The organism is Chryseobacterium piscicola, assembly GCF_900156685.1.
Classification (GTDB): Bacteria; Bacteroidota; Bacteroidia; order Flavobacteriales; family Weeksellaceae; genus Chryseobacterium; species Chryseobacterium piscicola.
On the sequence record NZ_FTOJ01000009.1, the window covers coordinates 1 to 172,796 of the forward strand.

General features: G+C 34.2%; 141 protein-coding genes, 1 tRNA gene and 1 other RNA gene. 104 read left to right on the forward strand and 39 right to left on the reverse strand.

The features are described from left to right. Window positions 1–595 precede the first annotated feature (595 nt). Window positions 596–1,687, forward strand: coding sequence for a tyrosine-type recombinase/integrase (locus BW939_RS12770; RefSeq protein WP_228417234.1), 1,092 nt, complete (start codon window positions 596–598; stop codon window positions 1,685–1,687). A 374-nt stretch (window positions 1,688–2,061) separates the two neighbouring features. On the opposite strand, the gene BW939_RS12775 is transcribed toward BW939_RS12770, so the two are convergent. Then, window positions 2,062–4,140, reverse strand: a complete 2,079-nt coding sequence (locus BW939_RS12775) for a M3 family metallopeptidase (protein ID WP_076452409.1) — start codon at window positions 4,138–4,140, stop codon at window positions 2,062–2,064. A 160-nt stretch (window positions 4,141–4,300) separates the two neighbouring features. Here BW939_RS12775 and BW939_RS12780 point away from each other — a divergent pair, with 160 nt between their 5' ends. The 5 genes from BW939_RS12780 (at window position 4,301) to rimM (ending at window position 7,576) form a co-directional block, all read left to right on the forward strand. Continuing rightward, window positions 4,301–4,834: an SRPBCC family protein gene (locus tag BW939_RS12780; RefSeq protein WP_076452410.1), complete on the forward strand. Its 534-nt coding sequence runs from the start codon at window positions 4,301–4,303 to the stop codon at window positions 4,832–4,834. A 178-nt stretch (window positions 4,835–5,012) separates the two neighbouring features. After that, window positions 5,013–5,462 carry a hypothetical protein gene (locus tag BW939_RS12785; RefSeq protein ID WP_076452411.1) on the forward strand — a complete coding sequence of 150 codons (450 nt, stop codon included), beginning with the start codon at window positions 5,013–5,015 and terminating at the stop codon, window positions 5,460–5,462. Between the two features lie 125 nt (window positions 5,463–5,587). Beyond that, the gene (locus tag BW939_RS12790) at window positions 5,588–6,100 is read left to right on the forward strand and encodes a nitroreductase family protein (RefSeq protein ID WP_076452412.1); all 513 of its coding nucleotides are present in this window, start codon (window positions 5,588–5,590) and stop codon (window positions 6,098–6,100) included. Window positions 6,101–6,366: 266 nt separating this feature from the next. Continuing rightward, window positions 6,367–6,933 carry a 30S ribosomal protein S16 gene (locus BW939_RS12795; protein ID WP_076452413.1) on the forward strand — a complete coding sequence of 189 codons (567 nt, stop codon included), beginning with the start codon at window positions 6,367–6,369 and terminating at the stop codon, window positions 6,931–6,933. Window positions 6,934–7,033: 100 nt separating this feature from the next. Then, complete coding sequence (gene rimM / locus BW939_RS12800) at window positions 7,034–7,576, forward strand: ribosome maturation factor RimM (RefSeq protein ID WP_076452414.1); 543 nt, start codon at window positions 7,034–7,036, stop codon at window positions 7,574–7,576. Window positions 7,577–7,653: 77 nt separating this feature from the next. Here the strand turns inward: rimM and BW939_RS12805 are convergent, their stop codons facing one another. Next, on the reverse strand, window positions 7,654–8,586 hold the full coding sequence (locus BW939_RS12805; protein ID WP_076452415.1) for a helix-turn-helix domain-containing protein: 933 nt from the start codon (window positions 8,584–8,586) through the stop codon (window positions 7,654–7,656). A 362-nt stretch (window positions 8,587–8,948) separates the two neighbouring features. Between BW939_RS12805 and BW939_RS12810 the strand changes: the two genes are divergently transcribed. The 4 genes from BW939_RS12810 (at window position 8,949) to rpoN (ending at window position 13,664) form a co-directional block, all read left to right on the forward strand. Continuing rightward, a complete protein-coding gene (locus BW939_RS12810) occupies window positions 8,949–9,497 on the forward strand; it encodes a hypothetical protein (RefSeq protein ID WP_076452416.1) in 549 nt (182 codons plus the stop codon). A gap of 236 nt (window positions 9,498–9,733) precedes the next feature. Beyond that, window positions 9,734–10,333 (forward strand): CDP-alcohol phosphatidyltransferase family protein, encoded by a 600-nt coding sequence (locus BW939_RS12815; protein WP_076452417.1) that lies wholly within the window; start codon window positions 9,734–9,736, stop codon window positions 10,331–10,333. 122 nt (window positions 10,334–10,455) lie between these two features. Then, the gene (gene asnS, locus BW939_RS12820) at window positions 10,456–11,904 is read left to right on the forward strand and encodes an asparagine--tRNA ligase (protein WP_076452536.1); all 1,449 of its coding nucleotides are present in this window, start codon (window positions 10,456–10,458) and stop codon (window positions 11,902–11,904) included. 293 nt (window positions 11,905–12,197) lie between these two features. Continuing rightward, window positions 12,198–13,664 carry an RNA polymerase factor sigma-54 gene (gene rpoN / locus BW939_RS12825; protein WP_076452418.1) on the forward strand — a complete coding sequence of 489 codons (1,467 nt, stop codon included), beginning with the start codon at window positions 12,198–12,200 and terminating at the stop codon, window positions 13,662–13,664. Window positions 13,665–13,844: 180 nt separating this feature from the next. Here the strand turns inward: rpoN and BW939_RS12830 are convergent, their stop codons facing one another. Together BW939_RS12830 and BW939_RS12835 are read right to left on the reverse strand one after the other, a co-directional pair. After that, window positions 13,845–14,405, reverse strand: coding sequence for a beta-carotene 15,15'-monooxygenase (locus BW939_RS12830; protein ID WP_228417236.1), 561 nt, complete (start codon window positions 14,403–14,405; stop codon window positions 13,845–13,847). A 106-nt stretch (window positions 14,406–14,511) separates the two neighbouring features. Continuing rightward, window positions 14,512–15,000 carry an RNA polymerase sigma factor gene (locus tag BW939_RS12835; RefSeq protein ID WP_076452420.1) on the reverse strand — a complete coding sequence of 163 codons (489 nt, stop codon included), beginning with the start codon at window positions 14,998–15,000 and terminating at the stop codon, window positions 14,512–14,514. Window positions 15,001–15,517: 517 nt separating this feature from the next. Between BW939_RS12835 and rnpB the strand changes: the two genes are divergently transcribed. Next, window positions 15,518–15,843, forward strand: an RNA gene (gene rnpB / locus BW939_RS12840) — RNase P RNA component class A. Between the two features lie 80 nt (window positions 15,844–15,923). Here the strand turns inward: rnpB and BW939_RS12845 are convergent. Together BW939_RS12845 and BW939_RS12850 are read right to left on the reverse strand one after the other, a co-directional pair. Further along, the gene (locus BW939_RS12845) at window positions 15,924–16,793 is read right to left on the reverse strand and encodes a polyphosphate kinase 2 family protein (RefSeq protein WP_076452421.1); all 870 of its coding nucleotides are present in this window, start codon (window positions 16,791–16,793) and stop codon (window positions 15,924–15,926) included. 77 nt (window positions 16,794–16,870) lie between these two features. After that, window positions 16,871–17,410, reverse strand: coding sequence for a DUF1573 domain-containing protein (locus tag BW939_RS12850; RefSeq protein ID WP_076452422.1), 540 nt, complete (start codon window positions 17,408–17,410; stop codon window positions 16,871–16,873). Window positions 17,411–17,537: 127 nt separating this feature from the next. On the opposite strand from BW939_RS12850, the gene BW939_RS12855 reads away from it, so the two are divergent. From BW939_RS12855 to BW939_RS12880, 6 genes are all read left to right on the forward strand, one after another. Next, window positions 17,538–20,156, forward strand: coding sequence for a valine--tRNA ligase (locus tag BW939_RS12855; protein ID WP_076452423.1), 2,619 nt, complete (start codon window positions 17,538–17,540; stop codon window positions 20,154–20,156). A gap of 98 nt (window positions 20,157–20,254) precedes the next feature. Next, window positions 20,255–20,890 carry a DUF4241 domain-containing protein gene (locus BW939_RS12860; RefSeq protein ID WP_076452424.1) on the forward strand — a complete coding sequence of 212 codons (636 nt, stop codon included), beginning with the start codon at window positions 20,255–20,257 and terminating at the stop codon, window positions 20,888–20,890. 45 nt (window positions 20,891–20,935) lie between these two features. Further along, window positions 20,936–21,823, forward strand: coding sequence for a PfkB family carbohydrate kinase (locus tag BW939_RS12865; protein WP_076452425.1), 888 nt, complete (start codon window positions 20,936–20,938; stop codon window positions 21,821–21,823). Between the two features lie 95 nt (window positions 21,824–21,918). Beyond that, on the forward strand, window positions 21,919–22,761 hold the full coding sequence (locus BW939_RS12870) for an alpha/beta hydrolase family protein (protein ID WP_076452426.1): 843 nt from the start codon (window positions 21,919–21,921) through the stop codon (window positions 22,759–22,761). 137 nt (window positions 22,762–22,898) lie between these two features. After that, the gene (locus BW939_RS12875; protein WP_076452427.1) at window positions 22,899–23,543 is read left to right on the forward strand and encodes an HD domain-containing protein; all 645 of its coding nucleotides are present in this window, start codon (window positions 22,899–22,901) and stop codon (window positions 23,541–23,543) included. Between the two features lie 96 nt (window positions 23,544–23,639). After that, window positions 23,640–24,233: a hypothetical protein gene (locus BW939_RS12880; RefSeq protein WP_084566658.1), complete on the forward strand. Its 594-nt coding sequence runs from the start codon at window positions 23,640–23,642 to the stop codon at window positions 24,231–24,233. Here the strand turns inward: BW939_RS12880 and BW939_RS12885 are convergent. From BW939_RS12885 to BW939_RS12915, 6 genes are all read right to left on the reverse strand, one after another. Next, complete coding sequence (locus tag BW939_RS12885) at window positions 24,230–25,120, reverse strand: DUF72 domain-containing protein (protein WP_076452428.1); 891 nt, start codon at window positions 25,118–25,120, stop codon at window positions 24,230–24,232. The two genes, BW939_RS12880 and BW939_RS12885, sit on opposite strands and share 4 nt — an antisense overlap. A gap of 55 nt (window positions 25,121–25,175) precedes the next feature. After that, window positions 25,176–25,598 (reverse strand): endonuclease domain-containing protein, encoded by a 423-nt coding sequence (locus BW939_RS12890; protein ID WP_076452429.1) that lies wholly within the window; start codon window positions 25,596–25,598, stop codon window positions 25,176–25,178. Window positions 25,599–27,062: 1,464 nt separating this feature from the next. After that, window positions 27,063–27,263, reverse strand: a complete 201-nt coding sequence (locus tag BW939_RS12900) for a helix-turn-helix transcriptional regulator (RefSeq protein WP_076452431.1) — start codon at window positions 27,261–27,263, stop codon at window positions 27,063–27,065. Then, the gene (locus BW939_RS12905; protein ID WP_076452432.1) at window positions 27,260–27,709 is read right to left on the reverse strand and encodes a hypothetical protein; all 450 of its coding nucleotides are present in this window, start codon (window positions 27,707–27,709) and stop codon (window positions 27,260–27,262) included. Before BW939_RS12905 ends, BW939_RS12900 begins: the two co-directional genes overlap by 4 nt. A 264-nt stretch (window positions 27,710–27,973) precedes the next feature. Continuing rightward, window positions 27,974–29,632 carry a ribonucleoside-diphosphate reductase subunit alpha gene (locus BW939_RS12910; RefSeq protein ID WP_076452433.1) on the reverse strand — a complete coding sequence of 553 codons (1,659 nt, stop codon included), beginning with the start codon at window positions 29,630–29,632 and terminating at the stop codon, window positions 27,974–27,976. 575 nt (window positions 29,633–30,207) lie between these two features. Further along, window positions 30,208–31,182, reverse strand: coding sequence for a ribonucleotide-diphosphate reductase subunit beta (locus BW939_RS12915; RefSeq protein ID WP_076452434.1), 975 nt, complete (start codon window positions 31,180–31,182; stop codon window positions 30,208–30,210). A gap of 433 nt (window positions 31,183–31,615) precedes the next feature. Between BW939_RS12915 and BW939_RS12920 the strand changes: the two genes are divergently transcribed. From BW939_RS12920 to BW939_RS12935, 4 genes are all read left to right on the forward strand, one after another. Next, window positions 31,616–32,305, forward strand: a complete 690-nt coding sequence (locus BW939_RS12920; RefSeq protein WP_076452435.1) for an ABC transporter ATP-binding protein — start codon at window positions 31,616–31,618, stop codon at window positions 32,303–32,305. A gap of 79 nt (window positions 32,306–32,384) precedes the next feature. After that, window positions 32,385–33,614 (forward strand): ABC transporter permease, encoded by a 1,230-nt coding sequence (locus BW939_RS12925; protein WP_076452436.1) that lies wholly within the window; start codon window positions 32,385–32,387, stop codon window positions 33,612–33,614. Between the two features lie 90 nt (window positions 33,615–33,704). Continuing rightward, window positions 33,705–34,976 (forward strand): ABC transporter permease, encoded by a 1,272-nt coding sequence (locus tag BW939_RS12930; RefSeq protein ID WP_076452437.1) that lies wholly within the window; start codon window positions 33,705–33,707, stop codon window positions 34,974–34,976. 33 nt (window positions 34,977–35,009) lie between these two features. Then, window positions 35,010–36,206 (forward strand): efflux RND transporter periplasmic adaptor subunit, encoded by a 1,197-nt coding sequence (locus tag BW939_RS12935; RefSeq protein WP_076452438.1) that lies wholly within the window; start codon window positions 35,010–35,012, stop codon window positions 36,204–36,206. A gap of 90 nt (window positions 36,207–36,296) precedes the next feature. Here BW939_RS12935 and BW939_RS12940 read toward each other — a convergent pair whose 3' ends face one another. Then, window positions 36,297–36,590, reverse strand: coding sequence for a hypothetical protein (locus BW939_RS12940; protein ID WP_076452439.1), 294 nt, complete (start codon window positions 36,588–36,590; stop codon window positions 36,297–36,299). Window positions 36,591–37,122: 532 nt separating this feature from the next. On the opposite strand from BW939_RS12940, the gene msrB reads away from it, so the two are divergent. Further along, entirely contained in the window at window positions 37,123–38,220 is a 1,098-nt protein-coding gene (gene msrB / locus BW939_RS12945; protein WP_076452538.1) for a peptide-methionine (R)-S-oxide reductase MsrB, read from the forward strand. Between the two features lie 55 nt (window positions 38,221–38,275). On the opposite strand, the gene BW939_RS12950 is transcribed toward msrB, so the two are convergent. The 3 genes from BW939_RS12950 to BW939_RS12960 form a co-directional block, all read right to left on the reverse strand. Then, window positions 38,276–38,935 carry a murein L,D-transpeptidase catalytic domain-containing protein gene (locus BW939_RS12950; RefSeq protein WP_228417239.1) on the reverse strand — a complete coding sequence of 220 codons (660 nt, stop codon included), beginning with the start codon at window positions 38,933–38,935 and terminating at the stop codon, window positions 38,276–38,278. A 108-nt stretch (window positions 38,936–39,043) separates the two neighbouring features. Further along, window positions 39,044–39,892, reverse strand: coding sequence for an ABC transporter permease subunit (locus BW939_RS12955; protein ID WP_076452440.1), 849 nt, complete (start codon window positions 39,890–39,892; stop codon window positions 39,044–39,046). Between the two features lie 2 nt (window positions 39,893–39,894). Beyond that, a complete protein-coding gene (locus BW939_RS12960; protein WP_076452441.1) occupies window positions 39,895–40,797 on the reverse strand; it encodes an ABC transporter ATP-binding protein in 903 nt (300 codons plus the stop codon). A 179-nt stretch (window positions 40,798–40,976) separates the two neighbouring features. On the opposite strand from BW939_RS12960, the gene BW939_RS12965 reads away from it, so the two are divergent. The 4 genes from BW939_RS12965 to BW939_RS12980 all read left to right on the forward strand — a co-directional run bounded on the left by BW939_RS12965 (window position 40,977) and on the right by BW939_RS12980 (window position 45,932). Continuing rightward, window positions 40,977–42,344, forward strand: a complete 1,368-nt coding sequence (locus BW939_RS12965; protein ID WP_228417241.1) for an AAA family ATPase — start codon at window positions 40,977–40,979, stop codon at window positions 42,342–42,344. Window positions 42,345–42,908: 564 nt separating this feature from the next. Continuing rightward, a complete protein-coding gene (locus BW939_RS12970; RefSeq protein WP_159439274.1) occupies window positions 42,909–43,868 on the forward strand; it encodes a T9SS type A sorting domain-containing protein in 960 nt (319 codons plus the stop codon). Between the two features lie 147 nt (window positions 43,869–44,015). Further along, entirely contained in the window at window positions 44,016–45,128 is a 1,113-nt protein-coding gene (gene prfB / locus BW939_RS12975) for a peptide chain release factor 2 (RefSeq protein WP_076452444.1), read from the forward strand. Window positions 45,129–45,215: 87 nt separating this feature from the next. Further along, entirely contained in the window at window positions 45,216–45,932 is a 717-nt protein-coding gene (locus tag BW939_RS12980; protein ID WP_076452445.1) for a DedA family protein, read from the forward strand. A gap of 402 nt (window positions 45,933–46,334) precedes the next feature. Here the strand turns inward: BW939_RS12980 and BW939_RS12985 are convergent, their stop codons facing one another. Continuing rightward, window positions 46,335–47,195, reverse strand: coding sequence for an alpha/beta hydrolase (locus BW939_RS12985; protein WP_076452446.1), 861 nt, complete (start codon window positions 47,193–47,195; stop codon window positions 46,335–46,337). Window positions 47,196–47,449: 254 nt separating this feature from the next. Here BW939_RS12985 and BW939_RS12990 point away from each other — a divergent pair, with 254 nt between their 5' ends. Both BW939_RS12990 and BW939_RS12995 read left to right on the forward strand, forming a co-directional pair. After that, window positions 47,450–48,334, forward strand: coding sequence for a DUF808 domain-containing protein (locus tag BW939_RS12990; RefSeq protein WP_076452447.1), 885 nt, complete (start codon window positions 47,450–47,452; stop codon window positions 48,332–48,334). A 75-nt stretch (window positions 48,335–48,409) separates the two neighbouring features. Then, window positions 48,410–49,336, forward strand: a complete 927-nt coding sequence (locus BW939_RS12995) for an acyltransferase family protein (RefSeq protein WP_076452448.1) — start codon at window positions 48,410–48,412, stop codon at window positions 49,334–49,336. A 131-nt stretch (window positions 49,337–49,467) separates the two neighbouring features. Here the strand turns inward: BW939_RS12995 and dnaJ are convergent, their stop codons facing one another. From dnaJ to proS, 6 genes are all read right to left on the reverse strand, one after another. After that, window positions 49,468–50,592 (reverse strand): molecular chaperone DnaJ, encoded by a 1,125-nt coding sequence (dnaJ, locus tag BW939_RS13000; RefSeq protein WP_076452449.1) that lies wholly within the window; start codon window positions 50,590–50,592, stop codon window positions 49,468–49,470. Window positions 50,593–50,667: 75 nt separating this feature from the next. Beyond that, window positions 50,668–51,204, reverse strand: a complete 537-nt coding sequence (locus BW939_RS13005) for a nucleotide exchange factor GrpE (protein ID WP_076452450.1) — start codon at window positions 51,202–51,204, stop codon at window positions 50,668–50,670. A 595-nt stretch (window positions 51,205–51,799) separates the two neighbouring features. After that, on the reverse strand, window positions 51,800–53,134 hold the full coding sequence (locus tag BW939_RS13010; RefSeq protein WP_076452451.1) for an Nramp family divalent metal transporter: 1,335 nt from the start codon (window positions 53,132–53,134) through the stop codon (window positions 51,800–51,802). 115 nt (window positions 53,135–53,249) lie between these two features. Further along, on the reverse strand, window positions 53,250–54,542 hold the full coding sequence (locus tag BW939_RS13015) for an OmpA family protein (protein ID WP_076452452.1): 1,293 nt from the start codon (window positions 54,540–54,542) through the stop codon (window positions 53,250–53,252). A 268-nt stretch (window positions 54,543–54,810) separates the two neighbouring features. Further along, on the reverse strand, window positions 54,811–55,200 hold the full coding sequence (locus tag BW939_RS13020) for a DoxX family protein (protein ID WP_076452453.1): 390 nt from the start codon (window positions 55,198–55,200) through the stop codon (window positions 54,811–54,813). A 123-nt stretch (window positions 55,201–55,323) separates the two neighbouring features. Beyond that, the gene (gene proS, locus BW939_RS13025; RefSeq protein WP_076452454.1) at window positions 55,324–56,799 is read right to left on the reverse strand and encodes a proline--tRNA ligase; all 1,476 of its coding nucleotides are present in this window, start codon (window positions 56,797–56,799) and stop codon (window positions 55,324–55,326) included. 144 nt (window positions 56,800–56,943) lie between these two features. Here proS and BW939_RS13030 point away from each other — a divergent pair, with 144 nt between their 5' ends. Next, the gene (locus BW939_RS13030) at window positions 56,944–58,020 is read left to right on the forward strand and encodes a prolyl-tRNA synthetase (protein WP_076452455.1); all 1,077 of its coding nucleotides are present in this window, start codon (window positions 56,944–56,946) and stop codon (window positions 58,018–58,020) included. A gap of 55 nt (window positions 58,021–58,075) precedes the next feature. Next, window positions 58,076–59,452 (forward strand): OmpP1/FadL family transporter, encoded by a 1,377-nt coding sequence (locus BW939_RS13035; RefSeq protein ID WP_084566667.1) that lies wholly within the window; start codon window positions 58,076–58,078, stop codon window positions 59,450–59,452. A 73-nt stretch (window positions 59,453–59,525) separates the two neighbouring features. On the opposite strand, the gene BW939_RS13040 is transcribed toward BW939_RS13035, so the two are convergent. Both BW939_RS13040 and BW939_RS13045 read right to left on the reverse strand, forming a co-directional pair. After that, window positions 59,526–60,239 (reverse strand): ZIP family metal transporter, encoded by a 714-nt coding sequence (locus BW939_RS13040; RefSeq protein ID WP_076452457.1) that lies wholly within the window; start codon window positions 60,237–60,239, stop codon window positions 59,526–59,528. Window positions 60,240–60,298: 59 nt separating this feature from the next. Beyond that, window positions 60,299–61,024: an SAM-dependent methyltransferase gene (locus tag BW939_RS13045; RefSeq protein WP_076452458.1), complete on the reverse strand. Its 726-nt coding sequence runs from the start codon at window positions 61,022–61,024 to the stop codon at window positions 60,299–60,301. A 180-nt stretch (window positions 61,025–61,204) separates the two neighbouring features. Here BW939_RS13045 and BW939_RS13050 point away from each other — a divergent pair, with 180 nt between their 5' ends. The 3 genes from BW939_RS13050 (at window position 61,205) to BW939_RS13060 (ending at window position 63,898) form a co-directional block, all read left to right on the forward strand. After that, the gene (locus BW939_RS13050; RefSeq protein WP_076452459.1) at window positions 61,205–62,374 is read left to right on the forward strand and encodes a THUMP domain-containing class I SAM-dependent RNA methyltransferase; all 1,170 of its coding nucleotides are present in this window, start codon (window positions 61,205–61,207) and stop codon (window positions 62,372–62,374) included. Between the two features lie 5 nt (window positions 62,375–62,379). After that, window positions 62,380–62,778 carry a hypothetical protein gene (locus BW939_RS13055; RefSeq protein ID WP_076452460.1) on the forward strand — a complete coding sequence of 133 codons (399 nt, stop codon included), beginning with the start codon at window positions 62,380–62,382 and terminating at the stop codon, window positions 62,776–62,778. Window positions 62,779–62,893: 115 nt separating this feature from the next. Beyond that, window positions 62,894–63,898, forward strand: a complete 1,005-nt coding sequence (locus tag BW939_RS13060) for a glycosyltransferase family 2 protein (RefSeq protein ID WP_076452461.1) — start codon at window positions 62,894–62,896, stop codon at window positions 63,896–63,898. A 364-nt stretch (window positions 63,899–64,262) separates the two neighbouring features. Here BW939_RS13060 and BW939_RS13065 read toward each other — a convergent pair whose 3' ends face one another. Further along, window positions 64,263–65,489, reverse strand: coding sequence for an aminotransferase class I/II-fold pyridoxal phosphate-dependent enzyme (locus BW939_RS13065; protein ID WP_076452462.1), 1,227 nt, complete (start codon window positions 65,487–65,489; stop codon window positions 64,263–64,265). Between the two features lie 145 nt (window positions 65,490–65,634). Here BW939_RS13065 and BW939_RS13070 point away from each other — a divergent pair, with 145 nt between their 5' ends. Next, the gene (locus tag BW939_RS13070; protein ID WP_076452540.1) at window positions 65,635–66,093 is read left to right on the forward strand and encodes an Lrp/AsnC family transcriptional regulator; all 459 of its coding nucleotides are present in this window, start codon (window positions 65,635–65,637) and stop codon (window positions 66,091–66,093) included. A 6-nt stretch (window positions 66,094–66,099) separates the two neighbouring features. On the opposite strand, the gene BW939_RS13075 is transcribed toward BW939_RS13070, so the two are convergent. Beyond that, the gene (locus BW939_RS13075) at window positions 66,100–67,134 is read right to left on the reverse strand and encodes a bestrophin family protein (RefSeq protein WP_076452463.1); all 1,035 of its coding nucleotides are present in this window, start codon (window positions 67,132–67,134) and stop codon (window positions 66,100–66,102) included. Window positions 67,135–67,216: 82 nt separating this feature from the next. After that, window positions 67,217–69,289, reverse strand: coding sequence for an alpha-ketoacid dehydrogenase subunit alpha/beta (locus BW939_RS13080; RefSeq protein WP_076452464.1), 2,073 nt, complete (start codon window positions 69,287–69,289; stop codon window positions 67,217–67,219). 241 nt (window positions 69,290–69,530) lie between these two features. On the opposite strand from BW939_RS13080, the gene dnaE reads away from it, so the two are divergent. The 4 genes from dnaE to BW939_RS13100 all read left to right on the forward strand — a co-directional run bounded on the left by dnaE (window position 69,531) and on the right by BW939_RS13100 (window position 82,530). Further along, window positions 69,531–74,207 carry a DNA polymerase III subunit alpha gene (gene dnaE, locus BW939_RS13085; protein ID WP_076452465.1) on the forward strand — a complete coding sequence of 1,559 codons (4,677 nt, stop codon included), beginning with the start codon at window positions 69,531–69,533 and terminating at the stop codon, window positions 74,205–74,207. Window positions 74,208–74,513: 306 nt separating this feature from the next. Further along, window positions 74,514–78,173: a fibronectin type III domain-containing protein gene (locus BW939_RS13090; RefSeq protein WP_076452466.1), complete on the forward strand. Its 3,660-nt coding sequence runs from the start codon at window positions 74,514–74,516 to the stop codon at window positions 78,171–78,173. A 299-nt stretch (window positions 78,174–78,472) separates the two neighbouring features. After that, window positions 78,473–80,734 carry a T9SS type A sorting domain-containing protein gene (locus tag BW939_RS13095; protein WP_084566661.1) on the forward strand — a complete coding sequence of 754 codons (2,262 nt, stop codon included), beginning with the start codon at window positions 78,473–78,475 and terminating at the stop codon, window positions 80,732–80,734. Between the two features lie 212 nt (window positions 80,735–80,946). Beyond that, window positions 80,947–82,530 (forward strand): GEVED domain-containing protein, encoded by a 1,584-nt coding sequence (locus BW939_RS13100; RefSeq protein ID WP_076452468.1) that lies wholly within the window; start codon window positions 80,947–80,949, stop codon window positions 82,528–82,530. Between the two features lie 73 nt (window positions 82,531–82,603). On the opposite strand, the gene BW939_RS15875 is transcribed toward BW939_RS13100, so the two are convergent. Both BW939_RS15875 and BW939_RS13105 read right to left on the reverse strand, forming a co-directional pair. Next, window positions 82,604–82,762 carry a hypothetical protein gene (locus BW939_RS15875; protein WP_159439275.1) on the reverse strand — a complete coding sequence of 53 codons (159 nt, stop codon included), beginning with the start codon at window positions 82,760–82,762 and terminating at the stop codon, window positions 82,604–82,606. A 43-nt stretch (window positions 82,763–82,805) separates the two neighbouring features. Next, complete coding sequence (locus BW939_RS13105; RefSeq protein WP_076452469.1) at window positions 82,806–83,633, reverse strand: ion transporter; 828 nt, start codon at window positions 83,631–83,633, stop codon at window positions 82,806–82,808. 60 nt (window positions 83,634–83,693) lie between these two features. On the opposite strand from BW939_RS13105, the gene BW939_RS13110 reads away from it, so the two are divergent. Then, on the forward strand, window positions 83,694–84,791 hold the full coding sequence (locus BW939_RS13110; protein WP_076452470.1) for a Nif3-like dinuclear metal center hexameric protein: 1,098 nt from the start codon (window positions 83,694–83,696) through the stop codon (window positions 84,789–84,791). 2 nt (window positions 84,792–84,793) lie between these two features. Then, window positions 84,794–85,570, forward strand: coding sequence for a zinc ribbon domain-containing protein (locus tag BW939_RS13115; RefSeq protein ID WP_076452471.1), 777 nt, complete (start codon window positions 84,794–84,796; stop codon window positions 85,568–85,570). A gap of 289 nt (window positions 85,571–85,859) precedes the next feature. Here BW939_RS13115 and BW939_RS13120 read toward each other — a convergent pair whose 3' ends face one another. Beyond that, complete coding sequence (locus tag BW939_RS13120; RefSeq protein ID WP_076452472.1) at window positions 85,860–87,638, reverse strand: AMP-dependent synthetase/ligase; 1,779 nt, start codon at window positions 87,636–87,638, stop codon at window positions 85,860–85,862. Window positions 87,639–87,867: 229 nt separating this feature from the next. On the opposite strand from BW939_RS13120, the gene BW939_RS13125 reads away from it, so the two are divergent. After that, on the forward strand, window positions 87,868–89,007 hold the full coding sequence (locus BW939_RS13125; protein WP_076452473.1) for an acyl-CoA dehydrogenase family protein: 1,140 nt from the start codon (window positions 87,868–87,870) through the stop codon (window positions 89,005–89,007). Between the two features lie 169 nt (window positions 89,008–89,176). Here the strand turns inward: BW939_RS13125 and BW939_RS13130 are convergent, their stop codons facing one another. From BW939_RS13130 to BW939_RS13140, 3 genes are all read right to left on the reverse strand, one after another. Continuing rightward, on the reverse strand, window positions 89,177–90,112 hold the full coding sequence (locus tag BW939_RS13130; RefSeq protein ID WP_076452474.1) for a DUF4349 domain-containing protein: 936 nt from the start codon (window positions 90,110–90,112) through the stop codon (window positions 89,177–89,179). A 498-nt stretch (window positions 90,113–90,610) separates the two neighbouring features. After that, on the reverse strand, window positions 90,611–92,206 hold the full coding sequence (locus BW939_RS13135; protein ID WP_076452475.1) for a peptide chain release factor 3: 1,596 nt from the start codon (window positions 92,204–92,206) through the stop codon (window positions 90,611–90,613). A 336-nt stretch (window positions 92,207–92,542) separates the two neighbouring features. Beyond that, window positions 92,543–93,742: an MFS transporter gene (locus BW939_RS13140; RefSeq protein ID WP_076452476.1), complete on the reverse strand. Its 1,200-nt coding sequence runs from the start codon at window positions 93,740–93,742 to the stop codon at window positions 92,543–92,545. A gap of 167 nt (window positions 93,743–93,909) precedes the next feature. Between BW939_RS13140 and BW939_RS13145 the strand changes: the two genes are divergently transcribed. The 8 genes from BW939_RS13145 (at window position 93,910) to BW939_RS13180 (ending at window position 106,641) form a co-directional block, all read left to right on the forward strand. After that, window positions 93,910–94,740, forward strand: coding sequence for a CPBP family intramembrane glutamic endopeptidase (locus tag BW939_RS13145; protein ID WP_076452477.1), 831 nt, complete (start codon window positions 93,910–93,912; stop codon window positions 94,738–94,740). Between the two features lie 80 nt (window positions 94,741–94,820). Then, the gene (gene rdgB, locus BW939_RS13150; protein WP_076452478.1) at window positions 94,821–95,390 is read left to right on the forward strand and encodes an RdgB/HAM1 family non-canonical purine NTP pyrophosphatase; all 570 of its coding nucleotides are present in this window, start codon (window positions 94,821–94,823) and stop codon (window positions 95,388–95,390) included. 141 nt (window positions 95,391–95,531) lie between these two features. Continuing rightward, window positions 95,532–96,446, forward strand: coding sequence for a ribonuclease Z (locus BW939_RS13155; RefSeq protein WP_076452479.1), 915 nt, complete (start codon window positions 95,532–95,534; stop codon window positions 96,444–96,446). Between the two features lie 163 nt (window positions 96,447–96,609). After that, window positions 96,610–97,377 (forward strand): TIGR02757 family protein, encoded by a 768-nt coding sequence (locus tag BW939_RS13160; RefSeq protein WP_084566668.1) that lies wholly within the window; start codon window positions 96,610–96,612, stop codon window positions 97,375–97,377. Window positions 97,378–97,388: 11 nt separating this feature from the next. Further along, window positions 97,389–97,919, forward strand: coding sequence for a DUF1003 domain-containing protein (locus tag BW939_RS13165; protein ID WP_076452481.1), 531 nt, complete (start codon window positions 97,389–97,391; stop codon window positions 97,917–97,919). A gap of 164 nt (window positions 97,920–98,083) precedes the next feature. Next, window positions 98,084–100,444, forward strand: a complete 2,361-nt coding sequence (locus BW939_RS13170) for a choice-of-anchor L domain-containing protein (RefSeq protein WP_076452482.1) — start codon at window positions 98,084–98,086, stop codon at window positions 100,442–100,444. A gap of 158 nt (window positions 100,445–100,602) precedes the next feature. After that, window positions 100,603–104,187, forward strand: coding sequence for a choice-of-anchor L domain-containing protein (locus BW939_RS13175; protein ID WP_076452483.1), 3,585 nt, complete (start codon window positions 100,603–100,605; stop codon window positions 104,185–104,187). A gap of 105 nt (window positions 104,188–104,292) precedes the next feature. Next, window positions 104,293–106,641: a choice-of-anchor L domain-containing protein gene (locus BW939_RS13180; protein ID WP_076452484.1), complete on the forward strand. Its 2,349-nt coding sequence runs from the start codon at window positions 104,293–104,295 to the stop codon at window positions 106,639–106,641. A 75-nt stretch (window positions 106,642–106,716) separates the two neighbouring features. On the opposite strand, the gene rsmA is transcribed toward BW939_RS13180, so the two are convergent. After that, entirely contained in the window at window positions 106,717–107,490 is a 774-nt protein-coding gene (gene rsmA, locus BW939_RS13185) for a 16S rRNA (adenine(1518)-N(6)/adenine(1519)-N(6))-dimethyltransferase RsmA (RefSeq protein WP_076452485.1), read from the reverse strand. A 90-nt stretch (window positions 107,491–107,580) separates the two neighbouring features. Here rsmA and BW939_RS13190 point away from each other — a divergent pair, with 90 nt between their 5' ends. The 15 genes from BW939_RS13190 to BW939_RS13260 all read left to right on the forward strand — a co-directional run bounded on the left by BW939_RS13190 (window position 107,581) and on the right by BW939_RS13260 (window position 125,858). Further along, window positions 107,581–108,480, forward strand: a complete 900-nt coding sequence (locus BW939_RS13190) for a cell division protein FtsX (RefSeq protein ID WP_076452486.1) — start codon at window positions 107,581–107,583, stop codon at window positions 108,478–108,480. A gap of 3 nt (window positions 108,481–108,483) precedes the next feature. Beyond that, the gene (locus BW939_RS13195; RefSeq protein WP_076452487.1) at window positions 108,484–108,783 is read left to right on the forward strand and encodes a DUF3098 domain-containing protein; all 300 of its coding nucleotides are present in this window, start codon (window positions 108,484–108,486) and stop codon (window positions 108,781–108,783) included. A gap of 145 nt (window positions 108,784–108,928) precedes the next feature. Next, a complete protein-coding gene (locus tag BW939_RS13200; RefSeq protein WP_076452488.1) occupies window positions 108,929–109,747 on the forward strand; it encodes an undecaprenyl-diphosphate phosphatase in 819 nt (272 codons plus the stop codon). A gap of 234 nt (window positions 109,748–109,981) precedes the next feature. Next, complete coding sequence (gene truB, locus BW939_RS13205; protein WP_076452489.1) at window positions 109,982–110,683, forward strand: tRNA pseudouridine(55) synthase TruB; 702 nt, start codon at window positions 109,982–109,984, stop codon at window positions 110,681–110,683. Then, window positions 110,676–111,269 carry a hypothetical protein gene (locus BW939_RS13210; protein WP_123891558.1) on the forward strand — a complete coding sequence of 198 codons (594 nt, stop codon included), beginning with the start codon at window positions 110,676–110,678 and terminating at the stop codon, window positions 111,267–111,269. The genes truB and BW939_RS13210 overlap by 8 nt, the downstream gene beginning before the upstream one ends. Beyond that, entirely contained in the window at window positions 111,269–111,991 is a 723-nt protein-coding gene (rluF, locus tag BW939_RS13215) for a 23S rRNA pseudouridine(2604) synthase RluF (protein WP_076452491.1), read from the forward strand. The genes BW939_RS13210 and rluF overlap by 1 nt, the downstream gene beginning before the upstream one ends. 148 nt (window positions 111,992–112,139) lie before the next feature. Continuing rightward, a complete protein-coding gene (locus BW939_RS13220) occupies window positions 112,140–112,946 on the forward strand; it encodes a hypothetical protein (RefSeq protein WP_076452492.1) in 807 nt (268 codons plus the stop codon). Between the two features lie 10 nt (window positions 112,947–112,956). Further along, entirely contained in the window at window positions 112,957–113,796 is an 840-nt protein-coding gene (locus BW939_RS13225; protein ID WP_076452493.1) for a hypothetical protein, read from the forward strand. Window positions 113,797–113,803: 7 nt separating this feature from the next. Next, window positions 113,804–114,637: a hypothetical protein gene (locus tag BW939_RS13230; RefSeq protein WP_123891559.1), complete on the forward strand. Its 834-nt coding sequence runs from the start codon at window positions 113,804–113,806 to the stop codon at window positions 114,635–114,637. Between the two features lie 342 nt (window positions 114,638–114,979). Then, window positions 114,980–116,938, forward strand: coding sequence for a DNA methyltransferase (locus tag BW939_RS13235; protein ID WP_076452495.1), 1,959 nt, complete (start codon window positions 114,980–114,982; stop codon window positions 116,936–116,938). A 49-nt stretch (window positions 116,939–116,987) separates the two neighbouring features. After that, window positions 116,988–117,422, forward strand: a complete 435-nt coding sequence (locus BW939_RS13240; protein ID WP_076452541.1) for a GxxExxY protein — start codon at window positions 116,988–116,990, stop codon at window positions 117,420–117,422. A gap of 3 nt (window positions 117,423–117,425) precedes the next feature. After that, window positions 117,426–119,978, forward strand: a complete 2,553-nt coding sequence (locus BW939_RS13245; protein ID WP_076452496.1) for a DEAD/DEAH box helicase family protein — start codon at window positions 117,426–117,428, stop codon at window positions 119,976–119,978. 161 nt (window positions 119,979–120,139) lie between these two features. Then, on the forward strand, window positions 120,140–121,948 hold the full coding sequence (gene rpsA / locus BW939_RS13250; RefSeq protein ID WP_076452497.1) for a 30S ribosomal protein S1: 1,809 nt from the start codon (window positions 120,140–120,142) through the stop codon (window positions 121,946–121,948). A 205-nt stretch (window positions 121,949–122,153) separates the two neighbouring features. Continuing rightward, window positions 122,154–124,757, forward strand: coding sequence for a T9SS-dependent M36 family metallopeptidase (locus BW939_RS13255; RefSeq protein ID WP_228417243.1), 2,604 nt, complete (start codon window positions 122,154–122,156; stop codon window positions 124,755–124,757). A gap of 117 nt (window positions 124,758–124,874) precedes the next feature. After that, window positions 124,875–125,858, forward strand: coding sequence for an EamA family transporter (locus tag BW939_RS13260; protein WP_076452542.1), 984 nt, complete (start codon window positions 124,875–124,877; stop codon window positions 125,856–125,858). A 589-nt stretch (window positions 125,859–126,447) separates the two neighbouring features. On the opposite strand, the gene rplS is transcribed toward BW939_RS13260, so the two are convergent. Beyond that, window positions 126,448–126,804 (reverse strand): 50S ribosomal protein L19, encoded by a 357-nt coding sequence (gene rplS / locus BW939_RS13265; protein ID WP_007846341.1) that lies wholly within the window; start codon window positions 126,802–126,804, stop codon window positions 126,448–126,450. A 762-nt stretch (window positions 126,805–127,566) separates the two neighbouring features. Between rplS and BW939_RS13270 the strand changes: the two genes are divergently transcribed. Next, window positions 127,567–128,268, forward strand: coding sequence for a CoA transferase subunit A (locus BW939_RS13270; protein WP_076452499.1), 702 nt, complete (start codon window positions 127,567–127,569; stop codon window positions 128,266–128,268). Between the two features lie 165 nt (window positions 128,269–128,433). Here the strand turns inward: BW939_RS13270 and BW939_RS13275 are convergent, their stop codons facing one another. Further along, entirely contained in the window at window positions 128,434–130,227 is a 1,794-nt protein-coding gene (locus tag BW939_RS13275) for an ABC transporter ATP-binding protein (protein ID WP_076452500.1), read from the reverse strand. Window positions 130,228–130,348: 121 nt separating this feature from the next. Between BW939_RS13275 and BW939_RS13280 the strand changes: the two genes are divergently transcribed. The 10 genes from BW939_RS13280 to BW939_RS15880 all read left to right on the forward strand — a co-directional run bounded on the left by BW939_RS13280 (window position 130,349) and on the right by BW939_RS15880 (window position 139,855). Further along, entirely contained in the window at window positions 130,349–131,002 is a 654-nt protein-coding gene (locus BW939_RS13280) for a CoA transferase subunit B (RefSeq protein WP_076452501.1), read from the forward strand. A gap of 267 nt (window positions 131,003–131,269) precedes the next feature. After that, complete coding sequence (locus BW939_RS13285; protein WP_076452502.1) at window positions 131,270–133,177, forward strand: tetratricopeptide repeat-containing sensor histidine kinase; 1,908 nt, start codon at window positions 131,270–131,272, stop codon at window positions 133,175–133,177. Next, entirely contained in the window at window positions 133,174–133,824 is a 651-nt protein-coding gene (locus BW939_RS13290; RefSeq protein WP_076452503.1) for a response regulator, read from the forward strand. Before BW939_RS13285 ends, BW939_RS13290 begins: the two co-directional genes overlap by 4 nt. A gap of 182 nt (window positions 133,825–134,006) precedes the next feature. Beyond that, window positions 134,007–134,681: a tetratricopeptide repeat protein gene (locus BW939_RS13295; protein WP_076452504.1), complete on the forward strand. Its 675-nt coding sequence runs from the start codon at window positions 134,007–134,009 to the stop codon at window positions 134,679–134,681. 34 nt (window positions 134,682–134,715) lie between these two features. Next, window positions 134,716–135,780, forward strand: a complete 1,065-nt coding sequence (locus BW939_RS13300) for a tetratricopeptide repeat protein (protein ID WP_076452505.1) — start codon at window positions 134,716–134,718, stop codon at window positions 135,778–135,780. A gap of 5 nt (window positions 135,781–135,785) precedes the next feature. After that, window positions 135,786–136,955 (forward strand): hypothetical protein, encoded by a 1,170-nt coding sequence (locus tag BW939_RS13305; RefSeq protein ID WP_076452506.1) that lies wholly within the window; start codon window positions 135,786–135,788, stop codon window positions 136,953–136,955. Window positions 136,956–136,993: 38 nt separating this feature from the next. Further along, entirely contained in the window at window positions 136,994–137,857 is an 864-nt protein-coding gene (locus tag BW939_RS13310) for a hypothetical protein (RefSeq protein WP_076452507.1), read from the forward strand. A gap of 48 nt (window positions 137,858–137,905) precedes the next feature. After that, on the forward strand, window positions 137,906–138,763 hold the full coding sequence (locus BW939_RS13315) for a hypothetical protein (protein WP_076452508.1): 858 nt from the start codon (window positions 137,906–137,908) through the stop codon (window positions 138,761–138,763). 2 nt (window positions 138,764–138,765) lie between these two features. Further along, on the forward strand, window positions 138,766–139,650 hold the full coding sequence (locus BW939_RS13320) for an MORN repeat-containing protein (RefSeq protein ID WP_159439276.1): 885 nt from the start codon (window positions 138,766–138,768) through the stop codon (window positions 139,648–139,650). Between the two features lie 61 nt (window positions 139,651–139,711). After that, window positions 139,712–139,855 (forward strand): hypothetical protein, encoded by a 144-nt coding sequence (locus tag BW939_RS15880; RefSeq protein WP_159439277.1) that lies wholly within the window; start codon window positions 139,712–139,714, stop codon window positions 139,853–139,855. A gap of 83 nt (window positions 139,856–139,938) precedes the next feature. On the opposite strand, the gene BW939_RS13325 is transcribed toward BW939_RS15880, so the two are convergent. Then, window positions 139,939–140,745 (reverse strand): DUF4197 domain-containing protein, encoded by an 807-nt coding sequence (locus BW939_RS13325; RefSeq protein ID WP_084566663.1) that lies wholly within the window; start codon window positions 140,743–140,745, stop codon window positions 139,939–139,941. Between the two features lie 104 nt (window positions 140,746–140,849). On the opposite strand from BW939_RS13325, the gene BW939_RS13330 reads away from it, so the two are divergent. From BW939_RS13330 to BW939_RS16120, 28 genes are all read left to right on the forward strand, one after another. After that, window positions 140,850–143,108: a glycoside hydrolase family 20 protein gene (locus BW939_RS13330; RefSeq protein WP_076452510.1), complete on the forward strand. Its 2,259-nt coding sequence runs from the start codon at window positions 140,850–140,852 to the stop codon at window positions 143,106–143,108. Between the two features lie 74 nt (window positions 143,109–143,182). Continuing rightward, complete coding sequence (locus BW939_RS13335) at window positions 143,183–144,178, forward strand: isoaspartyl peptidase/L-asparaginase family protein (protein ID WP_076452511.1); 996 nt, start codon at window positions 143,183–143,185, stop codon at window positions 144,176–144,178. Between the two features lie 60 nt (window positions 144,179–144,238). Next, the gene (locus BW939_RS13340; protein WP_076452512.1) at window positions 144,239–144,901 is read left to right on the forward strand and encodes a copper homeostasis protein CutC; all 663 of its coding nucleotides are present in this window, start codon (window positions 144,239–144,241) and stop codon (window positions 144,899–144,901) included. Between the two features lie 295 nt (window positions 144,902–145,196). After that, entirely contained in the window at window positions 145,197–145,574 is a 378-nt protein-coding gene (locus BW939_RS13345; RefSeq protein ID WP_076452513.1) for a GxxExxY protein, read from the forward strand. Beyond that, on the forward strand, window positions 145,575–148,055 hold the full coding sequence (locus tag BW939_RS13350) for a beta-mannosidase (RefSeq protein WP_076452514.1): 2,481 nt from the start codon (window positions 145,575–145,577) through the stop codon (window positions 148,053–148,055). Window positions 148,056–148,267: 212 nt separating this feature from the next. Beyond that, on the forward strand, window positions 148,268–150,715 hold the full coding sequence (gene priA, locus BW939_RS13355) for a replication restart helicase PriA (protein WP_076452515.1): 2,448 nt from the start codon (window positions 148,268–148,270) through the stop codon (window positions 150,713–150,715). A 161-nt stretch (window positions 150,716–150,876) separates the two neighbouring features. Then, complete coding sequence (gene dacB / locus BW939_RS13360; RefSeq protein WP_076452516.1) at window positions 150,877–152,343, forward strand: D-alanyl-D-alanine carboxypeptidase/D-alanyl-D-alanine endopeptidase; 1,467 nt, start codon at window positions 150,877–150,879, stop codon at window positions 152,341–152,343. A 161-nt stretch (window positions 152,344–152,504) separates the two neighbouring features. Next, window positions 152,505–154,352, forward strand: coding sequence for a M1 family metallopeptidase (locus BW939_RS13365; protein ID WP_228417245.1), 1,848 nt, complete (start codon window positions 152,505–152,507; stop codon window positions 154,350–154,352). A 208-nt stretch (window positions 154,353–154,560) separates the two neighbouring features. Further along, window positions 154,561–155,397, forward strand: a complete 837-nt coding sequence (locus tag BW939_RS13370; protein WP_076452518.1) for an energy transducer TonB — start codon at window positions 154,561–154,563, stop codon at window positions 155,395–155,397. Window positions 155,398–155,560: 163 nt separating this feature from the next. Continuing rightward, window positions 155,561–156,334: a ParA family protein gene (locus BW939_RS13375; RefSeq protein WP_076452519.1), complete on the forward strand. Its 774-nt coding sequence runs from the start codon at window positions 155,561–155,563 to the stop codon at window positions 156,332–156,334. Window positions 156,335–156,393: 59 nt separating this feature from the next. Further along, the gene (locus tag BW939_RS13380) at window positions 156,394–157,284 is read left to right on the forward strand and encodes a ParB/RepB/Spo0J family partition protein (RefSeq protein WP_076452520.1); all 891 of its coding nucleotides are present in this window, start codon (window positions 156,394–156,396) and stop codon (window positions 157,282–157,284) included. After that, entirely contained in the window at window positions 157,285–157,926 is a 642-nt protein-coding gene (locus tag BW939_RS13385; RefSeq protein ID WP_076452521.1) for a DUF5683 domain-containing protein, read from the forward strand. Between the two features lie 83 nt (window positions 157,927–158,009). Then, entirely contained in the window at window positions 158,010–158,711 is a 702-nt protein-coding gene (gene dapB / locus BW939_RS13390; RefSeq protein ID WP_076452522.1) for a 4-hydroxy-tetrahydrodipicolinate reductase, read from the forward strand. A gap of 113 nt (window positions 158,712–158,824) precedes the next feature. Beyond that, window positions 158,825–160,513, forward strand: a complete 1,689-nt coding sequence (lepB, locus tag BW939_RS13395) for a signal peptidase I (protein ID WP_076452523.1) — start codon at window positions 158,825–158,827, stop codon at window positions 160,511–160,513. Next, on the forward strand, window positions 160,513–161,190 hold the full coding sequence (lepB, locus tag BW939_RS13400; RefSeq protein WP_076452524.1) for a signal peptidase I: 678 nt from the start codon (window positions 160,513–160,515) through the stop codon (window positions 161,188–161,190). The genes lepB (BW939_RS13395) and lepB (BW939_RS13400) overlap by 1 nt, the downstream gene beginning before the upstream one ends. Before the next feature lie 9 nt (window positions 161,191–161,199). Next, complete coding sequence (locus tag BW939_RS13405; protein WP_076452525.1) at window positions 161,200–161,841, forward strand: WbqC family protein; 642 nt, start codon at window positions 161,200–161,202, stop codon at window positions 161,839–161,841. 60 nt (window positions 161,842–161,901) lie between these two features. Beyond that, the gene (locus tag BW939_RS13410; RefSeq protein ID WP_076452526.1) at window positions 161,902–163,581 is read left to right on the forward strand and encodes a S8 family serine peptidase; all 1,680 of its coding nucleotides are present in this window, start codon (window positions 161,902–161,904) and stop codon (window positions 163,579–163,581) included. Window positions 163,582–163,698: 117 nt separating this feature from the next. Then, window positions 163,699–164,181: a lipocalin family protein gene (locus BW939_RS13415; RefSeq protein WP_076452527.1), complete on the forward strand. Its 483-nt coding sequence runs from the start codon at window positions 163,699–163,701 to the stop codon at window positions 164,179–164,181. 28 nt (window positions 164,182–164,209) lie between these two features. Then, complete coding sequence (locus tag BW939_RS13420; protein WP_076452528.1) at window positions 164,210–164,899, forward strand: YiaD family glycine zipper/OmpA-like lipoprotein; 690 nt, start codon at window positions 164,210–164,212, stop codon at window positions 164,897–164,899. Between the two features lie 88 nt (window positions 164,900–164,987). Next, the gene (locus BW939_RS13425) at window positions 164,988–165,875 is read left to right on the forward strand and encodes a decaprenyl-phosphate phosphoribosyltransferase (RefSeq protein ID WP_076452529.1); all 888 of its coding nucleotides are present in this window, start codon (window positions 164,988–164,990) and stop codon (window positions 165,873–165,875) included. Beyond that, a complete protein-coding gene (locus BW939_RS13430) occupies window positions 165,872–167,194 on the forward strand; it encodes an FAD-binding oxidoreductase (protein ID WP_076452530.1) in 1,323 nt (440 codons plus the stop codon). Before BW939_RS13425 ends, BW939_RS13430 begins: the two co-directional genes overlap by 4 nt. Continuing rightward, window positions 167,191–167,916, forward strand: a complete 726-nt coding sequence (locus BW939_RS13435; protein WP_076452531.1) for an SDR family NAD(P)-dependent oxidoreductase — start codon at window positions 167,191–167,193, stop codon at window positions 167,914–167,916. Before BW939_RS13430 ends, BW939_RS13435 begins: the two co-directional genes overlap by 4 nt. Window positions 167,917–167,921: 5 nt before the next feature. Further along, complete coding sequence (locus BW939_RS13440; RefSeq protein ID WP_076452532.1) at window positions 167,922–168,509, forward strand: HAD-IB family hydrolase; 588 nt, start codon at window positions 167,922–167,924, stop codon at window positions 168,507–168,509. 61 nt (window positions 168,510–168,570) lie between these two features. Next, a complete protein-coding gene (locus BW939_RS13445; protein WP_076452544.1) occupies window positions 168,571–169,749 on the forward strand; it encodes a cysteine desulfurase family protein in 1,179 nt (392 codons plus the stop codon). A 74-nt stretch (window positions 169,750–169,823) separates the two neighbouring features. Further along, the gene (gene trxA / locus BW939_RS13450) at window positions 169,824–170,141 is read left to right on the forward strand and encodes a thioredoxin (RefSeq protein ID WP_076452533.1); all 318 of its coding nucleotides are present in this window, start codon (window positions 169,824–169,826) and stop codon (window positions 170,139–170,141) included. A gap of 131 nt (window positions 170,142–170,272) precedes the next feature. Then, window positions 170,273–170,346: transfer RNA gene (locus BW939_RS13455), tRNA-Asp, on the forward strand. Between the two features lie 248 nt (window positions 170,347–170,594). Beyond that, window positions 170,595–171,122 (forward strand): phage integrase SAM-like domain-containing protein, encoded by a 528-nt coding sequence (locus BW939_RS16115; protein ID WP_317043282.1) that lies wholly within the window; start codon window positions 170,595–170,597, stop codon window positions 171,120–171,122. 66 nt (window positions 171,123–171,188) lie between these two features. Continuing rightward, complete coding sequence (locus tag BW939_RS16120; protein ID WP_317043283.1) at window positions 171,189–171,818, forward strand: site-specific integrase; 630 nt, start codon at window positions 171,189–171,191, stop codon at window positions 171,816–171,818. Window positions 171,819–171,838: 20 nt separating this feature from the next. Here BW939_RS16120 and BW939_RS13465 read toward each other — a convergent pair whose 3' ends face one another. Continuing rightward, on the reverse strand, window positions 171,839–172,600 hold the full coding sequence (locus BW939_RS13465) for a pPIWI-associating nuclease domain-containing protein (protein ID WP_076452534.1): 762 nt from the start codon (window positions 172,598–172,600) through the stop codon (window positions 171,839–171,841). 65 nt (window positions 172,601–172,665) lie between these two features. Between BW939_RS13465 and BW939_RS13470 the strand changes: the two genes are divergently transcribed. Next, window positions 172,666–172,796: transposase (locus tag BW939_RS13470; protein ID WP_143753998.1), on the forward strand; the 131-nt coding region annotated here is incomplete at its 3' end.

Consider the following 172,796-nt stretch of genomic DNA (forward strand, 5'->3'; position numbering starts at 1 on the left):
TCTTGGGTGTTTTCATAATAATTCAAATTTAAGGATTTTGAAAACACTCTCTTAGTTTTGAACTAAATCAGTCCACTTTTTGCTGACGATTTACATCAACCAGATTTGGTTAAGAAAAAAAGCGTAGAACGCTATGAAAATATTATTGCCTCATAATGGCACAAATATAAACAAAGTTTAAGACGTCAATGTCGAGTTGCGAAAAATAATTAACAAGACCAACGAAGTGTTAGTTTTTTTGTCGGGCGTTTAATGCTTGTACATTTACAATGACCGCTAACGTCGCGCGGATTGGCGAAGTTTCATTTTTGTTGTAACGAAGTTACAAAAGAAAATGGAATTTTGCCAATCCGCAGATGTGTTGAAGGTCGCAGCGCAGCGGAGAACTTTGACACATCTGCGGATGAAATCCGCGCGACGATGTGCAAAAGGCGGAGCGGAGCGGAGACTTTTGCACATCTCTCAAATATACGCAAGTTTTCATAATGGACAAAAAAAATATTATAAAATTATTTCTCACATTATCAGTGATTTATGTAGTTTATTTAATTGTAATTAATTAAATTTACATTAATAATATTTAAAATACGCAGATATGGATACTGAAAATACGCAGTTGGTTTTTGATCCCGAAATTTTTCATTTTGAAATAGGAACTCATCATGGTAAAAATATTATTTGGGTCAAGTTTCCTTACAAGAAAGAAAGTATTGCACTGCTGAAAAAATATTCAAAACCGAAATGGTCACAGTCGCAAAAAAGTTGGTATGTTGCAGATAGTAAGAATTATAGAAAGTTGTTGGGTTTAGAATTTTCTGTTGTAGGCAAAGAAGCGATCACTAAAATTGCCCCTGAAAATTGGCAGCAGTTTCAAAAGTTTATCAATCAACTCAAATTAAAAGCATACAGTGAAAATACAATTCGTACCTATTCTGTAGAATTTGCTCAATTGCTGTATGTTTTAAAATCGCATCCGGTTGAAAGTATGACAGAAGAGCGATTAAAAAGTTATTTTTTGTATTGCATCGAAAAATTAAATATTTCCGAAAATCATCTTCAAAGCAGAATCAACGCAATAAAATTTTATTTTGAACAAGTTCTGCACCGGCAAAAAATGTTCATCGATATACCGCGTCCCAAAAAACCATTATTGTTGCCGAAAGCTTTAAATACAGCAGAAATTTCGAAAATTATCGCTGCAACTGAAAATTCGAAACACCAATTAATTCTAAAAATGTGTTACGGTATGGGTTTGCGGGTAAGTGAAATTGTTAATATAAAAATTGAAGATATAGACAGCAAAGCGATGCGCGTTTTAATTGCTCGTACAAAAGGAAAAAAAGATCGATACGTCAATTTACCTGAATCAATTATTGAAGAACTTCGCCAATATTATAAATGCTATCAACCTAAAATATATCTTTTCGAAGGGCAATTTGGCGGAAAATATTCTGTGAGAAGTGCGCAATCTGTTTTTAAAATTGCAATGAACAAAGCGGGAATTCGAAAAACGGTAGGTATTCACAGTTTACGTCACAGCTATGCCACTCATCTTTTAGAATTGGGTACCGATATTTCGCTCATTCAGAAATTATTGGGTCACAATGATATTAAAACGACTTTGATCTATACGAACGTTACCGATAAGCACACCAGAAATGTGAAATCGCCTCTGGATAGTTTGTGAAAAATTGCTCTTAGGCATTGTTTTTAGATGATTTTAACACAAAATAAATTTTGATTGTACGTTAATAATCGTAACGCCAAATTTTAGCGCAAACTTCATTTTTTTTAAACGACTACCAGTTTTTAAGGCTCGCAGATGAAAATTGACCGATTCTATTAAAATTTTTTAAAATTATAGGTAAAAACGTAAACTTAGGAAAGAATACAGAGGGTTATCAATTATGAGAGATTACAGACAATCAGAAAACATAAAAGTAAGCGACTGAGAGGCTGGATTGATTTTTATTTAAAACCTACGAAATTATTTACAATTCGTAGGTTTTGTTTAAAAATGACAGTAGTTACCAAGTCTCAGATTTCGTTTGTTACAATTACCTATCCAAACGCTCTCTTCAGCAAACTCTCTACTTTTGGTTCGCTTCCTCTGAAGTTTTTATACAGTTCCATAGGATCTTTGGTGCCGCCCGAAGAAAGAAGAACCTTGAATTTTGCTGCTGTTTCAGGATTGAAAATTCCGGTTTCTTTAAAGTATTGAAAAGCATCAGCATCCAAAACTTCGGCCCATTTGTAAGAATAATATCCCGCAGAATATCCACCCTGGAAAATGTGTGAAAAACTAGGGCTCATGGCTGTATCAGGGTTTACAGGATAGAGCTGGGTTGCTTTTGTGTAATTGTCTTCAAATTCTTTCACACTCAGGTTTTCCAATTCATCAACTTTTGAATGGTAATACATATCTAGAATCCCGAAGCCAAGCTGTCTCATCGTTTGATAGCCTTCCATGAAATTTTTAGACTGAGCTATTTTTTCTATTTTTTCGTTTGGTAAAACTTCGCTGGTTGTATAATGTTTGGCAAAAGTTTTCAAGAATTCTGGTTCGTAGCAGAAGTTTTCTAGAAACTGAGAAGGTAATTCTACAAAATCCCATTTCACAGAAGTTCCGGAAAGGCTAGGGTATTGCGTGTTTGCCATCATTCCGTGTAGCGCATGACCAAACTCGTGAAACAAAGTGGTTACTTCCTGAAACGTCAATAGGCTCGGCGTATCTTTCGTTGGTTTGCTGAAATTGCACACAATAGAAATATGCGGACGAGAATTTTCACCATCTTTCTTGTACTGATTTTTGTAACTCGTCATCCATGCACCAGCTCGTTTCCCTTTTCTCGGGAAATAATCTACATAAAGCAAGGCTTTGAACTTGGCTTCTGGCTTTTGGCTATTGGCTTCCTTCTCCAGACTTTCATCATTCATCTTCCCACCTTCATTCTCCCAAACCTCAAACACCTTCACATCTTCATGGTATTTCGGGATGTCGTTTCTTTCCACAAAAGTAAGTCCGAAAAGTTGTTTAGATAATCCAAAAACAGCTTCCTGCACTTGTTCTAAAGGGAAATAGGGTTTTAATTCTTCATCATTCAGATCGTATTTTGCTTTACGGAGTTTTTCGGCGTAAAAAGCGTGGTCGTAAGCTTGCATTTCTTCTATTCCGTCGGCTTTAGCTAAAGATTTTAGTTCTACTATTTCTTTTTCGGCGTACGGTTTTGCTTTGGTTAAAAGTTCGTTTAAAAAGCTGATTACTTTGGTTGGAGATTTTGCCATTCTTTCTTCCAAAACATAATCTGCGTAATTTTGATAGCCTAAAAGTTCAGCTTTTTTTTGTTTTAAATTGAGAAGTTCTTTAATTAAATTTTGATTATCAAATTCGCCGCCGTCAAAAGATTTTTTTCCGTTTGCCAAAGCCAATTCTTTTCTCAATTCACGATTTTCTGCATAGGTCATGAATGGGATATAGCTTGGGTACTGCAAAGTTACCACCCAGCCTTCTAGATTTTTGTCTTTGGCTTCTTCAGCATATTGTGCTATAATGGCTTCGGGAATTCCTGCCAAATCTTCTTTTTTGGTGATGTGTTTGTAATAAGAATTGGTGGATGCTAAAACATTTTGCCCAAACTGAAGAGATTTTAAAGATAAATCCATGCTGATTTTCTTTAGTTTTTCTTTGTCTTCTTTGTTTAAAAGTGCACCGCTTCTCACAAAACCTTTATATGTTTCATCCAAAAGCATTTGCTGTTCTTCATTCAGATTGTGTTTTTCTTTTGCGTCGTAAACTTTTTTTATTTTATTAAATAAAGCTTCGTTTTGAGAAATTTTAGAAGAATATTCTGTTAAAATGGGAGAAACTTCCTGAGCTATTTGCTGCAGTTCGTCGCTGGTTTCCGCTGAATTTAAATTGAAAAAGATATTGGAAACTCTGTCCAGCTGTTCGCCCGAAAAAGCCAAAGCTTCAATAATGTTTTCAAAAGTAGGTTCACTAGGATTATGAACGATAGAATTAATTTCTTCTTCAGATTTCTGAATTAATTCTCTAAAAGCAGGAAGAAAATCTTCATTTTTAATCTGATCAAATGGAGCTGAATGATATGGTGTGTGGAATTTTTCGGATAAAATACGCATTGGTTTATTTTTAATTGTAAATTTAATAGAAATTAATTCTCAAAAACGATGCCTTATAAAAATGTGTGACAAAAATGCTCATTCACAAATTATCTTGTCATAGGAAAAGATAATTTACATTAAAAAGATATATTTTTGAATTGTACTTAAAAATCAAACTATGAAAAAAATCTTAAAAATCTTCGGTGGAATTATTCTCTTTTTTGTTGTATATGCAATCTTTGCAATGGTGGCCTTTGGAGAAAATTATCATTATGAAAAATCTATCGTAATAAATGCACCAAAAGAAAAAGTATGGCAGAAAATAAGCACAATGAAATCTTTCAACGAATGGAATCCGTGGATGGAACTCGATGAAAAAATGATGATCAATTACAGTGGTAACCCCGGAGAAGTGGGCGATAAATATTGCTGGGACAGTAAAAATGATGACGCAGGAGCAGGATGCCAAGAAATCAAAGAAACTATTGCCAACGAAAGACAGCGTACTGAAATGATTTTTAAAAGACCTTTTGCAGGACAAGCGATTTCTGACATCGTTTTGACGGCACAGGGAAATACCACAAAAGTAACTTGGAGTATGGATACAAAACAAGAAACGTGGATGAAAATCTTAAGACCGATGATGGATTACCAAATGGGAAAATCTTACGGTAATGGTTTTGAAAACCTGAAAGCTTTGGTTGAAAAATAGAATGACCGTATGTACATTAAACCCTGTTTTCAAATTTTTGGAAGCAGTTTTTTTTTATTTAAAGGTAAAGTGGTATAGCTTTTTAAGGTTTTTGAAATTTTTGAATGTGCTTGATGATTTAAAAATTCTAAATCCGTTTTTAAATTAAAATAGTATCTTTATGTAAAGATTAAGATGTATGCAGAAGGCGGTTTACAATAAAAATGAAATAAGAATTTTTGTAAGAGACATGATTTCAGGGAAGGTAAAAACTTTGGAATTTTATTTGAATTTTACTTTGGAAGCCAGTCGGGAAATCAAGAAAACTTCAAAATATGATTCTATACGAGAGGAAATGCAGGAAGAAATTTACCATTTAGATAAACAGATGGCCAACTTAAGAACGATGCAGCAACAGATGAAAAAAGTATTGAATTCTGAGTCTGAACATGCTAAATTAGGTTCTTTGGTCATCACCAATAAAGCCCGTTTTTATATTTCGGTTTCTTTGGGGGAGTTTTTCTTTGGAGGCGACCGCTTCTACGCAATTTCCCCAGAAAGCCCAATGGCTCAAAAAATAATGGGTATGAAAGCCGGAGAAGATTTTACGCTCAATAAAATTCATCAAAAGATAGAAGAGATTCTGTAAGAGAATTATGAGTTATAAATGATGAGTTTCAATCTAGGATTTATGATAGAGAAATCTAAATTTTCAGTAACAAAAATATAATCCATACACATTTACCCATCTACTTTTTCCTTAATTTTGTCTTCATGAATAAAGCAGCAGTTTTAAAAGAAATTATAGAGCAAAGAAGAAGTGTTTTTCCTAAAGATTATACTGAAAAAGAAATCTCTCAGGAAATCATAGACGAAATCCTTCATTCGGCGACTTTAGCTCCCAATCATAAGAGAACAAAACCGTGGCGTTTTAAAATTTTCAAAGGCGAAGAAAAAGCGAAATTAGCTTTAGAAATGCAGGAGATTTATAAGTCTACACAAGCTCCCCAAGTTTTTTTAGAGAAAAAATATCAGGATATTGGTTTTAAAATCAATAAAGCTGATGCAGTAGCTTCCATCGTGGTCAATTTCAGCGGAATGGTACCGGAGTGGGAAGAAATAGCAGCCGTTTCTATGGCTGTACAAAATATGTATCTCGCTTGTACGGCAAATGGAGTAGGCTGCTACTGGAGTTCACCGAAAATTGTTGAAAACCTGAAAGATTCTTTAACGATTGAAGAAAATCAAAAGTGTTTAGGGCTTTTTTATATGGGAATGGTTGAATAATTTTTAATCAAAAATTGGTAGCAAAGTTGCGATATAGCCCTGATTGCAGCGACATCCTTTTTTGTTCGGGCTTGAAAAAAGCCTTGGCGAAAAAGATACAGCGGAAAAGCAGGTTCCTGGCTCCTAAAAAATTGTTCTGAGAAGAAGAACTCAAGAACGACGCAATACTAGAAGCTTTCAACAAAAATTTTTAGAATAGAAAATTTTTATTATCTTTGCACACTTAAATATTTAATCGGGACGAGTTCCCATAAAATTCAAACATTATGTCAGTAAAAATCAGATTACAAAGACACGGATCTAAAGGTAAACCTTTTTTTCACATCGTAGTTGCAGATTCAAGATCAAGAAGAGATGGTAGATTCATCGAAAAGATCGGAACTTACAACCCAATTACTAACCCTGCTACAATCGATTTGAACGTTGATTCTGCTGTAGAATGGTTAAATAAAGGAGCTCAGCCAACTGATACGGCTAAAGCAATTCTTTCTTACAAAGGAGCTCTTTACAAAAAACATTTACAAGGTGGTGTTGCTAAAGGTGCTTTTGATGAGGCTGAAGCTGAGAAGAGATTCAATGCTTGGTTGTCTGAAAAAGATGCTAAAGTACAAGGGAAAGTAGAAGGTTTATCTACAGCTAAGGCTGATGCTAAAAAAGCGGCTCTTGATGCTGAAGTTAAAGTAAACGAAGCTAGAGTAGCTGCTGCTGCACAAGTTGAGGCTGATGCTAAAGCTGCTGAAGAGGCTGCAAACGCACCTGCTGTAGAAGAAGTTGCAGAAAATACTGAAGAGCCAACTGCAGAAGCGGAAGGAACTGAGGAAACTCAAGCTTAATCTTTCTAGAAATAAAAGACAAAGGCACGATTTTTTCGTGTCTTTTTTAATTAAAACCTTCAAGGTTTTTAAAATCTTGAAGGTTTCTTATATTTATACAATGAAAAAAGAAGACTGCTATTTATTAGGAAAAATCACACGCAGACACGGTCTTGCCGGAAACGTAATCTTAAAGCTTGATACAGATCAGCCAGAAATTTACAAAAAACTGGATTCTATTTTTGTAGAAATCAATGGTTTGTTGGTGCCTTTTTTTATAGAAAAGTCTTCTTGGAGTAAACTTGATGCATTGAATATTGCTTTCAAAAACTCATCTGAAGCCGTAGTAGATCAATCTTTAGGTAAAAATGTATATCTTCCTTTGGCTAGTTTGCCACAACTTACCGGAAAACAATTTTATTACCATGAAATCATTGGATATGAAATTTTTGATGAGTTTGGTAGCAGTTGCGGTGTTATAAGATCCGTAAATGATCAAACAGCTCAAAATTATTTTGTGACCAATTTGGAAGGAAAAGAAGTAGTAATTCCGTTGATTAAAGATTGGATTCTTGAGGTTAACCGTGAAGAAAGATTCATCAAAATGCAAGTTCCGGAAGGTTTGATTGATGTTTTCTTGGTTCCTTCGAAGAAAGATGAGTAATAAATTTTAAAAATTTTTCGAATAAAATGAAACTCAAAATTCCTCAAACTCCCCAATTCTAAAACTTTCCTACCCAACTACCTACCCAACCTTTCTAGCAAAGTGTCAATTTGGGCATACATTTTATTAAAAAACATTTTTCTTTCTCTGTTACCTGAACTATTCAGAGATTTCGAGTTTTTAATTTCATGTTCAAAATAGATTAAAGTATCATTGCAGGTGTTTTCATCGTTCGTCATCATGTAGCCAAACATATTGAAAGGGATAAAAAATGAGGATTGGTATTCGTTTTTAAACAATATAGTATTGCTTAAAATTACCAAATCATTTACATAAAAATTGAAATCAGGATTATGCTGAATTTTATATTCTATATTTTGCAGAACGCATTTCACTTCATCCAAAATCAATACAATATCTTGATATTTCAAAAGTCCCATTTCCGAATAAAAAGAAACCTGCATTAAAATACTCATAATTGTGGTGTCATTCCAAACTTCTGTTACATTCTGGCTTTCATATAAATCTTTCAGCATTTCATTTTTCGGAGAATGATAAGGAAGATCAAAATCTTCGAATGGTCCTAAGAATTTATCTTCATTCAAAAGATTCATCCAAACATAAAATTTGAAGCGTGAAAGGATTGTATTTGAAATCGTGTAAAAAAAAGGAATATCCTTTGCCGAATAATATACTTTTGATTGATTGATGCTCTGAAAAACATTTAATATCTTCAGTGAACTTTCAAAAAAATATAATAAATCTTCCTGAGTTTTTACGGGTTTTGTTCTTTTAACCACCAATTGGTTTTCTGTTCCCAAAAACTGATCGAGCGAAATCTGATAGTATTTTGCCAATTCTACAGCTTCTTCAAAACTAAATTTTGCTTTCATTGAAGTTCTTCGATGTGCAGCGTCATAACTAATATTGAGAATATTGGCAATCTCATCGTTCAAAGATTTATCTCCGATTTTCTTTCTGATTTGTTTGAGTAGAATTTCCTGATTCATACTGATTTGCGATTTTCACAAATGTAGATATTTATTTTAATTTTTTTTCGCATTGATGAAAATGGTTTTCAAGATTAGCTTTGAGGTATAATTTGAAAATCATTGTTGTCCGATAAAAACTAAAATAAAATTAACATGTCACTCCTAAGGAGCTTAATTTATAATAAAGATTACTTTCTATTAACAGTTTGCTCCTAATGGAGCCGTATTTAATCCCATCGGGATGTACTGTTAATAGAAAAAAGTAAAGCTGACAAAAACAAAGCTCCAGAGGAGCGACCTGTCAATTTATCCTAAAAATAAAGGATTCATCAATTAGTTTACGATTTTTATCGGACAACAATGTTTAAAAATAATAAATCATGAAAAAATTAATTCCTTATTTATCATTATTACTTTTTACATTGAATTGCGCAGGTTTCAAAAATATAGAATCGCCCGAATCTTTTATCAAAAAGAATAATATAGAAAATATTAATGGAACGTACGAGAATCTTCCTTCTTCAGGGAGTAGTTTTTATATAAGAATGCTTACCGATGTTTTTGACCGGAATATTAATATGTTTAACTGGAAAGATAAATACGATGCAAAAAAAACTAAGGTTAAACTTCAAATGATTGAGAAAAATAGATTAAATGTTATAGTTTTTAAGAACGAAAAAACGGTATTCAACAAAAATTTGAGAGTAAAACTAAAGAAGGACGGATATTTATATTTAAAAGAAAAAAGATTTATGATTGACTTAATTCCTTTGGTATTGGGAGGGTGGAATATCCAAAAATCCAGATTGGGAGCTGATGAAAATAATAATTTGAAGATTCAAAGCAATTACTTTTTTTGTAACGGATTTGCAGTTTTAATGAGCGATTGGAAAACACATCATTATAATTTAACATTTGAAAAACAATAATCATGAAAAATATTACCCTATGTATCGTATTGTTTTTTTTACAGCTTTTTTAATGCTCAAAAATGGCAGCCAATTTACTACGCAGATTACAGGTATGCCAACCGAAATCAAGTAAAAGCAGGACTAAAATGGTTTCTAAGTAAACCAGAACATGATAAAAAAGTTTTCTTAGAGCCTTTGCGTTAAAATTTAGCATTATGAATAAAAGCTAACAATCGTTTAAAAAAATAATGATTATGAAAAATATACCCTATCTATTAATAGCCATCCGTTTTCTTTTTGCTCCAATTATTTTCTTTTTGGCTTACTTAAAAGATGAAGAATCAAGATTTATAATTTTAACCTTAATGTTCATAGGTTTGCTCACAGATATTTTCGACGGAATTATCGCCCGAAAAGTCGGTGTTTCATCAGAAAAATTACGAAGATTAGATAGCCAGGTTGATTTGGTGTTTTGGCTCTCATTGGGTTTTGCAGCCTATTTCATCAATCCTGAAGTGATAAAATACCATTGGCAAAGCATTGCAATTGTTTTTATTATGGAAGCTTTATGCTATATAATAAGTATGGTTAAATTTAAAAAGGAAACTTGTACTCACGCATGGCTTTCAAAATTGTGGGGATTGAGTTTGCTCATTGCTTTTACTTATTTAATAGGATTTCAACAGGCAGGGTGGGCATTTTATTTAGCAATTATTTTAGGATTAGTTTCTCATATAGATGTTATCTTGATTATTTTAATTCTTCCAAAGTGGCAGTACGATGTACCAAGTTGTTACCACGCATGGAGTATCAGGAAAGGGAAACAGAGAAAAAAGAGTACACTTTTTAATTAAATCAGTCAATTCACTAGAAAATAAATGTTAATTTAAATCCTAAATCATAACAAGCAAAAGTTCCCTCGTTTTTTGTAAATTTGCAAACATTAATTTTTACACAAAAATTTATCAATCAACAAATGAAAAAGCAGACGATTAAAGAAGTCTTACAAGACTACAAAAAAGTATTACATCATGACATCACAGTTTACGGTTGGGTAAGAGCCTTCCGTTCAAACCGCTTTATTGCGCTAAATGATGGTTCTACAATTAATAATTTGCAAATTGTTGTTGATTTCGAAAATTTCGATCCAGAAATTGTAAGTAAAATTAGTACAGCTTCATCATTAAAAGTTGTTGGTGAAGTGGTAGAAAGCCAAGGAGCCGGACAGACTGTAGAAATCATCGCCAAAAAAATTATAATTTTAGGGGATAACTTTACAGAAGAAAGAGATAAAACTATTCTTCAGCCAAAAAAACACTCATTAGAAGTGTTGAGAGAGCAGGCGCATTTGAGATTTAGAACCAATCTATTTGGAGCGGTTTTCAGAGTACGTCATGCCGTGAGTTTTGCGATACACTCTTTCTTTAATAAAAATCAGTTTTTTTACATCAATACTCCTATAGTAACTGGAGCCGATGCAGAAGGAGCTGGCGAAATGTTTGGGGTGACCAACTTTGATTTAAATAATATTCCAAGAGACGAGCAGGGCGATATTGATTTCGCTCAGGATTTCTTTGGGAAAAAGACAAACCTAACAGTTTCCGGACAGCTTGAAGGGGAAACTGCTGCAATGGGATTGGGGAGAATTTATACTTTCGGACCTACTTTCCGTGCAGAAAATTCAAATACAACTCGTCACTTAGCTGAATTCTGGATGATTGAGCCAGAAGTTGCTTTCAATAACTTAGAAGACAACATCGATTTGGCAGAAGATTTCCTGAAATATGTTATCCGATATGTTTTAGACAACTGCAAAGACGATTTAGAATTCTTAGATAAACGTTTTGAGGAAGAGCAAAAATCTAAACCGGAAAAAGACAGAGCAAAAGAAGGTTTGATAGAAAAACTAGAGAATGTTATCGCAAAAAGGTTCAAGAGAGTTTCTTATACGGAAGCAATTGAAATTTTATTAATTTCAAAAGAAAATAAAAAAGGAAAATTTGTTTATCCAATAGAAGAATGGGGCGCAGATCTTCAGTCTGAGCACGAGAGATTTTTGGTTGAAAAACATTTTGAATGCCCGGTTGTACTTTTTGATTATCCAAAAGAAATAAAAGCTTTCTATATGAAGCTCAACGATGATAATAAAACCGTGGCCGCAATGGATGTACTTTTCCCAGGAATCGGCGAGATTATTGGCGGATCTGAAAGAGAAGCAAGATTAGACGTTTTAAAAACTAAAATGGCAGAAATGCATGTTGATGAGCACGAATTGTGGTGGTATTTAGACACAAGAAGATTTGGATCGGTTCCTCACGCTGGTTTTGGGCTTGGTTTAGAAAGACTCGTTCTTTTTGTAACGGGAATGACAAACATTCGAGACGTTATCCCTTTCCCAAGAACTCCAAAGAATGCAGAGTTTTAATTTAATGTAAATAAAATTATATATTTCAGCTCCGAAAATCTTAGGTTTTTGGAGCTTTTTTTATATTTGGAAAAAAAGAAAGAGGAATATTATTTTTAATTTATTCTTAAAGTAACGATATTGTAATCCTACATTTTAAAATAGAAAAAGCCTTAACGACGTGTCGCTAAAGCTTTTGAAGTTCCTAATAGTTTATTATGCTGTCTTTATATCAAAAATCGTGCTAAAAGTGATTTTTATCAAATTTTTTTTATAAATTCGTAGAATAAGATTTTATAAACACCGGAATTAATATGCTAAAACAACATTTACAACTTAGATTAGGACAAAAGCTAGCTCCACAGCAAATTCAGTTGATGAAGTTGATTCAGCTTCATACTCTGGAATTTGAAGAAGAACTTGAACGTGAGCTTGAAGAAAATCCGGCATTAGAAATTGCCAAAGAAGAAGGTACAGAAGATGAATATGAGGCGGCTGACGAAACAACATACGAAAACGAAGGCAACGAAAGCATAGAAACCGATTTTGATGTAGACCAATATCTTTATGATGATGAGCCCAACTATAAAACGGCTTCTAGTAATTACTCTGCAGACGACGAAGATTTTGATAATGAAAGTTTGCTTACTGAAGGGCAGTCTCTATACGATTACCTTAATGAGCAAGTGCGTCTGAGTAATATATCCGAGCAAGACCTTAAAATTGCAGAATATATCATTGGAAATCTTGATACTGATGGGTATTTGAGAAGAGAAGTGAAATCTATTGTTGATGATTTGGCATTCTCACAAGGGATTTACACTACTAAAGAAAAGGTAGATGATATACTTGAAAACTACGTTCAAAAGCTTGATCCGTCGGGAGTGGGGGCAAGAAGTTTACAAGAATGCCTTCTTTTGCAAATAGAGAAGAAAGTGAGTTCAGATAAAGCAATCTCTTTGGCAGCGAGTATCCTTAGAAATCAGTTTGATGCGCTTACCAACAAACATTATAACAAAATCATACAGAAATATGATATTGAAGAAGAAGATTTAAAAAATGCTTTAGAAGAAATTTCAAAACTATCTCCTAAAGTTGGTGGAAATTTTGATACTCAAACAATCACAATTAATCAAGAAATTATACCAGATTTTGTGATTCAAGTAAAAGATGGTTTGGTTATTCCGATGCTGAATAGCAAAAATGCACCCACGTTGAGAGTAAGTGAAGAGTATAAAGATATTTTGTCTACTTATTCTCACGACAAAAAATCTTCTGAACACAAGCAGGCTGCATTATTTATTAAACAAAAACTAGATGCTGCCAAATGGTATATTGATGCCATCAATCAACGTCAGAATACTTTGTTACAGACCATCAACGCTATTGTAAAGTTTCAGAAAGCCTATTTTATCACTGGCGACGAAAAGTCTCTGAAGCCAATGATTTTAAAAGATATTGCAGACATCACAGGTTTTGATATCTCTACCATTTCAAGGGTTGTAAAAAGTAAATATGCCGATACACCCAACGGAATCCTTTATCTGAAAGATTTATTTTCAGATTCTTTAACGAATGATGACGGTGAGGAAGTTTCTACCAAAGAAATTAAACATCATCTTCAGGAAGTAATTAGTAAAGAAAATAAACGTAAACCGCTCACAGATGATGCTTTGGTTGTTATGCTGAAAGAACAGGGGTACAATATTGCAAGAAGAACAATTGCAAAATACCGCGAACAGCTTAATATTCCGGTTGCAAGATTGAGAAAAGAATTATAAAAAAATAAAGAACCCGTCTCATTACTGAGGCGGGTTTTATTATTAAAAAATTAGTTGAATTTATTTCTTAATAAATTGAATTAATTCAAGAATATCGATTGAAGTGGTTTAATATCCTTATAAAATAGTATTAATAAATAAAAAGTAATGTATTTTTAAGAAGTTAAAATTAAATAATTTTTAACTTTCCTGAGAATCAATTTCTTTAAGTTGATTAAGGTTTTTATCTAATCTTCCCATGATGATTCCGTACACCAATCTGTAATACAGCCAGATAAGAACAACGCATAATAATGTGCTGATTACAATTCCTAAAATAAATGCTGTTTTATTAGAAGATTCTAATTTTATATTTTGATGATTGATTACGTAAAACACAAAACCTGTAAATACAGTCGTAAAAGTGATAAAAAGAATGATGTTAATGATAATAAATGTATTTACAGTCTTTTTGAAATTAATAATTCTCGTTATAAAAGCTTTTAAATCTTCCTCAATTCTTATTTTTCTATAATTCTGATAAAACTTAACCACAAAATAGCCTGTAACCAAAAGTGTAGCCATTTTGATGGATAAATAGATGTTTTCTAGACTGTTTTTTAATTCGGCATTTTTTTCAACGCCTAAATTTTGAAGCAAAGACATGAGTGAGCTCGATTCTTGATCCTGAATTATGTAATAAAACCCGAATAACGTGAAGAAAAGAAACTCTGCCGCACTAATCCAGAATATATATTTCATGTAATTGCGCGATTTTTTATTGAGCATCTTTAGAATCTCATTGTCGTTATATTTGTTTTCAACAAGTTGTTTTTGCCAAGTGCTTTTAAGGTTGTCTAAATCAAAATTAGGCATATTTTTCCATCTTTTCTTTAAGAATTTTTTTTAGTCTGTTCATTTTTACACGAGCATTTACTTCAGTAATACCAAGATTTTCAGCTATATCTTTGTACGGAAGATCATCAAGATACATCATCACAATAGCCCTTTCTACATTAGGTAAAGTTTTTATAACTTGATATAATAGAGAAATTTGCTGCTGTTTATCATCATTATCTTCCTCATAATCTCTAAGGTTGATATCAAGTTCGTTCGTAGGTAAAGATTTGCTTTTTTTTCTGAATAAAGTAATAGCGGTATTGAGCGCCACACGGTACATCCACGTAGAAATTTTAGAATTTCCTTTAAATGAATCATAGCTTTTCCAGAGTTGCAGTACAATTTCTTGAAAAAGATCTTCTTCATCTTCCAAAGAATTAGTGTAAAGACGCGACACTTTAATAATCAATCCCTGATTATTTTTAATGAGATGCGCAAATTCTTTTTCCTTGGTCAATAATTTAGTTTTTCAATCCCACGAAGATATGATATAATTTGAAAGTTTGAAAGGTTACAAATTTGAAAATTGAATATTGGGTTGTCTGTTATTAATCATAATGCCAATTCTTAATATAAAGTTCACAATTTTGTTTGTGATTACCATCCGTTTCTAAAGCTCGCAGATGAAAATTCACCGATTTCATTACAATTTATAAAAGTTATCGGTAAAGGTCTAAACTTAGCTAAGAATACAAGGGGTTTGCAATGATGACGGATTGCGGACAATCAGAATTGATTATCTCTTATTTATCAAACTATCAATTTTTAATAAATAGTTCAAAAAAAATCGTTTGAAAGCAGCGTTTAAACTTCAAACATAGAAAAGTATGGTTTTTCAAGTAGAAAATTTTGCTTACAAGCATTTCGGGAAATAAATAAAGCTTTTTATCAAACAATAATAATCAATCGTTTTTCTAAGAAAAAAAACAAATTATCTCATCATCAGGTTTTCAAATTATCTATCTTTGCAGCCACGAGAAAACTGGCCTGTTGATTCTCATTTTTTTGAGGGTAGGAAAGTCCGGACACCATAGGGCAGCAAAGCGGATAACATCCGTCATCTGTGAAGATAGGACAAGTGCAACAGAAAGTATGTACAGTTCGGCTGTAGTGAAACCAGGTAAACTCTTTGCGGTGCAATGGTAAGTATATCGGTGCTTTTCAGCAATGAAAATAGGGACTGCCCGTCCTGAAAACCGAGGGGTAATCAGCTCAAGTTGTGCAGTAATGTACAACGTAGATAAATAACAGGCGTCCCTATTTTGGGATACAGAATCCGGCTTATAGGTTTTCTCGTGATTTTTTTTCAAGCAAGATTTCAGAAATTCATGCATTGAGTTTTAAACTCATAGCTCAAAACTAAAGCAGTCTATTTTAATTTTACTCGTTTTCCAAATGTTTTTTAGCCTCATCTAAATCTTTTTTGTCTTCTTCAGAAAGTACAGGGTATTTCAAATCCATATTTTCCAAAGTTTCTATAATGATTTGAATGGCAGCCAACCTTGCAAACCATTTATTATCCGCAGGGATTACATACCAAGCTGCATTGTCTTTTGAAGTCTCGTTGATCGCTGTCTCGTAGCAATTCATATATTGATCAAACAAAGCTCTTTCGGGAAGATCTGCTGATGAAAATTTCCAGTTTTTTTCTTGTTCATTAATGCGGTCTAGAAGCCTTTTCTTTTGTTCGTCTTTAGAAACATTCAAAAAAATCTTGATGATGGTTGTTCCGTTGTTAGTGAGATGTTTTTCGAAATTTCTAATGCTTTCGTATCTGTTACTCCAAAATTTTTCATCAAATGCTTCTGCAGAATCCCAAGTTTTTTCGCTTAAATTGTATTCTGGATGCACTTTACAGACTAATACACTTTCATAATGTGATCTGTTAAAAATTCCGATCATTCCTTTTTGGGGAACAGCTAAATAGTGCCTCCAAAGAAAATCATGTGAATATTCTTTGCTACTAGGAGTTTTGAAGCTCGTTACATTGCATCCTTGCGGGTTTACACCTCCAAAAACATGTTCTATCAAACTGTCTTTTCCTGCCGCGTCCATTGCTTGAAGTACCACAAGTAAAGATTTACTTCCATCAGCATAGAGTTTTTCCTGCAGCTCACGAAGTTTTTCTTTCTCTTTTGTAATAATCTCAAGGCCTTCTTCTTTCGTTAATTTTCCCTTATAAGAAGTCTCTGTTTTTTTAATTGAAAATTTGCTTGTTATTTTAAACTCGTCCGAAAAGTCAGTATTCATTATTATATTATTTTAAACTAAAGTAATAAAAAAACCATCCCGGTGAGAGATGGTTTTGATAATTTTTTTTTGGAAGATTAATTTGCTGCTTTTCTAGCTTCCTTTTTAGCTAATTTTGCTGCTTTTTTAGCTTCTTTCTTAGCTAATTTCTCTGCTACTTTAGCCTCTTTTTCTGCAATTTTCGCTGCCTCTTGCTCTGCCACCTCTTTAGCCTTCAATTCTTCAGCAGTAAGCGGCTTTGGTTCAGGAGTGTTAGCATCTACATTTCCTTTGATGTAGATTACAGTTCTGCTATTGGCAGGGTCATTAGAGAAAACCTCAATCATTTTATTAAAAGGTCCGTTTAATGCAGTATTGTAACCTACTTTTATTTTCGCAGATTTCCCTGGCAAAATAGGATCTTGGCTCCATTCCGGAGTGGTACATCCACAAGATGGTTTTACATTAGACAACACCAAAGGCTTGTCTCCAGTATTCTTTACAGTGAAAAATCTTGTTCCTTCAGATCCGGGTTTTATGTTGCCATAATCGAAAGTAGTTTGATCAAAAGTAATTGTTTGTGCAGATGCAAAAGCAACTGCTCCAAGCATAGCAATTCCTGCTAATAAGTTTTTCATATTCTTAATGTTAATACGTTTGTTAGATAAATTTTCGAAAGCAAAGTTAAAAATTATTTTAATTAGTGCTTACATTTTTTTACTTTAAACTATTTTTGCAAATTGTAAGATAAAGAAATTAGAATTTATGCAAATTTCAGAAAAGTATAATCCACAGGAAATAGAACAAAAATGGTACAATTACTGGCTGGAAAACAAATATTTCCACTCAGAACCCAACGAAAAGCCACCTTATACGATTGTAATTCCCCCACCAAACGTCACAGGAATTCTTCACATGGGGCACATGTTGAACAATACCATTCAGGATGTTTTGGTTCGCCGTGCAAGAATGCAGGGCTTCAATGCTTGTTGGGTGCCGGGAACAGATCACGCTTCTATTGCTACTGAAGCGAAAGTTGTTGCTAAATTAAAATCTGAAGGAATCAATAAATCTGATATCACTCGTGAAGAATTTTTGAAACACGCATGGGAATGGACTGATAAATACGGAGGAACCATTCTTGAACAACTGAAAAAATTAGGTTGCTCTTGCGATTGGGACAGAACTCGTTTTACTTTGGAAGATAAAATGTCTCAACAAGTCATCAAATCTTTTGTAGATCTTTATAATAAAGGACTTATCTATAGAGGATACAGAATGGTGAACTGGGATCCGGAGGCGAAAACTAATATTTCTGATGAAGAAGTAATCTTCAAAGAACAAAACGGAAAACTATATTTTCTTAAATATAAAATTGAAGGTACAGAAGAATTTCTTTCTGTAGCAACTACACGTCCTGAAACTATTTTTGGAGACACTGCGGTTTGTATCAATCCAAATGATGAGAGATATGCTCATTTGAAAGGTAAAAACGTTATCGTACCCATCGTAAACAGAGTGATTCCGATTATTGAAGACGAATATGTAGATATTGAGTTCGGAACGGGAGCTTTGAAAATTACACCGGCCCACGATATCAATGATTACGAAATCGGACAAAAGCATAATCTCCAGATGATTGATTCTTTGGATGATGATGGTAATCTAAATGATCACGGTTTACATTATGCTGGCAAAAATAGATTTGATGTAAGAAAGCAAATCGCAAAAGAATTAGAAGAAAATGATCTTTTACTAAAAGCAGAAGATTACGTCAATAAAGTAGGAACTTCTGAAAGAACGGGTGCCGTTATTGAGCCTAAAGTTTCTGTTCAGTGGTTTTTAAAGATGTCTGATATAGCAAAACCAGCTTTGGATGTTGTAATGGATGATGAAGTGAAATTCTATCCTGAAAAATTTAAAAATACCTACAAACATTGGATGGAAAATATCCGCGACTGGAATATTTCTCGTCAGCTTTGGTGGGGACAGCAAATTCCGGCCTTCTATTATGGTGACGGAGAAAATGATTTCGTCGTTGCGGAAAATATCGAAGAAGCATTAGAACTTGCAAAGCAAAAAACCAACAATCAACAACTAACAACCAACAACTTAAAACAAGACGAAGACGCTCTTGATACATGGTTTTCATCATGGTTGTGGCCAATGTCTGTTTTTGATGGCTTGCTTGATCCTGATAATAAAGATATCAATTATTATTACCCGACTTCAGATTTGGTAACAGGTCCGGATATTATCTTTTTCTGGGTTGCCAGAATGATTATGGCGGGATTAGAATTTAAAGGAGAAGTTCCTTTTAAAAATGTTTATTTTACAGGGATTGTAAGAGATAAGCAGAGAAGAAAAATGTCTAAGCAATTGGGGAATTCACCCGATCCTCTAGATTTAATTTCTCAATACGGCGCAGATGGCGTTCGTGTTGGAAGCTTGCTAAGCTCTGCTGCCGGAAACGACTTGTTGTTTGATGAAGATTTGATGGTTCAGGGAAGAAATTTCATGTCGAAAATATGGAGCGCATTTCGATTAATTAACATGTGGAAGCATGAAGATAAACCTGCGAACTCTACAGAAAAGCAAGCAATTGAATGGTTTGAAAACAAATTAAACAAAACGATCGCAGAGATAGACGATCAGTTTGAAAAATTTAGAATTTCTGATGCTTTACATTTGCTTTATAAATTGATTTGGGACGATTTCTGCGGTTCTTATCTGGAAGCAATTAAACCAAATTACGGAGAAGGAATTTCTAAAGAAGTGTACAATAAAACGGTTGCGCTTTTTGAAGAATTAATGAAATTTGTTCATCCATTTATGCCTTTTCAATCAGAAGAAATTTGGCAATTGATTTCAGAGAGAAAGGTGGATGAAGCTTTGGTAATTGCACAACAGAAAAAAGCAGAAAAATTTAATGAAGACATCATTAAAAACTTTGAAACTGCATCGGAAATTATTTCAGGAATCAGAAATTACCGTCAAACAAAAGGAATTTCTCCGAAAGAAACTGTAGAATTTTATACGAACGCATCAGAATTTGCAAATGAACCTGTTGTTAAAAAATTAGCAAACGTTTCTCAAATTCATTTTGGAGCAAAAACAGATAAACCAAGTTTTACATTTTTAGTTGGTTCAACTGAGATTTCAATTCCTTTAAGTGAAAACTTAGATTTGGAAGAAGAAAAAATCAAAACCGAAGAAGAAGTAAAATATCTAAAAGGTTTCTTGATCTCTGTAGATAAAAAATTATCCAACGAAAAGTTTGTTGCCAACGCAAAACCGGAAGTGGTAGAAATTGAGCGCAAAAAACAGAAAGATGCACTTGATAAGATTACAATTTTGGAAGAAAAACTGAAATCTTTAAACTAATATAATTTGAGAATTTGAAAATGAAATAGTTTGAAGATATTACAGATTACAAATTAATTTTCAAATTCTCAACTTTTTTTCATTTTCAAATTATAATAATGACACACCTAGAAAATATAAAAAAACTATTCTCAAAAGACTTTGTGGAAAGTCCGTTGCTGGAGAGTTTTGAAGTTGGAAAAATTCATCTTTCAAGCGGTAAAATTGTGGCTTGTGATCCTGTTTTAACTAATGATATGCATGCTTTTACTACAGATTTTCCTAAAGGAGAATTTTTGGTCTTGCTTCATAAAGAGAGAGAAAGCAATTGTGTTGCCTATGCAGAAATAGTATTTAGCAATGCCAAAGTTTCAATTTGGAAAATGGCTACCACCGAAGGACAAAGTGTAAAAGAATTGGCTGAAGAAGAGGTTTTTGGGTATCCGGTAGAAAGCGGAATGGGTTGCTTTATGGATCTTGAAAGCCAAAATAGCCTCAACGATCTTGAGCAGAAACTTTTCCAAAGAAAAGGAGATGATTTTATGGGGATTTATGAAGAGTTTTTCCATGAGCATTTCTTTGATGAAAACGGAGCTATCGATCAGTTTGCATTTTTAAAACCAAATGATGAGCATCCTAGAAATATTTTCGCATTTGAAACAGGATATGGTGAGGGATTCTATGCCAGTTATATCGCTTTTGATGAGAATAATTCTCCAGTGAAAATAGTTACAGAATTTATTGAAATTCAATAATATAAGTTTTACTTTTACCAGAGAATAAAACCGAATATTTTGAAGATGAAATTTGCAAAATCCCAGCCAAAAATTGTTGTAATAGGAAGCTGTTCTATAGATCAAATGGTTACAACCAACAAACTGCCAGCTTCAAATGAATTTGTGACAGCAAAGAGTTCTGAGCATTTTTTTGGAGGCAAAGGTGCCAATCAGGCAGTGGGAATGGCGCGTTTGGGAGCTTATGTTTATTTTGTAGGTTGTATCGGGATGGATCCTGCAGGTCAGCAGATTATGAGAAATCTCGTAAATGAAGAAGTGAACGTAGGTTTTGTTGCTGAAACAGACCTAGAATCTACAGGAAGTGCATTTGTTACAAAAGCAGAAAATGATTATTCGGTCGTGGTAATTCCGGCCGCAAATAGCTGTCTTACCACACAAAATATCGATGCTGCAGATAAACACATAAAAGAATGTGACCTCGTTCTCCTTCAGCTTGAAATTTCAGATGAGGTATTAAAACACGCTGTTTTGAAAGCCAAATTAAACGGTAAAATGGTTGGGCTTTATGCTTCGCCAGGAAAAAAAATCAATCAAATCATTATAGATCAATCAGATTTTATTATTGCCAAAAGTAACGAGCTCTCTCTTATATTTGATGATGAGAATTTAGAATCTATTTTAAAAAAATATTTCAATAAACTTTTTGTACGTGATGAAACCAATTCTACAGTTTATTACAACGGAACAGAAATGAAATATCAAAGAGAAGAGAACGAAAATATGACTTACAAGATTGGGATGGGCGATGGTTTTACTTGTGGTTTTGCCTACGCATTAATTAATGGTAATGATCTTGAGGAGTGTGTACAACTCGGTAATAAAGTTTCAGCAAAAGTTTCTCTTAAAAATGGCGCACAAACAGGACTTCCAAAACTGTCTGATTTACTTTGAAACTATTGCATGCATACCGAAAATCATAAACCTTAGCTCTTAAATAGATAGTTTTCCAACAATATTTTTCATCTTTAAGGTGAATTTTTTATAAAATGGAAAGACACTATTTTACAAATGAAAAAAACGGGGCGAAAATTTGTTTACATTTATTCAAACCAGAAAATGACCGCAAAAAGTTGTTACTCATTAATTCTGCTACGGGCGTTCGCCAGCAAATTTATTTTTCTTTTGCAGCATATTTTAGGAGAAACGGCTTCACGGTAATAACCTATGATTACGAAGGAATTGGTTTGTCTAAACCCGCTTACCCAAAAAAATGTAAAGCATCAATGAAATCTTGGGGATCACAAGATTTTAGATTAGTTACAGATTTTATTGTTGAAAATTTTCCAAGTCATCAGAAATATTGCTTAGGACATTCTGTAGGAGCTTTGATTGTTGGGATGAATGAAGGTTCTAAAATATTCGAGAAATTTATATTCGTTGCAACCCAAAATGCCTATATCGGAAACCTAAAATGGAAAACAAAAATCGAAGCTTTCTTAGGTTTCGGATTTGCACAACCCTTTTTTACAGAGCTTATGGGCTATTTCCCCGCCAATTGGTTTGGTCTTGGAGAAAGTCTTCCAAAAAATTGCGCTTATGACTGGAGAACCTTAATTTTGAACAAGAAATCCACTAATAAACTATTAAATAAAACAAGCGATTTTTCGAGAGATTTAGATCAAAATGTTTTCGTGTTATATGCTGAAGATGATGTTTGGTTAACTGAAAAAGGAGTGAAAAGTCTACTCAACGATACTTATCCCAATTTAAAACCTAAATTCAGAATTCTTAAATCTTCAGAGTCTGAAAAAGGTAAAATAGGACATGTTAATTATTTTAGAAGCTATCATGAAAATCTTTGGAATATTGTTATAAATGAGGTTGAATAGGGGTAATTCCTTTTTGTTTGGAAATTTAGCTGTGGTTTTCTATTTAATTAAAAACGAATAAATACCTAGGCATGAATGAAGAAAAATCTTTTTTTTGACTGAGCGTTTTCCGTAAGTAAATAATTTATAATTTTAAAATGAGTAATCCAATAGAAAGCACAATCCAATTTGTAAAACAAAAACTAGAAGGCGCAGAAGCTGGTCACGATTGGTTTCATATAGAAAGAGTTTGGAAACTTTCAAAAAAAATTGCGCAAACAGAAAACTGTAATTTAGAAGTTGTAGAACTATCTGCTCTATTACACGATATTGCTGACCCAAAATTTCATGATGGGGACGAAACTTTAGCCTTGAAAATTTCAAGAGAATTACTACAAAGCTTAAAGGTTCACGAAAACGTTATTCAGCAAGTTTTGTTTGTAATTAAGAATATTTCTTTTAAAAATAGAGAAGAAGCTCCCCAAAACTTACCAATCGAGCTCAAAATTGTACAAGATGCCGACAGAATTGATGCTATTGGTGCTATAGGAGTAGCGAGAACGTTTAATTTTGGAGGTTTTAAAAATAATGTAATGTACCATCCCGATATAGAACCAAAACTCAATATGTCTAAGGAAGAATACAAAAAATCTAACGGCACAACCATCAATCATTTTTATGAAAAACTATTGCTGCTAAAAGATTTAATGAACACCGCGGAAGGGAAAAAAATAGCAGTAGAAAGACATCAGTTTATGCTTTCGTTTCTCGATCAATTTTACAAAGAATGGAATGTTGATTAATTTTTTTAAAAAAAAATAATTTAATTTTAGGATGTTCTTTTGTTGGTTTAAATACAAAATAACGCCGTTTAGTTAATCAATCCTTATCTTTGCCTCATGGGTTTTATACTTTCACTCGTTTTTGTGCTTCTTGTACTTTCGCTTTTCCTTTCAAAAATAAAAAGTGGAAAGGCAGATAAGCTTGCCAAACTGTTTCGTGTGTTGAGCTTGGTTTTTTCGATATCCATATTTACCTATTGGTTTGTGAAAAAAAGTACAATTGGCATCATAAAAGATTCTGTTTCGTTTCAGCTCATCAATAAAACTCCCCAAACGCTGGATTTTTATTTGGTTAAAATAAATAAGAATAATTCTGCACCCAATTTGGAAACCATTCATGTCGGAAAAATTCGTCCAGAATATTACAGAGTTGAACATTTGGGTATGAAAAACTCAGATGAATATTGGGTTGCAGGATATCTTGGAAAGAAAAACATGGTTTATTTTTCCCAACATTCTGTACCGAATAAAAATATTGATCAAATTGTTGAAATTCAGAATTACATCAATCAGAGTGAGAAATTATCAGAAAGAGCCAAAAAAAATATTGAGGCTTACAGCTACGAAACTAGGTTTTCTGCAATCTGGGTAACCTTGAATTTACTTTTGATTTTTTTGAATCTCATACTCATTTTACGAAAAAAAAATTAAAATAAAGTCGGTGTATTTTCTTGCCCCATTACCGGGATATGTATTTCAGTTTTCCATTCTTCGTTGATGTTTTTGATGAGGTACGAAGAAAGCAGCGGCGAAGCTTTTTCAAGATTTTGATGAACGAAGAAGTATAGATTTTGTAAACCTTTTTTTTTCCAAACAGTAAGGAGTTTTAGCCAGTCATCTAATCTTTCATAATCACTTTCTGCATTGGCTCCAACGTATCTTATGAAGGCATTTGGAGTCGTAAGTCTCATGTGAAGCATATCTCTTCTTCCGGCAGTATCTACGATGATGTTGGTGATGTTGTTATCCTCAAATAGTTGGCAAACTTTATCAAAAATCTCTTCATCAATAAACCATTCAGTATTTCTAAGTTCTATTGCTAAAGGAACTTCTTTGGGCCATTTATTTACAAACTGTTGTAGTCTTTCGTAATCTTTTGGTTTAAAATTATCATGAAGTTGTAAGAAAACCATTCCCAATTTTTCATCAAAATTCAAAACTGCGGTTGCAAACTGAGTCACCACGTCATCAATATTCAAAAGCCTTCTGAAGTGAGAAACCGTATTGGTAATTTTCGGGAAAAACTTAAATTCTGCTGGCGTTTTTTCTTTCCATGTTAAAACCTGTTCTGATGATGGTAAACTATAGAAAGTTGCGTTTAATTCAATTGAATTAAATTGGGTAGAATAGTAGCCCAATTCGTCCTTCGTCCCTTTTGGATAGAACCCTTTCAAGTCTGTTTTATTCCATTTCGCACATCCGATGGAGATGTTTTCAAGGCCTTTTTTATTTTGCTTTAAAATTTCTTTGGTTCTCGAATGGTCTTTTGGTAGCGTAAAATCTACTTTTGAAGGGTCTTCTACTTGTCCGAATTTCATTGGGTTTAATTTTAAGAATTATGGAAAGGATTATATTCAAACAAATATAAATAAATTACTGTGATTCATTTGAATTTTGAAAAGAGAGTATTTCATCTGCTTTTAAAGTTATTGTAGAAATAACTTCATCTAAATTTTCGTGAATTTCTTGATTAGTAAATCTAATTAATGTTAATCCATTCTTTTCTAAAATCTCAGTTCTTTCTTTATCCTTTTCTATTTGTTCTTGAAGATTATGATATTCGCCGTCAATTTCTACGACTAACTTTAATTTATGACAATAAAAATCAGCAATATATAAGCTGATAGGATGCTGTCTTCTGAATTTATAACCTTTCAGTTGGTTGTTTCTAAGTCTTTCCCAAAGAATCTTTTCCGCATCAGTTTCGTTTATTCGTAATGATTTAGCTTTGCTAAAAGAACTTCTTGGAGCACCTTTCCACATTCCTTCCTCATAGTTTGGTTTAAATTTTTTCATTTGTGATTTTTATTAAAACTACTAAATTTTTCGGAAATCAAAAATCTTTACCCCAACCCTAAAGGGTGGATTTTTGATAAGAAAATTTTGTCATTTAAGTAATGTTTTCATTAAGATACCAAACCATGAATTGAAATTTGCTCCCTTTAGGGCTGGGGGAACAAATTTCTAGCGAAGTCTGTGCAAATCAAAAATCTTTACCCCAACCCTAAAGGGAGGATTTTTGATAAGAAAATTATGTCATTTAAATAATGTTTTCTTGAAATGCCGAAACGCGAATTGAAATTTGCACCCTTTAGGGCTGGGGTAAACAAATTTCATGGACAAAATTTTGTTTTAAAGATTTCCTGCAAATCAAAAATCTTTACCCCAGCCCTAAAGGGAGGAATTTTGATAAGAAATTCTGTCATTTAAATAATGTTTTCGTTAAGATACCAAACCATGAATTGAAATTTGCACCCTTTAGGGCTGGGGTAAACAAATTTCATGGACAAAATTTTGTTTTAGAGATTTCCTGCAAATCAAAAATCTTTACCCCAACCCTAAAGGGAGGATTTTTGATAAGAAAATTATGTCTTTTAAGTAATGTTTTCGTTAAGATATCAAACCATGAATTGAAATTTGCACCCTTTAGAGCTGGGGGAACAAATTTCTAGCGAAGTCTGTGCAAATCAAAAATCTTTACCCCAGCCCTAAAGGGAGGATTTTTGATAAGAAAATTCTGTCTTTTAAGTAATGTTTTCTTGAAATGCCGAAACGCGAATTGAAATTTGCACCCTTTAGGGCTGGGGTAAACAAATTTCATGGACAAAATTTTGTTTTAGAGATTTCCTGCAAATCAAAAATCTTTACCCCAGCCCTAAAGGGAGGATTTTTGATAAGAAATTCTGTCATTTAAATAATGTTTTCGTTAAGATACCAAACCATGAATTGAAATTTGCACCCTTTAGGGCTGGGGTAAACAAATTTCATGGACAAAATTTTGTTTTAGAGATTTCCTGCAAATCAAAAATCTTTACCCCAACCCTAAAGGGAGGATTTTTGATAAGAAAATTCTGTCATTTAAGTAATGTTTTCGTTAAGATGCTAAACTATGAATTGAAATTTGCACCCTTTAGGGCTGGGGAAACAAATTTCTAGCGAACTGTGCAAATCAAAAATCTTTACCCCAACCCTAAAGGGAGGGTTTTTGATAAGAAAATTCTGTCATTTAAGTAATGTTTTCTTGAAATGCCGAAACGCGAATTGAAATTTGCACCCTTTAGGGCTGGGGTAAACAAATTTCTAGCGAAGTCTGTGCAAATCAAAAATCTTTACCCCAGCCCTAAAGGGAGGATTTTTGATAAGAAAATTCTGTCATTTAAGTAATATTTTCTTGAAATGCCGAAACGCGAATTGAAATTTGCACCCTTTAGGGCTGGGGGAAACAAATTTCAAAGTGATATTTAGTTTTGGTAAAAGATTTCAATCCCCATCCTCCAACTCAAAAATATCTTCCACATTTTTACCAAAATATCTCGCAATCTTCAAAGCCAAAACGGTTGAAGGAACATATTTTCCTGCTTCCATAGCGTTGATTGTTTGTCGCGAAACGTTGATTATTTTGGCTAAGTCTTCCTGTGTGATACCTTTTAAAGCTCTTTCTATTTTAATGGTATTTTTCATTTCTGTTGTAGTAAATAATTAAATCTGAAAACATACAAAACCAAAGGCAGAAACATAATAAGAATCATGACGGTAAGAAACAGACTTCCGAAAACGGTAACAAATAAAATAAAAACAATAGAGTAGGAGACGATCAGACTCCAGAAAACTGATTTTAGACGCAGACTTGAAATATATTCATCTTCAATTTTTTCTTTAGAAAATCCAACCAGAATTCCGCCCATGATGATGAGAAGACCAAATAAATTCGGAAATAAATCAATCTCAGCAGTTTTGAAAAAGCCCTGGTTTTCATCACTGAGAAATCCTGAATTATAGATAACAGGCAGAGAGATTTGAAAATCCATCACTCCCGAAATAGAAATCAATCCCAAAATAAGTGACGGAATAAAAATAAACCACCCGATTATTTTAAAACGGTTCGGGAAAAGTTGTAATGTATTCATATTTGTAAATTTTAATCAAACAAATGTAAAGAATATTTTACAATATGTAAAGTTTATTTTACTTTTTTGATTTAAATATTTTGAGTTATCGAGCATAATGATACATCGTATTTCTTTGCTTAGTTTACGTCTTTGCGAACGAAAAATATTTTCAAACATTTTAAAAAAACTTTGTGAATTTCGCGTTTAAACAAAAAAAACCGCAGAAAATAATTTCCACGGTTTATTAACGTTTTCTCACAGCCAAAACTTGGCTCTTAAAACCTAAGCTTCACAAGCCGAGCAGCTCACAAAATTCACCATCATTTCCTTAGAAACAGAAGAACTTCTTTGGTAGTACAAAGTTTTCACCCCTTTTTTCCAAGCTTCAATGTAAAGGTAATTTACATCTTTCACAGGCATCGTAGACGGAATCTGTAAGTTCAGAGACTGAGCCTGATCAATATATTGCTGTCTTTGTGCAGCCTGAGAAATAATCTCCATAGGAGAAATTTCTTTGAATGTCTTGAATACTGCTTTTTCTTCGTCAGTGAGTTCAGCTAAATGCTGTACAGAACCGTGATTTAGCATAATCGTTCTCCATGTTTCTTCATTGTCAAGACCTTTTTCTTCCAACAATTTAGCCAAGTATTTATTCTTACGCATGAAGTTTCCTTTTGCTAAGCCAGCTTTGTAGTAATTTGATGCAAAAGGCTCAATTCCTGGAGAAGTCTGTCCCAAAATCGCTGAACTAGAAGTGGTAGGCGCAATAGCCATTACGGTTGTATTTCTCATTCCGTAACCTTTTAAGATTTCTGGTTCACCGTAGATGTTTGCCAATTCTTTGGATGCAATATCCGCCTGCGCTCTGATGTGTTTGAAAGCTCTTGCATTAAACTGCGTAGCCTCAAAACTCTCAAAAGGAATCATATTTTTCTGAAGATAAGAGTGGTAACCCAAAACACCTAATCCAAGCGCTCTGTGACGCATTGCGAAGTCTCTTGCTCCTTGCAGGTAATAATTTCCTTCAGTTTTTTCAATAAATTCAGATAAAACAGCATCAAGGAAATAGATTGCCAATTGTACAGCATTCGTATCCTTCCACTCGTCATATAATTCTAAGTTCATAGAAGACAGACAGCAGATGAAAGATTCTTCTCTTGTAGACGGAAGCATGATTTCCGAACAAAGATTACTTGCATTAATCGTTAATCCAAGATCTTTATAAACCTGAGGTTTGTTTCTGTTGACGTTATCTGTAAAGAAAATGTACGGAAGACCTTTTTGCTGACGGCTTTCCAATACTCTTGCCCAGATTTTTCGCTTGTCGGCATCACCGTCAATCATATCCTGCATCCAGTAATCAGGTACGCAGATTCCGGTAAAAAGGTTCTGAATCGGGCTTCCGATGTCTTTAATTGATAAAAACTCTTCAATATCGCCGTGATCCACATCAAGATACGCTGCAAAAGCACCTCTTCTCACGCCACCTTGAGAAACCACATCCATAGAAGTGTCAAACAATTTCATAAACGAAACCGCTCCCGAAGATTTTCCGTTATCGGTTACCGCAGTTCCTCTGTTACGAAGTTCCCCGAAATATCCTGAAGTTCCGCCCCCGATTTTCGTCTGCATGATTACTTCACCCATTTTGTGAGTAATACCTTCAATACTATCCGGAATATGCACATTGAAACAAGAGATTGGAAGACCTCTCTGTGTTCCCATATTCGCCCAAACAGGAGAAGAAAAACTGATCCATCCTTTCATTATCATCTCCTTGAAAGCCGGCTGCAGTTCGGGTTTATATAGTTTTTTTGCTGCGGCAGTGGTGATTCTGTCGATTGCACCGTCTACAGTTTCACCTTTCAAAAGGTAACCTCTGTTCAGCATTTGCTCAGATTCTTCGTTGAGCCACCAGATATTGTTGTTTTTATCTTCCATTTTTTATATTGTAAAATGTATCGAGTACATTGTTTTGTTATTTTTTAGGAGCAGAAAATGTGGTCTTTCTCCTCACTTGTGTACCTGCTTTCCGCTGTATCTTTTTTGTAATTGCGAACAACGTTATTTTATCATTTTCACTTTTCTGCCATCGCAATCCCAAAAAAGGATGCCGCTGCAATCAGGGCTAAAACGACGGTTTGTCTTTCTTTACTTCTGAAATCAATCCTTGCGAGGAACCAAGCAATCTGTTGATAAGTTTTGGCTAAAGCCAAATGAACTTCTTTTCTTATAAAACGGGCTAAAGCCCGTTCCTATTGATGTCCAAAGCCAATAAATCGGATTTTTTTTTCATTTTAATTTAGCAGGGCTCAGCTTTTCAGTAATTTTTTTAATAAAAACACTTGTTGTCTCATTGGGAACATCCTTTGTAACTTAACCACCTTGCGCCCCGACTTGAACGGAGCTCTTTTTGTTTTTTTTGGTTCTCCCTTTAGGGAGTTAGAGGGTGAAAAAAACAAAAAAGCGGGAGTGGAAGGCGGAAATAGGCGCCCAAAAAATCTAAAATCTAAAATCTAGAAAAGATCATTCGCTGTAATACTCTTATCGTGCTTCGTATAATCCACTGGTCTTTTTGCGAAGAAATCATCCATAGAATTAGCAAAAACTTCCTCTTCAAACCATTTCATCGGGCTGTATTGTTCTGCGGTGGTATTGTAACGTTTTTCCATGTTGATTTTAACCAAACTTTCGTCAACACGGTATTTCATAAAATTGATCAAATCCTGTTTAGAGAATTTATCCAGTTCGCCCAATTCAAAGATCCAGTCAAGAATTTCTCCTTCAAGCTCGATAGACTGATCTACTAAGGTGTAAATATCTTCGATATCAGAATCAGTCAAAAGATCCGGCTGCTCTTCACGGATTTTATTGATCAGATAAATTCCGCCATTCGCGTGAATCTGCTCATCAATAGACGTCCACGCAATAATATTGGAAACATTTTTCAGGAAACCTTTGAATCTTGTAAATGATAAAATAATGGCAAACTGCGAGAACAAAGATACATTCTCAATCAAAATACTGAATAAAAGCAAAGAGGAAACATATTCTTTTGGCGTAGCCGAATTGGCGTGTTTCAGCACGTTGGATAAGAAATCAATTCTTTTTTTCAACGCAGGAACTTCCACAACGTGGGTGAATTCTTCGTTATATCCCAAAACTTCCAATAAACGGGAGTACGCTTCAGAATGACGGAATTCACATTCTGCAAATGTAGATCCCAAACCATTCAATTCTGGTTTTGGTAGGTGATTGTAAAGGTTTCCCCAAAAAGACTTTACCGAAACTTCAATTTGGGCAATCGCCAAAAGTGCATTTTTTACCGCATTTTTTTCGTGCGGCTCCAGCTGCGACTGAAAATCCTGCACGTCTGCCGTGAAATCTACTTCCGAGTGTACCCAGAAAGATTTGTTGATGGCTTCTGTAAACTGAAGGACCTCAGGATACTCAAATGGCTTGTAGCTTACTCTTTTATCGAAAATTCCCATATCTGAAACGGTTGTAATTGTATTAAATTGACTTTAATTATTTCTTGTGAATAAAATTGAAACAAAGTAATGCTTTGGTTTTTAGTGTTTTGTGTCTTGATTTTCCCACTTTTATTTCTTTACTTCGTATCTCTTCTACAAAGCACAAAGTTAGTCAACAAAGCCTTATTTTAAAAGAGGAAATGCTTAATTCTTTGTGGTATAGTGGGAAAAGTTTTCCACAATTACCTCAAAGTCGCTCTGTTATTGGTTTTGAGTGCTTTATGGTTTTTAAAAACTATTTGTATGAGCTGTATAATTAAACAGTTTTATATAATTATTTGAAAATCATTTATTTAAACATCAAACATATCTTTTTTTCTAATTAATTGCAGTATTTGTAACAAATCTTTTCTGTCTACTACTTATTGGGTACAAAAACAATGATCACTCGATGTTAGTAATTCAAGATTTACATAAATCATACGATACAGGAAAAAGTAAACTTCACGTGCTGAAGGGAATTAATCTTACAATTTCTGAAGGAGAATTCGTCTCTATTATGGGAAGTTCGGGGTCCGGGAAATCTACTTTACTGAATATCATCGGGATTTTGGATGAGAAAGACAGTGGTATTTACAATCTAGACGGAATTCCTATTGAGCATCTTAATGAAATAAAAGCGGCAGAATACCGCTCGAAATTTTTAGGCTTTGTCTTCCAATCGTTTAATTTGATTGGTTACAAAACGGCTTTAGATAATGTTGCGCTTCCTTTGTATTATCAAAATGTTCCCAGAAAAGAGCGTAATCAGCGAGCTATGGAATATCTGGAAAAAGTAGGGTTGGCACAATGGGCAAATCATTTACCAAACGAGCTGTCTGGTGGGCAAAAACAGAGAGTTGCTATTGCAAGGGCTTTGATTACTAATCCTAAAGTAGTTTTGGCAGATGAGCCAACAGGAGCATTAGACTCCAAAACCACCCATGATATTATGAAACTGCTGCAAGATATCAACAACGAAGGCAGAACCATCATCGTTGTAACCCACGAAAATGATGTGGCAGCACAAACAAAGAGAAACGTTATTTTAAGAGACGGAATTATTGAAAGCGATGAGTTTATAAAACAGATTGTGCTTTAATTTTAAAATAAAATCAATTGAAAATTTAGAGTCATTAAATTTTAATCTTTAAGTTTCTTAATCATTTAATAAAGAAAAAATGTTTGATCTAGACCGTTGGCAGGAAATATTCAGTTCTATTCGCAGTAATGTATTGCGGACGGTTCTTTCGGGCTTTACCGTAGCTCTGGGACTGTATATTTTTATAGTTCTTTTCGGTATTGGAAATGGTCTTCAAAACGCATTTCAGCAAGGTTTTACAAGAGATGCGCAAAATCTTATTACCATTTTTACAGGCCGTGCCAACCTTGCGTATGGAGGTTTGCAGGCTGACCGTGATGTGACGCTTAATAATTCGGATTATGATGCTCTTATCAAATCTCAACCCGAAAAGGTACAATATTCAACGCCGAGATATTCAACCAATTTTTTGGTAAAATATGGAAAGGAAAGTGGCAGTTATCAAATTTCAGGAGCTAACGATGAAGAGTCTTTCATTGAGAACAGAAAGTTAATGAACGGAAGATTCATTTCTAAAAGAGATATCGAAAACAACCAATATGTTGCCGTAATCGGAAGAATGGTACAGCGGGATTTAATAAAAAATGGTGATCCTGTAGGGAAAGAGCTGGAAGTTAATGGAAGTATTTTCAAAGTGATTGGTGTTTTCAGTGATGATGGTGGTGATTTTGACGAAAGAATGATCAGTGTTCCTATTTCCACCCTTCAACAAGTGAAAAAAGGTTCAGACACGCTGAGTACTGTATTTATTGCTTACGATGAAAAAATGGAACCTAAACAAGCAATTGAGTACGGTAAAGATTTGGAAAAAGAACTGAGAGCCCGTAAAAAAGTTTCTCCAGACGACCAAAATGCAGTGGGAGTTAATAACCGCGCAGAAGGGTTACAGGATTCTTTCACTTTCCTCTTTATGATTACAATTATTGTAGGATTTATTGGGATGGGAACTTTGCTCGCCGGTATTATCGGGATCAGTAACATTATGGTCTACATAGTAAAAGAACGTACCAAAGAAATAGGCGTTAGAAAGGCCATAGGAGCCAAACCGAGAAGTATTGTATCCTTAATTATGCAGGAAAGTATTGTAATTACAGTAATTTCCGGATTTGTGGGAGTAGGAGTTGGTGTTTTAACTTTAGAACTCATTGGTGACAGTCTGGAAAAATATTTTATTAAAGATCCAAGTGTAGGCTGGGGACTTATTTTTGCGGCATTTGTAAGTCTTGTGATTTCCGGATTGATTGCAGGTTTTATCCCTGCTTACAGAGCTTCAAAAATAAGACCCATAGAAGCTTTACGTACAGAATAATTTAATTTGAAAATTTGAAAATGAGATAATTTAAAAACGAAAAATAAATTAACTTATAACTCATAATTAATACCTCATAACTTAATAAAAGTGAATATTTTATTTAAAAAAGATACCTGGCAGGAAATTTATTACTCTTTGAAGAATAATAAACTCCGTACATTTCTTACCATGATTGGTGTGGGTTGGGGGATGTTTCTGTTTGTAAGTCTTTTGGGCGCTGCGAAAGGTTTGGAAAATGGTTTTGATAAACTTTTTTCTGGTTTTGCCACCAATTCTATTTTTATGTGGGCGCAGAATACTTCAATTCCATACAACGGATTTCCGAAAGGAAGGGAGGTGAGCCTTCATCTTCCCGATATGGATTTGCTTCAGAAAAGAATTCCGCAGATTGATTATATTTCTCCACAAAACTCCAGAGGAAGTTTTGGAAATCCTGGCGAACAGATGAGCAGGAACGGAAAAACAGCAGTCTACACTTTAACAGGAGATTATCCTGTGGGAAATAAAATTTCAGAGAAAAAACTCATCTTCGGACGTTATTTGAATGATGCTGATATCACAGGAAATAAAAACGTCGTTGTGATTGGCGAAGGAATTTACAAAAATTTTTTTGATGCTAAAAAGAAGGAAGACCCCATCGGAAAATCCATCAATATCAAAGGGCTGTTTTTTAATGTGATTGGTGTATACAAAATGGCGCAGGCAGGAGGTCCTAACAACAACGACACCACAGCATTTATCCCACTTTCTACTTTTACAAAAATTTTTAATGATGGAGACAAAGTAGATTTTTTTGCCGTGGTAAGTAAGGCTGATGCAGATTTGGCTGTGGTGGAAGATCTCGCAAAAACGGAGCTTAAAAAGAAAAACAATGTTTCACCCGAGGATACCAATGCATTTGGAAGTTTTAATCTGGGAAAAATGTTCGAAAAAGTGACCGGATTTCTTACCGGTATGCAGCTATTAACCATCATCGTGGGGACTCTTACGATTATTGCCGGAGTCATTGCTATTTCAAATATTCTTTTGATTACCGTAACAGAGCGAACCAAAGAAATAGGAATTAGAAGAGCCTTAGGAGCAAAACCTTCTGAAGTGAGAAACCAGATTTTACTGGAAAGTGTCGTGATCACCTTAGCTTCCGGTTTACTGGGTTTTATTTTTGGGATACTGCTGCTGATGATTATTGATATACTTACAAAAAATCAGGACAGTTTTCCTTTCTATAACCCGAGTGTTAATTATTCTGAAGTTTTTGGTGCGATGGGAATAATGATTGTTTTAGGCCTTATAATAGGCATGATCCCGGCACAGAGAGCAGTGAAAATAAAACCGATTGAGGCTTTGAGGTCAGAATAAAAATAAATTTAAGAATAAAAAAATAAACTATATATGAAAAAGAAGTTCACTTGGAAAAAAGCCATCTATATTGTTCTTGGGCTTTTGTTTGCGGTTGCATTAATTTCGGGAATCAGCTATCTGGTAAAATCAAATTCTAAAGAAAGTGAGGCTTTTCTCACGCGGAAACCTACCGTTCAAAATATGGAAGATAAGGTAATGGCTACCGGAAAAATTATTCCAAAAGAAGAAATTGAAATAAAACCCAATATTGCCGGAATTATTGATAAAATTCTTGTAGATGAAGGCGACAGGGTAGAAGCCGGACAGTTAATTGCTACAGTAAGAATTATTCCGAATATTGCCGAGGTGAATAGTGCACAGCAGAATGTTCAGAATTCTCAGCTACAGATCAGCAATGCAAAGATGAATCTTTCTAATGCACAGACTCAGTTTGGAATGACGGAAAAACTCTTCAAGCAGGGTGTAATTTCAAAACAGGAATATTTGACGGCTCAACAGCAGCTTTACACACAGCAACAGGCTCTCAGAAATGCGAATCAGCAACTCGTGACGGCTCAAAAATCTTTACAGATTGTGAAAACAGGTGCAATTCCTGAATTACAGGGCTTAGCAACCACGCAAATCCGGTCTAAGGCCGCTGGTACAGTACTTGAAGTTCCTGTGAAAGTGGGAAGTCAGGTAATTGAAGCGAATTCATTTAATGCAGGAACCACAATCTGTTCGATTGCAGATTTAAATTCATTGATTTTTCAAGGGGAAATTGATGAAGCTCAGGCTGGAAAATTGAAGCAAGGAATGGATATGAAAATCGTTATCGGTGCTTTGCAGAATAAAACTTTCCCAGGAAGATTAACCATGATCGCTCCAAAAGGAAAAGATAATAACGGAACGATAAAGTTCCCGGTAGAAGGCGATGTAAACAATCCAAATAATGAATACATCAGAGCAGGATTCTCTGCGAACGGAGAAATTGTTTTGAGTTCAAAGAAAAACGCATTGCTTTTGGATGAATCTTTAATACAGTACGATAAGAAAAACGGAAAAGATGTACCTTTTGTTGAAGTAAAACAAAAAGACGGTTCTTTCAAAAAAGTGAATGTAAACTTAGGTGCAAGCGACGGAATTAACGTTCAGATTTTATCAGGAATAGACAAAAATGCCGAAGTGAAAGTTTGGAATCCTTCAGATAAAGATAAGGAAGAGCTGAAAGAAAAAGCGAAGAAATAATATTATTCTCATAAGTAAAAAAAAGTCCCGAAATTTTCGGGACTTTTTTGGTTTATTTGTAAAAAAACAATTTATTTTTTTTTATTAAAACTAGCTTAAAAACTTAATTTCCTTGTCTTTAAATTTGTTTTTAACTACTATTTTATTCATTGTTTTCATCATCTTTCTTCTCAGTACAGCCAGTTTTCGGACGTTTTTATCTTCGCTGTAATCAAAAATATTGTCTTTAAAACTAAATGTATCGCCATCTTTAAATTCAATTTTGTTTTTCTTAAACTCTCCCAAAAGCATTAGATTAGTCATGCTTTCAAGGATATAGTGTTCGGATGCACCAAGTGATTTCAAAGAACGCAACAATTGTTTTTTGTATTTTTTCTTTCCCATAATTCAGACTTTTTCAGTTTTTAAAATTTTACAAATATATCATTTTCAAGACAACCATTTGCCGTGTTTTACAATTCATTATTTTTCAAAATAATTATTTTAATTATTAGGCTTGCGTTAGCAGTTTCATTTTTTTTTGTACCTGAATATTTAGAATTGCCTATTTGTTTATGCATTTAAATAAAATTAGAATATAGATATCTGCTATTACTCATCTTGTTTAATTTTTTTCAAGGTAAAACAAAGACTTTTATTAACTCACGGTTTTTTAAGATATAGAAAGGCGTAAACTTAGTTAAGAAACATAATTTTTGTGCAGTGGATTACTAATTCCGAACCATTATAAATTAAAATAAAGTTTTTTTTAAAAAAAATTAAAATTCAAAAATCCAAGAACCCAATAATCTCGTAGATTCATATAAACCGAATAGAGATTATCTTTTAAGTTTATGCATCAATTGCTTGAAATTTGCTCAGTTTTGATGTTTTAAAAAAATGATAAAAAATTAAATTAATGTTCAATAAAAATAAAATGAAAAACATATTGGTTTTAGTGGCTTTTGTTTTGGGGATTACAGCTTTCGCCAATTCATGTGAAAAGTCTGTAAAGCCTCAGAAAAGCTTCACAGAAAAAGAGAACAACGGAAAAATTGAGAATAAAAATCTGAAGGAGGTTTATTTTGCCGGAGGATGTTTTTGGGGAACAGAGCATTTCTTTCAGCAAATTCGAGGGGTCGTGGAAACAGAAGTTGGTTACGCCAACGGAAATAAGAAAAACCCAACCTATGAAGAAGTAATTAGTCATACAACAGGTTTTGCTGAAACGGTAAAAGTAAAATACGATCCTCAACAAGTAGAATTAAAATTACTTATAGATCTTTATTTTAAAACAATTGATCCCACAAGCAAAGATCAGCAGGGTAATGACAGAGGAAATCAGTACCGTACAGGGATTTATTCCACAGATAAAGAAACCGCAGCAATTATAAAATCTGAGGTAGAAAATCTGGCTAAAAATTACAGCAAACCTGTTGTGGTAGAAACTATTCCTCTGAAAAATTTTTACAGTGCAGAAACTTATCATCAAGATTATTTAGAGAAAAACCCTGGAGGATACTGTCACATAGAACCGGGATTGTTTGAAATGGCAAAAAATGCAAACCCGCTTCCGGCAAAATCAGTAAAATATCAGAAACAAGATAAAAGTGTTTTGAAAGAGAAGCTGACTTCTGAACAATACAGAGTGACCCAGGAAAACGGTACAGAAATGCCTTTTGAAAATGAATATTGGGACGAAACAAGAGAAGGGATTTATGTAGATATCACTACTGGTGAACCTCTTTTTATCTCAACAGATAAATTTGAATCTGGTTGTGGGTGGCCAAGTTTTTCTAAGCCAATAACAAAAAAAATTATCGATGAAAAACTAGATCGTTCTGCAGGAATGGACAGGATTGAAGTAAGAAGTAAAACAGGAAATGCTCATTTGGGACATGTTTTTGATGATGGCCCCAAAGATAAAGGAGGATTAAGATATTGTATCAATTCAGCGTCGCTGAAATTCGTTCCCAAAGCGGAAATGAAAGATAAAGGCTATGGAGATTATATTTCTCTACTAAATAAACAATAAGAAGGTTTTTTTATAGTTTTAAGTGTTTGGGTAGACCGCCGAGAGGCGGTCTTTTTTATTTGTAAATCCACATTAAAACAGGTTTTGAAGAGTTTTTGAGCAACGGGTCAATTTTTAAAAATGAATTGTTGGAAACCGTAGGGCAACCCCAACCTTCGGGCGATCCTTTTGGGTAAATCTCATCATCACTCATTCTCTCCCAAGAGTGAAAAACAATTACTCTTTTTAGGGCATTGTTATTGGTGTTTTCAAGACCATGCATCAGATATTTTGTTTTTACGCCCCATTCGCTGCTTCCGCGTTTGCCGATTCTATATTTTCCGAGTGATGATAGATGGCTTCCGTCTAAATTACTGAATTTCGCACCCTGCTTAGAGTCATCTGCACTCCAGCTATTCGTTCCACAGCCATGACCAACCAAATATTCCTGAATGATTTTTTTATTTTTATAACTGTAAACAAAAAAACGCTTAACCCCAGAGTGCAAACTCATATCAATTAAAATAACAAAATCTGTATTGAAATTATTTTTCTTACAAAATTTCAAAGCTTCTTGTGCTTTCTGAGTTGTTTTTACTAAATCTGATTTTGGTTTTTCAATACCAATTTCCTGATTTTGATGGTAGATAGTAACTTTTTCTCGAGATTTTGAGCACGAAATATGGATGGTAATACTTGAAAATAGGATTATATAATTAATGAATTTTGTTTTCAACCGGATTTAATTTTATATAAAAGTATAAAAAAAACAAAAGTGATTCTTTTTATAAATCACTTTTGTTTTTTTATCAGTTCCGAATTTAAATTTCAGATTAAAATCTATCTACCAGTCTCTTTTCTTTAAAATCAAGTAAGATCCAGCGGTAAAGATTATACACCAGACAATGCATGTAATAACACTTTCTGTTGGGTAATGAAATTGATATTTATAGCCCATTCCCTCTGCAATACGCATTCTTATAAATGGTGAAGGGATAAGATTAGACATGCTTTCCAATGGGAAAAGATTAGAAATATAAAAGTCATTTTGTGCCGCTTCAAGCTTTTCTTTAATGTTTAAATCTTTTATATGAATATATTTTTCAAGTGGTGTAATGATACTTTCGGCAACCCAATAAAAGAATAAAAAGAGCAGTACAAAAATAGATTTTCTAAACAACACAGAAAGAAATAGTAAAAATGTGAAAAATGTGAAAAGTTTCAGAAAATAATGACCTATAAAAAACATTTCCTTAAAAATCAACTCAGAATCTGTCACTTTTGAATAGGTTTTACCAAGCCAAAACGTGATCAGAAAAATTATAATAGTCGAGATTAAAGTAAATATAAATGTTGTCAAAAGTTTTGAAGCAATAAACTCTTTTCTGCTCAGTCCGTCAATTGTATTTTGCTTAAACATTCTATTGCTAAACTCTTGGCAGATGGAAAATACAATAATTAAACCTAAAAATATTTTAAGAAAAGCAACAAAATAAGTTGTAAAATGCCATATTGCTGGGAAGTCATACATTCCTTGTTCTTTAAGGTTGAGTTTCATACCATCCCAAAGATTAAGATCTACCAGCCCTATGAATAGTAAACCGACCAAAATAGCAAAATACATTATACTGAAAACCTTAAACGGCATGTAGTTCAGGTTTTTATAAAATTCAAGTTTTAATAGTCTTATCATGATTATTTTGTGTTTTTTACAAGTTCAAGGAATTGAGTTTCAAGAGAAAGTTTTTTCTTGCTAAGGTGAGATAGGTAAATGCCTTTCTCGGCAAGATTTTGATTGAGCATTGATGCTGAAACCGAGGCGTCATCACGCAGATGGGCTTTTATAAAATCACCTTCTATTTGTACTGTACTGAACCAATCCAGAGCTTTAAGTGTCTGCAAAAGTGCGGTATTGTTATCCGCTTTCAACTCAAAGAAGCCTTTGCTGCTGGTCATTTCGTCTACTCTTCCACTATAGATGGCTGTTCCTTCTTTCAAAACAATTACATGGCTGCAGATTTTTTCTATTTCATCTAAAAGATGACTTGCAATAATGATGGTGATGCCTTGTGTAGCAATACTTGAAATAATTTCTCTGATTTGGATGATGCCTTCAGGATCCAGTCCGTTCGTGGGCTCATCAAGAATCAATACTTCAGGATTATTGAGTAGTGAAGACGCAATAGAAAGACGTTGTTTCATGCCTAAAGAAAATGTTTTGAAAACATCTTTTTTTCTTTCCAGAAGTCCTACAGTCTGTAAAACTTCATCAATTCTGCTGTATGGAGTTCCTTTAATTTCAGCAACGATTTTAAGGTTTTTTTCGGCACTCAGGTAAGGGTAAAAATTCGGCTGCTCAATGATGGCGCCAATTCTTTTCAATGTTTCGGGATCTGTACCTTTTTCCCCAAACCAATACCATTCTCCAGAAGTAGGATTGATGGTGGAAAGTAGCATTCCAAAAGTGGTAGATTTTCCGCTTCCGTTGGGACCAAGAAGTCCGTAGACGTTTCCTTTTTCCACATCAAAAGAAATCCCGTTCACCACGACTCTTTTGAATTTTTTTGTCAGATTTTTTACTGATAAAATTTTTTCCATATTTATTTTTGCTTTATGTTTAAATAGTAGGAAAAGGCACACGATTGTTACAACGTTGATGCATTGTTTTTTTTGTTTGCCTAATGAATGGGAGGACGAGCGATAAATGGGCGAGGCAGCAAAACAGATTTCTGCTTTCTAAATATCAAATTTCAAACCTTAAATTTTGAAGCTTGCTTATGCGAAATTTAGTATATTTGAATATGAAGCTTACAGAACTTGCCCACGAACTTAATATATCTCCGGAAGCAATAAAAAGGTTTATTCAGGATTTTGATCTTGATTTAGAGGAGTGTATTTTTACCAACTTTGATGTTAAAAAAGATTTCGAGAAATTTGCCCGTGAAAATTCAGATTTCCTACGTCAGTATGAAAAAGATCTTGATGAAAACAAATCTGCACAGCAAATCGCAGAAATCATAAAACAACCTCAGGAGAATGTAGAAAAAGTAATCCAAGAATCACGGGATAATATATTTGATAATGGTTTTTTCCGCTCGTCGGTTTCTAGTTTTGGGATTGATCAAAAGTTGGGTGGAAATTATCAATTTGTGTACAATTATTTTGGAAGTAAAACGAGCCTTCAAAAAAGAGACTTTATAGGTTATCGTGATTTGTTTTTTTATATTTCAGGAGTTTTAGAGCCTTTTTTGAATCCGCAGCAAATCAAAGACTGGGGAATTCATAAACCTGCAGGAATTATTCTATATGGACCTCCGGGAAGTGGGAAGATTTTCTGGGCAAGCAAAATTGCGCAAATCATTGCCTATCAATTTAAAGAAGTCAAAAAACATTATCTCTCTACTTCATTTGTAGATGGTAAAAAAACCAGTTTTAATGATTTTCTGCTTACAATGCTCAATAATGAAAAGGTTTTATTGTTTCTAGAAGATTTTGACGAGATTATGACGGAGCGAAATCCAGAAAAGAGCGTTGCCACTTGTGATCTCGAAACGCAAGACGTTATTCTTCATCATATCAGCAGATTTACTTCTGAAAACCTTTTGATGATTGGCTCTGCTAATTCTGTTTCTGAAATTGATGAAGAAATTCTTGCTCCGGGAAGATTTGATGTTTTAATTCCTGTTTTTCCTCCCAATGCAGCCGAGAGAGCAGAGATTATTTTATTTTCTATGATCAAAGGTCTTGAAGAAGATTCTTTACTTTATAAAATTCTTAAACACAATAAAGCCGATAAAATCCCTTTTTGGGATACGGTTTCTGCAAGGATGAAAACCTTTAGTAATACGATGGTTATAGATTTTAGCCAAAGTTTGAAAAAAAGAATTAAAAATCTCTACCAAAAAACCCGAAACGAAAAATTAATTATTGATCAGAATCTTATTATTGCTGCGCTTCGTGAAGCAGCAGCAAAGTTAACTCCGGAATATCTTGATCAAGTAGCTCGGTTTCTGGATGATGCTGTTATTAATAATCTTGAAGATTTTCAGCTTAGAATTAAAGATTTGAAAGTAGAACTTGATTCTTATAAAGCTATAGATGAACCAAGACGTGCAATAGGTTTTCAGCACAATGAGGGAGAATAAAATAAAGAATTTTTTTAAAATAAAGATTTCAGAATTAAGTTTTTGAATCTGGTTTTCCTAAAGATCCCATGGTTTTTGATGGTTCATTTTTGTTGCCTGAATTTCTTTATAGTAAAAAGACTTTGTTACAAATTCCTTGTTTTGGCAGCTATTAAAATTATACCTATCTAAAAAAGATGATTTATTAATCATCTTTTTTTTTGTCTTATTTGTGATGAACTTATGGTATGAAACAAATCATTTACTTGATGATTTTTAAATTTTAATTATTATTTTATTTGTTATAAAAATGATTTTTTTTTAATAAAAATGCACTTAATTAAGCTTTAGAGTATTAAATGAGTATCTTTTATGTTTTTTACTTTGCTTTTTTACATTAAATTTGTTTGTCTACTATATCTTTTTTTAGTGAATACTTTTTTTTAACGGGATGTATTTATTGACTATTTATTATCTATCAAAATTTAATATTTATAATATATAAATTAGATAAAGTCTTTAAAAATATACATTTTCGTAATCGTAGAATTAGCAAAAATAAAAATGAATCTAAATATTGTAACTATGAAAAAACAACTTCTTACTTTTGGGTTTGTTTTAGCTTTTGCAACTGCAGCTGCTCAAACTTACCAAACGCTTTCACTTTCGGGATTCAATGCAGATGTTATTGCAAACGGAACAGGTGCTGCTCTTACATCCACAAATGCAAGCTTGGATAAAGACACTGATAATTTTGCGTACATGTCTAAAGATTTCAAACTTACGGCTTCCTCAGCAACGCTCACTTACGGTTTACCCGAAAACGGATTGGTTACCTCAGCTGTAGCGGCCACAAGTGGTTTAACTTATCAATTGGCTCCTTATACAGCGAATAATTCACTAAGACTTCCGAATGCTAATGATGCAGGAACACTTACTCTTGCGGTTCCGGCGTCGGCAACTACACTCTATGTTTTGGCTGTAAGTGGTAGTGGTGCGTCCAGCGGTGAAATTACAATCAATTTCCAAGATGGTACAAATCAGGTTTTTGCTAATACAAATTTTCAAGATTGGTATGATGGTAATAATTTTGCCATTCAGGGTATAGGAAGAATCAATAGATCTTCAAATACCCTAGAAAATGGTGGAGGAACAAATCCTAGAATTTATCAAATTCCATTAGCGATTTCAGCTGCAAATCAATCTAAAATAATCAGCTCTGTTACCATAAAAAAAACATCAACTGCCGCCACGGTAATCAACGTATTTGCTATCTCTGCGCAAGGGCTAGTTTTGTCTGTTTCTGATGCAAACTTGGCAAAAAAACCATCAATTTATCCCAATCCTTTCACAGATGCAATCTATTTTGATGATATCAAAGATTTGTTATCAGTAAGTATTTTAGATTTTGCAGGTAGACCAGTAATAAAAGATATGCAACCGAAATCTCAATTGAACCTTTCGTTACTAGCAAAAGGAACCTACAATTTCGTTTTAAGGTTTAAAAGCGGAAAACAGACTTCTTATAAAATTATTAAAGATTAATTTTTATAGAAATGTGTTTTTGCTAGATTTAAAAATTCATCTTAATTCAGACTTCGGAAATTTTCTAAGTCTGATTTTTTTTTAGAAGAAATCTACAATATATAGTCGTGATTTTATCCGTAAATTTGCAATTCAAATTTTTATGTTTTGATCAACAACGACCAGATAAAAGAAATACAGTCAAGAATAGAAGATCTTCAAAAATATCTTCAAATTGATAAAAAGAAAATCGAGATAGCCAATGATGACGAAAAGACAGCTTCGCCAGATTTCTGGGATAACCCTAAAACAGCTGAGGTTTTTTTGAAACAACTTCGTTCTAAGAAAAAATGGGTAGAAGATTACGAAGAAATCAATTCGCAATTTGAAGATTTGCAGGTTTTACTAGAATTTGCAAAAGAAGATGCCGATTCTGAAAAGGAACTAGATGATACGTTCCCTCTTTTAGTGGAGAAAATTGAGAATCTTGAATTCAAAAATATGTTATCCAATGAAGGAGATGAGCTTTCTGCCGTACTTCAAATAACTGCCGGAGCTGGTGGTACAGAAAGTTGCGATTGGGCAGCAATGCTGATGAGAATGTACAATATGTGGTCAGAAAAGCAAGGTTATAAAATTCGGGAACTCAATTATCAGGAAGGGGAAGTAGCAGGTGTAAAAACCGTGACTATGGAAATTGATGGCGAGTTTGCCTTCGGCTACCTTCGTGGTGAAAATGGCGTTCATCGTTTGGTGAGAATTTCTCCTTTTGATTCTAATGCAAAGCGACATACTAGTTTTGTTTCGGTTTACGTTTATCCTTTGGTGGATGATACAATTGAAATTAATATCAACCCTGCAGATATTTCATTTGAAACCATGAGAAGTTCAGGAGCTGGTGGACAAAACGTTAACAAAGTAGAAACAGCAGTTCGGCTTCGCCACGCACCTACAGGAATTATCATTGAAAACTCAGAATCTCGTTCTCAGCTTCAAAATAAAGAAAAAGCGATGCAACTCTTGAAATCCCGATTGTATGAAATGGAATTGGAAGAAAGATTGAAAGCAAGAAACGAAATTGAAGCAGGTAAGATGAAAATAGAGTGGGGAAGCCAAATCAGAAATTACGTAATGCATCCCTACAAATTGGTAAAAGACGTACGCTCGGGCCACGAAACTTCAGATGTTGATGCCGTGATGAACGGAAATATTACCCCATTTCTTAAAGCATTTTTGATGGCAGATGGTACGGCGGTTTCAGACGATGATCTCGAATTATAAAATATCATGTTTACATTTACGTTAAAATATGCTAATATATTTTCAGCATAATTATATTAAGCTTAATTTTGTTCATCATCATTATTTATGGAAGATTTCAATAGCTGGAGAGATTTATTAAATCCCGAATTTTACATCAACATGGGTGGATTTTGGGTTATCTTATTCATTATTTTTGCCGAAACTGGCTTGTTTGTAGGTTTTTTCTTACCAGGAGATTCATTACTATTCGTATCCGGAATTTATGCAGTAGATATTATTTCTAAAACATTTGGTTCTACAGGAAGTGATTTTTTAGATACTACTTTGTTGTCTACAGCTGTTGCAATAGCTGCAATTGTGGGTAATCAAGTAGGATATTGGTTTGGCAGAAAAACTGGCCCTGCTCTTTATAAAAAACAAGATACTTTCTTATTTAAAAAGAAATATCTTTATCAGGCACACGATTTTTTCGAAAAAAATGGAGCCTTAGCAGTAATCATGGCGAGATTTTTACCCGTTGTAAGAACATTTATGCCTATTGTTGCTGGTATTGTAAATATGGATAAAAAAGCATTCCTCAGAGATAATATTATTGGTGGTATACTTTGGTCTTTCAGTTTGATTTTTGCCGGGCATTATCTTGATAAATTATTCATGGATCAATTCGGAATCAATCTAAAAGAGAAGCTTGAATTCATTATCATAATTATCGTACTGGTAACCACAGTTCCAGTAATCTTAAAATTCGTTTTCGGCGCTCCAAAAGAAAATCCGAAATTGGAAGATGAAACTTTAGATGAATTAATAGATAAAGAAAAATAACGAATAAAAACCTGCTTTAGCAGGTTTTTTTTATGTTTAAAAGTGTTCTGTATGTATCTAATTTTTTAACGATTGTTCGTTATATATCATAATTTAAAATAATTTGTTTTTCTTTGATAGGGTAGTGACTTTGTATAAATTAAAAAACAGTCAAAATGTATAATTCTTTGTTTGACTTTGCGTTAAATCAAGAATTATGAGAAATTACGGAGATACATTAATTTTTTTTAAATAACTTGAGTGGTAAAGTAAATACCTTAAATTGTTGGTTTAATAAAAAAAAAATTAATCCAATGTTTTGATTTTAAATTGATTACAGTATTGATAAATCGCAAATAGTGGCTAACGATTACAGATATATAGCCTATTTAAATTTCATCAAAATTATTTTTGAACATAGGGTTAATTCTTTATCCAATCTAAAATGTTTGGATAAATAATACGGTCTCTTTTTGTTTTATTAAAAAATCTGGGTGCATGCCCTGTATTTTGCATAAAAATCAATTTGTGTGGGATATTCATTTTAGTTAAAACGGAATCTAATGCTAAACCCTGCTTTTGATTAACCAAAAAATCTGTATTTCCTTGGAATAAAAGCGTCGGAACGGAAGAAACATTAGCAATCGGACTGGCTTTTTTAAATTCTAATGAAAGGTTTTTTCTTTTAAATTTTGTACCAACTACTTTTTGAATAGTGCCAGAAGTATATTTAGAATAAAAAGACTGTAAATACTCATCTGAATAGAAATCTGTAGGTCCACTCAAAGAAATTATTTTTTTTATTCTTTCAGGATTTTTGTAACCGTAAAGCAAAGCCAAGTGTCCGCCGGCACTTTCGCCCAAAATGATATAATTATTTGGAAGTAATTCTGATTTTTCTGCAAGTGAATTAAATTTTTCTATGGCAAGACCAATGTCTTCTAATTGTTCTCGATACGTTATGCCTTTTTTCACCAAGCGATAATTCATATTAATGCTAGGAATATTATTCTCAAAAAGCATTTTTTGTATTTGAATCATGTGTTCTTTTCTGCCATATTTCCACGCTCCTCCATGCACTATCAAAACCATAGGCGCGTTTTGTAAATAATTTTCGGGTAAAAAAATATCCATTTTCTGGTGTTTGTCTTCACCATATTTTAGGTTGTAAACTTTTTGAGAATTATTTCCTACCCAAACCCGAAATTTTGAATTACAGGAATTTAAAACCAAGCCAATCAATCCTAAAATAAAATAATGGTAATTGAGAATCAGTTTTTTCATTGAGTAAATTTACGAAAAACTTAAATGAATATAAATTGTTTGAAGATGGTTTTTGATAGGTCGATTTTTATAAGAAAAGAAATAATGCAATAAGAAATATCTTGTTTTAAATTTTAGTATAAAACCATTAAAAAAAATCGGAATTTAATATTATTCTTCAGAAATACTTAGAATTAAACTTTTTCAATCTGAGATTAAAACATTATTTTTGCTTAAGTTTTATTTTAACAAAACTTAAAAATATATTAAAATCTATGGCTTCAGGCTTTTTCGCACTACTTGATGATATTGCAGCGTTGATGGATGATGTGGCGGTAACCACTAAAATAGCAACAAAAAAAACTGCCGGAATTTTAGGAGATGATCTTGCCGTAAATGCTGAGAAAGCTACAGGATTTATGTCGTCAAGAGAAATTCCGGTTCTTTGGGCAATTACCAAAGGTTCGTTTTTAAATAAAATTATTATTCTCCCAATTGTATTTTTGCTTAATTGGCTTTATCAGCCGGCTATTAACTATATTTTAATTGTTGGAGCAATGTATTTGGCTTTTGAAGGGGTTGAAAAAATTATTGAATTTCTTTTCCATCGAAGTAAAAAGGGGCATGAAGTAATAGAAGAAGCAGAGGAGGATTCTAGATCTGCTGAAGAAATGGAAAAAGCAAAAGTGAAATCTGCCATTACTACAGACTTTATTCTTTCCCTAGAAATTGTGATTATCGCTTTGGGTACCGTGCTGGAAAAAAGCCATCCTTTCATTACTCAAATTCTTGTAACAAGCCTTGTTGCGATTGTTGCAACTGTTGGCGTGTATGGAATTGTAGCTTTAATTGTAAGGATGGACGATGCTGGTTTTAAATTAATCAAAAAAAGCAACGGAAAGGGTTTTATGTCAAAATTGGGTCAGTTTTTAGTTGATGCTTTGCCAGTTGTTATAAAATCCTTGGGTGTAATTGGTACAATTGCTTTAATCATGGTAGCGGGAGAAATTTTCGCTCATAGAATAGATTATCTACATCATGTTTTACCCAACTTGAATGCTACTTTGAAGCAGGTGATTTTCGGTTTAGTTGGCGGATTAATTGGAGTGGCTTTCTTTACTTTAGGTAAAAAAATCTACAGTCTCGTAGCCAAAAAATAAAATAGGTTAAATAATTATAAATAAAAATTTACGAAGATGTTTTAAGACGTTTTCGTAATTTTTTTTCCGTTGAAGATGAGAAGTTTAGCGCTAGATCTTTTGAAAATTCTACTCGCCATTTTTGTGGTTGGGTTACACATTCATTTTCTCAGAGATTCTTATCCTACGCTCAGTTATCTGCTTGTTAATGGGCTCTTTAGATTAGGTGTTCCTGTTTTTCTTATTATTACAGGCTACTATTTTTACTTCATTGATGATTTTTCTAAACTGAAAAAATGGCTTTTTAGAATTTTCCTTTTGTACGCGGTCTGGACGATTATTTACATTCCACTCTGGAAGGAAGGAGATGTAGTTTCTAATATCTTTTTTGGTTACCACCATTTGTGGTATCTAAATGGGACTTTGTTTGCCGGAATTCTTTTGTATTCTCTTAGAAATAAGAAGCAAAAACTCGTAATTTTCTTGCTGTTTTTATTTTTTTTAATTGGATATACCATTCAATATCTCGGAAATTCTCATTGTTTTAATGGGGAAATTGATGAGATTTTGAACTACTTTCCCGTATACAGAAATTTTTTATTTTTCTGTTTTCCGTTTTTGGCAATGGGTTTTTTGATTAAAAAGTACGAATTTGATGTAAAAAGAAACCCTTCATTGTGGTTGGTATTTATTTCGGTTTCTGTTGTCGTTGCCGAAGCTTCTGCCAATATTTATTTTCTAAAACTTTCTAAAAGGGAAAGTGTAGATATTTTATTTTCATTACTTTTTGCGTGTCCCATTTTATTTATTTATTTTAAAAATTTAAAAACTAAAACAGATGCAAAAATTCTGGCAAGTATATCAACAGCGATTTATTGTATTCATCCTTTGTTGATGTTTTATATTTATAAATCTGAAAATCCTTTTATCTTAATGCACTCTGATTTTATATTTATAAGTTCGCTCATCTTGTCGAGTTTGGGTTTGGTATTTTTGAATCAAAAAATTAAATATTTACTTTAAAATTAAATAGATATCAAACTAAAAAAAACATTTTACTAAGTTTTTTGTTTGAAATATTTAGCAAATATACTATTTGGAATAAGCTTAAATTTTAAATAAAAAAAGAGGCTAAAAAAAGCCTCTCTTATATTTTAATTAAATAAATCTTTCACTTTATCAAAGAAAGATTTTTCTTTTCCAGATGGTTCAGCTTCCATTTCTCCGCTGCTCATCTGTTTTTCAAAGAAATCTCTTTGTTCTTTATTCAGTCTTTGTGGCGTCCATACATTGATGTGTACAAACATGTCTCCTTTTCCGTAGCTATCAAGGCTTGGAAGTCCTTTTCCTGCTAATCTTAAAATCTTCCCAGATTGAGTTCCTGCATCTATCGTTATTTTTACTTTTCCGCCAACGGTAGGAATCTCTTTTTTGGTTCCTAGAGCTGCTTCAGAGTAAGAAACGTAAAGTTCTTGATGAAGATTGTCACCTTCTCTCTTGATTATTTGGTCTACTTCCTCTTCTACAATCACCAAAAGATCTCCCGGAATTCCGCCAAAAGGCGCATCATTACCTTTTCCTCTTACATTCAACTGGATGCCGTCTCTTGCACCAGCAGGAATGTTGATAGAGATTTCCTCTTCATCTTTTATTAGTCCTTGTGCATTGGCTCCTGCAGGAATTTTATCAGCAACTTTCCCGATTCCTTGGCAAGTTCCACAAGTTGTTTGCGTCTGCATCTGTCCGAACATTGTGTTCATTACTTTCATCTGAACTCCGGAACCACCACAAGTAGGGCAGGTTTTAGACGTTGCACCTTCTGCCATTTTCATCTTTTTGACTTTGATGGTTTTTTGTGTCCCGTTCACCATTTCTTCAAGATTAAGCTTGATTCTAATTCTTAGATTTGAACCTTTTATCTGCTGACGACCGCTGCTGCCACCTCCGCCAAATCCTCCGAAACCACCGCCAAAAATATCTCCAAATTGACTGAAGATATCTTCCATATTCATTCCGCCACCGCCGAAGCCACCGCCACCAAATCCTCCAGCACCGCTCATTCCGGCGTGTCCGTATTGGTCGTAGCGCGCTTTCTTATTATCGTCGCTCAGCACTTCATAAGCTTCTGCAGCTTCTTTAAACTTTTCCTCAGCTTCATTGTCACCTGGGTTTTTGTCCGGATGATATTTAATCGCCATTTTGCGGTATGCTTTCTTTATCTCGTCGGGTGATGCAGATTTGCTGATCTCTAAAACCTCGTAATAATCTCTTTTTGACATCTTTTTATGGGTAATTAGTAATGGTTAATAAGTAATTCTTTATTAGTCATAAACCGTTACTCGTTGCTTATATTTTTAGTTACCTGTTACTACTTTTGCGAACCTAATTACTTTTTCTCCTAAAGTGTATCCAGTTTCTATTATATCAACTATTTTTCCTTTCAAATCTTCAGATGGTGCAGGGATTTGAGTAATTGCTTCATGATAATCTACGTTAAAACCGTCTCCAGCTCTTACTTCTATAGGTTTTAAGCCTTTTTCGGTAAGTTTGTTTTTAAATTTCTGATAAATAAGTTCAACACCTTGCAGTTCTGCAGCATTTTCGTTTTTAGCAATTTCTTTTATAGCTCTTTCAAAATCATCTAAAACACCAAGCATAGACACCATCATTTCCTGATTGGCGTACTGGAAATAATCCATCTTCTCCTTAGATGTTCTTTTTTTATAATTTTCAAACTCAGCATAAAGACGAATATAACGATCTTTTTCTTGTGCCAAAACTTCCTCAATCGTAGGTTCTACTGTCACATTTTCCTCAGAAATTGTTTCGTTCTGAACTTTCACTTCTTCTTGTTGATTGATGTTTTCTTCGTTGATATCCTGATTTTCCATATTTCAATAACTTTTACAAACTGTTTTCACAAAGATTCTGCCAAAGAAAAAAAACGGACAATTAGGCAGAACTAGATACGAAAGACCCATGCTAAAAGTAAGAAGAGCTAAGTTTTCAAACATTTTTTGGGACACAATTTACTCCAAAAGTTGAAACTTATTTTTATAGAAACCATAAACTCATATTCCCAATTTAGTATCTAAAATATTATTTTTTTTGGGAGCTGATCCGGCTATTCGCTGTATCTTTTTTGTAACTGCTTCCGCTGTCGCTCCATCCGTCACAAAAAAGGATGCCGCTTCTATCCGGGCTATTGAGTAACTAGAAAGGAATGGGCAGAAAATAAAAAATTTCAATATGTACACAATTTGTTATAATTGATAATACAAAGTCCTAAATTTAAAATGTAAACTGAGCTTTCCAAATTGGCTTTAGCAATCTTAAAAAACAGTATTTGCTTGAAGATATTTGAAAATATTTGTTTTAAAATTAGAATTATAATATTTATCGTGCAATTCAATCAATTTTATCACAAAACTCTGGTAATTTCTAAAATAGCCGTTGTACAATAGATAATTTCACATCAGTTAGCATTTATTTCACCACAAAAGTTTGATACAAAAGATAAGTGTTCAAACCAATAATTATTGCGGCAATAACCCAGACACAAGATTTAAGAAATGGTTTATTGGCAAATTCGCCCATTTTAGCTTTATCATTCGTAAACATAACCAGTGGAACAACTGCAAAACTCAATTGCATAGACAAGATGACTTGGCTTAAAACCAAAAGATCAGTAGTTCCTTTTTCGCCATATATAATTGCTACAATTAAGGCAGGAATCACCGCAATTAATCTCGTTATTAATCTTCTTAACCAAGGTTTTAATCTGATATTCAAAAACCCCTCCATTACGATTTGCCCGGCCAAAGTTCCCGTGAGTGTAGAGTTTTGTCCTGAGGCCAAAAGCGCAATAGCAAAAGCTATACTCGCCATTGAAGCTCCCAAAATAGGGGTCAACATTTTATAAGCGTCATGAATATCTGCAACGTTTTTATTACCTGAGGTATGAAAAGTTGCTGCCGCTAGAATTAGAATCGCTGCATTGATGAAAAATGCAAGTATTAGTGAAACAGAAGAGTCTATAGTAGCAAATTTTATCGCTTCTTTTTTGCCTTTTTGTGTTCTATCGTAATCTCTGGTTTGCACAATACTACTATGGAGGTAGAGATTATGCGGCATTACTGTTGCACCGAGAATTCCGATGGCAATGTAAAGCATCGCAGGATTACTGATGATTTCTTTTTTAGGAATGAGTCCCCCAAAAATTTCATTTAAAGCAGGCTTTGAAATCACAAGCTCATATACAAAACATCCAAGAATAATGAAAATTAAACCTCCCACGATGCTTTCAATCCAACGGAAACCTTTTGCTTGAAGCAAAAGGATAATCAAAACATCAATCGTAGTGATTACTATTCCCCATGTCAGCGGTATTCCAAAAAGAAGATTTAAGGCAATTGCTGAGCCTATAACTTCAGCTAAATCGCAGGCTGCGATTGCAATTTCGCAAAACACCCAAAGAATAAAATTGGTTGTAGGGCTGAAATGATCTTTACATGCTTGTGCAAGATCTCTTTCTGCTACAATACCCAATTTTACAGACAAATGCTGTAAAATCATTGCAAAAAGATTAGAAATCAGAATTACCGATAGTAGTGTGTAGCCAAATTGTGCACCGCCAGCGATGTCGGTAGCCCAGTTTCCTGGATCCATATACCCTACAGCAATCATCAAACCAGGGCCCGCATAAGCAAGGTATTTCCTCCAAAAGCCTCCGTTTCTAGGGACTTTTACAGAAGCATAGACCTCCGGTAAAGAATTCATTGTTTTATCTTTTCGCCAAGCTTTTTTTAAATTTAAATTCATATTTGTTAGGACTGACTAACAAATATACTTAAATATGTATTAACTGTGCTGATTTTTAGATAGAAAAAATCCCGAAGATAATCTTCGGGATTAATTTTTATTGATTCTAAAGAATTTATTTTGCGAATCTTACAGACATTTTACGATCTGAAGATCTTTCATCATCAGAAGCTGTAGCGTCTACTTTTGCAAACTGACTTCCGTATCCTTCAGCACCTAAAACTTGTGCGCCTACACCGTTTTTATTCAACCAATCTTTAATGAAATTGGCTCTTGCTTTAGAGAGTTTTACATTGCTTGCTTCATTTCCGGTTTTATCTGTATAACCACCAATTTTAATTTTTGAATCTGGGAATGCTTTCAAAATAGCTGCTAAGTTTTGTAATTGAGCTTCAGAACCCGCTTCTAGTTCGGTAGAGCTGCCCATTTTGAAATTTACATGATCAAAATCGTACCAAGATTCTTTTAATGTAGCATCGTCGGCTGCATTTTTGTAGCCTTCAGATTTTAGAAATGCAATCATTTTATCTTCCATACCGCCTTTGTAACCTTTCAAAGCAACTCCGTTAAGGTCAATATTTTCTTCAGTACGTGTTGTTGATGGGCTGCTTACATCTCCAGAATTGTTAACTACCGTATCATTTTTTATTTCAGAAGAATCGTTTACTGTGGTTGCAGTAGTTGTTTCTTTTTTCTCACATTGTTTCCAAACAAAGTAACTTACTCCAAGTAGTAGTAACAAAGGCAAAAGCCATTTCCAGATAGAGCCACCTTCGTTATTATTTCTGTCGGGGAAAGTTCCTTCTTCAGCAATACTTCTGGTGACTTGCGCATGAGGTTTTTCGTTTACAATTTTTGTCGCAGGATTTTCGTTTCCTTCAAAACCATAGCCTTTCGCCCAGTTTCCAAGATTTAAAGAGGCAAGAGAAAGTCCAGCAGGAAGTAGACCAGAAATCAATCCTTTTTGTTCCGATAATAGATTTGAAATTCCGCTGCGATCAAGATTTTGATTTTGAGCAAATTTTGCCACAGAACCAGTTGCGGTTCCTGTAATAAGATTTAAAAGTGAACTTGCAGAACCAGAACTGATGCCTGCAAAAGAAGCTACCGAGCTAATAAGCGTTGGAAGTTGCTCGCCAAATAAAGGCTTTAATAAACTACTGATCCAGCTATTTTGCTGTGGGTTACCATTTAAATTAGATAAAAAATTTCCCGATTCTGTACTTGTAATAGCATCAAGTACTGAGGGATTGCTAGAGTTGTTTGCCAAACCGCCAAGCACTGCAGGTAAAAAAGCAGATATTGCTTTTGAAATTCCTGATTCGCTTTCTCCCAAATTTTGGGCAGTTTGAGATGTGAAAGCCGGACCAAGTTGGCTCTTGATAAGATCAATAAGGTTAATTGACATAATAATTTATTTTAAAGGTTAATGTGTTTGAAATATTTGCAAATATCAATTTGAGTAATTATTAAATTCATTAATAAAACCATTTGCAATATAAGATTTTTTAATAAATAAAATTATTTTTAATCAAATTATAGCAAATCTTCATTCATTACTATGTTTTTTGTGAATTTGAATTAGTTGAAATTCGCTTTTATAAATCTAATTTTAACTAAAAACAACTCTAAAAAGTTGTAAAAATGTATTTTAGGATTGTAAAATTAAAACTCAATTAATTCAACTTATTCTTTTTAGTAGAAAATAATGCCCATGCTATTAAAAGGGGCTGCATAAATAATCTTGCTAATCTTTTTGAGTCAGTATCTAAGGTGAAAGCGTCTCTTTTGTTGATGTATTGTGAAATATTTCCAGGAAAAACGGCAACAAAAAACATTGCGGCGACAATTCCCAATGTAGTTTGATGTTTTTTAGGAGATAAAATTAATGCAGAACCCAAGGCTATTTCTGCTATTCCTGAGTATAAAACAGTGTCATCTTTTTTTAAAGGAACCCAATCTGGTACCTGTGCTTGGAAATCTTTTCTTCCGAATGTAAGATGAGCTACTCCTGCTGCTACAAGCATTCCTCCTAAAGCGAATCGGGATATATTTTGAATGTTCATATTATATTTTTATTTGGTGTGAGTTTTTAAAATCAAGATTAGTACCAAATAGGCAATGTGTTTTTTTATATTAAACGAAAAAAGACCGCATAGAGCGATCTTTGTATTTAATAATTGGTATTTTTAATAAGCTTTAGCAAACAAAACTCTTCTGGCTGAAGGCTTTCCTGAGATAAGAGAAATTCCCTCTTCAACATCTTCATCCAAAGGAATACAGCGGATTGTAGCTTTGGTTTCGTTTTTAATTTGCTCTTCTTCTTCTGCGGTTCCATCCCAATGAGCGTAAATAAATCCACCTTTCTCTTCCAATACTTTTTTAAACTCCTCGTAAGAATCTACATTTGTAATATTTTCTTTTCTGAAATTTAGCGCTTTTTGGTAAAGATCAGTTTGTATTGTTTTTAAAAGATTTTCGATATGAGAATCTAAACCTTCTATAGAAACGGTTTCTTTTGTTAGATTGTCTCTTCTCGCGATCTCTACAGATTTATTTTCAAGATCTCTAGGGCCCATTGCAATTCTTACCGGAACTCCTTTTAGTTCATATTCAGCGAACTTCCAGCCTGGTTTATTATGAGTGTCATTATCAAATTTTACTGAAATTCCTTTTGCTTTCAATTTAGCCTGAATTTCCAATGCCACTTTACTGATTTCAGCCAACTGCTCATCACCTTTAAAAATAGGAACAATCACCACCTGAATAGGAGCTAAAGTAGGAGGTAAAACCAAACCTAAATCATCAGAATGCGTCATAATTAATGCACCCATTAAACGGGTAGAAGTTCCCCAAGATGTAGCCCAAGCGTGCTCTATTTTTCCTTCTTTATTTGTAAATTTTACGTCGAATGCTTTAGCGAAATTTTGTCCTAAAAAATGTGAGGTGCCTGCCTGAAGTGCTTTTCCGTCTTGCATTAATGCTTCAATACAATAGGTTTCATCTGCTCCAGCAAATCTTTCAGAAGGTGTTTTTAAACCCTGAATAACCGGCATTGCCATAAAGTTCTCTGCAAAATCCGCATATACTTTGTTCATTTTTTCGGCTTCTTCCACTGCTTCATCTTTAGTTGCGTGAGCAGTATGGCCTTCTTGCCAAAGAAATTCTGCAGTTCTCAAAAACAATCTTGTTCTCATTTCCCAACGTACTACATTTGCCCATTGATTAATAAGAATAGGAAGATCTCTGTAAGACTGAATCCAGTTTTTATAAGTGCTCCAGATGATGGCTTCGGATGTGGGTCTTACTATAAGTTCTTCTTCTAGTTTAGCCTCCGGATCAACGATTAGTTTTCCAGGATTGTCTGGATCGTTTTTTAGTCTGTAATGGGTAACTACCGCACATTCTTTAGCAAATCCTTCTGCATTTTTTTCTTCTGCCTCAAATAAGCTTTTGGGTACAAAAAGGGGGAAGTAGGCATTTACATGTCCTGTTTCCTTAAATTTTTTGTCCATTTCGTCACGCATCTTTTCCCAGATGGCGTATCCGTAAGGTTTTATAACCATACATCCACGTACTCCTGAGTTTTCTGCTAAATCAGCTTTTACAACAAGCTCATTATACCATTTGCTGTAATCGTCGCTTCTTGAGGTAAGTTTTGCCATTATTTTATAGAATTTTTTTAACTTTTTTTAATAACTGTAATCTAAAATAAAAAGTCTATTTTTGATAGAATTTTATACCGATTATTTGGTATGTTTTTGGTACAGAATGCAAATATAATTTAAATATAAAATTTTTACGTCATCATGAAAAGAAATATACATAAAAATTTGTTTGGAATGTTGAGATCAAAAGGAATCTTAGCTATTTCAAGTGGGTTGCTTTTAGTTTCTTGTGGAGCTCAGATGGGTGGCTACAGCGAGACAGACGGGGTTTATTATGATCCCAATAAAGATACATTACCTGAGGGAGTAATCGTTAAGCAAGGAAACAGAGTAGGAGAATATTACGATTATTATCAGGAAGATAACACAACGATTCAAAATGCACAAGCTACCAATCAGGAGCAGGCTAATCTTTATAATACTTGGAATACCAATTATAATCAAGGCGCTACAGATTCAGACTTTGGGAACTATGCTGGAAGCGAAACCAATTACTATGACAACTCATGGGGTTGGGGTGGCTGGGGCAGCCCTTGGGGAATGTATGGCGGTTGGGGTATGGGAATGTCTTTCGGCTGGGGCTGGGGCAACAACTGGGGTTGGGGCGGATACAGTCCTTACGGTTGGAACAATGGCTGGGGCTGGGGTTCTGGCTGGGGAATGGGTATGTATAATCCATACTGGGGTTACGGCTATCCTTACGGAGGCTGGGGTGCAGGTTATTATGGCGGAGGGTACTACGGAAATTATTACACACCTTACAACAGAAGAAGTGCAGCAAGCGGATACGGATTTACCAATAGAAACTCTACTATCGTAAGCAGAAATAGTGTTCCCGGAGCAGGTTTTAGAAACAGCAGCGGAAGCGGTTTTAGAAATTCAAACAGTGGAGGGTTTAGAAATCAAGGAAATTCAGGATTTAGAAATACTACAACTGGTGTAAGACCACAATCTGGATATAGACCACAAGGGCAAGGTGGTTTCCGAAACAATAGCGGAACAAGACCAAATTATAACAATCAATCGCAACCTCGTTACAATAATGGTAACAGCAACGGTGGTTTTAGAAATGATTCAGCACCTAGATCAAACGGTGGTTATACTTCGCCAAGCAACGGTGGTGGTTTCCGTGGTGGAAGCAGCGGTGGTTCTACTGGAGGAGGCGGTGGCTTCAGATCTAGCGGCGGCGGTGGCGGTGGTTTCCGTGGTGGCAGATAAAAATTAAGTTTCAACATATTCTACAATAATAATGTTAAAAAAATCTTTATTTATAATGAGCATTTCTGCAGCTTTCTTTGTACAGGCGCAGGATGTTTCATTGATCAGAAACACGCTGGACGTGTACTCGAATTCTCAGATTGGAGGTTCGGCAAAGTTTAATGCAATGGGAGGCTCAAACGGTGCTTTGGGAGGTGATGCAAATGCATTACTTACCAATCCGGCTGGTTTGGGAGTCGCTATCTCGGGAGAAGTTTCTGGAACAATTTCTATTATGTCCAATAAAAACACTTCAAATTATGCAGGATCTTCTTTCGGATACAAAGTAAATAATGCCGATTTGGGGAATGTTGGAGGTGTAATGACTTTTCAGCTGATGACCGAGAGTGCATGGAAGTTTGTCAACATTGGAGTAAACTTCTCAAACCAGTCACTGGATAATTACATCGAAACACCAGGCAATAGTAATTTAGTTTACGATTTTGATGCTACCAACAGTTCATCTTTGTCAAGACATGCTTACGACAGATACGGAACTTTGTCTAAAACAAGCTTCGGAGTTGGCGCAAACTATAATCACAGCCTTTACATAGGTATGGGCTTGAATTTTTCAAATGTGTCTCTAGATCAATCTGATACATCAGCCTTCCAATCTTTACAAAACGGAAGTATTGATAATTTCAGCAAGCAAAACACCCCTTATTTTGAGAGATCATCAGGTTTTTCAGCATCATTAGGGGTAATTGGTAAATTGGGACGTAATTTCAGATTGGGAGCAGCAGTCGAAACGCCTACGTTTTGGGATATAGACCGAAGTTATAATTTCTACAATGATCCTCAGTTAGGTGATGATTATGCTGTTGAGAATAGAAGACTGACATCTCCAATGAAAGCTACTGTGAGTGCAGCATTTGTTGCCAATAAAAATTTTTCGATGAATCTTGATTACAGTGTAGGTTTAACCAAACCAACGTATAAAGAATATGGTGGTGCAGAATCACAACTTAATAATTTCTTTGAAGACAATTATAAGAACGTATCTGAGGTAAAAGTAGGAGCTGAATACAGAGTTAAACAATTAAGATTAAGAGGAGGATATGCTTACAGTACAAACCCTTTTGACGCACTTACGGTAAGCCGTTTTGCTAACAATGGTGATGTGGCAGATCAATCTTATAGCAATTTGATGTTGAGTGATAAAAACGCTTTGTCTTTTGGTTTGGGATATGATTTTAAATCTTTCTATGTTGATGCGACCTATCAAAACATTAGCTCAAAATTCAGCAACCCTTTATTGTATGGTGAAGTAGGTGGTGGTTTGGAAGATGGTTATTATTCTCCCACAAGATTAATCAGCAGTTCATCCTACGTTGTTTCTGATGTGAAAAACGTAATCAATAATTTCTATTTAACATTCGGCTGGAAGTTTTAAAAACGAATCAGTTTATTATAACAAAAGCTCTGCAAAATTAATTTGCAGAGCTTTTGTTTTATTAAATTAGATATTAATGATGATCATGACTATGAAACAAATGCATCACCAACGCTAAAGAAACACCCACGATGACCAAACCAATTTTAGACCAGTCGATATTGTGATTTTTATTACTTTCGAATATAATTACCGACGAAATATGTAAGAAAATCCCGCCAACTACAGCAAGGAAATACGGTTGCCATTCTGGATTAAAATAGTTTCCTAAAAACATACCGAAAGGCGATGCCAAAGCAAATAAAGCTACAATCAGCATAGATGGATAAGAAACCTTTGAACCCTTTCTATTGAACAAAAAAGCTCCCAAAATAAAAGAAATCGGGAGATTGTGAAAAACAATTCCCATTAAATAAGGCGAAAACGGATTTTTTTCATTTGCCAAAGGAATTCCCTCGATAAAAGCATGAATAAACAACCCAACCATCAAAGCCATTGGAAGAATATTGCTTTCGCTGTGATGGTGAAAGTGGCCATGCTCAAAGCCCTTTGTAAGCGCTTCTAGAATCATCTGTAAAAGTACGCCACCGATGACAAAAATACCAAGATTTATCCCGAACTCGCTGTTATGATGGTACACCTCAGGGAAAACTTCATTAAGGCAAATGGTAATTAAAAAACCAGCACTTAAGATCAAAAGATTTTTGGAAAACTTTTCTTTCTGCCCGAAATATTTACCCAGAAAAACACCGGCAACAACACTTAAAATAAGTAAAACGACAATCATATTAGATAATTGTAAATAAAATATTGGTTACCATTCCTAAAACAAAATTGCATTTAGGATTATTTTTTCTTAAATAAATTAATACACCTCGGCGAAACTTCTGCATCAAAATCATTCAATTGATAATCGCCCCAGATTTTTACGCGCTCAAAACCATTGTCTTCAGCATATTTTTGTATAGAATCAGGAGTGTGAAGTTTTACTTTTTCAAAAAAATTAAAATCTTGTCCGTCTGCAGAAAACTTGATGTCTTTTACAATGTGCTGATCCTCAATTTTCTTAGAAATTGTAAAATCAATTCCGCCACGCTGAATTTCAGCATCAGAAACAATCGTTTTTCGAACGTAGTTTTCGTTTAAATAATCGAGAACAAAAAAACCATCAGATTTTAAAACATCAGAAACAGATTTGAATACTTTGCGGTCATCATCCTGAGAATCAAAGTAACCAAAACTTGTAAATAAATTAAAAACCGCATCCACTTTAGAATGAGCAACCGTGTCTCTCATGTCATGAACTTTGAACTGTAGATTCTCGTTCTCAAATTGTTGGTTGTGCTCGATGCTTTTTTTAGAAAGATCAAGTCCTAAAACTTTGTAGCCCAATTTATTCAAAAAAACAGAATGCCTTCCCTTGCCACAAGCAAGATCAATAATCTCTGAATTTTTTGGGAGTTGCAACTCTGCTGTAAGCTGAGTGATGAAGTTTTCTGCTTCAGTATAATCTCTGTTGCTATAGAGAATATGATAATAAGGTGTGTCAAACCAAGATTCAAACCATTCCATTTTGCAAAAATAGTGATTTTAGTTGGATGAAGGATGAGAGAATTTGGATGTTTCTTTGTGATTTTCAGATCAGGCTTTTGGTAAATCAAAAGTTTGTAATTTTAAAACAAATAGTATTATATTTTTAATCATCCTTGATTAGAAATCTACTGCCAGACAAAAATTACCTATTTTTGCAAAATGAATACAGAAAATTTAAAAATACAGATAAAAACTTTTTTCGGACTTGAGCAGATTCTTTTTGAAGAAATCAAAAAACTCGGAGGCTCAAATGTAGAGCTGAAAAACCGTGCCGTGAACTGCGAAGGAGATCTTGGCTTTTTATATAAAATAAATTATTCTGCCCGTACAGCACTCAAAATTTTGGTTCCAATTTTTGAGTTTAAGGCTTTTAATCAGCATCAGTTTTACAATAAACTTTCGCAGTTCCCTTGGGAAGATTTTTTGGATGTGGACCAGACTTTTGCCATAGATTCTACCGTGAATTCTGATACATTCAAACATTCTCAGTTTGTAACTCTTAAAATGAAAGATGCGATTGTTGATTATTTTCAGGAGAAGTTTAAAAAAAGACCCAATATTGAAACCAGAAGTCCAGAAATCAAATTTCACTTGCATATAGACAGAGAATTGGTAACCATTTCTATGGATTCTTCTGGGGATGCTTTATTTAAAAGAGGATACAGACGCGAGCAGGGCGAGGCGCCAATTAATGAAGTTTTAGCAAGCGGAATGCTGCAATTGGCAGGCTGGGACGGAAAAGGAAATTTCCTTGATCCGATGTGTGGTTCGGGAACGATTTTGATTGAGGCTGCGATGATTGCACTTGATCTTCCGGCTCAGATTTTCAGAAAAAGATTTGCCTTCCAGAATTGGAATAACTATGATGCAGATTTATTCACAAAAATAAAAGAAGTGCGCATCAACCGTGTAAGAGAATTTACGGGAAAAATTGTGGGTTACGATATTGACGGAAAAATGCTGAATGCTGCAAGAACCAACATAGAATCTGCAGAAATGGAAGATATCATTGATGTGAGAAGACAAGATTTCTTTGAATCTAAAAAAGATCTATTCCCGTTATTGATGGTTTTTAATCCTCCTTACGACGAGAGAATTTCTATTAATGATGATGATTTTTACAAGAAAATTGGGGATACTTTTAAAAGCAGTTATCCTAATACTTTAGCATGGCTCATTTCTTCGGATCTGGATGCCCCAAAGAAGATAGGGTTGCGACCTTCAAGAAAAATAAAACTCTTCAACGGAAAACTGGAAACCAGATTTTTGCAGTACGAAATGTATGAAGGAACGAAAAAGTTGCATAAACTAGAGAATAAAGAAGAATAAAATCTATGCCTTTTGACTTTTTTGACGGCTTAGGATTTATTGGTGATCTGTTGAGTTTCTGCGGAAGTTCTTCAGATGCTAAATCTCTTTATGAAAAAGAAAAGTCAAACAAAAAATCAAAATATATTGTAGAATGGTGGAGCGGAAGTTTACTTTTATTATCTACCATTCTGTTTTTTTTCGTTTTTAAAAATCCCTTACCAACAGAAAATTCTATACAGACTTTCATAGTTTGTTCACTAATAGGATTTGTGATTTCTTTTGTCGTGTTTTTTATTCTTTATCATTTGGGACTTTATTATTTTAAAAGTTTATTCAAATTATTGTTTCTGAGTTGCGCAATTATTTTATTTTCAGTTGCGATTGTCTTATTGATTTATTTTAAATCAGGGATGTTTATATAGGAATAAAAATCTGTTACGTCTTAGCAATCAGTAGAAATTTTCGTTTTATATTTTAATTAACGGTAAACTGTTTGTAAGTTCATTCACGAATAATTAATTTTGGAAAAAATTCCATTTGAGCCCAACCATTTCCATCGTCGTTGCTATATTTAACCGAAAAGACGAGCTTTTCGAACTTCTCAATTCATTAACCTTTCAAACTGATAAAGCTTTTGAAATTATTATTGTTGATGATGGTTCTTTTATTGATCTGAAACCTACCATTGGTAATTTTGAGGGGATTCTGGATATTAAATATTTCAGAAAAGACAATTCCGGTCCCGGTTTGTCGAGGAACTACGGTTCAAAAAGAGCTTCCAACGAATGGCTTGTTTTTGTAGACAGTGATGTGATTGTGGAGAAAGATTATATTCAAAACATCAAAAAAGATATTCTCACGATTCCGTGTGATGCTTTTGGTGGGGCAGATAAGGCGCATAAAGGCTTTAATCTGATGCAGAAAGCAATTTCTTATTCAATGACATCTGTTTTCACGACGGGAGGAATCAGAGGGAATAAAAAAGCGGTTTCAAAATTTCAGCCCAGAAGTTTTAATATGGGAGTGAAGAAAGAGGTTTTCGAGAAAGTAGGAGGTTTTTCTGAAATGAGAATCGGTGAAGATCCGGATTTATCAATGACGCTTTGGGAAAATGGTTTTTCAACTGCGTTTTTTGATGATATTGCAGTGTATCACAAACGTCGTGTAGATTTTGGTAAATTTTCAAAACAAGTCTACCAATTCGGTTGTGCAAGACCAATTCTTAATCAAAGACATCCGAAATATGTGAAAATTTCTTTTGCATTTCCAACGCTGTTTTTGTTGGGATATATTTTAGGATTTATAGAATATTTTATTTTTGGAAGAGGAATTATTTTGGCATTTTACGGGCTCTATACTTTCCTGGTTTTAATTCATGCAATGATCGTTACAAAGAACATAGCAATCGCCGGAATGGCAGTGATCTCAACCTACATTCAAATGTTTTCTTATGGCTACGGTTTTTTAAAATCGTGGATTTTGCTGAATATTTTCAGAATGAAACCTGAAAACGCATTTCCAAAACATTTTCATAGATTTTAAATATGCTTTTATCTTTGATAGGTGAGTTATTCAGAAAGTAAACACGATAAACTGCTTCCCAAAACTTAAAGCATTTGCTTCATCAAATCAACTTTTTGATTCCTCTTTGCTCCTTAAATAATAATGATAAGATTTAAATCTTTGCGTTAAAACTATATGACAACTAATGAAGTTTTTACTTTCAATTTTATCGCAAAGTTTTTTGTTGTAGTATTATTTTAGAAAGGTAAGGCAATAAATTGCTTCGCAAAGCTTGAAAAATAGTTTATAAAATCCACTTGTTGCTCTACAAATTGATGTTTTGTAGATTTATAAAACGTACAAAAAAAACAAATGCTGTTGAAAGTTCAACAGCATTTTTCAATCAAGATGTAAAAATAGTTTCATGGTGTAGAACGCCAGTTTTGATCATGCATTCTTTCATTTTTTTATAGGTTCGTTCGATGTCGTGGTCTAGACCTATTGAAAATCGTATGAGTCCGTCAGAAATCCCCATTTCCTCTCGTTCTTCTTCAGGTATTTCGGATGATGTTGAGCTTCCGGAACACGAGAATAATGTTTTGTAAAATCCTAAACTTACCGCAAGATATCCAAGGTTTTCGCGCTGCATCATTTCCATCAATTCGTTTGCTTTTTCAGTTGTTCCGGCGTCTACAGTGAGAAGTCCTCCAAAACCATATTCTTTCTGCATCATGCTCTTCATCAGCTCATGATTTTTGTGAGATGGTAAACCAGGATAAGAAACTTTTAAACCATCATTTTCAAATCTTTCAGCAAGATATAGTGCGTTGTGGCTGTGCTGTTTCATTCTAATGTGAAGCGTTCTCAGGTTTTTAAGGATACTTGCAGACCTGAAGCTGTCCATCGTTGGGCCAAGAAGCATACAGGCTCCGTTATTTACGTTTTTTGTATCATTAATAAATTCTTGTGTACCACAATAAACTCCGCCAACCGTATCACTGCTACCATTAATAAATTTAGTTAAACTGTGAATGACAATATCAGCACCTAAAAGACTTGGTGAAATGGAAAGCGGAGAAAAAGTATTGTCTACTATAAGTTGTAAGTTGTGTTTTTTACATATATCTGAAAGTGTTCTAAGGTCAGCAACCTCCAGCAGCGGATTGCTCACACTTTCGCAATATATTATTTTTGTGTTGGGCTGAATAGCATTTTCAATCGACTCAAAATTATTGATGTCTAAAAAAGTGGTATCAATATTGAACGGTGGAAGGAAGTTCTTTAAAAAAGCGTATGTTCCGCCATAGATGGTTCTGCTGGAGATGATATGATCACCACTTTTACAAATCTGCATCAAAACTGATGTAATCGCACCCATTCCAGAAGCGGTAACGTTTGCGGTTTCCGTGTTTTCCATTTTGGCCAATGCCTGAGAAAGATACAGATTCATTGGTGAAGAATGTCTTGAATAGAGATAACAACCGTCTGCATTTCCTTCAAAGGTATCAAACATGGTTTTCGCAGATAAGAAAGTGTATGTAGAACTGTCTGAAATTGATGGGTTTACTCCGCCAAATTCTCCGAAATATTGCAAATCCTGAATTTCGTTTGCCGCATTAAAATGATCCATATTATTTTTGTTTTAAAAATGAATCTTTTTATATTTTATTACAACAAAATGTTTGAAATTTAGATTTTAAATCTATTTAATTAATGTTTAAATGATAAAAAGTCTATTTAATTTAAATTTTATAAATTTAACCAAAAAAATTTCTATGCAATTTGACGAAACAGATAAAAAACTACTGCTTTTTCTACAACAAGATTGTAAACAAACCACCAAAGAACTGTCTTATAAACTCGGTTTGTCTATTACTGCAGTGTATGAACGTATCAGAAAGCTTGAAAACAATGGGGTGATCTCCAAATATGTGGCCATTTTAGACAAGACAAAAATTGATAAAAATTTTATTATTCTTTGTCATGTAAAACTGACTCAGCACAAAAAGGAATATGTACTTCGTTTTGAGAAGGAAGTAATGACGTTAGATGAGGTTACAGAATGCTTCCATGTAAGTGGTGATTATGATTATATTCTTAAAATATGTGTAAAAGACATGGCAGATTATCGTAATTTTATGCTGACCAAGCTTACAACAATTCAGCACATTGCGAGTACACAAAGTTCATTCACTATTTCTGAAGTGAAAAATACGACCGAATTGGTATTGTAATTTAACTTAAACTAAGACTCCATTTTTAGAAGCAATCGGTTCCGGAAGGTCATCATGTTCGCCGGTCATTTGTAAAAGATCAATCTCAATAGTGCGACAAATAGAAAGCATAGGAATATCAAACATGAGTCCTTCAAAAGGGTTTTCAGAATAATCTCCTACCAATTCCATAATGATATAAATCCAACCGATTGTAATACAAAATGGGATAGAAGCCCAGATTCCCCAATCTCCTAATTTTGCAAATTCACTCACCAAACCTAACGGAAGAAGCATAATGAAAATAATATTAAAGACAAAAGCGGTACTGGCAAACTGTCTCGGAAGCGGAAATTTTTTAATTCTTTCTGCTTGTCCTTGTAATGCGTAAAATTCTGTAAGACAATCTTGTAGCTGTATCTGGTTAAAATCTGAAATGGCTTTTGTGTTTTTTAAATCATTGATGTCTTTTGCTTGTTGAGAGATAAGATATGTAGCAAAATTTTTGTATTGAGATTGCAATTCGCACTCTTCTTCAGAAAGATATTTATTAAGAAAAATGGGAGTTCTTCCGTAATCTGGAAATCCTGCTTTAATCAATCTGTTTCGATTATGATCTGTGTTTTTTAATTTATCTTCTTCAATTTTGATGTGTTCCCATTCTACAGGCACCAAACTCTGCTCCCGAAAAGCGTACAACCATGCGATGTGACGATATACAATTTTTTTTCTGCGTTCGTCAAGATCAAATTTCCCCACTTTATCATTAGTTGTATCGAATGCATAGACCATTGAAGCAAAAGAACGACTTGTATTAACGATTCCGCCCCATATTTTTCGGGCTTCCCACAATCTTTCATAGGCTTGATTGTTTTTGAAACCCACCAAAAAAGCTTCCGCAGTACCAATCAAAGCTACAGCAACCCAGGGAATAGTCATCCATTCCCATTTATAAATATGAAAAATAACAGCAATCAACGTGCACCAGATTGAAATGACGATAACATGAAATCCGGATAAGTTAAGAACTTGTTTGTAATTGACGTATTTGGTAGTAATCATTAGTATTGAGACTGAGTTTTAAAGAAATAAATGTACAAAAAAAACCTCCGTTGAAAGAGGTTTAAAAATTTTTTCAAGAAAATTAATATTTCAGCATTTCGTCGATTTTTTTCGAGAGCTTTTCAGCATTCGGAAGCATTTCTTTTTCTAAAATTAAATTAATAGGAACTGCCGGTGTATCAAGCGATCCCATTGTTTCTACCGGAGCGTCAAGATATTTAAAGCAGTTTTTAGAAATACGGTGCGCAAAAGCTTCAGCGAAAGAATTATTCAATTGTTCCTCAGTTAAAACGATACATTTTCCGTGTGCTTTTACTCTTTCAAAAACCAATTCTTCATCCAAAGGAATGATGGTTCTTAAATCAATAACTTCTACTTTTCCTCCGAAGTTTTTTACGGCTTCTTTTGCCCAGTAAACGCCCATTCCGTAAGTGATTACTACAACAGTATTTCCTTTTTTAATTTCGTTTTCATCAGCGTTGATGACGATTTTTCCTTTTCCGAAAGGTAAAATATAATCTTCTGCAGGTTCAATGGTTTTTGCATCTTCAGTACCCGGAACTTTGCTCCAATACAAACCTTTATGTTCCAGCATTACCACCGGATTCGGATCATAGTAAGCGGCTTTTAATAAACCTTTAAAATCGGCTGCATTGCTTGGATAAGCGATTTTTATCCCTTTAATGTTAGCTAAAATACTTTCAACACTTCCGCTGTGGTAAGGTCCGCCACCGCCGTAAGCTCCAATAGGAACTCTGATGATATTGCTGATAGGAAATTTCCCGTTGCTTAAATAATTAGATTTTGAAATCTCCGTAATCAACTGATTGATTCCCGGATAAATATAATCTGCAAACTGAACTTCAACAATCGGTTTCAAACCAACTGCACTCATACCAGTTGTAGAACCAATGATATAAGCTTCCTGAATTGCCGTATTGAAAACCCTTTTGCTTCCGAATTTCTTTCCTAAAGTTACCGTCTCACGGAAAACTCCACCTATTCTTTCGCCAACGTCCTGTCCGTACAGTAAAGCTTCAGGATGTTTCCACATAATCTCCTGAATTGCGTGAATAGCTGCATCAACCATTACTATTTTTTCGCCACCTTCAGGTTCGCGGGTTCCCACCTCTTCCGTAATTGGAGTAGGTGCGAAAATATGTTGCATCACGGTTTCAGGCTTCGGATCTTCTGCTTTTTGAGCTTTTTCAAATGCTTCCTCAGCTTCCAATCTAGCCTTTTTTGTGATTTGCTTTAATAATTCTTCGTCTGCACCAGATTCAAGCAAATGATTTCTTAGGATTTCTCCCGGATCTTTTGCTCTGTGCTTGGTTAAATCTTCCTCATCTCTATAGAATTCTCTTCTCACACCAGAAGTATGGTGACCAATCAAAACTGTTTTTGCACAAACAACTAAAGGTTTTCTCTCGGCTCTTACAAAGTCCACCGCTTTTTTCATTACGTCAAAACTTTCAGCGAAATTGGTTCCGTCAACTCTCATTCTTCCTAAACCTTCAAACCCGGCTACGAAGTCATAAGCGTCACAAGTTCTGGCTTCTTCTTTGGTTACAGAAATTCCCCATTCGTTATCCTGAACCAAGAAAATAATCGGTAACTGGTGCAAAGCTGCAAACTGAAAAGCTTCACTCACTTCGCCTTCCGTCACAGAATTGTCTCCCAAACTACAGATTACGACAGGGTTGTTTTCAAATTGTTCTAAATTAAAATCCTGAATATATTTGATTCCCTGCGCAACTCCGGTTGTAGGAATTGTCTGCATTCCGGTCGCGGAACTTTGGTGAATGATCTTCGGCATATTTTCGTTTCTGCTCGAAGGGTGAGAATAATACGATCTTCCGCCTGAAAAAGGATCATCAGCTTTAGCCAGTAATTGAAGCATTAACTGATATGGTTCAAAGCCAATTCCCAACAAAATACTTTCATCTCTATAATAAGGCGAAACCCAGTCTTCTTTTTTCAACTGATAAGCCGTTGCCAACTGAATAGCTTCATGCCCTCTTGAAGTACTGTGTACATATTTGCAAACATTTCTGTTTTCCTCATAGATATCTGCCATTGCTTTGGCAAGCATCATGTGGTTGTAAGCTTTAAGTAAAATATCCTGTGAAACTTTTTCGTGAAGTGTATTTTCCATAGAAAGCAAAGATAAACATAATTTGGATTTCAAAAAATAAAAGCCTAACAATTGATAGGTAGTTAAATCAATTATTTGAATGCTAGTTAATTAAATATTTACAATGATGAAGTTATAAACATTATTTCACAAGAAATGATTTAGTTTATAGTTAATATCAATTTCCGAAAACTCATTAAAAAACAAAAAAATGCAGTAACTTTACTGACTATTTTCTCATTAAAAAGTTAGAAAAAAATACATGTATTTAGTTTTTGACACAGAAACCACAGGTTTACCGAAAAATTTCAACGCACCGCTTTCAGATTCAGACAACTGGCCAAGAATGGTTCAGATTGCATGGCAACTGCACGATGATAATGGGCAGTTAATTGAAAATCAGGATTATATAATAAAACCGGAAGGGTACGATATACCGTTTAATGCCGCCAGAATTCACGGAATTACCACGAAAATCGCTAATGAAGAGGGTCGTGATCTCGAAGAAATATTAAAGGAATTCGCCAAAGTTTTAGAACGGGTAAGAGTCGTTTCCGGGCATAATGTGGAGTTTGATTATAACATCGTTGGAGCAGAATTTTTCAGAAAAAATATTCAAGACAATCTTCAGGAGAAACCGAAGGCGGATACGATGATTCTGGGAACAGATTATTGTCAGCTTGCCGGTGGAAGAGGAGGAAGGTACAAATCTCCGAAATTGGAAGAATTGTATGAGAAATTATATGGTCACAAATTTGATGAGGCGCACAACGCAGCAGCCGACGTAAACGCAACGGCTCAGGTTTTCTTCGAAATGATGCGTATCGGAATTATTCCTGCAGAAGTTTTGAAGACATCGGAAGACCAATTGGCATATTTCAAAACGTTGCATCCGAATCCTATAAAACCTTTTGGAATTGTTATCAGAAGGCAGGTTGCCGATTTTAACAATAAGAAAAAGCAATCTGATGTCGGAAGTATCGATGATATTGATCTGGGAAAATATTTCAATTTCGATAATAAAAGTGTTTTTTCTACTCTAACGGCCACTTCCAGCATTAATGATTTAATTAGAAAAGCAACAGACGAAAATTTTCCTGCAGTCGGAATGGTCGATTTGGGGAATATGATGGGTGCTTTCAAATTTGTTTCTGCTGTAGAATCTACCAACTCAGACCGTTCAAAAAAGCACAAAGAATTTTTAGCCAAAAAACAGGAAGCAGAAGAAAATGGAACAGAATTTAATGAAACTGAGCCTGTTTCAGAGCCACTAATTCCAGTTGTAGGTTGTGAATTTTATATTTCAGACCGATATGAACAAAAACAGTTTACCAAAGATGATCCCGACAGGAGAACACAGGTTGTTTTACTGGCAAAAGATTTCAACGGCTATAAAAATTTAGCCAAACTTTCTAGTATTGGTTTCTTAAAAGGTTTCTATTTTGGAGTTCCAAGGATCAGCCGTGAAGTGATTGCTGAATATAAAGAGGGTTTGATCGCTTTGACGTCGGGAATCAACGGAGATATTCCTGATGCTATTTTAAATACGGGTGAACAGAAAGGTGAGGAGCTTTTCAAATGGTGGAAAGAAACTTTTGAAGATGATTTTTATGTACAGATTCAGAATCATAAACTTCCTGAGGAAGAACATTTGAATGATGTATTGTTGCATTTCGCAGATAAATATCAAGTTAAAATTTTAGCGCAAAATCAAACATATTATACCAATAAAGACGATTCTAATATTCAGGATATTGTAAGCTGTATTAAAGATGGTGAGAAACTGACGACGCCCGTTGGAAAAGGATTTGGGAAGAGAAGAGGTTTGGCAACGGACGAGTATTTTATTAAAAATTCGCATGAGATAAAAGAATCTTTTCTAAATTATCCGGACGCGTTTGATGCCTACGAAGAGTTTACGGCAAAATTTAGCCCGTATACTTTAAAAAGAGATGTACTTCTTCCAAAATTTGATATTCCGGAAGAGTTTATTCATGCTGAAGATGAACTTGATGGTGGTAAACGTGGAGAAATGGCGTATTTGACACATTTAACCTACGAGGGCGCAAAAAAAAGATATGTAGAAACAGGAATAACTGCCGAAATTAAAGAACGTCTTGACTTTGAACTTGAAGTAGTTGCGAACACCGGTTATCCTGGTTACTTTTTGATTGTACAGGATTTTTGTAACGAAGCCAGAAAAATGGGAGTTTGGGTTGGCCCAGGTCGTGGATCTGCTGCGGGTTCGGCGGTTGCTTATTGTACCGGAATTACCAATGTTGATCCTATTAAATACGATTTGCTATTTGAGAGATTCCTGAATCCTGAAAGGGTTTCAATGCCCGATATTGATATCGATTTTGATGATGAAGGTCGTGATAAAATCATTAAATGGGTGGTAGAAAAATATGGTAAAAATCAGGTAGCACAAATTATTACATATTCCGTTTTGGGAGGGAAATCTGCTATTAAAGATGCCGGAAGGGTTTTAGATTTGCCCATTCCGGATACCAATAATATTGCTAAACTAATTCCCCCAAGTCCAGGGATGAATATCGCCAAAGCTTTAGCAAAGTATGATAAATTAAAACCCGAAGAACAGCAGCTTGTAGATGAGATGAAGTATGTTCTCAATACGCCTGATGATGCCCGCCACGATGTTTTGGCAAGTGCTAAAAAAATGGAAGGCTGTATTAGAAACACAGGAATTCACGCTTGTGGGGTAATTATTACACCGGAAGATGTGAGTAATCTCGTTCCTGTGACGATTGCTGCCAAAGATGCAGATATTTTGGTTTCTCAGTTTGATAACTCGGTGGCAGAAAGTGCTGGTCTTTTGAAAATGGACTTTTTGGGTCTTCGTACATTAACAATTATTAAAGACGCATTAAAATTAGTTAAAGCCAGACATGGAATAGACATTGATCCGGATTTAATCCCATTGGATGATAATAAAACCTATCAATTATTTAAAGAAGGAAGAACGGTGGGTGTTTTCCAGTATGAAAGTCCGGGAATGCAAAAGTATATGCGTGAGTTAAAACCAACTGTTTTTGCAGATTTAATTGCCATGAATGCCTTATACAGACCTGGTCCGATAAAGTATATTCCTAGTTTTATCAACAGAAAACACGGAATTGAAGAGGTGGTTTATGACTTAGAAGAAACTAAAGAATATCTTGAAGAAACCTACGGGATTACCGTTTACCAAGAGCAGGTAATGCTTCTGTCTCAAAAATTGGCGAATTTTACAAAAGGTGAAGCCGATACTTTGAGGAAGGCGATGGGTAAAAAACAGATTGAAGTTCTGAATAAAATGTATCCAAAGTTTATTGAAGGTGGAAGGAAAAATAATCTTAACGAGGAAAGGTTAGAAAAAATATGGAATGACTGGAAGGCCTTTGCAGAATATGCTTTCAACAAATCTCACTCCACTTGCTATGCCTTAATTGCTTACCAAACGGCTTATCTTAAGGCAAATTATCCCGCAGAATATATGGCGAGTGTCATGAGTAATAATATCAATAATACCGAATCAATTACGATGTTCATGGAAGATTGTAAAAGTATTGGTGTAGATGTTTTGGGTCCAGATGTAAATGAATCGCAATATAAATTTTCTGTAAACGAAAAAGGGCAGATTCGTTTTGGTCTGGGAGCAATAAAAGGGATTGGCGAAGGGCCAAGTGAAGGAATTACGAAGGAGAGAGCTAATGGGAGATTTAAAAATATTTACGATTTCTTTGAGAGAATTTTACCTTCTCAAATGAATAAAAGGGTTGCGGAAAGCTTGGTTGTTGCTGGTGCTTTTGATGAACTGGATTCTTTTCATAGAGGGCAGTATTTTGATATAGACATGGCAGGAAGAACCAATTTGGAAAGATTAATTCGCTACGGACAAAGTTTTCAAGAGAGTAAAAACGAAATGGAGCATTCTCTTTTTGCCGATTTTGCCGAAGAAGTTCAGATTGAACGGCCAAAATTAGCGCCTTGTGTAGAATGGCCGAATATGCACAAATTAAACAAAGAAAAAGAAACAATAGGATTTTATCTATCTGCACATCCGCTGGATGAGTTTAAATTTCAATATCAGTTTATACAAGGGAGTTTATCCAAAAAGGCTATTTTAGAAAAAGATGAAGAAGCAAAAGTGATTACAGACGAAGTTCCTATTCTTGAAAAAGATTCTGCAGATGAGGTGGCAGATTTAATTGAAATTGTCTCAGATGAATTGTCTATAGGCGAAGAAGAAATTGTAGAAGAAGTTTCTAAAAAAGCAGAGCCAAAAGGAGTTTTTGGATTTTTGAACCTCGATGAGGTTGATGGTTACAAAGAGTTGGCATTTGCTAATAAGCAAGAAGAATTGTTTGAAGAAAAGAAAAAAGACTGGAAAACCATTCAGAAAGAAAGAGAAAATGGAGGCGGTGGAAAAGAATATACGGTTGCGGGATTGATTACAGAATATGTAGTGAAAGATGGCTTCCGAAGTGGTGAAAAGGTAGCTTTTGTAACTCTGGAAGATTACTCGGGATCTTATTCTTTTAGGTTGGGAGATCGTGATTATATGAAATTAAAAGAAAAACTCGAGGTACAGCGTTTTGTGATTTTAAAAATAAAATTTGCCCAAGTAAAAGACGGGCGTGTTTTCGTGAATGTGAACGAAGTCATAGAATTGCAAGAAGCATTTGAGAAATTCGCAAAAAGTATATCTTTGGTTATGGATGTGATGGATTTTAGACCTGAAGACTTGAGTTTCTTTAAAAATATTTTAGAAAGAAACCCAGGAAATCAAAAATTGAAATTTTACATAAAAGATGTAGATGATGATTTTAATGTACAGCATATTGAAGTGCAGTCTGCAAGGCATCAAGTAAATTTAAACGGAGATTTAATAAAAAATATCCAGTTGATGAATAAATACGAATTTTACCTCAATTAATTACCAAGAATTGATGATAAGAAAGTGGCTTTTTAGTCACTTTTTTTGTTGTTTCAGTTAAATTTTAATGGTCTGTAATATATTTTAGAAAAAAAAACAAACCAAATGTTTAGCTCTAAACTCAGTGAAGAATGATATTAGATGCTTCTCTATCATATTATAACTTCAAAAATAATTAAATGACTGTTTAGTTTTAGTTTATGTTTTTAATTGTTTTAAGATTTTTTTTATCAAAAAAAGGCTATATTAATAATTTTATGATAATTATTTAGTAATTTGAACAGCTAATTTAAATTAAACTTAAGTATGAAAAAACTTTTACTCATGTGCTTTGGACTTTTGTTCGGTACATTGATTAATGCTCAAATTACGCTGGGTTCAGGAACTTCAGCAGCAGGTACTTCCACATCAGCTACAACTGTGCCTTGGAGTGCATATTATAATTTCAGCTACAGTCAACAGATTTTAACTAAAGCCAACATTAATGCTTCTGCTGCTGGTAACATTACAGGTTTGAAATTTTATCTGGGATCATCATCTGCGTTGACAAATTCTAATGAAATTGTAGTGTATGTAGGTCTTACCAATAAAGCAACCTTTACCTCAACTACGGATTGGGTTCCTACTTCTGCACTAACCCAGGTTTTTAGTGGAACAGTTACCAATAATGCTGGCGTTGTAGAAATTACTTTCTCAGCACCTTTCGCTTATGATAATACAAGTAATCTTGTAATTGCTGTTGATGAAAATAAAGCAGGTAATGATGGTGGAGAGGTTTTTTATACTTACACAAATACGGCTAATCAAACTCTGTATTACAGGAGTGATTCGGTAAATCCTAATCCTGCATCAATTACACAAACAGGTACTAGATCTGCTTTGCAATCTGTTACAAGTATCTTAGGTCTTACCCCTTTATCGCCTCCATGTCCTGTTGTTTCTGCTCCTGTAGCTACAGCTACTAATGTGGCTATATTGCCTACTATTAGCTGGGCAACATCATTAAGTGCTACTTCTTATAAAATAAGTGTAGGTACTACTCCTGGTGGAACAGATGTTATGAATCTTACAGACGTAGGAAATGTAACAAGCTATACATTTACGGCTCCTCTTAATTATCTTACACAATATTACTACACTGTGTACGCTTCTAACGCAACCGGAAGCTCTACTGGATGTGTAGAAAGAACATTTACAACGATAGCGATACCTTGTCCGTCCGTCTCTGCGCCGGCTTCTTCAGCTACCGGAACTTCATTAACCCCTACGTTCACTTGGACAGCAGTGCCCAATGTAACAGGATATAGAATTTCAATAGGTACTACCGCAGGAGGTTCTGATATTTTAAATAATCTAGACTTAGGGAATGTAACAACCTATGTTTATAATACATTACTCAATTATAATACAAAATACTATTACACAATAAATTCTTACAATGCAACTTTAACTTCCACAGGTTGTACGGAGAGAAATTTCACGACAATATCATTTTGTCCCGCAGTTTCTGCCCCAGCATCTTCAGCAACTGGAACTTCTTTAACTCCTACGTTTACATGGGCTGCGGTACAAGGTGCAACGGGTTACAGATTATCTGTTGGTACAACACCAGGAGCTACTGATATTGTAAATAATTTTGATTTAGGTAACGTAGTAACTTATGTTTATAATAATGCAGCATTAGGTTATAATACAAAATATTATTATACGATTAATGCCTATAATGGTACTGGGGCATCTACAGGATGTACGGAAAGAAACTTTACAACAAAAACATTTTGCCCTTCTGTAACTTTACCAGCTGCTGCTGCTACAGGAGTTTCGGTAACACCTACATTTACTTGGACTGCTAATACTGATGCTACAGGATATAAAATTTCAATAGGAACGACCGCCGGTGCCACAAACGTTATGAATAACGTAGATTTGGGTAATGTTACTACTTATACATTGTCTACACCTTTGGCTTATGGAGTAAAATATTTTTATACAATCAATGCTTATAATGCTACTGTAGCATCGGTAGGTTGTACAGAAAGAAATTTCACAACATTAACTTTGTGCCCTGCCGTGAGTGCTCCAGCGTCAAATGCTGTTGGGGTATCTTTAACTCCTACATTTACTTGGGCTGCAGTAACTGGTGTTACGGGTTATAGAATTTCTATTGGCACCACCTCTGGAGGTACTGATGTTTTAAATTCATTTGATGTGGGGAATGTTCTTACATATACACTTCCAACACCATTAAATAATTCTACGAAATATTTTTATACTATTTCAGGATACAACGGAGCACAAGTTTCTTCAGGTTGTTCAGAAAGATCATTTACTACTCTTTGTAGTCCGGTGTCTTCATTCCCTTGGAATGAAAACTTTGATGCCATGACTTCTATTGGTGCGGGAGTGGTTCCTATTTGTTGGGCGAATATTACCGGTACGAATGCATTTAATTCTTCAAATGCGGCAAGTGTTTCTTATCACGACCCAAGATCTGCAAATAATTATATGACAATTTATTATGGATCTAGTGCGAGTTACTTATGGACGCCAGGGTTTCAGCTTACAGCAGGAACTTCTTATGATTTCGTTTTCTATTTTGCAGGAGACGGTTATGCAGGATGGGCGGGAGATGTAGTTCAAAACACTGCACAAAGTGCAACTGGTGCAACTGTATTAGGAACATCATTTATTACAAGTGCTACCACTTCTGTTTTGGGAACATACACCAAAGTGACCAGAACTGTAGTGCCTACTGCTAATGGAGTTTATTATTTCGGTATAAAAGTTTCAAGCAATACAATACCATATTATTTAGGTTTTGATGATTTTAGCTTTATGCCAACACCTAACTGTATAGAGCCAACAGGGGTGACTTCTGGTTCTGTTTCTGAGAATAGCGCTTCGATCTCTTGGACTGCTCCCGCAACTGCGCCACTTAACGGATATGAAGTATATTATAGCACATCGAATGTGGCACCAACTGCATCAACTGTGCTGAATACATCGAACTCAGTAACTTCTAGTTCAACATCAGCGGCTTTATCAGGGTTGGCTCCGGCAACAAATTACTACTCTTGGGTAAGGTCAGTTTGTACAACAACCGATAAGAGCCAGTGGTCATCTGTTGCTACATTCAAAACTTTATGCGCTGCAGCTCCGGTACCATTTACTGAGAATTTTAATTCTGGAACTACTGCTAATTGCTGGTCAACCTACAGTACAAATAACACAAGCTACGGATTGTGGCAATTTGGTAGTGCTACACAAGATTATGGTACAACTTATAGTGCTACTGGTCAAAATAATACCGCAGGACAATATGCTTTCGTAGATGCATCATCACCTTATACAGGTGTACATGATGTAACTTTGCTTTCTCCATCAATTAACCTTACTGGTTTGTCTGTGCCAACATTAGAATTTAGATGGTTTAAAAACCATGGTGATACAGTGAATCCTGCAAGCCAGCCATCGTATGATAATAATAAGATTATGGTTGATGTGAAAGATGTAACATCTTCTACTTGGGAAACAGTATTTATGAGCTCTTCTAATGCTGCTACCTGGAGGATGGAGTCTATTGCTTTGCCTGCTTCTTATGTTGGAAAAACTATCCAAGTAAGATTTGTAGTTGATAAAGATGTTTCTGGTAACGGATACTTCTACGATAACTTATTGCTTGATGATGTTAGTTTAAAAGAAGCAGTAAATCTTGCAACTGCTGAAGTTAAAAATAATAAAAATACAATTAAAGTATATCCAAATCCATTCACAGATTTACTTACAATCTCTGACATCAAAGAGGTGAAGTCTATCATGATTTCAGATATGTCTGGAAAAATTGTTAAAACAATTCAAAATCCAGAAGCTACTCTTCGTTTAAGCGATCTAAATGCAGGGATGTACTTAGTGATTCTTAATATGAATGATGGTTCTAAACAAACTATAAAAGCTATTAAAAAATAAATTAGCTTAATCTTAAAGAATCCGCTTTGCAGAATGTTGTAAAGCGGATTTTTTTTTGGTTAAAAAATGCAAAAAATTGACTAAATAATACTGATTTTTTTTCAAATAATATTGAAATATAAAGAAAATTTTTACTTAAAAAAATAATAGAAAAGCCTTTAAATAAATGGTTTATGAAATGTTTTGAAATTCATTTTTTACTGTTAAATTAATATTATAAGTAAAAAAATTCATTTTTTATTGGTATTTGGCTAATATTAACTAAATTTAATTTCTAATTTTAAATTAATTAACTAATTATGAAAAAACTATTATTAATGTGTATGATGGCTTTCGGAGTGGGAGCTTCAGCGCAAATTGTAGTAAGCCAAAGCTTTGAAGGAACTTCTCTGCCTACAGGCTGGACGAGTTTCTCTAATGCCGCTTTAAGCACTACAACAGGAACATCGTATGGTGCATCGGCGGGAACGCCTTGTGCTGGGACAAAAGGAGTCTACAAAAATCTCTATTCTTCAGTTCCATCATGGTATCTTGTTTATAGTTCTACAGCATCTAATGGTGCTGCAATGACTTATTCTTTTAAATATCTTGCAAAAGCATACGATAGTAGCGTACCAGTAAGTGGTTCTGTAGCGGCTGATTATTCTGTAGATGGTGGTACAACTTGGACAACCATTCTTTCCCCAGTTACTCTTACAACTGCAGTTAATGGCAGTATTCCATGTACTACAGTTTCCGGAACTATTCCAGCGGGAACTATTGCTACAGGTGCAAATTTTAAATTAAGGTTTAGTTCTCTTTATACAAGCCCTGGAGATTATTATATGGGATTTGATGATGTACAATTGGCTCAAGCAACAAGTACTCCGCCAAACTGTACCACTATCTCTTCACCGGCAAATGCTGCTACCGGAATTTCAGTTACCCCTACCATTTCTTGGGCAATTGCAACTGGAGGTGCAAGTAGTTACATCGTAAATTTAGGAACTACTCCAGGTGGAACTAATATTATGAATAATGTGGACGTAGGAAATGTAACGTCTTATGCAATTCCTACAGGTACCCCTTTAAGCTATTCTACTCAATATTATATTACTATTATTCCAAAGAATGTCAATGGTAATGCTACAGGATGTACAGAAACTTCTTTTACAACGTTAGCAATGCCTTGTCCTAGTGTTTCAGCTCCATCAGTTTCTGCAACAGGAGTTTCTACATTACCAACATTTGTGTGGACAGCTGTAGCTGGAGCTACGGGATATAAAATTTCTTTAGGTACAACTTCAGGCGGTACAGATGTTTTAAATGCTTTAGACTTGGGTAATGTTACTTCGTATACATTATCAAGTGCATTAAATCCTAATACGATTTATTATTATACAATTACAGCTTACAATGCGTCTACTAATTCAGGAACGGCTTGTACTGTAAGATCATTTACTACAACTGCTGCTGCTTTACCTGCAAATGACAGTTGTAATGGAGCAATTTCTTTAACAGTTAACCCAGACTTATTATGTGGTTCTGTTACTGCAGGAAATACATTGGGAGCTTCTTTATCTATGGCAGCTACTCCTTGCTTTGGAAATCCAGATGATGATGTGTGGTATTCTTTTGTGGCTACAGAAACTTCTCATGTGGTAAGTCTTTCTAATATTGTTTCAACGGGTACTTCAACAACAACGGATATGTATTTTCAAGTATTAAGTGGTGCTTGCGGATCTTTAACAAGTGTTGTGTGTTCTGATCCTGAATCGGCTAATGTATCGGGACTGACTCCTGGTCAAACTTATTATGTAAGAGTGTATACTTACAGTGGAGCTGGTTATAATGCAAGTTTCAATATTTGTGTAGGAACAAATCCTCCACCTCCAGCAAATGATAATTGTTCTTCACCAGTTTCTATAACACCTGGATCTTCTTTTGACCAAAATTCTATAATAGGAACTACAGATGGTGCTACATTAACAAGTGATGCTACTGCAACAACTTCTTGCCAAACAAATAGATATGCAGATACATGGTATTCTGTTGTGGTTCCTCCAAGTGGAACTATTACTATCGAAACTAAATCAGTAAGCGGATCTTCTGTTTCGGATACTGTTTTAGGTGTTTATACAGGATCTTGTGGTACTTTAACTTCGGTAGGTTGTGACGATGATAGTTCTAGTGATGGTAACTTCTCACTTGTAAACTTAACATCGGCTAATGGGATTACTGCAGGTCAAACTTTATTAATAGGGGTTTGGAATTATAGCTCATCTACAAGTGGACAGTTTAAAGTTTCTGCATACGATTCATCGCTTTTAGCTACCAATGAAGTGAAAGAAGCTAAAAAATTAATCGCAGCATATCCAAATCCATTTTATGATGTATTAAACATCTCTGATGTAACAAAAGTGAAGAATGTTTTGGTATCTGATTTTTCAGGGAAATTAGTTAAAACCATTGCAAATCCTACTTCTGCTCTTCAATTGGGAGAATTGAAACAAGGGTTGTATTTAGTGACTTTAGAAATGAAAGACGGTTCTAAACAAACGATCAAAACAATCAAAAAATAATTCTTGGTAATTATTTAAAATAATGATAGCGACTAATTTATTAGTCGCTATTTTTTTGTATCTAAAAGATAGTCCGAAGGTTGCAAGAAATCACATTTGATGTTCTAGAATCTTAGGCATAAAATTATTAATTTGTATTTTAATTATTGTTAACATAATTATATGTTTGTTTTAAATTTTTATAGATTTGTAAATATATTTAAGAATTTCGAATGAATAAATCTTTATTGTTGATTTTGTTATTGTCTTGTTTTGGTTTTTCGGCTCAGACTTATTGTATACCAACATTTAACTCTGGTTGTAGTGATGGAGACCAGATTGATAGCTTTACCATTTCATCTATTGGGTTTAATCATCTTAATACAGGATGCTCTGGCAATGCTTATGGGGATTATACAGCACAGACTATTATTCTAAGCGCGGGCGTGAATTATAGTTTTGAAATCACACACGGATTTAGCAATCAGTTTGTGAAAATTTGGATTGATTTTAATAATGACGGAATATTTACTGATGCCAGTCCAGAATTGGTAGCTTCAGCAGTAAGCACATCTGTATCTGGTATAGACACCACTCTTGGATTAATAAATGTACCTACTGGTGCTACGATAGGAGTTCATAGAATGCGTGTAGCAGATAGTTACTCGTCAGATCCTATACCTTGTAATGTAGACGGTTTCGGTGAGGTTCATGACTATACTGTAAACATTACTGCTGCTCCTTCTTGCATAGCACCAACAGATTTATCGATTAATACAATTACTTCTACATCTGCAAATCTATCATGGGTGGCTTCATCAAGCGTTCCATCAATAGGATATGAATATTATTTGTCTACTAATTCTGCTTATCCTACATCTTCTACAATAGCTACAGGAAGTTCTGCAAATGGCGTTGTTACTACTACATTACCAATAGTTCCTTCTACTTCATATTACGTTTGGGTAAGATCTGTGTGTTCAGGTTCAGATAAAAGTGCATGGTCAATTCCAATAGCATTTACAAGTTTGTGTGCACCTATCACACCAAGTTATACTAATAATTTCACATCATTTCCTGGAGTTTGTTGGCAACAAGCTTCAGGCGGGAATATCACTAGCGGTTCTACATCTACAGATGTGTATTGGATGGAAGACGGTTTCTTAAATGTAAACTATTCAGGAGCAGCAAAGATCAATCTCTTTTACCAAAATCGTGCAGGTTGGCTAAAGACACCAGTTTTTAATCTTTTAGCGGGAGGGTATCGAGTGAAATTTGATTATGGTATTACTGATTATGATGAAACAACGATTTCTGCAATGGGTTCAGATGATATTGTGCAATTTGCCATTTCAAATGATGGTGGTTCTACATGGTCTGTTCTCCAAACTTGGAGTATTTCCAATAGTCCTTCCAATACTTTAAATCAATTTTCTCTAGATCTCACTTCTTACAATTCTGCAAATACAGTATTTGCATTTTATGGTTCAGATGGAGTGGTTGTAGATCCAGAAGACTATGATTTTTTTGTGGATAATTTTGTTATAGAGCATTCGGGAACTTTAGCAACTAATGATAATCTTAAAAAAAATACAAATGTGGTGGTTTACCCTAATCCTTTTGCAGATTTTTTAAATGTTAAAAATTCAGATCTGGTAAAGTCGGCTTCTATTACAGATTTTAATGGTAGAGTCGTAAAAAGATTTGAAGACATAAATACAACCTTGAATATGAATGAAATTATTTCTGGTGCTTATCTTTTGGTTTTAAAAATGAAAGATGGAACGCAACAAATACAAAAAATTATCAAAAAATAAAATTATTCATTCATAAATAAAAATAGGTAACCTAAAAAGTTACCTATTTTTATTTACTATTATAAATGTAAGATTAATCTGTTTTTACTGGTTGTATCTCTCCAGTATTTAAGCTTTCAAAAACTGTAGGGAAAAACATGACAAAGATAAAATAGATAACTATCATTAAAGCGATAAGAGCAACTAGAGTTACAACAAGTGCATTCGGTTTATTTTTTTGTTTTGGTTCCATGATATTAAGTATTATAAAGTGATTTAATAGTTTATAATAAATCCTATGCTAATTTCTTGCCACACTGTTTGCAATATCTGGCATCATCATCAATATCTTCATTTCCACAACGTTCGCAGGTTAATTCTAGGTTTTGTCTTTTGTTCCTCATTTCAGCAGTTACAATTCCTGTAGGAACAGCAATGATTGAATAACCTGCAAGCATCAATATTACCGCAAAAAATTTTCCCATGGGAGTAATGGGTGAAACATCGCCATATCCCACGGTAGTTACTGTAACAACCGCCCAATAGATAGATTGCGGAATTGTTTCAAATCCAGGTCTACCACCTTCCACCATAAACATCATTGAGCCAACGATAACAGAGAAAATAATTAAAAATAAAAGAAAAATATATATTTTTCGTGAGCTGTTTTTCAAAGCTCTCACGATAACTGTGCCATCATTCATAAAGTCTAAAAGGTTAAAAACCCTAAAAACACGTAACATTCTAAGCATTCTGAAAATCAGAAAATATTTTGTTATAGGAAAGAAAAAGCTTAAAAAGAAGGGGATTAAAGACAAGAAATCAATAACTCCGAAGAAACTAAAAAGATAACATTTTTTGTTTTTTAGCACTGCAATACGCAGGCAATACTCAAGGGTGAAAAAAACGGAAATAATCCACTCACAAATAATAAATGTTGTGTGAAATTTCTTGTCGAGCTTAGGAACGCTCTCCATCATAATAATAAAAGTACTCGCAAGAATCAGCAAGAGCAGGATGATATCAAAAAGTTTCCCGAGCTTTGTGTCTGCGCGGTAAATGATCCTAAACAAAAATCTCTTCCAAAGTTGATTTCCGGGAACAAGATTGTGCTCTTTATCCATTTTTATGTTTTTACAAAGTTATAAATAATCGTTATTTTTGAACTCAAACATACAGAATAAATGACAATAAAAGATGTAATCTCAAAAATTGAAAAAAGAATAAACATTGCGCAGGCAGAAGATTATGATAATATTGGTTTGCTTTGTGGACTTCCTGACCGAAATGTAAGTGGAGTTCTCGTTTGCCATGATGCATTAGAAAATGTAGTAGACGAAGCGATTTTGAAAAATTGCAATCTCATTGTTTGTTTTCATCCTATCATTTTTTCAGGTTTAAAATCCTTAACAGGCAAAAACTATGTAGAAAGGGCAGTTCTCAAAGCCTTGGAAAATAAAATTGCCATCTATGCCATTCATACTGCTTGGGATAACGATTTTTTTGGTGTGAATGCAGGGATATGCAATATTTTGGGTGTAAAAAACCTGAAAATTCTTCAGCCCAAAAAAAATAATTTAAAACAATTGAATGTTTATGTGCCACAAGAATATTCTGAAAATGTGCGAGAAGCTTTGTTTGCTGCTAAAGCCGGAAATATAGGTTTTTATGATGAATGCAGTTTTACTACGAAGGGCGCGGGAACTTTCAGACCAATTGAGGGTTCTGTACCTTTCTCTGGAGAGCAAAATATACGCGAAAATGCCGATGAGGTAATGATTTCTGTTATTTTTGAAGCCTTTAAACAGCATCAGATAGTTTCAGCGATGAAAAATGCCCATCCGTACGAAGAAGTGGCCCATCAAATTATAAGTCTGGATAATGAAAATCACTATTCAGGATTGGGAATGTACGGCGAATTGGAAACTGAAATGGATGAAGTTGATTTTTTGAAATTGGTGAAACAAAAATTTAATATAGAAATTATTAAGCATTCAGAATTTACAGGAAAAAAAATTAAGAGAGTAGGGGTTTTGGGTGGTTCCGGAGCAAGCGGAATAAAATCTGCATTATTAAATAAATGTGATGCCTATCTTACCGGAGATTTAAAATACCACGACTATTTCTCGGCAGAATCGAAGATGCTTCTTTGCGACATCGGTCATTATGAATCTGAGCAATTCGTGAGTGAACAATTATTTGAAATTTTATCACAAAATTTTAGTACATTTGCAGTCTTGAAATCTAGCGAAAAAACAAACCCCGTAAATTATTTCATTTAGATATGGCAAAAATAATAGAAATTTCAGTTGAAGAAAAATTGAGAGCTTTATACGATCTACAGATCATTGATTCTAGATTGGATGAAATCCGAAATACAAGAGGAGAATTGCCAATCGAAGTGGAAGATCTTGACATCGAAATAGAAGGTCTTGAGAAAAGAGCTGAAAAATTTCATGCTGAAATTAAAGAGCAAAATGATCAAATCAGTACTAAAAATGAAGTGATCAACCACGCAAAATCTTTAATTGAAAAATACAAATCTCAGCAAGATAACGTAAGAAACAATAAAGAATTTGAAGCTTTAGGAAAAGAAATTGAATATCAAGAACTTGAAATTCAACTTTCTGAAAAAAGAATTAAAGAATTCGGAGCAAAAATTAGTCACAAAAACGAAACTTTAGACGAATTGAATACTAAGATTGAAGAGCTTAAAAATCATCTTAAATTCAAAAAAGAAGAGCTAGAAGATTTGGTGTCTGAAACTCAAAAGGAAGAAAATTACCTTCTTGAGCAGTCTAATGAATATGCTTCTAAAATTGATGACAGATTGCTTGCTTCTTACAACAGAATCAGAAAAAATTCTATCAACGGTCTCGCTGTAGTAGGATTGGAAAGAGGTGCGCCAAAAGGTTCTTTCTTCACAATTCCACCACAAAAGCAGATGGAGATTGCTCAAAGAAAGAAAATCATCATTGATGAGCATTCAGGAAAAATCTTGGTAGACGATGAGTTGGTAAACGAAGAAACTGAAAGAATGAAATCTGTAATTAAATTCTAATTAGTTACATTTTAAAAATATAAAAGACCGGAAATTTTCTCCGGTCTTATTTTTTTATCTTATCTTACAATGGGTAGTATCTTTTCTACTGTCTTTTTTATAGTTAAAATGATAACTGCCGTATTTCTAGATTATTGTTTTTGAATGACAATGGCATAGAATGAAGTTGAATGCACTTAAAATTATTCCTATTCAGTACCTTTAAAACAAATGTATTATTCGTGAAAAGCATTAAAGCAATTTGTATTTAAAAAACAAAAAACCGCCTCAAAAGAAGCGGTTTAGTTTTTTAAGCATGATGTTCATACATTTTATTATACAAATCAATAAATTTCTCTTTAATCGCTTTTCTCTTCAGCTTTAAAGTTGGAGTAAGAAGTCCGGCTTCTATGCTCCATATTTCGGGGGTGAGCTCAATTCTTTTTATCTGTTCCCAACTTCCCAGGTTTTGGTTGATGTCATCCATTTCTTTTTTAATTCTCTCTTTAAGTTCAGTGCTGGATGCAATTTCTTTAGGAGTGGTGCCTATGTTGAGGTTGTTTCTCATTGCCCATTTTTTAGCAAATTCGAAATCTGGTTGAACCAAAGCCGTTGGCATTTTCTCACCATCACCTACCACCATAATTTGTTCGATAAATTTTGATGCTTTTGCTAAATTTTCAATCGTTTGCGGCGCAATATATTTCCCTCCTGAAGTTTTAAACATTTCTTTTTTACGGTCTGTGATCTGTAAAAACCCTTCACCGTCGATATGACCGATGTCTCCGGTTTTAAAATAACCGTCGTCCGTAAACGTCTCTTTGGTTTGCTGTTCATTGTTGAAATAACCTTTGAAAACCGATGGACCTTTTACAGTAATCTCTCCATCTTCTTGGATTTTTACTTTTAAATTATCCAGCGGATGCCCCACAGTTCCCACTTTCATTCTTCCAAAAGAATTTACTGAAATCACGGGCGAAGTTTCTGTCAAACCATACCCTTCCAAAATAGGAATCCCTGCATTTTGAAACATTAAATTTAATCTCGTAGACAAAGCCGCCGAACCAGAAACTAAAGTGATAATTTCACCTCCCAAGCCTTCTCTCCATTTTTTGAAAACCAGTTTATCTGCTATTATTTCTTTTAAACCAGAAGGTTTTGAAACCGTTTTCTTTTTTTGAATTAAATCTAAAGCCCAAAAGAAAATTTTCTGTTTAAGGCCTCCCGCAGAAGATCCTGTTGCGTAGATTTTATCATAAACTTTTTCCACCAAACGCGGCACAACGCTCATGTAATGTGGTTTTACTTCTTTTACATTTTCGCCCATCTTTTCAATGCTTTCGGCAAAATGAATAGAAAAACCGTTATATTGGAACAAATAGAACAGCATTCTTTCAAAAATATGACAGATGGGAAGAAAACTTAAAACTCTTGTGTCCTTATAATCTAAGCTTTTCTTTTTTGGAATTCTGGGTACAGATCCCAAGACATTGGAAACAATATTTTCGTGTGTTAGAATTACACCTTTAGGTTTTCCGGTGGTTCCTGATGTGTAAATAATGGTTGCTATATCGTCCGGATTAATCGCCTTGGCAAGATCTTCTACTTCCATTTGGGTAGAATCATCTTCACCGAGGTCTAGAATTTCTCGCCAGTTGGCAGCTCCAGTAATAGCATCAAAAGTAAAAATTCCTTGCAAACTTGGGATGTTATGTTTTACTTTCATCACCTTATCAAGCAAAGATTTATCCGAAAGGAAACAATATTTAATCTCAGCATTGGTGAAAATAAATTCATAATCTTCTGCCGAAATACTAGGATAAACGGGTACAGATACAACTCCTATTTGCGAAAGACCAAGATCCATTATTGCCCATTCGGTGCGTGAATTGGTGGTAATCAGTGCTATTTTATCACCAGGTTTTATGCCTAGCTTTAGTAGTCCACGCGAGATTTTGTTGGCCTCATAAATAAATTCTTGTGTAGAAGTTTTTTTCCATTCACCATTGTATTTTGTCACAAACATATCTGCCTTTGGATAATTTTCTAAAGCATGTTGTGGTATATCGAATAATCTTTTGATTGTCATAATCCCTAAGTTTGATTTTAATAAATTTAAATATAAGAATTTTTTTCTAATCAGAAAATTTGTTCTATAAAAATGAATATTTAATAAAATTTTTCTAAAACTTTAGCAGTTTTCATAAGAGCTTTTGCTTTAATTTAATATATGATTTTCAAATATGATTTTCAAATAACTAAAGTTTTTAATATTTGCTCAAAAAGTGTAAATTAGCCACCATATAATTCAAAATTTTATGGACTTTAATTTATCAGAAGAACAGCTGATGATTCAGCAGGCAGCGAGAGATTTTGCACAGAACGAACTTTTACCAGGTGTAATTGAAAGAGACCGTGACCAGAAATTTCCTGCCGAACAAGTGAAGAAAATGGGCGAAATGGGGCTTCTTGGGATGATGGTAGACCCACAGTACGGCGGAGCAGGCATGGATAGTATTTCTTACGTTTTGGCAATGGAAGAAATTGCGAAGGTTGATGCTTCTGCAGCCGTGGTAATGTCTGTAAACAATTCTTTGGTATGCGCAGGTCTTGAAAAATTTGCTTCTGAAGAACAAAAAGTAAAATACCTTACCCCTTTGGCAAGCGGAGAAGTGATTGGTGCTTTTGCACTTTCTGAGCCAGAAGCTGGTTCTGATGCGACTTCACAACAAACTACAGCTGTAGACAAAGGAGATTATTATTTATTAAATGGTATAAAAAACTGGATTACAAATGGTGGTACAGCGACTTACTATATTGTAATTGCACAAACAAATCCAGAGAAAAAACACAAAGGTATCAATGCTTTTATTGTAGAAAAAGGTTGGGAAGGTTTCGAAATTGGTCTTAAAGAAGATAAATTAGGAATCAGAGGAAGTGATACTCATTCTTTGCTTTTCAATAATGTAAAAGTTCCTAAAGAAAACAGAATTGGTGAAGATGGTTTCGGATTCAATTTTGCAATGGCAGTTTTAAATGGAGGTAGAATCGGTATCGCTTCTCAAGCTTTAGGAATTGCTTCTGGAGCTTACGAGCTTGCTCTTAAATATGCGAAAACAAGAAAAGCTTTTAAAACTGAAATTATCAACCACCAAGCAATCGCATTTAAATTAGCTGATATGGCAACGCAGATTACTGCAGCAAGAATGCTTTGTTTTAAAGCAGCTGTAGAAAAAGATGCCGGAAAAGACATCTCAGAAAGCGGGGCTATGGCAAAATTATATTCTTCTCAAGTAGCGATGGATACTACTATTGAAGCTGTTCAGATTCATGGGGGATATGGTTATGTAAAAGAATACCATGTAGAAAGAATGATGCGTGATGCCAAGATCACTCAGATTTATGAAGGTACGTCTGAAATTCAGAAAATTGTAATCTCGAGAAGCATCTCAAAATAATTTTACTTTAAATAAAATAGCAAAGGCTTTCAGAATTTCTGAAAGCCTTTGCTGTAACTAAACACAAACTTTTATATAAATTATGGTCAATTGATTAACCGATAATGCGATGCAAAAGTACAAATCAAATTTCAATTATTCTAATTGAAACATTACTATTTAACTAATATTATTCTACAGGCTTTTCAATATCTTTGTTTTTGTTTCTTTTATAAAAATAATATCCTATTCCGGCAATTAAAAAAAGTGGCCAAAATGGGACAAAGAAAAGTAAAATCCCTGTAAGAACTTCCCAGCCAGAACCAATTCCTGAAGAAAATTTACCCCCGAAACTATCTGGTTTTGAGGCTACAGCCGAGGTGTTTTTATTATTTCCGTAGAGTGTAATTTCTAGGTCACATTTTGTCTTAGGATAAAACTCTTCTCCTGAACTTGCAATGGTTTTATCAATCACATTGCCCAAATTATAGCTTACATCTTCCACAAAATATTCAAATTTATCCAATGGAATCTGTATTTTCAGATACGCAGTTTGGGTGTCATCATTGTTTACGCTTATGTTTTCGCTTGTAAGGGTACCATCGTATTTTTTTATCTGTTCCTCAATATAATTTTTTGCTCTGTATGTATCTTCAACACCAATTTCCAGATTGGCGGTTTTCTTCAAAGCAGATTTGTATTCAGTTTTAGGCTTCTCAGAACTGTTGTTTTTGTAAATGATTTTGGTTTCCTTAATTACTTTTGGTGCGGGAACATTCACTACAATTTTCTCTTCTTTTTTCTCTGCAGAATCTTTATCGGCAATCGTTTTAGATTCAAATTTTACGCTGGAAATTTTTTCACCTAAAGAATCAACAGAAGATGCTGTTTTTTCAAATTTCTCTTTCAGATCTTGCGTTGTTTTGTCAAAATCTTTGATTTTTACCTGTGCAGAATCCAGCACTGCTTCAGTTTCATTTTGTAATTTTTCAGCTTTGTCGGAGATATCTGTAAAGCTGCTGTCGGCAGATTTTATGGTTTCACTAAGAGATTTTGTGGTACCATCTCCCTTTTTACACATAATAAATGTACTTGATAATGTAAGTAGCAGAATAGCTTTTTTCATAACGGTTAATTTTGTTGATGTAAAGCTACCCAGCAATTTTTTGTAATATTTGTAAAGGAATTATTTTATTGGTGTAAAATTTTAATGAATTGGTTGTTAGTGTTTTGTAAAATTAATTTTGAGTTTTACAATTTTTTTATTGTTACAGTAATCATGCTAAGTAATGCTATTTAGATTAAAATATCAAAAATTATAGGCTCTTAAATCCATTTTATCCAATCAGATTTTATTGTTTATTTTACATAAAAAGTTTCTTCAAGTCTTTTTTTTTTAGCATTCTCCTTAGAATAATATCTTAAAATGAATCTAAAAACCTTAAAAAAACGCTTTATTATTTTAGTTCTCAACTGCTTTGTTGATGAATAATAAGTAATATATTTTGTTTTTTTATGTTTAAGATGAAGATAGTAGTAAAATGAATTAAATAATTAATAATAGAAACAAAAAAATCCGCAGAAAAATTTCCACGGACTATATTTATAAAACTAAACGATTAAATTAAGCATTCTGAAATTCACTAATAAAATGCAGCTTCACATTCGGGAATTTCTCCTGAGTCATGTGAATCGTAAACGATGAGTCTGCCAAGAAAACCAGTTGATTGTATTTGTCTCTTGCCAAAAATCTTTGTTTTAATCTTGCAAATTCCTTGAACTCATCAGACTTTTCGTCGGCTTCTACCCAGCAAGCTTTGTGCATAGAAAGTGGCTCATAAGTACATTTTGCGCCATATTCATGCTCCAGACGATACTGAATTACTTCGTACTGAAGAGCACCCACGGTTCCGATGATTTTTCTATTGTTCATTTCCAACGTAAACAGCTGTGCTACACCTTCGTCCATCAGCTGATCGATTCCTTTTGCCAATTGTTTAGCCTTCAATGGATCATTGTTATTAATATATCTGAAATGCTCCGGAGAGAAACTCGGAATACCTTTAAAGCTCAGTTTTTCACCTCCAGTCAAAGTATCGCCAATTCTGAAACTTCCGGTATCATGAAGTCCTACAATGTCTCCAGGGAAGCTTTCGTCAACCACTTCTTTTTTATCGGCAAAAAATGCATTCGGTGAAGAGAATTTCATCTTCTTGCCTTCTCTTACCAACAGATAATTTTCATTTCTCTTAAATGTTCCCGAAACAATTTTCACGAAAGCCAGACGGTCTCTGTGTTTCGGATCCATATTTGCGTGAATTTTAAAAACGAACCCTGTGAAAGTGCTTTCCTCAGGTTTTACCAAACGGGTATCACTTTCTTTTGGCTGTGGCATCGGTGCAATGTCGATAAATGCATTAAGGAGTTCTCTTACACCAAAATTATTCAAGGCTGAACCAAAGAAAACAGGCTGTAGATCGCCTTTCATATAATCTTCTCGATTAAATTTAGGATAAACAGATTGTATTAAGTCGAGTTCTTCTCTTAGATTTTTTGCCGCTTTTTCGCCAATTACTTCATCAATTGAAGAATCATTAATGTCATCAAACTTAATAGCTTCACCTACTTTTTGTTTTTTTTCTTCCAAAAACAACTGAATATTGTCTTCCCAGATATTATAAATCCCTTGGAAATCAGCACCCATACCAATTGGTAAGGAAAGAGGACAAACGGTTAGTCCTAATTTCTGTTCTACTTCATCCAGCAAATCAAAAGCATCCTTTCCTTCACGGTCGAGTTTATTGATGAAAACCAGCATCGGGATGTTTCTCATTCTGCAAACCTTTACCAATTTTTCTGTTTGTTCCTCAACTCCTTTTGCAACGTCGATTACTACGATTACAGAATCCACGGCAGTTAAAGTTCGGTACGTATCTTCAGCAAAATCTTTGTGACCTGGAGTGTCTAGGATATTGATTTTGTGGTCTCTGTATTCAAAGGCCAACACGGAAGTTGCTACCGAGATTCCTCTCTGGCGTTCAATTTCCATGAAATCGGAAGTCGCTCCTTTTTTTATTTTATTGGATTTTACCGCACCTGCTTCCTGAATTGCCCCTCCGAAGAGCAGTAGCTTTTCCGTAAGAGTGGTTTTTCCGGCATCGGGGTGAGAGATAATTCCGAAGGTTTTTCTTTTTTCTATTTCTTTGATTAAGTCTGACATATCGTAGTTTGAATTTGCAAAAATCGTGAATTTAATCGGATTTTGAAAATTGTATTTTTACACCAAATTAAATTTGAGTTTAAATAGTCTTTAACTTTAAATTTAACAAAAATTTGGTAAAAACAGTCTTTTGATACATGAATCACATAGAATCATAATTATTCTTTATGAAAGTGAACATGAGTTTAAAAAATAATTTATTGGATCGGAATGAAAACTACATTTCATAATAAGAATGGTTTCGTTTCTTTGATGAAATACGAAGTTTATAACCCTGATAAACAGCGAGTCTCATTAGTCAATTTCAAAAAGCAGGAAAGATTTTTTTATATCAATTTAATCATTAATCAAGTTTTTTAGATTTGATTTTTTCTTCAGAAAATAAGCTAATCCCAAGCCGATAAATACTAGCGCAGCACTGAATGGGAAGATAAATTGCATTCCCAAAAAGTCTGCTACACTTCCAATAATGGGACCCGCAACGCCGAGAGAAATATCAATAAAAAGTCCGTAACCCGCCAAAGCAGAACCTCGACTAGACGGCGAAACGCTCTTGATTGCCATTACACCCAAGGCCGGAAAAATTAATGAAAACCCTAATCCTGTAACACCGGCTCCCACCAGTGCCATTTGTGCATTGGATGCAAAAGCAATGATGATAAGCCCAATGGTTTCTACTAAAAGACAGGCAATAGCAACCTTTATTCCGCCATAATTATTAATTACATTGCTGAAAACCAATCGTCCTGCAACAAATAATCCCCCGAAAAGACTGAGGCACAAAGCACCGTTATTCCAGTGAAAATAGTTATAATATAAAGTAATAAAAGTGGAAATGCTGGCAAAGCCAATTCCGCCCAAAGCCAAACAAACGCCAAATGGAGCAACTTTCTCCAAGACTTTCCAGAAAGATTGACTTTCTTGGGGGTTGATATTGGTTTTGTTTTCTTTAGTTTTAGCAAAGAAAAATCCTAAAATCCCTAAAACAATGGAGAGAATTGCAATTCCATAAAGGCTGAATTTCTGTTCAATGATAATTCCTAAAGAAGCGCCAATTGCCAAGGCTCCGTAGCACGCAACCCCGTTATAGGAAATGATTTTTGCGGTATTTTTTTCGCCCAAAGCCATAATCGCCCAATTTATGGGGCTTGCGCCAATTAAACCTTCTGCACAACCCGTTAAAAGTCGGGTAATGATTAAAAAAGAAAGACTTAGAACAGGTGAAAATTTAAAATAGTAAGCCAAAATCAGGAAAATTCCTGTTAATGAAAATCCAATCATACTTAGTAAAACAGCCGGTTTAGGACCTTTTCCATCAATCATTTTTCCGGAATACGCTCTCAGGAAAAACGTGGAAATATACTGCAAACTAATGACCATCCCCGCCACCAAAAGACTGAATCCTAAACTTTTGCTGATGAATATCGGGAGGACAGAAAGTGATAAACCGATAATGAAATACCCTACAAAAGTGAAACAGACGTACGAGATTAATTGAAGATTAATGTTTTTTGGCGTGTTTAAAGGACTGTACATTTGAAGAAAAATTAATCAACAAAGATACTTCGGAATTAGTTTTTAGATTAAAAATTTAGATTAAAAAAAGATAAAATTTGTCATGTTATGGTAGTTTTGAAAGTTGATGAAACTCTTTTCATTTCATAATTTCAATTATCTTTGCGGGGTTTAAAATTCAATATTAAATGGAAAAATCAAAATACCCTCAATATATTTTTGATTGGATGGGGGGGCTTATCCTTTTTTTAGGATATATGGTAGGAAGTATGTTTGTTGGCTTTGCGGGAATTGCCGGGAAAATTATTTTTAAATTAGATTTCATGCAGAAGCCTTGGTTTATGATGATTTCCAATGCGGTTGTTTTCTGTTTAATGATTGCGGCTTTTGATTTTATCGTTGTTCGCCAAAAAACGAATAAGAAACTGAATTTCAACTTTTCACCTACTAATGTTTCTACGTATTTATTAATTTTCCCAATGATGCTGGGAATGATGTTTATTGGTGAATTTATCACTTCTCAAATACCTACAACTGGACCTTTTTTTGGAGATTTTTACAGTTTTTTTGAAAATTTGATGTCCGGATTAACCAATGATCCAATTGTAATGGTCATCACGGCGGTGATTATGGCGCCGATTTTTGAAGAAATTGTTTTCAGAGGGATTATCCAAAAAGGAATGATTAATAATGGGGTAAAACCTTGGAAAGCTATTTTGCTGGCAAGTATTTTATTTGGGTTAATACACGGAAACCCTTGGCAATTTGTAGGTGCAACTTTATTGGGTTGCGTTCTCGGATTGGTGTATTATAAAACCAAATCTTTGTTTTTACCGATGCTTTTACATGGTTTTAATAATCTTTGTTCGGCAGTTTTGATTTTTTATACAAAAAAAGAAAGTTTTGCAGAGGTTTTTGAAATGCAAGAATGGATGATTTTAATTATCGGAATTGTACTGTTTTCAATATTTTTCTATCTTTTCATATTTAAAAATAAGGTAAGCTACACTGAAGTTTAGTTTAATCAGATAGTTTAAAATTTTGTTTAACGAAAAATAAATAGTTTAATTCGATATAAATCGAGTAATTATAGTAATTAATGGAAATATTAGTAGCCACCCACAATCTTCATAAGAAAGAAGAAATCCAACAGATTTTAGGAAATGATTTTACAGTAAAAAGTCTTGCAGATTATGATTTGCACGACGAAATCGTTGAAGATGGAAATTCTTTCAATGCAAATGCTTTAATTAAAGCAAAATATTGCTTTGAGAAAACGGGGATTCCAAGTTTGGGAGACGATAGCGGTTTGGTTGTAGAAGCTTTAGATGGAAGACCTGGGATTTTTTCTGCCCGTTATGCCGGAGATCACGATTTTGCTAAAAACATTGAAAAAGTTTTACACGAAATGGGCAATATTGAAAATAGAAAAGCCTATTTCATCACTGTTTTATGTTACTTTGATGAAAATGGAGCTCAATATTTTGACGGAAGAGTTCACGGAAATCTCCAGACTGAAAACAAAGGTCACAAAGGTTTTGGTTATGATCCTATTTTTGTTCCAGAAGGGCATGAAATTACATTTGCTGAAATGGATCCTTTTGATAAAAACAAAATCAGCCACAGAAAACAAGCTTTAGATTTGTTTCTAGATTTCTTGAAAGACTAGGATAGGGGTAAAATTCAGGTTGCAAAAACTTTACGTTTTTAAAGAACTTTTTTCTTATTTTAAATTGATTTTAAAACTTAAGCTCAACCTCATTTTCAACCTCAACCTTTTATTGTACATTTGCTTTAATAAACTATAGATTTGAGTACTTATTTAACGATATTAGGCTTTAATTCGGCAATACCAACTGTTAATACTTCTCCCACAGCGCAACTTCTGGAAATGGAAGAACGCTGTTTTCTTATTGATTGTGGTGAAGGAACGCAAGTACAGCTGAGAAAAGCAAAGGCGAAATTTTCAAAAATCAATCATATTTTTATTTCCCATCTTCACGGCGATCATTGTTTTGGTTTGCCCGGTTTGATAGCTTCTTTTCGCCTTTTGGGAAGAGATATTCCGCTGCATGTATATGGGCCGAAAGGGATTAAAAAAATGCTGGACACCATTTTTTCGATTACCGAAACACACCGTGGGTTTGAAGTGATTTATCATGAGTTGGATAAAAATTATTCAGAAAAAATCTATGAAGATAACAGGGTAGAAGTGTACACCATTCCGCTTGATCATAGGATTTATTGTAATGGATATTTATTTAAAGAAAAACCAAAAGAAAGGCACATTAATATAGAAGAAATTTCAAAATATCCGGAAATTGAAACCTGCGATTATCACAATTTAAAAGCAGGAAAAGATTATGTTTTGAGTGACGGATATATTCTTAAAAATGAAATTTTGACTATAGATCCTGTAGCTTCTATCACTTACGCATTTTGTAGTGACACAAGATATTTGGAATCTATTATCCCAATTATTAAGAATGTTACGGTTTTATATCACGAATCTACTTTTTTACATGATTTAAAAGAAATGGCAGATTATACCGGTCATACAACTGCGTTGGAGGCGGCAACAATCGCTAAAAAAGCCGAGGTTGAAAAATTAATTTTAGGACACTTCTCAAACCGATATGGAGATCTTACTGTGTTTACGGATGAGGCAAGGGCTGTTTTTCCAAACACATATCTTCCGAAAGCATTGGAGTGTGTGAAAATTTAAACATTAAAAATTAGTTTTCAATGTTTTTGAAAGTTTATGTAAACCTATACTATGAGATGTGCATATTAAAACTTTAAGCTTGTTTTAATTAATTTTTAAACTTTAAATAATTGTAATGTTTCAATTAATAAATGATAGATAAACAGATATCTTAGCAATGAAGTTGAATTTTTCAGAATTAAAAGATTTTCTCGACGAAAAAGCGGATATGTATAATAATCTGGAGTTCATTAATGATGATCCTATTCAGATTCCACATCGTTTTTCATTAAAACAAGATATAGAGATTGCAGGTTTTTTGGCAGCAACCATTTCATGGGGAAATAGAAAGGCAATCATTAAATCTGCGGAAAAAATGCTCTACATCATGGGCAATTCTCCTTATGATTTTGTGATGAATTATACTGAAAAAGATTTAGATTACATAAAAGATAAAAGCATTCATAGAACTTTTAACGGAGAAGATTTTGCTTATTTTATTAAACAATTCAACAAAATTTATAAACAAAATGAAAGTCTTGAAAATCTGTTTTTAATCCAGAAAAGTGAAAGCAATTTTCAACATTCTATCGAGAGATTCAGACAGGGTTTTTTGGGGGTAGAAAAACACAGAACGCACAAACATGTGAGTTCACCCTATAAAAATTCATCATCAAAACGGATCATTATGTTTTTGAGATGGATGACCAGAAAAGATAACCGTGGGGTAGATTTTGGAATCTGGGAAAATATTGATCAGAAATTTTTATCAATTCCTCTTGATGTTCATACCGGAAATATTTCAAGAAAATTCGGTTTGATTTCTAGGACGCAGAACGACTGGAAAACAGTTGAAGAGCTAGATTTAATCATCAGAAAATTTGATGATAAAGATCCTGCAAAATACGATTTTGCCCTGTTTGGTTTGGGTGTAACGAAAGAGTTATTATAAAACAAAAAATAATGAAAACATCACACGAAAATATAGAGTTGCTGGAAAAGTTGGCAGACGGAATTACATCTTGGATTGGCTCTATACCGTCACTTATTATCCATACTTTGCTTTTTATTACATCATTTTTATTGCCTGTTTTTGGGATTGTAGATGTAGATAAAATGTTGCTTGTTTTAACGACTGTTTTGTCTTTGGAAGCGATTTATCTTTCTATTCTCATCCAAATGTCGGTGAATAAAAGTCATGAAAAAATTGAAGATATCCAAGAAGACATAGAAGATATCCAAGAAGATTTGGAGGAAATAAGTGAAGATATTGAAGAAATAAGTGAAGATTTAGAGGAAATTAGCGAAGATATAGAAGATATTCAAGAAGACATAGAAGAGATTAATGAAGATGAAGACGAAGATGATCACAACGAGCGCGCCAAAAATGCCATTCTTAAAAGTAATGTAAATTCTAATAAAAACGAAATTAAATTTTTAAAAGATAAAATTGCAGAGCTTCAAAATAAAATTGATGAGCTGAAAAAAGATTAATCATTACAAAAAAGCTTATTTATTGATGTTTTTTAGTTTTTAAATTAAAACAATATTAAAATTTGATTAGAAACAAGTGTTTTTGTGTTATTGTTGTTAATAATTTGGCTTTCAATAGGTTTTAAATCGATAAAATTTGGTATTTTTGGGCAAACAATCTGAAAATGTTAAATTATAGATCAAAAAACTATCTTTTATTTTTACTCTTATTTCTATTTTCTACGCAGATTGATGCGCAGAAAACCGTACGACAAATTTTGCCTGAAAAGAAGAGTACAGAAAGTATGAAAGCAGGCGCATTTATTGATGTAAATGTCCCTACATACACACCATCTGGTTATACCATTGAGAATTTAGTTAAAAATGTATTGATTTCCGGAGGTTCTTCTTGTGCGCCTCCCAATGTTTCTAATGTTACAGTATCACCCAATCAACTTCAGACCGATACAGAAAGAGCATGGGGTTATTTTCATAAAGGAACTACAAGTTTTCCTTTTAATGACGGTATAGTACTTGTTACAGGCAAAGCCAGAAAAGCAGGAAATGCTCTGGAAGGAAATTTGGGGGATTCGGTACCTGGAACTACAGGAAGTGATCCTGATCTTGTAGCAGCCATTAATCCATTAGCAGGTCTTAATGATGCAGTTTTTATAGAGTTTGATTTCGTGCCGAATAATTCTCAAATTACATTTAATTATTTATTCGCTTCAGAAGAATATACATCAAATTTCCCTTGTGGAAATTTTTCTGATGGTTTTGCCTTGTTGCTAAAACCAAATATCCCTGGTTCCACCTATACCAATCTGGCTGTGCTTCCTGGCGGAGTAGGACCGGTAAGTGTTACTAATATCGTTCCTGCAGGAAATGGTTTCAGCTGTGGACCAATCAATGCTACTTATTTTGGTGGTATGAATGCTACCAATATAGAAACCAATTTTAATGGCCGTACAATTCCTTTAACTGCAACAGCAACAGTTACACCAGGTGTATCTTATCATTTTAAAATGGTTTTGGCAGATGCTTCAGATTCTGGATATGATTCCGGAGTATTTATTCAAGGTGGATCTTTTGATATAGGGATGACTATAGTAGATTCTAGCGGGAATCCTTTACCAGAGTCTATAAACGTTTGTGATAATGCACCTACAGTTTTAAAAGCTCTTACAGCAGCACTTCCAGGAACTATTTATCAATGGTTTAAAGATGGTGTGGCGATTCCGGGTGCTACAACAATGAACTATACTGTGACTTCTCCAGGTGTTTATAAAGTTCAGGTAACAGTGCCAGGTGCAACTTGCCCTGCAGAAGCAACAATTACTATTGTGGGAGGTGTAAGTCCGGTGGTACAGAATGCAACCTTAAAACTTTGTTCTACTCCAAGTAATTTTACATTTAACTTAGATACAGCCAAACCTCTTATCAGTACAACAACAGGGGCCGTATTCAAATTTTATTTGCTTCAGGCTGATGCGGTAGCGGGAAATAACAATAATATCACCACTACAACTGCTTTCAATGGAAATGACGGGCAGGTTTTATATGTAAATGTTTCAAACGGAGCTTTCTGTTCAAAAGTAGCAACGCTTACTCTTAGAAAAGAAGAAACTCCAATAGCCACAGTTGCGGCACCGAGGGTAAGAATTTGTAACGGAGAATCTGTTATTCTTACTGCAGCTGGTGGAGTTACTTACCAATGGGGAGATTCTTCTATAACAGGAGCCGTGAGAACGGTAAGTCCTAATGCTACAACAACGTATACAGTATATGCAATTGGCACTCAGGGATGTAAATCATTGCAACCTGCTACTATTACAATCGAAGTAGTGCCAGCAATTACATCAAACCTTACAGGAGGGTTGATTTGTAATGGTGATACTATCACTTTGAACGCAGGTGCAGGACCTAATTACTCTTACCTATGGAGTACTGGCGCAACAACGCAAACTATTTCTGTAGCATCGGGCGGTAATTATTCTGTAACCATCAGCAATGGTGTTTGTAGTAAAATTTTTACAACTGAGGTAAAAGTGGCTGTTCCACCAACCATTACAAATATTGACTATTCTAATAATAATATTACAGTTTCTGTAAATAATCCAAGCAACGGTGCATTAGAATATTCTTTGGATAATGGTTTGACGTGGCAAAACTCAAATATCTTTACCAATGTACCAAAAAATAAACTTGTTTATATTCGTGTAAGAGTAAAAAAGACAAGTTGTATAGGTGATTTACAGTATTATACATTCAATATGCAAAATGTAATTACACCAAACGGAGATAATGTAAATGATAAAATTGATTTCAGAGGTGTAGACGATAACAAAAACTTTACAGCACAAGTATCTGACCGATATGGTAAAGTTGTGTATAAATACGAGAAGATAAGACCTTTCTGGGATGGTTACTTCCAAGGAAAAAAATTATCTACATCATCATATTGGTATCAAATCACTTTTGAAGATCCTGCAAGTAAGCAGACTACCGTAAAAACAGGATGGATTTTGTTGAAAAACTTTGAATAAAATTTAATTTAAATAAGATTAAAGTCGGCTCTATAGTCGACTTTTTTGTTTTATAAAAGTAAAAGTTTAATTTTCAATATTTTGTGAAATTAAACTTATGATGATATTCGTTAAATTGCATGAAAAAAAATACTATTTTTGTTTAAAATAATATAAAAATGATTATTAGAAGTACAAGAAATTTATTTTTGGCTCTATTTATTATACTTTCCTCAAATGTTTTGCTTTCACAAAGCAGAACAAAGACGGTTTTGAAACAGCCTTCATCCCAAACAATGAAAGCAGGAGCTTTTATTGATGTGAATACTGCAAATTATCCACAGTCGGCATTTAGTATATCTCAGTTGGTTACTAATGTATTAATTGCCGGAAATACTACATGTACTACGCCTAATGTAAGTAACGTTGTAGTGTCACCAAATTTAGCAGCAAGTGATGCAACTAGAAGTTGGGGATATTTTAATAAAGGTACTACCAATTTTCCGTTTAGTAATGGTATTGTTTTAACGACTGGCTATGCGAATAGGGCAGGAAATAATTTCCAAGCAGGGCAACTCAGTAACTCCGTTCCAGCTCAGGGAGATGCAGATCTTGCAGCAGCTTTAAATTTACCAGCTGGCGTACTAAAAGATGCTTCTTTTATTGAATTTGATTTTGTTCCTACTGCAAGCCAAGTCTCATTTAGGTATCTTTTTGCTTCAGAAGAATACGAAGGAAATTTCCCTTGTACAATAACAGACGGTTTTGCATTGTTGCTAAGACCTGTAAGTGGAGGTCCTTATACAAATCTTGCTGTTTTGCCCGGAGGTGCAGGCCCTGTAAGTGTTACTAATATTATCCCTGCAAGCTATGGTTGTGGACCTAAAAATGCACAATATTTTGGTGGTCAAAATACAACAAACATAGAAACTAATTATAGCGGAAGAACGGTTCCATTGACGGCAACCGCAACTGTAGTTCCCGGCCAAGCTTATCATTTTAAAATGGTCTTGGCAGATTATCAAGATTCTGCTTATGATTCTGCAGTATTTTTGGAAGCTGGATCTTTTGATATTGGTGTACAAATTTTAGGCTCCAATGGTGTGCAATTGCCTACATCAATCAATGTTTGTGATAATGCACCGCAAACTTTTACAGCATCTGTGCAAAGCGGAAACGCTACTTACCAATGGTTTTTGAACGATGTAGTAATTTCTGGTGCAACCAATGCTTCCTATACTGCTGTACAACCCGGTATTTATAAAGTTGTGGTTACTTTTCCTGGAAGTTCTTGTCCAGGGACAGCAACTATTACAGTTGTAGGTAGTACCACGCCAACTACGCAAGATGCTACACTTACAGCTTGTTATACCAATGGTAATGCGATTTTTAATCTCACAAATGCACAATCTTCTATAAGTACTACCCCAGGTGTTACTTATTCATATTATTTACTTCAATCTGATGCTAATGCAGGAAATGCAAATACAATAGCATCACCTACAAATTTTTCAAGTGCAGGTAATCAGACTATTTATGTTTTGGTTAAAAATGGATTTTGTTCAAAAGTAGCCCAACTTCAACTCTTAAAGGCTTCGCAAATTACAGCTACAATTGCTCAACCTTCAGTCTTGACATGTGCCAATTCCCAAATTACACTTAATGGTTCTGCTTCTGTATACCCTACAGGTTCTACATTTGCTTGGACTACTACTGGAGGAAATATCGTATCTGGAGGAAATACATTAACACCGGTTGTCAATAGCCCAGGAACTTATAATCTAACAATATCAAATATCTATCAACCAGGAAATCTTACTTGTACAGCTGTTTCTAGCGTGACAGTTACTGGTGACAGTGCACCACCAGCAACAACTTTAACGGCATCAAAAATTCAAATCTGTTCTGGGGAATCTGTTATTCTTACTGCTGGAGGTGGCGTTACTTATTCGTGGAATGCACTTCCGGGAGCAGGAAATATACAGACAGTAAGCCCCACCACTACTACAACTTATTCTGTAACTGCAATTGGTGCGAATGGATGTCCGTCAACAACCCCTGCAACAATAACTATACAAGTATCTCAGCCAATAGCTGTTCAGAATGCTACATTACTAAAATGTTATTCTGCAAATGGAATTGTTTATGATTTAACGCAAGCTCAATCACAAATCACAACTGTATCAACAGCAACATTTGCATATTATTTGCTTCAATCAGATGCCAACCTAGGGAATAATAATACAATTACAACGCCCAACACATTCACAAGTCCAGGGAATCAAACGATTTATGTTTTAGTAAAAAATGGAGCATGTTCGTATGTTGTAACTCTACAATTAAATACTACAGCTGTTACTGCTCTCAATATTGCGACTCCCGCAACTATCACTTGTTCTACGCCTCAAGTTACATTAAATGCATCAGCTTCAACTGTACCTCCCGGTTCTACTGTAGTATGGTCTGCAACTGGAGGAGGCAACATTGTTTCAGGCGGAAATACACTTAATCCAATTGTAAATGCTGCTGGTACCTATACGCTAACAGTTTCAAATACAACACAACCTGGAAATCTTACTTGCACATTTACATCTTCTGTTACTGTTATACAAAATACAACGGCCCCAAATACCTTAGTTACTGCTACTGCCGCACAAATTTGCCCTGGCGAATCAGTCACTCTTACAGCTTCTGGTGGTGTAACGTACACTTGGGTTGGGCTTACAGGTACAGGAAATACACAAACAGTTTCTCCCACAGTTACCACAACCTATACAGTTACTGCCATTGGGGCAAATGGATGTTTATCTACTCAGCCTGCAACCATCACAATTGTTGTAGCACCTCCTACACCTGTTTTAAATGCATCCAAAACTAAAATATGTGCAGGAGAGTCTGTTACATTAACTGCTAGTGGAGGGGTGACTTACAATTGGGTAAATTTACCAGGTAATGGGAATACACAAATAGTGAGCCCTACTACCACTACCACTTATCAGGTTATTGCTTTAGGTGGAAATGGTTGTACTACAAATATTCCTGCTACAATTACAATTGAAGTTGTTCCAGCCATCGTTTCTACATTGAAAGATGTTTTGGTATGCGCAGGTGATAATGGAATTCTGGATGCAGGAGCTGGTCCTAATTACACTTATTTGTGGAGTAATGGTGCTACAACTCAGACGATATCTACAAATGTTCCTGGAACTTATTCTGTAACTATAAGTAACGGAACTTGTTCAAAAGTATTTACTGCACAATTGTTAAATCCAGCTTTACCACAATTTACCAATATTACTTATGCAAACCATACGCTTACAATTACAGCTACAAACCCTACAAATGCTGTTTTAGAGTATTCTATAGATAACGGTGTTACTTGGCAGACGTCTAATGTATTCTTTAATGCTTTAGACAATACAAATTATAATATTAGAATTAGAAATAAGGATGCATACTGTAGTAATTTTATTGAGTTTTACACATTTGTAGTGATTAATGCAATTACCCCAAATCGCGATGGTGTGAATGAAGGGGTGAGTTTTGTAGGCATTGCAGGATATAATAATTTTGCAGCATCAATATTTGATAGATATGGTGCAGAAATTTTTAAGGCTTCAAAATCTGAACTCACTTGGGACGGAACATTAAGAGGAATGAATATTCCTACAGGAACATATTGGTACAAAGTACAATGGCAAAATCCTGCGAGTAAGAAACTAGAGCTTAGAAACGGATGGATACTTTTAAAGAATAGAAACTAAATAATTAATAACCTTTTAACTGAAAGGTTATTTTTTTTTATAAAATAGTTAAATTTTGATGTGTTTTATGTAAAAAAAAATTAAATTTGTTGAAATGAAAATTATATGAAGCAATATCTACTATTATTATTTTTTGGTTTCATGACTGCGAATCTTACTGCACAAAAACTCCCCCCCAGAAAGCTGCAGAAAGAGAATTTATCTGAAACCTCAAAAAAAGCAGGTGCATTTATTGATGTAAATGCAGCGGGATATCAAGAGACCGCTTATACACCTTTACAATTGATAAGAGATGTGTTGATCTCATCAGGTGCTGGCTCATGTTTTACACCTAATATTTCTAATGTAACGGTAAGTCCGAATTTACCAGCCTCAAATCAAAACAGATCTTGGGGGTATTTCCATAAGGGTACTACCAATTTTCCTTTTAAAGATGGAATTATATTAATGACCGGATATGCAAGAAATGCAGGTAATACTGCTAATACAGGAACTGTAGGGGATGCTCTAGGGTCTGGTAGTGATCCAGATCTTGTAGCTGCTACCAATCCTACAGGGTCACTAAATGATGCAGTTATTTTAGAATTTGATTTTGTTCCTACTACAAGTCAAATCAAATTTAATTATTTAATGGCTTCCGAAGAATATACAGGATCTTTCCCTTGTAATTATTCAGATTCTTTTGCATTATTACTAAGACCTGTTGGTAGTACAGCGCCTTACCAAAATATGGCAGTATTGCCAGGCGGCGCAGGGCCAGTAAGTGTTACCAACATTCACCCGGCTATTGGAGGCTCTTGTGGTGCGGTAAATCCTACTTTTTTCGGAGGTTACAACACAGCGAATATTGAAACTAATTTTAATGGAAGAACCATACCCCTAGAAGCTACAGCTACTGTTACAGCTGGTATCCCTTATCATTTCAAAATGGTAATTGCAGATGCAAATGATAGTAGTTTTGATTCCGCCGTATTTCTAGAAGGGGGATCATTTAATATTGGAGTTGAGCTTCAAGATCCAGGAGGTGCAGTTATTCCTTCAGACATTAATGTGTGCGATTTGGCTCCTACCGTAATTACAGCATCAGTAAATAGCCCTAATTTGACCTACCAATGGTTTTACAATGGGGTACCAGTTCCGGGAGCAACTACAACATCTATTACAGCAATTAATCCAGGTACCTATACAATTGAAGTTACGTTACCAGGAAATCCATGCCCGGGTACAGCTACAGTTACCATTCACGGTGGCTCTACACCATTGGCGCAAAATGCTACATTGTTGCTTTGTACAACACCAGATATTACAACTTTTGATTTAAATAATTCTAAGGCACTAATTAGTCCAACAGTAGGGGCAAACTTTAGATGGTATGTAAATCAAGCAGATGCATTAGCGTTTAATAATAACTTTATACAAAATCCTTTAAATTATAATGGAAACAACGGTCAAGTTATTTACGCCGTTGTTTATGGTGAACAATATTGCAGAAAGGTGGTAGAGCTCACGTTAGCTAAAGAAGCTAGACCTGTAGCGCAAGTAAGCTCTAACAGAATAAGAGTATGCGCAGGCGAAACAGTAACCCTTACTGCAACGGGAGGTACAACCTACAATTGGGTTAATTTCCCAGGTCATGGTAGTACGCAGACGGCAACGATATATCAAACCACGACATTTGAAGTGTACGGGGTAGGCCCGTTAGGCTGTCCATCTTTAATACCAGCAAAAGTTACAGTAGAGGTAGTGCCTCTGCCTACATCGCCACTTCTTGATGTAGAAATGTGTATAGGTGATTCAATGGAGCTAGATGCAGGAGCAGGAAATGGATATACTTATTTATGGAACACCGGAGCAACGACAAGAAAAATTACTGTTACTCAATTAGGAATTTACACTGTTACCATCAATAATGGAGTCTGTACAAAAAACTTTGTAATAAAAGTAATGGCAGCAGCTACACCATATTTTACACAATTGAACTACGAAAACAATGCAATCACAGCAATTGCAACTATTCCGAATATCAACAATATTCCGAAAACTGCAGAATATTCTATTGATGGAATTGCATGGCAAGATTCTAATGTATTCCCCAATCTTCTTGATAATACAAATTACACATTGTATGTAAGAACAAAAGGAACAACTTGTGTAGGAACAGTAGACTTCTTTACATTACATATCAATAATATTATCACACCAAACCAAGATGGAGTAAATGATGTAATTGATTTATCTAATTTGGGGAATTTCAAAAACTTTAAAGGTTCTATTTACGATAGATATGGAGCTGAGATGTTCAGATTCTCAAAAGAAAATCCTATCTGGAACGGTACAGTGGGAGGAAAGAGATTGCCAACAGGAACATATTGGTATAAATTTAATTTTGAATACAATAAGTCTAAAACTCAAATGAATACAGCTGGTTGGATCATGCTGAAAAACAGAGAGTAAATAAAATTTATTTTAATAACAATGCCTTCAGAATATCTGAAGGCATTATTATTATTATTATATTAACATTTAAATTTATTGTTGGCTGTCTTTCCACAGTTTTGTGAATTCTATAAAATCTGAAACGCTCAATTCTTCAGCTCTTTTATCTAAAAATTCATGAGTTTTTAATACTTCGGGAATCTCAAGAACTTTAAGAGAATTCGACAGCTTTTTTCTTCTTTGATTAAATCCTGCTTTTACAATTTTTTTGAAAAGAATTTCATTTCCTGCAAGACCTTTTTTTGGGTTTTTTGTAAGTTTAATGACTCCAGATTTTACCTTGGGAGGCGGATTAAACACATTTTCATGAACCGTAAAAAGGTATTCAACATCATAATATGCTTGTATCAAAACAGACAAAATCCCATACTCTTTGGTACGAGGAACCGCAGCAGTGCGTTCTGCAACTTCCTTTTGAAACATGCCTACCATCTCAGGAATCTGCGTGTAATGATCAATAATTTTAAATAAAATCTGTGAAGAAATATTGTAAGGAAAATTACCGATAATAGCAATTTCTTCATTATTTAAAAATGCAAAATCCTGCTTCAGGAAATCTCCTACAAAGGTTTCTTCATTCGTTTTATTATAATTTTTCTTTAGATAATCAATAGATTCTTGATCAATTTCTGCAAGGTAGATTTTTTGCTCTTTGTCCAGAAGATATTTCGTTAGTACGCCCATTCCAGGACCCACCTCCATGATGTTGCTATAGTTTTCGAAACTCAGTCCTTCTACTATATTTTTGGCGATATTCTCATCGGTCAAGAAATGTTGACCGAGATGCTTTTTTGCTCTTACACTCAAAGTATTTATGATTTTGTTAACAGTGAAAATATATTTTTCGGGTCAAATTTCGGAAGATTTTTTCTAATTTAGCCAAAAATTTTATTGTTAATGGCAAAATCTGCAGATGAATTTAATAAAAAGAGGCTGAGGTCGAGTAATATTACCGTTGTAATAAGCATTGCCTTGGTATTATTTTTAATGGGATTGATGGGGCTTATCCTTATCAATGCTCAGAAATATTCAGACTATATCAAAGAGCAATTGGTGGTTAATGCTTATTACGACCAAAACTATGATCCGAAAGATTCTGTAAAAATTGCAAAACTTGAAGAGGAGGCATTTAAGAAAATTCAAGTTCTTTTGCCTGTGAAAAAAGCGGTGTATATCTCCCGAGAAAAAGCAGCAGAAGAAGCAAAAGTAAGCATGGGTATAGATAGTGATGCACTTTTTGAAGAAAAAATCTTCCCGTCATCGGTAGAGATTTCTTTGAAACCAGAATATGTAGATCCTTTAAAAATTGAGGAAGCGCTAAAAGTCATAAAAACTGTTCCAGGAATTGTAGATGTGAGGAATGACAGTGCTTTGATGGTGAATGTTTACAACAATCTCAGTAGAATTTTAAAATGGATTTCAGGTTTTTCTCTTCTCTTTTTAATTCTTGCTGTAGTTTTAATTAACAACTCTATTAGATTAAAAATATTCTCTAAAAGATTTATTATCAAAACAATGCAGTTGGTGGGTGCTAAAAGAAGATTCATCCTAAAACCATTTGTGCTAGAAGCTTTAGTATTAGGTTTAATAGGTTCTGCATTAGGTTTACTGGCCTTATTTGGCGTTTGGTATTACTTTACAGACACCATTGGTTCTGCATTTGTACAAGATACAAGCCATTATTTTTCATTAGTACTTGTTGTATTGGGTATCGGTATTTTTATTACCGTTTTAAGTACCATTATAGCCACTTGGAGATTCTTAAGAACAAACGTAGACGACTTATATTATTCATAAATAATGAGCAAAAAAACAACAAATTTTTCTGCATCCGATTTCGGTAGAGAAAATAAAGCACCTGAAGAAAATACATTCTATTTCGGTGCGCAAAATTATAAGTGGATGCTTATAGGTTTGGCATTTATACTTGTAGGATTTCTTTTGATGATGGGGCCCGATGCCAACACGGTAGATGGTAAACTTAATCCTAATGTATGGAACGACGATGTGTTTTCAATCCGAAGAATAAGAATTGCCCCTCTGTTTATTGTAATTGGTTTTGCAATAGAAGTTTATGCAATACTTAAGAGAAAAAAATAAAAATACAGATATAAAATAAATGTGTCAAATAAATTGACTCAAAAAAGTCGGTTGCATAGCAATTGACTTTTTCATTAAAAAGTTAGAAAATCAAAGACTGAATATTTATTAGTACTTATTACCCATTCTTCATCACTCATAAAATATGGATTTACTTAAAGCAATCATCATTGCCATCATCGAAGGTCTTACAGAATATCTTCCAATATCTTCCACTGCACATATGGGTTTTGCCGCCAATTTAATGGGTCTAAAAGAAACCGAATTTCTAAAAATGTTTCAGGTTTCTATACAATTTGGAGCCATTCTTTCTGTGGTGGTAGCCTACTGGAAGAAATTTTTTGATTTCAAGAATCTACAGTTTTATTATAAATTAGCATTCGCTGTAATTCCTGCATTGGCTTTAGGATATATTTTTGATGACAAAATTGAAGCAATTTTAGGAAATCAAATTGCCATTTCTTCAGTTTTAGTTTTAGGAGGTGTTGTTTTGTTATTCGCAGACAAGTGGTTCCATAGCCCCGTTATTCATGACGAAAAAAATATTTCCATCAAAAAAGCCATAACCATTGGCTTTTGGCAATGTCTTGCCATGATGCCCGGAACCAGCAGAAGTGCAGCTTCTATCATTGGAGGGATGGCTCAAGGTTTGTCTCGAAAAGCAGCAGCAGAATTTTCATTCTTTTTAGCTGTTCCCACAATGTTGGCAGTCACTGTTTATTCCGTTTTTGTAAAAACATGGGGTAAAGGAACTCCAAATGCCGCAAAAGGATACCAAATGATCTTAGAATCACAAGAGCACATCACAATCTTCATTGTAGGGAATATCGTAGCATTTATCACAGCACTTATTGCTATTAAAGCATTCATCGGTATCTTGAATAAGTACGGCTTCAAACCTTGGGGTTGGTATCGTATTTTTGTAGGACTTGGTCTGTTGATTTATTTCAAGTTTTTCAAATAAAATTTACAATTATTCATAGCCAATTACTTATCAATTATTATGATTTGGGCAGCTGTATCCGTCTTCCGTTCCCGCTTTTTTGCTTCCACTTCGTTTCAGCAAAAAGAGCTCCACTCAAGCCGGGCTGCAAGAGATTCTCTGTTGAAATCTAATGCATAAACAGTAATCAATCAAAATAAAAAACTAAAAACTGATTAATTAATCAACTTTTCAACTCTAAAACCCTCCAACTCAATGACTGCCGAACAACTACAATCAGGACACGTATTTTTACTTGATAAACCTTTGGATTGGACTTCTTTTCAGGCGGTTAATAAATTAAAATACAAGCTAAAACGCGAATTTGATCTCCCAAAAAAATTTAAAATCGGGCATGCCGGAACTTTAGATCCTAGAGCAACAGGTCTTTTGATTGTCTGCACAGGGAAGTTTACCAAAAAAATTCCGGAAATTCAGGATGCCGCAAAAGAATACTGGGCAGAAATTAAAATAGGAGTACAAACAGAATCTTACGACACCGAAAAACCAGAGATTCTTCACCAGGATTTTTCAAATGTCACAGAAGAAAATGTGAAAAATGTTTTAGAAAAATTCTTGGGAGAAATAAACCAAAAACCACCCGTCTTTTCAGCTATAAAAATAGATGGGGAAAGAGCTTACAATCTCGCAAGAGCAGGAGAGCAGGTAGAGATGAAATCCAGGAAAACCACTATTCATTACATTCAAGATATTGCCATCAGTTTTCCATTTATAAACTTTACTGTAGGTTGCTCAAAGGGAACTTATATCCGAAGTTTAGCACACGACATTGGGCAGGAGCTTGGTGTGGGTGCGTATCTCACACAATTAAAAAGAACGAAAATTGGCGATTACAAAATTGAAGATGCAAGCGCAGAGTTTTTAAACAATGATTACAGATTTGAAAATTATGACTAAAAATTTACTGGCTTGCCTATTTCTATTACTTTCCTTGATGGTTTTCTCACAAGCTGTAGATTCGAAAAAAGAGAAAATGAGCTTTTATATAAATCCATCTTTAAATATAGGGTACAACTTAGGAAACAAAATAAAGGATAATCAAAATAAAGATTCGCAATATTATCAACAGAATATTGGGCCCTATCTTCCAAACGATTTCACTTACGGGATTTCTGCTGTCGGAGGTTATCATTTTCTTCCTAACTTTGCCATCGGAACCGGATTGAAATACAGTTATATAGACCCCAATTTTCACATGGTATATTGGCTCATTCAACCCAAATTTATTTTTAACCCAGGAGATGAAGCTTTTTTTGTAGATCTTACTTACGGTGCACAAATTAATAACTCAGTTATTTCAAATTCAATATTTTGGAGTTTAAAGTCTGGAGTTCAAGTCTCTTATTCAAAAAGATTGAGCCAAGAAGGAGGCTTGGTTTTAGAAGGTTTCAGATTAGGTAATTCAAGTACTATTTTTGTAGGAATAAGCTACGGAATTACCATTTTCAGTAATAAAAATTATACAATAGAAGGAATAGACTAATGGAAAAGACACGCATCAATAAATATCTTTCTGAAGTTGGATATTGCTCACGAAGAGCAGCAGATAAACTTTTGGAGGAAGGTAGAATAAAAATTAATGGTAAAATTCCGGAACTTGGAACCAAAGTTTCAGACGAAGATTATATAGAAGTAGACGGAAGAACCATTCGCGAATCTGAAGGCAAACCAATATACATTGCATTCAATAAACCTCGAGGAATTGTATGTACTACAGATTCTAAACGTGAGCAAAACAATATTATAGATTTTATAAATTATCCTAAAAGAATTTTCCCGATTGGGAGACTTGATAAGGCGAGCGAGGGTTTAATCTTTCTTACCAATGATGGAGATATCGTCAACAAAATTCTCCGCTCAAAAAATAATCACGAAAAAGAATATATCGTGAGGGTTGACAAGCCTATATCCACAAGATTTTTAGATAAAATGAGAAATGGTGTACCCATACTAGATACCATTACAAAAAAATGCGAGGTTGAAAAAATTGACGATATGCATTTCAGGATTGTCCTTACACAAGGCTTAAATAGGCAGATTAGAAGAATGTGCGAATATCTTGGCTATGAAGTGAAAAAGCTGAAAAGAATCCGAATCATGAATGTTTCACTAGATATTCCTGTAGGTAAATGGAGAGATTTTACGGAAACAGAATTAGAAGAAATTAACTTATTAATCCAGGAGTCTTCTAAAACTCAAGAGTAAAAATTTTTCATCTTTTTTATTTTTTTATTTAATTAAATAACACATTATTAAATTTTTTAATAGTTTTTTTCTATAAAATGCAACTTGGTTAGTATTAAGTTTATATCTTTGCGTATACAAAAAGTATAAAACACATAAAAACACCAAGATGAAAAAAATTCAGTACTCTATAGTGCTTGGCTTAATTATTTTGCCTAGTCATAATTTATTCTCTCAAGTTGGAATAGGAACGACATCGGTAGAAGATAATCTTCTGCTAAAAATTCACTCCACCAACAAAGGCGTTCTTCTACCCAATCTTACTATTCCCGATCTGTCACTTCCAGCACCTGTTGCCAGCCCTGCCTACGGTCTTTTAGCTTATAACAAAGCTGTAGGAAAAGAAGGTTTTACTTTCTGGGACGGCACAAAATGGAATGAGCTTGTAGATTCACGCAATGTATATTCAGTATTGGGTCTTACGATTTCTTATAGTACCTCAAATTCTTCTTCTGTTGACCTTGCGTCTCCCGCGGGAGCCCTCAATTACGCTGAAAATTCCGTTCCCGGTACAGTCTGGACGTTCGTTCCCGGTCTTTCAAAAACAATTAATGTAACGCAGGCGAACAATAATGTATTTGTGATTACAGAAGGGATGGTACAGGCAAATAACACTATGGTAGACGCTACAAAAACGTACACCTACGCTATAGGTATCTTTGTAGATGGGCAACTGAAGGGTGTAAGAAACTATTCTGCCAATTATGGAAGATCAAATCAATATGACTTTTTCTCTATTAATACCCTTTTTAAAAACCTGAGCGTTGGCACTCATGAAGTTAAAACGTACGTTACAATGAGGGTAAATAATTACAGCAGTGCCTCATCGTGGAGGTTTGGTGGCGCAGCATCTTCTTCTGTAAATGCAGATATGTCGAAAATTAATATGTTTATTAAGCTTACAGAAAAGTCATAAAATACAAATCATGAAAAAATTGTTTCTAAAATCACTCTTATTATTAATAGGGGTTAATAGTTTTGCGCAGAGCGGATCTGTAGGGATTGGCACTTCAACACCGAATTCTTCTGCCATCCTGGATTTAGTAACTTCTGACAGAAGTTTAATGATTCCGAAGATTTCTCTCAACGAAAATAATATCTCCGACTATAGTTTTATGGCTGCCAAGCCTACGGTTTCTTTGCTTGTTTACAATACCAACCAAAATTTTCCGGGAGGCAAAGGTTTGTATTATTGGGAAGGTACAAAATGGATATTTTATTTTAATTCTGCTAACATTAATTTACTGCTGGGAATTACCAAATATTATTCTAAAATATATTCCGGAGTTTCTACCAACAATTATCCTGCTGATGCTACGTCTGTTGCGTTCTTTACAAACGGTACTACCATCTCTTCACCATGGGTAGAAGTTACAGATCCGTCGCCATTTACTTTTTCTATTGAAAGACCAGAAAATAATGCCGTTATCACTTTTACGGGAATGTTACAGCTGAATAACGCTTCGTCAAGCAGTGCCAGTGTGACCTACGGTTTGGGAATATTTGTAGATGATAAACTGATTTCTTCCAAGTCTGCTTCTTTAAATGTTGATAACACGTGTGCATTTCAAGAATTTACCATTACAGGTCTTGTGGACGACCTTACCGTGGGTAATCACACAATAAGATTGGCGGTAATGAACAGATCTAGTACCACTACCACTACAATCAGTTATGGAAAAAAAGGAGCGAGCTGCAGCAATATTTCAGATGATGAAGCAAGAATTAGCGCCATTGTACTAGTTAACCAACCATTACCTTATTAAATTGAAGATGAAAAATATATTTAAAATCATAGCGTTGTTTTTTTTACCTAACTTCCTGTTTTCGCAGGTTGTGATGACAGACAGAACAGAACCCATCTTAGACGGAACCGCAATCTTGAAGCTAGACTCTGATCAAAAAGGCGTTTTGCTACCTAGAATTTCTCTTTCCTCAAATGTGGATATTGCAACCGTGGAATCGCCTCAGAACGGAAGTATTGTTTTCAATACAAATTCTACAACTACGTTGCCGGAAACAGTTGCCTACTTTGATAATAGCAAATGGAACGCGTTGCTCACGAAAGACCAAATTCTTCCAAAGTTAGATCTGGTGAATACCAGTTCTGTCTCTTCTGCAGGAAATATTAGCGTTACAGGCTTCATTGCGGGAGCAATTACCTTAGGAAGTGGTACAACCAACTGGACCTCATTGGGAATTACAGATACTAAAACATTCACAAGAACTAATAACTCATTCGCTTTTACACTAGAAGGTATGGCACAGCTGGATAGAGCATCAGATAGCTACTTTCAATATGCTGTAGGTGTATTTGTTGATGATAAATTGGTGGTTGTAAGAAAATACCACAAGCAGAAGGAAGATTTTACCTGCTCTTGGCATAAATTTGTGCTTAATGGTGTAGTAAATAATTTAACAGTAGGAAGCCATACAATCAAAGTAATGGCAAGAAATATAGCGTCATCATCCGGTAGTTCTACACAGAAAATTATTTACGGCGGTGTTGCACAAAGCTCAAATACAGGAAATCCGTCATGTGACAATATGAGTGATTTTCTATCTAAAATCTCCTTAAATACCACAGTTGTGGAATCTATAAACTAACTTTCATTTCCAACTTTTACTTTAGATGGAGCTGCTTTTGGGTAGCTTCATTTTTGTAAAAAAATTGAAATTGGAACATAGTATAATTTTCTATTATATTTGATGAAATATTTTTTAATGATTTAAAAAAGAAAAAGACATATAAACTTTAGCGTTACTAAAAGTTTCTTTTGGGATAAAACTTCGACAATTTTATTACGTAGAAAGAAACAGTTTAGGGATGCGTCTGCAAAGGCGTGTCCTCTGCTGTTTTTTCAATTCTGCGTGGGTTCGTCGAAGTACCTTTCCTGAAAAGAATAAAATGTTGCAGAGTGACACGTTCTTTTTCATTAAGCAGGCAAAATGAAACTATACCAAACCCTCGAATCCCAACTTAAAAAAGAACCCAATTATGTTTCCGATAACGGCGAGCTTAAAAAATGGGTGGTTCTCAATAAAGCTCAAAATTTTGATGAAGAATTAATTGGATTGTTGTTAGACAGTCCTGATTTGAAACAAAAATTTTTCCTTGAAGTTAAAAGCACTTTAATTTTTAAACAAAATCTTTTCATTCAATTTCTTGAACAGAAAAATTATCTTAACGACAGTTACACTCAATTCAAAAATAAAGTAGGCTTATCTATTGACGGTAAATATCTGAAACAACGCAATGAAGTGGCGCTGGTTTGGCCATTTAAAGATTGTATTTTGGAAGGTGGACAAAGCCGTGAAGAAGATAAAAGGGAAGAGATTTTCTTTAACGAAACTTTAGCTCAGGACGAAATTACTGAACTTCTTGACCCAAAAGTTATTACAAATGCCAAACGATTTGATAAAGATGGAGAAAAAGATTTCAGCCAATTTAATCGAAATGAAAACGGAACTATTACAGATAATCTAATCATCAAAGGAAATAATCTTCTCGCATTGCATTCTCTAAAGAAAGAATTTGCTGGAAAAGTGAAGTTGATTTATATCGATCCGCCTTATAATACGGGTAGCGATTCTTTTAACTACAACGATTCTTTTAATCAATCAACTTGGTTAACGTTTATGAAAAATAGAATTGAAGGAGCTGAAAGATTACTGTCTTCTCAAGGAGTTTTTTTAGTTCAATGTTCATTTCATCAATATGCTTATTTAAAAGTTTTAATGGATGATTTATTTGAGAAACATTTATGCGATTTCAATATTCAAGTTAGACATCCTGCAAGAGCATTAACCGGAGATAAGGAGTTTAATGATATAATTGAGTATATTCTAATTTACACGAATGATAAAGGTAAAAAAATGCCATTTGTTGAAGAGCAAAAAACAATTGATGATTACATATTACAAATTGAATTGAATGAAGATGCAAAGCCCGAAATAATTAAATGTGGTTCCAAAGAGGTAGAGGTTTACTTACCTAATCAATACAAAGTTGTTTCAGTTCCGCCAAGTAAAGAAGGTTTGAAAAAAATTAGTATTCGTGGTTCGATACGTGAGAAAAATAGCAGTGGTAGATTTTTTGTGAAATTTTTAGAAAATCTAACTCATTATCCTCCAGAAACAATATTCAAAGTTCCTGATATGGGAGATGATTTTGAAAATCATAGATTTTTTTATTCAGCACCGAACGGTAAAAAAAATGGCGGGTACTATCAAGGTATGCCAACAAGTAGTGATATTACAAAAAAACAATATCCTAATTTTTACAATTTTGAAAAAGAATATAACAACGTTTCTAAACAAGGTGGCGTTGAATTTAGAAATGGAAAGAAACCTGAAGAGCTTTTGAAATTTTTAATTCAAATCTTTACTTCATCGAACGATATTGTTCTTGATTATCATCTGGGAAGTGGAACAACCGCTGCTGTGGCTCATAAATTAGGTAGGCAATATATAGGTTTAGAGCAATTGCAAAGTCAAATAGATTTATCAGTACAGCGCATAAATAATGTAATAAAAGGCGATTCAACAGGAATTTCTAAAGAGGAAGATATCAACTGGCAAGGTGGCGGTTCTTTCATATACCTAGAACTCAAAAAATATAATCAAACATTTATCGAAAAAATTGAAGAAGCTCAAGATTCAGAAAATCTTTTACAAATCTGGGAAGAAATGAAATCTAAATCGTTCCTCAATTACAATGTGGATATCCAAAAACAAGAGCAACATATTGAAGATTTTAAATTGTTAAGTTTAAATGAACAAAAACAACATCTTTGCGAACTGCTCAACAAAAATCAGTTGTACGTTAATCTATCTTCACTCAACGATGAAAATTTTGAGTGTACAGCGGAAGAAAAAAATCTGAACCGTGATTTTTACAAGATTTAAAGATTGTCAGGATTTTTTTCAAATGATTACCTTTAATAAAAACATCAAAATGAATTTGAAATATCTGACAAAAGAACAACAAGACAAAATAACGCATAGCATTATTGGTTGTGCGATGGAGGTCCATAGTGTACTTGGCAATGGTTTTCAGGAAGTAATCTATCAAAGGGCTTTATCTATTGAGATGAATTTACGCGAAATTGAACACCAACGGGAATTTGAAATGCCATTGTCTTACAAAAATGTTGATATTGGTAGCCGAAGAGTTGATTTTTTAGTGATGAACGAAATATCAGTAGAAATAAAAGCAGTTGTAAATCTTGAAGATGTGCATTTGGCACAAGCAATGAATTATTTGGAAGCATACAATTTACCAACAGGTTTGCTTATAAATTTAGGAGCAAAAAGCCTTCAATTTAAACGATTATTTAATAAATCTTGGAAATCGGCAAATCCCGAAAATCAAGGTTCAGACAATTTATAAACAATGGCGTTTTTACACGAAATATTCAACAATCCGTTTGCGCGCAAAGCTTTAGCACAGGTTATTTTGCCAAACGGAATTACAGATAATTTAAAATTCGGCATTCGTCCGTACCAAGAAGAAGCTTTCAAACGATATTTATATACTGAACAAGAAGATTTTGACGAAAAACCAAATAAACCACTTCACTTGCTCTTTAATATGGCGACAGGAAGCGGGAAAACCTTGGTTATGGCTGGTTTGATGCTTCATTTGTATGAAAAAGGTTACCGAAATTTTCTCTTTTTTGTAAACAGCAACAACATTATTCAAAAAACAAAAGACAATTTTCTCAATCCGCAAACGTCTAAATATCTTTTTAATGATAAAGTCGTCATTAACGGAAAAGAAGTTCTGCTGAAACAGATTGATAATTTTGACGAAGCCGATAGCGAAAATATCAACATCAAATTTACAACGATTCAGCAGTTGCATATTGATTTGAATAACACCAAAGAAAATAGCGTTACCTACGAAGATTTTGAAGATAAAAAATTGGTGCTGATTGCAGATGAAGCGCATCATTTAAACAGCGGAACAAAAAGCGGAAACCTTTTCGGAAGTTGGGAAGAAACGGTTTTGCAAATCCTTCATCAGAATTTCAACAATATTCTTCTGGAATTTACGGCAACTTTGGATTATGAAAGCAGGGAAATCGTCAACAAATACAAAGATAAAGTCATTTATAAATACGACCTGTCGCAATTTAGAACGGATAAATTTTCTAAAGAAATCAATCTCGTTCGTTCGCTTTATGACGAGAAAGAACGAATTATTCAGGCTTTGATTTTGAATTTATACCGTCAGGAATTGGCAACCATTAACAATATTAATTTAAAACCGGTCATTCTTTTTAAAGCGAAGAAAACCATTAAAGAATCCGAACAAAACAAAGATAATTTTCACAAATTGATTGATGAATTTTCTGAAACAATGGCGGAGAAAATCAAAAAAACTTCTACCGTTCCTATTGTTCAGAAAGCTTTTCAGTTTTTTGAAACCAAAAATATTTCGTTCAATGAAATTGCAAAACGTATTCAGAATAATTTTCGTGAAGAGAATTGTTTGAGTGCCAATAATGATTCCGAAGCAGAGAAAAACCAGATTTTGCTCAATACTTTGGAAGATGAAAACAACCCAATTCGTGCCGTATTTGCCGTTCAAAAGCTGAATGAAGGTTGGGATGTTTTGAATTTGTTTGATATAGTAAGACTGTACGAAGACCGTGACGGAAAAGATGGAAAACCTGGTAAAACGACACTTTCTGAAGCGCAACTCATTGGTCGTGGTGCAAGGTATTATCCGTTTGCACTAGAAAAAGGCGAAGATAAATTTGTCCGAAAATATGATGATGACATCGCGAACGATTTGAAAATTTTGGAAGAATTGTATTATCACACCAAAGAAGACAGCCGTTATGTTTCTGAGCTTAAAAAAGCATTGGTAGAAACCGGAATTTATGAAGATGATGCCAATCTTGAAACAAAGCAACTGACTTTAAAATTTGATTTCAAAGAATCCGATTTATATAAAAACGGCTATGTTTTTTCCAATAAAAAATTACCAAAAAATTTTGATAATGTAAAATCTTTCGAAGATTTGGGTGTAAAAAAAACCAATTACAGACATCAGCTTTCTTCTGGTGGCGGAAGAGTTTCGAGCGTATTTTTTGAATTAGAAAGTCCAGTTTCTTTTGATGAAGTGATAAAATCGAAAGATGTAAAACTTAAAGATATTCAAAAACACGTCATTCATTATGCCTTAAGTCAAAATCCTTTTTATTATTTTGACAATCTCTCACATTATTTTCCGAACATTAAATCGCTTTCAGATTTTATTAATGATGAAAATTATTTAGGAAATTTAGAAATAACTTTTCTCGGAAATTACAATCGTCTTCAGGAAATTTCGCATTTCGATTATCTTCAGGCGTTGAATGGTTTATTACAAAACATCGAAGTTGATATTAAAAACAATTCCACCGAATATGAAGGTTCAGATTATTTTGCAGAACCAATCAGTAAGGTTTTCAGAGATAAAGAAATTAGAGTAAATAAATATAGTGAAAGAGCAGATGGCCAAGAAAATTTTGTAAAGGAAGAATCCTGGTATGCTTACAATGCTAATTACGGGACCAGTGAAGAAAAGAAATTTGTAGAATTATTCTCCAGACGTTTTGAAGGTTTCAGCCAAAAATTTGAAAACATTCATCTCATCCGTAATGAAAGAGAGATTAAAATTTTCGATAAATATGGTCGTGCGTTTGAACCGGATTTTTTACTCTTTTGCAATGAAAAAGCTAGTCACAAACTCACTTTTCAGGTTTTTATAGAACCCAAAGGAGCACATTTAATAGGTTATGATAAGTGGAAAGAAAATTTTTTGAAGGAAATAGGAAACGAGCAAAAGTCTATTAAAATTTATACAGATACCTATAAAATAACAGCGGTTCCTTTCTATAACTATGGAAATGAAAACGAATTTAAGAAGATTTTAGAAAACACATTCGAAAATTAATATTATTGTTCTCAATATTAAAAATTTTTGTACTTTTGCACTCACTTTTGTGAACGTACTTTCGGCGAAGTAAAACATTAGCAATTAACAACTTCCATATTTTTCAGGATTCACAGCAAAGCCGAGGTCTGTAAGAATAGGAATACAAATTTTATTAGAAAATGTCAAAAGAGACAAATTCAGCAGAGGTTTTATTAAACCAAAACGTAGCACCAGAACAATTTGACTGGGATTCTTTCGAATCTGGTCTTGATGCAGATGCTAGAAAAGAAAAAAGCGATCTTGAAGAAATCTATAATGGATCTCTTAGCAGTTTAAATGACAACGACGTTATCACAGGTAAAGTTGTAAGATTAACTGATAAAGAAGCTATCGTAGACATCGATTTCAAATCTGAAGGTGTTATTTCTCTTAACGAATTCCGTTACAACCCAGGCCTTAAAGTAGGTGATGATGTTGAAGTAATGGTAGACAGAAGAGAAGACAAAACTGGTCAATTACAATTATCTCACAAAAAAGCAAGAACGCTTAAAGCTTGGGATAGAGTAAACGAACTTCACGAAACTGGAGAAATCGTAAACGGTTTTGTAAAATCTAGAACTAAAGGAGGTATGATCGTTGACGTTCACGGTATCGAAGCATTCTTACCAGGTTCTCAAATCGACGTTAAGCCAATTAAAGATTACGATCAGTTCGTAGGAAAAACTATGGAGTTCAAAGTTGTGAAAATCAACCCTGAGTTCAAAAACGTAGTTGTATCTCACAAAGCATTGATCGAAGCAGATATCGAAGGTCAGAAAAAAGAAATCATCGCACAGCTTGAAAAAGGTCAGGTTCTTGAAGGTACTGTTAAGAATATTACTTCTTACGGTGTATTCGTAGATCTTGGTGGTGTAGACGGATTGATCCACATTACAGACCTTTCTTGGTCTAGAGTGAACCATCCATCTGAAATCTTAGAAGACGGACAAACTGTGAAAGTGGTTATCCTAGACTTTGATGACGAGAAAACAAGAATCCAATTGGGTATGAAGCAATTAGAAGCTCACCCTTGGGATGCTCTTTCTGCTGACATGAAAGTTGGTGATAAAGTAAAAGGAAAAGTAGTAGTTCTTGCAGATTATGGTGCATTCGTAGAGATCGCTCCAGGTGTAGAAGGATTAATTCACGTTTCTGAAATGTCTTGGTCTACTCATTTGAGAAGTGCAGGAGATTTCGTAAAAGTAGGTGACGAAGTGGAAGCTGAAGTACTTACTTTGGATAGAGAAGATAGAAAAATCTCTCTAGGTATGAAACAATTATCTAAAGATCCTTGGGAAAATATCGAAGCTAAATATCCAGTGAGCTCTGAGCACGTTGGAACTGTAAGAAACTTTACAAACTTCGGTGTATTCGTAGAATTGGAAGAAGGTATCGACGGATTGATCTATATCTCAGACCTTTCTTGGACTAAAAAAATCAAGCATCCATCAGAATTCTGTGCAGTAGGTGATAAATTGAATGTTGTAGTTCTTGAGCTAGACATCCAGGCTAGAAGATTATCTCTAGGTCACAAGCAATTAACAGAAAACCCTTGGGATAAGTTTGAAACTAAATATGCTGAAGGAACTGTACATACAGGATCTGCTGTAGAAGTTCACGATAAAGGTGCTTCTGTACAATTCGAAGATGTTGAAGTAGAAGCATTCTGCCCATCAAGATTATTAGAGAAAGAAGACGGATCTAAAATCAAGAAAGGTGAAACTGCTGAGTTCAAAGTAATTGAATTTAACAAAGAATTTAAAAGAGTAGTTGTTTCTCATACAGGAATCTTCAGAGACGAAGAAAAAAAGAATGCAAGAGAAGCTTCTAACAATAGATCTAATAACAACAATAACACTTCTACTTCTTCTAATAACGAAGAAAGATCAACTTTAGGTGATATTGATGTATTAGCTGAATTGAAAAGAAAAATGGAAGGAGGTAAATAATCTCTAGACAAATTCTTATAAATTAACCACCCATTTTTATGGGTGGTTTTTTTGTGGTTTTTTTGAAAAACATTTAACGTAAATTTTAAAATTAATTCCCTTATTATATACATATTAATAATTGGTTAAAAAAAAGTATTAAATATTAAAGAAAAGTAATTAATAATTGATTATTATTTGTAAATTTGGCGCTTTAAGAATCAATATGAAAAAGCTAACTTTACCTCTTTTGTTTGCTGTTACATTATCACTGAGTTCCGTATCTACTTTACACGGACAGGATTATAAACAGATTGTAAGTAATTATATCTCACAAAATACAATTCGTGATTATAAAAAAGCAGATCTTACAGATTTTGCAGTTGATGTTGTAGATCATTCTACATCAATGAATGGAGATGTTGTAAAGTTTCAGCAGATGTACAAAGGTTTTCCTGTTCTCAACTCTGTAGGTTCGGCATTAATAAAAGATGGGAAAGTACTATATTTTACGGATACTTTTGTTAAAAATTATGGTGTATCTACTTCAAATACCCCCTCAGTAACGGCAAAAACAGCACTAAGTACTATTGCTGCACAACTCAATGATTCTGCAATCAACGATTTTGAAATCCTTATGTTTTCTGATGCTGATTTGGATGGAAAGAAATTTGTAAAGCAAAATTTACTTTATATTAATCATGATAATAATTTAAAACTTGCTTATCAGATAGCTTTTCAGGATCCAAAATCATCAAGCTATTGGAATTTCATTATTGATGCTAAAAATGGGACTGTTTTAGCTAAAGAAGATTTAAACTTATCATGTAATTTCTATCATGATGCATATAGCCATGATCATTCAGCACATCAAAAATTTGTAGGTCCTTTACAAAGTGTTGCTTCAGAAAATTCAAAGAATCTATTGCTTCCAGATCCAGCTTCTTACAATGTTTTTGCATTTCCGTTGGAAGCTCCTACTTTCGGTTCTAGGTCTTTAGTTACAAACCCTTGGATTGTAGCTTCTTCCCCAGAAGGATGGCATTATGATGGTACTACACACTATACCAATACCAGAGGTAATAATGTATATGCCTATGAAGATGCAGCAGGCTTCAATACGCCAGGATATTCTCCAGATGGTGGTATAACCCGTAATTTTAATTATGCGTTCAGTATCAATTCAGATCCTGCCTTAATTCAAGATGCTTCAATTACTAATTTATTTTATGTTAATAATAAAGTACATGACATATTTTATAAATTTGGATTTAATGAGGCTTCAAAAAATTTCCAGCAAACAAACTTCGGATTAGGAGGAGCAGGAAATGATTATGTAAATGCAGAAGCACAAGACGGAGGTGGTACAAACAACGCGAATTTTTCTACCCCTGCAGATGGATCTAAACCAAGAATGCAAATGTATTTGTGGTCGCCAACCAATAGATTGTTTTATTATAATGCGCCCACGGCTGCTGTTTCGAGACAACCTCTAACGGGAACTGCACAATTCGGACCTGCATTAACAGCAACAGGAACTACGGGGAATGTACAGCTATCGTCTGTTTTAGAAGGATGTACTGCTATTCCTGTAGGGTCACTTACTGGCAAAATTGGTTTAATTCAAAGAGGGAATTGTGATTTTGTTGTAAAGGTTAAAAATGCACAAAACGCAGGAGCTATTGGAGTGATTGTTTATAATGCTCCTACATCAGCAGCCATTGGAAATATGGGTGGTACAGATGCTACCATCACCATCCCTTCAGTACTTATAGATAATGTTGAAGGAGAATATATTAAAACTCATTTAACTGCAAATACAATTGTAAACGTAACTTTGAAAGACGATCCTGCAGCGGCGATTACTCCAGATGGAAGTTTTGATAATGGTATTATTGTCCACGAATATGGCCACGGTATATCAAACCGTCTTACAGGAAATGGTTCTACATGTTTATCATCTTCTGTTAGTAAAGAACAAATGGGAGAAGGCTGGTCAGACTTTTTTGGTTTGATGTTGACAAATCAACCTAACGCTACAGCAGCTGTACCAAGAGGTATGGCAACATACGCAGCTGGGCAAGGTATAGCAGGTGGTGGGATAAGACCTGCGAAATATTCCCCTGATACTGCAATAAATGCTTTTACCTATAGTGATACAAATGGTATGGAATATATGAATGCAAACAATGTTCTTGTTCCAGATGTACATTCAATCGGTTTTGTATGGGCAACAATGCTTTGGGATCTGCATTGGAAGTATGTTGAGAAATATGGCTATGCTTCTGATGTAACTTCTAATACTACAAACGGTAGTTCTAGAGTGTTACAACTTGTTACTGATGCATTGAAGCTGCAACCTTGTAATCCTAGCTTTGTGGAAGGAAGAAATGCAATTTTAAGTGCCGAATTAGCAACAACAAACGGAGCAGATAGATGTATGATTTGGAGAACTTTTGCTGCTAGAGGTTTAGGATTAAATGCTTCTGCTGGTGTTAAAACAAATATCAATGATCAAGTAGGAGATACCACAGTTCCACCAGAATGTGTATTGGGTACAGAGGAGGTGAAAGATGTAAAAGCTAATGCAATCTCAATCTATCCAAATCCTGCTAAAAATGAATTCTTCATCAACTTCCCAAAAAGTACCATGGGTAAAGTAAATATTGAGATTTTTGATATGAGCGGTAAATTGGTAGCTTCTGAATACAAAGTTTCAGCAGACGAGAAAAAACCAATCAATACTTCAACTTTAATTAATGGAACTTACATTGTTAAAGTAAAAGGTTTAGGAATTGATACTTCTTCTAAACTTTTAATCAAAAAGTAAATTTTAAAATATATTTGTAAAATTACCTCAGAAACTCTGAGGTAATTTTATTTTGTAAACACTTATATGCAAACAAATATTAATATCGTAACTTTGCCGGCTGTTAAAAAAAAGGTTATGAAGAAGAAAAATATTTTAAAAGGTGTTTTGTTTGTAGGTTTCGGTGCAAGTATTTACGGTATGCTTGCCACCTTCGTAAAAATGTCTTACAAAGAAGGGTTTACTACCTCAGAAGTTACCACGGCTCAGTTTACACTCGGTTTAGTTGGGCTTTTAATTCTCAATTTTATTCAAACCATTACTTCCAAAAAGAAATTATCATCACCCAACCGCAAAGAATTTAAAACGCTTTTAATGGCAGGTACTTCTTTAGGTTGTACAAGTTTATTTTATTACATTACGGTACAATATATTGCGGTTTCCATTGCGATTGTACTATTGATGCAGTCGGTGTGGTTCAGTGTAGTGGTAGAAAGTTTTATCACTAAAAAATTTCCCAATGCTAAAAAGGTTATCGCAACATTAATCGTTTTAGTAGGAACAGTTTTAGCGACAAACCTCATTAATTTGGATGTGAAACTAGATTGGCACGGGATCTTTTGGGGATTATTGGCTGCTGCTTCATTTACCGTAACAATGTTTACCTCAAATACTTTAGCAACCCATTTGCCTGTGCTCAGAAAAAGTATGATTATGTTGACTGGTGGTGCAGTAATTGTCGCGATATTTTTGTTTTTCGCTCAAATCGGACCTCTATATTCTGAAAGCTTAAAGTCTTTTTATTTAAACTTCACCGAAAACACAAAGCATATCAAGCCATTTGATTATTCTATTTTTTGGACTTATGGTTTTGTTTTAGCATTATTCGGAACTATTGTTCCGCCTATTTTGTTCAATTTAGGATTCCCTAATACTGGTTTGGGATTGGGAAGTATTATTTCATCATTAGAACTTCCGGTGTCTGTTACAATGGCGTTTGTTCTTTTGGGTGAAAAGGTTATTCTTATCCAGTGGGTCGGGATTATATTAATTTTGATGGCAATTGTTTTAATGAATTTACCTTCCAAAAAAGAAAAGCTAATTCCTAAGAAGATTTCTTAATCCTAAATATATATTGAGTGTTATTATCTGTAGAGAATCTTTTGCGTATTTTTATAAGTAGAAACCGCTTTGTGAAAATTATTTGCGGTTTACAGTTAAAGAAAGCGCACATAGTTGGCCTTAAAACCAAGCTTTAATTATCATATCTAAAATATAAATAAGAACAAAACCGTTTCTTTTGAAGCGGTTTTTTTAATTCATGAAGAAAAAAAATGCCGGGTCAAAATTTGTAGAAATTCAAAATATAAATTAACTTCTTCAAATTGAAGTTTATGATAAGTTCCGGAAAGCTTTGAGTGATTTTGTAAATGGGAATAGGCAATAAGTGTAAAAAATCCGGAATGAATTTTACGCAATTGGATGAGATTGTGCTCCTTTAGAAGGATGCCAAAAATCTAAATATTTTTTAATAGGCGTGGTTGTAAATCCTTTCTTTTTCTTATTCAACATTGGAGAGGGAATCTCTTTTTTTTTGAAAAAAAAATGAAACTCAAAATAGGAAAAAGTTTCTTGAAAATCCAAATATACTTCAAAGAAAAAAGAGATTGCTAAAATTAGCAATCTCTTTTCGTATGTGTTGTTGTCTGAATTATTTCTTCTTGTAAGCAGCGTCTTTAATTCTCGCTTTTTTACCTCTAAGATCTCTAAAGTAGTAAATTCTAGATCTTCTAACTTTACCTCTTCTGTCAACTTCAATTTTTTGAAGAGCTGGCATGTTGATAGGGAAAACTCTTTCTACACCTACATCACCACTCATTTTTCTAATTGTAAAAGTCTTTGTAGAACCTGTTCCTCTTAATTGGATTACAGTTCCTTTAAAGAACTGAGTTCTAGTCTTTTGACCTTCTTTAATCTCGTAATACACAGTAATTGTATCACCAGCTTTGAATTCAGGGAATTCTTTTTTTGTAATGTACTTGTCTTGTACGTACTTTAATAAATCCATTATTAATAAAATAAAAAAATGTAAAGCTAAGCAACTTTCACGGACTTCGTCAGAGGTTGAATAACAGATTGCAAAAATAGAACAAAAATTGATAATAACCAATACCTCTTAAAAAATATTTCAGGAAAATTTAATTTCATAAAAAGTCATTATTCATCCTATCCGTTATTATCACTCATCATTTGGCTTGCCCCTCGCTCCGTCATTCCGCTTTGCTGCATTTTCTCGCTCGGGTCGGGCTGTATGCTATATCTTTTTTTGGTTACCAATGCTTTCCCATCGCATCAAAAAAAGGATGCCGCTTCCATCCCTCACGCAAATAATAAAAGAAGTATTCTCTAAAAACGGCTAAATCAAAGAAAAATTTAGAAAAAAACATATAAAGATATGTTTTGTACACCTCACCAAAGATTTATCGTGATTTTTAAATGTTTAATTAAATTTTAATAGTGAAATCTAAGATTATAAATAGCTTCAAAGTTAATCAATGTGAAATTTTTTAATAATGTCTTTAATTTTTCTAGAAAGCGTATGAACCTTTTAAAATTTCATTAAAATGCTTAAAAGAGAGAAATCTTGATGAAATTTTGAAAATATTTTCTCTCCGTTTTGGGATGAGGTAAAGAAAAATGGAGAGAAAATTTAATTATTAACATTTTTATTTAAAAAAACCTTAAACTACACTTTTCAAATTGTCAAAACAATTTTTTTCCAGTTTCGTAGAAAAATACTAATTTAAGACCTTCAAATTTAATTCAAAAAATGATCGATAAAAGAGTAAAAAATGCACAAGAAGCTATTGAAGGAATCCAAGATGGGATGACTTTGATGTTGGGAGGATTCGGACTTTGTGGAATTCCTGAAAATTCAATCAATGCTTTGGTAGAAAGTGATGTAAAAGATTTGACATGTATTTCAAACAATGCCGGAGTTGATGATTTCGGATTGGGATTGTTGCTTCACAAAAGACAAATCAAAAAAATGATCTCTTCTTATGTAGGTGAGAATGCAGAATTTGAAAGACAAATGCTTTCTGGTGAGTTGGATGTAGAATTGACTCCACAAGGAACTCTTGCCGAAAAATGCAGAGCTGCCCAAGCAGGAATTCCTGCATTCTATACTCCTGCAGGTTTCGGAACTGAAGTTGCAGAAGGAAAGGAGGTAAAAGATTTCAAAGGAAAGCCACATATTTTGGAGCATGCTTACGAGGCAGATTATTCAATCGTAAAAGCTTGGAAAGGTGATCACGCAGGAAATCTTATTTTTAAAGGTTCAGCAAGAAACTTTAATCATCCGATGGCAGGAGCAGGGAAAATTACAATTGCTGAAGTTGAAGAGCTGGTAGAACCTGGTGAATTAGACCCAAATCAGATTCACATTCCTGGAATTATGATTCAAAGAATCTTCCAAGGAGAAAGGTTTGAGAAAAGAATAGAGCAGAGAACGGTTAGAAAAAAAGATTAATTTTTTATCTAAAAATATAAAAAGCAATACCTCGAAAGTTGATTTCGAGGTATTGCTTTTATAATTATTTGTAAAACAATCGTTATTCTGAGTGAAGCGAAAGCGTACTGAAGAAATCTTTATTAACCATCATGTAAACTTCCAACATCTATTTTTTTAGCTTTATTACACCAAAGTTTTTCTTTCTCCAATCTGTTGTCTCCACATGGCATAGTACAAACCTTTTTCTTCAATTAATTGGAGATGAGAACCTGTCTCTATAATGTTTCCGCGTTCTAAAACATAAATTCTGTCAGCATGCATAATTGTACTTAATCTATGCGCAATCAAAACCGTAATCTGTTCTTTTTCTTTTGAAATTTCTTTGATTGTGGTTGTTATTTCTTCTTCCGTAATACTATCTAACGCTGATGTTGCTTCATCGAAAATCAACAAATGAGGTTTTCTTAGCAGTGCTCTGGCAATGGCAATTCTCTGTTTTTCGCCACCGCTTAATTTTAATCCGCCTTCACCAATTACGGTTTCAATGCCTTTTTCAGCCCGTTGTAAAAGACCGGTACAGCTAGATTTTTTCAAAGCCAATTGTAGGTCTTCTTCAGTAGCAGAAGGGTTTACAAATAGTAAATTTTCTCTTATTGTTCCTGCAAAAAGCTGTGTATCTTGGGTTACAAAACCAATCTGATTTCTCAATTCATCAAAATCAAATTCTTTTCCGTCAATATTATTATAAAAAATGAAGCCATCCTGCGGTCTGTATAAACCAACGAGCAATTTCACCAAAGTACTTTTTCCGGAGCCGCTGGGTCCTACGAAGGCAATTGTTTCGCCATTTTTCACATCAAATGAGATAGCAGATAAAGCTTTATAATGAGCGGATTGATGTTGGAAAGAAACTTTTTCAAATTTTAAATCTTCAATCGCTCCTATTTTTTTTGGAGTCAAAGGTTTCGGCTCAACTTCTTTTTTCATCACTCGGTCAAAATTTTGAAGAGATGCTTCGGCTTCACGATAGGAAATGATGATGTTCCCGATTTCCTGCATAGGACCGAAAATAAAAAATCCGTAGAATACCAGCGATAAATATTGTCCGGGAGTTACAATATTTTTAAAAATCAATAGTAATAATGTGAAAGTAATTACTTGTTGTAAAAAATTAACCAAAGTTCCTTGTACAAAACTTAAAGAACGGATGCTTTTTACTTTTCTAAGTTCTAAATTTAGAATTTTGTAAGTGTTGTTATTCAATCGCTCAACCTCTTGATTAGTAAGTCCCAAACTTTTTACAATCTCAATATTTCTGAGACTTTCTGTAGTGCTTCCTGCCAGATTGGTAGTTTCTGAAACAATATTTTTTTGTATTGTTTTAATTCTTTTACTTAATAAATTGGTTACGACCGCAATAAAAATAATTCCAACAACATAAACCGGCATTATGGACCAATGCAAGCGGATAGCATATATAGAAACGAAGATAATACTCACTAAAATTCCAAAAAATACATTAATGAAATTGTTGATGAATTTTACAGAATCTTCACGCACTTTAGTAAGAATAGACAGTGTTTCGCCACTTCGTTGATCTTCAAATTCTTGAAAAGGCAGTCTCATAGAATGTTGTAAGCCGTCAGTAAAAATCTGTGCGCCAAATTTTTGAATAATTACACTTACCACATAATCTTGGAAAGCTTTAGCAATACGGCTAATCATGGCAGTTCCAATTAATAAAGTGAGAAAGTAGAATACCCCATGATAAATATCGGTTCCATAGAGATATTCATTCAAAGTTCTTGGGATTAATTTTTCTTTATCAAAATGATTGGGCTGATTAACCAATTTATCCAAAATATTTCCGGTAATAGCAGGTGCAAAAAGTGAAAATACCTGATTTACAGATGCTAATAAAAGCGAGATGATAATCAGCCATTTATAAGGTTTTAAATAATTTAATAGAATTTTCATTAGTAAAATTAAAAGCCCACAAATTTACAACAATTTGAGAAGGAAAATTTATCATAGGATAAGAAAGAAAAAATTTTGTAATTCTGAAAAAATGGCTAATTTGGCGGGATAAGATTATGCTATGCTAACGAAAGAACAAATTGCACAAAGAATTTCAAAAGAAGTAAAAGACGGTTATTATGTAAATTTAGGAATCGGAATACCAACATTGGTTGCCAATTACGTTCCAGACAATCTTTCGGTAGAATTCCAAAGTGAAAACGGAGTTTTGGGGATGGGGCCATTTCCTTTTGATGGCGAAGAAGATGCAGACGTCATCAATGCTGGAAAACAAACCATAACTATTCTGGAAGGTGGTTCGTTTTTCGATTCAGCATTCAGTTTTGGGATGATCAGAAGCCAGAAAGTTGATTTAACTATTCTTGGAGCTATGGAAGTTTCAGAAAACGGTGATATTGCCAACTGGAAAATCCCTGGGAAAATGGTGAAAGGAATGGGTGGTGCAATGGATTTGGTAGCTTCTGCCGAAAACATTATAGTTGCAATGATGCACGTTAACAAAGCCGGTGAAAGCAAAATTCTAAAAAAATGTTCACTTCCACTAACCGGAATCAACTGTGTGAAAAAAGTGGTAACCGAATTGGCTGTTTTAGATGTAACCCCAGCCGGATTCAAGCTTGTTGAAAGAGCTCCCGGAGTTTCCGTAGAGCATATCATCAAATCAACAGAAGCAGATTTAATCATCGAAGGCGAAATTCCTGAAATGGCTTTTTAATTGAATCTTTTTTTTAAATATAATTATCGGATGGCCTTGTGTCATCCTTTTTTTTTATGTGTTGTCAGAAATTAATTCATTATGGAGTTTCATCAAAAAATATTTAAAAAGATTTTTATAAATTTTCTGATTTTTTGTTAACATAATTAAATCATATTGTATCTTTAATTATCTCAAAACTAATAACTCTTGATACTTTTTAGAATTATTCTCCTTATAATTTTATCCCTGAATCTGCTTTGTGCGCAGACTCAAAAATCTTCTAATTTGAAAGTTACCCATTCAAATCAAGCACCAATTTCCAAAACTGAAATATTGGAATATCAATTGAGATCAAAGAATATTCAAGATACAGCAAAAATTAATATTTTACGAAAAATATGCCGCGAATACATTGATGTTGATAACCAAAAATTGAAGAAAAACGCAACTCTTATGTTGCAAATTTCTGAAAAAGTAAATGATACGTCGGGAAAAGCCGATGCCTATAATTTTCTTGGTGTAGTGGAAGATATTGACGCACATTTTCTTAAAGCACTTGAATTTTATAAAAAATCGCTTCATCTGGCAAAATCTGCAAAAAAAACAAAATTAATAGCAAGTGTATCAAATAATATAGGCTTATTAGAATGGAAAGCGGGAAACTATAAAGATGCATTGTCTACATTTTTCTCTGCGCTGAAATATGCCGAATCTATAGGGTCAGATAAAATTCAAGGCAACATCAGCAGTAATATAGGATTGGTTTTTCAGGATATAAACCGTCCTCAAGAAGCTTTAATCTGGCAGAAGAAAGCATTAGCCTTCAGGATGAAAGATAAAAATGATTACAACCTTGCAAGCAACTACAACAATCTGGCAAATGCGTATTCGATTGTGAAGAAACACGATTCTGTTTTTTTTTATCAGGAAAAAGCGATCAATCTACAAAGAAAAATTGAAGACAGCTATGGTTTAGGAATTAGTTATCTTAATGCTGGAGGGGAGTATAAAATCATTAAAAATTACAATAAAGCACTTTGGTATTACGAGAAAAGTAAATTCATTCGAGAAGAGATAAAAGACAGCTTAGGACTTAGTTTTAGCTATATGAACATTGCAGAATGCTATAAATTGATGGGTAATCTAAATAAAGCAATCACCTTTGGAGAAAAGGCTTTGGCGGTTTCAAAAAATATAAAATCACAAGAGCGTATTGCGGAGTGCAGCAAAAGCTTAGCGGATAGCTACAAACTATTCGGAAATCTGGGCAAGGCAATAGAACTACAACAGCAATATACTGTCTATCAGGATAAAATATTCAATGATGAAATGGTTGACAAAGTTGCATTCTTAAATATCAAATATGAAACCGAGAAGAAAGAGAAAGATCTCAGCCTAGAAAAGCTAAAAGTGTCGAGAGAAGTTTTGGCGTCAAAACAAAAAAACATCTGGCTGCTGGTCTTGGTAGCTTTCATCATTGTTTGTTTGCTGATTTTTAGAAATTTTAATATAAAATCTGGGCTGAAACAAAAACAGCTGGCATTAGAAAATGATTTGCTTCAGGAACAGATTATTTCTAAAACACAACAGCAACGGCTTGAAATATCAAGAGATTTACATGACAGCCTTGGCTCGCAATTAACAATAATGAGTTCTACATTAGACAGCTTAAAAAGAACTGCAGATACAGATTCTTCATTGTCTAAAGAAAAAATATCCTCTCTCGCTACATTTGTAGATCTCTCCATATTAGAATTAAGAAATACGCTTTGGATACTGAATGCAGATGAAGTTTTTTTGGAAGATCTTCATTTTAAAATCCTAAATTTTATAAGTAATGCTTCTGAAGCGAAAGAAGATATACAATTTAATTACCAATTCAATATTCAGGAAAATGTGAAACTAGACTCTAAAGTTGCAGCCAATATTTTCAGAATTCTGCAAGAAATCATCAATAATTCTTTGAAACACAGTGAAGCCGGAGTCATTGCTATTGAAATTATTCAAAATTTAACTGATTTAAAAATTATAATTTCTGATAATGGAAAAGGTTTTGATTTTGAGAATGAAAAAGAAAGCTCATTCGGACTTTCTAATATTCAGAAAAGAACACGTGAACTAGCTGGCACCCTCAATCTGGAAACTTCAATAGGAAAAGGCACAAAATACACCATTATAACACCATTGGAATGATAAAAATTGCGATTGTAGAAGATAATAAAATTGCTTTGAACTCTTTAAAAGAAAAACTATCTCTTTTTCCTGATGTTTCAATCTCGGCAACTGCCGAAAACGGGAAAATAGGCATCAAAAAAATTGAACAAAATAGGGATACAAATCTTATCTTCATGGATGTTGAAATGCCAGTAATGAACGGTATCGACGCAACGTTTCTGATAAAACAAAGATTTCCGGAAATAAAAATTGTCATAATCACTGTGTATGATGATGATGATCATATTTTCAGAGCAATTCAAGCAGGAGCAGACAGTTATATTTTAAAGGAGACTAAAGCGGAAAAAATCTACGAGACCATCATAGATACGATCGCAGGAGGCGCCGTTATGTCTCCATCTATTGCCGTAAAAACGTTGAAATTACTTCGAAAAAATAACGACACGATAAACACTCAGAGTGAGATGACAGAAAATCTACTTTCTTCAAGAGAAAGTGAAATTCTAGAACTTCTCAGCAAAGGGTTGCCCAACAAATTGATTTCTGAACAATTATTTATATCGCCTTTTACTGTGAAAAGACATATTGAAAATATTTACAAAAAACTTCAGGCGCACAACCGAACCGAATTGCTCCAAAAAGCACGAGACCAAAATCTTTTTTAAAAATGTTGTAATTTTTTTAATTACAGCTCAGTCTTCGCACATTACAAAACAATAAAAATGGGCTGAACGGCCCATTGTGAAAAAATGATTTCCCGAATACCTTTGTTATAGGTTGATAACAGACCGGAAAACTAGATTTGTTTTGATCAGTTTTCTCATCTTAAACCTAAAAATAAGATATTATGGAAGCAAAGCTTAGATTACTTTTTTTAGGATTTTTTTTATACAGCATCAGCTTATCTGGTCAGCAAATACTTTCTCAGGAGGCGATTGCAGCAGCCAGAGAAAATAATTATCAGCCGGCTTTGCAGGAGCTCAATAAAGCCGTCGAAAAAAATCCCCAAAACGAAGCTGCTCTTACCCAGCGCGCCAACGTTCTGCTTAGATTCAAAAAATTTAATGAAGCATTAATAGATGCCGAAAAAGCACTTAAACTAAACCCACAAAACACGGATGCTATTTTCTTAGCAGCCACATCTTTGATTTCTCAGGAAAAAAATATCCAGGCTTTGCAATACCTTGATTCTGTACTGAAAATAAAACCAGATTTTTATCAAGCTTTACAATTTAGAGGAAAACTACATGCAAAAATGAATGCTCCTGATCTCGCCATTCCTGATCTTGATAAGGTAATTTCCCAAAACCCCAAAGATTTAGAGGCGTATTTGTACCGCGGAAGAATGCATACAAGAAAAATAAAATTTGTTGATGCCATGAACGATTTTCTATTCATTATCAATAATGCGCCTGCAGATTCTCCACTAAAAGATGTAGCCAAATTAGATTTTGATAAAGCTCATTCTGAGTATGAAGAATATGAAAAAGCGGGTGGTCCATTTTTCAGACTTTCCCAATAGAAACCATTTTTTTCATCTTTTAAAACTAGCACTCATGAAATCATCACAAATACTGTTTCCTGAAATTTATTTGCCTAAACAATTATCAGTTTTAAAGTGTTTTTTGATTGTTGCATTTACATTTACAGGAATTAGCACTTTACTGTCTCAACAAAAAGATCCTGATTACATTAAACTTACAAAAATCAGTTATACAAATGGCGAGATTAGTGAAGCGTACCGTTTGCTGGCTATTCTTGAAAAAAAATATCCTGAAAATGGCTACATTTTAGCAGAACGAGGAGGATGGCAATTGTACGGAGATAACGACGTTAATACAGCACTGGTCACACTTTCAAAAGCGATAAAGTTATTGCCAAAAGACGATAACATTCTTACCCTTCGCGGAATTGCATTTTACAGAAAAGGTTTGGTGGAAAAAGCTGTGGAAGATCAAAAAGCTGCTTTGCTTATCAATCCTGATCCTATTCAATATTATATAAAACTTGGTGGTTACCATTATGCTTTAGGAGATTATGATTCTGCATTATCCGTTTTTCTGAAAGGGGTAGAGAAACATCCTTCGCAAGCAGAAATATATGGTGAAGCTTTTTCGGCATACGCAAAGCTAAATAATGCGTATGGAGCTAAAGAACTTTTCAATAAAGGTATACTAGTAAAAAATATGGATACTGGTTTTTTACGATGTTATCTAGGGAATTTCTACATGAGAATACAACTGTATAAAGAGGCTTCAGAGCTGTATCAACTAGCTTATGACGTTCCAGAACCGCACATGTATGCTGAAGATTACAACAATGCTGCCATCTCATTTATGAAAATAGGTAATTTAAATAAAGCCCTTTCATTCATAAATATTGCATGCGAAAAAGACCCTTCGAAACCAGAATATTTCACCAATAAAGCAGATATCGCCATGAATTTAAAAGATTATGAAACTGTTATTGCTTCTGCCTCAAAAGCAATTTCAGCTGACGAAAATAATGCCCTTGCCCACATGTATATGGCAATAGGATACAAGTGGGGACGCAATGATATTGCAAAAGCAGAATGGTATGAAAACAAAGCAAAATCATTAAATGAAACTTCTAAAAAGTAGAAATCATGAAAAAAAATATTATCTTTTTTCTGCTCGTTATTATCAGCAATATTTTGTGTGCACAGATACAGAGTAGCGCATCACTCGAGCGTTGGAAAAACAAGAAAGGCACATTTGTTCTCTGGTATGGGGAAGGTGGTAAAGCTCGAGAATATGCGGCTTTTACTGTGAAATTTGATGATTCGTACGAGGAAAATCAGGTAGTTGAGGAATTAAAAAAGAAAGCCTACAAATCTTCAAAATATAGTACATACGAATTTTTAGAAAATTACGACTGCAACCAAACCTACGCTCACCTGGCGAGATCTCTCAATATGAGTTTGCGTGATGTGAAAGATTTGCGAAACGGAAATTGTGCAGACGTGAATTACAGTTTTGTGAAAAGTGCACAAGAAATTCCTGTTTTTACTCCAGAAAATAAATCTAAAATGTCTCCCTATGTGGAACAAGAAGAGAAACTCCTCATTGCGCAAGGTTGGAAGAAAGTTTATGAAGACTATCAAAGCGCCGCCTGTGCTGCTGAAATAAGATTTTTGCCCGGACATTCTTACACTGCAATTGGAGCAGTCACTTCAAATAAAGGAGGTGTTTTTCCTATGATCGCTGCTTATAATGGGAATCATTTATTGGGAGGTATCAAAAAAAATATTGAAAATAATTTTGTCTCGCTAGGAGTATATGACCTAAAAGAAGATATTTCTGTAATAAAAGGAACTTATCTCATAGATGCTTCCGGTGAGCCTGTCTCCGGTGCTTGTCTCCTTATTTTTGAAAAACCTTTTGATTTTAAAAGAAGTTTTTACAACCTTCTTGAAGCAAGACAAAACGGATTCAAAAATTATAAGGGAATGAAGGGCAATATTACAGAAAACAACCAACAGATTTATTACAGTAACGATGCATTGGGATACAAGGAAGCCAAAATTCTAGAATCAAATGATGATTATGAATACATCATTGTTTTAGATTTCGACAATCCTAAAACACTGCTTTTTTTAGACAATCTTGATGTTGTAATGAAAGAACTTCCGGCGCTAGGTTTTACCAGTGAAAACTATAAAAACGAGGCTGGCGGTGATGTGACAGAATTCAAAAAAAATGGTGAAGAGGTCATTATGCTCGCAAGTTATCCTGCCAAAAACACTGCATATTTCTATATTTTTAAAAAGAAATAAAATTAGAAAATATCTTAATTTATTTACATTAAACTACCATGATCAAAAAACTCTTTACAATAGCAGTAACAGCATGCTCTTTTACAGTGGCACAAGCTCAAAAAACCAAAACAGCAACAGAAAGCCAATCGAAAACTACGGCATTCTTAGATGTAAAAAAAGCCATTTCTGAAAGAGAAAAATCTCTATTGGCAGACGGCTGGACAAAAGTGTATGAAAATTACAAAACAGAATCGGTTGCTGTTGAAGTTAATTTCAAACAAGGATTTGCGTACACAGCGTTGGGCGCGTTAAAAGCTAAAGAAAACCAAGGGCAGAATGCGATGCTTATCATCAAAGATGGCAACAATACCTATGCAGGAACTCAGGGAAAAGTGTCTGATAACTACGCCATATTGGAAACTGATGATTTTCAGCCATCACCGGGAGTGACGAAAGCAAATGTGGGTGTTGGTTTGAATGAAGGTGTTTTAGCAGACGCCGGTTTGGTTATTTTCGAGAAAACAATAGACTTTAAAAGAGATTTTTATCGGCTGCTAGATGCAAGATCCATAGGATTTAAAAACTTTCGTGGAACAGTAAATGGAAAAAATGATGCTGGTTTTACTACGTACAATGGTACAATAGGATTAGGGTATTTTAAAAATAAAATCAACGAAACTGCCGAAGCTTACGAATATGTTTTGGAAATGGACATGACAAATCCTGAAACAATGACGTTTCTAAATAATCTTATCCCTGTTTTACAAGAACTTCCTGCCAAAGGATACACTCCTTCTGAATACAAAAATAGAGTAGGAAACGATGTTACAAAATTCACTAAAGACGGTGAAGATGCAATGATGCTCATCAGTAACCTGAACACCAATACAATATACTTTGAGATAGCAAAAAAGAAATAAGCGTCTGCCTTTTTTCCAACTTTAAAATGAAATTTTAAAATACAAATGATGAAAAAATATTTACTAATCTCGTTTTTGTTTATCTCGCTCATTATTTTTGGGCAAAAAACAATCACTATTCCTGATTTGGATAACAGGAGAGATCATCCCACAGAATTGCGTGCCGCTTTATGGGAAATAAATGACGGATACAAAACGCGCCTCAAACCTCAGGATAAAAAATTCAGTGATGCGGAGTTTAAAAAAGTAAAATACACTCCCTCCCAATTAGATAGAATTGCTTACTTGTTGAAAAACGATGTAGTTCCTGCAGGTCTTAAAAATGGCAGCAAGGAGGGTAACAGATTATTGATGCCTCATTATAAAAGCTACTGGGTTGGAAACCTGGATATCGACGGAAATTTATATTGTGTGATATACATTCCCAAAAAAGAGAATTCACACATGCCTGTAGATTATATTCCTGAGACTGACGAGGGAACTTTTATCAGTGTATACGTTGGTGTTCCTAAGTTTTCAGGTATCAAACTCGCGGGTACAAAACCTCCGTCGCCAGAAACTTTGGCAAAAGCTCAAAACGGAAATGTTACTTATTCATATGCTAATCTCAGCCGGTGGAATAATACAGTAGGGATGGTGATTTTCTGGTTTGGAACATCAGGATCGGTAACTTCTTACAAAGCCTATTCAGTAAAATTTGGAAATACTATTTCAGAAGAAGCTGTTGTTCAAAATTTAAAGTCAAAATATATTTCAGACAGTGGCTATGTAGGATATTCTTTTAATGCAGGATCAAAATGTAGTGATTTATACAGTGATATTGCGAGAAAAATGAAAATTAGCCTCGCGAGTGCTCAAGATCTTAGATTGGGAACTTGTTCAGACAGTGTTATTAATTTCGAATGATGATGAAAAATTTTACATTTTTTCTTTTATTAATAGGTATTTCAGTTAATCTTGTTTCTGCACAATGTTTATCGGGCAATTGCAAAGAAGGAACAGGGAAATCTGACTTGGGATATGCCGTTTATGAAGGTAGTTTTAAAAACGGAAAACCTCACGGAACTGGCGTAATAGATTACGGTGGAGATAAATACAGTGGAGAATTCGCAGATGGCTCAGAACACGGAAAGGGCATTCTTACCCATAAAAATGGTAAAACAGAAAATGTAGAATACAGCTTTGGAAATCTGATAAGAAAAAGCATTCCCAATTACGTTGGTGGTATTCCGGTAGAAGGTTGCAAAAAAGGAGACTGCAAAAAAGGAACTGGAGAAATGCATTTCCCAAGTGGTAACCGTTATGTAGGCAATTTCCTAGACGGAATGATTCACGGTAACGGAATATTTTATTTTGCCGGAGGTAATATTTTTGAAGGCGAGATGAAGGCGAATGTCATCTTTAAAGGCAAATTTTCCTATCATCCTGAAGAAGTGGATTTCGTGGGTACATTCAACGAGGACGGAACCCCGAAAACCGGTTTGTACACCCATCACGATACAGGAGCGACCGTCAAAATGCAGGATAATACAATCACAGAAGTTCATAATCCCATAGTAGAAGCACAGCGAAATTCAGCCAACGCAAAACACGTAAAATGCCCCGTTTGTAATGGCAAAGGAATAACCACCAGTAAAACCAGTTATTCTTACACTACGGCAGGTACTTATACGATGAGCGAGTTTGGGCAGGGGAGAATTAATTTAACCAATCCCACAACCACAACATCAACGGGAAGAGCATTCTATGATGTCTGTGGCCGTTGCAAAGGAGCAGGGGAAGTGTCTGAATAAAGATAGAGTAAACCAAAATTATATTGAATCATATTCATTATAATTTTCAATAAAAATAAGTTTGAAATTTCCTATTGATGATGAGGTTTTGAAATCTTTGTACCTCGCTTTAAAAGAAGCTACAAAAAGGGTAAACGCCATCCAAAACTGCGGTATTTTTCTCAGCCAATTGATTCATATTTTTGAAAAAAGGCTTAGATTATAAAATCCAAGCCCTCACTTTTTAACTTACATACCTTCTGCTACAGTGTTTATGCACATCGAATCTTCCACTGCAAAACAAAAGAGTTATTTTCTATCTTGCGCCCCAAAAACCTTCTGCAAAATACTCGTTGTTCTCATCACAGAATTATTTCTGATGCCGCTTTCTTTTTCAGCAACCATTTTAAAAACACCATTGATGGTTTCGTTGGTAACGTATTCGTTTAAGTCGGTAGAAACAGCATTTCCGGTCAATGTATTGTATTTAGAAATCAAATTATTCCAGACTTTATCAGCACCCACTTTTCCTAATGAAGCCTTTACTTTCGGTTGAAATGCGGTGAACAATTGAGATTGTGTTTTGCTTTGTAAATAATTTGTAGCCGAGTTATCACCTCCCAGCAAAATATTTTTGGCATCGGTAATCGTCATTGAAGTGATGGCTTTCGTGAAAATCGGTGCAGATTCGGTAACTGCATCTTCAGCAGCTCTGTTGAGTAATTTCACACCTTGATCAGCTAAACTTCCCAATCCGAATGCACGAAGTTGGGTATCAATCACTCTTAATTTTTCGGGCATTAAAATTTTTACAGCTTCATTTTTCAAGAATCCATCAGGAGCAGCTAGTTTCTTTACGCCTTCCGTTACTCCCAAATTTAAAGCTTCTTTTAAACCGGATGAAATTTGGGTTGAAGTAAGACTTCCTAAATTAACTGAAGATGTATTTTTCTTTGGAGTTTGCTGAGTTGTTGTAGGTGATGTTGTAGTGGTTTTAGGATTGCTCAAATCAACACCGGTTTGATTTTTAACGGTAGATTTTATAACATCTAAAATCTGTGCGTGAGTAGAAACCGAGAATAATAATCCAGCGGCTAAGAAAATTGTTTTTTTCATCTTTTATTTTATGCAAAATTAGATGTTTTAAAGCTTAAATAGTTAAATGATAGATAGAATTTTTCAGAAAAGAATTATATTCGCTAAAATCTAAACTCTACAAGATGCTGCGTATTTTTTCGGTCTTTTTCTTACTCATTTCAACTTGTTTTTTCTCTCAAGCAAAACTGAATTTAATTCCTTATCCGCAAAAACTTGATTTTCAAAAGGGAGAATTTATTATTCCTGAAATTTTTAAATTAGAGGGAACTCTTCCTGGTAAAGAGACTGATTATTTTAAAAAGCGTATAACTAATTTGAAGTTTACTTTTCCAGCTAAAGAAGAATTATCTGATTTAAGGTATTTAGCTTATCCTCCAAATGATTTAGAAAATTCACGAAAATCTGAAAATTATAATTTAACTGTTTCTTCGGAAGGAATAACCATTCAATCATCCTCAGACAAAGGATATTTTTTAGCACTTCAAACTTTAATCCAATTGTTTGAGCAATATAAAGATTCGGGGAAAATTCCCGCAATGACAATTGAAGACCAACCCAAATTCGCATGGCGAGGAATGCATCTTGATGTTTGCCGTCATTTCTTCACTGTCGAAGAAGTAAAACAATACATCGATTATCTGGCAATGTACAAACTCAATACTTTTCACTGGCATTTAACCGACGATCAGGGATGGAGAATCGAGATAAAAAAATATCCGAAACTCACACAAATTGGTTCAAAACGTAAAGAATCCATGATCGGTGCTTACGTAGATGATACATTTGATAGAAGACCTTACGGACCGTATTTCTATACACAAGAGCAAATAAAAGATGTCGTAAAATACGCTCAAGACAGACATATTACCGTTGTTCCGGAGATTGAAATGCCGGGTCACGCTTTGGCCGCACTTTCTGCTTATCCTGAATTAGCTTGTACAAAAGGGCCATTCGAATCGGCAACAAAATGGGGCGTTTTTGATGATGTTTTCTGCCCGAAAGACGAAACGTTTACCTTTTTAGAAAATGTTTTGGATGAAGTTATTGCACTTTTTCCTTCACAATACATTCACATCGGAGGTGACGAATGCCCAAAAACAAGATGGAAAGAATGTGCCCATTGTCAGGAATTGATTAAAATGCACAATCTTAAAGACGAGCACGGTTTACAAAGTTATTTCATCCAAAGAATTGAAAAATACGTCAACTCAAAAGGAAGAAAAATTATCGGTTGGGACGAGATTTTGGAAGGTGGGCTAGCTCCCAATGCCGCAGTGATGAGCTGGACGGGCATTAAGGGTGGAATTGAAGCTGCAAAAGCCAATCATTTTGCCGTGATGACACCGGGATCGTATTGTTATTTTGATCATTATCAGGGAGATCCGCAGACCGAACCGAATGCTTTTGGTGGTTTTACGCCTTTGGATAAAGTTTATTCTTACAATCCGATTCCTGCTGAGTTGAATGCTGAGCAATCCAAATATATTTTAGGAGTTCAGGCAAATTTATGGACGGAATATATTCTGGATTTTAAACAGGTTCAGTACATGATTTTCCCAAGGTTATTTGCCCTTTCAGAACTGGGATGGGGAACTTCAAAACCAGATAATTACAAAGAATTTGAAAACAGAGTGGTGGAGCATTTTAAAATTTTAGATAAAATGAAAATCAATTATGCGAAAAGTATCTACAATATTTCGGGAAAGGTAATTTCTAGTAATAATACTGTTTCTTACGAGCTTTCAACTTCGCAAAATCCAAACGGAATTAAATATACCATTGACGGAAGCGAGCCAAAAGTAAATTCTACCACCTATCAAAATCCGATTCCGGTTTCAAAGGTGATGACTATAAAATCTGCTTATTTTGAAAATGAAGAATTGAAATCTGCGGTTTCTTCTCAAAACTTTACCACTTCAAAAACAACCGGAAAAAAAATCACTTTAGAACATCAGCCGAGCGAAAATTATTCCTTTGGCGGAGTTTTTACTCTGGTTGACGGAATTATCGGTAACGTAAAGCAATTAGGCAAAACATGGTTGGGTTTTCAGGGAAAAGATGTTGTGGCGACGATTGATTTAGGCGAAAAAACAAAATTCTCAGAAGTGTATTTCAATACTTTAGACAACAAAGGAAGCTGGATTCACTTGGCGAAATCAGCAACAGTTTTTGTATCTGATGATGGCAAAAATTTTAAATCCATCAAAGAAATTGGTAAAGAAGATATTCTTTCAGTAAAAGGAAAAATCAATCTTAAAGTAGGAAATCAAAATGCGAAATTTATCAAGATTAAAATAGAAAACGCAGGAATTATTCCCGCAGGAAATCCTGGTGCAGATTCAAAAGCTTGGCTTTTTGTAGATGAAATCGGAGCACAATAATTACATACAATTTAAGATTTAAAGTTTCTAAAATTTTAAATGAAGCAACCTTAACCTTAGCCTCAACTAAAAATATGAATTCAAGAAGAAAATTTTTAAAAACCACCGGAATTTTATCATCCGCATTATTGCTGAATCCATTAGATTTAATTGCAAAAAAAATTCCTGAAAGTGAAAATACGTTCGTGAATAAACCCATCGTTCTTTCTACTTGGGATTTTGGTTTAAAAGCCAACAAGGAAGCGTGGACGATTTTAGGAAAAGGAGGAAGAGCGTTGGATGCAGTAGAAAAAGGTGTTCGTTTAGTAGAAAATGACCCAAACGAGAGAAGCGTAGGCTATGGCGGTCGTCCAGACAGAGACGGAAGAGTGACATTGGATGCTTGCATCATGGATGAAAATTACAATATTGGTTCGGTTGCCTGTCTGGAAAATATTAAAAATCCAATCTCGGTTGCAAGAATGGTGATGGAAAAAACACCTCACGTGATGTTGGTGGGTGACGGAGCTTTTCAGTTTGCCGTTTCTCAAGGCTTTAAAAAAGAAAATATTCTCACTGCAGAATCTGAAAAAGAGTGGAAAGAATGGCTGAAAGACAGCAAATACAAGCCCATCGTTAATATAGAAAATCACGACACAATCGGAATGATTGCTTTGGATGCTCATGGAAATCTTTCCGGAGCTTGTACTACGAGCGGAATGGCTTTTAAAATGCACGGCAGAGTAGGTGATTCTCCAATTATTGGTGCGGGTTTATTTGTTGATAACGAGGTAGGTGCAGCAACAGCAACTGGACATGGTGAAGAAATGATAAGAACAGTAGGAACTCATCTCGTAGTGGAACTGATGAGACAGGGAAGAAATCCTCAACAGGCGTGTAAAGAAGCGGTTGAAAGAATCGTGAAAATTACTGAGCGAAGAAATAAAAATCTAAAAGATATTCAGGTTGGCTTTATTGCCATCAATAAAAAAGGGGAATATGGTTCGTATTGTATTCAGGACGGATTTAATTTTGCTGTTTATGACCAAAAAGGAAACCGTCTGGAAAAGCCAGAATTTGCTTTGAAGTAATTTTGTTTAAAGTAAAAAGTTACTGATTAAAATCTCAAATCTCAAATCTCAAATTTAAAAATGTTCTTAGAAATAGCCACATTCGATATCACATCCGCTGAAATAGCTTTGAATTCTGTTGCAGACAGAATTGAATTTTGTGCAAACATCAATACGGGAGGAATTACACCCGATTTAGAAGAATTAAGATATTTAAAAGATAAATATTCCCAACCCATTCATGTCATGATTCGCCCTGTCGGTGGAGGTTTTCTTTACACTGATTCAGAATTCAAGCAGATGCAGAAAGATATTGTTGAATTTTCAAAGGCAAATGCAGACGGTTTTGTTTTCGGAATTTTAGATGAAAATCAGGAAATTGACATGGAGAAAAATAGGCTGTTAGTCGATTTAGCCAATGACAAACCATGCGTTTTTCACAGAGCGATAGACCGAACAAAAAATATTTTTGAATCTACAGAAAAACTGATTGAATTAGGTTTCAAAGAAATCCTCACTTCTGGCGGAGCAAATTCTGCAATGGAAGGAAAAGAAAATTTAAAAAAAATGATTGAAAATTATTCTGAAGACATTAAAATATTAATTGGCGGTGGCGTTCGTTCGAATAATATTTCAGACTTGAAAAATGTGACGAATGGGAAATATTTTCATTCTTCAGCGGTATTATCTTACGAATCTTTTGCCAACGCAGATGAGATTAAAAAGTTGAAGGTTAATTTGTGAAATTTTATTGAGAGATATTAAATGAAATTTTTTAACGCAAAGTTTTATTTTTTTAATCCTCCTGATTTAAGTATCAAAGAATGATGGACAAGCCGTCTAAGCTTGAGAATAAATTTACGGTTAAAATAATTTTTGAATTTAAGAAAAGAATTAATCTATGAAAGTTTTATAGAGCACATATATTTTCAAGCTTAAGCAACTTGGTTGCTACTCTTTGCTTCTTAAATCTTCATAAAGAAAAATAATCTTTACGTTAATAAAGTACAAGATAAAAGTTAAACAAATACAAACACAAATGACAGAAAACGAATTATCCTATAAAATTATTGGTGCTGCACTGGATGTGCATAAAACTTTGGGAGTTGGTTTGCTTGAAAGCGCTTATGAAGTTGCTTTAGCTTACGAGTTAAGAGAACTTGGTTTTGAGGTCAAAAGTCAGGTGGTACTTCCCCTAAAATATAAATGTGAGGTAATAGACAATGCTTACAGAGTTGATTTGATTGTAGAAGATATGGTGATTATAGAAGTTAAATCTGTATTAGAAATTCATCCCATTTTTTATTCGCAAGTTTTGACCTATTTAAAATTAACCAATATTAAACTAGGTCTATTGATTAATTTTAATACACCTTTAGTAAAAGACGGAATACACAGAATTGTAAATAAACTATAAATGAACAAAACCATATTTTTTGCTTTATTTTTCATTCAAATATTCATTAACGCCCAATTTTCAGAGCGGAACTTATCCTCAGAAAAATGGCAATTCAAAAACTCAAAAGAAAATTCCTGGCTTATTGCCACAGTTCCAGGCACGGTTCATTTAGATTTGATGAATAATAAACTTATTGCCAATCCTTACAAAGATGAAAACGAAAAAAAAGTACAGTGGGTAGAAAATGAAGATTGGGATTATCAAACAGTTTTTAAAGTTTCAGCTAAAGAATTACAAAATCAAAATGCCGACTTGGTTTTCCATGGATTGGATACGTTTTCTGAAATCTATCTAAACGGAAAACTGCTGAAGAAAACACACAACATTTTCAGAACATGGGAAATTCCTGTGAAAAATGATTTAAAAGAAGGAAATAATACGCTGCAGATTAAATTCAAATCTTCGGTCAATGAGGGAAAAGAATTAGCAAAAAAAGTTCCGTTTACCATGCCAGAGTCGCCACGAAGTTTTGTAAGAAAAGCACAATATCAGTTCGGTTGGGATTGGGGCCCAAGATTGGTTACCGCAGGAATCTGTAAAGATGTAAAATTGAATTTTTGGAACTTTGCAATCATTAAAAATATTAAAAACACACAGGCTATTTTTCAAAATAAAGCAAAAATAAACTTCGAAATTGAAATTGATGCTCAGGTTTCGGGAATATATTATTTGAAAATCAATAATCTGAGTACAATGGTTTCTCTTAAAAAAGGGAACAACAAAATAGAGTTTCCGTATGAAATTGAAAATCCAAAACTTTGGCAACCCAATGGATGGGGAAATGCAAATCTCTATGATTTTGAAATTGGATTGGCGAAAAATCAAGAATATATTCAAACTAAAAACTTAAAAATAGGTCTCAGAACCATTGAGTTAATTCAGAATAAAGACGAAAAAGGAAAATCTTTCTATTTTAAAGTTAATGGACACCCTATGTATGCAAAAGGAGCCAACTGGATTCCTTCCGACAGTTTTACACCTAGAATTACCAAAGAAAAATATCAAAAACTCATCAAAGACTGCAAAGATGCCAACATGAATATGATTCGCGTTTGGGGTGGCGGAATTTATGAAGATGACGAATTTTACAAAGCCTGCGACGAAAACGGTATTCTCGTATGGCAAGATTTTATGTTTGCAGGAAGTTTTTATCCTTCAGATGAGGATTTTTTAAATAACGTAAAAGAAGAAGTCAAAGATGAGGTAAACAGACTACAAAATCATCCATCAATCGCTTTGTGGTGCGGAAATAATGAAATTGATGAAGCCATCATCAATTGGGGATATCAAAAGCAGTTTAAATATTCAAAAGAAGATTCTTTGCAAGTCTGGAAAGATTACAAAAAGGTTTTTCATGAAGCTATTCCAAATGCTTTGAAAGAAAATTTAACTTCAGAAAAAAATATATATTGGCCAACATCACCGTCAATTGGGTGGGGGCATAAAGAAAGCTTATCCGAAGGCGATTCTCATTATTGGGGCGTTTGGTGGGGCGAATTTCCGTTTGAAATTTATAACGAAAAAGTTCCAAGATTTGCTTCCGAATATGGTTTCCAGGGAATGCCGAGTTTAGAGGCAGTTAAATCAATGTTTTCAGCAAATCCTGAATTAAATTTAGAAAATTCAACCATCAAAGCGCACGAAAAAAATGCCCGAGGTTTTCATATCATCAACGAATATATGAAGCGAGATTATCTTGTCCCAAATGATTTTATAAAGTACAATTACGTTTCACAACTGCTCCAAGCTCGTGGAATGCAGATTGCGATTGAAGCTCACCGCCGTGCAAAACCCTACAACATGGGAACGTTGTATTGGCAACTCAATGATTGCTGGCCGGTCATTTCATGGTCGTCTATTGATTATCTGGGAAACTGGAAAGCTCTGCATTATCAGGTGAAAAGAAGTTTTGAACAGCAGGTGATTTTAACGGAAGAAATGAACGGTTTTTTGAACTTTTATGCTGTTAATGATGAATTAAAAAAGTTTGAAGATATAAAAGTAGAAATTCAGGTTGTTGATTTTAACGGGAAAATTTTAAATGATTTAACTACTGTTCAGAATGGGAAAACATTGGACGGAATTGCAAAGATTGATCATATAGAAATTAAAAACTTAATTAAATATTCCAACAAAAATGAAGTCTTTTTAAAATTAGTTTTAAAAGATAAAAACAAAAAAATCATTGCTGAAAACACTCATTTCTTTGCAAAACCAAAAGATTTAAAACTCACAAAACCCAATATCAAAATCAAAAATATATCTCCAACAGAAATCCAAATTTCTACCGATGTTATGGCGAAAGATGTTTACTTAATGGGCGAAACGCATTTTGACGACAATTTTTTTGATCTGCTTCCAAAAACTTCAAAAAAAATCAAACTTTCAAAACCATTGAAAAATGTTGATGCAATCACTTTGTGGGATACCATGAATTAACAATTGTTAGATATAATTTTTAGGAGCTTTTTCCCGCTCTCCACTGTATCTTTTTTTGTGCCGGCTTCCGCTATGCTCCATCCGCCACAAAAAAAGGATGCCGTTGCGATCGGGGCTATGGGAGGGTCGGTGCCAATCAACAGAATATTCAATGACGAAAAAAATTGCACTTTCCTTCAGAAACAATTAATTTTACACCATAAATATTCCCTTTGTACTACGCCCAAATAATTTTACCGCTCAATCTTAAAGGATCTTTTACCTATAAAGTTCCCGAAGAAATTATAGACCAAATCCAATGCGGAATGAGAGTTCTCGTTCCTTTTGGTGGAAAAAAAATCTACACCGGGATTGTTTTTGAACTTCATGACAGAGCTCCCGAAAATTTTGTTGCCAAAGAAGTAATCAGTATTTTAGACAGCAAACCCATCGTTCCGGATGAACAGATTAAGTTTTGGAACTGGCTTTCAGATTATTATTTGTGCACTTTAGGCGAAATATATCGGTTTGCTTTCCCGTCTTCTTTGAAATTGGAAAGCGAAACCTACTTGAAATTAAAGCCAAACGCTGTCATTAATTTTGAAATTCTGGATGTCAACGAAATGTACCTTATTCAAGCTTTAGAAGTTCGTCAGTTGATTAATCTTACAGATATTGAGGCTTTTATACCCAAAAAAGATATAATCAAAACCATCAATTCGTTAATTGATCTTCAATACATAGAAATTGATGAAAAAGTCGCCGAAAAATACAAAGCCAAAGAAGTAGCTTATGTGAAAATCAACGATGAGGTTCTTAAAAATGAAAGTCTTACAGGGATTCTTTTAGGATTAACAAAAGCGAGAAAGCAAAAAGAATTATTTCTCCATATTCTTGAAAAACAAACAGAAAATCCTGGTCAACCTTTAAAAAAATCAGATTTATTTGAAGATGGTTATTTTTCTTCTTCCCATTTCAAAGCTTTGGCAGATAAAGGTTTTCTAGAGGAATATTATAAGCAAAAAGACAGAATTGAAAGTTATACGGGAGAAATAGAGGAGATTGAAGAACTTTCTGATATTCAAAAGGTTGCGAAGGAAGAAATTGATGTGGCTTTTGAAGAAGGTAAAAACGTTTTACTTCACGGAGTTACTTCTTCAGGAAAAACGCACATTTATTTAGAGAAAATAGAAGAGTGTATTGCACAAGAAAAAAATGTTCTTTTTCTGTTGCCAGAAATTTCTTTAACGAAGCAAATCACACAGCGCTTAGAAAAAAAATACGGAAATGAACTTGGGTTTTATCATCAAAAACTAACAGATTTTGAAAGGGTTGAGGTTTGGAAAAGAATCAGCCGAAACGAAATAAAAATCCTCATAGGTACTAGAAATGCTTTATTTCTGCCTTACGAAAATTTAGGGTTAATCATTGTTGATGAAGAACATGACTCTGCTTATAGGCAAAAAGATGTTTCGCCCTATTTCAATGCGAGAGATGTTGCATTGGTTTTGGGGAATTTCTATGATGCTAATGTTATTTTAGGCTCGGCAACTCCTTCTGTAGAAAGCTATTATTTAGGGCAGAAAGATCGTTTGAGATACGTTTTTTTAGACAAAAGATTTGGCGAAGTAGAACTTCCGGTTTTTGAATTAATCAATTTCAAAGAAGCCCAAGATTCTAAGCACGTGAATGGTAACTTTTCTTTCAGAATGCTTGAAGAACTTAAAAAAACGGTTGACGAAAACAACCAAGGAATCATTCTTCACAATCGCCGTGGTTACGCCAATGTAATTGAATGCGAAACTTGTGGATACGTTAATTATTGCTCAAATTGTGATGTGGTAATGACATATCATAAATTTGCCAACGAGATGAAATGCCATTATTGTGGTCAACGCGCTTCAAAACCAAAGGCTTGCCCAAAATGCTATTCTGAAAATCTAAATGAAAGAGGAGTAGGTGTGGAGCAGATACATGAAGAAGTTTCAAAATTATTTCCCGATAACGAGGTTGACAGAATGGATGTAGATTCTATGCGGAAAAAATTTGCATACGAAAAACTGTACGAAAAAATTGAAGAAAGAGAAACCGATATTGTAGTGGGAACGCAAATGATTTCTAAAGGTTTAGATTTTGATCATATAGAATTGGTAGCAATTCCAAAAGCAGATTCAATGCTGTATGTTCAAGATTTTCGGGCAGAAGAACGTGCTTATCAATTAATTACCCAAGTTTCGGGAAGGGCAGGGCGTGTTTCTGGAAAAGGAAAAGTTTTAATTCAAACTTATAATCCGGATCATTCTGTTTTTCAGTTGATTAAAATGAATGATGCCGCAAAAACTTATGATTATTTTTTAAAGGAAAGAAAGAAATTTCATTATCCGCCTTATACAAAAATGATTATGTTGCAACTGAGCCATAGAAAAGAAGATAAAATAACCCGCGCTTCTCAGTTTATGGGGTCGGTGCTCAGAAAATATTTACCCGAAGAATGTGTTTTAGGGCCAGAGAAATCTCCGGTTTTTAAAATTAACAATATGTTTCAATTTCAAATTTTGATAAAACTGCCAAGAGGCAATAAATATGCCTCGTTTAAAAAATTAGTTTTAAAAAGCATTGAAGAATTTGATGAGATTACAGCCTACCACAGCATCAAAAAGTACTTATTAATAGACTTTTAACAAAGTTTAACACATTTTAATTGCTTTTATTAGTCCGTAATGTGCTGACTTCTAACAATAATTTCTACTTTTGATTGTTGGTAACATCATAAGGTGCAATTTTTTAGTTTAACTAATTCATAGCTTTCTTATTAAAAAACTTACAAAAAAAGAATAATTAGATGGTAAATTTCAGAAAATATATTTCAAGTATTACGGTATTAGCTTCTGGTTTATTCCTAGCTCAATCTACTGTTTCTGCAGTTCTCTTCAATACCAATTCAGATAGCCAAAGACCTTTCAATCTTCCATCCCCGTTAGCAACGATTGAGAAGACTATATTGTCTCCCAAAGAGCTTGTAGATGTTAACGTCAATACTTTGATAACTGATCCTGTGCTGAAAAATGCAACTTGGGGATTTGTAATCTACGATCCGAAAACCAAAAAAGTGATCTCTTCTTATAATGAAAACACACCTTTGGTTCCTGCATCTACAACAAAATTGCTCACTACAGAAACAGCATTGAATCTTTTAGGCGAAAACTATCGTTGGATGACGCAGCTAGAATACTCAGGAACAGTTGATGAAAATGGTGTTTTAAACGGGAATATCTATATCGTAGGCAGTGGCGACCCATCTTTGGGAACCAACAAAGCTGGCGCTTGGTCATACAAAGAAATTATTACAGATTTCACAGATGCGCTATCAAGAGAAAGTATAAAAAAAGTAAATGGTGATATTATCATCCAAACAGCGCTTTTCAAAGGTAACATTACGAGACTTCCGGAAAATGTTGTATGGTTAGAAAATAATAATTATTATTTGCCCGCAGGTACTACTCAGCAAATAAATCCGGCTAATGAAAAACTGATTGTAAAAAAGAACAACATTGTAAGCAACGATAAAAAGTATTTCTATGTTTCTCCATACACCAATCAAATGGTATATGCTGAAAAATACGATGGCACGGGAGTTTTGACTACAAAATTGCCCGATGCACCAGCTTATCTTGCTAATTCTTTCAGAACAAGCTTAGTGAAGAGTGGCTTACCAGTTACAGGTAAAGTTCAAACAAAAACTACCGACGCTCTACCAGAAATCAGAAAAACATTAAGTGTTTATAAATCACCAACCTTAGCAGATATTGTTTATTACACTAATCAAAGAAGTGATAATTCATTAGCAGAAGCTTTACTTAAAACAGTGGGTTATTTCAAAAAAGGAAATCAAGCTCCGGAAACAGGTAGAGAAGTTGTTACAGAGCACTTGAGAGATATGGCTTTTGATGTTGAAGGTTTAAGTTATATAGACGGTAGCGGGCTTTCTAGAAATAATAAAGTTACCCCAATAGCACAAGTGAAATATCTCACTTCGTTGATGGGCACAAAATATTATCAAACTTATTTTAATTCTCTTCCAATTGGCGGGCAGACAGGAACTTTAAAAAGAATGTTTTTGGAAACAGGAAACGGACAGGTTTTTGCTAAAACAGGAACTTTAAATAAGGTAAAAACTCTCGCAGGGTATATTAAAACCAATACTGGTAAAACTTTGGTTTTCTCTTTGTTAGTTAACAATTACGCTGGTTCGGTAGATATGGTAAAGAAAAGGATGGAACAGTTGATTGAGCCAACTTTAGATTTGTAAAAATAATATTTTAATACTATTTAAAACCTTTTAATCTGTGATTAGAAGGTTTTTTTTATCTTTGATGCGATATTAATAATGATTTAATGAAAAAATTATACATTTTTCTGCTAGTAAATTTTATGTTTCAAATCTTTTCGGCTCAACACCAAAATATTGATATGAAATCATTGAGAAACAAAGAAATGAAATCTTTCACAGCAAAAATGAATGTGGGAAACACCAATCCAAATACTCTCAATTATGATTTGCAGTATCAAAGAATGGATTTAGATTTAAACCCTTCTATTTATGCCGTTTCTGGTTCTGTAACTTCTCATTTCAAGCCCAATCAGGCGATGAGCAGTATTTATTTTGATTTGGCAAATACACTTACTGTTTCTTCGGTGCAATATCATGGTGTAAATTTGACGTTTCAGCAATTGGCAACCAAGGAAGTTAAAATAGATTTCCAAGCACCTATTTCTGCGAATGTTTTAGATTCTCTCACAATTAATTACAACGGTGCTCCTCCTACTGCAAATAATGCATTTTCTACAACAACTCAAAGCGGAACTGCAGTAATGTCTACGCTCAGCGAACCTTACGGGGCTCAAGATTGGTTTCCCACAAAGCAAAGTTTAAATGATAAAATTGAAAGATTTGATATAAAAATAACAGCGCCTTCTCAGTACAATGTTGCCTCAAATGGCATGCTCATGTCTGAAACTACACTTCCCGGAAGTTTAAAAAGAACTTTTTGGAGAACTCAATACCCAACTGCAGCTTATCTTATAGCATTTTCAATCACAAATTTCACAAAACTTACAGATACAATTGGGACGCCCCCGTTTCCTTTTATCAACTATGTTTATCCTTCTACAGCTGCCAATACAACGAGTATGGCAAATATTGAATGGACCAAACAAGCAATGAATACCTTCGAGACTTACTTTGGGCTTTATCCTTTCAGAAACGAAAAATACGGTCACATGCAATTCATGTACGGTGGCGGAATGGAGCATCAAACGATGTCATCTATGGGAAGTTGGGAAAAGGGATTAATAGCTCATGAGCTCGCTCATCAATGGTTTGGTGATAAGGTAACCTGTGGCACTTGGAATGATATTTGGCTCAACGAAGGGTTTGCAACCTACGGTCAACACTTGGCAAACGAAAAACTTTTGATGACCAATGCGCAATTTATGAACTATCTTATCTCAGAGAAAGATTACATCACAAGCCAGCTCGGCGGAAGTGTTTATGTGGCAGACGCCAATTTAGGGAATGTAGGGACTATATTTAGCAGTAGACTTTCTTATTCTAAAGGTGCTTACGTGCTCAGAATGATGAAGTGGATTTTAGGAGAAAATGATTTCTATAATGCTATCAAAGATTATCATGCAAGACCAAATCTTGCTTACAAGTATGTATTGACAAATGATTTTAAAAGTTCTGTGTTAACTTCTACAGCTAAAGATTTTACAGAATTTTTTAATGACTGGATTTACGGACAAGGTTATCCAACCTATGATATCCGATGGAAGCAGACGGGTAATGCTTTGGCTTTTAAAGTTTCCCAAACTCAAAGTCATTCTTCGGTAAATTTCTTTGATATGCCATTGCCAATCAAGGTGAACGGAACCGGGGGGCAAGTTGCTTATTTTGTTTTAAATAATACAAACAACAATCAATATTTTACTGAAACCGTAGGTTTCACCGTGGCAAGTGTTCAGTTTAATTACGAATATCAGATTTTAGAAAAAAATTCAACTGTAAATCTAGACAATGCGTTAAATATTAATGAATTAGATCTGGAAAATTTTGGGTTATATCCAAATCCGGCCAAAAACGAAATTTATTTAAAAGGAGTCAATAGGTCTACAGATTTTAGGATATATTCTGCAGATGCACGTCTTATAACAAGCGATGTGTATAAACCGGGTAATGCAATTAATATTTCTTCCTATACACCAGGAATTTACATTTTCCAAATCAACGGTCGAAATATAAAATTCGTGAAAGAATAACAATGAAATCTGCTTTTATAAAGCAGATTTTTTTTTGAAAATTAATGTAAATGATGAGTTGTTGGTTTTTTAGGATTTAATTTTACTAATGTTTTGCATATAATATTATTAAATCGGCAAATATTTGGCAGAAGTTTTGATGTATTTTTTATTAATCAGATGATACTCTGAAAAATGAATTATTCAAAATCTTTAATGCCTTATTATTATGAAACATTTTTTCTCAGACCCAGAATTAAGCTTTAATAAAATCGTTTTCGAGCATCGTAACAAAGAATATGGTGCTTATGATCTCAGAACCGAAGCTAATGCTATTTTAGCAAAATCACTTTTCTTAAGTCTAGCTGTAATAGCTGGTATTTCTTTAACTGCGTACATCATTTCGCCAAAAGCACAAAATAGTACAACTATAGCGGAACCTGAAATCAAACTTACAGAAGTAGATTTTAGAGATCCCATAAAACACAATGTTGTTGTACCGCCTGCGAATGTACCGCCTCCTGCTGCCCCAAACGTTAAAACATTCAATGCACAGTTAGTTACGCCTAAAAATAAAGCAGATGATTCTAATTACCAAATTAACAAACCTGTTGATGCTGTAGCGGGAACTGTTGATAATCCTGATGGAAATCCTATAGTTGACCAGAAGCCTCAGACAAATCCTATTCCAAATACACAAACCCAAGCAATCCAAGGGGCTGCAATTGTAAAAGCTAAAGATAAAGGAATTGTAGGAACAGACGGATTAAGCGTTCCGGCAAAATTTGATGGAGGAATTGATGCATTTAGAAATAAAATATTAAATAAATTTGATACTGAAGATTTTCAAAATGAGGAATTTATATCAACAATAGTTACTTTCGTTGTAGAAATTGATGGTAGTATTTCAAATATAAAAGCAGAAGGAAAAAATACAGATTTCAATAAAGAGGCAATCAAAACAGTAATGGAAGTAAAAGGAAAATGGTCTCCAGGAATAGATAAAGATGGGGATGCTGTACGAAGCTATTTTAAATTTCCTATCAAGATGAAATTTGATCAATAGATTTTGATCTTACATTTTTATACTTATCCACAAATATTTTTTTTTGTGGATAATTTTTTTTTAAGCTAATCCTTTTATTAACAATACTTTAACTTATTTTTGATTTTATCCGTTCGTACAAAGCAGAGAAAAAAGTGTATTTTTGATGCTTAAAGTTCTAATAATGGGTAAAATCATAGGTATTGCTAATCAAAAGGGGGGTGTAGGGAAAACAACTACCGCAGTAAATCTTGCCGCCGCTTTGGGTGTTTTGGAAAAGAAAATCTTAATTATTGATGCTGATCCTCAGGCTAATGCCACATCGGGTCTAGGGGTTGATGATGTGCAATATTCTACCTATAATTTGTTGGAAAACAGTGTGGAAACCAGAATGTGCATCAAGCAAACCTCTACTCCAAATCTTGATATTGTGCCTTCTCATATTGATCTTGTGGCTGCTGAAATTGAGCTTGTAGATAAGGTTCATAGAGAATACATGATGAAAAAAGCGCTTCAGAGTGTGAAAGATGATTACGATTATATCATCATAGATTGCGCGCCAAGTTTGGGTTTAATTACCGTGAATGCTCTTACTGCCGCAGATTCCGTAATCATACCTATTCAATGTGAATATTTTGCATTAGAAGGTTTGGGTAAACTTTTAAATACTATCAAAAACGTACAAAAAATCCACAACAAAGATCTTGATATAGAAGGTTTGTTGCTTACAATGTATGATAGCCGTTTAAGACTTTCTAACCAAGTTGTTGAAGAAGTGAATTCACATTTCCCAGAAATGGTTTTTGAAACAATCATCAGTCGAAATGTACGTCTTAGTGAAGCGCCAAGTTTCGGAGAAAGTATCTTAAATTATGATGCAGAAAGCAAAGGTGCAATTCAATACATTCAGCTTGCAGAAGAAGTATTGTTAAAAAACGAAAAATTAGTAAAAAACTAAATTGATTTATATTTTTAAAAATAAATCAATTATCAATATTCAATCATCATTCATATAAAATGAAAGACAGAAAAAGAGCAATGGGTAGAGGGTTAGGAGCAATTTTGAGTGCCGAGTCCAAAGCAACGATAAATTCTGCTACTGATGAAGGAGCAGACAAGTTTGTGGGAAATATTGTAGAGGTTGCTCTCGAAGATATTTATCCCAATCCTACCCAGCCAAGAACTTATTTTGATGAGAAAGCATTAAACGAACTTGCACAATCTATAACAAATTTAGGCGTTATTCAGCCGGTAACACTGAGAAAAGATGGTGGTAAATTTGAAATTATCTCAGGGGAAAGACGTTATCGTGCTAGTAAAATTGCGGGTTTGCATTCAATCCCAGCATATATACGTTTGGTAAACGATCAGGAGCTTTTAGAAATGGCTCTTGTAGAAAATATTCAAAGAGAAGATCTTGATGCAATAGAAATTGCGTTAACCTATGAAAGACTGATGGACGAAATAGGCCTTACTCAAGAAAATCTAAGCCAAAGAGTAGGGAAAGACAGAAGTACAATTACCAATTCTATTAGGCTCTTAAGATTAAGTCCGGATATTCAAAATGCAATAAGAAGCGGGGAGATTTCTGCCGGTCATGGTCGTGCTATTATAAGTCTTGAAACGGAAGAGCATCAGCAAATTTTGTTTGATTTAATCATCAAAGAAAAACTCAATGTAAGACAAGCGGAACAAGCTGCAACAGCTCTTAAAAACCCGAAATCTCCAGCTGCTAAAAGAGCAAAAGCCGAGCTTTCAAATAATTATAAAAGAGCTCAGAAAACCATTGCCGATATTTTGGATGTAAAAGTGGAGATAAAAACTACAGGAACCGGAAAAAAAGGTAAAATAGTGCTAGATTTTAAAAATGAAGATGAGCTAGAATATATTTTATCTCATATTAAATAAATGAAAAAAATATTCTTAACCTTTTTTGTTATCGTTTTCAGTTTGAGTTTTGCTCAGATAAAACCTTCAGATTCTATACGCCTTGACCATTACGCAAAAGACAGTATTCCTGCAGCAAAACAAAATAATGAGGCAAATGTGGTTTCAGAAATTGAAAACGCAAATGCTCCCGCAAAAAAAGGTGGCCTAAAAAAACTCAACCCTACAAAAGCAGGACTGTATTCTGCTGTTTTGCCAGGACTAGGCCAGGTTTACAATAAAAAATATTGGAAAGTTCCAATTGTTTTAGGTGCCGTAGGAACAGGCGTAGGTATTGCTATTTGGAATCAAAATGAATACCTTAAATACAGAGAATATTACATTGCGAAACTCAATGGTACGCCTAATGAATTTGTAGATTCAAAACCATATTTAGATAAAATTGCTTTGGGAAATGCCCAAGACAGAATAAAAAGACAGCGCGATTATGCCATTGCGATTACAGGATTAATTTATATTCTTAATATTGTTGATGCCGTAGTAGATGCGCATTTGTACGAAGGCAGAAAAGATCCCGATCTTACTTTTGCACCAGCGGTTATTTATGATAATTTCCGCACACAGCCTCCAAAAACAGGTTTGGCTTTAAATTTTAGATTTTAAACGAAATTGAATTGCAAGTCACCTAAGGAATAAAATAATTTTATTTTGGAGATTTGATATTCTTAAAACAATAAAATTCACACATGAAAATAGCATTAGTTGGATACGGAAAAATGGGAAAAATCATCGAAGAAATCGCTCTCAAGCGAGGTCATGAAATTGTAGCCCGTTTAAAGGAAACCCCAACTGCTGAAAACCTGAATAATCCCGATGTAGCTATTGAGTTTTCTATTCCTGAAGCCGCATTCAGTAATATTAAATCATGTCTTGAAAATAAAATCCCTGTTATTTCTGGTACAACTGGTTGGCTGGAAAAAAGAGCGGAAATCGACACCATTGCTTTAGAAAACGGAACAGCATTTTTGTATGGTTCTAATTTTAGTTTAGGCGTAAATCTTTTCTTTTCTCTAAACGAAAAATTAGCAGCTTTGATGAAAAATGTGGATGAATATAGCTGTCAGCTCGAAGAAATTCACCACATTCACAAAAAAGATGCACCAAGCGGAACAGCTATTTCAATAGCAGAAGGCATTTTTAAAATTAATCCCAAATTTGATGCCTGGAAACTAGAAGAAACCAAAGATAATCAATTGGGTATTTTCGCAATTCGTGAAGACGAAGTGCCTGGTACACATAGTGTTTTCTACAGAAGTGAAGTAGATGAAATTGAAATAAAACATACCGCATTCAACAGAAATGGTTTTGCACTCGGAGCTGTAGTTGCTGCAGAATTTATAAAAGACAAAAAAGGGATTTTTACAATGAATGACGTTTTAGGACTTTAATTCTGTAACAAAAACAAATTTTCACTAACTAACTAATATCTGAGTTATAAGTAAAAAAAATATTTATTGCATATTGCTCATTAATTATATTTAAAAGATCAGGCACGAAATTTATGAATTACTTTTTAACCTACGCAGTTTACGTTTTCGTTCTATCTCTATTGATGGGGATTTCTACTTGGAAACTGTTTAAAAAAATGGGATACAATCCTGCTTTTGCATTTATTCCTTTTTATAATTATTTTATTATTTTAAAAGAAACCCAACATCCTAAATGGTGGGCAGTTTTATCATACCTACCCATTGTAGGGCCAATTATGATGTCTGTTTTTCATTTATATTTAATGAAAAAATTTGGTAAAACACTTGTGCAGCAGCAAATTCTTACTGTGGTATTACCGTTTATTTACATGGCGTCTGTCAATTATTCAAAAGATGTTGAGATAGAAGATGAAGAAGCCAAGTTTATGTTTCTTACAGACGAAGAAAAATCGGTAAAAAAGAAAGAGTCATTTTTGGGATCTATTACTTTTGCAGTGGTTTTTGCAACAATAATTCACGTATTTGTAACCCAACCTTTTGGTATCCCAACAGGATCTATGGAGAGAACTTTACTTGTCGGAGATTTCCTTTTCGTAAACAAATGGAGCTATGGCTACAGAATGCCGATGCGTCCTTTAGCGATCCCATTTCTTCAAGGAACAATTTATGATTTTCAAAAAGATGGAAATCCTAAAAACGATGGTAAATCTTATGTAGATGGCGTGAAATTACCTTACGAAAGAATTTTACAATTCAATAAGCCTCAGAGAAGTGATATTGTAGTTTTCAATTATCCTCAGGATTCTGTTCATACAGCAATAGACAGAAAAGATCCTTATGTGAAAAGATGTGTAGCCGTTGCAGGAGATACTTTTGAGATGCGTGGAGGGAAACTTTTTGTAAATGATAAACCTGAAACAATCTTAGGAGATCAAGAAGAGCAACATGCATTTGTAGTGGAAGCAAGCAGTGAGATAGATACAAAAGAGCTTTTCAAACGATTAGAATATATTTCTATTGCTAGAGTAAACTCACAAACAGTTTATTTTCAGGAGGCTATAAAGAAATATAACATTAAACCAGAGAATATTGTCTACGTCATGCAGCTTACAGATGCACGATTAAAAGAAATCAAGTCTCTTCCACAAGTGGTGTCGGTAAGGGAAGATATTTTAGTAAAAGGTGATGCGGCAATTAGTTATAAAGATGAAGCACGTACCAAAATAGATACTGCACAATCTATTTTCCCAGTTAATAAAGCCTGGAATCAAGATTGGTATGGTCCCGTGCGAATTCCTAAAAAAGGCGATGTAGTTGCTATTAATAAAGAAACTTTACCTATGTATCGCTGGATTATCTCAGAATATGAGCACAACAGTGTAGCAGAAAGAAACGGGCAAATTTTTATCAACAATCAACCTGCTAAAAACTATACCATCAAACAAGATTATTATATGATGGTGGGTGACAACAGAGACGCTTCACTTGATGCAAGATTCTTTGGTTTTGTTCCTGAAGAAAATATTGTAGGGAAACCCATGTTTACCTGGATGAGTATTGAAGGAGCTTTTAATGATTCAAGTTCATCTTATCAAGCAGAAGGATGGAGATTCCGTTGGGATAGGATGTTTAAAGCTACCAACACGGGAGAAGCCAACAAAACTTCGTATTGGTGGATTGCAGCCATGATATTGATTCTTTTCTTCGGGTGGGAATATTTTGTAAAGCTCTTTAAAAAAAATAAAACTGAAGACGAATAGTGTTCAAAAAAAATATTTTAAAAATAATACTTATCACAATAGGTGTTTTTGGTGGACTATTTATTATTGCAAAACTCACTGGAGTTTTGCAATATGCTTTTCTACCAACAGGCGGAAGTGAGCCTACTATCAAAAGAAAATCTTTTATTTTCTTTTCAAATTCTCTGCCTTACAAAAAATTTAAAATTCTAGTCTACAACCAAAAAAATACAAATTACCAGCTTGGGCAATATCCTCAGAGATTGGTTGCTACAGAGGGTGATATATTGCAAATTTCTGAGGGAAAATTAATAATTAATAATGAAAATGTTGATCATCTATTTACACTGAAAAAGTCTTACAAAATAGATCGTACTTTTGTAAATTATTTAGTAGAAAAAGGACATCGATTTGATGAATTTTATGCATTAGATAATATGTATTTTCTGGCACAGCTTGCAGATAATGAGCTTACTAATGATTTTGCTTATGAGCTTTTTGCAATCCCAGAATATGATGCAGGTATACGCAAACAGTATGGCAAAAAATGGACAGCCAATAATTTTGGACCTATAAAAATTCCAAAAGGAAAACTTTTTTTCTTGGGAGATAACAGAAATGAAAGTCTCGATTCACGTTACCTTGGTTTTGTAGATAAAAATGAAGTCATAGGAAGGGTTTTTATTCCGAAAAATTAAAAAAAAATTATGCAAAATATATTATTACCGGTATTCTATTTACCACCAATTTCATGGTTTTCAGAATTTTTGAATGATGAAAATGAGATCAGCTTCGAGCAATGTGAAAATTTTCCTAAACAAACGTACAGAAATCGATGTAATATTTATGGAGCCAATGGGAAGCTTTCGCTCATCATTCCAATAAATCACAATGGTTCCAGAGAATATAAAAATACGGAAATTTCTTACCGCGAAAATTGGTCAGATATACACTGGAAATCCATTAAAACAGTATATCAAAGTTCGCCTTACTTTGAATATTATGAAGATAAACTTGTGAAAATTTTCGAGAAAAAAGAAAAATTTCTTTTTGATTTTAATATTAAAAGTCTGGAAGTTATTCAGCATATTTTAAAAACAGAAAAGGCACATTCTTTGAATACAGAATATCTTAAAAATCCGGATGCCATCAATTTCAGAGAGAAGTTTTCAACAAAAAAACACTCAGAGTATTCCATTGAAGAGTATTATCAGATATTTTCAGATAAGTTTGGTTTTATCAAAGATTTATCCATAATAGACCTTCTTTGTAACAAAGGCCCGGAATCTAATACATATATTAAAAATATTAAAAAAATATCTAATGAAATTGCTGTTGAAAGAATTTAAATTAATTCTTTTTAAAACGAAGCAATTTCAAGTGATTAAAAAAAATGTAATTATCAACTTATGAAAAAATTATTCTTAGCAGCTGTTTTTCTTTCTGGCTTTACCTTGTCTTATGCACAAGAAAACTCAGTAAATGCAGTAAATCCGAAAGAAAATAAAGACTTGATGACTTGGTATCACAAGGATTTTTCTACTACAAAAGTATACGGTGTAAACACAGAAAATGCATTTAAATTCTTAGAATCTAAAGGATTGAAGCCGAATATGGTTGTAGTAGGAGTTTTAGACAGTGGCGTACAAGTAGACCACCCAGGATTGGTAAAAAATATCTGGTCTAATCCTAATGAAGTTCCTAATAATGGGAAAGATGATGATAACAACGGTTATATCGATGATATTCACGGATGGAGTTTTATTGGTGGTGCGAAAGGTGATATTGAAGTAGACAATATGGAAGTAACGCGTGTTGTTGCCAAATATAAATCTGTTTTTGAAGGTGAAGATTCTTCAAAAAATAAAGCAAACCAAGCAAAAATGCCGGAACAGTTTGCGATGTACATGAAATCTAAGGAAATGTATGGCAAAAAAAGCCAAGAAGGAAAACAAAGCCTACAGATGTACACGATGATTAACGAATCAATTCCTACCATGGTGAAAATGCTAAACGGTAAAGCAATCACGGCAGAAACTGTAAAAGCAATTAAGCCTGTAGACCAAAAAGAAGCGATGGCATTTCAGATATTGAACCAAATCGTTAATAATCCTGAATTTGCAGGAAAGTCTTCTGTGGAATTTGAAAAAGCAATGAAAGAGCAAATGAAAGAAGCTCTCGATCATTTTACGCCACAGGCTCAGCAGTATGATGTGAATTTTGATCCACGAAAAGAAATTGTAGGAGATAACTACGAAGATTATTCTGAAAAAAAATACGGTAATAACCATTATGAAGGACCTGATGCTGTTCACGGAACACATGTTGCAGGAATTATTGCAGGTCTCCCTCAAGGTAAAGAAGTGCAATATGGTGTAGCTTCAAAAGTGGCAAAAATTATGTCTGTTCGTACTGTTCCAAATGGGGACGAAAGAGATAAAGATGTTGCTAATGCTATAAGATACGCTGTAGATAACGGAGCGAAAGTTCTTAATATGTCTTTCGGGAAACCAGTTTCTCCAGGTAAAGATGTTGTTTGGGAAGCATTTAAATATGCCGAAGATAAAGGTGTTCTTTTAGTAAAAGCTGCTGGAAATGAAAACGAAGACGTAGCAGAACATGTAGCTTATCCTACAAATTTTAAAAATGTTACAGACGAAAAACCTTTCGTAAGCAACGTTTTGGTAGTAGGTGCAAGTACAAACGATAGCAACTCTTTAAGAGCAGACTTTTCTAATTATAATAAAAAAATGGTTAATGTTTTTGCACCAGGACAAGAAATTTATTCTACTACTCCTAAAAACGAATACCAATATCTTCAAGGAACCTCAATGGCTTCTCCGGTAGTAGCAGGAGCAGCTGCAGTATTGTTGGCTTATATGCCAAATCTTACACCAGCACAGATTATTGAATCTTTAACGAATTCTAGCAATGCAAGCTCCGCAGAAGGTTTTGCAGGTTTCTCTCAAGCAGGAGGCGTTATTGATGTTAAAAAAGCAGCGGAGTATGCGTTTGCTAATTTCTACAAAGAAAATTCTGGTAAAGCAAAAAAAGCTTCAAAAACTATAAAAAAGAAAGCAAAAAAATAGTTTTCTTTTTAAATAATATAATTCAAAGTCCACAAATTGTGGGCTTTTTTTTGATTTGTTGTATATTGGCATAGTTTTTAATATCTATAATTTTTATAAAATAATTAAACAGAAATTATGAAAAAGTTTATTCTTACAGGTTTTATAGGGATTTCTTTACTAAACCTATCTTGCTCATCTGTAAAGAAAGCAAGCGATGCCCAAGAAACCAGAGCCGAAGTTTTGAAAATGAAAGGTAACTGGCAAATTGTGAGTGTAGATTACGACAAGCAGTACAAAATAAAGCCTTTTGATGAGGGTGCAGATGCACAGTGTTTCGTAGGAAGCCAATGGAAATTGATTCCGAATAATTACACTGGTTCTTATGCCCTTAGTGGTGGTGCAGATTGCCCAACGTTCAATCAGCCAATAAAATTTGATGTAAAAAATAATGTTTTTTCATTCAAAAAAATTGCTGACGGTACAAAAGCCAAGCAAAATATTTCTGGCTATAATCTTACCCTAATAAATAGCTCAACAGATACGTTCGCACTAGAGCAAAATGTACCATTTGAAGGTGAAAACGTGAAAGTAATTTACAACTTTCAGCGTGTAAACTAATCTTATATTTAATCTTAAATTTAAAACAATGAAAATTACAAAAACATATATAGCTGGTTTCTTTTTATCATCAGCATTATTATTAACTAGCTGTGAAGCTGTGCAAAATTCTAATCATCAGCAGAGAGGTACAGCAGTAGGTGTAGCCTCAGGTGCAGTAATTGGAGGGATTCTTGGTAACAATGTAGGGAAAGGAAAAAACGCTGCATTAGGAGCCGTACTTGGTGGCGTAATCGGTGGTGTTGCTGGTAACGTAATTGGTAACAAGATGGATAAGCAGGCTAAAGAAATTAAAGATACTTTACCTGGTGCAGAAGTAGAAAGAGTAGGTGATGGTATAAAAATTACCCTTAACGAGAGTATTGTAACATTTGCTTTCAATTCATCAGACCTTACTTCGCTTGCCAAGACTAATCTTGATAAATTAACAACAATTTTAAAGAATAATCCAGATACCAATATCAATATTTATGGTCATACAGACAGCGTTGGGTCAGATGATTATAATCAAAAATTATCCGAAAGACGTGCTAATTCTGTGAAGTCTTATCTTAATGCTAAAGGAATTGCAACGGCAAGACTGTTTGCTTTGGGTGAAGGAGAATCTAATCCTGTAGCAACTAATGATACTGATGCTGGAAGAGCTCAAAACCGTAGAGTAGAGTTTGCAATTACCGCAAACGAAAAAATGATTAACGACGCAGCCAAAGGTCAGTAATTTATTATTGATTTATTAAAATATCTAAACCGCTTTTATAGCGGTTTTTTTGTGCAAAATCAGTATTTTTGCATTTTATTACACATAAATGAAACAATATTTAAAGCTACTTCGGGTAGAGCAATGGGTGAAAAACCTTTTTGTTTTTGTTCCTCTTTTTTTTGCTGGTAAATTTACTCACACTGACCTTCTTCTTAAAAGTATTGTTGCTTTTGTTGTCTTTTCTCTTGCTGCAAGCGTAGTTTATATCTTAAACGATTACAACGATATTGAAGCAGATAGAAAACATCCTGAAAAACGAAGAAGACCTTTAGCCAGCGGAGCTATATCCAAAAAACGGGCTTTGGTTATCTTGGGTGTTCTGGTGCTTGTTAATGTAGTTTTTACCCTGGGTTCGCAGATGTATTTTCATGAGAGCATCTGGAAATTTGTAGCAATCATTATGACATATTTTGTCATGAATCTGGCCTATACATTTAAATTAAAACACGTTCCCATTATCGATATTTTTATTATTGCAACAGGTTTTGTCTTAAGAGTTCAGGCGGGCGGTTCTATCACAGGAATAGATATTTCACAATGGGCAGTACTTCTTACATTTGTTCTGGCATTAGTACTTGCTATCGGGAAAAGGCGAGGAGAGCTTATCAACGCTCAGGTTTCTGGAAAAACTAGAAAAGCTTTAGATGGCTACAATGTACAGTTTGCCGATATTGCCCTTTCGATTTCTGTAACATTGGCAATTATTTGTTATTTGATGTTTACATTGTCTCCAGAAGTGCAGGAGAGGTTTCATTCAAGAGTTTTTTATACTGTAATTTTTGTTGTTTTTGCTTTCTTAAGGTATTTACAACAGACTTTGGTGTACAATAGAACAGAATCTCCAACAAAAATTGTCTACAGAGATAGATATATTCAGATTACGCTTTTTTTGTGGCTAATCGCATTTTTAATTCAAATTTATTTTAAAGAATGAAACCGAATTTTATTAAAAAAGTAACCAACTGGGGAAATTTCCCCATCGTTGAAAAAGAAATACGTTCGGAAGATCAATATTCTAAAATAAAAGATTTTGTTCTGAATAACAATGAAGTTATTGCCCGAGGAAATGGAAGATGCTACGGAGATTCTTCTTTAGCTGAAAGCATTTTTTCAACTAAAAAATTAAATAAATTCATCAGTTTCGACCGATTAAACGGAGTCATTGAATGCGAATCTGGTGTTTTACTTTCAGATGTTCTGGAAATTTCAGTTCCACAAGGGTATTTTCTTTATGTAACCCCAGGAACGAAGTTTATATCTGTTGGAGGTGCTTTAGCAAGCGATGTTCACGGTAAAAATCATCATGCAGAAGGCTGCTTTTCAGAATATGTTATCGATTTTAAATTGATGATAGAAAACGGAGAAATTATTCTTTGTTCTAGAGAAGAAAATTCAGATAAATTTTGGGCAACTATAGGTGGAATGGGACTTACCGGAATTATCCTTTCTGTAAAGTTTAAACTGAAAAATATAGAATCCGCTTATATTCGCCAAGAAAGCATTAAAGCAGAAAATCTCGACGAAATTTTTCGCCTATTTGAAGAAAGTGAAAGCTGGACTTATACTGTCGCTTGGATCGACTGCCTTCAAAAAGGGAAAAATCTTGGAAGAAGTATCATGATGCGCGGCGAGCATGCCTTTCAGCATGAGCTTCCTGAGAAACTCAAAAAAAATTCTTTAAGACTGAAAAAGAAATTTTCGCCTACCGTGCCATTTTATTTTCCGGGATTTGTTTTGAATGCTTTGACGGTAAAGATTTTCAATTTTTTGTATTATAAAAAACAGCAAAAAAAAGAACTAAAAAACTTTACAGATTACGATACATTTTTCTATCCTCTCGATTTTGTGAATGACTGGAATAAAATTTATGGTAAAGCCGGATTTATTCAGTACCAAATGATGATCCCCAAAGATAAAGGCAGAGAAGGCATGCAAAGAATTCTAGAAACCATTGCAAAATCAGGAAATGGTTCTTTTTTGGCCGTTTTAAAACTTTACGGGAAAGAAAACCTTCAGGCTTACAACTCATTTCCGTTCGAAGGATATTCTTTGGCTTTAGATTTTAAAGTAAATAAAAAACTTAGAAAATTGGTAGATCAACTTGATGCAATTGTTGAAGAATATGGAGGGAAAATTTATCTTACAAAAGATAGTATGAGCCGTTCTTCTCTCACAAATTATCTTAAAAACGTTGAAAACTCAAAGTTTGTGTCTCTTCAGCACAAAAGAATTTTAAATAATAATACAATATGATTGTTCTCGGGAGTACATCTGAAGTGGCGCAGGCCTTTGTAGAAAAAGCTTTGCAAGAAGGCGAAAAATTTGAAAAAATATATCTCTTAACTTCCAGCAGAGAAGCCACCGAAAGATTTGCAAAACATATTGATGTAAAGTTTCTTCAGCAATCTGAAGTAATCGAAATTGATCTTACTAAAGAAATTAATTATACAAAACTCGATCACATCAATTCAAATCTTTTGTTCTGTGCATCAGGATTTTTAGGTGAAGCCTCAGAAGAAGGGCTTTACGATGATAAAAATACCGCAAGAATTATTGAAATTAACTTTTCAAAATTGGTTCCTTTAATTAATCATTTCGCACAAAAATTTGAGAGAAAAAGAGCCGGAACAATTATAGGATTGTCTTCGGTAGCGGGAGATAGAGGACGACAGAGTAATTTTATTTATGGAAGTGCAAAAGCCGCTTTTACAGCCTATTTAAGCGGTCTTAGAAATTATCTTTTTGATAAAAAAGTGCATGTGATGACGGTGAAACCAGGCTTTATGGACACCAAAATGACTGAGGGACTTCCTTTGAATCCTGCATTGACAGCTACTCCCAAACAAGCAGCAGAGTGTATTTATAATGGTTACAAAAAACAGAAAAATTCTATATACGTTTTACCAATTTGGGGCGTTATAATGTTAATCATTAGAAATATCCCTGAATTTATTTTTAAAAAACTGAAGCTTTAATTAATATGAAAAAACTGTATTGTTTCGATTTTGACGGAACGCTTACCTATAAAGATACCATGTTTATGTATCTTAAGTTTTATGATTCGGCTAAATTTCGTGTGCAGTTTTTAAAACATATTCCGCTTTTTGTTTTGCTTAAACTTAATCTAGCAGATACCGAAAAGGTGAAAAAAAGTTTCATAAGTTCTATTTTAAAAGGTCAAAAGGAAATTAAAATTAAAGAAAAATCAAGGCTGTTTTTTGAAGCCAATTATCCCAAAATTGTGAGGGAAAATGCTTTGGATTTTATTAAAAATATCAACAAAACCAATACAGATAGCCTCATGGTGACGGCTTCACTTGATATTTGGGTTAAACCTTTTGCAGATGCATTTAATATGGAATTGGTTTCCACAAAAGCCGAGTTTAAAGATGGCGTTTTTACAGGAAACTTTATTGGCAAAAACTGTAACGGAAAAGAAAAGCTAGAGCGTATAAAAAAAGAAATTTCAAACGAAAAATACGATAAAATCATTGCTTTCGGAGATACTTCTGGCGATCGCCCGATGCTGAATTGGGCAAATGAAGGACATTACCAATTTTTTCATTAATTTTGATGCAGTTACTTATCAAAAAACAATTTTTTTTTTTAAATCTTTTTTTCCAACTGAAATGAGCAAAATATATTTAGACAATGCAGCAACAACACCACTTACAGAAGAGGTTATAGATGCGATGGTAGATACCATGAAAATGAATTTCGGAAACCCATCTTCTACGCACAGTTTTGGTCAGGAAGCTAAAATCCTTATCGAAAACGTAAGAAGACAAGTGGCAGATTACCTTAAAGTAACTCCCGCTGAAATTATTTTCACCTCATGTGGCACAGAATCCAACAACATGATTATTAAATCTGCAGTATCGCATTTGGGTATTGAGAGAATTATCAGTTCGCCGATGGAGCACAAATGTGTTTCTGAAAGTATTTTGGATGTGAAATCCAGAAAAGGGGTTGAAGTGAATTACATCCGTCCCAACGAAAAGGGAGATATTGATCTTGCAAAATTGCAGGAACTTTTAAAATCTTCAGAAAAAAAGACTTTGGTAAGCTTAATGCACGCTAATAACGAAATAGGAAATCTTATTGACATCAAAAAAGTAGCAGAAATCTGCAAAGAGAATAATGCACTTTTTCATTCAGACACGGTGCAGACGATGGCACATATTCCTTTAGATTTTGAAGATATCAGAGTTGATTTTGCATCATGCAGTGCGCATAAATTTCATGGTCCGAAAGGTGTAGGTTTTGCTTTTATCAGAAAATCTAGCGGTTTGAAAGGGATTATTACAGGAGGGCCTCAGGAAAGAAGTTTACGTGCAGGAACAGAAAATGTAGCAGGCATCGTAGGATTAGGCAAAGCTTTGGAAATTTCATTAAACAAAATGGAGGAGTTTTCGAATCACATGCAAATGATAAAAGATTATACAAAAGATAAGCTTACAGAAGCTATTCCTGGTATAAAATTTAATGGCAGAAGTGCAGAAAAAGAAAACAGTCTTTACACTGTTTTGAGTGCTTTATTGCCCTATAAAAACCCATTGATAGGACTTCAGCTAGATATGAAAGGAATTGCCATATCTCAAGGTAGTGCATGTTCATCAGGGGCAACAAAACCATCTATGGTTATGATGATGGTACTTTCGGAAGATCAGATAGATGATTGTACGCCACTCAGAATATCATTCAGTCATTTAACAACGAAAGAAGATATTGACTTTTTTGTGAATGCACTACAAGAAATATCGGCAGACTTTTTGGTTATAGAAAAAACTAATGTTGAGCATAGATAGGCTTATCAAAGAAAAGAAGTAATTTTGATCTCAGAAATCAAAGAAATTATATTAATTAAAATAAAAGAAACAAAATGGCTTTAGAAATTACAGACAGCTCGTTCCAAGAAACGGTACTTAAATCAGACAAACCTGTATTGGTAGATTTTTGGGCAGTGTGGTGCGGACCTTGTAGAACATTGGGACCAATTATTGAAGATGTTGCTGCCGATTTTGAAGGTAGAGCAATCGTGGGTAAGGTAGATGTAGACAATAACCAAGATATTTCTATGAAATATGGTATCAGAAATATACCTACGGTTCTTATTTTTAAGAATGGTGAGGTAGTAGATAAATTGGTAGGTGTAACTCCGAAAGAAGTGATTGCTGAAAAATTAAGCGCACATTTATAAAAAATAAGTTTGATAATGAATGCTTTCCGAATTGGAGAGCATTTTTTTTGTCTAAATATTTGCAGGTTTCCAGAAATGTTGTATTTTTGCAACCACAATAACGAAAGGTATTAATCTTAGTTATGGCAAGAGATCCGGTAGTTCAGCTGGTTAGAATGCCGCCCTGTCACGGCGGAGGTCGCGGGTTCGAGTCCCGTCCGGATCGCAACTACAATATCAAAGTAGTACAAAAAGCTTTAAAACGTATGTTTTAAAGCTTTTTTTGTTTTATGTCTGTTCAAAGAGAACTAAAAAAACACAGTCTGAAAGTGACCTATTCAGTGACCTGTTTCAACAGGTTAAAAAAGGTCACTGGAAATTCAGATAAAGTCTGTTTTGGAGCTAGTTCAGCAACTAAACATCTTGTGATAAGTTTTTACGAAGGTTAATTTTAAATCTTAAAAGCTAAACGAAATGAACAAGACATTCAATTTACTTTTCTATGTAAAAAAATCTAAAATCAATTCTGTAGGAGAGTCTCCTATTTATTTACGAATTACCATCGACAGCAAAATAGCCGAGATAAGCACAAAGCGTACGGTAAAGCCTACGAGATGGAACTCTGCGATGCAGAAGGTTAGTGGCTCTTCGGAAGAATGCAGATCACTTAATTATTATTTGAAAACATTTGAGCAGAAAGTTTATGATACATACCATGGATTAATGAGAGATAAGGAAACAGTAACTTGTGAGGCTCTTAAAAATAAGTTATTGGGTAAAGGCGAGCTGAACAGAACACTTATACCTATTTTTCAAGATCACAATGACCGTATGGAGAAACTGATAGGAAAAGAATTTGCAAAAGGAACTTTAACAAGATATAATACCTGCATTAGCCACACAAAAGAATTTTTGAAATGGAAATATAATCTAACCGATATCAACATCATAAAAATTGATTACGGATTTCTTAACGACTTTGAATTTTTTCTTCGTACATAAAAATCTTGCAATAATAATTCGGCTGTAAAATACATCAAAAATTTTGGTAAGATCGTTAGAATTTGTTTGGGCAATGGCTGGATAGATAAAGATCCTTTCATTAATTACAAGTCCAAATTTACCGAAGTAACGAGATCATTCTTGAATGAGCAGGAAATTGAAATTCTTAGAACAAAAGATTTCAAAAACGAAAGAATATCGCAAGTAAGAGATATTTTTCTGTTTAGTTGCTTTACAGGTCTTGCTTACATTGATACACAACAATTGACGACTCAAAATATTAATATTGGATTAGATGGCAATAAATGGATTTTTACCAAACGCCAAAAAACAAAAACAACCTCTAATATTCCTTTGCTCCCGCAGGCAGAAAAAATTATTGAAAAATATCAAAATAACCCAATTTGTATCAACAACGATAGATTGCTACCTGTATTGAGTAATCAGAAAATGAACGCGTACTTAAAAGAAATCGCTGATATTTGTGGTGTAGAAAAAGATTTAACTTATCATATTGCGCGTCATACTTTTGCTACCACAATCACTTTATCTAATGGAGTTTCTATTGAGAGTGTAAGTAAAATGCTAGGTCATAAAAGTATCAGAACAACTCAACATTATGCTAAGATTTTAGACAAAAAAGTGAGTGAAGATATGAGTGTGCTAAAAGTTGTTTTGTTGAAAAAAAGTGTATAATTTGATTGAAAGGGACAATGTTATTGTTCTTGAATTTTACACAAATAACAAAGAAGCCAAATTGTAATTCCCGTTTTAATTTTTAAACTTCTTACTTGATTTTCAGTTATACCAATATTCGGTTGATGGACGTTGCATAGTATTGAATAACAATCACAGATGTATTGAATATCATTTCGGGTAAATTCTTCCAAAAATCCATACTCAAATTTGTTCGTAAAGTACTCTATTTTTTTACTTCGAGATACTTTAACAAAATGGATTTCTTGTTTTCCTTGATGATATTTTTTAAATTCAGATTTGAACATTTCATCATTTTTGATCTTTTCAATTGGTGCGAGTTGATCTTCAATCAGGTATTCGAGGATTGTTCTTAATGAAATTAAGCAATGTCTTAATTTATCCGGATTTTCTGAAGATTCCAAAGCGTAATTGGCTCCCAACCATAAGTCTTCTAATTGTAATTCAGATAAGAGAGGAATTAAGTTTTTGTCGAGTAGATTTTCTTTTTCTATTATTGTTTCATCGGCAAGACTGTCAACTAAGGATTCCTTTAATTCTTCAGTTGATTTGAGATTTAAAATCTCTAAATCTGTTATGAAAGCAAATTGAACTTCTGGATTATTTGATATTTTTTCACTGATTTTTGAGATTCCCTTTAGAGATTCGAATACATCAGAGTTATAAAAAATATTATTAGAAAAATCTGGAATCAATTTTTTATAATCTGGGAAATCAAAATTTGGAACTACATCTTCAGGAAGTGTAATTTTTGGAAACATTGAACTTATGGATATACTAATTTAACGTCCAGTTAAAGTTAAGCATAAAACCTTAATTTTAAGATATGAAACAAGAACGAAAAATTTATGATCCTGCTTTCAAAACCCAAGCAGTTCAATTGAGCAAAGAGAGAAATAATATATCAGAATTAGCCAGAGAACTCGGTATTAAAGTGACTTTGCTATACAAATGGCG

Coding starts and splice junctions, on each gene's coding strand:
- BW939_RS12955 (WP_076452440.1), bottom strand. CDS start 39,892: ATGATAAGACTATTAAAACTTGAATTTTATAAAAACCTGAACTACATG.
- BW939_RS12960 (WP_076452441.1), bottom strand. CDS start 40,797: ATGGAAAAAATTTTATCAGTAAAAAATCTGACAAAAAAATTCAAAAGA.
- BW939_RS13320 (WP_159439276.1), top strand. CDS start 138,766: ATGAAAAATTTTACATTTTTTCTTTTATTAATAGGTATTTCAGTTAAT.
- msrB (WP_076452538.1), top strand. CDS start 37,123: ATGAAAAACATATTGGTTTTAGTGGCTTTTGTTTTGGGGATTACAGCT.
- BW939_RS13415 (WP_076452527.1), top strand. CDS start 163,699: ATGAAAAAGTTTATTCTTACAGGTTTTATAGGGATTTCTTTACTAAAC.
- BW939_RS13420 (WP_076452528.1), top strand. CDS start 164,210: ATGAAAATTACAAAAACATATATAGCTGGTTTCTTTTTATCATCAGCA.
- BW939_RS13435 (WP_076452531.1), top strand. CDS start 167,191: ATGATTGTTCTCGGGAGTACATCTGAAGTGGCGCAGGCCTTTGTAGAA.
- BW939_RS13110 (WP_076452470.1), top strand. CDS start 83,694: ATGACAATAAAAGATGTAATCTCAAAAATTGAAAAAAGAATAAACATT.
- BW939_RS13260 (WP_076452542.1), top strand. CDS start 124,875: ATGAAGAAGAAAAATATTTTAAAAGGTGTTTTGTTTGTAGGTTTCGGT.
- BW939_RS12875 (WP_076452427.1), top strand. CDS start 22,899: ATGAGTAATCCAATAGAAAGCACAATCCAATTTGTAAAACAAAAACTA.
- BW939_RS13180 (WP_076452484.1), top strand. CDS start 104,293: ATGAAGCAATATCTACTATTATTATTTTTTGGTTTCATGACTGCGAAT.
- BW939_RS13115 (WP_076452471.1), top strand. CDS start 84,794: ATGGCAAAAATAATAGAAATTTCAGTTGAAGAAAAATTGAGAGCTTTA.
- BW939_RS13190 (WP_076452486.1), top strand. CDS start 107,581: ATGGCAAAATCTGCAGATGAATTTAATAAAAAGAGGCTGAGGTCGAGT.
- BW939_RS13145 (WP_076452477.1), top strand. CDS start 93,910: ATGGAAAAATCAAAATACCCTCAATATATTTTTGATTGGATGGGGGGG.
- BW939_RS13370 (WP_076452518.1), top strand. CDS start 154,561: ATGAAACATTTTTTCTCAGACCCAGAATTAAGCTTTAATAAAATCGTT.
- BW939_RS12925 (WP_076452436.1), top strand. CDS start 32,385: ATGTTTGATCTAGACCGTTGGCAGGAAATATTCAGTTCTATTCGCAGT.
- BW939_RS12775 (WP_076452409.1), bottom strand. CDS start 4,140: ATGCGTATTTTATCCGAAAAATTCCACACACCATATCATTCAGCTCCA.
- BW939_RS12785 (WP_076452411.1), top strand. CDS start 5,013: ATGCAGAAGGCGGTTTACAATAAAAATGAAATAAGAATTTTTGTAAGA.
- BW939_RS13225 (WP_076452493.1), top strand. CDS start 112,957: ATGAAAAAATTGTTTCTAAAATCACTCTTATTATTAATAGGGGTTAAT.
- BW939_RS13430 (WP_076452530.1), top strand. CDS start 165,872: ATGAAACCGAATTTTATTAAAAAAGTAACCAACTGGGGAAATTTCCCC.
- BW939_RS13375 (WP_076452519.1), top strand. CDS start 155,561: ATGGGTAAAATCATAGGTATTGCTAATCAAAAGGGGGGTGTAGGGAAA.
- BW939_RS13315 (WP_076452508.1), top strand. CDS start 137,906: ATGAAAAAATATTTACTAATCTCGTTTTTGTTTATCTCGCTCATTATT.
- BW939_RS13135 (WP_076452475.1), bottom strand. CDS start 92,206: ATGTCAGACTTAATCAAAGAAATAGAAAAAAGAAAAACCTTCGGAATT.
- rpoN (WP_076452418.1), top strand. CDS start 12,198: ATGCTAAAACAACATTTACAACTTAGATTAGGACAAAAGCTAGCTCCA.
- BW939_RS13055 (WP_076452460.1), top strand. CDS start 62,380: ATGCCTTTTGACTTTTTTGACGGCTTAGGATTTATTGGTGATCTGTTG.
- rluF (WP_076452491.1), top strand. CDS start 111,269: ATGGAAAAGACACGCATCAATAAATATCTTTCTGAAGTTGGATATTGC.
- BW939_RS13235 (WP_076452495.1), top strand. CDS start 114,980: ATGAAACTATACCAAACCCTCGAATCCCAACTTAAAAAAGAACCCAAT.
- BW939_RS13425 (WP_076452529.1), top strand. CDS start 164,988: ATGAAACAATATTTAAAGCTACTTCGGGTAGAGCAATGGGTGAAAAAC.
- BW939_RS13015 (WP_076452452.1), bottom strand. CDS start 54,542: ATGTCAATTAACCTTATTGATCTTATCAAGAGCCAACTTGGTCCGGCT.
- BW939_RS12970 (WP_159439274.1), top strand. CDS start 42,909: ATGAAAAAACAACTTCTTACTTTTGGGTTTGTTTTAGCTTTTGCAACT.
- BW939_RS13020 (WP_076452453.1), bottom strand. CDS start 55,200: ATGAACATTCAAAATATATCCCGATTCGCTTTAGGAGGAATGCTTGTA.
- BW939_RS12780 (WP_076452410.1), top strand. CDS start 4,301: ATGAAAAAAATCTTAAAAATCTTCGGTGGAATTATTCTCTTTTTTGTT.
- BW939_RS13200 (WP_076452488.1), top strand. CDS start 108,929: ATGGATTTACTTAAAGCAATCATCATTGCCATCATCGAAGGTCTTACA.
- BW939_RS12985 (WP_076452446.1), bottom strand. CDS start 47,195: ATGAAAAAACTGATTCTCAATTACCATTATTTTATTTTAGGATTGATT.
- dapB (WP_076452522.1), top strand. CDS start 158,010: ATGAAAATAGCATTAGTTGGATACGGAAAAATGGGAAAAATCATCGAA.
- BW939_RS13245 (WP_076452496.1), top strand. CDS start 117,426: ATGGCGTTTTTACACGAAATATTCAACAATCCGTTTGCGCGCAAAGCT.
- rdgB (WP_076452478.1), top strand. CDS start 94,821: ATGGAAATATTAGTAGCCACCCACAATCTTCATAAGAAAGAAGAAATC.
- BW939_RS13170 (WP_076452482.1), top strand. CDS start 98,084: ATGTTAAATTATAGATCAAAAAACTATCTTTTATTTTTACTCTTATTT.
- BW939_RS13030 (WP_076452455.1), top strand. CDS start 56,944: ATGAAAAGAAATATACATAAAAATTTGTTTGGAATGTTGAGATCAAAA.
- BW939_RS13010 (WP_076452451.1), bottom strand. CDS start 53,134: ATGAATTTAAATTTAAAAAAAGCTTGGCGAAAAGATAAAACAATGAAT.
- BW939_RS13325 (WP_084566663.1), bottom strand. CDS start 140,745: ATGAAAAAAACAATTTTCTTAGCCGCTGGATTATTATTCTCGGTTTCT.
- BW939_RS12900 (WP_076452431.1), bottom strand. CDS start 27,263: ATGAAAAATACCATTAAAATAGAAAGAGCTTTAAAAGGTATCACACAG.
- rimM (WP_076452414.1), top strand. CDS start 7,034: ATGAAAAAAGAAGACTGCTATTTATTAGGAAAAATCACACGCAGACAC.
- BW939_RS13310 (WP_076452507.1), top strand. CDS start 136,994: ATGATCAAAAAACTCTTTACAATAGCAGTAACAGCATGCTCTTTTACA.
- BW939_RS12885 (WP_076452428.1), bottom strand. CDS start 25,120: ATGAAATTCGGACAAGTAGAAGACCCTTCAAAAGTAGATTTTACGCTA.
- BW939_RS16115 (WP_317043282.1), top strand. CDS start 170,595: ATGAACAAGACATTCAATTTACTTTTCTATGTAAAAAAATCTAAAATC.
- BW939_RS13465 (WP_076452534.1), bottom strand. CDS start 172,600: ATGTTTCCAAAAATTACACTTCCTGAAGATGTAGTTCCAAATTTTGAT.
- dnaE (WP_076452465.1), top strand. CDS start 69,531: ATGTATTTAGTTTTTGACACAGAAACCACAGGTTTACCGAAAAATTTC.
- BW939_RS12905 (WP_076452432.1), bottom strand. CDS start 27,709: ATGAATACATTACAACTTTTCCCGAACCGTTTTAAAATAATCGGGTGG.
- BW939_RS13080 (WP_076452464.1), bottom strand. CDS start 69,289: ATGGAAAATACACTTCACGAAAAAGTTTCACAGGATATTTTACTTAAA.
- dacB (WP_076452516.1), top strand. CDS start 150,877: ATGGTAAATTTCAGAAAATATATTTCAAGTATTACGGTATTAGCTTCT.
- BW939_RS12805 (WP_076452415.1), bottom strand. CDS start 8,586: ATGAATCAGGAAATTCTACTCAAACAAATCAGAAAGAAAATCGGAGAT.
- BW939_RS13095 (WP_084566661.1), top strand. CDS start 78,473: ATGAAAAAACTATTATTAATGTGTATGATGGCTTTCGGAGTGGGAGCT.
- BW939_RS13440 (WP_076452532.1), top strand. CDS start 167,922: ATGAAAAAACTGTATTGTTTCGATTTTGACGGAACGCTTACCTATAAA.
- BW939_RS12865 (WP_076452425.1), top strand. CDS start 20,936: ATGAAATTTGCAAAATCCCAGCCAAAAATTGTTGTAATAGGAAGCTGT.
- BW939_RS13350 (WP_076452514.1), top strand. CDS start 145,575: ATGAACAAAACCATATTTTTTGCTTTATTTTTCATTCAAATATTCATT.
- BW939_RS13335 (WP_076452511.1), top strand. CDS start 143,183: ATGAATTCAAGAAGAAAATTTTTAAAAACCACCGGAATTTTATCATCC.
- BW939_RS12795 (WP_076452413.1), top strand. CDS start 6,367: ATGTCAGTAAAAATCAGATTACAAAGACACGGATCTAAAGGTAAACCT.
- BW939_RS12940 (WP_076452439.1), bottom strand. CDS start 36,590: ATGGGAAAGAAAAAATACAAAAAACAATTGTTGCGTTCTTTGAAATCA.
- BW939_RS13070 (WP_076452540.1), top strand. CDS start 65,635: ATGCAATTTGACGAAACAGATAAAAAACTACTGCTTTTTCTACAACAA.
- BW939_RS13220 (WP_076452492.1), top strand. CDS start 112,140: ATGAAAAAAATTCAGTACTCTATAGTGCTTGGCTTAATTATTTTGCCT.
- BW939_RS13410 (WP_076452526.1), top strand. CDS start 161,902: ATGAAAAAATTATTCTTAGCAGCTGTTTTTCTTTCTGGCTTTACCTTG.
- BW939_RS13120 (WP_076452472.1), bottom strand. CDS start 87,638: ATGACAATCAAAAGATTATTCGATATACCACAACATGCTTTAGAAAAT.
- BW939_RS13345 (WP_076452513.1), top strand. CDS start 145,197: ATGACAGAAAACGAATTATCCTATAAAATTATTGGTGCTGCACTGGAT.
- BW939_RS13100 (WP_076452468.1), top strand. CDS start 80,947: ATGAATAAATCTTTATTGTTGATTTTGTTATTGTCTTGTTTTGGTTTT.
- BW939_RS13305 (WP_076452506.1), top strand. CDS start 135,786: ATGAAAAAAAATATTATCTTTTTTCTGCTCGTTATTATCAGCAATATT.
- BW939_RS13165 (WP_076452481.1), top strand. CDS start 97,389: ATGAAAACATCACACGAAAATATAGAGTTGCTGGAAAAGTTGGCAGAC.
- BW939_RS12920 (WP_076452435.1), top strand. CDS start 31,616: ATGTTAGTAATTCAAGATTTACATAAATCATACGATACAGGAAAAAGT.
- BW939_RS12880 (WP_084566658.1), top strand. CDS start 23,640: ATGGGTTTTATACTTTCACTCGTTTTTGTGCTTCTTGTACTTTCGCTT.
- BW939_RS12915 (WP_076452434.1), bottom strand. CDS start 31,182: ATGGGAATTTTCGATAAAAGAGTAAGCTACAAGCCATTTGAGTATCCT.
- BW939_RS12855 (WP_076452423.1), top strand. CDS start 17,538: ATGCAAATTTCAGAAAAGTATAATCCACAGGAAATAGAACAAAAATGG.
- BW939_RS13255 (WP_228417243.1), top strand. CDS start 122,154: ATGAAAAAGCTAACTTTACCTCTTTTGTTTGCTGTTACATTATCACTG.
- BW939_RS12850 (WP_076452422.1), bottom strand. CDS start 17,410: ATGAAAAACTTATTAGCAGGAATTGCTATGCTTGGAGCAGTTGCTTTT.
- BW939_RS12830 (WP_228417236.1), bottom strand. CDS start 14,405: ATGAAATATATATTCTGGATTAGTGCGGCAGAGTTTCTTTTCTTCACG.
- BW939_RS12790 (WP_076452412.1), top strand. CDS start 5,588: ATGAATAAAGCAGCAGTTTTAAAAGAAATTATAGAGCAAAGAAGAAGT.
- BW939_RS13405 (WP_076452525.1), top strand. CDS start 161,200: ATGCAAAATATATTATTACCGGTATTCTATTTACCACCAATTTCATGG.
- BW939_RS13300 (WP_076452505.1), top strand. CDS start 134,716: ATGAAATCATCACAAATACTGTTTCCTGAAATTTATTTGCCTAAACAA.
- BW939_RS12890 (WP_076452429.1), bottom strand. CDS start 25,598: ATGAAAAAATTTAAACCAAACTATGAGGAAGGAATGTGGAAAGGTGCT.
- BW939_RS13210 (WP_123891558.1), top strand. CDS start 110,676: ATGACTAAAAATTTACTGGCTTGCCTATTTCTATTACTTTCCTTGATG.
- BW939_RS13040 (WP_076452457.1), bottom strand. CDS start 60,239: ATGATTGTCGTTTTACTTATTTTAAGTGTTGTTGCCGGTGTTTTTCTG.
- BW939_RS13230 (WP_123891559.1), top strand. CDS start 113,804: ATGAAAAATATATTTAAAATCATAGCGTTGTTTTTTTTACCTAACTTC.
- BW939_RS13065 (WP_076452462.1), bottom strand. CDS start 65,489: ATGGATCATTTTAATGCGGCAAACGAAATTCAGGATTTGCAATATTTC.
- BW939_RS13175 (WP_076452483.1), top strand. CDS start 100,603: ATGATTATTAGAAGTACAAGAAATTTATTTTTGGCTCTATTTATTATA.
- BW939_RS13105 (WP_076452469.1), bottom strand. CDS start 83,633: ATGGATAAAGAGCACAATCTTGTTCCCGGAAATCAACTTTGGAAGAGA.
- BW939_RS12935 (WP_076452438.1), top strand. CDS start 35,010: ATGAAAAAGAAGTTCACTTGGAAAAAAGCCATCTATATTGTTCTTGGG.
- rpsA (WP_076452497.1), top strand. CDS start 120,140: ATGTCAAAAGAGACAAATTCAGCAGAGGTTTTATTAAACCAAAACGTA.
- BW939_RS13445 (WP_076452544.1), top strand. CDS start 168,571: ATGAGCAAAATATATTTAGACAATGCAGCAACAACACCACTTACAGAA.
- trxA (WP_076452533.1), top strand. CDS start 169,824: ATGGCTTTAGAAATTACAGACAGCTCGTTCCAAGAAACGGTACTTAAA.
- BW939_RS12995 (WP_076452448.1), top strand. CDS start 48,410: ATGAGAAGTTTAGCGCTAGATCTTTTGAAAATTCTACTCGCCATTTTT.
- BW939_RS13075 (WP_076452463.1), bottom strand. CDS start 67,134: ATGATTACTACCAAATACGTCAATTACAAACAAGTTCTTAACTTATCC.
- lepB (WP_076452523.1), top strand. CDS start 158,825: ATGAATTACTTTTTAACCTACGCAGTTTACGTTTTCGTTCTATCTCTA.
- BW939_RS12845 (WP_076452421.1), bottom strand. CDS start 16,793: ATGAATACTGACTTTTCGGACGAGTTTAAAATAACAAGCAAATTTTCA.
- BW939_RS13035 (WP_084566667.1), top strand. CDS start 58,076: ATGAGCATTTCTGCAGCTTTCTTTGTACAGGCGCAGGATGTTTCATTG.
- BW939_RS13385 (WP_076452521.1), top strand. CDS start 157,285: ATGAAAAAAATATTCTTAACCTTTTTTGTTATCGTTTTCAGTTTGAGT.
- BW939_RS12770 (WP_228417234.1), top strand. CDS start 596: ATGGATACTGAAAATACGCAGTTGGTTTTTGATCCCGAAATTTTTCAT.
- BW939_RS13005 (WP_076452450.1), bottom strand. CDS start 51,204: ATGGAAAATCAGGATATCAACGAAGAAAACATCAATCAACAAGAAGAA.
- BW939_RS13045 (WP_076452458.1), bottom strand. CDS start 61,024: ATGGAATGGTTTGAATCTTGGTTTGACACACCTTATTATCATATTCTC.
- BW939_RS13195 (WP_076452487.1), top strand. CDS start 108,484: ATGAGCAAAAAAACAACAAATTTTTCTGCATCCGATTTCGGTAGAGAA.
- BW939_RS12860 (WP_076452424.1), top strand. CDS start 20,255: ATGACACACCTAGAAAATATAAAAAAACTATTCTCAAAAGACTTTGTG.
- BW939_RS13125 (WP_076452473.1), top strand. CDS start 87,868: ATGGACTTTAATTTATCAGAAGAACAGCTGATGATTCAGCAGGCAGCG.
- truB (WP_076452489.1), top strand. CDS start 109,982: ATGACTGCCGAACAACTACAATCAGGACACGTATTTTTACTTGATAAA.
- BW939_RS13365 (WP_228417245.1), top strand. CDS start 152,505: ATGAAATCATTGAGAAACAAAGAAATGAAATCTTTCACAGCAAAAATG.
- proS (WP_076452454.1), bottom strand. CDS start 56,799: ATGGCAAAACTTACCTCAAGAAGCGACGATTACAGCAAATGGTATAAT.
- BW939_RS12990 (WP_076452447.1), top strand. CDS start 47,450: ATGGCTTCAGGCTTTTTCGCACTACTTGATGATATTGCAGCGTTGATG.
- BW939_RS12810 (WP_076452416.1), top strand. CDS start 8,949: ATGAAAAAATTAATTCCTTATTTATCATTATTACTTTTTACATTGAAT.
- BW939_RS13240 (WP_076452541.1), top strand. CDS start 116,988: ATGAATTTGAAATATCTGACAAAAGAACAACAAGACAAAATAACGCAT.
- BW939_RS13280 (WP_076452501.1), top strand. CDS start 130,349: ATGCTAACGAAAGAACAAATTGCACAAAGAATTTCAAAAGAAGTAAAA.
- BW939_RS13295 (WP_076452504.1), top strand. CDS start 134,007: ATGGAAGCAAAGCTTAGATTACTTTTTTTAGGATTTTTTTTATACAGC.
- BW939_RS13130 (WP_076452474.1), bottom strand. CDS start 90,112: ATGAAAAAAGCTATTCTGCTACTTACATTATCAAGTACATTTATTATG.
- asnS (WP_076452536.1), top strand. CDS start 10,456: ATGAAAAAGCAGACGATTAAAGAAGTCTTACAAGACTACAAAAAAGTA.
- BW939_RS12910 (WP_076452433.1), bottom strand. CDS start 29,632: ATGGAAGATAAAAACAACAATATCTGGTGGCTCAACGAAGAATCTGAG.
- rplS (WP_007846341.1), bottom strand. CDS start 126,804: ATGGATTTATTAAAGTACGTACAAGACAAGTACATTACAAAAAAAGAA.
- BW939_RS13270 (WP_076452499.1), top strand. CDS start 127,567: ATGATCGATAAAAGAGTAAAAAATGCACAAGAAGCTATTGAAGGAATC.
- dnaJ (WP_076452449.1), bottom strand. CDS start 50,592: ATGTCAAAAAGAGATTATTACGAGGTTTTAGAGATCAGCAAATCTGCA.
- BW939_RS13140 (WP_076452476.1), bottom strand. CDS start 93,742: ATGTACAGTCCTTTAAACACGCCAAAAAACATTAATCTTCAATTAATC.
- BW939_RS13290 (WP_076452503.1), top strand. CDS start 133,174: ATGATAAAAATTGCGATTGTAGAAGATAATAAAATTGCTTTGAACTCT.
- BW939_RS13380 (WP_076452520.1), top strand. CDS start 156,394: ATGAAAGACAGAAAAAGAGCAATGGGTAGAGGGTTAGGAGCAATTTTG.
- BW939_RS13275 (WP_076452500.1), bottom strand. CDS start 130,227: ATGAAAATTCTATTAAATTATTTAAAACCTTATAAATGGCTGATTATC.
- BW939_RS12965 (WP_228417241.1), top strand. CDS start 40,977: ATGCGAAATTTAGTATATTTGAATATGAAGCTTACAGAACTTGCCCAC.
- BW939_RS12870 (WP_076452426.1), top strand. CDS start 21,919: ATGGAAAGACACTATTTTACAAATGAAAAAAACGGGGCGAAAATTTGT.
- BW939_RS13050 (WP_076452459.1), top strand. CDS start 61,205: ATGAATACAGAAAATTTAAAAATACAGATAAAAACTTTTTTCGGACTT.
- BW939_RS13090 (WP_076452466.1), top strand. CDS start 74,514: ATGAAAAAACTTTTACTCATGTGCTTTGGACTTTTGTTCGGTACATTG.
- BW939_RS15875 (WP_159439275.1), bottom strand. CDS start 82,762: ATGGAACCAAAACAAAAAAATAAACCGAATGCACTTGTTGTAACTCTA.
- BW939_RS13330 (WP_076452510.1), top strand. CDS start 140,850: ATGCTGCGTATTTTTTCGGTCTTTTTCTTACTCATTTCAACTTGTTTT.
- BW939_RS12815 (WP_076452417.1), top strand. CDS start 9,734: ATGAAAAATATACCCTATCTATTAATAGCCATCCGTTTTCTTTTTGCT.
- BW939_RS12980 (WP_076452445.1), top strand. CDS start 45,216: ATGGAAGATTTCAATAGCTGGAGAGATTTATTAAATCCCGAATTTTAC.
- BW939_RS13340 (WP_076452512.1), top strand. CDS start 144,239: ATGTTCTTAGAAATAGCCACATTCGATATCACATCCGCTGAAATAGCT.